The following is a 230686-nucleotide window of genomic DNA, read 5'->3' as shown; positions in this document are numbered from 1 at the left end:
CCGGTCCTGGCCGGCCGGGAAGCCACAGCGCGGGCAGTCCCAGGTGTCGGGGACCTGTGCGTCACTGGCGAAGCTCGGCTGGGTCTCGTGCCCGTTCGAGCACCAGAAGGAGATGCGGAGACGCGGTGCCGACTCGCCTCGCTCGGCCTCGCCCATCGGCCCCGCTCCGACCCGGCTTCCCCGGATCGCGTTGCCACTTGCCACGGTCGTAACTCCCTGCGTGATGGTGCTCGAAGATGCCCCAGTCTACGTAAGGCCCAACGCGCGTCCAGTGATTGGAGTTACCCGTCCAACTTCACCAGAAGACCAAGTACGACAATGCACGCGAACCACAGCAGACCGACCACGACGGTGATGCGGTCCAGGTTGCGCTCGGCGACCGAGGAGCCGCCGACGGACGACTGCATGCCGCCACCGAACATGTCGGAGAGGCCGCCGCCCTTCCCCTTGTGCATCAGCACGAGCAGCATCAGCAGCGCACTGAAGACGATCAGGGCGATCGAGAACCCCATAACCACGGCTGGACCAACTTCCTCGGACTTATACGGACGGGGGTCGGACAGGGTACCTGCCCGACCCCCGCAAGGGTACGACGGATCGTCGCCGACGCTCTACAACGTCAGCGCTCGATCATCACTGGTCGCGGAAGCGGATGATCTTGACGAACTCGTCGGCGTCCAGCGAGGCGCCGCCCACCAGCGCGCCGTCGATGTCGGCCTGCGCCATGATCTCGGCGACGTTGCCGCCCTTGACGGAGCCGCCGTACTGGATGCGGACCTTGTCGGCCAGCTCCTGGGAGTACAGCTCGGCGAGCTTGCCGCGGATGGCCGCGCAGACCTCCTGGGCGTCCTCGGCGCCGCAGACCTTGCCGGTGCCGATCGCCCAGACCGGCTCGTAGGCGATCACGATCGTCTCGGCCTGCTCGGCGGGGACGTCCTTCAGGCCGCCCTCGACCTGGGTGAGGGTGTGCGCGACGGCGTTGCCGGCCTCGCGGACCTCCAGCTCCTCGCCGACGCACAGGATGGGGGTCAGGCCGTGCTGGAAGGCGGCCTTCACCTTGGCGTTGCAGACCTCGTCGGTCTCGGCGTGGTACTGGCGGCGCTCGGAGTGGCCGACGGCCACGTAGGAGCACTTCAGCTTGGACAGCATCGCGCCGGAGATCTCACCGGTGTAGGCGCCGGAGTCGTGCGCCGAGAGGTCCTGGGCGCCGTACTTGATCTTCAGCTTGTCGCCGTCGACCAGGGTCTGCACGGAGCGCAGGTCGGTGAAGGGGACGAGGACGGCGACCTCGACGGCGTCGTAGTCCTTGTCGGTCAGCGCGAAGGCGAGCTTCTGGACGTGGGCGATGGCCTCGAGGTGGTTGAGGTTCATCTTCCAGTTGCCCGCCATCAGCGGGGTACGGGTGCTCATAAAGGGGTCAGTCCTCCAGTGCGGCGAGGCCGGGAAGCGTCTTGCCCTCGAGGTATTCGAGGGACGCGCCGCCGCCGGTCGAGATGTGGCCGAATGCGTTCTCGTCGAAGCCCAGCTGGCGGACGGCCGCGGCGGAGTCGCCGCCGCCGACCACGGTGAAGGCCGGGGAGTCGACGAGCGCCTGGGCGACGGCCTTGGTGCCCTCGGCGTAGTCGGGGTGCTCGAAGACGCCCATGGGGCCGTTCCAGAAGACGGTGGCCGCGTCGGCGAGCTTCGATGCGTACAGCTTGCGCGTCTCGGGGCCGATGTCCAGGCCCTCCTCGGTGGCCGGGATGGCGTCCGCGGCGACCGTGGTGGGGTTGGCCGGGGCCTTCGTCTTCAGGTCCGGGAACTCGGCCGAGACGAGCACGTCGACGGGGAGCACGAACTCCACGCCGCGCTCCTTGGCACGCTTCAGGTACTCCTGGCAGGCCGGGATCTGGTCCTCCTGGAGCAGCGAGATGCCGACCTCGTACCCCTGGGCCTTGAGGAAGGTGTAGGCCATGCCGCCGCCGACGAGGATGCGGTCGGCCTTCTCCAGGAGGTGGTCGATCACGCCGAGCTTGTCGGAGACCTTGGCGCCGCCGAGGACGACGACGTAGGGCCGCTTGACGTCCTCGGTGAGCTTCTTCAGGACGCCGACCTCGGTGGCGATGAGGTGGCCGGCGGCGTGCGGGAGGCGGGCCGGGAGGTCGAAGACCGAGGCGTGCTTGCGGTGGACGGCGCCGAAGCCGTCGCCGACGTAGAGGTCGGCGAGGGCGGCGAGGCGGTCCGCGAAGGCGCCGCGCTCGGCGTCGTCCTTGGCGGTCTCCCCGGCGTTGAAGCGGAGGTTCTCGATGACGGCCACCTGGCCGTCGGCGAGGCCGGCGACGGTCGACGTGGCCGACTCGCCGACGGTGTCGGTCGCGAAGGCCACGTCGGCACCGAGCAGTTCGCCCAGGCGCCGGGCCGCGGGGGCGAGCGAGAACGCCGGGTCCGGGGCGCCCTTGGGGCGGCCCAGGTGCGAGGCGACCACGACGCGGGCGCCGGCGTCGGCGAGCGCCTTGACGGTGGGGACGACGGCGCGGATCCGGCCGTCGTCGGTGATGGTGGTGCCGTCGAGGGGCACGTTGAGGTCGGCGCGGACGAACACCCGCTTGCCGGATACGCCCTCGGCGAGCAGCTCGTCGATCGTCTTCATCTGTTCCTGACTCCTTGGTACACGCGATGGAGCACACGACACAGGGCTCGCGCAGTGCGTCATCGCACTGCCCGAGCCCTGCTTCACATCGAAAGCCCGCCCTGAAGCTTAGAGCTGGCCGCCGACGAAGACGGTGAGGTCGACGAGACGGTTGGAGTAACCCCACTCGTTGTCGTACCAGCCGAGGACCTTGACCGAGTTGCCCTCCTGGACCATCGTCAGCGACGAGTCGAAGGTGCAGGAAGCCGGGTCGCTGACGATGTCGGAGGAGACGATCTCGTCCTCGGTGTAGAACAGGATGCCCTTGAGCTCGCCGTCCGCCGCCTTCTTGAACGCGGCGTTGACCTCGTCCTTGGTGACGTCACGGGAGAGCTCGACGACCAGGTCGGTGACCGAGCCGGTCGGGACCGGCACGCGCATGGCCATGCCGTCGAGCTTGCCCTTGAGCTGCGGGAGGACCAGGGCGGTGGCCTTGGCGGCGCCCGTCGTGGTCGGGATGATGTTCTCGGCGGCGGCGCGGGCGCGGCGCAGGTCCTTGTGCGGGAAGTCCAGGATCCGCTGGTCGTTGGTGTACGCGTGGACCGTGGTCATGAGACCGCGGACGATGCCGAAGTTCTCGTCGAGGACCTTGGCCATCGGCGCGACGCAGTTGGTCGTGCAGGACGCGTTGGAGATGACGTCGTGCTGCGCCGGGTCGTACTTGTCCTGGTTGACGCCCATGACGATGGTGATGTCCTCGTCCTTGGCCGGAGCCGAGATGAGGACCTTCTTGGCGCCGCCCGCGAGGTGCTTGGCGGCGTCCTCGCGCTTGGTGAAGATGCCGGTGGACTCGATGACGATGTCGACGCCGAGCTCCCCCCAGGGGATGTCGGCGGGGTTGCGCTCGGACAGCACCTTGATGGTGTGGCCGTCGACGGTGATGGTGTCGGCGGTGTGGGTCACCTCGGCCTTGAGGCGGCCCAGGATGGTGTCGTACTTCAGCAGGTGCGCCGTGGTCGCGGTGTCACCCAGGTCGTTTACGGCCACGACCTCGATGTCGGCACCCTGCTCAAGGAGCGCGCGGAAGTAATTGCGACCGATACGGCCAAAGCCGTTGATGCCTACGCGGATCGTCACGAACCGATCTCCTCGTTAGGTACGCCGGGTTTCGACGCCCGGCGAGCTTCTCTATTTGGGATGTCCCCGACCGCTTACGACCCTACCTCTCCAGATGGCTCGGCGTGACATCGAGTACCCCCGTACACGCCCGGAAAGCACGGGAAAAAGGCCGACAACCCTTGTCTACCAACGGGTAAGGGACGCGTGGGGACCCTGATTTCGATTACGGAGAGTGAGCGAAATCGGCGCTCTCCTGAGCGGTCGATTCAGCGTCGGAGCGAACTCAGGGCCTTTCCGAGCAGAGCCGCCCGTTCCGTCGCATTCGGGACGTGCTCGAGTCCGAATCCGAGGAGGACGGTGTCACGGGTGGTGACCGCCGCGTGGGAGTGGAAGAGGGCCTCGGAGACGGTCCAGCGGGTGCTGTTCGCGGGACTGCCGGCCGGCGGTCCAGAGGCGGTCCAGGCGCCCGTGCCGTTCTCGAACCCCTCGGCTTCGGTCACGGCCCCGGCCGTGAGCCGGAGGTCGTCGACGAAGGCGCCCGTGCCGCCGCTGCCGGGATCGGAGACGTACGAGATCGCCAGCTCGACCCGCCGTCCGGCGTAGCCGCCGAGGTCGACGCTGGCCTGCCGCCAGCCGTTGGAGGGGCCGGTGAAGGAGTGCCACGCGCCGGTGGTGCCGGTGGCGGCGCAGCCGTCCTGGCCGACGGTGAGGTAGTGGGCGAGGAAGGGGTGCTGCCGGACGTAGTAGCCCTCGCCGCAGTCGGCGGGCGGCTCGGCCGAGGTGCCGCCGTTCGCGTCGGGCAGGGTGGTCCAGTCGTCCTGGCCCTCGGCGCGGGCCTCGACGATCAGGTGGTCGTAGCCGGGCTCGGTGTCATGGCTGACCTGGAAGGTCAGCGTCGGCCTGGCGGCGGCGGCCACGCCGGTGAGGTCCACGGTCCGGCCGAGCCGGGCCCAGGCGCCGTCGGTGTGGCGCAGGGCGGCGAAGCGGCTGCCCTCGTAGGGCTCGAAGGGGGTGCGGACGCCCGGGTAGCCGCCGGCGGCGGCGCTGCTCGCGAAGTGCGGGAAGCGGTCGGGGGTGAGGGTCTCGGAGGTGACGGTGAAGGTGCCCGCGTGGTCGAGCGGGTTGTCCGCGGCCGGGCCGAGGCCGCCGGCCGCGCCGCCGAGGCGACCGGTCCCGGCGAAGGACGGCGGGGCCTGGAGGCCGGCCCGTCGGTAGGCGCCGAGGTAGTACTGGGCGAAGTCGTCGGACTGGGCACGGCCGAGCCGGGCGGACCCGCCGGACTTCTCGCCCGCGTTGACCAGCTTGCCGCCCTCGTTCAGGTAGTCCCGGACGGCGAGCAGGGTGGCCCCGGACGGCTGCTCGGCGCCGGTGTACCAGACGACGGCCCCGAAGTGGCCGAGGACGCCGAGGGGGTGCGGGGCGCCCTGGGCGGCGACGTCCCAGACGGCGGCCCGGCGGCCGTTCGCGGCGAGCGCCCGCACGTAGGTGCCGGTGTGACGCGCGGCGGCGGTGCCGCCCTCGTCGGCGAGGACCAGGACGTCGGCGCGGGGCCGCTCGGCCACGGTGTACGTGAAGGGGGCGGACGCGGTCGCCCGGCCCTCGCGGGTGCGGGCGGTGTACCAGACCTCGACCCTGTCGCCGGGCCGCGCGCCCTCGACCTCGGCGCGGTACTCGTCGAAGTAGAGGTTGTCCTCGCCGCCGTAGGTCTCGCCGCCCTTCCAGGGCTCCAGGCCCGCGCGGTGGGTGCGGCCGCCGTTGATCCGGTAGTTCAGGGTCTTGCCGCGCAGCGAGGCACGGGCGGTGACGGAGACCTCCTGGGCGGCGCCCCGGGCCGCGTAGGAGGTGGTGAAGGTGTCCGGGGTGAAGTCGGGGGCGGGGGCGCCGACCGGGGAGACCGGCCGGTCCGGGTGGGCGGAGGACTCGGCGACGGCGAGCGCGAACGGGACGTTCTTCGCGAACTCGGCCTGGATCAGCTTCTCGTCGTCGGGGAAGGTGAAGACGGAGGCGCAGTCGGCCGGGTCCCAGGCGTCGTTGGGGTCGACCCGGGAGGCGGTGGCGCAGGTGGACATCTCGGGGGTGAACATCTGCATGCCGTTGACGTTGGCGGCGTGTCCGTCCGCCTCGCCGTTGGTGGTGTAGAGCTCGGAGGAGACCTGCGGCCGGTAGCCGGGGACCGCGGGGTTCTGCGGGGTGCCGGCGAGGGACTTCAGGGCCACGTCGTCGGGGGTGTCGGTGGCGACCTGCCAGCCGACCCCGTAGAGGATCAGCTGGGCGGCGGAGTGGTAGTTGATGCCGTACTGGAAGCCGATGCGCTTCTGGAAGGCGTCCAGGGCTCGGGTCTCGGGCTCGGACATGGGTCCGGGCCCGCGGTAGGTCTCGTCGGCCGGGTCGGGGGACGAGCCCTCGTCGTCGTGGCCCCACTTGTAGGCGAAGTTGCGGTTGAGGTCGACGCCGTCGCCGGGCCGGACCCGGCCGTCGCCGTCGTTGTCGCGGAGGTTCTTGCGCCACTGGCGGTTCGCGGGGTCCGCGTGAGTGAAGTCGTAGCCGTCGGGGTTGGCGGAAAGCACGAACCACAGCTCGGTGGTGTCGACGATCCTGGTGATCCGCGGGTCGCTGCCGTAGCCGTCGAGGTAGTGGTGGAGCAGCCGCCGGGTCATCTCGGGGGTGATCCACTCGCGGGCGTGCTGGTTCGACAGGTAGAGCGTGGCGGGCCTGCTGCCGTCCTTGGTCCTCCTCGCGTCCTTGCTGAGCTTGAGGGCGAGGATGTCCTGGCCCCTGACGGTCCTGCCGATGGAGACGACCTTGGTGAGCCCCGGGTGGGCGCGGGCGGTGTCCAGGATCTCCTGCTTGAGGCCGTTCTCGCCGCCGTACGGGCGGAAGACGCCGTCCCCGGCGCGGGCGACCCGCTTCTCGGCGGGTCCGGAGAGCGTGTGGACGGTGAGCTCGACGCCCTGCCGGCGCAGCGCTCCGGCCTGCTCGGCGGTGAGGTGGAGCTCCAGGGTGGCGGTGCCCCGGGCGGGCACCTGCTCGGTGAGCTCGTGGGCGTCGGTGCCGGCGTCGAGGAGGAGCGGCACCTGCTCCTTGGTGACCTTCGCGCGCCACACGGAGAGGTGTTCGAGGTCTTCGTCGGCCGGGCCGGGCTGTGCTCCGGCGACGGGTGCCGCCGCCAGAGCGGCGATCAGCAGTGAAGCCGCGGCGAGGACCGATCTCGCTCTGCGTCTCATGAGCCCCCCTTGCTGTTGTCTGCCACGGAAGTGGACGGACGCCAGGCTCGTGGGGGTTCGCGGGCGCGTCAAGGGTGCGTCCCGCGCGTCGGCGAAGATGCTGCCGATGCCTCAGAAAGGCACCGGCAGCGGTGAGTTGGGCCGACCAGGGGCTTCTGCGGTCGCGTCCGCCCGGGGCGCGGGGAGGGTCAGCCGACGAGGCTGTCGTCGAGCTCCTCCGTCAGGTTCGACTCGGTCCCGGGGATGCCCAGGTCCTGGGCCCGCTTGTCGGCCATGGCGAGCAGCCGGCGGATCCGGCCGGCCACCGCGTCCTTGGTGAGCGGCGGGTCGGCGAGGGCGCCCAGCTCCTCCAGGGACGCCTGCTTGTGCTCCATGCGCAGCCGGCCGGCGGCGGCGAGGTGCTCGGGGACCTCCTCGCCGAGGATCTCCAGGGCCCGCTGCACCCGGGCGCCCGCGGCGACCGCCGCCCGGGCCGAGCGGCGCAGGTTGGCGTCGTCGAAGTTGGCCAGGCGGTTGGCGGTGGCGCGGACCTCGCGGCGCATCCGCCGCTCCTCCCAGGCCAGCACCGACTCGTGCGCGCCGAGCCGGGTCAGCAGGGCGCCGATGGCGTCGCCGTCGCGGACGACGACCCGGTCCACGCCGCGGACCTCGCGGGCCTTCGCGGCGATGGAGAGCCGGCGGGCGGCGCCGACCAGGGCGAGCGCGGCCTCGGGCCCGGGGCAGGTGACCTCCAGGGAGGAGGAGCGGCCCGGCTCGGTCAGCGAGCCGTGCGCGAGGAAGGCGCCGCGCCAGGCCGCCTCGGCGTCACAGGTGGCCCCGGAGACCACCTGCGGGGGCAGGCCCCGGATGGGGCGGCCGCGGCCGTCCACGAGCCCGGTCTGGCGGGCCAGCTGGTCGCCGCCCGCGACCACCCGCACGACGAAGCGCGAGCCGCGGCGCAGCCCGCCGGGGGCCATCACGATCAGCTCCGAGCTGTGCCCGAAGATCTCCAGGACGTCCCGCTTGAGCCGGCGCGCCGCCATCGCGGTGTCCAGCTCCGCCTCGATCACGATCCGGCCGCTCACCAGGTGCAGCCCGCCCGCGAACCGCAGGATCGACGAGACCTCGGCCTTCCTGCAGCAGGTCCGGGTGACGGGGAGCCGGGAGATCTCGTCCTTCACCGCTGCCGTCATCGCCATGGGCCGATCCTTCCATGCATCCGAAAAATACGGTCGTACGCGGCGGCCAACAGCTCCGGATCGTGCTTCGGAGCGCCGTCGGGCCGGGCCACCGGCGCCAGCTCGACCGCGGCGCCGAGCCGCTTGGCGGCTTCGGCGAGGGGTTCTCTCGCTGACGCGTCGGGCACGGCGGCCTCGTCGGCCAGCACCACGTCCAGGGCGAGTTTAGGGGCGTGTCGTGCCAAAACCTCCAAATGACGCTGCGGGGAGAAGCCCTCGGTTTCTCCGGGCTGCGGCGCGAGGTTCAGTGAGAGCACCCGGCGGGCCTTCGTCTCCACGAGGGCGTCGAGGAGCTCGGGCACCAGCAGGTGCGGGATGACGGAGGAGAACCAGGAGCCCGGACCGAGCACCACCCAGTCCGCGTCGAGGACGGCGGCGACCGCCTCGGGCACGGCCGGCGGGTCGTGCGGCACCAGGTGCACGGACTGCACCTCGCCGGGGGTGAGCGCCACGGTGGCCTGGCCGCGGACGGTGTCCACGTCGTCCGGTCGGGCCGGGTCGTGGCCCTTGACCAGGGCCTGGAGCTCCAGCGGCACGGCGGACATGGGCAGCACCCGGCCGTGCGCGCCGAGCAGCTTGCCGACCAGGTCCAGGGCCTGCACGGGGTCGCCGCCGAGCTGCTCCCACAGCGCGACGATCAGCAGGTTGCCGACCGCGTGGCCGTGCATCTCGCCCCGGGACTGGAAGCGGTGCTGGATCACCCTGGCCCAGGTCTGGCCCCAGTCGTCGTCGCCGCAGAGCGCGGCGAGGGCCTTGCGGAGGTCTCCGGGGGGCAGCACGCCGAGCTCCTCGCGGAGCCGGCCGCTGGAGCCCCCGTCGTCGGCGACGGTGACCACGGCGGTCAGGTCGCCGGTGATGCGGCGCAGGGCGGCGAGGGAGGCCGACAGGCCCATGCCGCCGCCCAGCGCGACGACCTTGGGCTGGGCGCCGCGCCTGCGGAGCGTACGCCGCACTGAGAGGGTGGACGTGCGCCGGCGGTACGGCTTCACTCGCGCCCCATGTCACGGTGGACGACGACGGTCTCCACGCCCTCGGAGGCGAGCCGGGCGGCCAGCTTCTCGGCGGTGGCCACGGAGCGGTGCTTGCCGCCGGTGCAGCCGACGGCGATGGTCACGTACCGCTTGCCCTCGCGGCGGTAGCCGGCGGCGATCAGCTGGAGCAGCTCGGTGTAGCGGTCCAGGAACTCCTTGGCACCGGGCTGGTTGTAGACGTAGGCGGCGACCTCCTCGTTGAGGCCGGTGAAGGGGCGCAGCTCGGGGACCCAGTGCGGGTTGGGCAGGAAGCGCATGTCGACGACGAGGTCGGCGTCGACCGGCAGGCCGTACTTGAAGCCGAAGGACATCACGGTGGCGCGGAGCTCGGGCTCCTCGTCGCCGGCGAACTGGGCGTCCATCTTGGCGCGCAGTTCGTGCACGTTGAGGCTGGAGGTGTCGATCACCAGGTCGGCGTCGCCGCGCAGCTCGCGCAGCAGGTCGCGCTCGGCGGCGATGCCGTCGACGATGCGGCCGTCGCCCTGGAGGGGGTGGGGCCGGCGGACCGACTCGAAGCGCCGGACCAGGGCCTCGTCGGAGGACTCCAGGAAGACGATCCGGCGGGTGACCTGCTTGGCGTCGAGGTCGGCGAGGGAGTCCTTGAGGTTGTCGAAGAACTGCCGGCCGCGGACGTCGACGACGACCGCGATCCGGGCGACGTTGCCCTGGGAGCGGGCGCCGAGCTCCACCATGGTGGGGATGAGCGCGGGCGGCAGGTTGTCGACGACGAACCAGCCGAGGTCCTCCAGACACTTCGCGGCGGTGGACCGGCCGGCGCCGGACATGCCGGAGATGATCACCAGCTCGGGGATGGGCGCGTCGCCGTTGGTGTCGGCGACGGGTTCGGTGGTGCCCGTGTCCATGTCCGGTGCTCCGTCTTCGTGCTCGTGGTGCTGTTCGTGCGTGGTCATGCCGTCGTGCCCCCGTCGTCTTCCATGATCTCTCCTGTTGCCGTGTTCACGGCGGGCGCGGCCGGGGCCGCCTGGGCGAGGGCCACCGCCACGGCCTCCGCCGTCTTGCGGCCCATGCCGGGTACCTCGCAGATCTGCTCGATTGTCGCCTGCCGGAGCCGTTTGACCGAGCCGAAATGCTTGATGAGAGCCTGTTTGCGGGTCGCGCCCAGGCCGGGGACGTCGTCCAGGGGGCTCGTACGGATGCGCTTGCTCCGCTTGGACCGCTGGTAACGGATGGCGAAGTCGTGAGCCGTGTCACGCACCCGCTGGAGGAGGTAGAGGCCCTCGCTGGAGCGGGGCAGCACCACGGGGTCGTCCTCGCCGGGCAGCCACACCTCCTCCAGGCGCTTGGCCAGGCCGCAGACGGCGATGTCGTCGATGCCGAGCTCGTCCAGGGCGCGGCGCGCGGCGGCGACCTGGGGCTGTCCGCCGTCGACGACGACGAGCTGGGGCGGGTAGGCGAAGCGCTTGGGGCGGCCCTCCTCGTCCCGGCCCTCGGGGCCGGTGTCCGCCGGCACCTCACCGTCCCCGTCCACCCACTCGCCCGTCTTCTCCTTCTCGGCGAGGTAGCGCCGGAAGCGCCGGCTGATCACCTCGTGCATGGACCGGACGTCGTCCTGCCCTTCGCCGTGCCAGATCTGCGTGTCTCCGACACGACCCTTGATCTGGAAGCGGCGGTACTCGCTCTTGCGGGGCAGGCCGTCCTCGAAGACGACCATGGAGGCGACGACGTCCTCGCCCTGGAGGTGCGAGATGTCGAAGCACTCGATCCGCAGCGGCGCCGAGTCCAGGTCCAGGGCCTCGGCGATCTCCTCCAGGGCCCGGGAGCGGGTGGTCAGGTCGCTGGCCCGCTTGGTCTTGTGCAGCACGAGGGACTGCTGCGCGTTGCGCGCGACGGTCTCCATCAGGGCCTTCTTGTCGCCGCGCTGGGGGATCCGCAGGGAGACCTGGGAGCCCCGGCGGCCGGAGAGCCACTGGGTGACCGCGGTGGCGTCCTCGGGCAGGGCGGGGACGAGGACCTCCTTGGGCACCGCGTCGCCGCTCTCCTCGCCGTACAGCTGCTGGAGCGCGTGCTCGACGAGGCCCGCGGAGTCGACGGCCTCGACCTTGTCGGTGACCCAGCCGCGCTGGCCGCGGACGCGTCCGCCGCGGACGTGGAAGATCTGCACGGCGGCCTCCAGCTCGTCCTCGGCGAGGGCGATCAGGTCGGCGTCGGTGGCGTCGGCGAGGACCACCGCGTTCTTCTCCATGGCCTTGCGCAGGGCCCCTATGTCGTCGCGCAGCCGGGCGGCCTTCTCGTACTCCATGTCCTCGGCCGCGAGCGTCATCTGCTTCTCCAGGCGACGGAGGTACGTGCCGGTGCGGCCGGCCATGAAGTCACAGAACTCGTCGGCCAGTTCGCGGTGCTCCTCGGGGTCGATCCGGCCGACGCAGGGCGCCGAGCACTTGCCGATGTAGCCGAGGAGGCAGGGGCGGCCGGCGGAGGCGGCGTTGCGGAACACCCCGGCGGAGCAGGTGCGGACCGGGAACACCCGCAGCATCAGGTCGACGGTCTCGCGGATCGCCCACGCGTGCGCGTACGGGCCGAAATACCGCACGCCCTTCTTCTTGTGGCCGCGCATGACCTGGACGCGGGGGAACTCCTCGTTCAGCGTGACCGCGAGGTACGGGTAGCTCTTGTCGTCCCGGTACTTGACGTTGAACCGGGGGTCGAACTCCTTGATCCAGGAGTACTCCAGCTGCAGCGCCTCGACCTCGGTCGACACGACGGTCCACTCCACGGAGGCGGCCGTGGTCACCATCGTCGCCGTGCGCGGGTGGAGGCTCGCCAGCGGCTGGAAGTAGTTGGCCAGGCGCTGGCGCAGGGACTTCGCCTTCCCGACGTAGATCACCCGGCGGTGCTCGTCACGGAATTTGTAGACCCCCGGCGAGTCGGGGATCTGTCCCGGCCTGGGGCGGTAGCTGGAGGGGTCGGCCATGGTCCCCACCCTACTGGCGGCCACCGACACTCAGGCCGGGCGCAGGGGCGGGACGCACGGGCCGGGAGCGGGCCGCGGGAGGTGCCCGCACGGCCCGGTCCCGGCCCCTTCGGCGGTCAGGGCGTCGTCGCCTCCCGGGACCCGCCGCCCCGGCGGCGCCGTACGGCCCCGGCCGCGCCCAGGGCGAGGGCGAGGAGGGCCCCCGCGCCCGCCGCGGCGGAGGCGGTGGTGACGGCCGGGCCGGCGGCGTCGCCCCGCGGGGCGGGGGCCGCGGCCGCGTAACCGCCGGCCGCGCCCTTCCTCGCGTACGCGGAGCCCGGCAGCTTGTCTCCGTAGGCACGGGCGACCCGGTCCCGGTACGCGGCCAGGGTGGTGCCGTTCGCGCCGACGGCCCGCACCGCGTCCTCGTCCAGCGGCAGCACCTTCGCGCCCTTGTGCACGTACCAGGCGTCGATCTGCGGCTCCCGGAAGACGGTCCCGCCCGGCAGCACCCGCCGGCCCTGTTCGGTGTGGCGCAGCTCGTCGTCGCCGGTGGCGATGTTCACCACCCGCCAGGCGCCGTCCGGGCCGCGCACGGTCCACAGCGAGGCGGTCCGGCCGTCGGCGGCGACCGCCCTGCTGGCGTGGAACCCGACGCGGGCCACCGGCGCCCCCGGCTTCCCGGCGACGAAGTCCGGGGAGAGGATCGCCACCGGCACGGAAGCGCCCTCGACCCGGGGCCGCCCGGCCGCGGCACGGGCGGCCGGGTCCGCGTCCCGGGCGAAGAAGCGGGCGACCGTGTCGAGGGTCTGCGGCGCGGCGGCCGCCTGCTCGGGCGTCGGTGCCGGGGGCGGCGTCGGCAGCGCCCCGGCCGCGTCGGCCGGGACCGTTCCGAGGGCCACGAGGGCGGCGGCGGTCAGCAGTCCGGTCACGGCGCCGGAGCCGACGGCGCGGGCGGATATCCGTGCGCTCATCGTCGTCACGCCCCGATCCGGTAGAGCGAGTGGGTCCAGGAGAACTGGTCGTTGTTCACGTACCAGGCGTGCGAGGCCCAGTTGTAGCGGTCGCTCGACGGCCAGGGGTCGCCCCAGTACACCCAGCTGCCCGCGTCGTCGTACCCGTAGATCACGTGCATGTGCCCGCCGCCGCCCGACCACTGGATGCGGGTCTCCACCGGCCGGTCGGCGTTGATCTCGGCCTGCACGGTCGAGTAGCGCAGCCAGCCGTCCACGTACGAGCCGGGGCTGATGCCCGCCCACCTCAGGCCGTTCTGGACGTTGCCGAGGGTGGCCTGCCAGTTGGGGCAGTCGTAGCCCTGCTGCCGGTTGAAGGCGGCGTTGCAGAACTGGTTCTGGGTGTGGTTGCGCCCGTACCAGGTGGCGATGGTGTTGCCGCCGGCCGCCCAGCACCAGTTGGTCTTCTGCTGCGCCTGCATGGTGATGTTCAGGCGCTTGTACGCCAGGGTGGAGACGTCCTCGCCGGACGGCGCGGCGGTCGCCGGCGCGGCGGGGACGAGGAACAGGGTGGCGGCGGCCGCGGCGAGTGCCGCGAGGACCGGCCTTCTTCTGCGCATCGCGTTCCTCCCGATGGGGGGATGTGGGGAGTTGGAGGAGAGGAGCGCGTCCGGACGCTGGTCTGGAGCATCGGGCGTTGTCCGGATCCGGTCAACACGCTTCAATGCGGGGTGACGGCGCGCTGTGAACGGTGTGACCCGGATGTGAACGGCCGTCCCCGGTCCACCTGCCCGCCCGCCGGGGTGGCAGCCTGCTCCCCCTCCCCCACCGTGAACGTTCACTGAGGAGTCCTCGTGGGCCACACCGAGGCCGATCTGGCGCAACTGCTGCACACGGGCCCGTTCCACCTCGCGCTGCGCACGGCGCTCGCGGTGCGCGGCCTGCCGCTCCAGCGGGTCCAGCACCACCTGGCGCACCGGGGCGTGAAGGTCGGTGTGACGTCCCTGAGCTACTGGCAGCAGGGCGCCCGCCGGCCGCAGCGGCCCGAGTCGATGAAGGCGGTGCGGGCCCTCGAGGAGGTGCTCCAGCTGCCGGGGAACTCGCTGATCCGGCTGCTGGCCGAGGACTCCGCCGGCCGCGCCGACGCCGACCGCCCGGCGACCCGCTCCTACCGCTCGCTCATCGAGGCATCGGGGGTCGTGGAGCGGCTGCTCGCCGAGCTGGAGTGTCCGACGGACGGCGGGCTGCACACGGTCGGCCACCACGAGCGGGTGCGGATCGGGGCGGGGCGCGAGCTGCTCGGGCGGGACTCCCAGCAGGTGGTACGGGCGCACCGGGACGGGGTGGACCGCTATCTGGCGATCCACCGGGGCGATCCGGGCTGCGATCCGGACCGGGTGGAGGTGCGGGCGACGGAGAACTGCCGCACGGGACGGGTGCGGCGGCACGCCGGGACGGGGGTGCTGGTCGCCGAGCTGCTCTTCGACACCCGGCTGCGGGCCGGGGACACCTACGTCTTCTCGTACGGCTTCGAGGACGGTACGGGCGGCCCGGGCCGGGAGTACGTGCGCGGGTTCAGCTTCGCGGGCGGGCAGTACGTGCTCCAGGTCCGCTTCGACGAGGCGGCGCTGCCGGTGCGCTGCCGGCGCTTCGCGCAGGCGTCGACGGGGGCGCCGCGCGGCGGGCGGGCCGAGCTGACGCTCTCCGGCCGGCACCGCGCGGTGCACATGGTGGAGCAGGGGGTGCGCCCGGGGATCCTCGGGATCGAGTGGGACTGGGCGTAGGGCCCGTCTCCCCGGCGGGGGGGAGCCGTGATTCCGGCGGTGGGGCCCGCCTCCCCCGCGGCGGGGCCGGTCGCTCAGGCGGTGGGGCCGGCGATCAGCCTGCCGTTCTCGACACGGACGGGGACCTCGGGGAGCGGGACGGTGGCCGGGCCCTGGAGGGCCTTGCCGGTGGTCACGTCGAAGCGGCTGCCGTGACAGGGGCAGTTGCCCTCGTTGTCCTCGATCTTGTCGAGGACGCAGCCGGCGTGGGTGCACTGGGCGCTGAACGCCTTGTACTGGCCCTGGGCCGGGCAGTGCACCAGGAGCCGCTGCTCGCGGTAGAGCTTGGCGCCGCCGACGGGGATCTCGTCGGGCGCGCCGAGGGCGACCGGTGCGGTGGGGGTGGGGTTCTCCGCGTGGCCCAGCTTGGACTCGGTGGAGCAGGCGGCGACGCCCAGCCCGGCGGCCCCGGCGAGGGCGGCGCCTTTCAGCACGGTGCGGCGGGTGGACTGGCCGGACATGAGCGCTCCACGGAAGGATCGGGACGAGGGGAACGATTCGACGATACCGGCGGGCTCCGGCCCGGCCGCGCGGGGGCCTCCTTCGACCTCCTTCGACCTCCTTCGGACGGGTGTGACGGAGCCGGCGCGACCGCTCTCGTGAACGACGTGTCGTGACCGCGCTGTCGTGACCGAGGGCCCATGGGTTACGTTCCGGTGCGTGATCGTCGTCGCCGGTGAGTCCCTGATCGACCTGGTCCCCGAAGGGGCGCCGGGTCCCCTGGCCCCGCTGCTGCCCCGGCCCGGCGGCGGCCCGTACAACACGGCGGTGGCCCTGGGGCGGATGGGCGCGGACGTCGCCTTCTGCTCGCGGATCTCGACGGACGCCTTCGGGGAGGCGCTGGTCGGGGGGCTGCGGGCGGCGGGGGTGGCGACGGACCTGGTCCAGCGCGGGCCCGAGCCGACGACCCTGGCGGTGGCGTCGGTGGGTCCGGACGGTTCCGCGCGCTACGGCTTCTACGTGGAGGGCACGGCGGACCGGCTGTTCGCGCTGCCGGAGCGGCTGCCCGAGGGGGTGCGGGCGGTGGCCTTCGGGACCTGTTCGCTCGCGCTCGAGCCCGGGGCGAGCGCGTACGAGGCGCTGTTGCGGCGTTCCGCCGGGGAGGGGGCCCTGACGCTGCTCGACCCGAACGTCCGGCCCGGCCTGCTCCCGGACCCGGTGGCGTACCGCGAGCGGTTCGCGGGCTGGCTGCCGTACGTCTCGCTGCTGAAGCTGTCGGAGGAGGACGCGGCCTGGCTCGGCGGCTCCCCGGCCGCGTGGCTGGAGCGGGGTCCGGCGGCGGTGGTCCTCACCCGGGGCGCCGGGGGGCTGACCGTCTTCACACCCGGACACGAGGTGTCCGTCCCGGGGCTGCCGGTGCGGGTGGTCGACACGATCGGCGCGGGCGACACCGTGAACGCGGCGCTGCTGCACGGGCTCGCGGGGCGTCCGCCCGCCTCCCTCGGCCCGGCGGACTGGCGGGAGCTGCTGTCCTTCGCGGCGCGGGCGGCGGCGGTGACCTGTACGCGGGCGGGTGCGGAACCTCCGTACGCGCACGAGCTGGGCGACGCGTGAGGGGCGCCCCCGTGCGGGGGCGCCCCTCGATGCGCCGGTCGGTCGGTGACCGTCAGGCCTTTCGGGCCCGGGCGGTCGTCTTGGCGGCGGTCTTCTTGGCGGGCGCGGCCTTCTTGGCGACGGCCTTGCCGGCCGTCGTGCCGGCGGTCGCCTTCTTGGCGGGTGCCTTCTTGGCGGGTGCCTTCTTGGCGCTCCGCGCGGCCGGGACGGTCGCCGGGGCGTCGCTGACGCGGTCGCCCAGGATCTCGCGGAGGAACTTGCCGGTGTGGCTGGCCGGGACCGAGGCCACCTCCTCGGGCGTGCCCTCGGCGACGACCACGCCGCCGCCGCTGCCGCCCTCGGGCCCCATGTCGATGATCCAGTCCGCGGTCTTGATGACGTCCAGGTTGTGCTCGATGACGATCACCGAGTTGCCCTTGTCGACCAGGCCGGACAGGACCTTGATCAGCTTCGAGATGTCCTCGAAGTGGAGACCCGTGGTCGGCTCGTCCAGGACGTAGACCGTGCGGCCCGTGGAACGCTTCTGGAGCTCGGAGGCGAGCTTGACGCGCTGGGCCTCGCCGCCGGAGAGGGTCGGCGCGGACTGGCCGAGGCGGACGTAGCCCAGACCGACCTCGGTGAGGGTGCGCAGGTGGCGGGAGATGGTCGGGACGGCCTCGAAGAAGTCCAGGGCCTCCTCGATCGGCATGTCGAGGACCTCGGCGATGGACTTGCCCTTGTAGTGGACCTCCAGGGTCTCCCGGTTGTACCGGGCGCCGTGGCAGACCTCGCACGGGACGTAGACGTCCGGGAGGAAGTTCATCTCGATCTTGATGGTGCCGTCGCCGGAGCAGTTCTCGCAGCGGCCGCCCTTGACGTTGAAGGAGAAGCGGCCGGGCAGGTAGCCCCGGACCTTCGCCTCCATCGTCTCGGCGAACAGCTTGCGGACGTGGTCGAAGACGCCGGTGTAGGTCGCCGGGTTGGACCGCGGGGTGCGGCCGATGGGCGACTGGTCGACGTGCACGACCTTGTCGACGAGGTCGTCGCCGTCCACCCGGGTGTGGCGTCCGGGCACCGACTTGGCGCCGTTCAGCTCGCGCGCCAGGTGGGTGTAGAGGATGTCGTTGACCAGGGTCGACTTCCCCGAGCCGGAGACGCCGGTGACGGCGGTGAGGACGCCCAGCGGGAAGGAGACGTCGATGTCCCGCAGGTTGTTCTCCCGGGCACCGTGCACGGTGAGGCGGCGCGACGGGTCCACGGGGCGCCGGATCTCCGGGGTGGGGATGGCCTTGCGGCCGGACAGGTACTGCCCGGTCATCGACTCCGTGTTGGCGAGGAGCTCCTTCAGCGGCCCGGAGTGGACGACCTTGCCGCCGTGCTCGCCGGCGCCGGGGCCGATGTCGACGACCCAGTCGGCGACCTTGATGGTGTCCTCGTCGTGCTCGACGACGATGAGCGTGTTGCCCATGTCACGCAGGCGCACCAGGGTCTCGATGAGCCGGTGGTTGTCGCGCTGGTGGAGGCCGATGGACGGCTCGTCGAGCACGTAGAGCACGCCGACCAGGCCGGAGCCGATCTGCGTGGCCAGCCGGATGCGCTGGGCCTCGCCGCCGGACAGGGTGCCGGCGGCCCGGTTCAGGGAGAGGTAGTCGAGGCCGACGTCGACGAGGAAGCGCAGCCGCTCGTTGACCTCCTTGAGGACCCGCTCGGCGATCTTCTTGTCGCGGGCGGAGAGGGTGAGCCGGCCCAGGAACTCGGCGCAGTCGCTGATCGACATGGCGGACACCTCGGCGATGGACTTGTCCATCACCGTGACCGCGAGCACGATCGGCTTCAGACGCGTGCCCTCGCAGGTCGGGCAGGGCACCTCGCGCATGTAGCCCTCGAAGCGCTCACGGCTGGAGTCGCTCTCGGCCTCGCTGTGCCGCCGCTTCACGAAGGACACGGCACCCTCGAAGGCCGGGGTGGTGTAGGCGCGCTCGCGTCCGTAGCGGTTGCGGTAGCGCACCTCGACCTGGGTCCTGTGCCCGTACATCAGGGCCTTCTTGGCGCGCTGCGGCAGCCCGGCGTACGGGATGTCGGTGCGGAAGCCCAGGGCCTGGGCGAGGCCGCCGATCAGCCGGCCGAAGTACTCCTTGGTGTGGCCGTGCGACCACGGGTGGATGGCGCCCTCGTCGAGGGACTTCTCCTCGTCGGGGACGACGAGCTCCGGGTCGACCTCCATGCGCGTGCCGATGCCGGTGCAGTCGGGGCAGGCGCCGAAGGGCGAGTTGAAGGAGAAGGAGCGCGGCTCCAGCTCCTCGAAGGACAGGTCGTCGTACGGGCAGTAGAGGTGCTCCGAGTACATCCGCTCGCGCTCGGGGTCGTCCTCGGCGAGGTCGACGAAGTCGAGGACGACCATGCCGCCGGAGAGTCCGAGGGCGGTCTCGACGGAGTCGGTGAGCCGTCGCTTGGCGCTGTCCTTGACCGTGAGGCGGTCGATGACCACCTCGATGGTGTGCTTCTCCTGCTTCTTCAGGGTCGGCGGCTCGCTGAGCTGGATCGTCTTCCCGTCGACCCGGGCGCGGCTGTAGCCCTTGGTCTGGAGGTCGGCGAACAGGTCGACGAACTCGCCCTTGCGCTCGCGCACCAGCGGCGAGAGGACCTGGAAGCGGCTGCCCTCGGGCAGCTCCAGGACCTTGTCGACGATGGCCTGCGGCGACTGGCGGGAGATCGGTCGGCGGCACTCGGGACAGTGCGGCTTGCCGATGCGGGCGAAGAGCAGCCGGAGGTAGTCGTAGACCTCGGTGATCGTGCCGACCGTGGAGCGCGGGTTGCGCGAGGTCGACTTCTGGTCGATGGAGACGGCGGGCGACAGACCTTCGATGAAGTCGACGTCCGGCTTGTCCATCTGGCCGAGGAACTGACGGGCGTAGGAGGAGAGCGACTCGACGTACCGGCGCTGCCCCTCGGCGAAGATCGTGTCGAACGCGAGGGAGGACTTGCCCGACCCGGAGAGCCCGGTGAAGACGATGAGGGAGTCACGGGGGAGATCGAGCGAGACGTTCTTGAGGTTGTGCTCGCGAGCGCCACGGACGATGAGACGGTCGGCCACGCCGGTCCGCACCTTTCTTGAGAGAGCGGATGTGCCTGAACATCCAACAACCAAGGATGCCGGATGCTTCCTCCGAGCGTATAGCACGCACATTCGATTTCCGGACGCCCGCCGCCCGCTTCACCCGAACGAGTGGCCTCCTCGGGACTCCCGCGCAGGTCGGAGGCCCCTCCGGCCTGGCCGGACCGGCCCCGCACCCCCTAGGGTCGGCGCCATGATCGACCATGTGCGTGACATCGCCTCCGTGCGCGAGGCGACCGACCGGCTCATCGAAACCGTCTCCTCCTGGGACAACGCGGCACTGGCCGAGCCGTCACGGCTCCCGGGCTGGACCCGCGGCCATGTGCTGGCCCACCTCTCCCGCAACGCCGACGCCCTCGTGAACGTGCTCCGGGGCGTGCCGATGTACAAGGACGCCGAGAGCCGCGACGCCGACATCGAGCGGGACGCCGGCCGCCCGATCGCGGAGCAGCTGGCCGACCTGCGGGTCACCGCCGACCGCTTCGAGGAGGTGTGCCGCGAGCCCGCCGACTGGGACCGGACCGTGGAGCTGCGCAACGGCGTCACCGACCGGGCCGCCCGGGTGCCCTTCCGCCGCTGGGTCGAGGTGGCCCTGCACCACGTCGACCTGGACGCCGGGTACGAGCTCGAGGACCTTCCCGAGGAGTTCACCGCCCGGGAGATCGAGTTCCTCGCCGACCGCTGGTCCGGCCGCCCGGAGGTGCCGCCGGTGACCCTGCGCCTCGGGCACGGCGGTGACCACCCCGGCTGGCGCACCGGCGGCACCGAGGGCGAGCCGGTCGTCCTGGAGGGCACCGCGGCCGAGCTGCTCGGCTGGCTGGCCGGCCGCGGCGACAAGGGCGCCCGCCTCACCGTGGTCTCCGGTGGCGGACTCCCCGAACTCCCGCCGCTGTGACCGCGCCCGGCCGCCCCGTCGTCGGTGCCCGACGCTAGTCTGAGGCCATGACGTACAGCGGAGCGGTGAAGGTCGGCGGGCCCGCCGACGTGCACGAGCTGAGCGACCTGATGATCTCCAAGGTCGCCGTCGGCCCGATGGACAACAACGCGTATCTGCTGCGCTGCCGGGCGACCGGCGAGCAGCTGCTGATCGACGCGGCCGCCGAGCCCCACACGCTGCTCACGCTGATCGGTGACGACGGCATCGCGTCCGTCGTCACCACCCACCGGCACGGCGACCACTGGCAGGCCCTGGCCGAGGTGGTCGCCGCCACCGGCGCGCGCACGTACGCGGGGGCGTACGACGCCGAGGGCATCCCGGTCGGGACCGACGAGCTGGTGGAGGACGGCGACGTCATCCGGGTCGGCCGGGTGGAACTCACCGCCCGCCACATGGTGGGACACACCCCCGGCTCGATCGTGCTGGTCTACGACGACCCCCACGGGCACCCGCACGTCTTCACCGGCGACTGCCTCTTCCCCGGCGGCGTCGGCAACACCCGGAACGACCCCGATGCCTTCGCGAGCCTGCTCCACGACGTGCAGACCAAGCTCTTCGACGTGCTGCCGGACGAGACCTGGATCTATCCGGGCCACGGCCGGGACACCACGCTCGGTGACGAGCGCCCGCACCTGACGGAGTGGCGCGAGCGCGGCTGGTGATCCCCGGGCGCCCCCGCACGCCCCCGTAACCGGGACGGCGGCCGGGTAGTTGGCGCGACATGCACCAGCACCAGTCCCAGCGTCCCGGTCACCCTCCGTCGATGGGCAGGATCGCCGCGGCCTCCCTCGTCGGCACCGCCATCGAGTTCTTCGACTTCTTCGTCTACGGGACCGCCGCCGCGCTCGTCCTCGGTCCGCTCTTCTTCCCGACCTTCTCCCCCGCCGCCGGAACCCTCGCCGCCTTCGGCACCTTCGCCGTCGGCTTCGTGTCCCGGCCGCTCGGCTCGATCGTCTTCGGCCATGTCGGCGACCGGTACGGGCGGCGCCCGGTCCTGTTCGCCTCGCTGCTGCTCACCGGCTGCGCCACCGTCGCGGTCGGCTGCGTCCCCACGTACGAGACGCTCGGCATCGCCGCGCCCGTGCTGCTGCTCGTCCTGCGCTTCCTCCAGGGGCTGGGCCTCGGCGGGGAGTGGGGCGGGGCGGTGCTGCTGACCGCCGAGCACGCGCCGGAGCGGCGGCGGGCCCTGTGGGCGAGCTTCCCGCAGATCGGCCCCGCGGTCGGCTTCCTGCTGGCCAACGGGGTGATGCTGGCGCTGACCGCGGGGCTGAGCGACGCGGAGTTCCGCTCCTGGGGCTGGCGGGTGCCGTTCTGGGCGGCGGGGCTGCTCGCCGCCGCCGGGCTGGCGCTGCGCTCCTCGCTCGCCGAGACCCCGCAGTTCGAGCGGCTGGCCGCCGAGGGGCGGCAGGCGAACGCGCCGCTGGCCGAGGTGGTGCGCGGACACTGGCGGCTCGTGCTGCTCACGGCGGGAGCGCTGGCCGTCGGTTACGCCGTCTTCTACACGGTCTCCACCTGGGCGCTGGCCTACGGAACCGAGCGCCTCGGCGTGTCCAGTCCGGTGATGCTCAGCTGCGTCATGGCCGCGGTGGCGATCAAGGGGGCGTTGACGCCGTTCGCCGCGATGCTCGCCGACCGCTTCGGCCGACGGACGCTGTGCCTGGCCGGCTGCGCGGCCTCGGCGCTGTGGATGTTCCCGATGGTGGGGCTGCTGCACACCGCGCGGCCGCTGCTGATGTTCCTCGGCTTCCTCGGCTCGATGCTGGCCTTCATCACGATGTTCGCGGTGGTCGCCGCGTATCTGCCCGAGCTGTACGAGCCGCGGGTGCGCTGCACCGGCGCGGCGGTCGGCTACAACCTCGCGGGGGTGCTGGGGGGCGCCGTGACGCCCATCGTGGCGACGGCGGTCTCCGAGGGCGGCTCCGGCCCGCCGTGGGGCGTGGCGGCCTATCTGACGGTCGTGGCCCTGGTGAGCCTCGGCTGCTTCGCGCTCCTGCCGGAGACCTTGCCGGCCCGAGCGGACAAGCCGGAGCCGGAGAGGGTGCCCGCGTAGGGGGGCATGCGGCAGGGGCCGGTGCGGGCGGCGGTGTGCCGTCCGCACCGGCCCCTGCGGGTGTCCCGGCGGGTCAGGCCGCGGTCAGGCCTCGACGCCCTCGCGGTCGCCCTCCGCGGCCTTCTCGGCCGCCTCGCGCTCCGTCTGCTTCTTCGACGCGATGAGGCTGGTGATCGTGGTGATGATCAGGACGCCGCAGATGACCGCGAGGGAGAACGGGATGGAGATCTCCGGGACGTGCACCCCGGACTCGTGCAGAGCGTGCAGGACCAGCTTCACGCCGATGAAGCCGAGGATCACCGACAGGCCGTAGCTGAGGTGGACCAGCTTCTTGAGCAGGCCGCCGATCAGGAAGTACAGCTGCCGCAGCCCCATGAGGGCGAAGGCGTTGGCGGTGAAGACGATGTACGGGTCCTGCGTGAGGCCGAAGATCGCCGGGATGGAGTCGAGGGCGAACAGGACGTCGGTGGTGCCGATCGCCAGCATGACGACCATGAGCGGGGTCAGGACGCGCTTGCCGTTGTTGCGGATGAAGAGCTTCGTGCCGTGGTAGCGGTCGGCGACGCCGAACTTCTTCTCGACGGACTTGAGGAGACGGTTCTCCTCGAACTCCTCTTCCTCCTCGCCGGAGCGCGCCTCCTGGATGAGCTTCCAGGCGGTGTAGATCAGGAACGCGCCGAACAGGTAGAAGACCCAGGAGAAGCTGGCGATGATCGCGGCGCCCGCGGCGATGAAGACCGCGCGGAGCACCAGGGCGATCAGCACACCGATGAGCAGCACGCGCTGCTGGAGGTGGGACGGCACCGAGAACTTCGCCATGATCAGGACGAAGACGAAGAGGTTGTCCACACTGAGCGACTTCTCGGTGATGAAGCCGGCGAAGAACTCTCCGGAGGCCTGGCTGTTGCCGAACACCAGCAGGCCGAGGCCGAACAGCACGGCCAGGACGATCCAGACGACCGTCCAGATTCCGGCTTCCTTCACCGACACGTCATGGGGCTTGCGCCCGATGAAGAAGTCGATGGCGATCAGGGCGCTCAGACCGAGAATGGTCAGCACCCACAGAGTTGTCGAAACGTCCACTGCGCCTCCGGCGTCGTACGGCTGTCCAACAGCCTCGTCGTTGCCGGAGGTCTCTTCCACCCGGGGGACGACCGGGCCGACGCCCCGGGATCAGGTGTCCGACCTGTCCGTACTGACGGGTGCGCCGCTCATGGGGAGTACTCCCCTCCGTGCTCAGAACAGTACCCGAAGAACCAAGGAAAGGTAAAGAGAAGGGTAAAGCAGAGCCAAAACGGCAGGTCAGAGGCGGTCGTGCCCCCATTGCCCGCGCGCGTCCGCCACCTGCGCGAGGACCTGCCGCAGCACCCCGCTCCCCGCCGGGAAGACCGGCGGCTCGTACGTCCAGGCGTGGCCGACCCACGGGTCGGCGAGGTGGTCGTCGGGCACCGGGGTGAGCCGGGTCAGCGAGCGCCACAGCGGATCGAGGACCGGCCCGTACGCCGCCGCGTCCGCCCGGTCGGCCACCATCAGAAGGTGGGTGCCGACCGACGGGCCCTCGTCGGCCAGGTAGCGCAGCTGCGTCACCGCGCGGTCGTCGAAGCCGTGCGGGAAGTCGTGCACGATCAGCAGCTGCTCGGCGGTGTCCAGACCCGGCGGCAGGTCGTCGGAGGCGCCGCCCCGCAGGGCCATCTGCAACAGGTCGACCCGCTCGGTGAGCGCGTTCAGGACGGCCGAGACACCGGCCGCACCGGCCGCGGGCGGGGCCTGGAGCACGCCCGCCTCGACGAGCGGCGCGAACGCGGCCGCGCCCGCGCCCGCCGCGTCGATGACCTGCACCCGGAAGCGGTCCACCGGGTGCACGGCGAGCAGCCGCACCGCGTGGGCGACGGCCGTCTCCAGGGCCAGCCTGCGCAGCTCCGCCTCGTCGAGCAGCGCGGCCGCCTCGGAGTGGCCGCGCCCGCTGTCCACCCAGAGCCCCCGGGTCAGCGGCAGCCGGGCCAGGAAGGGGATGCGCAGCCCGGTCCGCTCCGGGAGGTGGAGGTCGCCCAGGCGGACCGCCATCGGCGCCTCCATGGGCACCCGGTAGCCCTGCCACACCGGACTGTCCCAGCGGGCGTAGGCGGCGGGCAGCGCGGGCTCGACCACCTCGGACTCGGCGGTGAGCTGCGCGAGGTCGCGGTCCAGGGCCTCCTGGGCGCGGGCGGTGAGCTCGTCGTGCCGGGCCTTGGCGGCGGCCCGGGCGGCGTCACCGGCGCCGCCGATCCGGCTCCGGGGATCCGACAGGACGCGGTCGATCTCCTGGTCGAGGCGGGACTCGGCGAACTGACAGGCGCTGCGGTACGCGGCGGTGGCGCGGGCCAGGTCCTCGAACATGCCCCACACCTGGTTGTAGAGCCGCTCGTCCATGGACCAGCCGCTCGCGTCGCCCGCGACGGGCGCCGGCGCCGTGGCGGGCGCGGGGTCCTGGGGCGCCGGCGTGGGCGTCCGGGGGGCGGCGGGGCGGCGGCTCGGGTGGGTGTAGTCGACGGGCCCGCCGCCCGCGGCCGGGGCGGGCTGCCGGGCCCGGTCGGCGTCCGGGACGCGCGGGGGCGGGGCGGCGACGGAGCGGGCGAGGCCCTGGGCGACGGCCTCCAGGATGGTGCCCGCGAGTTCCGCGGGGTGCGTCAGGCCCTGGTCGGCGAGGAGGGCGGCGAGCCCGCCCTCGTACCCCTGCCCCACGGCCCGGACCTTCCAGGCGCCCTGGCGGCGGTAGAGCTCCAGGGCCACGACGGCGGACTCCCGGTCGAGTCCGGTGATCGTGTAGTCGGCGACGCCCGTGCCGTCCGGCGCCGTGACCGTGACGACGGGGGCGGCGGCGGCACCGAACCGGACCGGTCCGTCCCCGCCGGCGGGCAGGGCGAGGAGGACGGAGACCCGGTGGACCGTGTCCCGTATCGCCTCCAGGTCGACGGCGAGCCGGTGCCGCGGGGCGGCCTGCCGGGGCACCTCGATCCCGGGCAGCGTGGCGGCACCGGGGTGGACGACGGCCTCGGCGCCGGGGACACGGCCCCGGTCGTCGCCGAGGGTGGCCGCGGCGACGACCGGATGACCGGCCGAGACCCGGATCTCCAGGCGGGTGTGGGGCAGGGGGTGGTTCTGCCCCCGGACCAGCTCGGCGGTCATGGGCTTTTCGTCTCTCCGTGCGTACGAACCGGGACCGGGCGGGTGCTTACAGCACCGGGAAGATCGAGGGCATCAGGTCCTGGAACGTGCGGCCGTTGGCCGCGTTGCCCAGGGCCGTCATCTGCCAGCCGGAGCCGGCCCGGTGCACCTTCGCCATGATCTGCGCCGTGTACTGGCCGCCGCCGTCGAGGGTGTAGCGGGCGAGCTCCTGGCCGTTGGTCTCGTCCACGAGGCGGCAGAACGCGTTCTGCACCTCCTGGAAGGTCTGGCCGGTGAAGGAGTTCACCGTGAAGACGATCTGGTCGATGTGGACCGGGACCCGCTGGAGGTCGACCAGGATCGACTCGTCGTCGCCGCCCTGGCCGGCGCCGCCGACCAGGTTGTCGCCGGTGTGGCGCACGGAGCCGTCGTCGCTGACGAGGTGGCGGAAGAAGACGACGTCCACGGGCTGCTTGTCGGCGAAGAGGACGGCGGAGGCGTCGAGGTCCACCTCACGGGTGCGCGAGCCGAACAGGCCGCGGCGAGGGGCCGCCTTCCAGCCGAGGCCCATCCGCACGGAGGTCAGGCTCCCCCCGTCCTTCTTCTCCAGGTTGATGGCCTGTCCCTTGGTCATGTTGACCGTCACGCGGTGCCCCTCTCATCGGTGTGATCAGCACCCTACGCAGGGGCACTGACAACGTGCCCGGACCGGCCCGGTTTTGTGTCGGTCTTGCAACACACCGGGCCGGCGCGCCGGGGCACCGCACCGGGGCACCGCTCAGGGCCCCATCGGCAGCCGTCAGGCCAGTCCGGCCTCCTTCATCTGGCGCAGCTCCTTCTTCAGCTCCGCCACCTCGTCGCGGAGCCGTGCGGCGACCTCGAACTGCAGCTCGGCGGCGGCCGCCTTCATGCGGTCGGTCATCTCCTCGATGACACCGGCGAGTTCGGTCGCCGGACGGTCGCCGAGCTCGAGCGTGGAGCCGGCCTTCGCTCCCTTGCGCTTGGGGGTGTGGGCGGCGAGCGAGGGCACCGGGGCCTTGGCGCCCTTGCCGTCCTTCGCGCTGCGGTAGCCGGTGCCGAGGAGCTGCTCGGTGTCGATCTCCTCGCGCGCGATGGTGGCGACGATGTCGTTGATCTTCTTGCGCAGCGGCTGCGGGTCGATGCCGTTGGCCTTGTTGTAGGCGACCTGCTTCTCGCGGCGGCGGTTGGTCTCGTCGATGGCCTGCGCCATCGCCGGGGTGATGGTGTCCGCGTACATGTGGACCTGGCCCGAGACGTTACGGGCGGCGCGGCCGATGGTCTGGATGAGCGACGTGCCGGAGCGCAGGAAGCCCTGCTTGTCGGCGTCGAGGATGGCGACCAGGGAGACCTCGGGCAGGTCGAGGCCCTCGCGGAGCAGGTTGATGCCGACCAGGACGTCGTACTCGCCGGCGCGCAGTTCGCGCAGCAGCTCGATCCGGCGCAGGGTGTCGACGTCGCTGTGGAGGTAGCGGACCTGGATGCCGAGTTCGAGGAAGTAGTCGGTGAGGTCCTCGGCCATCTTCTTGGTGAGGGTGGTGACCAGGACGCGCTCGTCGCGCTCGGTGCGCAGCCGGATCTCGTGCACCAGGTCGTCGATCTGTCCCTCGGTGGGCTTGACGACGACCTCGGGGTCGACGAGGCCGGTCGGGCGGATGATCTGCTCGACGAACCCGTCCGAGCGCGACAGCTCGTAGGTGCCGGGGGTGGCGGAGAGGTAGACGGTCTGGCCGATGCGCTCCTGGAACTCCTCCCACTTCAGCGGGCGGTTGTCGAGCGCGGAGGGCAGCCGGAAGCCGTGGTCGACGAGAGTGCGCTTGCGGGAGGCGTCGCCCTCGTACATGGCGCCGATCTGCGGGACGGTCACGTGCGACTCGTCGATGACGAGCAGGAAGTCCTCGGGGAAGTAGTCGAGGAGGGTGTTGGGCGGGGAGCCGGGCTCGCGGCCGTCGAAGTGCATCGAGTAGTTCTCGATGCCGGAGCAGGAGCCGATCTGCCGCATCATCTCGATGTCGTACGTGGTGCGCATGCGCAGCCGCTGGGCCTCCAGCATCTTGCCCTGCTTCTCCAGCTCCTCCAGGCGCTGGGCGAGCTCGCGCTCGATGTCGTTGACGGCCCGCTCCATGCGCTCGGGTCCGGCGACGTAGTGGCTGGCGGGGAAGACGTAGAGCTGCCGGTCGTCGCTGATGACCTCGCCGGTGAGCGGGTGCAGCGTGGAGAGCGCCTCGATCTCGTCGCCGAACATCTCGATGCGGACGGCGAGCTCCTCGTAGACCGGGAAGATCTCGATGGTGTCGCCGCGCACCCGGAAGGTGCCGCGGGTGAACGCGAGGTCGTTGCGGGTGTACTGGATGTCCACGAAGCGGCGCAGCAGCTGGTCGCGGTCGATCTCGTCGCCCACCTTGAGGGAGACCATCCGGTCGACGTACTCCTGCGGGGTGCCGAGGCCGTAGATGCAGGAGACGGAGGCGACCACGACGACGTCGCGCCGGGTCAGCAGCGAGTTGGTCGCCGAGTGGCGCAGCCGCTCGACCTCCTCGTTGATGGAGGAGTCCTTCTCGATGTAGGTGTCCGACTGCGGGACGTACGCCTCGGGCTGGTAGTAGTCGTAGTACGAGACGAAGTACTCGACCGCGTTGTTCGGCAGGAGCTCGCGGAACTCGTTCGCCAGCTGGGCGGCCAGGGTCTTGTTCGGCGCCATCACCAGGGTGGGGCGCTGGAGCTTCTCGATCATCCAGGCGGTGGTCGCCGACTTGCCGGTGCCGGTGGCGCCGAGCAGGACGACGTCCTTCTCGCCGGCCCGGATGCGCCGGTCGAGCTCGGCGATGGCCGCCGGCTGGTCACCGCTGGGCTGGTAGGGGCTGACGACCTCGAAAGGCGCCACCGTACGTTCGATCTTGGAAACGGGCCGCATGCAACCACCGTACGACCCGGCACCGACAGTCGGGCGGTGATCGGTCCCCCGCTCCTGGCCGGGACGGGGCCGGTGGCGGGTCGCCGGCCGCGGATCGGCCGCCGGTCACCAGTCCTGGGAGCGGTACACGTCGCGGTGCACGCCCCGGCGGCCGGAGCGGGCGGCGGGCCGCGCCGACCAGTTCGCGGGCTCGCCGTAGGCCGGGGCCCGGCGCTGGGTGGGCAGACCGGGAAGACCATGGGCGTGGCCGCCGCGGGCGGCGGGCCGCTGCCAGTCGGGCTCGCCCATGACGAGCAGGGGGTCGAACATGACCACGACGGCGGCGAGCAGCAGGAAGACGGCCGGGCCGACCAGCATGGGCAGCAGCAGCGAGGTGGCGGTGTCGCCGGTGCCGGGGGCGGGCGTGCCGTGCAGGGTGACGTCGACGGCGGCCATGGCGGTGTAGTGCATGCCGCTGACCGCCAGCCCCATCACCATGCTGGCGCCGAGGCTGGCGAGGAAGCCGTGGACGGAGACGGCGGCCCACAGGGAGGTGGTGGCGGCCACGACGGCGATGACGACGGACAGGGCGACGGTGAGGGTGTCGTACTGGATCTCGCCGTGCAGGCGCATGCCGGCCATGCCCAGGTAGTGCATGGTCGCGACGCCGAGGCCGGTGATGGTGCCGCCGGTGACCAGGGTGAGCGGGGTCGCGCCGCGGTAGCCGACGATGAAGATGCCGATGCCGACCATGACGACGGCGACGCCGAGGCTGGCGAAGGTGAGGGGCCGGTCGTAGCTGATCGGGGCCTGGTGGACGGTGAAGCCCATCATGGCGATGAAGTGCATGGTCCAGATGCCGGTGCCGATGGAGGTGGCGCCGAGCGCCAGCCAGCCCGCCTTGAAGGTGTCCCGGTGGCGCAGCGACCTGGTGGTGCAGCGCAGTCCGAGCGCCCCGCCGAGGCAGGCCATGAGGAAGGCGGCCACCGGCGTGACCAGTCCGTAGCTGAATCCGTCGACCGTGCCCTGCATGAGCGTCGTCCTCCACCCCGGGGTGCAACGTCGTCCGAAAACAGTCGGTACCGCTGAGTAGTGCTACCGGATTATGGCGCCCGGCGGGCTCCGGCTGCCATGCCGTCCGGGAATTGGTCTGCCCCTTTGTCGGTGGCGGGTCGTACGGTGATGCGCATGGAACGGGAGAAGCCTGTGGGGGAGCGGACGGCGGGACGGGTGGAGTGGGCGGTGGTGCCCAGCGGCATCGGTCCCCTGCTGCTGGCCGCGACGGACCGGGGTCTGGTGAGCGTGGCGTTCCACGCCGACGAGCGGGGGCGGGAGCGGGCGCTCGGGCGGCTGGCCGGGGCGTTCGGCGGGGAGCTCGTGGAGGGCGCGTCGGGCCGACTCGCCGAACCGATACGGCAGGTCGGAGCCTATTTCGACGGGAGTCTTCGACACTTCGACGTCAAGCTGGACTGGTCGCTGGTGACCGGATTCAACCGCCAGGTGCTGCGCGAGCTGGCGGACTCCGTCCCGTACGGATCGGTGGTGGGGTACGGGGAGCTGGCCCGCCGGGTCGGGCAGCCGACGGCCGCCCAGGCCGTCGGCGCGGCGATGGGGGCCAATCCGCTTCCGCTGGTGGTGCCGTGTCACCGGGTGGTCGAGAGCGACGGCGGCATCGGGGGCTTCGGCGGCGGGCTCGAGACCAAGCGGCGACTGCTGGCGCTGGAGGGCGTGCTGCCGGAGCCGCTGTTCTGAGCCGGACGGCCCGCTGGGGGCCGGCGGGGAGCGCGGGGCCTCGCGGGGTGCGAGGGTTTAGCGGGGTGAGGGCTTCACGGGGCGCGGGGGCTCAGCGGGCGCGGTCGGCGGCCGAACGGCGCACCGGACGTTCCCCCGGCGAGGGCGGGCTGGCACTATGCGTAAGTGACCAACGCCCCTGACGCTCCTGACGCCCCTGGCGCGCTCCCGTCGACCGCGATATCCCTGCCCGGCTCCTCCCCTGCCGGGCTTCCCGCCCTGCGGCGCCGCATCCAGGCGGTGCTGATCGCCACGCAGATCCTCGGCGGGCTCGGCATCGCCATCGGCTTCGCGCTCGCCGCGGTCCTGGCCACGGAGGTCAGCGGTACGGAGGCGCTGTCGGGGCTCGCGTCGACGGCCTCGGTCGCCGGGCCCGCCCTGCTCGCGATGCCGCTGGCCTCGCTGATGGCCCGGCGGGGACGCCGGGCCGGACTGGTCCTCGCGTATCTCGTCGGCGCCCTCGGTGCGGGCGTCGCCGTCCTCGGCGCCGTCCTCGGCAACTTCCCGCTGCTCCTGGCGGGCCTGGTCGGCTTCGGCGCCGGTTCCTCGGCCAACCTCGCCGCCCGGTTCGCCGCCGCCGACCTCGCCGAGCCGGACCGCCGGGCGAGGGCCATCTCCACGGTGGTGTGGGCCACCACCATCGGGGCGGTCCTCGGTCCCAACATCGCCGCTCCGGCCGGTGAGAGCGTCGCCGGTCTCGGCATCCCGGCGGCGGCCGGGCCGTTCGTCTGGGCGTCGGGCGTGTTCGTGGCCGCCGCCGTCATGGTGGCGCTGCTGCTGCGCCCGGACCCGTTGCTGACCGCCCGCGCGCTGGCCGGCCCCGACGAGGCGGAGACGGCGGACGGCCGGTCCCTGAAGGCGGGGATGCGGGCGGTACGGGAGTCCTCACGGGCCCGGCTCGCCCTGGTGGCCGTGGCCGGCTCGCACACCGCGATGGTGTCGATCATGTCGATGACCCCGGTCGCGCTCACCCACCACGGAGCGGACATCCGGCTGATCGGCCTGGTGATCAGCGGGCACATCGCGGGCATGTACGCCTTCTCGCCCGTGATGGGCTGGCTGTCCGACCGGCTCGGCCGGCTCACGGTGATCGGTCTCGCCGTGGCGCTGATCGCGGTGGCGGCCCTCCTCGCCGGCACGGCCGGTCCCCGCCACGGCCAGGTCGCCCTCGGGCTCTTCGTCCTGGGCCTCGGCTGGTCGGCGGGGCTCGTCTCGGGCTCGGCGCTCCTGACCGACTCGGTGCCCCAGGCGGCCAGGGCCGCCGTCCAGGGCCTCTCGGACTTCACCATGAACACCTGCGCCGGTCTCGGCGGGCTCGCGGCGGGACTGATCGTCTCCCAGGCGGGATATGGCTGGCTGAACGTCATCGGAGCGCTCCTGCTGGCGCCGATGACACTGCTGGCGGTGCGGGGAGCGGTGCGGCGAGGCTGAGCGCGGGTCGCGATATTGGATCCGATATTGGATGTCCCGGATATCGGATCCCATCCCCGGCGTCGATCACCCGACCTGCCGGACATGGGATCCAACATCCGATATCCGATAGCCAACGTCCGACGTCCGGCATCGACATCCCGGATTTACCGCCCTGCCGTCATCGCGGCACCGCCGGTGAGCTCGCCCCGGCCACGACCCGGCGCGGGGCGCCCGTGCCGTCGGCGGGCACGCTCCACACCGCTCCCTCATGGGCGTAGGCCAGGGTGCCGGGACCGGTCCAGGCGGCCTGGTCGTCTATCGAGCGCGATTCGGCGAGCGGATGCTCGCGGAGGGTGGCGAGGTCGAGGACGTGCAGACGCCAGGGTGCGCGGGTGTCCTCCGAGACCTTCTTCTTGTAGGCGATCCGGGTGCCGTCCGGGGAGAGCGACGGGCACTCGACGTTCTCCTTGAGGGCGCGCGCCTTCCACGCCCGCAGATCGCCCTCCACGAGATGGGTGCGTCCCTGGGTGGAGACGGTGGCGTAGAAGCGGTTGTCGTCGCGGGCGAAGCTGACGCCCCAGTAGTTCACGTCGGGAGCGTGGTGGCGGCGCCCGTTCAGGGTGAGCGGGATCTGCTCGATGTTCTTGATCAGGTAGCCGGTGCGCAGGTCGAGGATCGAGGTGCGGGTGGAGAAGGCGGAGGTGGCGTAGGAGTCGCCGGTCGCGAAGGTGGTCCAGGCGAGCACCCGGCCGGAGGCGGAGACGCGGGCCCGGTTGGGGATGCCGGGCAGGCTCATCCTGCGCAGTTCTCGTAGCCGCCGGTCCAGGACGATCACGTACGAGCGGGCCGGGACCCCGGGGCGCAGCTGGAGGCAGAGCGCGGTGCCGCCCGCGGCGTGGAAGCGGTCGCAGCGCGGCCCGAGCGCGGCACGGCCCCCGGGCGCGGACGGCTCCTGGCGGGCGACGCGCCCGCTCGCGGTGTCGCGGAACCAGAGGGTGCCCGCCGGACCGTCGAGGGTGAAGCCCTCGTCGGCGGGGGCCGCGGCGGCGCCGGGGCGGTCGGCAGCCGCCCGCAGGGTGTAGGCGGTGGCCCCGCCGGCGAGCAGCAGCACGCCGAGGACGAGCGCCCAGAGGCGACGGCGGGCCTGGCCGTTCGCCGTGGTCCCTTCGGTCATGACGGTTCCCTTTCTCGGGACGAGGGGGACGGACCGGCGGGCCCGGACACCCGGGACGCCCCGGCGGGCTCCGCCGCGCCCGCGGGGAGCAGCCGCACGGCGCAGCACAGGGCGGTCGCGAGCCCCGCCGCGGCGAGGGCGAGCGCGGTCGTGGGACCCCACAGGGTCCACGCGGCGCCGAAGCCGGTGGCGGCGGCCACCTTGGCCAGTGCCTGGGCCGTCTGGACGAGGGCGAGCCCGCTCGCCCGGCGCGCGGGCGGGAGCAGCGGGCCGGTGAGCGCCATCAGGACCCCGTCCGTGGCCGCGTAGAACACCCCGATCAGGGTCGGGACGCCCACGAGGAGGACGGGGCCGGGCACCGGGGCGAGGAGCAGGCCGAGGGCGAGGAGCAGGGCCCCGTGCCCGTACAGGAAGGGGCGCCGTCGGCCGATGCGGTCGGCGAGGCGTCCGGCCGGTACGGCGAGCAGCAGATAGGCGGCCGACGCGCCGAGCGGCAGGAACGGGAACCAGGTGACGGCCAGGTCGGTCCGGTGCTGGAGCAGCAGGTAGAGGAAGGCGTCGCCGACGGTGACCGCACCGAGCAGGGCCGCGCCGAGCGTGACCCGGCGCACGCCGGGCAGCCGGAGCGGCGCGGTGAGCTCGCGCCAGGTGGTGCGCGGCCGTACGCCCCGGTGACCGTGCCCGGTGCCGGCCGGTGCGGCCACCGTCCTGCGTCCGCCGGGGACGAGGACGACGAGGAGCAGCACACCGAGCAGCCCCGTGCAGAAGCTGACGACGAAGACGGCGTCGTACGCGTCGGCGGTGGCCCACAGGAGCGCGAAGGCGGCCAGGGGGCCGAGGAGCGCGCCGGTGGTGTCCATGGCCCGGTGGACGCCGAAGGCGCGGCCGAGGCCGTCGGGCGGGCTGTCGAGGGTGATGAGGGCGTCGCGCGGGGCGGTCCGGATGCCCTTGCCGAGCCGGTCCGCGGCGAGCGCGGTGGCGATCCAGCCGGCCGCGCCGCCCGCGAGGAGCAGGCCGAGCCGGGAGCAGGCGGACAGCGCGTAGCCGACTCCGGCGACTCTCTTGTGGTGGCCGCCCCGGTCGGCGACGTGGCCGCCGGCGAGCCGTACGAGCGCGGTGGCGCCGTTGAAGAGGCCGTCGAGGAAGCCGAACTGAAGGGGCGTGAGGCCGAGTCCGAGCACCAGGTAGAGCGGCAGGACGGCCGTGACCATCTCGGAGGACACGTCGGTGACCAGACTGACCGTGCCGAGGGCGAGGACGGTGCCGGAGACGCGCCGCCGCGCCCCCGAAGGGGCGGGCGGCACGCTCGGGCGACCGGTGGTCGCGAGGTACATCAGTGGCAGGTGTAGGTCGGGCCGGCGTCCTTGACCTGGCCGTCGGTGCCGACGTACTGCCAGGTGTACGTGGTGTCGGTGAAGTCCAGCTTCAGCACCCCGTAAGTGCCGCTGATCCGCTTCTGGCTGTTGGGCTGGACGGTCTCGATGGGGTACGGCTCGGCGCCGCCCATGCCGCCGACGATCTCGACGATCCCGTCGGAGGTGGCCCGGCCGTCCGGGTCCTGCGGGGCGAAGCGCTCGTAGTGGTGGTCGTGCCCGTTGAGGACCAGGTCGGCCTTGGCGGCGTAGAGGATCCGCCAGACGGGCTTGGAGACGGGGTCGTTGCCGTGGCCGCCCGAGGAGTAGAGCGGGTGGTGGAAGTAGGCGGCGACACAGCCCTTGGTGGTGCGGGCGAGGTCGTCCTTCAGCCACTGGATCTGGGCGGGGTCGTCGAAGGAGTTGGAGTCGAGGGCGATGAAGTGCCAGTTGCCCTCGTCGTAGCTGTAGTAGGGCTTGCCCGCCGGGTAGGCGATCGCGCCGAAGTACGACTTGTAGCCGGCCAGGGAGCCGGCGGGGTCGTAGGTCTCGTGGTTGCCGGGCGCGGGCCGCGTCTTGGCCTTGAAGGCACCCCAGGTCTTGTCGTAGTAGTTCCGGAAGTCGGACAGCCGGGCGTCGTCGTACTGGTTGTCGCCCATCGTCAGATAGAACTTCGGGTTGATCCGCTGGGCCTGCGCTGCGGTCTTGGGGTGGGCGCAGGAGCTGCTGGAGGCGGTGCACTGGGCGGCGATGTCGCCGGCGGCGACGGCCGTGAAGGCGCCGGTGGTGGGCGGCGGGGTGGTGCCGTCGGCGATGCCGTAGACCTCCATCTCCCAGAGGGAGTAGCCGTACGAGGTGCCGCGGGCGGTTCCGTAGACGCGGAGGTGGCGGCCCTTGCCGGTGAGTCCGGTCCAGTCGTCCGTGCCGCCGTTGCCGGCGGTCTCGGTGGCGAGCGTGGTCCAGGTGACTCCGTCGGCGGAGATCTCGACGCGGTACGCCTTGGCGTAGGCGACCTCCCAGGAGAGGCGGACGCGGGAGACGGAGGCGGTGGTGCCGAGGTCGACGCGGAGCCACTGGGGGTCGGAGCCCTCGGCGCTGGCCCAGCGGGTGGCGGGGTTGCCGTCGAAGGCCTTGTCGGGGGTGAGGGTCGAGTCCTCGTCCGAGGAGGAGGTGGCGGGCTTGCCGCGGGAGAGGAGCGGGTCGGCGGCGTCGGCGCGGCCGGGCGAGGCGAGCAGCAGGCCGCCGGTGACGAGCAGCACGGCGGCGAGGAGGAGGGTCAGGACGGGGCGGTGCGGTGGGGCTGAGGCGTGCGGGCGCATACCTGTGACTCCCTTGCCTGGGAAGGATGAGAGCTGGGCACCGGTGCGGGCAACGCGGCCCGGTCCGCCGGCGTCGGGCGCCGGAGGGCGTGCCGCGGTGCGTGGCGGCCGGGTCAGAGCTCTCACTGAGCGCGTCACGCCCGCGCCCCGAGCACGTCGGGGAACGGGCGCCGCGCCAAGCCGCCGCCCGGGATGCTAGCTGATAGGAAAGTTTCCTACCAGACCCTCTACGCGGCTTCTCCCCGAGGGGACCGGGACCGTCCCGCGCCTCAGAGACTGATGTGGTACGCCTTGCGCAGGGTCTCGTGCACCGTCCACGTGGTGCGGTCGCCCTCGCGCAGCACGCAGGCGTCTCCGGGCCCGATCTCCAGGGTGTCGCCGCCCTCGACGGCGACCGTGGCACGGCCGCTGACGACGACGAAGAGCTCGTTCGCCTCGGTGTCGGTGACCACCCCCGGGGTGATCTGCCAGATGCCGCGGATCTGCTTTCCGTCGGCGGACTCCCACAGGACCTTGCCGGTCACCTCGGGGCTGCCGGACAGGATCTGACCCGGGTCGAGCGGCTCGGGCTCGAGCTCGGCGTCGGGGATGTGGACGGCGAAGGAGGGCTGCGCGTGTGTGGTCATGGGCGGTGACTGTAGCCGGGGCCCGTGGCTCCTGACGGAGGTGGGAGCCGGTACGGCTCGGCGCCGTGGTCACCGCTCCGAACAGGCACTTCTCGCCCTGCGGGACCACGACGGAATCCGCAGCGCGGATGGGCCCCGCCACCTCGGGGCGAGTGGCGCCGAGGGGGCCGGGAGCGGGGTGGCCGGGCACCGATTCCGCAGCGGCGGGGGCGGGGGCCGGTCGGACGGGGTACGGGCCGCGAGCCCCTGCCCGGGCCCCGCACTCTGGCGCCCGCCCGTCCCCGCGTCCGCGGGACCCGGCGTCCCGCACCCCGCACCCCGCACCCTCGCGCCGCCGCATCCCGCGCCCCGCGTCCCCGCGTCCGGGCGCCGAAAACCGTGGTCCGGGCGGGCGCTGTCGGCGGAGGTCTCCGCTGGTCGGAGGCGGCGCCTTTGGTGCGCCCAATGTTGGTCCCCGTGATTACGTCGTGCCCTCTGTCAGCTGGGGCGCCGGACCGTCACACTCCCCCGCAGCGGCTCGTTCTCGGCCGCCCCTCCCCCCACTTCGGACAGGAGAGTGCGATGACCCCCACCCATGTCCGCGTCGCCGTCCTCGGCGCCGCCGCACTGCTGACCGCCGTCACCACCGCCCCCGCCTCCTCGGCGGCCTCGACCGGTCGGCCGGTGCCCGAGACGGCGCCCGGCGCCGCGTACAAAGCTGCCGTCGACACCCTCGGGCCCCAGCGCCTGACGCCCGCCCAGCGGCGGCTCGCCGACGCCAAGCAGGCCGAGGCGGCGAGAACGTACGAGCGGGTGCGCACCCTGGGTGCCGCCGGTGCGCTCGCCGGGTACAAGCTGTCCGGCGGCATCCACCAGTCGCAGAAGACCTCCTACTGGTGCGGCCCGGCCACCCTGGTGATCGCGCAGTCCGCCTACGACGAGGTCGCCGGCCGCTCGCAGCAGGACGCGGCGACCCTGCTCAAGACGAACACCAACGGCACCGCCTGGTACGGGATCAACATCAACGTGCCGAGCCCGACCGGCTACCCGATGGCCGACGCGCTCAACCACCGCCTGCCCGGCGCCGGTTACGTACCGAAGGCACTGCCCTACACCCCGACCGCGACCGACAAGACCAACTTCAAGCAGCACATCACGCACAACACCGACCACGACTACGCGATCGCGGGCAACGCCTGGGAGGTGCCGGGCGGCCCCCACCTCGTGGGGCACCCGAACATCGAGATCTTCCACTGGGTGGCGATCGACGGCTACAACACCGACACGGCCGCCGGGCAGGTCAACTACCTGGACCCGGTGGGCGGGGTGAGCACCAGCGTCATCTCGTGGGCCGCGTCCGTACCGAAGTCGGCGCACATCTCGTCCGACACGATCACCACCATCATGGGCGGCCGTGGCTACGTCTGGTAGGCACGTCCGCTGCCTTCTCCTGGCGGGCGCCCTCCTCATGGGGTGCTCGCCGGGAGTCGGCGGACCCGCCCCCGTCCCGAAGCCTGCCACCGCGGCTTCCGCCCCCTCCGCCACTCCCCCGTCCCCCGTTCCGGGCACCGCTCCCGCCTCGGCCACCGCACCGGGCCCCGCACCGGCACGGGGCGGAGCCTGCGAGGTGCCGCTGCCCGCCGCGTGGCGGGGCGCGTTCGCCGACGGCGCGTACCGGCCGCCGACCGGGGAGCGCCCGGTGCTCGCGGACACGGGGCCGGGCTGGACCGCACTCCAGCTCACCGGTGCGCGGGGGCGCCGGGCCGTCCTCGTCCGCCCGGGCGAAACGTCACCGCGGACGCTGCTCCGGTTCGCCGACCCCGTCGAACACCAGCTGCTCGCCGCCGACTTCGACGGACGCCGCTGGGCCGCCTTCGCCGTCCTGGAGGGCCGGACGCTCGACAGTCCCTGGAGCCTGTACGTGTGGGACGCGACGACCGGCAGGTCCCGGCGCCTCGCCCGCGCCGACATGCCGGGCCCGCTCCCCCGGCCCGTCGTCCACGACGGCACCGTGCTGTGGGCGCAGGGCACGGGCGCGGGAAAGGCGACCGTGTTCGCCGCCCCGGCGGACGGCGGGCACGCGCGCCCGTGGCACACCGGCGTCCTCGACACGCCGTTCGCGGCCGGCGGCCTGCTGGTGTGGCGGGAGGCCGCGGGTGACCGGACGCGGGCGGCGGCCGTCTCCCTCGCGGACGGCCGGACGGCCGCGCTGCCCCCGCCGATCGCCGCCCTGCGCGACGTCCGCTCCCTCGTCTCCGACGGCACCACGTGGGCGTGGGTGGCGGGCGAGACCGCGCCCCGGCTGATGGTGTGGCGCACGGGCGAGGCCCGGCCCTGGGCCGCCGTGACGGCCTCCCCCGCCGCCGACGGCATGGACCAGCTGCGGATCGCCGGGCGCCTGGTCACCTGGCGCACGCCCGAGACCTCCTACGCCCTGGACCTCGACTCGGGCGCGTACGCGGCGATCACCCCGCCCTACGGCTACGCCGCGGCCTCGGGCGACGCCCTGGCGGTCGCGTACAGCCTCGGGAACGCCAAGACGGCCGGCGCACGCCCGGTGATCCAGGTGGTGCACGCGGCCCGCCTGCCGGGGCTGCCGCGCTGTGACTGATGCCGGCACGGCCTGCGTGCGGGGGGGGTGCCGCGCTGTGGCTGATGTCGGCACGGCCTGCACGCGAGGAGGGGTGCCGCGCTGTGGCTGATGCCGGCCGCGAGGTTTGCGGGACCTGTGGGTGCGCCAGAGATCCACCATGCCCACACACGTGTCCGAAGAGGTACGGGAGGCGCTCCACGAGGGGCACCCCGTCGTCGCGCTCGAGTCGACGATCATCGCGCACGGCCTGCCGCGCCCGCGCAACCTGACGGTCGCCCGTGAGCTGGAGGCCCTGGTGCGGGACGGCGGGGCGGTGCCCGCCACCATCGCGGTCGTCGACGGCACGGTCCGGATCGGCCTGGACGAGGCGGGACTCGCGCGGATCGCGGAGGACCCGTCGGTACGGAAGCTCGGCCACCGCGACCTGGCGCCGGCGCTCGCGACCGGGGCGACGGGAGCGACGACGGTCTCGGCGACGGCGCTGCTCGCCGACACCGCCGGTATACGGGTGTTCGCGACCGGCGGGCTCGGCGGGGTCCACCGGGAGTGGGCGGAGACGCAGGACGAGTCCGCGGACCTGCGGCTGCTCGCCCAGGTCGGTGTCACGGTGGTGTGCGCCGGGGTGAAGTCGATCCTGGACGTGCCCGCGACCCTGCAGCGCCTGGAGACCCTCGGGGTGACCGTCGTCGGCTACGGGACGGAGACGTTCCCCGGTTTCTACCTCACCTCCTCCGGCGAGCGCGTCGACTGGACGGTGGGCACCCCGCAGGGCGTGGCGCGGGTGATGCGTGCCCAGGACGAGCTGGGCGGGCCGCGCTCGGCGCTGATCGTGGCCCATCCCGTCGCGCCGGAACGGCAGCTCGACCCGGCCCTGCACGACCGGGTCCTCGCGGAGGGGCTCGCGGCGGCGCGGGAGAAGGGCGTCACCGGGCAGGCGGTGACCCCGTTCCTCCTGGAGTACCTCACGACGCACACGGAAGGGGCGTCCCTGGAGGCCAACCTGGCCGCGGTACGGGGCAACGTGTGGATCGCCGCCCGGATCGCGTCGGCCTACCGCGCCCGGCCGTGACCGGCCCCGGCGCGCTTCTGGTGGTCGGTGACGTCGTCACCGACGTGGTCGCCCGGCACCGTACGCCGCTCGCGCCCGCGACGGACACGGCGGCGGAGATCCGGACCCTGCCCGGCGGCGCCGGGGCGAACGTGGCCTGCTGGGCGGCCCGTTCGGGATGTACCGAGGTACGGCTCCTCGCGCGCGTGGGCACCGATTCCGTGTCCTGGCACGACCAGGCGCTGCGTCGGGCGGGCGTACGGCCGGTGCTCGTCGCGGACCCGGAGGCGCCGACGGCGTCGGTGATCGCGCTGGTCGGCGCGGACGCGGAGCGGACGTTCCTGACGGACAGCGGGGCGGCGCTGCGGCTCTCGCCCGCCGACTGGTCGCCGGAGCTGCTGGACGGGGCCGCCCGCGTCCATCTGTCGGGCTATCTGTTCTTCGCCGGCCCGAGCCGCGAGGCGGCCGGGCGGGTGCTGCGGGACGCGAGCGCGGCGGGCGTCCCGGTGAGCGTGGACCCGGCGTCGGCGGGTTTCCTCGCGGAGCTGGGCCCGGAGGCGTTCCTCGCCGCCGTGGACGGCGCGGAGTGCCTGCTGCCGAACGCGGACGAGGCCCGCCTGCTGACCGGCCACGCGGACCCCGCCGAGGCCGCGGCCGTCCTCAGTCGCCGCTTCCCGCTGGTCGCGGTCACCCTGGGTGCCGCCGGCGCGGTCCTCGCCGCCGGTGGACGGGTGACGGCCCGCGTGCCGGCGCCCCCGGCCCGACCGGTCGACTCCACGGGCGCGGGCGACGCCTTCACCGGCGCCTTCCTGGCCTCCCTGCTCGCCGGCGCGGACCCGGTCGACGCGGCCGGGTCCGGCTGCCGGGCAGGCGCCCGTGCCGTGACGCGGGTGGGCGGCCGTCCCTGAGACGGCGGCCCGGGGCCGAGGCCGGGGCCGGTGGGGGCGTCTCGCCGACCCCGCCGCGCTCATACGTGATCGACGAACACCTGATCAACAGGCACCTGATCAACAGACACCCGATCGACAGGGCACCCGCTAGGCGGTGAAGCCGGTCCAGGCCGGACGGCGCGGGTCGTCGGCGCGGACGACGACGTCGGCGACATCGGCGGGGCCGACCTCGTCCTCGTAGCGCGCGAAGGCGGGCAGCGTCCACGGCTGGTTGGTGCGGCGGGCGAGCGCGCCGGCGGACAGGCGCAGGTGCACCTTCAGGTCGAAGGGGAACCAGTGGCCGAGCAGGAACGGCCCGTGGACCACGAGGACTCCGCCGGGCGGCAGCGGTACGGCGGGGCTGCGGGTGGCGCGGTCGGTGACGGGGTCCCAGAGGTCGGGCAGCACGCGTCCGCTGCCGCCCGGCTCCAGCGGGCCGAACACCTCCCGCCACAACGCCCCGGTGTCGTACCAGCCGCTGTAGTACGCGTCCGGGTCCTGCTTCCCGTGTTCGAAGCGCAGCGACGCCGGCCTCAGGAAGCCGCCGGTCGCCACGACGATCACCGACCGCCCGCGCAGCCTCAGCGCCGCGGCGACCCGGTCGGCGAACTCCCCGCCGGGCGCGGCGGGAGCACCGTCGACGCCGACCTTGTGCCAGTCGCTGCCGTCCGCGGGCTCGGCTCCGTCGACGCGGTCGGCCACGGCGTCGGCCAGCCGCTCCCAGCTGATCGCTTCGAATCGCATCCGTCCCATACTGCCGCATGGATCACGTCGCAGGGCCCGTGCCACAGGGCCCGTGCCGCAGGGATCCTGGATATCGGATCCGATCCCCCACGCCGGACGCCTTGTCTTGGATCCGATATCCAGGATCCGATATCCAGGATCCGATCCGCCGGCTTGACCTTGCCGCTGACGACAGGGTTTCAAGAGGGAGACGCTCACCCGCTGCCGGGCCCCTGGAGCTCGCGCCGCGCGGCGTCCGGGCCTCCTCGCAGGCCATGCCCCTGATAGCCGCCGCCCCGGCCGCCTCCCCGCCTTCCGGCCCGACGACCGGGAGCTGACCGCCGCCGATCGGTCACGCGACCGCCTAGAGCACTGTGGCCCCCGCGGACGCACGGAGCTCGGCGCGGCCGGCCGTGACCGCCTCGGTGAGGGTCAGCTCCCCGCCGGCCAGGGCCCGGCAGGTCGCCGTGTCGGTGCGCAGACACACCTCGGCGTCGGCGGCCGGCCCCTCCCCGTACTCCACCTGTCCGTCGCCCCCCGTCCGTACGTGGAACTCCCCTTCGTCGAGGGACACCTGGACGACCCGTGCCCCCAGCCCTTCAAGAACGGTGAGCAGCGGGATCGCGAACCAGTGGGCGCGCACGGCGTCGGTGGGCCGGGGCTCGTCGAGGGCGGGCGCGCCCCAGGCGGCCAGGGCGCGCAGGACGGGCAGCAGGTCGCGGCCGCGGCCGGTGAGCTCGTACACGGAGGCGGAGGCCGGGGGCGGCAGCCGCCGGCGGGTGACGAGTTCGGCGCCCTCCATGTCCTTGAGCCGGCCCGCGAGCATGTCGGTGCTGACGCCGGGGAGGTCGGCGTGCAGATCGGTGTAGCGGCGCGGTCCGGCGAGGAGTTCACGGACGATCAGCAGGGTCCACCGGTCGCCGACCACATCGAGGGCGCGGGCTGCGGCGCAGTACTGGTCATAGCTTCGACGGCGAGGCTGGCGTGGCATGCGACGCAGTCTAGACATGTTGTTGGACTTTCCAAGCTCGAACTTGGTAAAACCAAGCATCCACACATCTGGGGAGGTCGGCGCATGGAGTTCCGGCAGTCGAGCAAGCTGAGCGAGGTCTGCTACGAGATCCGCGGCCCGGTCATCGAGCAGGCCAACGCCCTGGAGGAGGCGGGCCACAGCGTCCTGCGCCTCAACACCGGCAACCCCGCGCTCTTCGGCTTCGAGGCGCCCGAGGAGATCGTCCAGGACATGATCCGGATGCTCCCCAAGGCGCACGGCTACACCGACTCCCGCGGCATCCTGTCCGCCCGCCGCGCCGTCGTGCAGCGCTGTCAGTCGATGGGCCTCACGGAGGTGGACGTCGACGACGTCTACCTCGGCAACGGAGTCTCCGAGCTCATCTCCATGGCCACCCAGGCGCTCCTGGAGGACGGCGACGAGGTCCTCATCCCGGCCCCCGACTACCCGCTGTGGACCGCCGTCACGACTCTCGCGGGCGGCAGGCCCGTGCACTACCTGTGCGACGAGTCCGCCGACTGGTATCCCGACCTCGACGACATGGCGTCGAAGATCACCGACCGGACCCGGGCCGTGGTCGTCATCAACCCGAACAACCCGACGGGCGCGGTCTATCCGAAGGAGATCGTGGAGGGCATCCTCGACCTCGCCCGCCGCCACGGCCTGATGGTCTTCTCCGACGAGATCTACGACCAGATCGTCTACGACGAGGCCGTCCACCACCCCACCGCCGCGCTCGCCCCCGACCTGGTGGTCCTCACCTTCGGCGGCCTGTCCAAGACCTACCGGGTGGCCGGGTTCCGCTCCGGCTGGCTGGTCGTCACCGGCCCGCGCGAGCACGCCAAGAGCTATCTGGAGGGCCTGACCATGCTGGCCTCCATGCGGCTGTGCCCCAACGCGCCCGCCCAGTACGCCATCCAGGCCGCGCTCGGCGGCCGGCAGTCCATCCACGAGCTCACCGCCCCCGGCGGCCGGCTGCGCGAGCAGCGCGACCGGGCCTGGGAGAAGCTCAACGAGATCCCCGGCGTCTCCTGCGTGAAACCGAAGGGCGCGCTCTACGCCTTCCCGCGCCTCGACCCGGCCGTGCACGCGATCCACGACGACGAGAAGTTCGTCCTCGACCTGCTGCTGCGGGAGAAGATCCAGGTGGTGCAGGGCACCGGCTTCAACTGGCACCGGCCGGACCACTTCCGCATCCTCACCCTGCCGTACGCGGACGACCTGGACGCCGCGATCAGCCGCATCGGCCGGTTCCTGAGCAGCTACCGGCAGTAGGCCGCGCGCCGCCGGGCCCCGGCTGCCGGGACGAAGGCGCTCGCCGAGTCCGCGCCCCTCGTGAACACCGCGCGCCGGCAAGCGCCGAGGGGTGCGCGCCGGGGCGCAGGGGTAGAAAACCGTCGTGGATCTCGTCGCCCCGGTCGTGGTCGAGCCGCTCCGGCGGCGACGCTGCTCGGAGTGCCGCCAGGAGCCGCTGGAGCGGATGATCGTCGAGTTCAACGCGCCCGTCTGCCTGGACTGCGCCGACCTCGGCCACCTCGTCTTCCTCCCCCGCGGCGACACCGCCCTCACCCGGCGCGCCCGCGAGGGCAGCGGTCTGTGGGCGGTGGTGGTCCGTCACAACCGGCGCCGGACGCGGTACGAGCGTCAGGGCCTGCTCGTCGAGGAGGCGGCGCTGGCCCGGGCGGAGGCGGCCTGCCTCGCGGACGCGGAGGCACGGGCACGGCGCCGGGCCCGGGACGCGGCCCGGCGGGCCGAACGGGACGCCGAGGTCACGGCGGCCCTGGAGGCGGAGATCCTGCGGCTGTTCCCGGGCTGCCCGGCCGAGCGGGCCGAGCGGATCGCCGCGCACGCCTCGGCGAAGGGCAGCGGGCGGGTGGGCCGCACGGCCGCCGGCCGGGCCCTTGACCGGGGCGCGGTCACGGCCGCGGTGCGGGCCGCCGTACGCCATGTCGACACCGACTACGACACCCTGCTCATGTCCGGTGTCCCCCGTCACCAGGCCCGGTCGAGGGTGGCACCGGCCATCGAGGCGGTGCTCCGGGCCTGGCGTGCGGACTGAGGCGCACGCGGCGGACGGGGCGGACCGGGCCGGACCTGAGCCGGACAGCGGCGACGACCGCACGCTCAGAACCGCACGCCGTGAGCCGGGAGTTGACAAGACCGGGGGTTCACAGCCGGGGGTTCACAGCCGGGGTTCACAGCCGGGCGTGATCCGCTGGGGCGCCGCCCCCTGTGTCGGCAGGGGGACGGCTCCGTTCCGTCCGTGATGGCGGACTGCGCCGTCAGACCTCGCCGCCCGCGCCGCGGGCCCTGCGGTACATGATCGCGCCGCCGAGGAGCAGCGCGGCTGCGGCCGGGGCGACGTAGCCGACGCCGTCCGATCCCGTGCTGGCGAGCTCGACGGAGCGGGACTGCGGGGCGGGCCGGGGGGCGTCGTCGCCGCTCGGGGCGGGCGGCACGTTGCGGTTCGGGGTCTGCGGCCGGGGGGTGGGCGTCTCGGGGTGCTCGCACTCCTCCTCGGACTCGTTGACCGACGTGTTGCCGAAGGCCGGGTTGCCGATGCCCACGACGTTGACCGAGTTGCCGCTGATGTTGACGGGGAGGTCGATCGGCAGCTGGACGCCGTTGCCGGACAGCACGCCCGGGGAGCCTTCGGTGCGGCTCTCGGCGGTGGCCCCGCCGCCGGTGGACGACCCGCCGCCGCGCGAACCGCTGTCCGACGAACCGGCGTGAGCGGTGCCCGGCAGGTCCTTGTGCGCCGGGCCGCCGGCCTCGGAGCCGTGACCGCCGCCGTCGGTGGAGCGGTTGGCACAGCTGTTGCCGTAGGCCGGGTTGAGCAGCCCGACGACGTTGACGGTGTTCCCGCAGACGTTCACGGGGGCGTCCACCGGCAGCTGAACCGTGTTGCCGGAGCCGACCCCCGGCGAGCCGACGGCGGTGCCCTGCGCCGCGGAGTCGGCGTGGGCGGCGCCCGCCGAGAGCGCGAGCGCGCCACCGGTGACCAACAGAGTGGCCAGACCACTTCGGCGAATCTGCCTCATGGCTTCCTGCCTTCCGGATGTCTTCACGGGCACTCGCCCGTACCCGAAATAACGCCGTGCGCGAGGTGCCCGGATCCGACCGTCGGCGTGTTTCACTCCATCGAGGGAGTGTGGCGCGGCGGATCATGCCCCGACGTCGGACGTGTGCGGTGCGTTACCGTCACGCGGGAGCGGGTCAGGTGACGGTGGAGCGGGAGCGGCCGCGGGTACCGGCGGGCCGGGGACGCCGCACGCTGACGGACGCGCGAGACCGCCCCGCGGGGTGGCTGTTCGTCGCCCACGACGTCACCTCGGCGGCCCGGCTGCTCGATGTCCTCCCGCTCTTCGACGACACCGGGGAATTCACGTCACCACGAGGGAAGTTGGCCATCTTCTCACATGGGGTCGGACTCGATGGGAGGCCGGCGGCACCAGACGCCCGGAGTGGGGGGGGTCAGGGGGGCGAGGGTCGGGTGGCCTTCGGTACGGGTCCGGCCCGGGTGCTCCAGCAGGGCAGACCGCTCGCGGCGGCGACCGCGCTGCCCCACCCCGAACAGCTCGACCGGTTGCGCCGGGACTGCCTCGAGGCCGCCGTCACCGCCGTCCTCGCCGGTGAACCCCGCTTCGACCGGATGCTCGAGGCGTTCGGAGTGCCCGTCCCGCCCGAGGCGTTCGGCTACCCGTCCCGCTCGGGGCGTTCGCGCAGCAGGACCTCGACCCGGCCTCACCGGTCGCCGGGCTCGGACGGCCGGTCCGCGACTGCGCCCGGGGGCGTCGCCGCGCTGCCCAGGTGGACGCCGCGATCGACGGCCCTGTCCGGGCGGTACGACGGGTTCCGCCGGGAAGGAGCACCGGCACGACGGCGTGCTCCACGGTCAGGGTGCCGGTGTGGCCGGCCCGGACGACCGGTCCGTGCACCGGGCGCCGACCTCGTGGCGCACGGAGAGGTTCACGGCCGGCGTGCCTCCGCACCGCCGTCGCCGCTCATGTGGTTCGTCATCCGGCCGACGGAGCCGATCTGGAAGGCGATCCCGTGGACGTCACCGGACAGGGTGTTGTTGACCACGGTGCCGGGCTGCGGCCTGGTCCCCAACTCGTCCAGGATCGCCCGCAGTTCGTCGGCCGACCGGGGGTCGGCGAGCAGACTGCGGCGCATCCGGGCACGCCACTCGACACGGGCCTCGGTCCTGGCCTCGTCCGCGGCCTCCTCGTCACCGGCCCGTTCGGCACGCAGCAGTTCTTCGCGGGCGGCGTCGAGGTCGGCGCCGACGGCCTCCTCGGTGACGCCGGAGCGGGCGGCGAAGAACGCGGCGATCCTGGTGCGGGCCCGCTCCCAGCCGTCGCCGACCATCTGCTGGACGAGGGCGGTCGCCCCCGCCGATGCCAGTGCCACCAACTCGGCTTCCATGAGGCCCCCTTCGAAGCGTCGTCCGTCGCGTCAGCCTATCGGTCACCGTCCCAGCAGGTCGGTGATCACACCGACGGGGTCGGCGTCGGGCGTGCCGCGCGGCCACCAGTCCTCGCGGTCGGTGTCCGACTCGTATCCGTACCAGAGGCCGTCGCGGCCGAAGCGGAGCTGAAGGGACGGGGTGGACAGCCGGTTGCGCCAGGGCCGGAAGGCGGGGAGATCGGCGGCGAGCAGGGCGGGTCTGGCCCGGTCGAAGGGGCCGGCGGGCGGGTCCCAGGGCTCCTCCAGCACCGACAGCCCGGCGAGGCCGCCCTGGCGCCAGGCGGCGACGGCGCGGGCCAGGTCGGTGGGGGTGCGGTCGAGGGCGTAGGCGAGGTCCCGGTACAGGGCCCGGGTGGAGGCGGTGAGCCCGGACCCGGGGTGCGCGGCGGCCAGCCGTACGGCGTCCTGCCAGGGGTTGAGGTCGGCGACCGGGTCGTGTCCGGTGACGAGGAAGGTGTGGGCGCGGGCGGCGGCCTCGGTGGCGAGGAGGTCCAGGGCCAGCGGGTCGGGTGCGTCGGGGTCGGCCGGGAAGACGGCGGGCCGGCCGGGATGCGCGGGCGCGGGCAGTGGAGGGGGCAGCGGCGGCAGGCTGTGGCCGGTGGTCGGGGCGAGCACCGTGCGGGCCGGGACGGTGGGCAGGGTCGGGGCGGCGGTGGCGCCCTCGGCGGCGGAGCGGGCCGCGTTGCGCCGGGTGAGCGCGGCGAGGATTTCCTGTTCGCCGCGGCCGCGCATGAGGAAGAGGACGAAGGGGTCCTCGTCGAGGAGCCGGGCGGACTGGTAGCAGAGGGCGGCGGCGTGCTTGCAGGGGTAGCCGTCGTCGGGGCAGGAGCAGTCGGGGACGAGGTCGCCGGGGGCGGGCAGGAGTCCGGTGACCGCTTCCAGGGCGTGCGGGACGTCCTTGTCGAGGAGGGCGGCGATGTGCTCGGGTCGGGCGGCGGCCCGGTCGAGGAACCGTTCCCAGTCGTCGTCGCCGAGGGTCCGCAGCCGGATCTCCGTGCGGTACGGGCGGGGCCGGGTGCCGTGGACGTAGGCGACGACCCGGCCGGGGGTGACGGTGATGGCGTCGACGTGGCCGCGCTGGGCGTACGCCTTGCCGCGGGCGAGCCGGGCGGCGTCGAGGGCGGTGTCCTCCAGGGCGTCCACCCAGGCGTTGCCCCACCAGGTGGCGGCGAACCGGCCGTCGGGGGCCTCGCGCGGGGCGAGTGCGGGGAAGGTCCTGCGCCGGTCGTCGTGCCGGGGCAGGGTCGCGGGGCGGGCGGCGCCGGCGCGCGGCCGGGAGGAAGCCCGGGGGCTGCCGGGCGGCGTGCCGGGGGCACGGGGGCCGTCGGGGCTCATGCGGGCCTCCTCAGGGACACCAGGTCGGCCAGTTCGCGGTCGGTGAGCTCGGTGAGGGCGGCCTCGCCGGAGCCGAGCACGGCGTCGGCGAGGGCCTTCTTGGCCCGCAGCATCTCGGCGATGCTGTCCTCGACGGTGCCTTCGGCGATCAGCCGGTGGACCTGGACCGGCTGGGTCTGTCCGATGCGGTAGGCGCGGTCGGTGGCCTGGTCCTCGACGGCCGGGTTCCACCAGCGGTCGTAGTGGACGACGTGGCCGGCCCGGGTCAGGTTGAGGCCGGTGCCCGCCGCCTTCAGGGAGAGCAGGAAGACGGGGACCTCGCCGGCCTGGAACCGGTCGACCATGCGCTCGCGCTCGGCGACGGGCGTGCCCCCGTGCAGGAGCTGGGCGGGGATGCCGCGGGCGGCCAGGTGGTCGGCGAGCAGCCGCGCCATCGACACGTACTGGGTGAAGACGAGGACGGAGCCGTCCTCGGCCAGGATGGTGTCGAGGAGTTCGTCGAGGAGGGTGAGCTTGCCGGAGCGGCCGGCGAGCCGGACCGTACCGGCCCCGTGCGGGGCCTGCTCCTTCAGGTACTGGGCGGGGTGGTTGCAGATCTGCTTGAGCGAGGTCAGCAGCTTCATGATCAGTCCGCGGCGGGCCATGCCCTCGGCGCCCTCGATCTGCGCCATCGTCTCGCGCACCACCGCCTCGTAGAGCGAGGCCTGCTCGCGGGTGAGGGCGACGGGGTGGTCGGACTCGGTTTTGGGCGGCAGCTCGGGGACGATGCCGGGGTCGGACTTGCGGCGGCGCAGGAGGAAGGGCCGGACCAGGCGGGCCAGGCGCTCGACCGCCTCCTCGTTGTCGATCTCCTCGCTGTTCTCCACGGCGCGGGCGTGCCGGGAGCGGAAGGCCTTCAGGGGGCCGAGGAGTCCGGGCGTGGTCCAGTCGAGCAGCGCCCACAGCTCGGAGAGGTTGTTCTCCACGGGGGTGCCGGTGAGGGCGACCCGGGCGGGGGCGGGGACGGTGCGGAGCGCCTTGGCGGTCGCCGAGAAGGGGTTCTTGACGTGCTGGGCCTCGTCGGCGACGACCATGCCCCAGTCCCGCTCGGCGAGCTGGGGCGCGCTGGTGCGCAGGGTGCCGTAGGTGGTGAGGACGAAGCCGCCGTCGAGTCCTTCGAGGGTGCGGTCGGCGCCGTGGAAGCGCCGGACGGGCACCCCGGGCGCGAAGCGGCGGATCTCGCGCTGCCAGTTGCCGAGGAGCGAGGCCGGGCAGACGACGAGGGTGGGTGCGGTGCGGGCGCGGCGCAGGTGGAGGGCGATGAGGGTGACGGTCTTGCCGAGGCCCATGTCGTCGGCGAGGCAGCCGCCGAGGCCGAGGGAGGTCATGAGGTCGAGCCAGGCGAGGCCGCGCAGCTGGTAGTCGCGCAGGGTGGCGTCGAGGCCGGGCGGTTGCGGGACGTCCTCGGGTCCGGCGAGGAGCCGGTCGCGGAGGGCGGCGAGGGCGCCGACGGGGACGGCGGGGACGGTCTCGCCGTCGATGTCGGCGGTGCCGGTGAGGGCGACGGCGAGCGCGTCGACCGGTTCGAGCAGGCCGAGCTCGCGCTTGCGCGCCTTGCGGACGAGGTCGGGGTCGACCACGACCCACTGGTCGCGCAGCCGGACGACCGGGCGGTGGGCCTCGGCGAGTGCGTCCATCTCCCGCTCGGTGAGGGGGTCGCCGTCGAGGGCGAGCTGCCAGTTGAAGCGGAGCAGTTCCTCGCTGTCGAAGAAGGCGGTGCCGTCGGTGGCGGAGCCGGGCGCGGTGCGGGCGGGGCGGACGACGGCGGAGGCGCTGAGGGAGCGGGCGAGGTCCCGTGGCCAGTGGACGGCGACCCCGGCGTCGGCGAGGCGGGCCGCCGCGGGGCCGAGGAGCTCGTACAGCTCGTCCTCGGACACGGCGAGGACGTCGGGCACGTCCCGCTCCAGGAGGCGGCCGAGCGGCGGCCAGACCCGGGCGGCCCGGCGCAGGGCGAGGACGGCGTCGATCCGGGCGCGGGGCCCGAAGTGCTCGCCGCCGTCCCCGGACCAGAGGGCGGCGGCGTCGATGACGAGGGTGGGGTCGGCGAGGCTGTGCACCTGGAGGAGGGCGGCGGCGGCCTGCCGTTCCTCGCCGGTGCCGTCGTCCGAGGTGTCGAACAGCTCGTAGCCGGACAGGTCGAGGCGGAGCGAGACGCGGACGCCCGCGTCCATGCCGGCGGCGGCCTCGGCGGCCCAGGCACGCGCGCGGGGCAGGTGCTGGGGCTCGCGGGCGGCGAACGGGGCGCCGACCGCGTGGGGCGCCGCGGGGGTCCGGGGCAGGGTGTCGGCGACGGCGTCCAGGAAGGCCCGGACCAGCGCCTCGGGCTCGGGGAGCCGGAGCGGGCCGCTGCCGGGCACGGGCGTGGCGTGGGCCTCGTACGGCATGGCGGCGGCGACGGCCCTGAGGTGGGCGATGTCGTCGGCGTCGAGCGGCCCGGCCCGCCAGGCGTCGTGGTCGTCGGCGGTGAGGCCGGGCAGCAGGCGCCCGCGGGCGACGAGGTGCAGCGCGTGCAGGGCGGCGGCGCCCCAGCAGGCGGCCGCGGGGTGGGCGGACGGGTGGTGGCGTGCGGCGACGAGGTGGGGCAGGGCCTCGCCGACGGGCATGAGGACGGCGGGCGCGGTGCGGGCGCGCGCCCCCGTGCCGTGGCGGCGCACGACGGTGATCTCGCCCCGCTCGGCGGTGCCGGCCGGGAGGCCGGCGGCGGGGTCGGCGCCGTCGGGCGACCAGAAGGCGACCCGGCCGTCCCTGGGCAGGGCGGCGGGCAGGAAGACGGCGGCACGGCCGAGCAGGCTGCTGGTCACGGCGTGGCTCACCTCCCGGTCCGCGACGGTTTCCGACTGGACCTCCGACCATACGGGTGGGGTCTGACAACGGGCCCGCGCACCGCCTCCCCCGGGCGGCGCAACAGGGCGCGACACCCGGTCCGGGAGGCGGCAGGGTGGCGGGGACAGGCTTCGGCCGCCCACGCACGACAGACGAGGATTCCACCATGTCCCTTCACCGGCGTCTGACCATCGCCACCGGGGCCGTCCTGCTCTCGCTCGCGGTCGCGGGCTGCTCGGACCTCGGTCGCTCCGCGGTGGGCACGATCACGTACGAGACGGGGCACGGGCCGGGGCAGGAGCCCGGGCACGAGTCGCGGGAGGAGCCGGGGGTGGAGGCCGCCGCCGAGCTGGTGACGAGCCCCTCGGTGAAGGGCTGCCACAAGCTGGCCGGGGAAGGCGCGCACAAGGTCGAGAACGGCACGCTGGTGGACATCCGGCTGTACCCGACGCCGGACTGCCGGGGCAGGGAGTTCACGTACCTGCCGAGCAACAGCGGCGACCAGATCGTGCCGGGCGGCCCGGTCTGGCGCAGCTACGACGTCATCCACTGACCGGCACGGGCCGGGCCACGGCCCAGGTGCCGTCGTCGGTCGGATAACGGCCGACGGCGAGACCGGCCTCGGCGAGACGGGCCTCGAATGCCTCCCGGGACAGCGGCCGGGACAGGAACGTCTGCGTCCAGCGGGCGTCCGGGAAGAGGTACTCGGCGAAGACCCGGTCGACGCCGTCGCCGATCGGTTCCGACGACACGATCCGTACGGTGTATCCGGCGGGGTCGCGGCGTTCCCGGGGCACGTCGTCGTGGTAGTCCGCGCCCTCGCGCTGGATCAGGACGAGCCCGTCGTCCCTGACGTGCCGCCGACAGGTCTCCAGGAGGGCCTGCCGGGTCCGGTGGTCGGCCGTGTGCACCAGGAAGGAGCCGAGGACGACCGCGTCGAACCGGCGGGGCAGCCGCAGCTCCTCGATGGAGCTGTGCACGGTCGTGGCGCCCGGCGCCCGCTCGGCGACCGCCGCCAGCATCTCCGCCGACTCGTCGACGGCCGTGACGGCGAAGCCGCGTTCGACGAGGGGAGCGGTGACCCGGCCCGCGCCGCTGCCCAGTTCCAGGAGCGTGGCGCCGGCGGGGACGGCCCCCGCGATCACGTCGGGCTCGTTTCCGACCGACAGCCTGCGGTAGAGCTCGACGGCGCAGCCGTCCGGGGTGATGGGGCCGGGGCCGGTGCCCTGGTGACCGTTGCGCCGGGGGGTGCTCCGCGTGCCGGTGTGCCTGTGTGCGTCCATGCCCGTCGGCGTCCTCTCGGTGCACGGTCCCCCGCGTCCCCGGGCGGACCTTTCGGATCGTGCGTCGTGGGTGGATGCTGGAAGTGCTGTCGGAGGGTTTGCCTCGCCCGGGAGATGCCTGGTCATGCGTACGGGAAGTGAACCGGCGACCGCGCGCAGTGCGCTGCGGATGAGGTTCTGGCTGAGCTTGTGGGGGGTGCTGTGGGGCGCCTTCGGTACGGCGGCGTTCTCGCTGGTCGGGCGGGCCGGGTGGGCGGCGGCGTGCGGGGTGCTGTTCGTGGTGGCGGCCGTCGACCTGATCGTGGTCTCCCGCCGCCTGCGGCAGGGCCCGCACTGGCAGCCGGGGCGGGACGTGCCGCCGTACGAACCCGATCACGGGGGTCGCGGGCGGCGCTGAGGCCGGTGGGTCACTCGGCCGGCTTGTCGAAGCGGGCCGCTTCGAGGTACTCCGGCTTCGGGTCGAGGGCCGCGGCGAGGCGGAAGTGGCGGGTGGCCTGCTCGGGGCGGCCGGAGCGCTGGTAGGTGCGGGCGAGGGCGAAGTGCGCGAACGCGTTGTCCGGCTCTCTCTCCAGGACCAGCTCGAATTCCAGCTCGGCGGGTCGGAGTTGAGCGGCGGCGAAGAAGGCACGGGCGCGCAGCAGCCGGGCGGCGGTGTTCTCGGGGTGGGCGGCGATCACCGAGTCGAGCAGCTTGACCGCGCCGCGCGGGTCGCGCGCGGCCAGCAGCTGCTCGGCGGCACGGAAGTCGATGACGTGGGTTTCCGGGTTCCTCTCGGCCACAGTGGTCTTCCTTCCCTCACTCCGGCGGTTCAACAGCGGGCGCGGCGGCCGTATTCCGCGGGGAGGGCGCCGGTGCGCCGATTCCTCGCGAACGTCATCTCTACCCCGCCGGGGGCCTCTTGCGACGCGCCGCTCTGCGGCCGTTTCCCGCCGGGCCCGGCGGGCGTGGCGTCAGCGGCGGTCCGAGGCCCGCTGCCGGAGCTCGTCCCAGATGGTGCGCACCTGCGGCTCCAGCGCCTCCAGCGGCCCGTCGTTGTCGATGAGGAGGTCGGCGACGGCGCGTCGCTGGGCGCGGGTGGCCTGCGCGGCCATGCGGGCGCGGGCCTCGGACTCGGTCATGCCGCGCCGCCGGACGAGACGGTCGAGCTGCGTCTCGGGGGAGGCGTCCACGACGACGACCAGGTCGTACAGGGGCGCCAGACCGTTCTCGGTGAGCAGGGGCACGTCGTGGACGACGACGTCGTCGGGACCGGCCTCGGCCTCCAGCTCGGCGGAGCGGGCGCCGACGAGCGGGTGGACGATGGCGTTGAGGGCGGCGAGGCGCTCGGGGTCGGCGAAGACGATCGCCCCGAGCTTCGGCCGGTCCAGGGCGCCTTCGGCGTCGAGGATCTCCGGCCCGAACGCGGCGACGACGGCCGCGAGGCCGGGGGTGCCGGGCTCCACGACCTCGCGGGCGATCCGGTCGGCGTCGATCAGGACGGCTCCGTACGAGACGAGCAGCCGGGACACTTCGCTCTTGCCGGCGCCGATGCCGCCGGTCAGGCCCACTTTCAGCATGAGCGGCAGCTTAGAGCCCGTAGCCGGGCCCTCAGACGTCACCCTCGCGCTCGGCGAGGAAGCGCTCGAACTCGCGGCCGAGTTCGTCGGCGGACGGCAGGTCGACGGGCTCGGCGACCAGGCTGCCGCGGGTCTCGGCGCCGGCCACCGCGTCGTACTGGTGCTCCAGACCCTGGACGAGCGCGACCAGTTCCTCGTCGCCCTCGCCGATCTGACGGTCGATCTCGGTCTGGGTGCGGCGCGCCTCGGTGCGCAGCGCGTGGGCCACTCCGGGCAGGACCAGGCCGGTGGCGGCGGTGACGGCTTCGAGCGCGGTGAGGGCGGCGTCCGGGTACGGGGAGCGGGCGACGTAGTGCGGGACGTGGGCGGCGACGCCGAGGGTGTCGTAGCCCGCCTCGGTGAGACGGAACTCGATGAGGGACTCGGCACTGCCGGGCACCTGGGCCTCGTCGAAGGGGCTGCGGTGGCCGGGCATGAGGTCGGTGCGGCTGCCGTGCGGGGTGAGACCGACGGGCCGGGTGTGCGGGACGCCCATGGGGATGCCGTGGAAGTTGACCGCGAGCCGGACGCCGAGGCGGTCGACGATCTGGCGCACGGCGGCGGCGAACCGCTCCCACTCGACGTCCGGCTCCGGGCCGGACAGCACGAGGAAGGGCGCACCGGTGGCGTCCTGGACGATCCGCACCTCGATCGCCGGGGTCTCGTACCCCGTCCAGCGGTCGCGACGGAAGGTCAGCAGGGGGCGGCGGGCGCGGTAGTCCACGAGCCGGTCGTGGTCGAAGCGGGCGACCAGCTGGTGGGGCAGCGTGTCGAGCAGCCGGTCGACGATCTGCTCGCCGGTCTCACCGGCGTCGATGTAGCCGTCGAAGTGGTAGAGCATGACCAGTCCGGCCGACTCCTGGGCCAGGGCCATGTCCACCACGGCCAGACCCTTCTGGTCCCATTCGTACAAATCCTGGGGATCAAGCACGATTTCCGCTCCTCCTCGCGTTCTCCTTGGACAACGCGGCCCGCCCCGGCACCATTCCCGTCCGACGGATTTCCCGCGCGGCGGACCACTGGTCCAGACCTTGACATGCCCACAGCGGCTCCTTACCGTCACGGGACAGCACCGCGTTCAGCATTCCGTTCTCCGTACACATACGAGAACACTCCGAACCTCTGGCACCGACCGGAAGGCACCCCATGCGCACCCGAACGCTGCTTCTGCCCCTGCTCCCCGCCCTGCTCGCCCTGCCCCTGACCACGGCGACGCCCGCCTCGGCGGCCACGATCGAGGTGTCCACGGCCGCCCAGCTCAAGACGGCGCTGACCAACGCACGCCCCGGGGACACCATCCGCCTGGCGGACGGCACCTACAGCGGCAACTTCAAGGCCACCGTCGCGGGCACCTCCTCGGCCCGGATCACGCTCACCGGCTCCTCCCGGGCGGTCCTGAAGGCCGGCGGCGGTTACGGGCTGCACCTCGACGGCGCCTCGTACTGGACGGTCCAGGGCGTCACCGTGACCGGCGGCCAGAAGGGGATCATGACCGACGCCGCCAACGGCGTGGTCATCGACGGGGTGACCGTGCACGACCTCGACATGGAGGGCGTGCACTTCCGCAACTCGAGCCGGAACGCGGTCATCAGGAACTCGAGGATCTACGACACCGGCAACGACGGCCGCGGGATGGGCGAGGGCGTCTACGTCGGCACCGCGAACACCCTCTCCGACCGCAGCGACAACGCGCTGATCACCAACAACGTGATCGGCCCGGACGTCGGCGGCGAGAACATCGACATCAAGGAGGGCACCACCGGCGCGCGGATCATCGGTAACACCTTCGACGGCAGCGGCCTGACCGGCGTCCACTACGACGACTCCTGGGTGGACGTGAAGGGCAACGGCGTCCTCGTGGAGAACAACACCGGCCGCGGCACCACCAACAACGGCTACGAGACCCACACGCAGCAGAGCGGCTGGGGATGCGGCACGGTCTTCCGCGGCAACCGCTCCGACCTCACCGGGGCGACCGGCGCCAAGCGGCTGGCCGTCTACGTGACCAACCACAGCGGCGGCTGCCCGACCACGGTCCACTCCTCGAACACGGTGACCGGCGGATACGGGCTGACGAACATCGCCGTCACGCCCTGAGACGGCGGGAAAAGACCGAGGCCCGCCTCCCCGGAGGGAGACGGGCCTCGACGCTAGCTACTGGAGTTCAGCGGTGAGCCGTTTCAGCTCTGGCCGCCGGCCAGCTTCTCGCGCAGGGCGGCGAGGGCCTCGTCCGACGCCAGGGCGCCGGAGTTGTCGTCCGACTCCGAGGAGTAGGAGCCGCCGGACACGCCCGCCGGGGCACCGGCCGGAGCGGCGGCGCCACCCTCGGCAGCGGCGGCCTCGTCGGCCTCGCGGGACTTGATGACCTGAGCCTGGTGCTGCTCGAAGCGCTGCTGCGCCTCGGCGTACTGGGTCTCCCACGCCTCGCGCTGGGCCTCGTAGCCCGGCAGCCAGTCGTTGGTCTCGGGGTCGAAGCCCTCGGGGTAGATGTAGTTGCCCTGGTCGTCGTAGGACGCGGCCATGCCGTACAGGGTCGGGTCGAACTCGACCGAGGCCGGGTCGGCACCGAAGGACTCGTTGGCCTGCTTCAGCGAGAGGCTGATGCGACGACGCTCGAGGTCGATGTCGATGACCTTGACGAAGATCTCGTCGTTGACCTGGACGACCTGCTCCGGGATCTCCACGTGGCGCTCGGCCAGCTCGGAGATGTGGACCAGGCCCTCGATGCCCTCGTCCACGCGGACGAACGCACCGAACGGAACCAGCTTCGTGACCTTACCCGGGACGACCTGACCGATCTGGTGGGTCCGGGCGAACTGCTGCCACGGGTCCTCCTGGGTCGCCTTCAGCGACAGGGAGACGCGCTCGCGGTCCATGTCCACGTCGAGAACCTCGACGGTGACCTCCTGGCCGACCTCGACGACCTCGGACGGGTGGTCGATGTGCTTCCAGGACAGCTCGGAGACGTGGACCAGACCGTCGACGCCACCCAGGTCCACGAAGGCACCGAAGTTGACGATCGAGGAGACGACGCCGGAACGGACCTGACCCTTCTGGAGGGTCGTGAGGAAGGTCTGGCGGACCTCGGACTGGGTCTGCTCCAGCCAGGCACGGCGGGACAGGACCACGTTGTTGCGGTTCTTGTCCAGCTCGATGATCTTCGCCTCGAGCTCCTTGCCCACGTAGGGCTGGAGGTCGCGGACACGACGCATCTCGACGAGGGAGGCCGGCAGGAAGCCACGGAGGCCGATGTCGAGGATGAGACCACCCTTGACGACCTCGATGACGGTACCGGTGACGATGCCGTCCTCTTCCTTGATCTTCTCGATGGTGCCCCAGGCACGCTCGTACTGGGCGCGCTTCTTCGAGAGGATCAGGCGGCCTTCCTTGTCCTCCTTCTGGAGAACCAGGGCCTCGATCTCGTCGCCGACCTTGACGACCTCGTTCGGGTCGACGTCGTGCTTGATCGAGAGCTCGCGGCTCGGGATGACACCTTCGGTCTTGTAACCGATGTCGAGCAGGACCTCGTCCCGGTCGACCTTCACGATGACGCCGTCGACGATGTCGCCGTCGTTGAAGTACTTGATCGTCTCGTCGATCGCGGCGAGGAAGGCTTCCTCGTTACCGATGTCGTTGACCGCAACCTGCGGGGTGGTGGCGGTGGTCTCGGTGCTGCTCGTCATGTGGGAAAGGGCTCCGGTACGGACATTGAAGTCGTAGGTACTGCTACGCCGAGAGCCCGTATCGCAGCTGAAGAAGCCGGACAGCCAAAGAAGCACCTGACCCGCTGCCGGGTGGCGCCTCGAAAACCGAGGGGACATACAACAGATGCGAGCGCGGCCTGCTCCGTCTGAGGCGCGCAGGCCCGCAGCGCAACCTTTAGCATACGGGGGCGGCCGGACAGGGTCAATGCGCGAAGCGCGCACCCGGGGCAGAACGCCGCATACCCGGCACAACTCGTCTCAGCCCAGGCCATCCTGGCCCGCGGGAAGCCGTCCCCGCTCGCGCGCGGCGGCACTGAGCGCAAACTACATCGACGGGCGACATGAACCAAGAGTACGGACAGGAAGACGGCGCCGGGGTTCCCGAGGCCGAGGCGGAGGCGACCCGCCGTGACGCGGGGGACGCGGAGAGCAGCCGGGCGAGCCGCGGGTGGTGGGACCGCAACGCCGACGAGTACCAGAGCGAGCACGGGGCGTTCCTCGGGGACGACCGGTTCGTCTGGGGGCCCGAGGGCCTGGACGAGGCGGACGCGGGGCTGCTGGGGCCGGCCGGCTCGCTGAAGGGACGGGACGTGCTGGAGATCGGCGCGGGCGCGGCGCAGTGCTCGCGCTGGCTGGCCGCCCAGGGCGCCCGGCCGGTCGCCCTCGACCTCTCGCACCGTCAGCTCCAGCACGCGCTCCGGATCGGCGGGGACGTGCCGCTGGTGGAGGCGGACGCGGGGGCGCTGCCCTTCCGCGACGGCTCGTTCGACCTGGCGTGCTCGGCGTACGGGGCGGTGCCCTTCGTCGCCGATCCGGTACGGGTCTTCCGCGAGGTGCACCGGGTGCTGCGCCCGGGCGGCCGGTGGGTGTTCTCGGTGACGCACCCGATCCGCTGGGCGTTCCCCGACGAGCCGGGCCCGGAGGGGCTCTCGGTCTCGGCGTCCTACTTCGACCGGACGCCCTACGTGGAGCAGGACGAGCGGGGACGGGCGGTCTACGTCGAACACCACCGGACCCTCGGCGACCGGGTCCGGGACGTGGTCGCGGGCGGCTTCCGGCTGGTCGACCTGGTGGAGCCGGAGTGGCCGGCGTGGAACAGCCAGGAGTGGGGCGGCTGGTCCCCTCTGCGGGGCAACCTGATCCCCGGCACGGCGATCTTCGTCTGCGAGCGCGCGGACGGATAGCCGATCCACGACGGCCGATCCGGTCTCGCCCATTAGTCATATGAATCGGCGGGCCTGTGGACGGCGGGAGGCACCGGGTCGGTCCGGCGTACGAGACTTGCCGCGTGATCCGAAACGACGCACTCGACCTTCTTCCCGTCCGCCATGCCGTCCCCGAGCTGCTGACCGCGCTCGACGAGCGCGGCACGGCCGTGCTGTACGCCCCGCCCGGGACCGGCAAGACCACGCTGGTCCCGCTGGCACTCGCGGGTCTCATAGGGGTGGGGCCCGGGCGGCGGGTGCTGGTGGCCGAGCCGCGCCGGATGGCGGTGCGGGCGGCGGCGCGGCGGATGGCCTGGCTGCTCGGCGAGGAGGTCGGCGGGTCGGTCGGCTTCTCCGTGCGCGGGGAGCGGCGGGCCGGTCCCACGACCCGGGTCGAGGTGGTGACGACGGGCGTCCTGCTCCAGCGGCTCCAGCGCGATCCGGAGCTCGCCGGGGTGGACGTCGTGCTGCTGGACGAGTGCCACGAGCGGCACCTGGACGCTGATGTGGCGATGGCGTTCCTGGTGGACGTGCGGGCGACGCTGCGGCCCGAGCTGAAGGTGATCGCCGCGTCGGCGACGAGCGACGCGGAGGCATGGGCGGAGCTCCTCACGGTCCTGGACGGGAGCGGGCCCGCGCCGATCGTGTGGGCAGAGGGAGAGGTCCACGGATACGCGGTGCACTACGCGCCGCCGCCGGCCGGGGTCCGCCCGGCGCACGGCACCTGGGTGGATCCGGCGCTGCTGCGTCACGTGGCGGCGACGGTGCGGATCGCGATGGAGCGGCACGAGGGCGACGTGCTGTGTTTCCTGCCGGGCACCGGGGAGATCGCGCGGACGGCCGGGCTGCTCGCGGACCTGGACGCCGAAGTGCTCCAGCTGCACGGGCGGGCTCCGGCGGCGGTGCAGGACGCGGTGCTGCGCGGGTCCGGTCCCGAGGGGCGGCGCCGGGTGGTCCTGGCGACCTCGGTGGCGGAGTCGAGCCTGACCGTTCCGGGGGTGCGGATCGTGGTGGACTCCGGGCTCGCGCGCGAGCCGCGGACGGACCACGCGCGGGGGCTCGGTTCCCTGGCCACGGTGCCCGTGTCGGTCGCGGCGGCGACCCAGCGGGCGGGACGCTCGGGCCGTGAGGGCTTCGGCGCGGTCTATCGCTGCTGGTCGGAGGCGGAGGACGGCAACCGCGCCCGCTTCCCCTCCCCCGAGATCCGGATCGCGGACCTGGCCGACTTCGCGCTGCGGGCCGCGTGCTGGGGCGATCCGTCGGCGGCCGGGCTCGCTCTGCTCGACGCGCCGCCCGCCGGGGCGATGGCGGCGGCCGGGCAGGTCCTGGCGGCGGTCGGCGCGGTGGACCGGGACGGCCGGGCGACGGACCGGGGGGCGCGCATGGCCCGTCTGGGGCTGCACCCGCGGCTGGCGCGGGCGCTGCTGGACGGGGCCGCCGAGGTGGGGGCCCGGCGGGCGGCGGAGGTGGTGGCGCTGCTGAGCGAGGAGCCGCCCCGGGAATACGGGGACGATCTGGCGGCGGCGTGGCGCGAGGCGCGGCGGGGCGGTGACGGATACGCGGCGCGCTGGAAGGCGGAGGTGCGGCGGCTGGAGCGCGCGGCGGCCTCCGAGACGGGTCCCGGGGCAGGGCGGGACGCGGGCGCCGGGGCGGCCGGAGTGGTGACCGGTGAGGACGGGGTGGCGGGGCTCGTGACGGCGCTCGCCTTTCCGGAGCGGGTGGCGCGGGCCCGGGAGCAGGGCGGCTATCTGATGGTGTCGGGCACGGGGGCCCGGCTGTCGGAGGGCTCGCGGCTGGGCGGCGGCGGGTGGCTGGCGGTCGCGGTGGCGGACCGGACGGCGCAGAGCGCCACCGCGCGCGTTCGGCTCGCGGCCGTGGTGGACGAGCGGACAGCGCGGCGCGCGGCGGGCCATCTGCTGTGGGCGGGTGAGGAGGTCCGCTGGGAGGACGGGGACGTGGTGGCCCGGTCGGTGGAGCGGCTTGGAGCGGTGGAGCTGACGGTCCGCCCGCTGCGGGACGACGCCGATCCGGCGCTCGTGCGGGCGGCGCTGCTCGACGGGCTGCGCCGGGAGGGCACGGCGCTGCTGCGGTGGAGCCGGGACGCCGAGGAGCTGCGGGCGCGGCTGGCCTTCCTGCACCGGGAGTTGGGCGAGCCGTGGCCGGACGTGGCGGAGGAGGCGTTGCTCGGGCGGGCCGATCAGTGGCTGGAGCCGGAGTTGTCCCGGGCGCGGCGCCGGGCGGATCTGGGCCGGATCGACGCCGGTGAGGGGCTGCGGCGGCTGCTGCCGTGGGCGACCGGTGACGCGGGCCGTCTCGACGAGCTGGCGCCGGAGCGGATCGAGGTGCCGAGCGGTTCGCGGATCCGGGTGGAGTACGGCGGGGAGCGGCCGGTGCTCGCGGTGAAGCTCCAGGAGATGTTCGGTCTCGCCGAGACGCCGCGGGTGGCCGGGGTGCCGGTGCTGGTGCACCTGCTCTCCCCCGCGGGGCGGCCGGCGGCGGTGACGTCCGATCTGGCCTCGTTCTGGCGGGAGGGCTATCGGGCGGTGCGGGCGGAGCTGCGCGGCCGCTATCCCCGGCACCCGTGGCCGGAGGACCCGTCGGCGGCGGAGCCGACCCGGCACACCAGCGCCCGGCTCAGACGGGAGCGGTGACGGGGCCGGGGGCCGGTTCCTCCGCGGCGGTTCGCCGGGAGCGGGCTTCGAGCCACAGGGAGAGGCCGAGCAGAAGGAGGGCGAGGGCGGTGAAGCCCCAGGGGAGATAGGAGACGAGCAGCAGCACCATGAGCCGGTTGGACGCGACGAGCTCGACGACGTACGCGATGTAGTCCTCGCGCATCTTCACATGCCCCTCGAAGACGGTGACGGTGTCCTGTCCCATGAGGGCCCGGGCGTTGCGGAGTTCCTCCTTGTGGATCTCCTCGCCGTTGACGGGGGCGCCGGTGACGGGGTCGATCCAGAACATGCGCTTGGTGGTGTACCAGCGGGTGAGGCCGGTCTTGGCGAGGACATCGGGGGTGATGCCCTTGACGGGCATGGTCTTGGGCATGGGGACCTGCGTCCAGGGGACGGTCTGCTCGAAGTAGTAGACCTCCAGGCCGCGGAAGGTGCGGGTGCCCTTATAGTGGATGGGCGCGGAGGTGCGGGTCTGGGCGTCGAAGTACCGGTAGTCCCGCCTCTCGGTGAGGAAGGGCCACTTGAACTCGATGCCCTCGCGCCGGACCGGGTCGCCGTCGACCATCTCGCCGGTGGCGTGGACGGGGTCCTGGGTGTGGGCGTCGAAGATGTAGCGCTCGGGGATCTTGGAGACCATCGTGCCGTCGGGGCCGAGGACGTAGGAGAGGGAGTCCCAGACGACGACGTCGCGGCCGGCGTCGCGTTCGATCCTCCGGGACTCCTCCACGTTGCCCTTGAGGGTCTGGACGATGGTGATGCTCTCGACCTTCTCGGCCTTGAGGGTCGTGTAGTCGAGCAGGACGGCGGGCCTCGCCTCCAGGACCGTCTCCTGGTACTGGTTCGGCGGGATCTTCGCGAGGCGGGGGAAGGCGTACCAGCGCAGGGTCGGGGCCATCGCGGCGAAGAACACGGCGAAGGCGAGCAGGACCAGGCCGGCTCGGCGGCGCATCGGCCGGCCCCTCACTTCTTGGGGCCGGGATCGGCGGTCAGCAGGGGCTTGGGCGAGGTGGGTCCGTCCGGCGGGAGGTCGACGAGGGAGACGAGGAGCATGAACAGAAGGACGGGAACGAGTCCGATGGCGGCGGCGACAAGGGCACGCATGGCCGGCCTCCCGATGCTCTGTCTGATACGTCGTCAGGGCGGGGGCACCGTAGCAACGCGGCCGTGAGATGAGAACACGTCGGGCCCGGAACGCGCGACGCCGCCCCCCGCGTCCCGGCGGGACACGAGGGCGGCGTGGAGGCGGGCGTCGCCGGAAGGGCGGCGTCAGGAGGAGGGAGTGGTTCCCGGGGTGCTCGTGGAGGGAGTCGGCGACGGCGAGGTCGACGAGTCCGGCGACGGCGTCGGGGTGGGCGTGGGGGTCGGCTCGGGAGCCGGGGCGGTGACCTTCAGTTCGACGGTCACCGTTCCGCCGCCGGGTGCGGTCAGACGCAGCAGGAAGGTGCCGGTCTTGTCGCCCGCGTAGACGGCCGGGAGGGTGAGGAGCCCGTCGGCGTCCGTCTTCAGACCGGTGAGGGTGCGGACGGCGGTGCCGTCGGCGGTCTTGAAGAAGGGCCCGTCGGCGGCCTGCGAGCCGTCCGCGGCGGTGACGAAGGTGGCGGTGAGGGCGACGCGGGAGGCGACCGCCCCGCCGTCGGTGGCCTTCACCGTGATCCGGTCGTCGAACTGCCCGCCGGTGGTGGCCGCCAGTTCCTTGGCGTCGATGCGGGTGAGGATGTCGGCGGCGCGCTCGGTGACGGTCGCGGCGAACGCGACGGCCTTCAGGCTGCGGCCCACCACGGTGGCGTCGACGGTGAAGGAGCCGGTGCGCTCGCCCGCCTTGATGCTGGGCGCGGCGGCCTTGCCGGTGCTGCCGGTGGTGGCGGTGATCTCGCGCGCGCCGATGCCGAACCGGGCGTCCGTGTCGCCCGTGATCCGGAAGCGCACCTGGACTCCGGCGAGCGGCTTGCCCGCGAGGTCGACCGCCAGGACCGTGGGCCGGGTGGTGAAGGTGGCGCCGGCGGTGGCGGTGAGGCTGCCGGGGCCGGCCTTCTCGATCCGTACCACCTTGACGGCCGGGGACGTGGTCGGCGGGGTCGGCTTCGGGGTGCCGGGCTTGGACGGCGTCGGCTTGGGGGTGGCCGGGGGCCGGGTCACGGGGGCCGTCGGGGACGGGGTGGTCCGGCCCGGGACGGTGACCCGGCCGTCGCTGCGGTCGCGCGGGAGCACGCCGGTGCCGTCGGGCACCTGGTGCGTACCGCGCTTGTAGTACTCGAACCAGGACAGGACCGTGTTCAGGTACTCCCTGGAGCGGTTGTAGCTGAGGATCGCCCGGTCCAGGTCGGCCTTGACGGCGAGGTTGCGGTCGTTGGCGCAGAGGTAGAGGCCGGCGGCCTGGGCCGCGTCGTAGATGTTGTTCGGGTCCTTCTTCCCGTCGCCGTTGGCGTCCTGGCCCCAGGTGGCCCAGGTGGACGGGATGAACTGCATCGGGCCGACCGCCCGGTCGTGCACCTTGTCGCCGTCGTAGGCGCCGTCGTCGGTGTCCGAGATGTTGGCGAAGCCGACGCCGTTGAGGGCGGGGCCGAGGATCGCCGAGGTGGTGGTGCCGTTGGCGTCGACCGCGCCGCCGCGCGCCTGGCCCGACTCCACCTTGCCGATGCCGGCGAGGAGCTGCCAGGGCAGGTTGCAGGAGGGGTCGGTGGAGCGGATCGACTGCTCGGCACGCTGGTAGGCGGCGAGGACGGTCGCGGGTATGCCGGCCTGGGCGGGGCCGGTGATGAGCGGCAGATTGCTGGGAGCACCCGGCTTGTTGGGGGTGTTCAGCGGGGGCAGCTCGGTGTAGTACGTCGAGTCGCCGGGGCCCGAGGCGTCCGGGGGCGTGGTCGAGTCGCCCGCACCGATCGGCAGGTCACCACCGGCGTTGTCCGTGGGCGGCGGGATCGAACCCGGCCCCTGAGAAGCGGCCAGCGCCGCGACCGCCGCGGCCACCACCGCACCGCTGGTGGCTCCCCTGCGCAGCCGACGGCCCAAGTGCGATGCCATACGTGTGAGTCCCTCCCCGTGTCCCGCGTCCGCGCTCCCCGCGCGGGTCCGACCCGGAGACCCTATGCCAACTCCGGACGCGGAAACACCGGCCCCTGACCGAGTTTCACGGTTTCGTCACCACTTGGCCGTCCATGCGTTCGACACGGGGCCGTCCCGGATACTGAGGGCACACCGGACGAGGGGGATTTTCCGTGCCGTTCACGCTCAGCCATGCGGCAGCCGTGCTGCCCGCACTCTGCAAGGACGGCACCGCCCGCGGTCCTCTGGTGGCATCGGCGCTGGTCGCGGGCTCCTTCTCGCCCGACATGACCTACTTCGCGGCCACGGCCGTCCCGGACGCGATGTTCTTCGGTGACGTCACCCATTCCCTTCCCGGGATCGTCACCGTCGACGTGCTCGTCACGGCGGCGCTGGTGGCGCTGTGGCTGCTGGTGCGTGAGCCGCTGGTGGCGCTGCTGCCGGAGCGGTGGCGCGGCCGGGTGTACGGGTTCGTCCGCGGCCGGCCGTGGCGGGAGCGGCGGCCGCTGTCCCTCGCCTTCTGGTTCGCCGTCTCGGCATCCCTCGGGGCGCTGACGCATGTGGTGTGGGACGCCTTCACCCATCTCGACCGCTGGGGCACCCGGCTGATCCCGGTGCTGAGCGAGGTGGTGGGCGGTCTGCCCGTCTATCTGTACGCGCAGTACGGGGGTTCGGCGCTCGCGCTGCTGCTGCTGGGCTGGTTCACGGTACGGGCACTGCGCGCGGCGCCTGCCGACGTGCCGTCACCGTCGCGCGTCCCGCTCCCCGACCGGCGCGGGCGGCTGCTGGCGGCCGGGGTGATCGGGGGCTGCGTCCTGGCGGGCGCGGCGCATCGCGTGCTGCGTTGGTACGCGTACTGGGGCCGGATCGACTCGCCCCTGGACGTCGTCCCGACGTTCTGCTTCGGGGCCGGCGCGGGGCTCTTCCTGGGGACGGTGCTGTACGGGGCGGGGGTGCGGCTGCTGACTCCGGGGTCGGGGCCCCGTACGGAAGAAGACCGCGCCGGAGCCCCCGCGGCGGGAGCGGAGCCGGAGCGGTCCCGCCCGGGAGCCCGCTGACGCCTGCCGCCCGGGTGAGCCGCACCACGAGGGCACAGCGCCCTCGTGGTGCGGGCCGGGGAACCGGCTGCCGGTCGGATCCGGCTCAGTGCGCCGCCGAGTCCCAGTCCGGCCCCACGCCCACCGAGACGTCCAGGGGGGCGCGCAGGTCGACGGCGTGGGCCATCTGGTCGCGGACGAGGGCCTCGACCCGGGCGCGCTCGCCCGGGGCGATCTCCAGGACGATTTCGTCGTGGACCTGGAGGAGCATGCGCGAGGCGAGGCCGGCCTCGGTGAGGGCGCGGTCGACGCGGAGCATGGCGACCTTGACGATGTCCGCCGCGGTGCCCTGGATGGGGGCGTTGAGCGCCATCCGCTCGGCGGCCTCGCGGCGCTGGCGGTTGTCGCTGTTGAGGTCCGGGAGGTAGCGGCGGCGGCCGAGCATCGTCTCGGTGTAGCCGGTGGCGCGCGCCTCGTCGACGACCCGGCGCAGGTAGTCGCGCACGCCGCCGAAGCGCTCGAAGTAGGTGTCCATCAGGCCGCGGGCCTCGGCCGGCTCGATGCCCAGCTGCTGGGAGAGGCCGAAGGCGGAGAGCCCGTACGCCAGGCCGTACGACATGGCCTTGATCTTGCGGCGCATCTCGGCGTCGACGGCGGACCGCTCGACGTTGAAGACCTGGGAGGCGACGGTGGTGTGCAGGTCCTCGCCGGAGGTGAAGGCCTCGATGAGCCCCTCGTCCTCGGAGAGGTGGGCCATCACGCGCAGCTCGATCTGGCTGTAGTCGGCGGTCATGAGGGCCTCGAAGCCCTCGCCGACGACGAAGCCGTGCCGGATGGCGCGGCCCTCGTCGGTGCGCACCGGCACGTTCTGCAGGTTGGGGTCGGTGGAGGACAGCCGGCCGGTGGCGGCGACGGTCTGGCTGAAGGTGGTGTGGATGCGGCCGTCGGCGGCGACGGTCTTGATCAGCCCCTCGACGGTGGAGCGCAGCCGGGCCTGCTCGCGGTGGCGGAGCATGATCACCGGGAGCTCGTGCTCGGTCTGGGCGGCCAGCCAGGCGAGCGCGTCGGCGTCGGTGGTGTAGCCGGTCTTGGTCTTCTTCGTCTTGGGCAGGTTGAGCTCGCCGAAGAAGACCTCCTGGAGCTGCTTGGGCGAGCCCAGGTTGAACTCGTGGCCGACGGAGGCGTGGGCCTCCTTGACGGCCTGCTGCACGGCGCCCGCGAACTGCTGCTCCAGCGCCTCCAGGTGGTCGCGGTCGGCGGCGATGCCGTGCCGCTCCAGGCGGGCCAGAAGCGCGGAGGTGGGCAGCTCGACCTCGTGGAGGAGCTCCTTGGCGCCGACCTCGGCGAGCTTCTCCTCGAAGGCGGTGCCGAGGTCGAGGACGGCGCGCGCCTGGGTCATCAGGGCCTCGGCCTCGGCGTGGTCCTCGGCGCCGAAGGCGAGCTGGCCGTCGGCGGGGGCGGCGGGGGCGAGCTCGCGGCCCAGGTACTCGACGGCGAGCGCGTCCAGGGCGAAGGAGCGGCGGCCGGGCTTGACCAGGTAGGCGGCGAGCGCGGTGTCCATGGTGACGCCGGCGATGCTCCAGCCGTGCTCGGGGAAGACCCGCAGGGCGCCCTTGGCGTTGTGCAGGACCTTCGGCCGCTCGGGGTCGGAGATCCAGGCGGCCCAGGCGCGCTCGTCGGCCTCGTCGAGCTCGGAGGGGTCGAACCAGGCGGCGGCGCCGTCGCCGGAGGCGAGGGCGATCTCGGCGACGTTGCCCGTGCCGAGGGCCCAGCTGTCGAGGGTGGCGACGCCGAGCGGCTGCCCGCCGTGCTCGGCGAGCCAGCCGGCGAGCTCGCCGGAGCCCAGGACGGTGAAGTCGAGGTCGACGCCGGGGGCCGGGGCCGGGGCGGTCTCCTGCGCGGCGCCGGGGTCCACGGCGAGGAGCCGCTCGCGCAGCGAGGGGTTGCGGATCTCCAGGGTGTCGAGGACGAGGGCGACGGCCGTGCGGTCGTACGGCTCGCGGGCGAGGTCCGCGACGGTCTTCGGCAGCTCGACGTCGCGGACCATCTCGGTGAGGCGGCGGTTGAGCTTCACCGACTCCAGATGGTCACGGAGGTTCTGGCCTGCCTTGCCCTTGACTTCCTCGGCGCGCTCCACCAGTTCCGCGAAGGAGCCGAACTGGTTGATCCACTTCGCGGCGGTCTTCTCGCCGACGCCGGGGATGCCGGGCAGGTTGTCCGACGGGTCGCCGCGCAGGGCCGCGAAGTCCGGGTACTGCGACGGCGAGAGCCCGTACTTCTCCTGGACCTTCTCCGGGGTGAAGCGGGTCAGCTCGGAGACGCCCTTGGTGGGGTAGAGCACGGTGGTGTGGTCGCTGACCAGCTGGAAGGAGTCGCGGTCGCCGGTGACGATGAGGACCTCGAAGCCGTCGGCCTCGGCCTGGGTGGCGAGGGTGGCGATGACGTCGTCCGCCTCGTACCCGTCGACGGCGAAGCGGGGGGCGTGCATGGCGTCGAGCAGCTCGCCGATCAGCTCGACCTGTCCCTTGAACTCGTCGGGGGTCTTGGAACGGTTCGCCTTGTACTCGGGGAACTCCTCCGAGCGCCAGGTCTTGCGGGACACGTCGAACGCGACGGCGAAGTGCGTGGGCGCCTCGTCGCGGAGCGTGTTCGCCAGCATGGACGCGAACCCGTAGATCGCGTTCGTCGGCTGCCCGGTCGCGGTGGTGAAGTTCTCCGCGGGCAGCGCGAAGAACGCCCGGTACGCCAGGGAGTGCCCGTCCATGAGGAGCAGGCGCGGGCGGTTCTCTTCGGTCATATCGGTCTTCTTCGCTGCTGTCTCGGCCACGTGACGATCCTGCCACGCGCCACCGACATTCCCGTCCACGCGCCGACGGTGACCGGCCGGGCACCGACCGTGCGTGGGCCGTTGTCGGTGGCGCGTGACAGGATCGGGGACGTAGGAGTCCTTCACCGCTCAAGGGAGAGCGCGATGGTCAGCAAGCCCCCGGCCGGCGACCCGGTCCAGGACGCGCCGCGGGTCACGGCGCCGCAGCACGCGGCCGCCGGGCTGCCCGCCGTCGCGCACACGCTGCGGATGGCCCACGAGCAGATGGGCGTGCGGCGGACCGCGCGGACCCTGCTCAAGGTCAACCAGAAGGACGGCTTCGACTGTCCGGGCTGCGCCTGGCCGGAGGCGGACAAGCGGCATGTGGCGGAGTTCTGCGAGAACGGGGCGAAGGCGGTCGCCGAGGAGGCGACGCTGCGCCGGGTGACGCCGGAGTTCTTCGCCGCGCACCCGGTGGCGGACCTGGCGGCCCGCAGCGGCTACTGGCTGGGCCAGCAGGGCCGGATCACGCAGCCGATGTACCTGCCGGAGGGCGCCGAGCGGTACGAGCCGGTGAGCTGGGAGCGGGCGTTCGCGATCATCGCGGAGGAGCTGACGGCGCTGTCCTCCCCCGACGAGGCCCTCTTCTACACCTCGGGCCGCACGAGCAACGAGGCCGCGTTCCTGCTGCAGCTCTTCGCCCGCGAGTTCGGCACGAACAACCTGCCGGACTGCTCCAACATGTGCCACGAGTCCTCGGGCTCGGCGCTCACGGAGACGCTCGGCGTCGGCAAGGGCAGCGTGTCCCTGGAGGACCTGTACCGGGCGGACCTGATCGTCGTCGCGGGGCAGAACCCGGGGACGAACCATCCGCGGATGCTGTCGGCGCTGGAGAAGGCCAAGGCGGCGGGGGCGCGGATCATCTCGGTGAACCCGCTGCCGGAGGCGGGCCTGGAGCGGTTCAAGAACCCGCAGACGGCGCACGGCATGCTGAAGGGGGCGGCGCTCACCGATCTCTTCCTGCAGATCCGCATCGGCGGCGACCAGGCCCTGTTCCGGCTGCTGAACCGGCTGGTCCTGGAGACGCCGGGCGCGGTGGACGAGGAGTTCGTCGCCGCGCACACCCACGGCTTCGAGGAGTTCGCGGCGGCGGCCCGCGAGGCCGGCTGGGAGGAGACGCTCGCGGCGACGGGCCTGACCCGCGCCGAGATCGAGAAGGCCCTGGAGATGGTCCTGGCCTCGGAGCGGACGATCGTCTGCTGGGCGATGGGCCTGACCCAGCACAAGCACTCCGTGCCGACCATCCGCGAGGTGGTCAACTTCCTCCTGCTGCGGGGGAACGTCGGCCGGCCGGGCGCCGGGGTGTGCCCGGTGCGCGGGCACTCCAACGTGCAGGGCGACCGGACGATGGGGATCTTCGAGCGGCCGGCGCCGGCGTTCCTGGACGCCCTGGACAAGGAGTTCGGGATCGTCTCGCCGCGCCACCACGGCTTCGACGTGGTGCGGTCCATCCGGGCGCTGCGCGACGGCGAGGCGAAGGTGTTCTTCGCGATGGGCGGCAATTTCGTCGGGGCGACCCCGGACACGGAGGTCACCGAGGCCGCGATGCGCAACGCGCGGCTGACCGTCCACGTGTCGACGAAGCTGAACCGCTCGCACGCGGTGACCGGCAGGCGGGCGCTGATCCTGCCGACGCTGGGGCGGACGGACAAGGACGTGCAGAAGAGCGGCCGGCAGTTCGTCACGGTCGAGGACTCGATGGGCCTCGTGCACGCCTCGCGCGGCAACCTGCCGCCGGCGAGCCCGCACCTGCTGTCCGAGCCGGCGATCGTGGCGCGGATGGCGCGGGCGGTCCTCGGCGAGGGTTCGGCGACGCCGTGGGAGAAGTTCGAGGCGGACTACGCGCGGATCCGCGACCGCATCGCGCGTGTGGTCCCCGGTTTCGAGGACTTCAACGCCCGGCTCGCGGCCGACCCGGGCGGTTTCGCGCTGCCGCACGCCCCGCGTGACGAGCGCCGGTTCCCGACGAAGACCGGGAAGGCGAACTTCACGGCGGCGCCGGTCGAGTATCCGAGGGTGCCGCAGGGCCGGCTGCTGCTGCAGACGCTGCGCTCGCACGACCAGTACAACACCACGATCTACGGTCTTGACGACCGCTACCGGGGCATCACCGGCGGCCGCCGGGTGGTCCTGGTGCACCCGGAGGACGCGACGGCGCTGGGCTTCGCGGACGGGGCGTACGCGGACCTGGTCAGCGAGTGGACCGACGGCAGCGAGCGGCGGGCGCCCGGCTTCCGGGTGGTGCACTACCCGACGGCCCGGGGGTGCGCGGCCGCGTACTACCCGGAGACGAACGTGCTGGTGCCGCTGGAGTCGACGGCCGACATCAGCAACACCCCCGCGAGCAAGTCGGTCATCGTGCGTCTGGAAGAATCCGCAGCCGCCTAAGCGTTCGCTCAGGCAGTGAGGGACGACAGCCGTACGACGACGAACGGAGCCCGGTGATGGGTGAGCAGCAGCACGTGAAGTTCCCGCAGGAAGTCATCGACGAGTACGCCTCGCTCGGGGTGGACCTGCCCGCGCTCTTCTCCGCCGGGCACCTGGGGAACCGGATGGGCGTGCAGATCCTGGAGGCCTCGGCCGAGCGCGTGGTCGGGACCATGCCGGTCGAGGGCAACACCCAGCCGTACGGCCTGCTGCACGGCGGCGCCTCCGCCGTGCTCGCCGAGACCCTCGGGTCGGTCGGTTCGATGCTGCACGGCGGCGTCTCCAAGATCGCCGTGGGCGTGGACCTGAACTGCACCCATCACCGGGGCGTGCGCAGCGGCCTGGTCACCGGCGTCGCGACGCCCGTGCACCGGGGGCGGTCGACCGCCACGTACGAGATCGTGATCACCGACGAGCAGGACAAGCGGGTCTGCTCGGCCCGGCTGACCTGCATGCTCCGGGAGATCGGCGCGAAGGACGCGGGCGACCTGCCGGAGGCGGGCCGCCGCGACGGCGCCGGCGCCTGAGCGACCCGGACCGCCGGCACCCGGGGCCCCGGTACGGACCTTCCGTACCGGGGCCCCGTCGTCCAACTCCCCGATCTCCTGAGCCTCTTGCCCTCGGCCGCGTCAGCCGGTTCACTGTCGACCCTCCCCCACAGGAGTACACCCGGTCCACCACACACCGAGGGGCTCTTCTTGACCGCCGTACGCACCACCACCATGGCCACCGCCGTGACCGCCGCCGCCTGCGCCGCCGTGGTCGCCACCGCGATCCCGTCCGCGGCGATCAACTCGTACAACGCCGCTCCCGCGCCCGAGCGCACCGAGGTCGGCGCCCTGGTCGCGACCTGGGACAACGACGGCGACCCGGCCACGCCCGACCGGGTGGACTGGGTCTGCTCCGGCACGATGATCGACCAGGACACCTTCCTGACCGCCGCGCACTGCACGACCGACTGGCCGGAGAACGTGCGTTTCCACGTCTCCCTCGACCAGGACGTGCAGGGCGGCCTCGACCGGGCCGCGGCCGAGCACCCCGGCGACCCGGCGGCCGTCGCGCGGGCCGTGGCGGTGGAGGGCCGGGCGATCAGTCACCCCGCGTACCCGGGACCGGCCTCGGACGATCACGACATCTCCGTGGTGGAGCTGCCCGCGGCGAAGATCAAGGAGCGCTGGTCCTTCACCCCGGCCGCCCTGCCGAAGGCCGGGGCGCTCGGCGCGCTGGGCCCGCGGGGACTGAACGACACCGACTTCCTCGTCGCCGGCTACGGCACCCAGGAGGCACAGCGCGGGCCGGGCGGCCACACCCACCCGGGCGGCGGGGTGCGCATGAAGGCGCCGGTCTCCTTCAACGCGCTGAACGACGCGTGGGTCCGGCTCGCCATGACGGCGCCGCAGGGCAACGGCGGTGCCTGCTACGGCGATTCGGGCGGACCGAACTTCGCCGTGCTCGGCGGCCGGCTCACCCTGGTGGCGACCACCATCACCGGCGACGGCCCCTGCTACGCCACCAACGTGGTCTACCGCCTCGACACCCCGGGCGCCCGCGACTTCCTGAAGCCGTACGTCCAACTCCCTTGATCCGGGGGCCTTTCACGGTCAGGACCGCGCTCGCCGCGGCCCTGACCGGCTGCGTCCTCGCGCTCGGCACCGGTTGCGAGCGGGCACCGCGGGATCCCGTGCCCCGCGCGAGCACCCCCGCGGACATCTGCACAAGTCTCGTGTCGTACTGGGTGAAAGAGGCCCTGAAGGGCAGTACCTGGGCCGGGCTCGACTGGGAGCAGAAGGGCCTGTCGAACGAGCAGTACGCGCTCCACGACGAGGTGCTCGCGCAGGCGCGGGCCGAGGAGCGCCGGTCCGGTCGCGCGTCGGCGTTCGCGCTGACCGACCGGGAGACGCGCCGGCGGTGCGAGGCGGCGAAGGGGGCGACGGGCAGTTCGGAGAACTGGCGACCGCCCAGCGAACACGGAGTTCCCACCAGCGGTTCCCGGCCATCACCCTCGTAACGCTGCGTGACAACCGCCCCCGGCGGCAGGGCCCCGGAAGCGGAGTGATCGGGTCGACTCATCCGTCCGCTCACGCCGAGGCACGTGTCCGATATCCGGATACCCCTCCGAGCAGGCCGTCAGCACCATGATCCGCTCAAGCCCCTTAGCGGAACTGCGCGTTCTCACTATGTGAACACCGCACTACGGACCGATGTGCCCGAGTTTGCCCACGGCCCGCACACCGCTTCCCCCCGTCGGCATAACAAGACAGTCACATCATGTCCTCGGCGCTCCCCGACCTTCCCCACCTGCGCCTAGAGTCACGGCCAGTCACCGCGCCGCCGGGCGCCTCCTCTGCACGGCCTGCTCGACCCAGTACGGCCCGGCATCGAAAACGGCACCTCTCGCTACAGCTTCACGGCACCGCCTCAGCTCGAGGGGGCCGCGCCAGGGAAAGGAATCTTCGTGCGACACCGTTCTTTGCTCATCCTGACCAGCGTCCTCACCACAGGAGCGCTCACCCTCACCGCCTGCGGTTCGCGTGACGAGGGCAAGGGTGGCGGCGACAACGCCGGCGGCACCACGACCGTGGTGATCGGTGTGGACGCCCCTCTCACCGGTTCGCTTTCCGCTCTGGGCCAGGGCATCAAGAACTCCGTGGACCTCGCGGTCAAGACCGCCAACAAGGACAAGGTCGTCCCCGGCGTCACCTTCAAGATCGAGGCCCTGGACGACCAGGCCGTCCCCGCCTCCGGCCAGGCCAACGCCACCAAACTGGTCGGCAACAAGGACGTCCTCGGCGTCGTCGGCCCCCTGAACTCCGGCGTCTCCCAGCAGATGCAGGGCGTCTTCGCCGCCGCCAACCTGGCGCAGGTCTCCCCCGCCAACACCAACCCCTCCCTCTCCCAGGGCGACAACTGGGGCAAGGGCGAGTTCAAGCGCCCCTTCAAGACCTACTTCCGCACCGCCGCCACCGACGTGGTCCAGGGCAAGTTCGCCGCCCAGTACCTCTTCCGCGACGCCGGCAAGAAGAAGGTCTTCGTCGTCGACGACAAGCAGACCTACGGCGCCGGCCTCGCCGCGATCTTCTCCGCCGAGTTCAAGCGCCTCGGCGGCCAGGTCGTCGGCACCGACCACGTCACCGTGAAGGAGACCGACTTCTCCTCCACCGCCGACAAGGTCAAGGCCTCCGGCGCCGACTCCGTCTACTTCGGCGGCCAGTACCCCGAGGGCGGCCTGCTCTCCGACCAGATCAAGAAGACCGGCGCCAAGATCCCCGTCATGGGCGGCGACGGCATCTACGACCCCGCCTTCATCAGCGCCTCCGCCGAGGCCAACGACGGTGACCTCGCCACCTCGATCGGCTACCCGGTCGAGAAGCTCGACACCGCCAAGAAGTTCATCGCCGACTACAACGCGGCCGGCTACAAGGACCCCTACGCGGCCTACGGCGGCTACTCCTACGACGCCGGCTGGGCGATCATCCAGGCCGTCAAGGCCGTCGTCGACGCCAACGGCGGCAAGCTGCCCTCCGACGCCCGCGCCAAGGTCACCGAGGCCCTGGGCAAGGTCTCCTTCGACGGTGTGACCGGCAAGGTCTCCTTCGACGAGTACGGCGACACCACCAACAAGCAGCTCACGGTCTACAAGGTCCAGGGCGGCAAGTGGATCGACGTCAAGAGCGACACCTTCAACCAGTAAGCCCCGCCCCGGCACCCGGCCGGGAGCCCCGCACGAACTGAACCAAGCCGCGCGAGGGCGCAAACAGCGCCCTCGCGCGGAGTCTTATCCGACAAGCTCATCGGAGGCCTGCGGTGCACGAACTGCCGCAACAGCTGGCCAACGGCCTGGCCCTCGGTGCCCTCTATGGCCTCATCGCCATCGGGTACACCATGGTCTACGGCATCGTCCAGCTCATCAACTTCGCCCACGGCGAGATCTTCATGATCGGGGGCTTCGGAGCCCTCACCACCTACACCGCTCTGCCGAGCGGAACGTCCCTACTGGTGGCGATACCGCTCATGATCGTCGGTGGCGCGATAGCCTCCGTGGCCGTCGCCACCGCCGCCGAACGATTCGCCTACCGCCCCCTGCGAGGCGCGCCGCGACTCGCCCCCCTGATCACCGCGATCGGCCTGTCCATCGCGCTCCAGCAGCTGGTCTGGCAGTTCTACCCGGACGCCAAGAAGGCCGTCAGCTTCCCCGAGTTCCAGGGCGAGTCCTTCCAGATCACCGAAAGCCTCCAGATCCAGCGCGCCGACGCCTTCGTGCTCGCCCTCGCCCCCCTGTGCATGCTCGCCCTCGGCCTCTTCGTCTCCAAGAGCCGCAGCGGCCGCGCCATGCAGGCCACCGCACAGGACCCCGACACCGCGAAGCTCATGGGCATCAACACCGACCGCATCATCGTCATGGCCTTCGCCATCGGTGCCGCGTTCGCCGCCGTCGCCGCCGTCGCCTACGGCGTCGACAAGGGCCAGATCAACTTCGAGATGGGCTTCATCCTCGGCCTCAAGGCCTTCACCGCGGCCGTCCTCGGCGGCATCGGCAACATCTACGGCGCCATGATCGGCGGCGTCGTCCTCGGCATCGCCGAATCCCTCTCGATCGCCTACATCGAGGAAATCCCCGGCATGCAGCAGCTCGGCGGCGGTGCCTGGTCCAACGTGTGGGCCTTCGTCCTCCTCATTGTCGTCCTCCTCGTGCGGCCCCAGGGCCTGCTCGGCGAGCGCGTCGCGGACAGGGCGTGAGCACCATGACCGACAACCTCACCAAGACCCCCGCCGCCACCAAGCCGGCCGGCCTGCTCTGGACGATCGTCGCCGGCTCCGCCGCGGCCGCCGCCAGCACCTTCCTCGCCTGGACCTGGACCACCCTCTTCCCGGGCAACCTCACGGTCTACGGCTACCCCGCCCCGCTCCAGATGCTCACGCTCGTCGGAGCCGTCCTCACCGGCGCCCTCGCGCTCTCCGCACTCGGCATCAAGGGCCTCGGCTGGCTCACCCCGACCGGCGCCCGCCGACCGCTGTGGATCATGGCCCTCGGCACCTTCGCCACCACCCTCTTCACCGCGCTCTCGATCATCGTCGAGCTCGGCGCCCTGGTGGACCTGGAGCCCGGCGCCGGCATCGCCGTCCTCGCCGCCGCCGTCCCCGCCGTCGCCGCGTACAAGCTCCCCGACGACACCCGCAAGGCGGCCCCCGCCAAGCAGCTGTCCTCCTGGGCCGAGATCCTCATCATCGTCGCCGTCTTCGCCCTCGGCCTCTACGCCGTCACCTTCGGCATCGACACCGACGACTCCGAGCCCCAGCTCTTCATCGCCTACCTGATCCTGGTCGGCTTCACCGCCACCGCCCTGGTCAAGTCCGGCCTCAGCGCCCGGCTCACCCAGATCACCGCGCGCAACCGCCAGGTCACGGTCACCGCGAGCCTGTTCGCCGCGATCGCCTTCCCGTTCATCCAGCAGAGCGGCGACACGTACACCCTCATCGCGGTCAACATCCTGATCTTCGCGACCGTCGCCCTCGGCCTGAACATCGTCGTCGGCCTCGCCGGCCTGCTCGACCTCGGCTACGTCGCCTTCCTCGGCGTCGGCGCCTACACCGCCGCCCTCGTCTCCGGCGCCACCTCCTCGGCCTTCGACGTCCAGTTCCCCTTCTGGGCCGCGGCCCTCACCGGCATGGCCGCCTCGCTCGTCTTCGGCGTCGTCATCGGCGCCCCCACCCTGCGACTGCGCGGCGACTACCTCGCCATCGTGACCCTCGGCTTCGGCGAGATCTTCCGCATCGCCATGGGCAACCTGGACGGCACCTCGGGCCCGCAGATCACCAACGGCCCCAACGGCATCCCGAACATCCCGCAGCTGGAGTTCTTCGGCTACAACTTCGGCGAGTCCCACACCGTCCTCGGTGTCGAGCTCGGCGCCTACGCCAACTACTACCTGCTCATGATCCTGGTCATGGCGCTGGTCATCATCGTCTTCGCCCGCGCCGGCAACAGCCGCATCGGCCGCGCCTGGGTCGCCATCCGCGAGGACGAGACCGCCGCCACCGCCATGGGCATCAACGGCTTCCGCGTCAAGCTCGTCGCCTTCGCCCTCGGCGCCGCCCTCGCCGGCCTCGCCGGCACCGTCCAGGCCCACGTCAACACCACGGTCGTCCCCGAGAACTACGTGTTCGCCGGCCCCGTCCCGCCGAACTCCGCCTTCCTGCTCGCGGCCGTCATCCTCGGCGGCATGGGCACCATCAGCGGACCCATCGTCGGCTCGGCACTGCTCTTCCTCATCCCCGCCAAGCTCCAGTTCCTCCAGGACTACCAGCTGCTCGGCTTCGGCATCGCCCTCATCGTCCTGATGCGGGTCCGCCCCGAGGGCCTCATCGCCAACAAGCGGGCCCAGCTGGAATTCCACGAGAACGACGACCAGCCCGACGTACCCGACCAGCGCCGGCCCGCACCAGCGGCAGCAGACGCCACGACGGACGCCGGCGCGGCGAAGGCAGGGGCGTGAACGCCATGACCACCACCACCGAGAACGGCGCCACCAAGGCCACCACGGCCGCCACCGTCCTGGACGCCAGCGGCGTCACCATGCGCTTCGGCGGCCTCACCGCCGTCCGCGGAGTCGACCTCACCGTCCGCGAGGGCGAGATCGTCGGCCTCATCGGCCCCAACGGCGCCGGCAAGACCACCTTCTTCAACTGCCTCACCGGCCTGTACGTCCCCACCGAGGGCCAGGTCAGCTACAAGGGCACCGTCCTGCCGCCCAAGCCGCACCTCGTGACCCAGGCCGGCATCGCCCGCACCTTCCAGAACATCCGCCTCTTCTCCAACATGACGGTCCTGGAGAACGTCCTCGTCGGACGCCACACCCGGACCAAGGAGGGCCTGTGGTCCGCGCTGCTGCGCGGCCCCGGCTTCAAGAAGGCGGAGGCCGCCTCCCGCGAACGCGCCATGGAACTCCTGGAGTTCGTCGGCCTCGCGAGCAAGGCCGACCACCTGGCCCGCAACCTCCCCTACGGCGAGCAGCGCAAGCTGGAGATCGCCCGCGCCCTCGCCAGCGACCCCGGCCTGCTGCTCCTCGACGAGCCCACGGCCGGCATGAACCAGGCCGAGACCCGCACCACCGAGGAACTCGTCTTCGCGATCCGCGACCGCGGCATCGCCGTCCTCGTCATCGAGCACGACATGAAGTTCATCTTCAAGCTGTGCGACCGCGTGGCCGTCCTCGTCCAGGGCGAGAAGCTCGTCGAGGGCACCGCCGAGGTCGTCCAGGGCGACGAGCGCGTCGTCGCCGCCTACCTGGGCACCCCCTTCGAGGGCGCGCCCGGCGCGGAGGAGCTCGCGGAGGTCGAGGCGGCGGAGGCACACGCCGAGGCCGCGGCCGAAGCGGAGGCCGCGGCTGAGGTCGCGGCGGAGGCCGAAGCCCCGGCCGAGGCTGACACGGAGGCTGCGGCTGACACAGAGCCTGAGCCGGAGGCTGCGGCTGACACGGAGCCTGGGCCGAAGGCTGCGGCTGACGCGGAGGCCGAGCGGGAGACCACGGCTGACGCGGAAGCTCCGGCTGCGGCCGAGACCCCGGCTGACGAGGATGCCACCGAGGCCGACGCGGAGGCCACCGAGCCCGAGGCCGGCACCGAAGCAGCCGACGACACCGACGACGCGGCCCCGGCCGCCGACGCGGACAGCACCACCGAAGGAGACTCCAAGTGACCGCACTCCTGGAGGTCGAGGACCTCAGGGTCGCCTACGGCAAGATCGAGGCCGTCAAGGGCATCTCCTTCTCCGTCGAGGCCGGCCAGGTCGTCGCCCTGATCGGCACCAACGGCGCCGGCAAGACCACGACCCTCCGCACCCTCTCGGGCCTGCTCAAGCCCACCGCCGGAAAGATCGTCTTCGACGGCCAGGTCCTCAACGGCATCCCGGCCCACAAGGTGGTCTCCCTGGGCCTCGCCCACTCCCCCGAGGGCCGGCACATCTTCCCCCGGCTCACCATCGCCGAGAACCTCCAGCTGGGCGCCTTCCTGCGCAGCGACAAGGACGGCATCGAGCGGGACATCCAGAAGGCCTACGACCTCTTCCCGATCCTCGGCGAGCGTCGCAAGCAGGCCGCGGGCACCCTCTCCGGCGGCGAGCAGCAGATGCTCGCCATGGGCAGGGCGCTGATGTCCCAGCCCAAGCTGCTCATGCTCGACGAGCCCTCCATGGGCCTCTCCCCGATCATGATGCAGAAGATCATGGAGACCATCTCCACCCTCAAGTCCGAGGGCATGACGATCCTGCTCATCGAACAGAACGCCCAGGCCGCGCTCTCCCTCGCGGACCAGGCGTACGTGCTCGAGGTCGGCAAGATCAAGCTCTCCGGCACGGGCCAGGAGCTCCTCCACAACGACGACGTGCGCAAGACGTACCTCGGCGAGGAGTAGCCCCCTCCCCCCAAGCGGAAGGCCCGCCCCACAGCGACGTGGGGCGGGCCTTCCTCGTACCGTCCGCGAGGACTACTGCTCCTTGGCCTTCGCGGCCTTCTTCTCCTCGGCGTCCTCGATGACCGCCTCGGCGACCTGCTGCATCGACATGCGGCGGTCCATCGACGTCTTCTGGATCCAGCGGAAGGCGGCCGGCTCGGTCAGCCCGTACTGCGTCTGGAGGATCGACTTCGCGCGGTCCACCAGCTTGCGGGTCTCCAGGCGCTGGGAGAGGTCGGCGACCTCCTTCTCCAGGGCGCGCAGCTCGGCGAAGCGGGAGACGGCCATCTCGATGGCCGGCACGACGTCGCTCTTGCTGAAGGGCTTCACCAGGTACGCCATGGCGCCGGCGTCCCGGGCGCGCTCGACGAGCTCGCGCTGGGAGAAGGCGGTGAGCATGAGGACCGGGGCGATGGACTCGCCGGCGATCTTCTCGGCCGCCGAGATGCCGTCCAGGACGGGCATCTTCACGTCGAGGATCACCAGGTCCGGCTTGTGCTCCCGGGCCAGCTCGACGGCCGTGGCCCCGTCACCGGCCTCGCCGACGACGGTGTAGCCCTCCTCCTCCAGCATCTCCTTGAGGTCGAGACGGATGAGGGCCTCGTCCTCGGCGATGACGACGCGGGTCGTCAGCGGCGGGACGTGGGACGCGGTGGCGGCGTCGTCGTCGGCGACGGGCTGGGGCGACTCGGGGGCGGTCACGCGGGCTCCTCGGTGGGCGCAGTTTCTGCTCCCCATGAGCCTACCTAGCTGCGGTAAGGTAGACGCGCGCAGGGTCCTTGGAAACCTTCGATTCTGCGAGCCCCGGTAGCCCAATTGGCAGCAGGCAGTGGATTCAAAACCCACACAGTGTCGGTTCGAGTCCGACCCGGGGCACTTTTCCTTAGATTCCAAGGTCACGGTCCTGGTTGCGGCCGTCACCCCCACGGGTGAAACGGGACGATCCGCATCCCGCCCCTGAGGCAGGCGCGCAAGGATCGATCGCGTGTACGACATCGAAACGCGCGAGCGAGCACTGGCGCTCGTCACCCAGGGTCGCAGCCTCCACTCGGTGAGCAGGCAGACCGGCATCTCCAGAGCCGCGTTACGCGAGTGGACGACACGGCTCACCCCTCTTCCGCGCATCGGCGCACAGTCCGCGCCCTGCCCGCGATGCCGTCTCGTGCCGGGAGCACCGGAGAACACGGCCGCATACGCCTACCTGCTCGGCCTCTACCTCGGTGACGGCTGCATCAGCGACCACCCTCGGGGCGGGCACCATCTCCGCATCGCCTGCGCCGATGCCTGGCCAGGGCTGATCGAGGCATGTCGGGAGGCGGTTCTGGCCGTACGCCCCGAAGGAAGCGTCTGCATCCTCAGGAAGCAGGGGTGTGTCGCCGTCACCAGCTACGGCCGGCACTGGAAATGCCTCTTCCCGCAACACGGCCCCGGCAGGAAGCACGAGCGGCGCATCGTCCTCGAAGGCTGGCAGCAGGAGATCGTCAGCGCCCACCCCTGGGACTTGATCCGGGGCCTCGTCCACTCCGACGGGTGCCGCATCACCAACTGGACCACCCGCCTCGTCGGCGGAGAGCGCAAGCGCTACGAGTACCCCCGGTACTTCTTCACCAACAAGTCGGACGACATCCGGCGGCTCTTCACGGACACCCTCGACGAGCTGGGTGTCGAGTGGACGACGCTCAGCCGAGGCGGCGACCCGCTCAACATCTCCGTCGCCCGCAAAGCCTCCGTCGCCCTCATGGACGCCCACGTCGGCCCGAAGTACTGAGCCTCAGCCGGTCACCGGGTCGCCGATGTGGTGCACCCGGACCATGTTGGTGGAGCCCGCCACGCCCGGGGGCGAGCCGGCCGTGATGACGACGATGTCGCCCTTGCGGCAGCGGCCGATGCGCAGGAGTTCCTCGTCGACCTGGGCGACCATGGCGTCGGTCGAGTCGACGTGGGGGCCGAGGAAGGTTTCGACGCCCCAGGTGAGGTTGAGCTGGGAGCGGGTGGCCGGGTCGGGGGTGAAGGCGAGGAGGGGGATCGGGGAGCGGTAGCGGGAGAGGCGTTTGACGGTGTCGCCGGACTGGGTGAAGGCGACGAGGAACCGGGCTTCGAGGAAGTCGCCGATCTCGGCGGCGGCGCGGGCGACGGCGCCGGCCTGGGTGCGGGGTTTGTTGCGTTCGGTGAGGGGTGGGAGGCCCTTGGCGAGGATGTCTTCCTCGGCGGCTTCGATGATCCGGCCCATGGTGCGGACGGTTTCGATGGGGTATTTGCCGACGCTGGTCTCGCCGGAGAGCATGACGGCGTCGGTGCCGTCGATGACGGCGTTGGCGACATCGGAGGCTTCGGCGCGGGTGGGTCGGGAGTTGTCGATCATCGAGTCGAGCATCTGGGTGGCGACGATGACCGGTTTGGCGTTGCGCTTGGCGAGTTTGACGGCTCGCTTCTGGACGATCGGGACCTGTTCGAGGGGCATTTCGACGCCGAGGTCGCCGCGGGCGACCATGATGCCGTCGAAGGCGGCGACGATGTCGTCGATGTTGTCGACGGCCTGCGGTTTTTCGATCTTGGCGATGACGGGGACGCGGCGGCCCTCTTCGTCCATGATGCGGTGGACGTCCTCGATGTCGCGGCCGCTGCGGACGAAGGAGAGGGCGATGACGTCGACGCCGGTGCGCAGGGCCCAGCGGAGGTCGTCGATGTCCTTGTCGGAGAGGGCGGGGACGGAGACGGCGACGCCGGGGAGGTTGAGGCCCTTGTTGTCGGAGACGATGCCGCCTTCGACGACGCGGGTGTGGACGCGGGGGCCGTCGACGGAGGTGACTTCGAGGGTGACGCGGCCGTCGTCGACGAGGATGCGTTCGCCGGTGGTGACGTCGGCGGCGAGGCCGGGGTAGGTGGTGCCGCAGTGGTGCTGGTCGCCTTCGGCGGGCTCGACGGTGATGGTGAAGTCGTCGCCGCGTTCAAGGAGTACGGGGCCGTGCTGGAATCGGCCGAGGCGGATCTTCGGGCCTTGAAGGTCGGCGAGGATGCCGACGCTGCGGCCGGTTTCGTCGGCGGCCTTGCGGACGTGCTGGTAGCGCTCCTCGTGGTCGGCGTAGTCGCCGTGGCTGAGGTTGAGGCGGGCGACGTCCATTCCGGCTTCGACCAATGCCTTGATCTGGTCGTATGTCGCGGTGGCGGGCCCAAGGGTGCAGACGATTTTTGCTCGGCGCATGAGGCGAGCCTAGGGCTTACCGGTGGGTAGCGAAGGGGCCCGGCATGACGACTCAACAACCTTCGCGTGAAAGGTTGTTGACAAGTCTTGAATCTGTGCGGCGGGTTGCTCCGATGAGCGGTTTACGGGGTGGTGGTGCCGTGGTCTCACAGTGTGGGCGGGCTCATGACGAAGCGTGCGGTGACCTCGGCGGTGACGGTCTGGCGCTGGGGTTGCAGGTCGAGGGGGGCGGGTGCTTCGGCGGTCTCGGCGGCGAAGGCCATCCGCATGCCGCCGCCCATGGGGGCGGGCATGCCGGGGAGGGGGGCGGTGTCGGAGAGTTCGAGCAGTGCCACGAGGGAGGAGCCGAGCGCCTCGGCGTATTCGCGGGCGCGGCGCACCGCTTCGTGGACGGCCTGGCGGCGTGCTCGGGCGTGGGCCGGGGAGTCGGGGCGCAGGGACCACCAGGGGCCGTCGACGCGGGTCCATTCGAGGTCGGCGAGGCGGGTGACCAGTTCGCCGAGGGCGGTGAAGTCGGTGAGTTCGGCGGTGAGGTGGACCCAGCCCTGGTAGCCGCGTACGCGTTCGCCGCGGCCGTGGCGGGCGGGTTCGGGGGTGAGGGAGAGGGCGCCGGTCTCCAGGTCGGTGACGGCGTCGCCGTAGGACTTCAGCAGGGTGAGGGCTTCGGTGTTGCGGGCCGTGAGGGAGGCGAGGACGTCGGAGCGGTCGGTGCCCCGGGCTCGTACGGCCACGCCGATGCGGGCGAGTTCGGGCTCGGTCTCCAGGCGGCTTTCGCCGCGGACGGTGACCTGGGGTGTCTCGGGGGTGGGGTGGTGTGGTGTGGTCACGGTCGGCTCCTCCGCTTTCGTCCCTTGACGTCCGTCGAACACTTTCCCACTCCGTGACCCTGGAGGTCTGTTGTGACGGTGCGGTCTGAGCCAGAATCTACGCGCGTTGTGCGCCATGGCAGCGCTGAACACTAGGGGAGAAATCACATGCCGCTGAACCGCCGGGCCTTCCTTGAGGGCTCCGCCGCCGTCGGAGCCGGGGCCGCTCTCACCGCCGGGCTCGCCGCCCCCGCCGAGGCCCGCGATGCCCGCCCCCGGCCGGCCAAGCGGTACTCGTTCACCGTGATGGGCACGACGGACCTGCACGGGAACGTCTTCAACTGGGACTACTTCACCGACCGGGAGTTCGACGACAAGGCCCACAACGACGTCGGCCTCGCCAAGATCTCCACGCTGGTGAACCGGGTGCGCGCGGAGAAGGGCGCGGGGAACACGCTGCTCATCGATGCCGGTGACACCATCCAGGGCACCCAGCTGTCGTACTACTACGCGAAGGTCGACCCGATCACTCGGGCCGGCGGCCCCGTGCACCCGATGGCCCAGGCGATGAACGCCATCGGCTACGACGCCGCCGCGCTCGGCAACCACGAGTTCAACTACGGCATTCCGGTGCTGCGGAGGTTCCAGGAGCAGTGCGACTTTCCGCTGCTCGGGGCGAACGCGCTGGACGCGAAGACGCTGTGTCCGGCCTTCCCGCCGTACAGCATGCACCGGATGCGCACGCCGCAGGGCCGTGACGTGAAGGTGGCCGTGCTCGGGCTGACCAATCCCGGCATCGCCATCTGGGACAAGGCCAACGTCACCGGCAAGATGGTCTTCCCCGGTCTGGAGGAGCAGGCGGCGAAGTGGGTGCCGAAGCTGCGTTCCATGGGCGCCGACGTGGTGATCGTGTCGGCGCACTCGGGTTCCAGCGGCACGTCCTCGTACGGTGACCAGCTGCCGTACGTCGAGAACGCGGCCGGTCTGGTCGCGGAGCAGGTGCCGGGCATCGACGCGATCCTCGTCGGGCACGCCCACACCGAGATCCCGGAGTACCGGGTGACGAACAAGGAGACCGGCAGGGACGTGGTGCTGTCGGAGCCGCTGAAGTGGGGGCAGCGGCTGACGCTCTTCGACTTCGACCTGGTGTGGGAGAAGGGGCGCTGGGTCGTCGAGGGGGTCGGCGCCCGTGTGCTGAACTCGAACACGGTGCCGGAGGATCCGGAGATCACCGGGCTGCTGGCGGACGAGCACAAGAAGGTCGTCGCGTACGTCAACCAGGTCATCGGCACGTCGACGGCGGCGATGAGCACGGCCGCCGCGCCGTGGAAGGACGAGCCGATCATCGACCTGATCAACGTGGTGCAGGCGGAGACGGTGAAGGCGGCTCTGGCGGGCGGGGCCTACGCGGACCTGCCGGTGCTGTCCCAGGCGTCGTGCTTCTCGCGCACGGCCGGGATACCGGCCGGTGAGGTGACGATCCGGGACGCCGCGGGGCTCTACCCGTTCGAGAACACCCTGGAGGCGCGTCTGCTGACGGGGGCGCAGCTGAAGGACTACCTGGAGTACTCGGCGAAGTACTACGTCCGGACGCCGGCGGGCGCGCCGGTCGACACCGCGAAGCTCACCAACGCGGAGGGCACCCCGGACTACAACTACGACGCGGTGTCCGGTCTGACGTACGACATCGACATCGCCAAGCCGGTCGGGCAGCGGATCGTGAACCTGTCGTTCGAGGGCAGGCCGCTGGATCCGGCGGCGCGGTTCGTGCTGGCGGTGAACAACTACCGGGCCAGTGGCGGCGGCGCGTTCCCGCACGTCGCGGGGGCCGAGCAGCTGTGGGCGAACTCGGACGAGATCCGCAACACCCTCATCCAGTGGGTGCAGGCGAGGGGGACGGTCGATCCGGCCGCCTTCGCGTCGGTGGGCTGGAGGCTGACGCGGGACGGTGTGCCGGTGTTCTGACCGGTCCGCCGCGCGGGTGTTCCGCGTCAGAGGTGTGGTGTGAGAGGCGTCAGCTTCTGCCCCCGGGCCTGGCCCTGGGGCGGAATGCCGGGCGCCTCTCGCGCGTCCAGGCCGAAGGTGGTGAAGGCGGTGCGGCGGGGCAGCGGGTAGGGCTCCTTGCCGGTGAGGGTGTTGAGGATGACGGCGCTGCGCCAGGCGGTGAGGCCGAGGTCGGGGGCGCCGACGCCGTGGGTGTGCTTCTCGGCGTTCTGGACGTAGACGGAGCCGGTGACGGAGGCGTCGAGGACGAGTCGGTAGGCGGCGTCGATCCTGGCCCGGCCCGCGGAGTCGTGCCGCAGGTAGGGGTCGAGGCCGGCCAGCATGCGGTCGACCGGGCGTTCGCGGTAGCCGGTGGCGAGGACGACGGCGTCGGTGGTGAGCCGGGAGCGGGTGTTCTGCTGGACGTGTTCGAGGTGGAGTTCGATCTGGGTGGTGGCGACCCGTCCGGCGGTGCGGACGCGGACGCCGGGGGTGAGGACGGCGTCGGGCCAGCCGCCGTGCAGGGTGCGGCGGTAGAGCTCGTCGTGGATGGCGGCGATGGTGTCGGCGTCGATGCCCTTGTGCAGTTGCCATTGGCGGGGCACGAGTTCGCCGCGGACGTGTTCGGGCAGGGCGTGGAAGTAGCGGGTGTAGTCGGGGGTGAAGTGCTCCAGGCCGAGTTTGGAGTACTCCATGGGTGCGAAGGCTTCGGTGCGGGCCAGCCAGTGCAGTTTCTCGGCGCCGGCGGGTCGGGCGCGCAGGAGGTCGAGGAAGACCTCGGCGCCGGACTGGCCGGAGCCGATGACGGTGACGTGTCCGGCGGCGAGGAGCCGCTCGCGGTGGGTGAGGTAGTCGGCGGCGTGGATGACGGGGACGCCGGGGGCGTCGGCGAGGGGCCGCAGGGGTTCGGGGACGTACGGTTCGGTGCCGACGCCGAGGACGACGTTGCGGGCGTAGGAGCGGCCCAGGGCCGCGGCTTCGCCGTCGGTGTCGAGCTGGGTGTAGTCGACTTCGAAGAGGCGGCGTTCGGGGTTCCAGCGCACGGAGTCGACCTGGTGGGCGAAGTGGAGTCCGGGGACGAGGCCGCTGACCCAGCGGCAGTAGGCGTCGTACTCGGCGCGCTGGATGTGGAACTTCTCGGCGAAGTAGAAGGGGAAGAGCCGGTCGCGGCTCTTGAGGTAGTTGAGGAAGGTCCAGGGGCTCGCGGGGTCGGCGAGGGTGACGAGGTCGGCGAGGAAGGGGACCTGGAGGGTGGCGCCGTCGATGAGGAGTCCGGGGTGCCAGTGGAAGGCGGGGTGCTGTTCGTAGAAGGCGGTCGCGAGGCCGCCGGGGACGCCGTGGGCGAGGGCGGCGAGGGAGAGGTTGCAGGGGCCGATGCCGACGCCCACCAGGTCGTACGGCCGGTCGGGGTCGTGCTGGGGGGTGCTGGCGGTGCCGCCGGTGCTGCCGGTCATCTGGGGGTGCTGCCTTCCACGAGGGTGATGATCTCTTCGAGGTCGCCGGGGGTGGCGTGGGGGTTGAGCAGGGTGGCCTTGAGCCACAGCCGTCCGTCGGCGGTGGCGCGGCCGAGGACCGCGCGGCCTTCGGCGAGGAGGGTGCGGCGGGTCTCCGCGACGGCGGTGTCGGGGGCGCCGTACGGCCGGAAGAGGACGGTCGTGAGGGTGGGCGGGGCGTAGAGCTCCAGGGCGGGGGTCTTCTCCACCAGGTCGGCCAGGTGGCGGGCGTGTGCCATGCAGGCGTCGACGAGGGCGCCGAGGCCGGTGCGGCCGAGGGCGCGGAGGGTGACGGCGGTCTTGACGACGTCGGGGCGGCGGGTGGTGCGCAGGGAGCGGCCGAGGAGGTCGGGGAGTCCGGCGTCGGTGTCGTCGTCGGCGTTGAGGTAGTCGGCGGTGTGGCCGAGGACGGCGAGGTCGGTGGCGCCGCGTACGGCGAGGAGTCCGGCGGCGGCCGGCTGCCAGCCCAGTTTGTGCAGGTCGACGGTGACGGTACGGGCGCGGTCGAGGCCCGTCAGGAGGGGGCGGTGGGTGTCGCTGAACAGGACGGGGCCGCCGTAGGCGGCGTCCACGTGCAGGTCGGCGCCGTGCGCGGCGCACCGGTCGGCGATGGCGGGGAGCGGGTCGATGAGTCCGGCGTCGGTGGTGCCGGCGGTGGCGGCGACGAGGAGGGGGCCGGGGAGGGCGGTGAGGGTCTCGTCGAGGGCGGCCGGGTCGAGGGTGCCCCGGGGGGCGGGGACGGTGACGGGCCGGGGCAGGCCGAGGAGCCAGGCGGCGCGGTGGAAGGAGTGGTGGGCGTGGGTGCCGACGACGGTCTGGACGGTGCCGTGCCGTTCCCGGGCGAGGAGGAGGGCGAGTTGGTTGGACTCGGTGCCGCCGGTGGTGACGAGGGCGTCGGGGCGGGGTGCGGTGGGGAAGACCTCGGTGGCGAGGGCGGCGGTGACGAGGGTTTCGAGGGCGGAGGCGGCGGGGGCCTGGTCCCAGGAGTCCATCGAGGGGTTGAGCGCGGAGGCGGCGAGGTCGGCGGCGACGGCGAGGGCGAGCGGCGGAGTGTGGAGGTGCGCGGCGCACAGCGGGTGGGCGGGGTCGGCCGCGCCGGCGGCGAGGGCGTACGCGACGGCCCGGAGTGCCTCGTCGGGGCCGGTGCCGTGCTCGGGGAGCACCGGCCGGAGTCCGTTCACCCGGGCGGCGACGGCCGCGGGTCCGCCGCCCGGAAGCGGGCCGCCGCGGTCCTCGGCGCCGGCCCGGAGCGCTGCGAGGACGGTGTCCAGCAGAGGCCGGAGGACATCGGGCCCGGATACGCCTCCGGCGAGGGGTGCGGCACGCATGGACGACAGGGTGCCGGGGTTTCTGGCGGTGTGTCCGAAGAGTGCGGGGGTGTGACCCGAACGGGGGACATGGGGGTGGGTGGGCTGGACGGGGGGACGCGGGGGCGGGGGCCGTCGGAGGGCGTGCCGCCGGGGGTGGGGGCGCGGGGCGGTGGCCGTCGGAGGACGCGTCGCCGGAGGCGCAGGGGCGCGGGGCGGCGGCCGTCGGCGGGTGCGGGTGGGCGCCGGCCGCCGGAGGGCGCGTCGCCGGAGGCGCGGTAGCCACGACCGCCGCAGAGTGCGGATGGGCGCCGACCGCCGGAGGACGCGTCGCTGACCGGCGGAGGGCGTGCCGCCGGGGGGCGGGGGCCGCGGCCGTCAGCGGGTGTGGGTGGGGCGCCGGCCGGGGCGGTGGCCGCCGGAGGGCGCGTCACCCAACGCCGGAGGCAGCGTCGCCGGTCGCCGGAGGGCGTGCCGCCGGGGGTGGGGGCGCGGGGCGGTGGGCGTCGGAGGGCGCGTCGCCGGGGGCGTGGGGGCGCGGGGCGGCGGCCGTCGGCGGGTGTGGGTGGGGCGTCGGTCGCCGGGAGGTGGGCGGCGCCGGGGGAGGCCGGGGCGGGGCCCGGTCTCCCCCGTCTGCCTAGCCGCGGACCCGCAGGGCCCGGCGGAGGTCGTCCAGTTGGTCGGTGAGCTTGCGGTGGAGGGCCGGGAGCATCGCGTCGTGGGTGAGGTGGTGCTCGCCGAGGGCCAGGGAGTCGGCGTCGATCGCGTAGGACGGGAAGGCCCAGCGGCCCGCCGCCTCGGCGATGGCGGGACCGCGGCGGTCGGCGAGGGCGGTGGCGGCGGGGTAGAAGCGGGCGACGTAGGGGCGGGTGAGCTCGGACTGTTCCGGCTGCCAGAAGCCCTGGGCGGTGGCCGTGAAGAGGTAGTTGGACAGGTCGTCGGAGTCGAACATGGCCGACCAGGCGGCCTTCTTCGCCTCCGGGGTGGGCAGGGCGGCCCGGCAGCGGGCGGCGCCCTCCTGGCCGGTGGCGCTCGGGTCGCGGTCGAGTTCGGCGGCGATGGCGGCCTCGTCGGTGGCGCCGAGGACGGCGAGGCGGGCCAGGATGCGCCAGCGCAGCTCCGGGTCCAGCTCGGGTCCGCCGTGGACGGTGCCGTCCTCCAGCCAGGAGGCGATCTTGGCGGGGGTGGTGGCACTGTCGATGAAGGTGCGCACGGCCGTCAGGCGCAGGCCCGGCGAGTCGCCGTCCTCGGTGCGGCGCAGCAGGTCGCGGGTGAGGGCGGTGAGGGTGGCCAGCGCGGCGGGGCGGTCGGCCTCGGAGACGTAACGGTCGGTGATCTGCGTGCGGGCGAAGCCGAGGACGCCCTGGACGATGGCGAGTTCGGTCTCCTCGCCGAGGTGTGCGAGGGCGGTCTCCAGGTAGGCGGCGGGCTCCAGTTCGCCGTCGCGGACCATGTCGCGCAGCGCGTTCCAGACGACCGCGCGGGTGAGGGCGTCGGGGATCCGGGAGAGGGAACGCAGCGCGGTCTCCTCCGACACGTCGTCGAAGCGCATCTTGGCGTAGGTCAGGTCGCCCTCGTTGAGGACGACGAGCGCCGGGCGCGGCCCGTCGAGCGCGATCGGCGCCTCCTGGGGCACGTCGGCCCCGGTGCGCTCGCGCGGGATCAGCTCGCCGGCCGGGTCGTGGTCGTAGACGCCGACGCGGATCCGGTGCGGCCGGCTGCCGTCCCGGTCGACGGTGAGCCGCCACTGCTTGCCCTCGCCGTCGAGGCGGGGGGTGAGGGTGTCGATGCCGGTGGTGCGCAGCCACTGCTCGGCCCAGCCGTGGACGTCCCGGTCGGTGGCGGCGGCCAGGTTGTCGATGAAGTCGGCGAGGGTGGCGTTGCCGAACTTGTGGCGCTTGAAGTGGATGTTGATGCCGGCGAGGAAGTCCTCTTCCCCCATCCAGGCGACGAGCTGGCGCAGTGCGGAGGCGCCCTTGGCGTAGGAGATGCCGTCGAAGTTGAGCAGGGCGGACGCGGTGTCGGGGACGGCGTCGGGGTCGGGTGCGACGGGGTGGGTGGAGGGCCGCTGGTCGGCCTCGGAGCCCCAGGACTTGCGGGTGACGCCGAAGTCGATCCAGGTGTCGGCGAAGCGGTCGGCGCAGGCTTCGTTGATCGTCTGGAAGCCCATGTACTCGGCGAAGGACTCGTTGAGCCAGATGTCGTCCCACCAGCGCAGGGTGACGAGGTCGCCGAACCACATGTGGGCCATCTCGTGGGCGATGACCATGGCGCGGGTCATCCGCTCGGTGTCGGTGACGGCGGAGCGGAAGACGAACTCGTCGCGGAAGGTGACGAGTCCGGGGTTCTCCATGGCGCCGGCGTTGAACTCGGGGACGAATGCCTGGTCGTACGAGTCGAAGGGGTAGGGCTCGTCGAACTTCTCGTGGTAGCGGTCGTAGCAGGCCCTGGTGACGTCGAGGATCTCGTCGGCGTCGGCGTCGAGGTGGGGTGCGAGGGAGCGGCGGCAGTGGATGCCGAAGGGCAGGCCGGCGTGTTCGGTGCGGACCGAGTGCCAGGGTCCGGCGGCGACGCAGACGAAGTAGGTGGAGAGCAGCGGGGTGGGGGCGGCGGTCCAGCGGCCGTCGGGCTGCTGCTCGGTGATGCCGTTGGCGAGGACGGTCCAGCCCTCGGGGGCGGTGACGGAGACCTCGAAGACGGCCTTGAGGTCGGGCTGGTCGAAGGCGGCGAAGACGCGCTGGACGTCCTCCATGAACAGCTGGGTGTAGACGTACGCCTCGCCGTCGGTGGGGTCGGTGAAGCGGTGCATGCCCTCGCCGGTGCGGGAGTAGCGCATGGTGGTGCTGACGCGGAGGGTGTGCTCGCCCTCGGTGAGGGTGAGCGGGAGCCGGTTGTCGTGCAGGGCCGCGGTGTCGAGCGGCTCGCCGTCGAGGACGGCGGAGTGGAGGGTTTCCGGCTTGAGCTCGACGAAGGTGTCCCCGGCGGCGCGGGCGGTGAAGCGGATGAGACTGGTGGACTCGAAGGTCTCGTCGCCGGTGGTGAGGTCGAGGTCCACGGTGTAGTGGTGGACGTCGAGGAGCTGGGCACGGGTCTGCGCTTCGTCGCGCGTCAGTACGGACATGGGCCCATGCTGCCCGATGCCCCGCGGCCCCGGGAGGGGGGTGCGGGATTACGCGGGCGGTGATACGGCCCGGGGCTCAGGCCAGGCCGGTGCCGTCCAGGTGGGTGAAGGCGGCGGTGATGCGGGGGCGGTCGTAGCCGGCGGGGCCCTTGGCGCCGCTGGAGAGCAGGGCGTGGAGCAGCAGCCGGGCCTTGGCGGGCGGGAGGGGGCCGGCCGGGATCAGGCCGCGGTGCAGCAGGTCGGATTCGGAGCCGGGGCCGCGGTAGGTGTGGGCGAGGGTGGTGCCCGCGCCGGTGCGGGAGGCGAGGACGACGGGCATGCGCGTGGTGAGGGCGGCGAGCGGGTCGACGAGCCAGGCGGGGACGTGTCCGGCGCCGAAGGCGGCGACGACCAGGCCGTCGTACCGCTCGGCGACGGTCTCCAGGAGTTCGCCGCGGTCGCCGACGGAGAGGGTCAGCAGGGCCACGCGGAGCGCGGGGTCGAAGTCCAGCGGGCACAGGCGGGTGGGGACGGCCGGGCGGAGCAGGATGCGGGGCTCGCCCTCGACGACGGCGCCGAGGGGTCCGGCTCCGGGCGAGGTGAAGGTGGCCACGGAGGTGGTGTGGGCCTTGTGGGCGAAGCGGGCGGCGTGGATCTCGTCGGCGAGGACGACCAGGACGCCGAGGTTGCGGCAGCCGGGGTCGGCGGCGACGGCGAGGGCGGCGGCCAGGTTGGCGGGGCCGTCGGCGCCGGGCAGGTCGGGGCGGCGCATGGCGCCGGTGACGACGACGGGCTGTTCGGTGGTGCACAGCAGGTCGAGGAGGAAGGCGGTCTCCTCGAGGGTGTCGGTGCCCTGGACGACGACCACGCCGGAGCCGGCGGCGACGGTCCGGGTCACCTCGCCGGCCAGGGCGGTGAGGTCGTCGAAGGAGAGGGAGGAGCTGGGGACGCGGCGGAAGTCGCGGAGCTCCACGTCGGGGCCGGCGGGGGCGACGCCGAGCCCGGCGAGCACTTCGGTGCCGGTCATGCGGGCCGCGTCACCGCCCCGCGCGGAGATGGTTCCCCCGAGGGTGAACACGGTGACGCGGGCCATCAGCGGGCTCCGTCCGTGAGCGTCCGGTCGGTGGGCGTTCCCTCCGCGACCGCGCCGTCCGCGACCGCGCCGTCCGCCACCGCGCCGTCGGCGATGGTCTCGTGGTGGCGGATCACCTCCGCGATGATGAAGCTCAGCAGCTTCTCCGCGAACGCCGGGTCCAGTTTCGCGTTCTCCGCGAGCTGCCGCAGCCGGGCGATCTGGCGGGCTTCGCGGGCCGGGTCGGCGGGCGGCAGGTGGTGCTCGGCCTTGAGGACGCCGACCTGCTGGGTGCACTTGAAGCGCTCGGCGAGCATGTGGACCACCGCCGCGTCGATGTTGTCGATGCTCTCGCGCAGTCGGGTCAGCTCGGCCCGTACGGACTCGTCGATCTCGCTCATGAGCAGCGAGCCTATCCGGATCCGGTGACGATCGTCGGGGGGTGTTCGGGATCCGGAACGGTGTGGCTCCAGCCGCCGGGCACGCTCCTGCCCTGCTGTTCGCGGAAGCGGATGGGGGCGGTGCCGACCCGGCGGGTGAAGAGCCGGGAGAAGTAGGCGGGGTCGTCGTAGCCGACGCGGCGGGCGACGGCGGCGACCGGCAGGTCGGTGCCGGCGAGGAGTTCCTTGGCGCGGCCGAGGCGGACGGTCAGGAGGTAGTCCTTGGGGCTGCAGCCGGCCGCGCGGCGGACGGCGGTGCGCAGTTCGGCGGCGGTCATGCCGTGCCGGGCGGCGTGTTCGGCGACGGTCAGCCGGGTGAAGGCGTCGCGGGCGAGGGCGGCGAGGACGGGGTCGCCGTCGGCGTTGGTGTCGGCGCGGGCGCGGCGCAGGGCGACGAGGAGTTCGTGGACGGCGGCGCCGGTCTCGACCTCCAGGAGGGGGTTGCCGGGGCGGGCGGCGCGGGCGATGCGGGCGATGGCGGCCCGGGCGGGGGCCGCGTCGGCGAGGGGGACGACGGGCCGGTCGGGTTCGATGTAGCCGAGTTCGGTGTAGGTGGCGGTGGCGGGTCCGGAGAAGTCGACGAAGGACTCGTCCCAGCCGGTGCCGGGGTCGGCGGAGTAGTGGTGGGGTACGCCGGGGGTGAGCCAGATCAGGGCGGGTGCGGTGACGGTGGTGCGGCGGCCGTCGGGGCCCCGGTACCAGCCGCCGCCGGAGCTGACGACGACGGCGACGTGGTGGTCGAGGGTGCGCGGGCCGACGGTGGGCAGGGCGCCGTGCTGGAGCCCGACGCCGAGGCAGACCAGGCCGAGGCGGTGGTGGACGGGTCCGGGCGTGAAGTAGCGCATCCAGGTGTGATACACGGCGCGACCGCCTTCCCGACCTCGATCTGAACGTCCAAACCGCCACGATCTTTGTCCATGGACCGGTCCGCCGCCAGAGGGTGAGGGTGAGGCGCATGAGCGAGTTCAGCCAGTTCGTGGTGGGTGACGAGGACTTTCTCCTGGACGGCGGGCCGGTGCGGCTGCTGTCGGGGGCGCTGCACTACTTCCGGGTGCACGAGGAGCAGTGGGACCACCGGCTCGGGATGCTGCGGGCGATGGGCCTCAACTGTGCCGAGACGTACGTGCCGTGGAATCTGTACGAGCCGGAGCCGGGCCGGTACGGGGACGTGGGGGCGCTCGGCCGGTTCCTGGACGCGGTGGCGCGGGCGGGGATGTGGGCGATCGTGCGGCCGGGGCCGTACATCTGTGCCGAGTGGGAGAACGGGGGGCTTCCGCACTGGCTGACGGGGCGGCTCGGGCGGCGGGTGCGGACGGACGACGCGGAGTACCTGGGGCACGTGGAGCGCTGGTTCGGGCGGCTGCTTCCGCAGGTGGTGGAGCGGCAGATCGGGCGGGGCGGTCCGGTGGTGATGGTGCAGGTGGAGAACGAGTACGGCAGTTACGGCACGGACGCGGGTTATCTGCGGCGCATGGCGGACCTGCTGGTGGCGTGCGGGGTGGAGGTGCCGCTGTTCACCTCGGACGGTCCGGAGGACCACATGCTGACGGGCGGTTCGGTGCCGGGGGTGCTCGCGACGGCGAACTTCGGTTCGGGGGCGCGTGAGGCGTTCGAGGTGCTGCGCCGGCATCAGCCCCGGGGGCCGCTGATGTGCATGGAGTTCTGGTGCGGCTGGTTCGACCACTGGGGGCGGGAGCACGTGGGGCGGGACGCGGTGGACGCGGCGGCGGCGCTGCGGGAGATCCTGGAGTGCGGGGCGTCGGTCAACGTGTACATGGCGCACGGGGGGACGAACTTCGCCGGGTGGGCGGGGGCGAACCGGGCGGGGCGGCTGCACGGGGGCGAGCTGCGGCCGACGGTGACTTCGTACGACTATGACGCGCCGGTCGACGAGGCGGGGCTGCCGACGGAGAAGTTCTGGCGGTTCCGTGAGGTGCTGGCCGGGTACGCGCGGGGGCCGCTGCCGGAGGTTCCGGAGCCGCCGGTACGGATCGGGGCGCCGGCGGCGGGTGTCGTGGAGGGCTGGGCGCCGCTCGGGGAGGTCCTGGAGGTGCTGGGCGACGAGGAGCGGAGCGCGCCGCTGCCGCCGTCCTTCGAGGAGCTCGGGGTGGACCGGGGCCTGGTCCGCTACCGGGTGGAGGTGCCGGGTCCGCGGCAGCCGTATCCGCTGGTGGTGTCGGGGCTGCGGGACCGGGCGACGGTGTACGTGGACGGGGTGCCGGCCGGGGTCCTCGACACGGAGGAGGCGGAGCTCGCGGAGCCGGTGGCCGGGCCGGCCGTGGTGGAGCTGTGGGTGGAGTCGCTGGGGCGGGTCAACTACGGGCCGCGGCTGGCGGAGCCGAAGGGGATCACGGGCGGGGTGCGGCACGAGCGGCAGTATCTGCACGGGGTACGGGCGCGTGGCCTGCGGCTGGACGCCTTCGAGGCGGAGGCGGTGGCGAAGGTGCCGTGCGGTCCCGTGCCCGGTGGCGCCGGGCCGGGGCTCCACCGGGTGTCGGTGGCGGTTCCCTCCCCGGGCGACGCGTCGTTGCGGCTGCCCGGCTGGACGCGGGGCTTCGTGTGGGTCAACGGCTTCTGTCTGGGCCGCTACTGGAACGCGGGCCCGCAGGAGTCGCTGTTCGTGCCGGGTCCGGTGCTGCGGGAGGGCGCGAACGAGGTGTGGGTCCTGGAGCTGGAGGGCGGTGCGGGGGGCGCGGTGGAACTGGCCTGAGCGGGGAGGTGCCCGGGGCCGGCCGGCCCCGGGCACCTGGTGCCGCTCGCGTGGTCGGAGCGTCGTGCGTTCTCGCGGTCAGAGTGTCGCCGCGGCCGACTTGATGGCGGAGGCGAAGGTGGAGACCTCGGTGTAGACGCCGGGGTAGCCGGCCCGGGCGCAGCCGTAGCCCCAGCTCACGATGCCGACCTGGACCCAGGCGCCGGCGTTGTCCTTGCGGAACATCGGGCCGCCGGAGTCGCCCTGGCAGGTGTCGACGCCGCCCTGGTTGTAGCCGGCGCAGATCTCCTCGCCGGGGACGAGGTCGGAGCCGTACGCGGCCTGGCAGTCGGCGTCGGAGACGAACGGGACGGTGGCCTTGAGCAGGTAGCGCTGCTGCGAGCCGCCCTCGCGGGTGGCGCCCCAGCCGGCGACGGTGAAGGTGCCGCTGTTGTACGCGGTGGTCTCGGCGATCTTCAGGTTGGGCAGGCTGGTGATCGGCGAGGCGAGCTTGATGAGGGCCCAGTCCTTGCCCTGCCCGTTGTAGCCGGGGGCCTGGTAGACCTTGGTCGACCGGACCTTGATGGCGCTGCTGGACTGGAGGTCCACGACTCCGGCGGTGGCGGTGATGCTGGTGTTGGCGCCGGAGCCGCTCACGCAGTGCGCGGCGGTGAGGACGACCTGAGGGGTGATCAGGGAGCCGCCGCAGCCCATCGAGAGCCTGACCATCCAGGGGAACTCTCCCTGGGCGGCGCGGGTGCCGCCGACGACGGGCGCCGGGGCGGCCGAGGCGGTGGTGGTGGGCTGGAGGCTGACGGCGGCGAGGACGACCGCGCCGGCCGCGGCGAGTTTCTGCAGTGCGCGAACCAGTCTGTTCTTCTTCATGCGACGGCCTTCTTTCATGGGGGGTTGACCTTGATGGCATGCGCCCGTCAAGACTTGGTCCGGATTATGGGGAGCGCCCGACAGGGGTCACAAGGTGGCCTTTTCGGCCAGACGGGGGACGTGGGAAGGCGCCCGTACCCTGGGGCACGGGGGGTGGTCCGGCATGGCGCACAGCGATGAAGTCTTCCGGGTCGTGCGCGGTTTCCCGCACCTCGACACGGTCCGTGCCTCGATCGCCGCGCTCTACCGGCGTCTCTCCCCCGATGGCGTACACCGCTACGACACGAGCGTCGCGGCGGCGGACGTGCTGGTGGACGACGTGGACGACACCGGCGACGGCCCGCGGCTCGGGGCCCGGCGCGCCGCCCGCGCCCTCGTCCGCCAGCTGCGGCTGCCCGACGTGCGGGTGGTGGTGGACTTCCGCGCCATGGAGCACGCCGCGAGCGTGGAGCTGACGGCGGGTCCGCGGTACGCCGTCGAGCTGAACGACCGGTTCCGCACCCATCGCCGTGACATCGGCGCCGCCCTCGCCCACGAGGTCACCCATGTGCTGCTGCACCGGCTGGGGCTCGCCTTCCCCACGACCGCCGAGAACGAGATCCTGACGGACGTCGTCACCACCTACCTCGGCGCGGGCTGGCTGCTCCTGGACGCCTTCCGGCAGGACGGCGTGTCCGGCCAGAAGCTCGGCTATCTGACGCCGGAGGAGTTCGGCTACGTGCTGGCCAAGCGGGCCGAGGTGTTCGGCGAGGACCCCTCGCCCTGGTTCACCAGCGCGGTGGCGTACGAGGCGTGGCTGCGCGGCCGGGAGGAGGCCGCCCGGGACTGGCGGCGTCCGCCGCTCGCCGGGGCCGGCCCGATCGCCCGGCGGCGCGCGCGGGCCACGGCCAACGGCGTCTTCCCCTGCCCGGTGTGCGGGCAGCGGCTGCGGGTGGCGCCGGGGCGGCGGGTGAGGGCGCGGTGCGGGGTGTGCCGGACGGTCCTGGAGTGCGCGCCGTAACGGCCCGGCGGGCCATGCATTTGCGCCATTCGTGCCCCTCGGGTGAGGCTCGGCGCATGAGCAAGGTGTTCGACGCGCTGGTGGACGGGGACGACGACGGGCTGGTCCGGGCCCTGCGGGAGGGGGCCGACCCGGAGGCACGGGAGCACGGTGAGACCCCGCTGTACCGCGCGGCCGTCGCCAACCGGCCCGTCGCGGTGCGGGTGCTGCTGGCCGCCGGGGCCGACCCGGGGCGCGGGAGCGGCGAGGACGACGGGGACCTGCCGCTGTGCGGGGCGGCGTGCGGCGGTCACGCGGAGGTGGTGCGGGCGCTGCTGGCGGCGGGCGCGGAGCCGGACCAGGAGGAGGCGTACGGGTTCACCGCCCTGGCCTGGGCGGTACGGCTCGGGCACACCGAGGTGGTGCGGGCCCTGCTGGAGGCCGGTGCCGACCCCGGCCGGCCGGGCCCCGACGGGCTCGCCCCGCTGACGGCCGCCGCGCGCCGCGGTTCCGCCTCGGTCGTCCGCGCGCTGCTCGACCACGGCGCGGGCCGCGACCGCGAGGGCCTTGCGGAGGCGCTGGCCGAGGCACGGCGGTGGATCGGCGTGGACATGGCGGCGGTGCTGCGGCGCGGGCTGGTGGAGAGCGGCGGGACCGGTGACACGTACGAGGCGGTGGTGCGGCGGGTGCCCGAGGACGGTGGCGTGACGGTGGTCGTCGAGCTGCTGCGGGAGGACGGCGCGCCGAGCCGCGGCGACGAACGCCAGACGAGCCACGCCGCCGTCGCCACCCTCTTGGAGGGCGCGCTCGGGATCCGGGTCACCGAGGAGGAACTGGCCGCCCGCGCGCTGCGCTGCGGCGCCTCCGACCGGGACGACTGGCTCACGGCCGTCGCCGCGCTCGCCGACCGCGCCGACGAGACCGTCCTCGCCTCCGCCTCCGCCTGGTGCGCCGGCCCGGAGCCCCTGCGCCGCGCCCTCGCCGCCCGCGTCCTCGCCGCCCTCCCGCCCGCCGCGCGGCCGTCCGCCCTCCCGCTCCTGCGCCGCCTGGCCCGGGAGACGTCCGGGTCCCTCTCCCCCTCGGCCGCGGGCGGGCCCGCACCGGACGCCGACGCTCGGCCGGCGGGCGGGACGGGGCTCGCGGAGCAGGAGACGGCGGAGAAGGAGCTGGCGCTCGCGGTCGTCTTCGCGCTCGGGGAGTGCGGGGACTCCGGCGTGGTGCCCGAGCTGCGCGCGTTCGCCGGGCATCTTGAGCCCGAGGTGCGGCGGCAGGTGGCCGCGTCCTTGACCGGGCTGGTGCCCGCGGGGGACGGGGAGGCCGTGGCGGTGCTCGTCGGACTGAGCCGCGATCACGATCCGCGGGTGCGGGACTGGGCCACGCTCGCGCTCGCCGAGGTTCCCGGGGACCTGCCCGCCGTGCGCGAGGCGCTAGCGGCCCGGCTGGCCGATCCGGACCCGGACACCGCCGCCGAGGCCGCGCGGGGCCTGGCCATCCGTCAGGACCCTCGGGCCGTCGGCGCGTTGGCCCGGATCCTGGCCGACGGCGACCCCGAGGGCGCGCCGCGCGAGACGGCCCTGGCCGCCCTCGAACACGTACGGGATCCGCGGATCAGGACCCGTCTGGAGTGGACGACGCCGCGCTGCCGCTGACCGGCTCCGCCCCGTACACCGGACGCGGCGGCTCGGACCGCGCGAGGAGCTTCAGGGCTGTCTCGCCCGCCTCGGCGGGGGTGTGGCGGGCGCCCTTGTCGGCGGTGGGGCCGGGGCGCCAGCCCTCCATCACGGTGAGCCGGCCGCCCTCGGCCTCGAAGACGCGGCCGGTGACGCCGGCCGAGGCGGCGGAGCCGAGCCAGACCACCAGCGGCGCGACGTCCTCGGGGAGCGCGGCGAGGTCCGCGAAGGCGCGTGCGGTCATCCGGGTCCTGGCGGCCGGGGCCACGGCGTTGACCTGCACGCCGTAGCGGCCCAGCTCGGCCGCCGCGACCAGGGTGAGGGCGACGATCCCGGCCTTGGCCGCCGCGTAGTTGCCCTGGCCGACGCTGCCGAGCAGCCCCGCGCCGGAGGTGGTGTTGACCACCCGGGCGGCCACCGGGCGGCCCGCCTTCGCCTCGGCGCGCCAGTGCGCGGCGGCGTGCCGCAGCGGCAGGAAGTGGCCCTTCACATGGACGCGCAGGACCGCGTCGAAGTCGTCCTCGCCGAGGTTGACGAGCATCCGGTCGCGCAGGAACCCGGCGTTGTTGACGAGGGTGTCGAGGCGCCCGTACGCGGTGAGGGCGGTGTGCAGGAGGGTGGCGGCGCCCTCCTCGGTGGCGATGTCGCCGCCGTGGGCGACGGCCGCGCCGCCGCCGGCGCGGATCTCGTCGACGACGCGGGCGGCGGGGCTGTCGGGTCCGGGGCGGCCGTCGAGTCCGACGCCGAGGTCGTTGACGACGACGCGGGCGCCCTCGGCGGCGAAGGCGAGGGCGTGGGCGCGGCCGAGGCCGCGGCCGGCGCCGGTCACGACGACCACGCGTCCGTCACACAGTCCCATCTCGGTTCTCCTCGGGGTCGGTCGGCCCGGTGGGCCGGGTGGGCCCGGGCGGCGCGGTCCGCTCGGGCGGTTCGGGCGGCTTGTTGGCGGTCGCGGCGGCCAGGAAGGCGGGGCGCTCCCCGCCGCCGTGGACGAGGAGCGAGGCTCCGGAGATGTAGGCGGCGCGGTCGGAGGCGAGGAAGACGGCGGCCTCGCCGACGTCGGCGGGTTCGGCGAGCCGGCCCAGCGGCACGGTGCGGCCGACGGCGGCGATTCCCTCCGCGTCGCCGTAGTGCAGGTGGGAGCGTTCGGTCCTGACCATGCCGAGGACGAGGGTGTTGACGCGGACCTCGGGGGCCCATTCGACGGCCATGGTGCGGGCGAGGTTCTCCAGGCCGGCCTTGGCGGCGCCGTAGGCGGCGGTGCCCGGGGAGGGGCGGGTGCCGCTGACGCTGCCGATCATCAGGACGGAGCCGCGGGCGGCGCGCAGGGCCGGGTGGGCGGCGAGGGAGAGCGTGAGCGGGACGGTGAGGTTCAGCTCCAGGACCCTGGCGTGCCGTTCGGGGCCGCCGTCGCCGAGGCGGCGGTAGGGGGTGCCGCCGGCGTTGTTGACGAGGGTGTCGAGCCGACCGTACCGCTCGGCGATCCGGGCGAGGAGGTCCGCCGCCTGGCCGGGGCGCCGCAGGTCGACGGCCTCGAAGTCGGCCGCGCGGCCGGCGTCGGCGACCGGCCGGTCCGGGGGTCTGCGGGCGCAGACGACGACCTCGGCCCCGGCGCGCAGGAAGGCCCGGGCGATGCCCGCGCCCACGCCGCGGGTTCCGCCGGTGACGACGGCGACCCTCCCGTCCAGCTCCATCGGCTGCTACCTTCCTCCCAGCGCGACCTAACAAACGTTTGGTGGAAAGGTAGCTGATCCGCTCATGGGTGTCTCCACCTCACGCCCGGCCGAGGGCGTCGCCCGCGTCACCGTCGACTTCCCGCCCGTCAACGCCCTGCCGGTGCGGGGCTGGTTCGAGCTCGCCGACGCCGTCCGCGCCGCCGGGCGCGACCCGCGGGTGCGCTGCGTCGTCCTGGCCGCCGAGGGCCGCGGCTTCAACGCGGGCGTGGACATCAAGGAGCTCCAGCGCGACGCCGGCCACGGCTCGCTCATCGGCGTGAACCACGGCTGCGCGGAGGCGTTCGCGGCGGTGTACGACTGCCCGGTGCCGGTCGTCGCCGAGGTCGGCGGCTTCTGCCTGGGCGGCGGCATCGGGCTCGTCGGCAACGCCGACGCGATCGTCGCCGCCGAGGACGCCGTCTTCGGCCTTCCCGAACTGGACCGGGGTGCGCTCGGCGCCGCCACCCATCTCGCCCGGCTGGTGCCCCAGCACCTCATGCGCGCGCTGTACTACACCTCGCGCACGGTCACCGCCGCCGAGCTGCACGCCCACGGCTCGGTGTGGCAGGTGGTGCCGCGGGCGCAACTGCCGAGCGCGGCGCTGGAGCTGGCCGCCGAGATCGCGGCGAAGGACGGCACCCTGATCCGGCTGGCGAAGGCGGCCGTCAACGGCATCGACCCGGTCGACGTGCGCCGCAGCTACCGCTTCGAGCAGGGCTTCACCTTCGAGGCGGGACTCGGCGGGGTCGCCGCCCGGGTCCGCGCCTCCTTCGGCGCAGGGGAGGGCGCGTGACCGACAAGACCATGACGCCGGACGAGGCCGTCGGACGGCTCCGCTCCGGCATGACCCTCGGCATCGGCGGCTGGGGCGCGCGGCGCAAGCCGATGGCCCTGGTCAGAGCGGTGATCCGGTCGCAGATCACCGATCTCACCGTCGTCTCCTACGGTGGCCCCGACGTCGGCCTGCTCGCCGCCGCCGGCCGGATCCGCCGGCTCGTCGCGCCCTTCGCGACCCTCGACTCCGTCCCCCTCGAACCGCACTTCCGGGCCGCCCGCGAGCAGGGCCGGATCGCGATGACCGAGTACGACGAGGCCATGTTCATGTGGGGGCTGCACGCCGCCGCCAACCGGCTGCCCTTCCTGCCGGTACGGGCCGGACTCGGCTCCGACGTCATGCGGGTCAATCCCGGACTGCGCACGGTCACCTCCCCCTACGGGGACGGCGAGGAGTTCGTCGCCGTGCCCGCGCTGCGCATGGACGCCGCCCTCGTCCACGTCAACCGCGCCGACCGGGCCGGCAACGGCCAGTACCTGGGCCCCGACCCGTACTTCGACGACCTGTTCTGCGAGGCCGCCGACACCGCGTACGTCTCCTGCGAACGGCTCGTCGACGCCTTCCCGTCCGGCACCGCCCCGCAGACCCTGCTGATCAGCCGGCACAGCGTGACCGGGGTCGTCGAGACCCCGAACGGGGCGCACTTCACGTCCTGCGTGCCCGACCACGGCCGCGACGAGCCCTTCCTGAGGCTCTACGCGACCACGCCCTGGCCCGAGTTCGCCGCGCGCTTCCTGTCCGGCAGGACCGAGGACGACTACCAGGCCGCCGTCCGCGCCTGGCGCGAGGAGGACCGGACATGACCACCCGCGCCGAATACTGCGTGATCGCCTGCGCCGAGGCGTGGCGGGGCGACGGCGAGGTGCTCGCGAGCCCCATGGGCCAGATCCCCTCCTTCGGCGCCCGCCTCGCCAGGCGGACCTTCTCCCCCGGCCTGCTCCTCACCGACGGCGAGGCCCTGCTCGTCGGCCCCGACGGGCGGCCCGAGGGCTGGCTGCCGTACCGCCGCCACCTCACCATGGTCACCGGCGGCAGGCGGCACGTGATGATGGGCGCGAGCCAGATCGACCGGTACGGCAACCAGAACATCTCCTGCGTCGGCGACTGGGAGCGCCCCACCCGCCAGCTCCTCGGCGTGCGCGGAGCGCCCGTCAACACCCTCAACCACCCCGTCAGCTACTGGATCCCGAAGCACGCGCGGCGGGTCTTCGTCGAGCGGGTCGACATGGTCAGCGGCGTCGGTTACGACCGGGCCGTCGGCCCGTACCACCACCTCCGGCGCGTCGTGACCGACCTCGCCGTCCTCGACTTCGCGACGCCCGGCCACGCGATGCGGCTCGCCTCCGTGCACCCGGGCGTGACGGTCGACGAGGTCCGGGCCGCCACCGGCTTCGAGCTGGTGATCGACGGCGACGTACCGGACACCCGCGAGCCGACGCCCGAGGAGCTCCGGCTGATCCGCGAGGTGATCGACCCGGCCGGGCTGCGCGACCGGGAGGTGGCCCCGCGATGAGGACGGCCCTCACCGAACTGGTCGGCGTCCGCCACCCGATCGTGCAGACCGGCATGGGCTGGGTCGCCGGGCCCCGGCTCGTCTCGGCCGCCGCGAACGCGGGCGCGCTCGGCGTCCTCGCCTCCGCCACCATGACCGTCGACGAACTGCGCGCGGCCGTGCGGGAGGTGAGGTCCCGCACCGACGCGCCGTTCGGGGTGAACCTGCGCGCGGACGCCGGTGACGCCCGCGAACGGGTCCGGATCGTCGTCGAGGAGGGCGTACGGGTCGCCTCCTTCGCCCTCGCGCCGTCCCGCGGGCTGATCGCCGAACTGAAGGACGCCGGGGTCGTCGTCATCCCCTCCGTCGGGGCCCGCCGGCATGCCGAGAAGGTCGCGGCGTGGGGCGCGGACGCGGTTCTCGTCCAGGGCGGCGAGGGCGGCGGGCACACCGGCGAGGTGGCGACGAGCGTGCTGCTCCCGCAGGTCGTCGACGCGGTCGGCATCCCCGTGGTCGCGGCCGGCGGTTTCCACGACGGGCGCGGCCTGGTCGCCGCGCTCTCCTACGGGGCGGCGGGCATCGCCATGGGGACCCGGTTCCTGCTCACCTCCGACTCGACCGTCCCCGACGCCGTCAAGGCGAGGTATCTGGCGGCGACCGTGAACGACGTCCTCGTCACCACGGCCGTCGACGGGCTGCCGCACCGGATGCTGCGCACCGAGATGGTCGCCGCGCTCGAAGGCGCGGGCCGGGTGCGGGCGCTGGCGCAGGCCGTGCGCCGCGCGGCCGGTTTCCGCCGGCTGAGCGGGATGTCCTGGGCGGAGATGGTCCGCGACGGGCTCGCGATGCGCGGCGGAGGGCACGGCGGGGGCGGGCGGCGCGGCGGGGGACACGGCGGGGGCGGGCGGCGCGGCGGGGGCCGCGGCCGGCGGCTGTCCTGGAGCCAGGTCCTGCTCGCCGCGAACACCCCGATGCTCCTGCGGGCCTCCATGGTCGAGGGCCGCACCGACCTCGGCGTCATGGCCTCCGGACAGGTCGCCGGGGTGATCGAGGACCTGCCCAGCTGCGAGGAGCTGGTCGCCCGGATCATGTCGGAGGCCGCGCACGTGCTCCGTACGCTTCCGCCGGCGTAGGGGCCTGCCGGCCCTCGTGTCCGTGCGCCGCCCCCGTATCGGAGCCCCTACAGGCGCTCGATGATCGTGACGTTGGCCTGACCGCCGCCCTCGCACATGGTCTGCAGCCCGTACCGGCCGCCCGTGCGCTCCAGTTCGTGCAGGAGGGTCGTCATCAGCCGCACGCCGGTGGCGCCCAGGGGGTGGCCGAGGGCGATCGCGCCGCCGTTGACGTTGACGCGGTCCGGGTCGGCACCGGTCTCCTTCAGCCAGGCGAGGACGACCGGGGCGAATGCCTCGTTGATCTCGACCAGGTCGATGGCGTCGATGGTCAGGCCGGTCTTCTCCAGGGCGTGCGCGGTCGCCGGTATGGGCGCCGACAGCATCCGGATCGGGTCCTCGGCGCGCACCGACAGGTGGTGGATCCGGGCCCGCGGGGCGAGCCCGTGCGCGCGGACCGCCCGCTCGCTCGCGATCAGCATCGCGGCGGCACCGTCGGAGATCTGGGAGGAGCAGGCGGCGGTGATGGTGCCGCCGTCGACGACCGGCTTCAGGGCGGCCATCTTCTCCGGGCTGGTGTCGCGGCGCGGGCCCTCGTCGACGGTGACGCCGCCGTAGGGGACGGTCTCGCGCGCGAAGCGGCCCTCGTCGATCGCCCGGAGCGCCCGCCGGTGGGAGCGGAGGGCGTACTCCTCCTGGGCGCGGCGGGTGATGCCCCAGGTGGCGGCGATGAGTTCGGCGCCGTGGAACTGGTCGACCGGGGCGTCCCCGTAGCGGGCGCGCCAGCCCTCGGAGCCGGCGTAGGGGCCCTGGGTGAGGCCGAGGGGTGCGGCGGCCTGCCGGGAGGCGTAGGCGATGGGGATCATGGTCATGTTCTGGGTGCCGCCCGCGACCACGAGGTCCTGGGTGCCGGAGAGCACGCCCTGGGCGGCGAAGTGGACGGCCTGCTGGGAGGAGCCGCACTGCCGGTCGACGGTGACGCCGGGCACCTCCTGGGGCAGTCCGGCGGCGAGCCAGCAGGTGCGGGCGATGTCGCCGGCCTGCGGGCCGACGGTGTCGAGGCAGCCGAAGACGACGTCCTCGACGGCGGCCGGGTCGATGCCGGTGCGCTCGACGAGCGCCTTCAGGACGTGGGCGCCGAGGTCGGCCGGGTGGGCGGCGCCGAGCCCTCCCCCGCGGCGGCCCACCGGGGTGCGGACCGCTTCGACGATGTAGGCCTCGGCCATGGCTGCTCCTCCTGGTCGGCGCGCCGTCCCTGCGACGGCTAGGGGGTGTCTACGGCGATCCCGTCGAGCACCATCGACAGGTACTGGCGGGCGATCTCCTCGGGGCTGTGCTGTCCGCCGGGGCGGTACCAGGACGCGGCGACCCAGACGGTGTCGCGCACGAACCGGTAGGTGAGCCGGACGTCGAGGTCGGCGCGGAAGACACCGGCGGCGACGCCGCGCTCCAGCGTGCCGAGCCAGGCCCTCTCGAACCTGACCTGCGAGTCGGCGAGGTAGCGGAAGCGGGGCTGGTCGGCGAGGTGACGGGCCTCCTTCTGGTAGATGGCGACGGCGGCGCGGTGCCGGTCGATCTCCCGGAAGGATTCGGTGACGAGGGCCTCGATGGTCTCGCGGGGGCCGAGTCCGGCGCCGAGCACGGCGTCGTAGCCGTCCCACAGCTCGTTCAGGAAGGTGGAGAGGATCTCGTCGAGCATCGACTCCTTGGAATCGAAGTGGTAGTAGAGGCTGCCGGCGAGCATGCCCGCCTCGTCGGCGATCCTGCGGACGGTGGTGGCGTTGTACCCCTGGGCGGCGAACACCTCGGCGGCGGTGTCGAGGAGTTCCCTGCGCCGCTCGGGCGAGGCGGTCACCTGCGTCTTCTTCTTCGTCGTTGGCACGCGTCCATTGTCGTCCCCCGGTGCCGCGCGCTACGGGTGCTGGCTGCTGACGGAGACCGTCTCGCCGGTCATGTAGGAGGAGTAGTCGCTGGCGAGGAAGACGATGACGTTGGCGACCTCCCAGGGCTCGGCGTACCGCCCGAAGGCCTCGCGCCGGGTGAGCTCGGCCAGCAGTGCGGGGGTGGTGACCTTGGCGAGGTGGGGGTGCATGGCGAGGGAGGGGGCGACGGCGTTGACGCGGACGCCGTAGTCGGCCGCCTCGATCGCGGCGCAGCGGGTCAGGGCCATCACGCCGGCCTTGGCGGCGGCGTAGTGGGCCTGGCCGGCCTGGGCGCGCCAGCCGACGACGGAGGCGTTGTTGACGATGACCCCCTTCTCGCCGCTGTCGCGGAAGCGGCGCAGGGCGGCGCGGACGCAGCGGAAGGTGCCGTCGAGGGTGACGTCGAGGACCCGGTTCCACTGGTCGTCGGTCATGTCGGCGAGGGCGGCGGTGCCGCCGAGTCCGGCGTTGTGGACGAGGACGTCGAGGCGGCCGTGGAGGCGTACGGCGGTGTCGTGGAGGGCCTGGACCTGGGCCTCGTCGGTGACGTCGCACCTCTGGGCGGCGACGTTGGCGGCGCCGAACTCGGCGGCGAGGGCGGCTTCGGTCTCCGCCAGGCGGCGGGCGTGGGCGTCGCTGATCAGGACGCGGGCGCCTTCCTCCAGGAGGCGGCGGGCGGTGGCGCCGCCGATGCCGGTTCCGGCGGCGGCGGTGACGACGGCGGTGCGGCCGGCGAGCAGGCCGTGTCCGGGGACGTACGGCGGCGTGGTCATCCGCGCGGCTCCTTCGGCAGGCCGAGCAGGCGCTCGGCGATGAGGGTGCGCTGGATCTCGCTGGTGCCGGCGTAGATGGTGTCGGCGCGGGAGAAGAGGAACAGCCGCTGCCAGTCGTCGAGTGCGTAGGGAGGTCCGGCGGCGAGGGTGGCGGCGGCGCCGCGGACGTCCATGGCGAGTTCGCCGAGGTCGCGGTGCCAGTGGGACCAGGAGAGCTTGGCGGCGGACGGGTCGGTGCCGCACAGGGCGTGGGCGCGCAGGGTGCGCAGGCCGGTCCAGGCGCGGACGAGCCGGTCGCGGATCAGGGGGTCGGCGGCGGCGCCGCCCGCGCGGGCGAGGGCGAGGAGGGCGGCGAGTTCGCGGCGGAAGCCGACCTGCTGGCCGAGGGTGGAGACGCCCCGCTCGTGGCCGAGGGTGGCCAGGGCGATGCGCCAGCCGTCGCCGGGGGCGCCGACGACGTGGGAGGCGGGGGTGCGGGCGCCGTCGAAGAAGACCTCGTTGAACTCGCTGGTGCCGGTGAGCTGGGTGATGGGCCGGATCTCGACGCCGGACTGGTCGAGCGGGACGAGGAGGTAGGAGAGCCCGGCGTGGCGCCGTGAGCCCGGTGCGGTCCGGGCCAGGACGAAGCACCACTGCGCCTGGTGGGCGAGGGAGGTCCAGGTCTTCTGGCCGTGCAGGACCCAGTGGTCGCCGTCGCGGACGGCGCGGGTGCGGACGGCGGCGAGGTCGGATCCGGCGCCGGGTTCGCTGTAGCCCTGGCACCACAGTTCCCGCACGTCCCGGATGGCGGGCAGGAAGCGGGCCTTCTGTTCCTCGGTGCCGTGGTCGATCAGGGTGGGGCCGAGGAGTTGTTCGCCGATGTGGTTGACGCGGGCGGGGGCGTCGGCGAGGGCGTACTCCTCGTGGAAGGCGATCTGCTCCTCGATGCTCGCGCCGCGCCCGCCGTGCTCCTTCGGCCAGCCGACGCAGGTCCAGCCGTGGTCGGCCATGTGCCGTTCCCAGGCGAGGCGTTCGGCGAACGCCTCGTGTTCGCGGCCGGGGCCGCCCCGGCCCCGTAGCGCGGCGAACCGGCCGGTGAGCCGTGTCTCCAGCCAGTCGCGTATCCCGGCGCGGAACTCCTCGACGCTGCTCGTGGCGCTGCCCATGGCCGTACGTTAACCTACCAAACACTTGTTAGGGAAGGTTGGAGGAGGCGGCGCCATGGACCTGACCCCCACCGCGGACGAGGAGCGGCTGCGCGCCGAGGCACGCGCCTGGCTGCGCGCCCATGTGCCCGCAGCGCCGCTGCCGTCGCTGGAGACGGCGGAGGGCTTCGCCGCCCACCGGGCCTGGGAGGCCGAACTCGCCGCCGCCCGCTGGTCGGTGGTCTCCTGGCCCGAGCGCTACGGCGGCCGGGACGCGGACGTGTTCGGCTGGCTGGCCTTCGAGGAGGAGTACTACGCGGCGGGCGCGCCCGGCCGGGTCTCGCAGAACGGCATCCATCTGCTGGCCCCCACCCTCCTCGCGCACGGCACCGAGGAGCAGCGGGCCCGGGTGCTGCCGCCGATGGCGGCCGGCGAGACGGTCTGGGCGCAGGCGTGGTCGGAGCCGGAGGCGGGCTCGGACCTCGCCTCGCTCACCTCCCGGGCCGTGCGCACCGACGGCGGGTGGCTGCTGTCCGGGCAGAAGACCTGGTCCTCGCGGGCGGCCTTCGCGGACCGCGCCTTCGGGATCTTCCGCACCGACCCGGCCCCGGTGGCCGGGGGGCGGCCGCACCGGGGCCTGACGTATCTGATGTTCGACCTGCGGGCGCCCGGAGTGACCGTGCGGCCCATCGGCCGGCTCGACGGGAAGCCTGCCTTCGCGGAGCTGTTCCTGGACGAGGTGTTCGTGCCGGACGCGGACGTCATCGGCGAACCCGGGCAGGGCTGGGAGATCGCCATGTCCGCCACCGGCGACGAGCGTGGGCTCACCCTCCGCTCCCCCGGCCGCTTCCTGGCCGCCGCCGACCGGCTGGTCCGGCTGTGGCGCACGCACGGCGACCCGGCCGACTCGGCCCTGCGCGACCGGGTCGCGGACGCGGTGATCGGCGCCCGCGCCTACCGGCTGTTCACCGCCGCGGCGGCCTCCCGGTCGGCGGCCGGGGCCGAACTCGGCGCCGGGTCCAGCCTCACCAAGGTGTTCTGGTCGCGCCTCGACCTCGCCCTGCACGAGACGGCGCTCGACCTGCTCGGCCCCGAGGGCGAACTGGCCGACAGCGCCTGGGCCGAGGGGCACGTCTTCTCGCTCGCCGGACCGATCTACGCCGGCACGAACGAGATCCAGCGCGACATCATCGCCGAGCGCCTGCTCGGCCTGCCGAAGGGCCGCCGCTGATGCGTTTCCTGCCGACCGACGAGCAGCGCGCCTTCGCGCGTTCCCTGGACGCGATGCTGACCGCCGCCGGCACTCCCCCCGCCGCGCGGGCCTGGGCGGCGGGCGATCCGGGCCCCGGGCTCGCCCTGTGGCGCCGGCTCGGCGAGGCCGGCGTGTTCGCGCTCGCGGTCCCCGAGGCGTACGGGGGCCTCGGTCCGCGCCCCGTCGAGCTCGCCCACGCCTTCGTGGAGGCGGGCCGCCACGCGGTCCCCGGCCCGCTGGTCGAGACGGTCGCGGCGGCCGCCCTCCTGGCCGGGCTCGCCGAACGGGGCGGGACCGGCCCGGCGAACCGGTTCCTGCCCGCCCTCGCCTCGGGCGGCACCACGGCGTCCCTGGTCCTGACCGGGGACGGGCTCGCCCTGGACCCGGACGTGGCCGACGTGCTCTTCGTCGTCGCCGGCGACGAGCTGCGGATCGCGCCCGGGCACACGGGGATACGGGTCTCCGCCGACCCGGTACGGCGGCTCGCGCGACCCGCACCCGGCGGGGAACCGCTCGCGACCGGGCCCGCCGTGCCGGCCTCGGCCGCACGGGCCCGGCGCTGGGCCCTGCTGGCCACGGCCGCGCAGTCGCTCGGGGTGGGGCTCGCCCTGCTCGGCCGGACGGTGGCGTACGCGAAGCAGCGCACCCAGTTCGGAGCGCCGATCGGCTCGTTCCAGGCGGTGAAGCACCGGCTCGCGGACACCCTGCTCGGCCTGGAGTTCGCGCGCCCGCTGCTGTTCGGCGCGGCGCTCACCTTCGAGGAGGGCGACCTCGCGGCGGCCAAGGCGGCCTGCGGGGAGGCCGCCCACGCGGCGGCCCGCACGGCCCTGCGGGTCCACGGAGCCGTCGGCTACACCGAGGAGTTCGACCTCTCCCTCTGGCTGCGCAAGGCCCGGCCGCTGCGGGACGCCTGGGGCACGCCCTCCTGGTGCCGGGCGCGGGTGCTGGCGGAGCTGACGGCGACGGCGGGATCCCGCGGTACGGGGTGACGCGGAGACATGAGCGGCACGGGTGCCGTGTGATGTCACGTTTCGCCGCCCCGGCCGGTCATAGGGCTGTGAGACGACGACTCCCGGCTGCCCGCGGCAGCCGGCCGAGAGAGACGAGAACGTCATGCAGCCCTTCCTGGTGACCGGTGGAACCGGAAAGCTGGGACGAGCCGTGGTGCGGCGCCTTCACGACGGACACCGCGAGATCCGGGTACTCAGCCGCCGGGCCCAGCCTCCTGGGACACCGGCCTCGCACCGGCGCGTGGTCGGTGACCTGAGGACAGGACAAGGACTGGACGCCGCCCTGCGCGGAGTCGGGACCGTCGTGCACTGTGCCACCACCTACGGCAAGGAAGACATCACGACGACACGGAATCTGATCGACGCGGCTCTGAGGAGTGGGAGCGACCCGCACCTGGTCTACGTCTCCGTCGTCGGCGTCGACGTCATCCCGGTTCCCTACTACCGCCACAAGCTCGAGGCCGAGCGGATGATCGCGCGCTCCGGGCTGCCGTGGACGGTGCAACGGGCCACGCAGTTCCACGACCTGGTGGCGAGCTTCTTCGCGTGGCAACGGTGGTCTCCCCTGACACTGACCCTTCAGCGGTTCCGGTTCCAGCCGATCGACGTCCGCGATGTCGCCGACCGGCTGGCCCGTCTCGCCGTGGGCGATCCGGCCGGGAGGGCACCCGACATCGGCGGGCCGCGGGTGCGCACCATGCGTGAGCTCGCCACCGCCCACAACAAGGCGCACGGGCTCCGCCGGCGCGTCGTCTCCCTGCGCGTACCGGGCAGGATCGCCCGCGGTTTCACCGAGGGCGCGAACCTCGCCCCGCACCACGCGATCGGCACCGTCACCTTCGACGACTTCCTCGTCGAGCAGCGCAAGGACAACGGCACATGAGCGACGTGAGAACCGCCTGCGTACGCACCGGACTGATCTTCTTCGCCCTGGTCTCCGCCGCGCTGGGCCTCTACATCCTCGTCTCACCGGAGGGGTTCTTCAGCTGGTCCTGGGTCAACCTGGGCATGGACTACAACCCGCACCTGATGCTCGACTACGGCGCGATGAACCTGGCCGCCGCGATTCCTCCCGGCGCCGCCGCCGTGGTGATGAGCCCGGCCTTCACCCGTACCGCCCTGGCCTCGTACGCCACGTGGTCCACCGCGCACTTCCTCATCCACGTGCACTTCCGCTCCCATGCCGTCGCGCACGCCTCCGCCGCCGAAGCCGACCTCCTCCTCGGCGTGCTGGGTATCGGCGTCGTGGTCCCGATCGCCCTGCTCCTGCTCACCTTCGGCCGTCCCGCTCTTCCCGGCCGGCGGCGGGAGAGTGGGCGTCAAGACCTACGGGTCAGGTGAGGGGATCACGCGTGCTCAACCGGCCTCCGCCTCCTCGCGGGGCGGGCTGTCGTCGGTACCGCGCCGGATCGTCCGCACCCGCCCGCCCGGTGCCCAGCTGCGGACGACGAGGTCCTCGCCCTCCACGCTGGTGCGGACGACCTCCGTGAGCTCGGCCCGGAAGAGGTGGAAGGGCTGCGGCGCGCCGGCCTGGCCGGCGTACCACGCAAGGGTCTCCGGGTCGGTGGTCTCGATCGCCCGCCCGGAGAGCCGGACGTCCCCGCCGCCCATGCCGGTGCCCTCGCCGGGGTTGGCGAGCAGCGCGAACCGGGGGTCCCGGCGCAGGTCCAGGGCCTTGCGCGAGTGCGGCATCATGCCCAGCCACAGCTGGCCGTCGCGGAAATCCGCCTCGATGCCGCTCAGGCGCGGCGAGCCGTCCTTGCGGAGGGTGGCCAGCACGTGGTGGGTGTACTGCCCGAAGCGCTCGCGGACGGTGGCGGCGAGCTCGGGTTCGGCCGTCTCGACGTCGCCCCAGGCGACGGCGGCCGGGGCGGTGCGGGGCGTGGCGTGCGATGCGGTTCCGGTGTCTCCCATGCCTCCAGGGAACACCGGAACCCCGACACCTTCTGTCTGGATTGCTCCGGAAGCTCGTCCGGACCGCTCCGGACCGCTCCGGACCGCTCCGGACCGCTCCGGACTAGGCGGCCTCGCGCTCCGCCTTGCTGCGCTCCACGCAGAACTCGTTGCCCTCCGGGTCGGTGAGCACGACCCAGCCGGTGCCGTCGGGACGGCGCTGGTCGTCGAAGAGGGTGGCGCCGAGGGCGAGCAGCCGCTCGACCTCCTCGTCACGGGTGCGGTCCTGCGGCTGGAGGTCGAGGTGGATCCGGTTCTTCACGGACTTCTTCTCGGGCACCTGGATGAAGAGCAGCCCGCCCCCCGGCGTGTCGACCAGGGCCTCCGGGTCGCCGGGACGGTCGTCGTCGGAGATCTTGGAGTCGAGCACCTGGGCCCAGAAGCCCGCCAGTGCGTAGGCGTCGGAACAGTCGATGGTCACGTGTCGTACGAGAGAGCTCATGCCGTCACTATCGCGTGCCGGCAACGCTCCTGACCAACCGTTTGTTCCGGGGGCTCACCCGGCCGGCGCGATCCCCCGTCCCTCCGTGGCGGCGACCAGCGCGGCCAGCGAGGACCGGGCGCCCTGGAGGTCGGAGATCTGCTCGTCGATGGCGTCGAGCCGGGCCACCAGGAGCGGGCTGAGGCAGGGCTCGATCTCCGTCTCGCTGCCGCAGACGCAGTCCAGCACCTCCGCGATGATCCGGGTCGGCAGCCCGGCGCCGAGCAGCGCCCGGACGCGCCGGACGACGGCGGGGGCGTCGGCCCCGTAGACCCGCTGACCGCCGGGGGTGCGCTCCGGGACGAGGAGGCCCTGCTCCTCGTAGTAGCGCAGGAGCCGGACGCTCACCCCGGTCGCACGCGACAGCTCACCGATGCGCATCCCGCCCCCACCCGTCTCTCATGTGATCCCCCTCACAGGCCCTTGAAGCTCACACCGATGTGAGCTCCTAGCGTTCCGGTCATGACGAACGACATGGCACACCACGGCGACCGGCTCGACACCAACGTATTCCACATCGGCGGCGACCTCCCGGTCCGCCGCATCGGCTACGGCACGATGCGGCTCGCCGACGGGCCGGGCGACCCCCGCGGGCCCGAGGCACGCATCTGGACCGGGCCGGCCGACCGGCCCGCCGCGCTGCGTCTGCTGCGCACCGCCGTCGAGGCCGGCGTGAACCTCTTCGACACGGCCGACGCCTACGCGCTCGGCGCGGGCGAGGAACTGCTCGCCGAGGCGCTGCGGCCGTACGGGGACGAGGTCGCCGTCGCCACCAAGGTGGGCAACCTGCGGCCCTCGCCCACCGAGTGGGTGCCGCTCGGCCACCCGGCGTATCTGCGCCAGCAGACCGAGCTGAGCCTGCGACGGCTGCGGACGGAGCGGATCGACCTGCTGTATCTGCACCGGCTGGACGAGAACTATCCGGTGGCCGAGCAGCTCGGCGCCCTGAAGCGTCTTCAGGAGGAGGGGAAGGTCCGGCACATCGGCCTGTCCGAGGTGACCGTCGAACAGCTGGTGGAGGCGGGACGGACGGCGCCGGTCGCGGCCGTGCAGAACCTGTACAACCTGGCCGAACGCGGCCACGACCCGGTCGTCGACCACACGGCACGGCACGGCATCGCGTTCGTGCCCTTCTTCCCGGTCGCGATGGGCGCGCACGCGGGCCCTGACGGACCGGTCGCCCGGGTGGCCCGCGAGGCCGGCGCGACGCCCGCCCAGACGGCGCTGGCCTGGCTGCTGCGCCGTGGCCCGCACGTGGTGCCGATCCCAGGCACGACCTCGGAGCACCACCTGAAGGAGAACATGGGGGCGCTCGAGGTGAAGCTGAGCGACGAGCAGTTCGCGCTGCTCTCCGAGGTCGGGACCGAGGCTGAGACCGAGGCTGAGACCGGGGCCCAGGCCCAGGCCGATACCGAGACCGGGTCCTGAACGGGGCCGGCGCTCAGTCGCGGACGATGCCCTGGGCCCGGGCGGCGGCGAGCCAGGCGGGGAAGTCGGCGACCAGCCGGTCGTAGAGCTCGGCGTCCGGGACCCGGCGCGGGTCGCGGCCCGCGTGGAAGAAGCCGGAGTTGTCCACGGGCCGCTTCGCCGGGACGGCCAGCTCGTCGAGGCGGCGCAGGAACTCGAACTGCCGGCTGCCCGGGTCGCCGAAGCCGACGAACTGCCAGAAGAGCGGGAGCCGGGCGGCCTTGCAGACGTACCGTTCGGCGGCGACCTTGTTGATCGGGCCGCCGTCGGTCTGGAAGACGACGAGCGCGGGCGCGGTGGTGCCGCTGTCCAGGTAGTGGTCGATGACCGCGTCCATGGCGAGGTGGTAGCTGGTCTTGCCCATGTGGCCGAGGCCGGCGACGATCCGGTCGATCCGGCCCTTGTGGTCGGCGAGTTCGATGTCGGTCTCGCAGTCGATGTCGGTGGAGAAGAACACCACCGGCACCCGGCCGTCGTCGTCGAGGTGGGCCGACAGGCCGAGGACCCGGTCGGCCAGGGCCTGGACGGTGCCGTCCGCGTAGTAGGGCTTCATCGAGCCCGAGTAGTCGAGGACGAGGTAGACGGCGACCCGCCGGCCGTCGACGCCGTGGCGCCGCAGCGAGTCCCCGGCCGTCTTGTACAGGTCGACGAGGGCGGGCGCGGTCTCCTCGACCTTGCGCAGACTCAGGGCCACGGGTGGTTCCTCTCCGGTCCTCGACGTCCGCGAGCACGGCGTCCGCCGCGGCCGCGACGTCCGCCACGGTCGGCAGTCTAGGGGCCGGCGACGTCCCGGGCGCCGCCCGCGCTCCGGCACCGGGACGCACCGCGACGCCCGCCCGGTCGTCCAGGTCGGGGACAGTGGGGCGAGCGTCGCGCTCAGTTCCGCACGTCGTTGTACGGGACGTCTTGGGGGCCCGGTCGAAGGGGCCCGGCCGGTCAGACCGTCAGGGCACGGTCCGTCGGGCGGATCGGGGCCGGCAGGGAGCTGGCGCCCGTCAGGTAGCGGTCCACGCCACGGGCGGCCGAGCGGCCCTCGGCGATGGCCCAGACGATCAGCGACTGACCGCGGCCGGCGTCACCGGCGACGAAGACGCCATCGACATTGGTGGCGAAGTCCGCGTCACGCGCGATGTTACCCCGCTCGTCGAGGCCCAGACCAAACTGCGCGACCAGGCCGTTCTCCACGTCCGTGCCGGTGAAGCCCATGGCGAGGGTGACCAGCTGGGCGGGGATCCTGCGCTCCGTGCCCGGCTTCTGGGTCAGCTTGCCGTCGACGAACTCCACCTCGACGAGGTGCAGGAACTGGACGTTGCCGTCCTCGTCGCCCTCGAAGTGGGTGGTGGAGACGGAGTAGACCCGCTCGCCGCCCTCCTCGTGCGCCGAGGTGACCTTGTACAGCATGGGGAAGGTCGGCCACGGCTGGCCGGCGCTGCGCTCCTCGCCCGGCCGGGGCATGATCTCCAGCTGCGTGACCGAGGCCGCGCCCTGGCGGTGGGCGGTGCCCACGCAGTCGGCACCGGTGTCACCGCCGCCGATGACGACGACGTGCTTGCCCTCGGCCGAGATCGGCGAGGAGACGAAGTCGCCCTCGACGACCTTGTTGGCGAGCGGCAGGTACTCCATCGCCTGGTGGATGCCCTTGAGTTCGCGGCCCGGCACGGGCAGGTCGCGGGCGGTGGTGGCGCCGGCGGCGACCACGACCGCGTCGAACCGCTTGCGCAGGTCGGTGGCGGTGATGTCGCGGCCGACCTCGATGCCGGTGCGGAACTTGGTGCCCTCCGCGCGCATCTGCTCGATGCGGCGGTTGATGTGCCGCTTCTCCATCTTGAACTCGGGGATGCCGTAGCGCAGCAGTCCGCCGATGCGGTCGGCCCGCTCGTACACGACCACGGTGTGGCCGGCCCGGGTCAGCTGCTGGGCGGCGGCGAGACCGGCCGGGCCGGAGCCGATGACGGCGACGGTCTTGCCGGACAGGCGCTCGGGGGCCTGGGGGGCGACGGTGCCGCTGTCCCAGGCCTTGTCGATGATGGAGACCTCGACGTTCTTGATGGTGACGGCCGGCTGGTTGATGCCGAGCACGCATGCCGCCTCGCACGGAGCCGGGCACAGGCGGCCGGTGAACTCCGGGAAGTTGTTGGTGGCGTGCAGCCGCTCGGAGGCGGCCGACCAGTCCTCGCGGTAGGCGTAGTCGTTCCACTCGGGGATCAGGTTCCCCAGCGGGCAGCCGTTGTGGCAGAACGGGATGCCGCAGTCCATGCACCGGCCGGCCTGCTTGCCGATGATCGGCAGCAGGGAGCCGGGGACGTAGACCTCGTTCCAGTCCTTGACGCGCTCGGCCACGGGACGGGTCTTGGCGACCTCGCGGCCGGTGGTGAGAAAGCCCTTCGGATCAGCCATGGGTCGCCGCCTCCATCATCTTCTCGGTGGTCTCGGCCTCGGAGAGGCCGGCGAGCTCAGCGGCGTCCTTGGCGGCGAGCACTGCCTTGTACGTGGTGGGGATGATCTTGCTGAAGCGGCTCACCGCCGCGTCCCAGTCGGCGAGGAGCTTCTCGGCCACGGTGGAGCCGGTCTCCTCGTGGTGGCGGCGCACGACGTCGTGCAGCCACGCCCCGTCGGCCTCCGTCAGGGCCTCGACGGCCCCGGCGTTGCCGGAGTTGACGTTGTCCCGGTCGAGGTCGATCACGTAGGCGACACCCCCGGACATGCCGGCCGCGAAGTTGCGGCCGGTCTCGCCGAGGACGACCGCCGTGCCGCCGGTCATGTACTCGCAGCCGTGGTCGCCCACGCCCTCGGAGACGACCAGCGCACCGGAGTTGCGGACGCAGAAGCGCTCACCGGTGCGGCCGCGCAGGAACAGCTCGCCGCCGGTGGCTCCGTACGCGATGGTGTTGCCCGCGATGGTGGAGTACTCGGCCAGGTGGTCGGCGCCGCGGTCCGGGCGGACGATCACGCGGCCGCCGGAGAGGCCCTTGCCGACGTAGTCGTTGGCGTCGCCCTCCAGGCGGAGGGTGACACCGGCCGGCAGGAAGGCGCCGAAGGACTGGCCGGCGGAGCCGGTGAAGGTGATGTCGATGGTGTCGGCGGGCAGACCGGCGCCGCCGAACTTCTTCGTCACCTGGTGGCCGAGCATGGTGCCGACGGTCCGGTTGATGTTGCGGATCGGGACCTGGGCGCGGACCGGCTGGGCGGTCTCGGCGGACTCGGCGTTCAGGGCCTCGGCGGCGAGCTCGATCAGCTCGTTGTCGAGGGCCTTCTCCAGGCCGTGGTCCTGCTCGACCAGGGCGTGGCGGACCGCGCCCTCGGGCAGCTCGGGCACGTGGAAGAGCGGCTCCAGGTCGAGGCCCTGCGCCTTCCAGTGGGAGACGGCACGGCTGGTGTCGAGGAGTTCGGCGTGGCCGACGGCCTCCTCCAGGGTGCGGAAGCCCAGCTCGGCGAGGAGCTCGCGGACCTCTTCGGCGATGAACTCGAAGAAGTTGACGACGAACTCGGCCTTGCCGGAGAAGCGCTCGCGCAGCACCGGGTTCTGGGTGGCGATGCCGACCGGGCAGGTGTCCAGGTGGCAGACGCGCATCATGACGCAGCCGGAGACGACGAGCGGCGCGGTCGCGAAACCGAACTCCTCGGCGCCCAGCAGCGCGGCGATGACGACGTCGCGGCCGGTCTTGAGCTGGCCGTCGGTCTGGACGACGATCCGGTCGCGCAGGCCGTTGAGCAGCAGGGTCTGCTGGGTCTCGGCGAGGCCGAGCTCCCAGGGGCCGCCCGCGTGCTTGAGCGAGGTGAGCGGGGAGGCGCCCGTGCCGCCGTCGTGGCCGGAGATGAGCACGACGTCCGCGTGGGCCTTGGACACACCGGCCGCGACCGTGCCGACGCCGACCTCGGAGACCAGCTTCACGTGGATGCGGGCCTCGGGGTTGGCGTTCTTGAGGTCGTGGATCAGCTGGGCCAGGTCCTCGATGGAGTAGATGTCGTGGTGCGGCGGCGGGGAGATCAGGCCGACGCCCGGGGTGGAGTGCCGGGTCTTGGCGACCCACGGGTAGACCTTGTGGCCGGGCAGCTGGCCGCCCTCGCCGGGCTTGGCGCCCTGGGCCATCTTGATCTGGATGTCGTCCGCGTTGACCAGGTACTCGCTCGTGACGCCGAAGCGGCCGGAGGCGACCTGCTTGATCGCGGAGCGGCGCGCCGGGTCGTAGAGGCGGTCCGGGTCCTCGCCGCCCTCACCGGTGTTGGACTTGCCGCCCAGCTGGTTCATGGCGATGGCGAGGGTCTCGTGCGCCTCCTTGGAGATGGAGCCGTACGACATGGCGCCGGTGGAGAAGCGCTTGACGATCTCGCTGACCGGCTCGACCTCGTCGAGCGGGATCGAGGGGCGGTCGGAGCTGAAGCCGAACAGGCCGCGCAGCGTCATCAGCCGCTCGGACTGCTCGTTGACCCGCTCGGTGTACTTCTTGAAGATGTCGTACCGCTTCGAGCGCGTGGCGTGCTGGAGGCGGAAGACGGTCTCGGGGTCGAAGAGGTGCGGCTCGCCCTCGCGGCGCCACTGGTACTCGCCGCCGATGTCGAGGGCGCGGTGCGCGGAGGCGACGCCGGAGACCGGGTAGGCCTTGGCGTGGCGCGCGGCGACCTCCTTGGCGATGACGTCGAGCCCCGCGCCGCCGATCTTGGTGGCGGTGCCGTTGAAGTACTTCTCGACGAAGGCGGTGTCGAGGCCGACGGCCTCGAAGACCTGGGCGCCGCGGTAGGAGGCGACGGTGGAGATGCCCATCTTGGACATGACCTTGAGGACGCCCTTGCCGAGGGCGTAGATCAGGTTGCGGATGGCCTGCTCGGGCTCGATGTCCGTGATGAAGGTGCCGGCCCGGACCAGGTCCTCGACGGTCTCCATGGCCAGGTACGGGTTGACCGCGGCCGCGCCGTAACCGATGAGGAGGGCCACGTGGTGGACCTCGCGGACGTCCCCGGCCTCGACGAGCAGGCCCACCTGGGTGCGCTGCTTGGTGCGGATGAGGTGGTGGTGGACGGCCGAGGTGAGCAGCAGCGACGGGATCGGCGCGTGCTCGGCGTCGGAGTGCCGGTCGGACAGGACGATCAGGCGGGCGCCGCCCTCGATCGCCGCGTCGGCCTCGGCGCAGATCTCCTCGATGCGGGCGGCCAGCGCGTCGCCGCCGCCGGAGACCCGGTAGAGGCCGGAGAGCGTCACGGCCTTCATGCCCGGCATGTCGCCGTCGTGGTTGATGTGGATGAGCTTGGCCAGCTCGTCGTTGTCGATCACCGGGAAGGGCAGGGTGACGCTGCGACAGGACGCGGCGGTCGGGTCGAGCAGGTTGCCCTGGGGGCCGAGGGAGGAGCGCAGCGAGGTGACGAGCTCCTCGCGGATGGCGTCCAGCGGCGGGTTGGTGACCTGCGCGAAGAGCTGGGTGAAGTAGTCGAAGAGCAGCCGGGGGCGCTCGGACAGGGCCGCGATGGGCGAGTCCGTGCCCATGGAGCCGATCGGCTCGGCGCCGGTGCGGGCCATCGGGGCGAGGATGACGCGGAGCTCTTCCTCGGTGTAGCCGAAGGTCTGCTGGCGGCGGGTGACCGAGGCGTGGGTGTGCACGATGTGCTCGCGCTCGGGGAGGTCGGAGAGCTCGATCTCGCCGGTCTCCAGCCACTGCGCGTACGGCTTCTCGGCGGCGAGGGCGGCCTTGATCTCGTCGTCCTCGATGATGCGGTGCTCGGCGGTGTCGACGAGGAACATCTTGCCGGGCTGCAGGCGGCCCTTGCGGACGACCTTCGCGGGGTCGATGTCGAGGACGCCGACCTCGGAGGAGAGGACGACGAGGCCCTCGTCGGTGACCCAGTAGCGGCCGGGGCGCAGACCGTTGCGGTCCAGGACCGCGCCGACCTGGGTGCCGTCGGTGAAGGTGACGCAGGCGGGGCCGTCCCAGGGCTCCATCATCGTGGAGTGGTACTGGTAGAAGGCGCGCCGGTCCGGGTCCATGGAGTCGTGGTTCTCCCACGCCTCGGGGACCATCATCAGGACCGCGTGCGGCAGCGAGCGGCCGCCGAGGTGGAGCAGCTCCAGGACCTCGTCGAAGGAGGCGGAGTCGGAGGCGTCGGGGGTGCAGATCGGGAAGATCCGCTCCAGGGAGCCCTCGCCGAAGACGTCCGAGACGAGCTGGGCCTCGCGGGCGGTCATCCAGTTCCGGTTGCCCTTGACGGTGTTGATCTCACCGTTGTGGGCGACGAAGCGGTACGGGTGGGCCAGCGGCCAGCTCGGGAAGGTGTTGGTGGAGAACCGGGAGTGGACCAGGGCCACGGCGGAGGCGCAGCGGCGGTCCGACAGGTCCGGGAAGAAGGGCTCCAGCTGGCCGGTGGTCAGCATGCCCTTGTAGACGATGGTGCGGGCGGACAGCGACGGGAAGTAGGTCCCGGCCTGGCGCTCGGCGCGCTTGCGCAGGACGAAGGCCTTGCGGTCGAGCGCGATGCCGCTGTTGACGCCGTCGGCGACGAAGAGCTGGCGGAAGACCGGCATGGTGGAGCGGGCGGAGGCGCCGAGCAGCTCGGGGGCGACGGGGACCTCGCGCCAGCCGAGGACGTCCAGGCCCTCTTCGCGGGCGATCGTCTCGATCTGCGAGACGGCCTGTGCGGAGCCGTCGGCAGGGAGGAAGGCGATGCCCACGGCGTAGGAGCCGGCGGCGGGGAGCGGGAAGTCGGTGACCTCGCGCAGGAAGGCGTCCGGGACCTGGAGCAGGATGCCCGCGCCGTCTCCGGAGTCGGGCTCGGAGCCGGTGGCGCCGCGGTGCTCGAGGTTGCGCAGTACGGTCAGCGCCTGCTCGACCAGGGTGTGGCTGGCAACACCGGTGAGGGTGGCCACGAACCCGACACCACAGGCGTCGTGTTCGTTACGGGGGTCGTACATCCCCTGCGGAGCGGGGCGACCGTCCATGGGCGACCAGGCGTCGGAACGCATCGGCTCTCCCGTCGTCGTCGTGGCATATACAGCAGCCGAGGGACGACGTTGGCCCTCCGCGAAATTTCGTGCAGGTTACATGATGGCTGGCTTCTCGGGAAGCGGATAGCTCATTCCAGCATGCGGACACCGCGGATACGGGCGGTGGCGTTGTCTCAGCTGTGGGGCACGGGAACCGGGGCGTTCCCGTAAGGGGGCGAATCGAGGAGTCCGGGGTGATTCCGGGTTCTCCGGCGACCCGTCGCGGAGCGGGCCTCATTGCCCGCGGCGCTTATGCCTCATCCCCGGTGGTCAGGGATTCGAAACCGCCGGGTAACCGGCTAGTTATGTGGCGCTGCGCATAGTGTCTCACCGGAAGGCGGGATCCGCCCAGGGAGATACGTCACAGCGACAACGGCAGGTGCGGGAGGCAGGGGAAAGGCCCCCTGGTGGTCCAGGGGGCCTTTCGGGTGACGCGAGGCGGCGGCCACAGGACCCGGTGGGCTACAGGGCCGCGCCGAAGAGCATGCCGAGCCCGTACGTGACGGCCGCCGCGGCGCCGCCGAGGACGAGCTGGCGCAGTCCGCTGAACCACCAGCTGCGGGCGGTCACCCGGGCCACCAGCGCGCCGCAGGCGAAGAGCCCGACCAGCGCCAGCAGCACCGCCGGCCACAGCGCGGTCGCCCCGAGCAGATACGGCAGTACGGGCAGCAGGGCGCCCAGCGCGAACGACCCGAAGGACGACACGGCGGCGACCGTCGGCGACGGCAGGTCGTCCGGGTCGATGCCCAGTTCCTCGCGGGCGTGGATCTCCAGCGCCTGCTCCGGGTCGCGGGAGAGCTGCATCGCGACCTCGCGGGCGAGCCGGGGCTCGACGCCCCGGGAGACGTAGAGCGCGGCGAGCTCCTCCATCTCGTCGATCGGGTGCTTGCGCAACTGGCGACGCTCGACGTCCAGTTCGGCCTGGACCAGTTCGCGCTGCGAGGCGACGGAGGTGTACTCGCCGGCGGCCATCGAGAAGGCTCCGGCCGCGAGTCCGGCGAGGCCGGTGATCACGACGGTCTGCGAGGAGACGGCACCGCCGGCGACGCCGGTCATGAGCGCGAGGTTGGAGACGAGTCCGTCCATCGCGCCGAAGACCGCGGGGCGCAGCCAGCCGCCGTTCACGTCGCGGTGGGTGTGGTTGTCGCGGTGGGCCTCGTGCAGTGGTGCGACGGCTTCGATGATGGACATGCTTCTCCCCTGTCTTTCCTGCGGGTTCGGCGTGCCCGCCCCCTTCCGACGTACTCGAAAATACGCCCGATGTAAGGGGCGCGCCAGCAAGGCAGGCCGTACTTAGTAAGGCCCGCCTTCGTATGGTTCGCCTTACCGAACCGCTCACGGCCTGCCCCTGACGTGGTGTCACGCGGGTGACAGAAACGTTTCGGTGAGCGGTGGGGCGCCCCGCGTGGCACAGATGGGGAGGAGCGCGAAAGGGGAGAGAGATGGTGGGTGGCACGACGGTCACGGGCGTGCGCGAACGCGCCCGGGGCGCCCTGCTCGGACTCGCGGTCGGCGACGCGCTCGGCGCGCCCGCCGAGAACCTGCGGCCCTCGGAGATCCGGCGCCGATGGGGCCGCATCGAGGGCTTCGTGACGGACCGTCCGGCGGGCACGGACGACACCGAGTACGCCATCTTCTCCGGCCTGCTCCTGGCCCGGCACGGCTCCGCCCTCACCGTGGCCCACGTCGAACGGGCCTGGCACCACTGGATCGCCGACCTCGACGAGGGCCCGTTCCGGGGCGCCGGCTTCTCCGAGCGCGGCACCCTGGAGAACCTCCGCCGGGGCCTGGCCGCTCCGATCTCCGCCCAGCACCGGCACGCCTGGAGCGACGGCCTGGCCATGCGGGCCGCGCCCTTCGGTGTCTTCGCCGCCGGCCGTCCCGCCGAGGCGGCCCGGCTCGTCGCCATCGACGGCACGGTCAGCCACGAGGGCGAGGGCATCTACGGCGGGCAGGCCGTCGCGGCGGGCGTCGCGGCGGCGATGGACGGCGCCTCGGTGACCTCGGTCATCGCGGCGGCCCTGTCCGTCGTGCCGATGGACTCCTGGACGGCCCGCTCCATGCGGCGCGCGGTGGTGGCGGCACAGCGGATCCAGCCCGACCCGCTGACCCGCGAGCGCACGGTCCGCTCGGCCGTCGTCATCGGCGGCTACCCGTGGACCGACCTGGCCCCCGAGGCCGTCGCCCTCGCCTTCGGCGCCTTCGCCGCGGCCCGCGGCGACTTCCGCACCTCGGTCCTCACGGCCGTCAACATGGGCCGCGACGCCGACACGACGGCAGCCGTCGCGGGCGCCCTCGCGGGCGCGCTGGGCGGCGCCGCCGCGATCCCGGAGGAGTGGTCCTCGGCCATCCCGCCGGTCGCCGGCAGCTGCCTGCCCTCGATGCGGGGCTACCACGTCCTGGACATCGCGGACCTGCTGACCCCGGAGGAGGACCCGGCATGAGCGCCGACACCACGACGGTCGACGACACCCTGCGCCCCGCCGAGGAGGACGCCCGGCACCCCACCGAGCCGAAAGGCCGGACCCACTTCACGGTGGGCACGGACACCGCTGCCACGGGCCTGCGCCAAGCCGGCCGGGACGGCCGGCCGCAGGCGGCGCCGCCGGGTTCGGACGCCACCCCGACGGGCCCGCGCCCGGCGGGACCCGAAGGGTGGTCGCGGTCCACCGCGCCCGACGGCACGGCGGCGGGCACCCCCGCCCCGGCCCGCGGCACGCGTCCTTCCGGGGGCCCGGCCGGTGAAGCCGGCGGAAGGCCCGCACCGGCCGACGCCACCACCCCGGGTCCTCCCCCGCCCGGACACGACGGCCGGGCGCAGCCCGCCACCGCGAGCGCTGCCCTCCGAGGCCGGACCGGGCGGGCGCAGCCCGCGGCCGGGCGGGCCGGCCGGGCGGGCGAGGGACCCGAGGGGCCGGCCGGAGGCGTCCGGCGCGTGGCGGCCGCTCATCAGGGGCCGTCGGGGGCCGCCTCCCGGACCGAAGGACGGGCCCGGGCCACCGGCGCGGGCCGGGACCGGATCGAGGGACTGCTCCTCGGGCTGGCCGCGGGGGATGCCGCCGGGTGGCCCGCGGCGCGGCACCGGGCCGCCCGGATGCCCGAGTGGACCCGCCGGCTCACCCGTGAGCTGGACACCTTCGCCGAGCAGAACGCGACGACGACCCTGCCCGTCCCCATCGCCCTCAACCAGCCGCCCGAGCCACTGCGGCTCGGGCCCTCCGACGACGCCGAGTGGGCCGTGTTCACCGCCGAGGCGCTGCTCGCCGCGCACGGCCCCCTGTTCCGTACCCTCGCCCCCGAGCGCCGGCTGCGCGCCGCCGTCGACCTCGCGTGGAACTCGCTCGCCGGGCAGGTCGCCGCCGCGGCCGAGCGCGCGCCGGAGGTGGAGTCGGCCGTGCTGCCGCTGCGCGCCCGGATCTCGGTACGGGCCGGACTCGGCAACCTGGCCACCGGCCTGCGCCCGCCGGCGACCGGGCACGACAACCCGCACTACTTCGACGACGCCGCCTGCGTCCGCGCCGCCGTACTGGCCCTCGCGCACCCGGGCGTCCCGGCCGCGGCCGCCGAACTCGCCGACTTCGACGCCCGTTACACCCAGGACGGCGACGGTGTGCACGGCGCCCGCGCCATGGCGGCGGCGGTCGCCGCCGCCCTCGGCGGCGCCTCGCCCGAGGAGGCGGTGGAGGCGGCACTCGACCAGCTGCCCTCCGCCACCGAGATCGGCCGCAACGGCCGGTACGCGGTGGAGCTGGCCCGGACCGCCGGCTCGGCCTTCGAACTCGTGCCGCTCCTGGAGCACCAGATCGTCGACCACGTCTACAGCTACGGCATCGCCGCCGCCGAGACGGTCCCGGTCGCCCTCGCCCTGGCGCTCGCCGCGCGCGGCGAGGTGGCCGCGGCGGTACCGGCCGCGGCCTGCCTCTCCCGGGTCGCCGACTCGGCGCCCGCGCTCGCGGGCGCGCTCACCGGCGCGCTGGCGGGCGGCAGCGAGATCCCGGCCACCTGGCGGGAGGCGTGCCGCACGCTCGCCGGCTGTGCGCTGCCCCGGCTCGCGGGCACCGACCTCGTGGAACTCGCCGGTCTGCTCGCAGCCACGGAACCGGGCACTCCGGGTGGACAATTCCGACATGACCGACCCAAGCATCCCCTCTCTGGATGACCGGATCACCGGCAGTCTCCTCGGGGCCGCCGTGGGCGACGCCCTCGGCGGCCCCGTCGAGGGCTACACCCCGGAGCAGATCGCCGAACGCCACGGCGGTCGCGTCACCGGCGTCGTCGGCCCCTGGAACGGCGCCGAATGGCGCACCGCCCGCCCCATCGCGCCGTACCACAAGGGCGACGGACACGTCACCGACGACACCCTGATGACCCACGCCCTGATCCGGGTGTACGAGAAGGTCCGCGACCACCTCGACGCCCACGCGGTCGCCGAGCACCTCGTCCCCGAACTCATGGACCGCACCGTCTGGATCCCCGAACTGGAGGCCGAGGCCCTTCCCCTCCAGCGGATCTTCCTCGCCGAGAAGTGGATCGTGACCCGGCTCCACTACGGCCACGCCGACCCCCGCGAGGCCGGCACCGGGAACATCGTGAACTGCGGCGCGGCCATGTACATGGCCCCCGTCGGCCTGGTCAACGCCGCCAACCCGCCCGCCGCCTACGCCGAGGCCCTCGACATCGCGGGCGCCCACCAGTCCTCGTACGGGCGCGAGGCCGCGGGCGTCTTCGCGGCTGCGGTGGCGGCGGCCTGCCTGCCCGGCGCGACGCCCGGATCGGTCGTCGAGGCGACCCTGTCGCTGGCCAAGGACGGCACCCGGGCGGCGATCGAGGCGGTCGCCGACGTCGCCGCCGCCCACCGCGACTTCGAGACGGCGCTGGCCCCCTTGCGGCGGGCCGTCGCCCCCTTCGACTCGGTCGGCCCCGACTACCGCAGGCCCTCCCTCGACGCCCGCCGCCCCTCCCGCCTCCACGCGATCGAGGAACTGCCGATCGCCCTCGGCATGCTCCTGGTCGGCGAGGGCGACTACCGCCGTACGGTCCTGGGCGCGGTCAACTACGGCCGCGACTGCGACTCCATCGCCACCATGGCGGGCGCGATCAGCGGCGCCCTGCACGGCGCGTCCGCCGTCCCCGCCGAGTGGGCCAAACAGGTCGCCGAGGCCAGCCGCCTCGACCTGCACGCCCCGGCGACCGCCCTCGCCCGGGTGACCCACGAGGTGTTCCTGCGCGACGTCCGGCGCCACGAGGCCCACGCCTGCGCCTACGCGGCCCTGACCGGCGGCACCGCCCGATGACCCGCGCCGCCGTCCCCGCACCGGACACCCCGACGCCCGCCACGGATCCCCCGCAGGAGCGCGCGCAGGATCCCGGCGACCGAGCCGGCGCTCCCGCCCCCGCCCCACCCCTCCGCCTCACCTGGGTCCAGCCCGAGGACCTGGTGGGGCACGAACTGCGGCAGGCCCACGAGGACGGCAGGGACGCCCGCGCCCTCGCCGCCCGCTGGTACGCGGCAGGCGGCCACCCCGCGCCCCCGACGGCCGGCGCCTCCCCGGTCGCGCGGCCCGAACTGCGGCCGCTCGCCGAGGAGATCCTGGACGCCCTGGCCGAACTCCCCTCTCCCCTGGCCGCCCACGAGCCCACCGACCTCGCCGCCATCATCGCCGCCTGCCCCGACTGGCCGGACGAGCCGCCCGCGACCACGAGGGGGACGGCGGGCGGCGAGGCCCTGCGGGACCGGCTGCACGCCGCCTGGCTGGGCCGCGCCGCCGGCTGCCTCCTGGGCAAGCCGGTGGAGAAACTGCCCCTCTCCGCCATCCGCGCCCTCGCCCGCGCCACCGGCAACTGGCCCCTCGCCGACTGGTTCACGGCCCGCGGCGTTCCCGGCGACCTCCTCGCCGCCCATCCCTGGAACCGCCGTTCCGCCGCCACCTCCCTCGCCGAGAACATCGACGGCATGCCCGAGGACGACGACCTCAACCACCCCCTCCTGGGCCTCCTGCTCCTCCAGCGCCACGGCCGCGGCTTCACCACCGCCGACCTCGCCCGGATCTGGCTCGACGCACTGCCCGCCGGCCGCACCTTCACCGCCGAACGGATCGCCTACCGCAACCTCCTCGACGGCGTCGAACCACCCCTCACCGCCTCCCGCCGCAACCCCTTCCGCGAGTGGATCGGCGCCCAGATCCGCGCCGACGTCCACGGCTGGACCCACCCCGGCAACCCGGCCGCAGCCGCCCGGCAGGCCCACCGGGACGCGGTGCTCACCCACACCGGCAACGGCGTGTACGGCGCCATGTTCGTCGCCGCCGCCCTCGCCACCGCCGCCGGCGGCACCGCGGACGTGCACCGCGCCCTGACCGCCGGGCTGTCCGTCGTACCGCCGCGGTCACGGCTCGCCCGCGCCGTACGCGAGGGCATCGAGGCCGCCCGCACCGGCGCCCCCTTCGACACCGTGGTGGACCGGCTCCACGCCCGGCTCGGCGGGTATCACTGGGTCCATGCCGTGCCCAACGCCGCCCTCCTCGCCGCCGCCCTCACCCACGCCGACGGCGACTTCACCCGCTCCATCTGCGCGGCCGTCTCCGGCGGCTGGGACACCGACTCCAACGGCGCCACCGCCGGTTCGCTCGCGGGCCTCCTCACCGGCCGGCCCGACCGGCTGCCCGAACGCTGGACCGCCCCCCTGAAGAACCGCCTCTCGACCTCGGTGCCGTCCTTCGACGGCATCGGCTTCGACACCCTGGCCGCACTGACGCACTCGGAGGCAGTACGCCCATGACCAGCATCGTCGTGCTCGGCAGCACGAACATGGACCTCGTGGCCTATGTGGCCAAGGCCCCCGGCCGCGGAGAGACCGTCACCGGCCGCGACTTCCGCACCGTGCCCGGAGGCAAGGGCGCCAACCAGGCCGTCGCCGCCGCCCGCGCGGGCGCCGAGGTCTCCATCATCGGCGCCGTCGGCGCCGACGACTTCGGCCTGCGGCTGCGCGCCGCCCTCGAACACAGCGGCGTCGACACCGACCTGCTGCGCACCGTCGAAGGCCCCTCCGGCACCGCCCACATCGTCGTCGACGACGAGGGCGGCAACGCGATCGTCGTCATCCCCGGCGCCAACGGCACCGTCACCTCCCTCACCCACGGCGACGAGGCACTCATCGCCACCGCCGACGCCCTGCTCCTCCAGCTCGAACTCCCCCTCGCCGTGGTCGCCGAGGGCGCCCGCGCCGCCCGCGAGCGGGGCGTGCGCACCGTCCTCACCCCCGCCCCCGCCCGAGCCCTGCCGACCGAACTCCTCTCCGTCACCGACCTGCTGGTGCCCAACGAACACGAGGCCGCCGCCCTCACCGGCCACACCGACCCCCTCGCCGCCGCCCGCTCCCTGCTGGACGACGTGCCCGAGGTGGTCGTGACCCTCGGGGCCGCCGGCTGCCTCTACGCCGCCCGCGGCGCCGATCCGGTGACCGTGCCGACGCCCCGCGTCCGGGCCGTCGACACCACCGCGGCGGGCGACACCTTCGTGGGAGCCCTCGCCGTCGCCCTCGCCGAGGGACGGCCCGCCCCGGAGGCCCTCGCCTGGGCGTCGGCCGCCGCCGCCCTCTCGGTCCAGCGCGAGGGCGCGTCCACCTCCATGCCGTACCGCACCGAGATCGACGCCGCCGCCGCGGACCTGGAGGGCCACCGCGTATGAACACCGCCACCCCCGCCGCCACCCCGGCGGCCACCCCTCCGCTGCACGGACTGCGCGTCCTCGACCTCGCCACCCTCTTCGCCGGCCCGCTCGCCGCGATGATGCTCGGCGACTTCGGCGCCGACGTCGTCAAGATCGAGCACCCGCGCAAGCCGGACCCCTCGCGCGGCCACGGCCCCGCCAAGGACGGCGTCGGCCTGTGGTGGAAGGTCCTCGGCCGCAACAAGCGGACCATGACCCTCGACCTGTCCACCCCCGGCGGCCGCGACACCCTGCTGCGGCTCGCCGCCGACGCCGACGTCGTCGTGGAGAACTTCCGCCCCGGCACCCTGGAACGCTGGGGCCTCGGCTGGGAGGAGCTCTCCACCGTCAACCCGCGCCTCGTGCTGACCCGGGTCACCGGCTTCGGCCAGTTCGGCCCGTACTCCCACCGCCCCGGCTTCGGCACCCTCGCCGAGGCCATGAGCGGCTTCGCCGCGATCACCGGCGAACCGGACGGCCCGCCGACCCTGCCCCCGTTCGGCCTCGCCGACTCCGTCGCCGCCCTGGCCACCGCGTACGCCGTGATGACCGCGCTCACCGCGCGGCACACCACCGGCCGGGGCCAGGTCGTCGACATGGCCATCATCGAACCGATGCTCTCCGTCATCGGCCCCCACCCTCTCTGGTACGACCAGCTCGGCTACGTCCAGCCCCGCACCGGCAACCGCTCCCGCAACAACGCCCCCCGCAACACCTACCGCACCGCCGACGGCTCCTGGGTCGCCGTCTCCACCTCCGCCCAGTCGATCGCCGAACGGGTGCTGCGGCTCGTCGGCCGCCCGGAGCTGACCGACGAACCCTGGTTCGCCGACGGCACCGGCCGGGCCGCGCACGCGGACGTCCTCGACGAGGCCGTCGGCTCCTGGATCGCCCACCGCACCCGCGACGAGGTCATGGCCGCCTTCGAGAAGGCGGAGGCGGCCGTCGCCCCCGTCTACGACGTCCGGGACGTCCTCGACGACCCTCAGTTCCAGGCCCTCGGCACCGTCACCGAGGTCCCCGACCCCGAGCTCGGCCCGATCCGGATGCAGAACGTGCTCTTCCGGCTCTCCGACACCCCCGGCGCCGTCCGCTGGGCCGGCCGCCCGCACGGCGCCGACACCGCCGAGCTCCTCACCGAGCTCGGCCTGACCGCAGCCGAGATCGACACCCTGCGCGCCGAAGGAGCCGTATGAACCCGGCCGCCCCTCCCCTGACCTGGCTCTACGCCCCCGGCGACCGACCCGAGGTCGTACAGAAGGCAATCGCCTCCGGGGCCGACGTGGTCATCGTCGACCTGGAGGACGCGGTGGCCCCGGACCGCAGGGCCTACGCCCTGGGCGCCACCGCCGAACTGCTCGCCGACCCCCAGCCCGTACCGGTCCACGTCCGCATCCACGCACCCCGCGACATCCCCTTCCTGGCGTCCCTCCCCGGCCTGGTCGCCCTGCGTGTTCCCAAGGTGACACACGCCACTGACATCGGCCGGATCGTGGAGCTCTCCCGGGGGCTCCCCCTCTACCCGCTGCTGGAGAACGCCCTGGGCGTGGAGCACGCCTACGCCATCGCCACCGCCCATCCCTCGGTCCACGGCCTCGCCCTCGGCGAGGCCGACCTCGGCGCCGACCTGGGCGTCCGGGACGACCGCGGCCTCGACTGGCCGCGCAGCCGGGTCGTGGTCGCCGCCCGGGCGGCCGGCCTGCCGCCCCCGGTGCAGTCGGTCCACCCGGACGTCCGTGACCTCGACGCCCTCGCGGAAGGCTGTGCCCGGGGCCGGGCCATGGGCTTCCTGGGCCGGGCCGCCATCCACCCCCGCCAGCTCCCGGTCATCGAGCGGGCCTACCTCCCCACCGCGGACGAGATCGCCGCGGCCGAGGAGGTGGTCAAGGCGGCGGAGGCCCAGGAGGGTGCCCTCACCCTTCCCGACGGCCGCTTCGTCGACCCGGCGGTCGTCACCGGCGCCCGCCGCGTCCTGGCCCTCGCCGCCCGCCGGGCCTGAGCGGCGCAAACGGCGGAGGGCCGCCGGGACCCAGCGGTCCCGGCGGCCCTCCGCCGTGCGTGTCGTACGGGCTCAGCGCCCGCCGGCACCGTTGCCGGCGCCGTCCTTGTCCTTCGCCCGGTCCTTCTCCTCGGCTCCGGCCTCGTCCTCGGCGGCCTCGTCCTTGGTGAACGTGACCGGGGTCGCGTCGGCCGGGGCGGCGTCGGCCGGGGCCGCGTCCTCGGCGGTCGCACCGGCCTCCCCGGCGGCATCGGCGTCGCCGGCCGCCGCGGTCGCACCCGCCTCGCCGTCGGTCCCGCCCTCCGGGGACTTCGCGTCGGAGCCGGCCGTCCTCTTCGGCTCCACGATCTCCTCGCGGCCCGGACGCCGCTTCGCCGAGATCACGATGTACGTGACGGCGAGCAGGAAGACGATGATCGCGGTCCACACGTTCAGCCGCAGGCCGAGGACGTGGTGGGCCTCGTCGACCCGCATGTACTCGATCCAGCCGCGGCCCGCGCAGTACGCGGCGACGTAGAGCGCGAAGGCCCGGCCGTGGCCCAGCCGGAAGCGGCGGTCGGCCCAGATGACCAGGAGCGCGACGCCGATGCACCACAGCGACTCGTAGAGGAAGGTCGGGTGGTAGACGCCCTCCACCCGGTTGGGTCCGGCGCTGATCTCCAGGCCCCACGGCAGGTCGGTCGGCTTGCCGTACAGCTCCTGGTTGAACCAGTTGCCCCAGCGGCCGACGGCCTGGGCGAGGGCGATGCCGGGCGCGATGGCGTCCGCGTACGCCGGGAGCGGGATGCCGCGGCGGCGGCAGCCGATCCAGGCGCCGACGGCGCCGAGCGCGATGGCGCCCCAGATGCCGAGGCCGCCCTCCCAGATCTTGAAGGCGTCGACCCAGTTCTCACCCTCGCTGAAGTACAGCTGGTAGTCGGTGATCACGTGGTAGAGCCGGCCGCCGACGAGGCCGAACGGCACCGCCCAGACGGCGATGTCGGCGACGGTGCCGGCGGTGCCGCCCCGGGCGATCCAGCGCTTGTTGCCGAGCCAGACGGCGACGAAGACACCGAGGATGATGCAGAAGGCATAGCCGCGCAGCGGGATCGGTCCGAGGTGGATCACGCCGGTCGACGGGCTGGGAATGTAGGCAAGGTCCATGGCAGGACCGACGCTACCCTGCCGGGCGGGCCCGGCGGCAGCCAGCCCGGCAACTTCTCCGTAACTCCCGCGACCGGAGCCACGGGGACGCGGCTACCGCGAGGGACCGGCCCCGGCCGCCGGGGAGGCGGTGCCGGGCTTCTTGCCCTTGTTGGCCTCGGCGACCCACTTCTTCAGGTTCTCCGGGGAGATCTGCTCGTTCCCCTTCGTCGGGAAGACCGATTCGCCGTTGAGCAGCACGGACGGCGTGCCGCGGAAGTCGCTGTTGCGGAAGGCCTCGTTGGACTTGTCCACCCAGCTGTCATGGGTGCCGTCCTCGACACAGCTGCGGAAGGCGGGCGTGTCGAGCCCGGGGACCTTCGCGGCCAGCTCGATGAGCTTGTCGTTCTTCGCGAAGGCGTCGTCGGTCTCCTGCGGCTGGTTGATGTAGAGCACGTCGTGGTACGCCGTGAACTTCCCGGCGTCCTGGGCGCAGGCGGCGGCGTTGGCGGCGCGCAGGGAGCCGCTGCCGCCCATGTTCCGGTCGATGAGGGTGGCGAGGTGGTACTCGGTCTTGAGCGCGCCCGCCGCCTCCAGCTCGTGGATGGTGTCCCGGAAGGCGTTCTCGAAGGAGGCACAGGCCGGGCAGCGGAAGTCCTCCCAGATGGCGAGGGTGGACGGGGCGTCCGCCTTGCCGGTCTGGATGGCGGGCTTGTCGCCGCCGACGGCGCCGGCCGGCGGGACGACCGGGCCCGCCTTGTCGGAGCTGCCCTTGCCCCCGGTGTTGGCGGCGATCACGCCGACGACCGCGGCCAGGCCGAGGACGCCGACGACCGCGGCCGACACGATGAGGACGCGTCGCTGCTTCTCGCGGGCCTTCTCGCGCTCGCGCTGCTGTTGGAGGCGCTCCCGCGCGCTCCGGCTACTACCGTCTCGGTTCTTCTCGCTCACGCCCACAGCAACGAACCGGGGAGGCACGTACGCGCCTCCCCGGTCCGGAATCCACCCGTATGGGTTACGGAGTGCGGCGGACGCCCTCGGCGAGTTCGGCCGCCAGTTCCCTTACGGCGCCGAGCGCGGCGCTCTCGTCGCCGTCGGCGTCGAGGATCCGCTTGACGAAGGCGGAGCCGACGATGACGCCGTCGGCGAAGCCGGCCACCTCCTTGGCCTGCTCGGCGTTGGAGACGCCGAGGCCGACGCAGACGGGCAGCCCGCCGGCGGCCCTGGTGCGGCGGACGAGGTCGGCGGCCTGCTCGCCGACCGACTCGCGGGTGCCGGTGACGCCCATCAGGGAGGCGGCGTAGACGAAGCCGGAGCCGGCCGCGGTGATGGTGGCGAGGCGCTCGTCCTTGCTGCTGGGGGCGACGACGAAGACGGTGGCGAGACCGCGCTTGTCGGCGTGCTCCCTCCAGAGGGCGGACTCCTGGACCGGCAGGTCGGGCAGGATGCAGCCGGCGCCGCCGGCCGCGGCGAGCTCCTCGGTGAAGCGCTCGACGCCGTAGCGGTCGATGGGGTTCCAGTAGGTCATCACGAGGACCGGCTTGCCGGTGGCCTCGTGGGCCTCCCTGACCGTGCGCATCACGTCGGCGATCTTGACGCCGCCGCGCAGGGCGATGTCGTCGGCGGTCTGGATGACCGGCCCGTCGAGCACCGGGTCGCTGTGCGGCAGGCCGACCTCGACGACGTCGGCGCCGCCGTCGAAGACCGCCTTGACGGCGGCGATGCCGCCGTCCACGGTCGGGAAGCCGGCCGGGAGGTAGGCGATGAGCGCGGCCCGGTCCTCGGCCTTCGCCTTGGCCAGGGTGTCGCTGAGCAGCTGGATGTTGCCGGTCACTTGGCGTCCCCCGCGATCTCCGCGGTGCCGGCCTGGTCGGCGGTCACCTCGGCGTCGGTGTCGTACAGCCCGAAGTAGCGGGCGGCGGTGTCCATGTCCTTGTCGCCGCGTCCGGAGAGGTTGACGAGGATCAGCCCGTCCGGGCCGAGCTCCTTGCCGACCTCCAGGGCGCCCGCGAGGGCGTGGGCGGACTCGATGGCCGGGATGATGCCCTCGGTGCGGGAGAGCAGGCGCAGGGCCTGCATGGCGGCGTCGTCGGTGACGGCCCGGTACTCGCCGCGGCCGCTGTCCTTGAGGTAGGCGTGCTCGGGGCCGATGCCGGGGTAGTCGAGTCCGGCCGAGATCGAGTACGGCTCGGTGATCTGGCCCTCCTCGTCCTGGAGGACGTAGCTGCGGGAGCCGTGCAGGATGCCGGGCTCGCCGGCGGTGAGGGTGGCGGCGTGCTCGCCGGTCTCGACGCCGTGGCCGGCCGGTTCGCAGCCGATCAGCCGGACGGAGGCGTCCGGGACGAAGGCGTGGAAGAGGCCGATGGCGTTGGATCCGCCGCCGACGCAGGCGACGGCCGCGTCGGGGAGGCGGCCGGCGCGCTCCAGGACCTGCCGGCGGGCCTCGACGCCGATGACCCGGTGGAAGTCCCGGACCATGGCGGGGAAGGGGTGCGGGCCCGCGACGGTGCCGAAGAGGTAGTGGGTGCGGTCGACGTTGGCGACCCAGTCGCGGAACGCCTCGTTGATGGCGTCCTTGAGGGTGCGGCTGCCGGACTTCACGGCGACGACCTCGGCGCCGAGCATGCGCATGCGGGCGACGTTGAGGGCCTGGCGCTGGGTGTCGATCTCGCCCATGTAGATGGTGCAGTCGAGGCCGAAGAGCGCGCAGGCGGTGGCGGTGGCGACGCCGTGCTGACCGGCGCCGGTCTCGGCGATGACGCGGGTCTTGCCCATGCGCTTGGTGAGCAGGGCCTGGCCGAGCACGTTGTTGATCTTGTGCGAGCCGGTGTGGTTGAGGTCCTCCCGCTTGAGGAAGACGCGGGCACCGCCGGCGTGCTCGGCGAACCGGGGCACCTCGGTGAGGGCGCTGGGCCGGCCGGTGTAGTGGACCATCAGGTCGTTGAGCTCGCGGGCGAACTCGGGGTCGCTCTTGGCCTTGTCGTACTCGACGGCGACCTCGTCGACTGCGGCGACGAGGGCCTCCGGGATGAACTTGCCGCCGTAGGCCCCGAAGTAGCCCTCGGGCGACGGGACCTGACCCTCCGGGTCGGGAATGAAGAACTCGCTGATCGTCATGCGGTTGCTCCTCGCGGGGCGGGTGCCCCGGATACGCGTGCGGTTACGGGTGACGGTATGCGCGCGACTCCTCGGTCCCCGTGCGGACTCGCCCCGTGCGGGACGGTGCCCCGTCGCGGGCCTTCGCCCACGCCCGTCAGGCTGCCGGGGCGGTGCCCCGTACGGGCCGTGCCGGGCGGTGCGGGCTCGCCCGCCGGGCGGTGTCCGGCTGCCCCGCCCGTCGTGGGCGTTCGTTCCTCCCCCAGACGTCGTCCGGGGGTGCCCCCAGGCGGAACGGGTGGGCACAACGGACGGCGCCCTTCGCCGGGCCTCGGCTCCTCGCGGTGACGGTCACCACCAGGGCCCAGTGCCCTGGTGGTGCGGGCAGGCCCTGGTGGTGCGGGCAGGCACACGTGCGGAACGCGCCCGCACGGGGGCCGTCCCGTGGGCTGCCTGTCCCGTGCTGCGGGCGATCGCCCGCACGGCGCGTGGAGAGGGCAGGGCGAGAGGCTGGTGAGGGGGTTGGGGAGTCGTCAGGAGACGCGCGCTCGGCGCGGGCGCCATCGCATGCCGTTGACCTGGCCCGGCTCGTCGCCGATCACGTACCGCACGCGGCGCCCGTGCACCCGGCGCGCCGGCGCGCGGCAGCCGCGGGGGCGGCAGCCACGGGCGAGGCGGGCGGCGATGGGCATGGTGGGGTCAGCTCCGGCCGTGACGCAGGGCGGGGTGGGCACCGGCGGCGACGAGGTCGGCGACGGCGGCCTTGGGGTCGCGGCCGGTGACCAGCGACTCGCCGACGAGGACCGCGTCGGCCCCGGCGTTGGCGTAGGCGATCAGGTCGTGCGGGCCGCGGATGCCGGACTCGGCGATCTTGACGATGCCGGCCGGGATCTCGGGGGCGACGCGCTCGAAGGTGGAGCGGTCCACCTTGAGGGTCTTCAGGTTGCGGGCGTTGACGCCGATGACACGGGCGCCCGCCTCGACGGCCCGCTCGACCTCTTCCTCGTCGTGGACCTCGACCAGCGGGGTCAGGCCGATGGACTCGGCACGCTCGATGAGGGAGACGAGGGCCTCCTGCTCCAGGGCGGCCACGATGAGCAGCGCGAGGTCCGCGCCGTACGCCCGTGCCTCCCAGAGCTGGTACGCGGTGACGATGAAGTCCTTGCGCAGGACCGGGATGTCGACCCGGGCGCGGACGGCCTCCAGGTCGGCGAGCGAGCCGCCGAAGCGGCGCTGCTCGGTGAGGACGGAGATGACGGCGGCACCGCCGGCCTCGTAGTCGGCGGCGAGGCCGGCCGGGTCGGCGATGGCGGCGAGCGCGCCCTTGGACGGGCTGGAGCGCTTGACCTCGCAGATCACCTTGACGCCGTCGCCGCGCAGTGCGGCGACGCCGTCCTTGGCCTGCGGGGCCTTGGCGGCGCGCTCCTTGAGCTCGTCGAGGGAGACCCGCGCCTGCCGCTCTGCGAGGTCGGCGCGCACGCCGTCGATGATCTCGTCGAGCACACTCACGCGAGAGGCCCCCTTCCGGGACTGGTGACGGTGTTGTTCAGCCATGTCGATGGTATCCGCAGGTGGGCCCCGGACCCGCATCGGCGGGAGCCGCGTCCCATCTGCTGGGACTTACGGGCAGGTCAGGGGGCGAGCGCGGAGCCGAACGGAAGGTTGCGTACGAGGGTGAAAAGGGCCAGCACGGTGCCGATCCCCCACCACCAGGCCGGGGGGACGGCCAGCCGCATGGGGAGACCGCGAACGGCGCGAACCAGCCAGATGACCATGACGGCCGCGAAGACCCCGTAGCCGACGACGGCGAGCGCGTTGGCCCCCAGGGCGGCGCCGAGGTCGCCGTGCACGAAGGCGTGGGCACTGCGCAGCCCGCCGCAGCCGGGGCAGTAGACGCCGGTGAAGCGCAGCAGGGGGCAGACCGGGTAGTGGCCGGGTTCGTTGGGGTCGACGGTCCCTACGTACGCGAAGGCGGCGGCGACCCCGGCGAGGGCGCCCAGCGGGGTGAGGAGGCGCTGGGCGAGCGGCCTGGGCCGCGGGGCGTACGGGCCGGCGGCCGTGGCCCAGGGGCTCGCGGGGGGGGTGGGGGCGCCCGGCGGGGCCGCTGAGGCCCGGGGGCCAGCCGCCCCCGAGGCCGCCGCGTCCGTCACGGGCCCCGTCTCCGGTCCCGGCCCCGTGTCCGGCCCCGGTCCCGTGCCCGGTGCCGGTCCCGTGCCCGGTGCCGTCGTGGGTCCCGTCGTCGGATTCGAATCCATCCGGTGATTCTCGCTCCTGACGCGCGAAGGCGCAGCCCCGCCTCGCGGGGCTGCGCCTTCGGGGTGACGCGGGGGTGTCAGGCGCCGGTCTTCTCGAGGGCCCTGGCGGTGGCGGCCTCGCGGGCGGCGGCGACGTCGGCCGATTCCTTCGGCATGCCGAGGCCCGCGATCTTCATCGCCCCGCCGACGACACCGCCGAGGACGATGACGCCGATACCGGCCCAGAAACCGGGCACGTTGGCCGCCACCATGAAGACGCCGGCGATGCAGAAGCCGATGAAGGAGATGATGACACCGGTCCAGGCGGCCGGGGTGTGTCCGTGGGCGCTGCCCGCCATGAGTTGCTCCTCGTTGATGTTGCGCGGTGGTGACGTCTCATTCTCCCGCACATGGGGGCGCGGCGATGAATCGGGGTGCCCGAACGGTCACGCGTCGCGACCGGGCACGGTGTGCGCTAGCCGTGCGTCGGGTCCTCGCCGCGGTCGAGGGCCTTCCACAGGTCCTCGGGGCGGTCGGGGTCGACGGCCGCGGGGCGGCGGGCGGCGCGGGGGGCGCCGGTGCGTTCGTAGCGTCCGCCCATGGCCGGCCAGGACTTGCCGAAGCGGAGGGCGAAGAGGCCGGCGGCGAGGATGAGGAGCGCGCCGGCGGCGGTGACGTAGGGCCAGGCGGTGTGGCTGAGTCCGCCGACCACGGCGGCGGTGTTGCCGCTGATCCGGGCGGCCTCGGCGTTCAGGGCGGTGCTGTCGGAGGCGCCGAGGACCGCGGCGAGGGCCGCTCCCGCGCCGCTCAGGGCGAGCAGGGCGGCGACCAGGGTGCGGCCGGCGCGGCGGACGGCGAAGACGGCGACGAGCGCGGCGAGGCCGACGATCGCGAGGGCGGTCGGCACGCCGGTGACGGCGCCGCCGTCGGCCTCCACCGGGACGGTGCCGCCGCCGACGGACGCGGTGCCCTCGGCCCAGATCTGGCCGGCGGAGAGCAGTACGACGGTGGCTCCGAGGGCGCCGAGCAGCAGGGCCGCGGCCAGGCTGCGGCGGGCGCCGGAGGGGGCGGCGCCGCCCGGTCGGGCGGCTCGGGGCTGGGGTACGGGTACGGCACTCACGTACCCCACTATCCCCTACCGCCTCGCGAACCGGTCATCCCGGTCACGGCGTCCCCGTCCGCCGTGCGCTCCGGACGGGGCCGGCCCGGCGGTCGGCCGGTGGCCGGCCGGTGGCCGTGCGGGGTCAGCCGGCGGTCATCCGGTTGGCCGTGTGGACGGCCCGGAGGACGGCCGCGGCCTTGTTGCGGCACTCGTTGTCCTCGGCGACCGGGTCGGAGTCGGCGACGACACCGGCTCCCGCCTGCACGTACGCGGTGCCGTCGCGCAGCAGCGCCGTACGGATGGCGATGGCGGTGTCGGAGTCGCCGGCGAAGTCCAGGTAGCCGACGCATCCGCCGTACAGGCCGCGCCGGGAGGGTTCGAGCTCCTCGATGATCTGCATGGCGCGCGGCTTGGGCGCCCCGGAGAGGGTGCCGGCGGGGAAACAGGCGGTGAGGACGTCGAAGGCGGTCTTCCCCTCGGCGACCTTGCCGGTCACGGTGGAGACGATGTGCATGACGTGCGAGTAGCGCTCGATCGACATGAAGTCGACGACCTCGACGGAGCCCGGCTCGCAGACCCGGCCCAGGTCGTTGCGGCCGAGGTCGACGAGCATGAGGTGCTCGGCGCGCTCCTTGGGGTCGGCGAGCAGTTCCTCGGCGAGGTCGTGGTCCTCCTGCGGGGTGGCGCCGCGGTGCCGGGTGCCGGCGATGGGGTGGAGCATCGCGTGCCCGTCCTCGACCTTGACCAGCGCCTCCGGCGAGGAGCCGACGACGTCGAAGCCGTTCTCGAAGCGGAACAGGTACATGTACGGGGAGGGGTTGGTGGCCCGCAGCACCCGGTAGACGTCGAGGGCGGAGGCGGTGCAGGGGGTCTCGAACCGCTGCGAGGGCACGACCTGGAACGCCTCGCCGGCCCGGATCCGCTCCTTGATGTCCTCGACGGCGTCCTGGTAGGCGGGCCCGCCCCACCGGGCCGAGAACTCCGGCAGCTCGGAGGCGGGCAGCGCGGCGGGGGCGGCCGTGGCCGGGCGGGCCAGGTCGGCCTCCATCGCGTCGAGGCGGGCCACGGCCCCCGCGTACGCCTCGTCGACACCGGTGTCCAGGTCGTTGTGGTTGATCGCGTTGGCGATCAAGAGGACCGTGCCGTCCCAGTGGTCGAGGACGGCGAGGTCGCTGGTGAGCAGCATGGTGAGCTCGGGGAGCCGCAGGTCGTCGCGACCGTGCTCGCCGATGCGCTCCAGGCGGCGCACGATGTCGTAGCCGAGGTAGCCGACCATGCCGCCGGTGAACGGCGGCATGCCGGAGGCCAGGTCGCGCGGGGTGTGGAGGGTCTCGACGGTGGCGCGCAGCGCGGCGAGCGGGTCGCCGTCGACGGGCACGCCGACCGGCGGGGTGCCGAGCCAGTGCGCCTCGCCGTCCTTCACCGTCAGGGTGGCGTCGCTGCGGACGCCGATGAAGGAGTAGCGGGACCAGCTGCGGCCGTTCTCCGCGGATTCGAGGAGGAAGGTGCCGGGGCGTTCGGCGGCGAGCTTGCGGTAGAGCCCGACCGGGGTGTCGCCGTCCGCGAGGAGCCTGCGGCTGACGGGGATGACGCGGCGGTCGGCCGCCAGCTTGCGGAAGGTCTCGAGATCCATGGCGCCAGACCCTACTCGGCCGCGAGGAGGACGTCGGTGTCGAAGCAGGTGCGCGTGCCGGTGTGGCAGGCGGCGCCGACCTGGTCGACCTTGACGAGCACGGTGTCGGCGTCGCAGTCGAGGGCGACGGACCTGACGTGCTGGACGTGCCCGGAGGTGTCTCCCTTGACCCAGTACTCCTGGCGGCTGCGGGACCAGTAGGTGCAGCGGCCGGTGGTGAGGGTGCGGTGGAGGGCCTCGTCGTCCATCCAGCCGAGCATGAGCACCTCACCGGTGTCGTACTGCTGGGCGATGGCGGGGACCAGGCCGTCGGGGCTGCGCCTGAGGCGGGCGGCGATGGCCGGGTCGAGATCGCTGGAGGTCCGGGGCGGCGTGCTGCTCATGGGGCCATTGTGCCGTGGGTGCCGGGGGTGTCCGGCGGTGCGTCCACTGGGCGGACCGGCGGCGATCGCCGTACGCTGGCGACCATGTCGACCCATGCCAAGCGTGAACGGCTTCTGCTCGCCGATCTGTTGGAGGCGGCCGGTCCGGACGCCCCGACGCTCTGCGAGGGGTGGCGGACCCGGGACCTGGCGGCCCATGTGGTGGTGCGCGAGCGCCGGCCGGACGCGGCGGCCGGCACCGTCGTGCCGGTGCCGGCGCTGAAGGCGCGCCTCGACCGGGTGCAGGAGGAGTTCGCCGGGAAGCCGTACGAGGAGCTGATCCAGCTGATCCGTACGGGGCCGCCGCGGATGTCCCCGTTCACCATCAAGCAGGTGGACGAGGGGGCGAACGTCGTCGAGTTCTACGTCCACGCGGAGGACGTGCGCCGGGCCCAGCCGGACTGGTCGCCGCGGGAGCTCGACCCGGTCTTCGCCGACGCCCTGTGGTCCCGTCTGGAGAAGTCGGCCCGGCTGCTCGGCCGCAAGGCACCGGTGGGCCTGGTGCTGCGCCGCCCCGACGGCCAGACGGTGGTGGCGCGCCGCGGCACCCCGGTGGTGACGGTGTCCGGGGAGCCGGGCGAGTTGATGATGTTCCTCTTCGGGCGCCAGGACGCGGCGAAGGTGGAGCTGGACGGCGAGCAGGAGGCCGTGGAGCGGCTGCACGCGGCGAAGCAGCTGGGGATCTGAGCGGTCTTCCCGCTCGGGGCGGCCCGGGGCGCGCGCCTACCCGGGCAGTTCGGCCTCGCGCACGGAGGTGACGAGGAGGCCGTAGACGCCGGAGAGGGCGCAGACGGCCGCGCTCACCCCGTACACCGGGCCGAGGCCCCACAGGCCGATCGCCGCGCCCGTGAGCGGGAAGGTGAGCGGGGCGAGGCCGAGGGAGCACAGGCCGGCCACGGCGGTGACCCGGCCGAGGTAGGCGGGGTCGCAGGCGGTCTGGAGGAGCGCGGTGCACAGCGCTCCGGACAGTCCGGCGAACAGGCCGATGGCCAGGGCGAGGGCGACGGCCGCCGGCAGCGGCGCGGCGTGGCCGAGGGCGGCGATCGAGGCGGCGCCGAGCAGCATGGTCCAGCCGCTGACCAGGCCGGCGCGCGGGACGCGACCGCGGACGGTCAGGACGAGCGAGGCCGCGCCCGCGCCGGTCCCGAAGCCGGCGAGGACCCAGCCGATGCCGGAGGCGCCCCAGCCGCGCTGCTCGGCGAGGACGGCGAGGCCGACGTTGAGGGGGCCGACGAAGCCGAGGTCGCTGAGGAGCACGATGACCATCAGGGGACCGAGGAGGCGGTGGCCTCGCAGGTAGCGCAGGCCGGCGGCGAGGTCACCGAGCGCGGTGCCGGTGCCGGGCCGGTGCCCGGCGGGCAGCGCGCGCGGCCGGAGCGCGCACAGCAGGGGCAGCGAGAGGGCGAAGAGCAGTCCGGCGAGGCCGAAGGCGGTCGCGGGGCCGCCGACGGCGACGGCGAGGCCGCCCAGCGGGGCGCCGACGACGGCGCCGAGGCGCTGGGCGAGGCCGCGCATGCCCTGGACGCGGGCGAGCTGGTCATGGGCGGCGATACGGGCCGGCAGGGCACCGACGGCCGGCAGGAAGAGGGCGTCGACGGCCCCGAAGACGAGCGCGACGGCGGCGAGGGCCCAGAGGCCGGGCGAGGCGACGAGGAGGGCCGCGGCGAGCCCGAGGACGACGACGCAGCGCACGGCGTCGGAGCCGATGACGACCCGGTGCGGACCGAGCCGGTCGGCGACCACTCCCCCGCCGAGCAGGAGCAGCGCCCGGGGCACGGCCGCGACGGCCATGACGAGTCCCGCCTGGCCGGGGGTGCCGCCGCTGACGGCGGCCCAGGCGAGGGCCAGGTGGTAGACGCTGTCGCCGAGCGTGGACGCGGTGTACGCACCGGCCCAGCGCAGCACGCGGGGGTCGCGGTGGGCGGGCCGGCCGGCGCGGGACGGGTCGGCACGGAACGGGGCGGAACCGGTCGGGGCGGTACGGGGCGGGGTGGGACGGGGCGGAACCGGTCGGGGCGGTACGGGGCGGGGTGGGACCGGCCGGCGGGGTGGCCGTCATGCGCGGTAGGGGAAGCCGTGGAGGTGGACGGCGACGTTCTCGCGGCCCTCGGTGGCTCCGGCGGCCTCGGCGGCGCGGGCGGCCTGGTCGTACTTCCTGACGACGGCGTCCAGCTCCTCGCCCAGGGCGGCGAGTTCGGCGGCGGTGAGACGGGGCAGCCACTCGGAGCTGACGGCGGCGGAGCGCCATGCGTCCGGCCAGGTGAGGCGCTCGTCGAGGAAGCGGCGGTGCATCTGGGTGCGCTGCTCCTCGAGGGTGCGGCCGAAGGCGGCGTTCGCGGCGACGAGCTCGGGGGTGTCGCGGATGTCCTCCTCGCGGATGGCGAAGCCGTACGAACTGGGCTGCCACCAGCGCTCGCGGCCGTCGGCGGACTGCGCGGGAGCCTCCTCGACGAGCCCGCCCTCGGCGAGCTTGCGCAGGTGGTAGCTGACGAGCGAGACGGCCTCGTCGACCTGTTCGGCGAGCTGGGACGCGGTGGCGGTGCGGGCCACGAAGAGGGCGCGGTACAGACGCATGCGCAGCGGGTGCGAGACGGCCTTGAGCGTGCCGAGATCGGTGATCCGGCGCGTCTCGTTCTCGGGGGAGGGCGAGGTCATGCCTCGGAGCCTAGATACGCAAGAAAAATTGCGCAATGGAAATTGCACGCATGCTCCCGCGCGTCGGCCAGGCGGCGGAGAAAGGGAGAAGGGCCCCCGAAGGGGCCCTCACAGCGTGGAACAGTGCCTCAGCGGACCTCGTGGCCCGCTTCCCGCAGCGTCTGCTTGACCTCGCCGATCCGCAGGTCACCGAAGTGGAACACGGAGGCGGCGAGCACCGCGTCCGCACCCGCTTCGACCGCGGGCGGGAAGTCGGCGAGCCGGCCCGCGCCGCCGGAGGCGATCACCGGGACGGTCACGTGCTTGCGCACGGCCGCGATCATCTCGGTGTCGTAGCCGTCCTTCGTGCCGTCCGCGTCCATCGAGTTCAGCAGGATCTCCCCGGCGCCCAGCTCGGCGGCCCGGTGGGCCCACTCGACGGCGTCGATGCCGGTGCCCTTGCGGCCGCCGTGCGTCGTCACCTCGAAGGAGCCGGACGGGGTGCGGCGGGCGTCGACCGACAGGACGAGGACCTGGCGGCCGAAGCGCTCGGCGATCTCCTGGATCAGCTCGGGGCGGGCGATGGCGGCCGTGTTCACGCCCACCTTGTCGGCCCCGGCCCGCAGCAGGCGGTCGACGTCCCCGGCCGAGCGCACGCCACCGCCGACGGTGAGCGGGATGAAGACCTGCTCGGCGGTGCGGCGCACCACGTCGTAGGTGGTCTCCCGGTTGCCCGAGGAGGCGGTGATGTCCAGGAAGGTCAGCTCGTCGGCGCCCTCGGCGTCGTACAGCTTGGCCATCTCGACCGGGTCGCCGGCGTCCCGGAGGTTCTGGAAGTTGACGCCCTTGACCACCCGGCCGTTGTCCACGTCCAGGCAGGGGATCACCCGTACGGCGAGGCTCATCGGCCCTCCTCCCCCCGGTACGCCTCGACCTCGACCTCGACGACGAGGCGCGGGTCGACGAAACCGGAGACGATGATCATCGACGCGGCCGGACGGACGGCGTCGAACAGCTCCTTGTGGGCGCGGCCGACCTCGTCGACGTCCCGCGCGTGCGTGATGTACATGCGGGTGCGCACGACGTGCTCGGCCCCCAGGCCCAGCTGCTCGAGGGCGTCGAAGGCGACGTTGAAGGAGTTCACGGCCTGCTCGTACGGACCGCCGTCGGCGATCTGGCCGCCCACCACGGAGGTGCAGCCCGAGACCAGGACGGTCCCGTTCGGCAGCTCGACCGCGCGGGAGTAGCCGAACTGCTCCTCCCAGGGGGCGCCCGTCACGACCCTGCGTACGGAGTCGCTCATGCGGCGGCCACCGCCTTCAGGGCGTCCTCCAGGGTGAACGCCTTGGCGTACAGCGCCTTGCCGACGATGGCGCCCTCGACGCCCAGCGGGACGAGTCCGGCCAGCGCCCGCAGGTCGTCCAGGGAGGACACGCCGCCGGAGGCGACGACCGGCTTGTCGGTGGCCGCACAGACGTTCTTCAGGAGCTCCAGGTTGGGGCCCTGCAGCGTGCCGTCCTTGGCGATGTCGGTGACGACGTAACGGGCGCAGCCCTCGGAGTCGAGGCGGGCGAGCGTCTCGTAGAGGTCGCCGCCGTCGCGGGTCCAGCCGCGGCCCTTCAGGGTGGTGCCGCGCACGTCCAGACCGACGGCGATCTTGTCGCCGTGCTCGGCGATGACCTTGGCGACCCACTCGGGGGTCTCCAGGGCGGCGGTGCCCAGGTTGACGCGGGTGCAGCCGGTGGCGAGGGCGGCGGCCAGCGAGGCGTCGTCGCGGATGCCGCCGGACAGCTCGACCTTGATGTCCATCGCCTCGGTGACCTGGCGGACCAGCTCCCGGTTGTCGCCGGTGCCGAAGGCGGCGTCCAGGTCGACCAGGTGCAGCCACTCGGCGCCGGAGCGCTGCCAGGCGAGGGCGGCCTCGAGCGGGGAGCCGTAGGAGGTCTCGGTGCCGGACTCGCCGTGGACGAGGCGGACGGCCTGGCCGTCGCGGACGTCGACGGCCGGGAGCAGTTCAAGCGTGCGGGACATCAAAGCGTTCCGATCCAGTTGGTGAGGAGCTGGGCGCCGGCGTCACCGGACTTCTCGGGGTGGAACTGGGTCGCCCACAGGGCACCGTTCTCCACCGCGGCGACGAACGGCTCGCCGTGGGTGGCCCAGGTGACCTTGGGGGCACGGAGGTTGGGGTTGCCGATCTCCAGCGTCCAGTCGCGCACCGCGTAGGAGTGCACGAAGTAGAACCGGGCGTCGGCGTCCAGGTCCGCGAACAGCTCGCTGCCCTCGGGCGCGTCGACCGTGTTCCAGCCCATGTGGGGCACGACGGGGGCGTTCAGCGGCTCGACCGTGCCGGGCCACTCGTCGAGGCCCTCGGTCTCCACGCCGTGCTCGATGCCCCGGGCGAAGAGGATCTGCATGCCGACGCAGATGCCCATGACGGGGCGGCCGCCGGACAGGCGGCGGCCGACGATCCAGTCGCCGCGGGCCTCCTTGAGGCCCTGCATGCAGGCGGAGAAGGCGCCGACGCCGGGGACGAGGAGTCCGTCGGCGTTCATCGCCTTGTCGTAGTCACGGGTGATCTCGACGTCGGCGCCGACCCGGGCGAGGGCGCGCTCGGCGGAGCGCACGTTGCCGAAGCCGTAGTCGAAGACGACGACCTTCTTCGGTGCGGCCGCGCTCATGACCACACGTCCAGTCGCAGGACGCCGGCCGACAGGCACATGGCGGCACCGATGGAGAGCAGCACGATCAGGCTCTTGGGCATCTGCTGCTTGACGAAGGAGTAGATGCCGCCGAGCAGGAAGAGCCCGACGACGATGAGGACGGTGGAGAGTCCGTTCACGGTTACAGCGCGCCCTTCGTCGAGGGGAGGATGCCGGCGGCGCGCGGGTCGCGCTCGGAGGCGTAGCGCAGGGCGCGGGCCAGGGCCTTGAACTGGCACTCGACGATGTGGTGCGCGTTGCGCCCGTAGGGCACGTGCACGTGCAGGGCGATCTGCGCCTGGGCGACGAAGGACTCCAGGATGTGCCGGGTCATCGTCGTGTCGTAGGAGCCGATCATCGGCGCCATGTTCTCGGGCTCGGTGTGCACCAGGTAGGGGCGGCCGGAGAGGTCGACGGTGACCTGGGCGAGCGACTCGTCCAGGGGGACGGTGCAGTTGCCGAAGCGGTAGATGCCGACCTTGTCGCCGAGGGCCTGCTTGAAGGCGGCGCCCAGCGCGAGGGCGGTGTCCTCGATCGTGTGGTGCGAGTCGATGTGGAGGTCACCGTCGGTCTTCACGGTCAGGTCGAACAGACCGTGCCGGCCGAGCTGGTCCAGCATGTGGTCGTAGAAGCCGACCCCGGTCGACACGTCGACCTTTCCGGTGCCGTCGAGGTCGATCTCGACGACGACGGAGGTCTCCTTGGTGGTGCGCTCAACGCGGCCTACGCGGCTCATGCGTTCTGCTCCTTCTTCAGCTCACGAACCGCGTCGAGGAACGCGTCGTTTTCTTCGGGGGTGCCGGCGGTGACCCGCAGCCAGCCCGGTACGCCGTTGTCCCGGACCAGGACGCCCCGGTCGAGGATCTTCTGCCATGCCTCGTGGGAGCCGCGGGCTCCGTCGAAGCGGCCGAACTGGACGAAGTTGGCGTCGGACTCGGTGACCTCGTAGCCGATGGCGCGCAGCTCGGCGACCAGTCGGTCGCGTTCCGCCTTGAGCTGCTCGACGTACCCGAGGAGGGTGTCGGTGTGCTCCAGGGCGGCGAGCGCGGTGGCCTGGGTGACGGCGGAGAGGTGGTACGGGAGGCGGACCAGCTGCACGGCGTCGACGACGGCGCGGTGGGCGGCCAGATAGCCCAGGCGCAGTCCGGCGGCGCCGAAGGCCTTGGACATGGTCCGGGAGACCACCAGGTTCGGGCGGCCCTCGATGAGGGGCAGCAGCGAGTCCCGGTGGCTGAACTCCACGTACGCCTCGTCGACGACGACCAGCGAGGGCCTGGCGGCCTGGGCGGCCTCGTACAGCGCGAGGACGGTGTCGGCCTCGACCGCCGTCCCGGTGGGGTTGTTGGGCGAGGTGATGAAGACGACGTCCGGGCGGTGCTCGGCGATCGCCCGCCGCGCCGCCGCCACGTCGATCGTGAAGTCCTCGTCGCGCGGACCGGAGATCCAGCCGGTGCCGGTGCCGCGGGCGATCAGGGCGTGCATCGAGTACGAGGGCTCGAAGCCGATCGCGGTGCGGCCGGGACCGCCGAAGGTCTGCAGCAGCTGCTGGAGGACCTCGTTGGAGCCGTTGGCGGCCCACACGTTCTCCGCCGCGACCGGGTGCTTTCCGGTACGGGTGAGGTAGCGGGCGAGCTCGGTGCGCAGCTCGACGGCGTCCCGGTCGGGGTAGCGGTTGAGGCCGCGGGCGGCCTCGGCGACCCGCTCCGCGATCCGGGCCACGAGCGGCTCGGGCAGCGGGTAGGGGTTCTCGTTGGTGTTCAGCTGGACGGGCACGTCGAGCTGAGGCGCGCCGTAGGGCGACTTGCCCTTCAGCTCGTCGCGGATCGGGAGGTCGTCGATCCGGATGGTGTCGTTCGGTGTCACTTGTTCTCCGGCACCTTCCACCCGAACCGGGCCTTGATGGCGGCGCCGTGCGCGGGCAGGTCCTCCGCCTCGGCGAGGGTCACCACGTGGTGGGCGACCTCGGCGAGCGCGTCGCGCGTGTAGTCCACGATGTGGACACCGCGCAGGAAGGACTGCACGGACAGGCCCGAGGAGTGGCAGGCGCAGCCGCCGGTGGGCAGCACGTGGTTGGAGCCCGCGCAGTAGTCGCCGAGGGAGACCGGCGCCCAGGGGCCGACGAAGATCGCGCCGGCGTTGCGGACCCGGTCGGCGACGGCGGCGGCGTCGGCGGTCTGGATCTCCAGGTGCTCGGCGCCGTAGGCGTCGACCACGCGCAGGCCCTCGTCCGGGCCGTCGACCAGGACGATCGCGGACTGCTTGCCGGAGAGCGCGGGGACGATCCGGTCGTCGACGTGCCTGGAGGCGGCGACCTGGGTCTTCAGCTCGGCCTCGACGGCCTCGGCGAGCTCCTCGGAGTCGGTGACGAGGACGGCGGCGGCGAGCGGGTCGTGCTCGGCCTGGCTGATCAGGTCGGACGCGACGTGCACCGGGTCGGCGGTGGAGTCCGCGAGGACCGCGATCTCGGTGGGTCCGGCCTCGGTGTCGATGCCGATCCGGCCGGTGAAGTAGCGCTTGGCGGCGGCGACCCAGATGTTGCCGGGGCCGGTCACCATGTTGGCCGGGGCGCAGGTCTCGGTGCCGTACGCGAACATCGCGACGGCCTGGGCGCCGCCCACGGCGTACACCTCGTCGACGCCGAGGAGGGCGCAGGCGGCGAGGATGGTGGGGTGCGGCAGGCCGCCGTGCTCCTTCTGCGGCGGCGAGGCGAGGGCGACGGAGGGGACGCCCGCCTCCTGCGCCGGGACCGCGTTCATGATCACGGAGGAGGGGTAGACGGAGCGGCCGCCGGGCGCGTAGAGGCCCACGCGCTCGACCGGGATCCACTTCTCCGTCACGGTGCCGCCCGGGACGACCTGGGTGGTGTGGGTGGTGCGGCGCTGGGCGGCGTGCACGAGCCGGGCCCGGCGGATGGACTCCTCCAGGCCGGCGCGGACGGCCGGGTCGAGCTCGGCGAGGGCCCGCTCCAGGGCCGCGGCGGGCACCCGGACCTGGTCCAGGCGCACTCCGTCGAACTTCTCCGCGTAGTCGATCAGCGCCGCGTCGCCCCGATGATGCACGTCCTCGCAGATCGGCCGCACCTTCTCCAGGGCGGCTTCCACGTCGAACTCGGCACGGGGCAGCAGGTCACGCAGGGCGGCACCCTCGGGGAGGGCGTCACCGCGCAGATCGATTCGAGAGATCACGGGTCAATTCTCTCAGACGGCCGAGAACGTCCGTCGCCCGTATCACTGGCTGATACGGGCCACTCTGGCGTCTTGTCGCCACTCCTGACCGTTAGCGTTCAGTCCGTCACTCAGCGGGAAGAACGGCTGTACGAATCCGGGATACGGAATCGTGGGAAGCGAGGGGGCGGCAGTGACCGAGCCGCGCGAGGACGACGGAATGCCCGAGGGCCTGACCGGCCCGGAGCGGGAGATGTGGCGGGCGTTCCGGGTCGGCGACAGCTGCGATCTGCGGGAGGGGGTGCCGGAGCGGGACGATCCGTTCGGGGTGGGGACGGTGTGGGGCGCGGAGCGCAGTGTGCGGGCCGAGGTCGTGGCCCTGCTGCTGCTCGACGGGCCGCCGGCGCGATCCGGGCGCGTCGCCGCGCTCAAGCTGCGCGGGGCGCGGATCACGGGGGTGCTCAATCTGGCGGGCGGCACGATAGGGCCGTACGTGGAGATGAACGGCTGCCGCTTCGACGGCGAGGTGGTCCTGCCGGAGGCCCACTTCGGGACGCTGCGGATGGTCGAGTGCCTGATTCCGCGCCTGGAGGCGGCCCGGCTGCACACGGAGGGCGACCTCCATCTGCCGCGCTGCCGCATCGAGCGGGGCATCCGGCTGACCGACGCCCAGATCGGCACCGACCTGCTGATCAACCAGATCCGGGTGTGGCCCGACCAGCGCGGCCGGGCGATCACGGCGGACGGGCTGGCCGTCGCCCAGGACCTCCAGGCCGAGCTGATCGAGACGTACGGGGAGCTGAGCCTGCGCGGGGCGAAGGTCGGCGTGTCGCTCAGTCTGCGGGGCAGCGTGCTCCGCGGCGCCCAGCAGCGCCGCGCGCTGAACGCGCCGCAGCTGACCGTGGAGCGCACCCTCTACCTGAACGCGGCGTGGGTGTACGAGCCCTCGGAGTACACCACGGCCACCCCGCCGTACGGGGTGACGCCCGCCCGGGGCGCCCGGCGCAAACCGGTCGAGTGCCACGGCGGGGTGCGTCTGGACGACGGCCGCTTCGGCGACTCGGTGGACCTGCAGTACGCCCGGTTCCTGCTGGACGGCTCGCGCCGGGAGGAGGTGTCGCTGCGCCGGATCGTGACCCCGGAGCTGCGGTTCAACGGGGAGCGCCCCGAGGAGGGCCGGGTGGTGCTCAACGGGGCGAAGGTCGTGACGCTGATCGACCTGTCCACCAGCTGGCCGGGACCGGGCGGCCTCGCGATGAACGGCTTCATCTACGAGACCCTGGTGCCCTACGGGCACTTCCCGCTGGCCCGGCGTCTGGAATGGGTGGCGGCGGCCACCCCGGAGTACGCGCCGGAGCCGTACGAGCGGCTGGCGGCGGTGCTGCGCAGCAGCGGGGAGGACGAGGACGCCCGCGAGGTGCTGCTCGCCAAGCAGCGGCGGCGCCGCGAGACGCTGCCGCTGGCGGGCAAGCTGTGGGGGTACGTCCAGGACCTGGCGGTCGCGTACGGCTACCGGCCGGGCCGGGCGCTGCTGTGGATGGCGGTCCTGTGGGCGGCGGGCACGGTGGCGTTCTCGCGCTATGACCCGCAGCCGCTCAAGCCCGGCGAGTCCCCCCACTGGAACGCGACGCTGTACGCCCTGGACCTGCTGCTTCCGGTGATCGATCTCGGCCAGGTCGGCTACTGGCGGATGAAGGGCTTCTGGCAGTGGGCGTCGACCGCGCTGATCCTGCTCGGCTGGGTGCTCGCCACGACGGTCGCGGCGGGGGCCTCGCGGCTGCTGAGGCGCGGATGACCCCGACGGGACGGTCGGACCGGGGTCGCATGAAGCACCGGTCCACCCCTTTCTTTACGCTGTCTTGACTCCTGTCAGCACAACCTTCCGGCCCCCACCAAAGCTTCACAGCCCCCCACTGGCGCCGCCCTCACCTGCGGTTTTCAATGATTCGCACGATGTCACTGCTCCGCGCCCTGATCGGCACCACCCGCCTGGTCCGGCACAGCCCCCGGCTCTCCGCCGGGCTGGCTCCGGACGACGACGTGCTGCTCGACGCACCGGACGAGCGGCTGGCGCCCGCCCTGGTCGCCGCCGCGCTCGCCGATCCGGAGCCGGCCGCCAAGCTCCTCGCCACCACCCGGGACGCCGCCGAGTGGGAGGAGCGGGACCGTTACGTGAGCCGGCTGAGCGCCTTCGCGTACCGCAGGGACGACTGGCTCGGCCGCTGGCTCGCGGCGGCCCCGCAGGACCCGGACGCCCTGCTCGTGAAGGCCCAGCTGGCGGTCCGCAGGGCATGGGAGTCGCCGGCCAGGGCCGAGCGGCTGCGCGAGCTCGGGCCGCTGATCGACGCGGCGACCGAGGCGGCGCCGCGCGATCCGGTGCCGTGGCGCCTCGCCCTGGACCACGCGCGCGGCACCCACGCCGGGCACACCGCCTTCGAGGCGCTGTGGGAGCAGGCCGTCCGGCGTGCACCGAACCACTACGGCAGTCACGTGGCCGCCCTGAAGTACCTGTCGGCGCAGTGGTACGGCTCGCACCGCGAGTGCTTCGACTTCGCCGAGCAGGCCGCCGAGGACGCGCTGCCGGGCTCGCTGGTGCAGGCGCTGCCGGTGCGGGCGGCCTTCTCGCAGCTGCTCTCCGGGCCCGCGCCGGGGCAGGGGGTGGGCCGCGAGCGGATCGACGCGGCGGCGGACCGCGCGCTCGCCCTGTCGGCCGGATACCCGGCGGGCGACCTGGGGCCGGCGGAGGTGCGCAACCTCCTGGTCCACGTCCTGGTGGAGCGGGGCCGCTGGCACGACGCCCTCGCCGAGTTCGGGCGGATCGGGCCGCAGGCGACCACGTTCCCCTGGACGCTGGTGGCCGAGGACCCGCTGCGCGGTTTCCTGGACGCGCGCGCCGGTGCCGTACGCGAGGTGGCCCGCCGCACGCCGCTGCGCGCCGGGCCCGGAAGGGACGCGGGGACGGGCGACGGGGGCCGGCCCGGCGGCCATTAGGCTTGACCGCTGTGACCACCGCCCGTCTGCCTCTGTTCCCGCTCAACACGGTGCTGTTCCCGGGCCTCGTGCTGCCCCTGAACGTCTTCGAGGAGCGTTATCGCGCCATGATGCGCGCGCTGCTCCAGACGGACGAGTCCGAGCCGCGGCGCTTCGCCGTCGTGGCGATCCGCGACGGCCGGGAGGTCGCGCCGACGGCCCCGGGCCTGCCCGACCAGACGGCGCTGCCGGAGAAGGGTCCGGCGGCGGGCTTCGGCCCGGACCCCATCCAGGCCTTCCACCGGGTCGGCTGCGTCGCCGACGCCGCGTCGATCCGGGAGCGCGCGAACGGCGGCTTCGAGGTGATGGCCACCGGCACGACGCGGGTGAAGCTGCTCTCCGTCGACGCGAGCGGCCCGTTCCTGACGGCCGAGGTCGAGGAGATCCCGGAGGAGCAGGGCGACGAGGCGGGCACCCTCGCCGAGGGCGTGCTGCGCGCCTTCCGCGCGTACCAGAAGCGCCTGGCGGGCGCCCGCGAGCGCTCCCTCACCACCAGCGAGCTGCCGGACGACCCCTCCGTCGTGTCGTACCTGGTCGCCGCCGCCGCCGTCCTCGACATCCCGGCCAAGCAGCGGCTGCTCCAGGCCCCGGACACGGCGACGCGGCTGCGCGAGGAACTGACCCTGCTGCGCTCCGAGACGGCGGTCCTGCGCCATCTGCCGTCCCTGCCCGCGGTGGAGCTGACCCGCGCCCCGACCAGCCCGAACTGACCGTCCGCGCCCGAGTCCGAGGAGAGCCCCCTTGGCGAAGAAGCAGAAGAAGCCCAGCGCCGGCACTCCGGCGACGGTGGCCCTGGCGGCCGCCGGCACCCCGTTCACGGTCCACGCCTACGACCACGACCCGTCGACGCCCTCCTACGGCGAGGAGGCGGCCGAGGCCCTCGGCGTCTCCCCCGACCGCGTCTTCAAGACCCTCGTCGCGGACGTGGACGGCGAGCTCACCGTGGCCGTGGTCCCGGTCGCGGGGCAGCTGGACCTGAAGGCCCTGGCCTCGGCCGTCGGCGGCAAGAAGGCCGCCATGGCCGACCCCGCGGCGGCGGAGCGGACCACCGGCTACGTCCGCGGCGGCATCTCGCCGCTGGGCCAGCGCAAGCGGCTGCGGACGGTCCTGGACTCCTCGGCCTCGGCCCACCCGACCATCTGCGTCTCGGCGGGCCGCCGGGGCCTGGAAGTGGAACTGGCTCCCGGGGACCTGGCGGCCCTCACGGACGCGGTCCTGGCCCCGATCGGCCGAGGCTGAGACGACGGCCGCCCGGGAACGCGGAGGCAAGCGGGGCCGTGCGGCGGCCCGGCCCCCGCACCCCGCCCGGGAACGCGGAGGCAAGTGGGGCCATGCGGCAGCCCCGGCCCCGCACCCCGCCCGGTCAGGCCCGCGTGCTCGGCATCGGCGGCCACGGCCCGTCCTCGGGCTCCGGGTCGCGCGGCCCGAAGACGGCCGTCAGGGCGAGGTGGACGATCATCGCGGCGACCGGCCAGGCCAGCACCGCCGCGGCCGCCATGTGCAGCTCCAGCGGGGCCTCGAAGAAGACCCGGGGACCGACCGCCTTGGCGTGGGCGACGACATCGCGTTCCGGGCCGAGCCAGGTGCCCGTCCCCCAGCCGAGCAGCGAGCCGAGCACGCCGCCGAGGGCGAGGCCCACGACGAGGGCGATGCCGCCGTGGCGGTGGATCAGGAAGACCAGGGCCGCGGCCAGCGCGCCGAAGCCGAGGCCGAGCAGGACAAACGTTCCGTCCATGCCGATCGCGGCTTCTCCCTCGCCGTCGCGCAGGAAGACCGCCTTGCCGTCGGAGACCAGCACGACCCGGGGCGCGAGCCACAGCCACAGCAGTCCGAGCAGGGCTCCGGCCACCGCCGAGACCACGGTCACCACGGCGGCCTGCCGCAGCTCGGTGGCCGTGCCGGGGGCGCCGTCGGGGTCCGGCAGCGCCGGATCGGGCGCGGGCCGGGCGGAGTCGTGCGGGGGTGGCTGGTGCGGCGGAGTCAGAGGTGCGGTCACCACGCCATCGTGCCAGGTGCGGCCGTGTGCCGCCTCAGCGGACCGACGGAACCGCGGCGGACCGCGGCGGACCGTCCGCGGACCGGTGGAGGGGAGTCCGCGGACCGGTGGAGGGGAGTCCGCGGACCGCCGTCAGCGGACCGCTGCCCTCCGGTACGCCCAGGTCGCCACCGCCAGCGAGACGACCCCCACCGCCCCGCACACGGCGAGGTCCAGGCAGACCGCCGCCCAGTCGGGGCGCGCCTCGAAGGTACGGGCCAGGGCCTCGACCCCGTAGGTGGAGGGCAGCAGGTCCCGCGCCCAGCCGATGGGCCCGGGCAGCCGGTCGGCGGGGAGCACGCCGAGCAGCAGCGCCGCCGACATGCCGAGCTGGCCGAGGAGGGTGGCGAGCTCCTGCCGGGGCGCGAGCAGGCCGAGTGCCGCGCCGAGTCCGGCGAGGGCCGCCCCGGACAGCGGCACGACGGCCGCGAGGATCCACAGGTTCGCGAGCGGCAGCCCGAACAGCACCGAACCGATCACGGCGGTCACGACGGTGCCGGGCACGGTGAACGAGGCGTACGCCCCCGCGGCGCCCAGCACCACCGCGGCGGGCGGCACGGGCAGGGTGGCGTAGTGGTCGAGTCCGCCGCCGGCCCGAAGGTGCCCGAAGTACTGGGCGAGCAGGTTGAGCGCGACGAAGGCGACGACGAGGACGGCGGAGCCGGCGACCACGGCCCGCGCCTCCGCGCCGCCGTCGACGACGCCCCGCATCAGGACCATGATCCCGACGGACTGGAAGGTCGCCACGAACAGCAGCGGGATGCGGGCGACCCGGGCGCGGGACAGCTGGGCGCGGTAGACCGCGGCGAGTGCGGGCAGCAGCCGGGCGCGCGGAGCGAGGGGCGCGGCGCCGTGCGGGGCGTCGTCCCGGACTCGGGCGCCGACGTCGGCGGCCCTCAGGGCCTCGGCGGGCGGGGTGCTCAACTCGTCCAGCTCCTGGTGTTCGACCGGCTCCTGACGTCCGGCAGGTCGTCCGCTTCGTCCCACGCGTCCAGCGCGCCCAGCACGTCCGACGCGTCCGGCTCGGCGTTCCACTCGTCGGTCACGCCTTCACCAGCCCCCGGGTCTCCCCGCCCAGCGCCAGGTACACGTCCTCCAGGCTCGGCGTCGCCAGCGTGAAGTCGTCGAGGGCCGCGAACGCGGCGCCTCCGGTCACCGCCGCGACGGCGGCCCTGGCCTCGTCGGGGGCGAGCCGGAGCACCCAGCGCCGGCCGGACTCCTGGGCGCAGGCGCGCAGGGCGGCCACCTCGGGGACGTCGAGGGGGGCGCGCTCGCGCCAGACGAGCTCGACCCGTACCTCGCCCGCGACCCGCTCCTTGAGCCCGGCGGGGGTGTCGCAGGCGATGACGCGGCCGCGGTCGAGGACGGCGACCCGGTCGAGGACCGTCTCGGCCTCGATGACGTTGTGGGTGACGAGCAGCACGGTGGTGCCGTGCTCGGCGCGCCGCCGGTCGACGGCGGCCCACACGGCCCGGCGGGCGACGGGGTCCATGCCGGTGGTGGGTTCGTCCAGGACGAGGACGGGCCGTTCGCCGACGAGGGCGGCGGCGACGCAGGCGAGCCGCCGCTGGCCGCCGGAGAGCTTCTTCAGGGGCCGTGCGGCGATCTCGGCGAGGCCGAGCTCGTCGAGGACGGCGTCGCACGCGGCGCGGGCGTCCCGGGCGCCGAGGCCGCGCAGCCGGCCGGTGGTCTCGGCGGCGAGGGCCACGGTCAGCTCGTCGAGGGCGGTGGACTCCTGCCCGAGGTAGGCGAGGAGCCGGGCGGCGCGTTCGGGGTGGCGCACGAGGTCGTGGCCGAGGAGGTGCACGGAACCGGAGTCGGGGCGCATGAGGCCGGTGAGCTGGCGGACCAGGGTGGACTTGCCGGCGCCGTTGGGTCCGAGCAGGCCGAAGATCTCGCCGCCGCGCACATCGAGGCTGATCCCGTCGGTGGCCCGCACCTCGGGGGTCGCGGGGGCTCCGCGTCTGCCGCGTGTGGCGGGGTACGTCTTGACCAGGTCCCGCACCACGCACACCGTACTCACGAGGGATGAGCCTACGGGGTCCCCCGGCTCTCCTCGGGCGCGGGGGCGTGTTGGGCGGCGGCGTGGACGTCGATCTCCCGCCAGAATCCGGCGCGGATCGCGTAGCGGTCGTGCTCGTCGATCTGGTCGTCCTTGTGCGCGAGCAGGCCGAAGCGGGCGGCGTAGCGGAGGAGCTCGCCGTCGATGCGGTGGGGGATGCGCGGGTACATGCCGGCGAGCTTGGGGATGTGTCCGGGTTCGGGGAGCCGGTCGAGCCAGCGGCGGGCGAAGACCTGGCCGACCTCGTAGGGGTCGCCGCCGACGGTGGTGATGTCCTCCTCGCGGTCGGCCCAGCGCTGTTCGGCGCTGGTGAGCTGGGCGAGGGTGGGCAGGGAGGCGGTCTCGGCGGGTTCGCCGAGGGCGGCCGGGGGCCGGTCGATCCAGCCCTTGTCGGAGGACCAGCGCAGGGTGGCGTTCGCGGGGTGCGGGTGGGAGGCGGGGGCGGCGGGGCCGCGCAGGGCGGCGAGGTCCTTGGGGGTGGGGACGTGCCTGGCGTGCGCGGACGCGCCGGGGCTCGCGCCGTCGGCCGGTTCGGTCGCGACGGAGCCGGGTGCCTCGGCGGCGGTGGCGCTCGTGTCCCGTCGGGGGTTCTCGCGCGGGTCGTGGTGCGAGCCGTTGTGGGAGCTGTTGTGGGCGGCGGCCGCGGCGGCCCGCTCCGCGGAGGCGGCGAGGGCGGACTCGGGCAGGGGCGCGGAGAGGATCGCGGCGATCTCGGGGCGGGGCACGGGCGGCGGGGCGCACAGGCCGGTGAGGTCCTTGGCGCGGACGGCCCGGGTGATCCAGGTCCGGTCGAGGACGCGCCGCTCGTCCGCCTCCGCGACGAGGTCCTCGGACTGGTTGTAGTCGCCGTCGGCGGCCTGGACGGCCCACAGGTGGACGGCGACGCCGTGCTCCTTGGCGGACATCAGGCCGGGCAGCAGATCGCCGTCGCCGGTGACGAGGACGATGTCGGAGCAGGCCCGGTTCCTGGCCAGTTCGGTGAGCTCGGTGTGCATGGCGGCGTCGACGCCCTTCTGGGCCCAGCGTCCCTCGCTTCGGGTGAGGGCGCCGAGCCGGACGGTGACCCGGGGCATGACGCGCAGTCTGCGGTGTTCGGGCTGGGGCACGCGGTCGGGGGCGCCGTCGAACCAGTAGATCCGCAGCAGGGGCTGCTGGGTGTCGGCCTCGGCGCGTTCGCGCAGCTGCTGGATGAGCGCGGCGTGGTCGACGGTGATCCGCGAGCGGGCCGGCTCCCCGGCGAGGAGGCTGGCGGCGGCGCCCAGCAGGTAGCCGGCGTCCACCAGGACGACGCATCGGTCCACGTGTTCCACCCTCTTTCGGGAACCTCGTCGGCTCTTTCGGGAACCTCTACGGGAACCTCGGGATCGGAAGTGCTCCGGGTTTCCCCGAGTCTGCCCGACCCGGCAGTGCTTGAGGTCCGGAACTGGATCATCGGCGTGGCGGATCGCACGCGGGGTTGGCCTCACCGTCCGTAATGATCCAAAATGCGGCGTTTCCTGCCGTGTGTGAGTCTGACAGCGGCCCTGGCCCCCAGATTCCCACGAGGAGGCATCATCACCATGGCCAAGAACCGTAAGCAGGACCGCAGTCCGCGCGCCTCGCAGGCCGAGCGCGGCCAGCAGCAGGCCCAGCAGTCGTCGCTGGAGTCCCAGGCCGAGCACCGCGCCGCCCAGGTGACGCCGGGCGACATGGCACGCAAGGGCCGTCAGAAGCGCTTCGGCCACAACTGACGCGACCAGGCAAAAGGGGCGCGCCCGTGACGACGGGCGCGCCCCTTGCGCGTGCGGCGGACCCGGGGGCCGGGCCGGTCGGCCGCCGGGCCCGGGGGCCGTCAGCCGGCCAGGCAGGACGGTCCGAGGAGGACCTTCAGGTCGCCGAAGAGGGCCGGGTCGGGCTGGACGCGGTGCCGGTCGAGCCGCAGCACGGTGGTCGAGCGCGGCCCCTGGAGCTTGATGCGGACCTCGGTGTTGCCCTTGTGGTGCTGGAGGATCTCGCCGAGCCTGCTGATCATCGGCGGGGTGACCTTGACCGTGGGGATGGTGAGGACGACCGGCGCGTTGGTGCCGGCGTTGGACAGGTCGGGGACCATCAGCTCCATGGCGACGAGCCGGGGGACGTCCTCGCGCTTGTCGAGGCGGCCCTTGACGAAGACGACGGCGTCCTCGACGAGCTGGGTGGAGACCAGCTGGTACGTGGCCGGGAAGAACATGCACTCGATGGAGCCGGCCAGGTCCTCGACGGTGGCGATGGCCCAGGCGTTGCCCTGCTTGGTCATCTTCCGCTGGAGGCCGGAGATGATGCCGCCGATGGTGACGACCGCGCCGTCGGCGTGCTCGCCGCCGGTGAGCTGGGAGATGCCGGCGTCGGTCTTGTCGGACAGGACGTGTTCGAGGCCGAAGAGCGGGTGGTCGGAGACGTAGAGGCCGAGCATCTCGCGCTCCTGGGCGAGCAGGTAGGACTTCTCCCACTCGACGTCGGAGAACTCCACGTCGAGACCGAAGCCGGGCTCGCTGCTGTCCTCGTCGCCCATGCCGCCGAAGAGGTCGAACTGCCCCTCGGCCTCCTTGCGCTTGACCGCGACCACGGTGTCGATCATGGGCTCGTGCTGGGCGACCAGGCCCTTGCGGGTGTGGCCCATGGTGTCGAAGGCACCGGCCTTGATCAGCGACTCGACGGTCCGCTTGTTGCAGACGACCGCCTCGACCTTGTCGAGGAAGTCGGGGAAGGAGCTGTACTTCCCCTTGCTCTTGCGGGTCTTGATGATCGACTCGACGACGTTGGCACCGACGTTGCGGACGGCGGTGAGGCCGAAGAGGATCACGTCGTCGCCCTGGGCGGCGAAGTTCGCCTCGGACTCGTTGACGTTCGGCGGGAGCACCTTGATGCCCATGCGGCGGCACTCGTTCAGGTAGACGGCGGACTTGTCCTTGTCGTCCTTGACCGAGGTGAGCAGCGCCGCCATGTACTCGGCGGGGTGGTTGGCCTTGAGGTAGGCGGTCCAGTAGGAGACCAGGCCGTACGCGGCGGAGTGGGCCTTGTTGAAGGCGTAGCCGGCGAAGGGGACCAGGACGTCCCAGAGGGCCTGGATGGCCTCGTCGCTGTAGCCGTTCTTCTTGGCTCCGGCCTGGAAGATGGTGAAGTTCTTCGCCAGCTCGTCGGGCTTCTTCTTGCCCATGACGCGGCGGAGGATGTCGGCCTCGCCGAGCGAGTAGCCGGCGATGATCTGCGCGGCCTTCTGCACCTGCTCCTGGTAGACGATCAGGCCGTAGGTGACGTCCAGGACCTCCTTGAGCGGCTCCTCCAGCTCGGGGTGGATCGGGGTGATCTCCTGCTGGCCGTTCTTGCGCAGCGCGTAGTTCGTGTGCGAGTTCATGCCCATCGGGCCCGGGCGGTAGAGCGCGGACACGGCGGAGATGTCTTCGAAGTTGTCCGGCTTCATCAGCCGGAGCAGGGAGCGCATGGGGCCGCCGTCGAACTGGAACACGCCGAGGGTGTCGCCGCGCTGGAGCAGTTCGAAGGTGGTGGGGTCGTCGAGCGGGAGGGCGAGGAGATCGATGTCGATCCCCTTGTTGGACTTCACCATCTTGACGGCGTCGTCCATGATCGTCAGGTTGCGCAGGCCGAGGAAGTCCATCTTGAGCAGGCCGAGCGACTCGCAGCTCGGGTAGTCCCACTGGGTGATGGTCACGCCGTCGGTGTGCCTCACCCAGACCGGGACGTGCTCGGTGATGGTCTCGCTGGACATGATCACGCCGGCGGCGTGCACGCCCATCTGGCGGACCAGGCCCTCGACGCCCTTGGCGGTGTCGATCACCTTCTTGACGTCCGGCTCGTTCTCGTACATCGCCCGGACCTCGCCCGCCTCGCTGTAGCGGGGGTGGGAGGGGTTGGTGATGCCGTCGAGGTCGATGCCCTTGCCGAGGACGTCGGCGGGCATCGCCTTGGTGATCCGGTCGCCCATGGCGTACGGGTAGCCGAGGACGCGGGCGGAGTCCTTGATCGCGTTCTTGGCCTTGATCTTGCCGTACGTGCCGATCATGGCGACCTTGTCGGCGCCGTACTTCTCCGTCACGTACCGGATCACCTCGACGCGCCGGCGCTCGTCGAAGTCGATGTCGACATCGGGCATGGAGATGCGCTCGGGGTTGAGGAAGCGCTCGAAGATCAGGCCGTGCGGGATGGGGTCGAGGTCGGTGATGCCGAGGGCGTACGCGACGATCGAGCCGGCCGCGGAGCCTCGGCCGGGGCCGACGGCGATGCCCTGCTTCTTCGCCCACATGATGAAGTCGGCGACGACGAGGAAGTAGCCGGGGAAGCCCATCGAGATGATGGTGTCCATCTCGTACTCGACCTGCTTCATGCGGTCGTCGGGGATGCCGTCCGGGAAGCGGCGGTGCATGCCCCGCATGGTCTCCTCGCGGAACCAGCTGACCTCGGTGTAGCCCTCGGGGATGTCGAACTTCGGCATGAGGTTCTTGGCCTCGAACATGCCGTCGGTGCTGACCTGCTCCGCGACCAGGAGGGTGTTGCGGCAGCCCTCCTGCCAGGCGTCCGAGGAGTCGATGGCGTACATCTCCTCCGTGGACTTCAGGTAGTAGCCGGTGCCGTCGAACTTGAAGCGGTCCGGGTCGGAGAGGTTCTTGCCGGTCTGGATGCACAGCAGGGCGTCGTGGGCCGTGGCCTCGTGCGCGTAGGTGTAGTGCGAGTCGTTGGTGACCAGCGGCGGGATGCCGAGCTTCTTGCCGATCTCCAGGAGTCCGTCGCGGACCCGGCGCTCGATCTCGATGCCGTGGTCCATCAGCTCCAGGAAGTAGCGGTCCTTGCCGAAGATGTCCTGGTATTCGGAGGCGGACTTCAGGGCCTCGTCGAACTGGCCGAGGCGCAGCCGGGTCTGCAGCTCGCCGGAGGGGCAGCCGGTGGAGGCGATCAGGCCCTCCGACCACTTGGAGATGGTCTCCTTGTCCATGCGCGGCCACTTCTGCAGCCAGCCCTCGGCGTAGGCGTCGGAGGAGAGCCGGAAGAGGTTGTGCAGACCGGTGGCGTTCGCCGCCCAGATCGTCTTGTGGGTGTAACCGCCCGAACCCGAGACGTCGTCCTTCTTCTGGTGCGGCTGGCCCCACTGGATCTTCCGCTTGTTGCGGCGGGACTCCGGGGCGACGTACGCCTCGATGCCGATGATCGGGGTCACTCCGGCCTTCTTGGCGGAGTGGAAGAAGTCATAGGCCCCGTGGAGGTTGCCGTGGTCGGACATCGCGATGTGGGTCATGCCCATCTCGTTGCACGCGTTGAACATGTCCTTGAGCCGCGCGGCACCGTCCAGCAGGGAGTACTGGGTGTGGACGTGGAGGTGCGTGAAGGGCGGCTTGGTCACGGGGGATGCCTCCGAACGGATTCCTGGGGGGACAGCGTGGAAGTCTACGTCGCTCGGCCGACAGGGACCGGGCACTGAGCGGTACGGTCGCGCGTTGGGACACAGAGAACACCTGTCCCATTTGTCATGCACCATTTTGAGTCATCGCGCGCACCGCGTCCCGTACCAGGAGGCACCTTCGATGTCGGTCCCCCAGCCCACCGCCGCCGAGCGCGGTGAGCAGATCCTCGCCGTCTTCGACACCGCCTTCGGCGAGCTGCTCGCCGCCGACCCGGCCGCCTTCAAGGTCAAGTTCCGGAAGATGGCCGGATCCGCCTTCGCCTTCTACCGGGGCACGGCGTGCCTGTTCTACAAGGACCTGGAGCGCGAGGCCCACGGCGGGCCGTATCTGGACGAGCGGACCGGACGGGTGTGGATCCACGGTGATCTGCACGCCGAGAACTTCGGCACCTACATGGACGCCACCGGCCGGCTGATATTCAACGTGAACGACTTCGACGAGGCGTACGTCGGCCCCTTCACCTGGGACCTCAAGCGGCTGTCGGCCTCGCTGGCGCTGATCGGCTACGCCAAGGCGCTCAGCGACGAGCAGATCACGCACCTCGTCCGGATCTACGCCGCCTCCTACCGGGAGCGGATCCACGCCCTGGCGACCGGCGCGAAGAACGACGAGCTGCCGCCGTTCACGCTGGACACGGCCGAGGGGGCGCTCCTCGACGCCCTGCGCGCGGCCCGCTCGCTGACCCGGTTCGGGCTGCTGGACTCGATGACGGAGATCCGCGAGTTCGAGCGCCGCTTCACGGCCGGCGGCGGCGCGATCGAGCTGGACGCGGCCGACCGCTACCGGGTGCTGGCCGCCTTCGACGGCTATCTGGAGACGCTGCCGGAGTCGAGCCTGACCCGCCCGGACTCGTACCGGGTCAAGGACGTCGTGGGACGGCGCGGCATCGGCATCGGCTCGGCCGGTCTGCCCTCGTACAACATCCTCCTGGAGGGCAACAGCGACGCCCTGGAGAACGACGTCGTCATTTACATGAAGCAGGCGCAGACACCGGCGGTTTCTCGCCATGTGACGGACGCGGCGGTACGGGGCTACTTCCACCACGAAGGGCACCGCACGGTGATCTCGCAGCGGGCGCTGCAGGCGCACGCCGACCCGTGGCTGGGCTGGACGGAGCTGGACGGGGCCGGGCAGCTGGTCGCGGAGGTCTCGCCGTACGCGGTGGACCTGGACTGGTCGGACATCGACGACCCGCAGGACATCGCGGCCACGGTCGCCGACCTGGGCCGGGCGACGGCGACCATGCACGCGGCGGCCGACGACTCCAGCGGCCACTCGCTGGTGCCGTTCTCCACGGAGCGGGCCATCGACGCGGCGATCGCGGCGGACGAGGAGGGCTTCGCCGAGCTCCTGGTGGACTTCGCGCACGCGTACGGCGCACGCGCGCGTGCCGACCACCAGATCTTCGTGGACCTGTTCCGCAACGGCCGGATCCCCGGGCTGTAGGAGGCACGGGAGGTCGGTGGGGCGGCGCGGGGCTCCCGGGGCGCCTCACAGCTCGGTCTTAGGGACGTCTTACGGCCCGGCATGGCACACTTCCACGGCGATGGACATGGCAGGAATCCAGCTGAGAGCCCTCCGGGCGGCGTTCTTCACGGCACTGGCCGTGACGCTGTCCGTGGCCTCGCACGTCCTGCTGTCCGGCGTGCCGCTGCCGGTCGGGGCGGTGGTCCCGGTCGCGGCGGCGGTCTTCGCCGCGGCGTACGCGCTGGCCGGCCGCGAGCGCGGCTTCGGCCCGATCGCCGGGCTGCTCGTGCCGCTGGAGCTGGCCGCCGACACGTTCTTCACCAGCGGGCAGGTGGCCTGTTACGGCCCCGCCGGCGGGCCGGTCGCCGGCTCGCTGCGCACGGTGGGCCTGGACGTGGACGCGCTGTGCGGTGGGGCCGTCGGCGCCCCGCTGCCGGGTGTGGCGGCCGCCGGGAGCGGCACCGCTGCCTCGCTGCTGACCTCGCCCGATCCGGCGGTGCCCTGGCTGCTGCTCGCCGCGCATGTGGCGGTCGGGCTCTCGGCGGCCTCGTGGCTGCGCGGCGGCGAGCGGGCGCTGGCCCGGCTGCTGCGGGCTGCGGTGGCCTTCGCGTTCCGGCCGCTGCTGCTCGTGACGGCCTTCTTCCGTGCCCCGGGCACCGCCCCCCGGCGCACCGGCCGCGTCACCGGCGGGCCGCGCCGCTCGCGCACCCGGCTGCTCGTGCACTCCGTGGGGCGGCGGGGGCCGCCCCGCGGCGCGGGCCCGCGGCGTCCGGCTCCGGCCGTGACGCCCGCGCTCACCCGCGCCGCCGCCCCCGCCCTCGCCCTCGCCCTCGTCTGAGCCGGCACCTTCCGCGGGCCGGGCCGGCCGACAGTCCCCTTTTCCTCCTCCTGAGTCACGGAGAGCACGACCATGAGCAAGCGCAACAGCCAGGCCAACAAGGCAGCCGCCCGCGAGCGGCTGCGGATCGAGCGGGAGCGGCAGGCCAAGAAGGAGAAGGCCCGCCGCCAGATGATCGTCGCCGCGACCGCGGTCGGCGTCCTCGCCGTCGCCGGCGGCGTCGGCTACGCCGTCGTCCAGGCCGGCAAGCCGTCCGCCTGGGAGACGGCGGCGGACGCCAAGAACGTCACGGCGCCGAGGAACACCGAGGGCGAGAACGGCACCACCGTCGTCATCGGCAAGCCGGAGGCGAAGAAGACCCTGGAGATCTACGAGGACTCGCGCTGCCCGGTGTGCGCGACCTTCGAGCAGAACGTGGGCGCCACCGTCGACAAGGACGTCACCGACGGCAAGTACAAGCTCAAGTACGTGGGCGCGACCTTCATCGACAACGTCGACCAGGGCGAGGGCTCGAAGAACGCCCTGTCCGCGCTGGGCGCCGCGCTGGACGTGAGCCCCGAGGCCTTCCTGAAGTACAAGGCGGCGCTCTACTCCACGAAGTTCCACCCCGAGGAGAGCCAGGACAAGTTCGCCAAGGACTCCTACCTCCTGGAGGTGGCGGACTCGGTCCCGGCCCTGAAGGGCAACGCGGAGTTCCGCAAGGACGTCGAGAACGGCACCTTCGACGCCTGGGCGATGAAGATGTCGAAGTCCTTCGACGCCAGCGGGGTGGGGGCCACGCCGACCCTGAAGATGGACGGGAAGAAGCTGACCGCCGAGGGCAGCGACAACCCGCCGCTGACGGTGGACGAGTTCAACACGGCCCTGACCAAGGCCCTGAAGGGCTGACCGGAGCGGGGCGCGTCCCGGGCCGGTCGGGCCCGGGACGCCCGGCCCCGGGGCGAGGCCCGGCCCGGGACGCCCCGCCCCGGGGCGAGGTCCGGCCCCGGACGGCACTCGGTCAGGGGCGAGGTCCGGCCCGGGACGGCACTCGGTCAGGGCGCGAAGGAGAGCAGCCGGGGCACGGGGCGGTGGTCGTCGCCGCTGACCGTGGACGGGCCGACGACGAGCCGGCCCCTCACATAGGCCAGGTTCCCGGCGAGGGTCTCGTACTCGTGCTTCCCCGCCGCGGCCGGGTGCCGCTGCAGCAGCACCGCCTTCTCCGCTCCCGGTCCGATCCGCCGGACCAGACCGGGCCGGCTGGGGGTGGCCGCCTCGTAGACGACGACCGCCGGCCCGGCGGCGGCGAGGGGGTACAGCCTGCGGCCGCTGTTCTCCCGGACGCCCCAGAGGAGCTTTCCGGTGGTCAGGTCGTAGGCGCCGACCCTGCCCTCGGTGCCGAGGAAGACCGTGTGGGGGCCGACGACCGCTCCGGGGCAGTTCTGGACGCCCTGTCCCGCGTCCCCGGCGTCCGCGCAGTGCTTGAAGCCCTTGCCGCGTGCGTCGACGGTGCCGCGGACCCGGCCGTCGGGCCCAAGCGCGACCACCCGCCAGTCCTCGGCGTACACCTCGGCGTCGAGCGTGGTGATCACGGCGGGTTCGACCGAGAGGACCTTGCCGAGCTTGCGGCCCTTCGGGGTGTCGTGGCGCCACAGCACCCTGCCGGTGGCCGGGTCGAGGGAGCGGATCCTGCTGTACGCCTTGCCCTCGGCGCCGAGCGCGCAGGTGGCGGTCACCAGGAGCCGCCGTCCGCCGGCGACGTCGTCGGGGTAGCAGCCGCCCGGGTCCTCCTTCGGGATGTCGTAGAGCCTGCCGCCGTCGGAGATCCGGTAGGCGGCGGCCTTCATGTTCTGCACGACGGCGACGGTGTCCCCGCTGACGGCGGTGTGCACGATGATCGTGCTGTCCAGCGTGCCGGTCTGGACGAGTTCCTTGTGCCAGCCCTGGCGACCGGTGCGCAGGTCGATCATCCGCATCTGGTTGCAGCGGCTGCCCTGCTGGGAGTCGCGGTTGCGGTGCACGACGACGACCCGTCCGTCGGGCGTGGTGTCGACGGGTGTCTCGCAGACGGGGTGGGGCAGCGGGACGCTCCACAGTTCGGCGCCGTCGCTCAGCCGGCGGGCGGTGACCTTCTTGTACAGGGCCTGCACGACGGTGTCGCCGACGATCCACAGGTCGTGGGCGAGGGTGCTGCCCCGGGGCAGGTCGGTCGGGTCCTGGGCGATCCAGGCCGCCGCCTCCCCCGGCTTCCTCGCCGCCGCGAGCTCCGCGCCGGTCGGGATCCGCTCCGCCTCCGGCACCGGCGCGGTGGTCCGCGGCGGGCGGACGCCCGGGCTCGCCGTGGCGGACGGTCCGGGCGCGGCGTCGGTCCCGCGCCGGTCGGCCGCGCGCTCCTTCAGGAGGTACGCGCCGCCGGCCGCGACGAGCAGCAGGGCGAGTACGGCGGCGAGCAGCGGGAGCGGGCCGGGGCGCCGCCGGCGGGGCGGCGGCGCCCCCGGGCCGGAACCGGAAGCCGGGCCGTCACCGAAGCCGGGTCCGGGCCCGAAGCCGGGTCCGGGCCCGACAGCAGGTCCGGGTCCGACAGCAGGTCCGGGTCCGGAGCCGGGCACCGCCGGTCCCGGGGTCCGGGCGCCGTCGTGCCCCCCGGAGGCGTACGGATTGTCCGGCACCGCGCCTTGCCGTGGACGGTGGTCGTACCAGGGCTGATGGGTCATCGGATCCGTTCCCCCCGCTGCCGATGAGAGATCTGGTGCGCAGTCAGGTTAGCCAGACCGGACCCGCGCCCGGGGCCGGGCCGAAACCCTCTCCGAAGAGTTGGCGAACTTTGCGCACTCCCCTGCCCGTTCGTCATACCAGTGGGTAATCTGACGGCCCGTGACCAGTCGTAAGCTCATATCCGCCCCCAGTCGCCGTACCGTCGTGAAGGCCGCCGCAGTGACGGCCGTCGTGACCCCGGCACTGGTGGCCACCGCCCCGGCCGCACGCGCGCAGTCCGGGGTCCCGCAGTTCCTCCACGGAGTCGCCTCGGGCGACCCGCTGCCCGACGGCGTCCTGCTGTGGACGCGCGTCACCCCCACTCCCGACGCCCTGCCCGGCTCCGGCCTCGGCCCCGACGTCACGGTCGGCTGGGAGCTGTCCGAGGACCGCTCCTTCACCCTGCCCGTGGCGAGCGGCGCGACCGTCGCCACCGCCGCCTCCGACCACACCGTGAAGGTGGACGTGCGCGGTCTGCGCCCGGCCACGTCCTACTGGTTCCGGTTCACCGCCGACGGCGTCGTCTCCGCCGAGGGCCGTACCCGCACCGCGCCCGCCGTCGACGCGGCCGCGCCCGGCATCCGCTTCGGCGTGGTGTCCTGCGCCAACTGGGAGGCGGGCTGGTTCTCCGCCTACCGCCACCTGGCCGCCCGCACGGACCTGGACGCGGTCCTCCACCTCGGTGACTACGTCTACGAGTACGGGACCGGCTCCTATCCGGCCGCGAAGTACACCGTCCGGCGGCACCAGCCGGCCCACGAGATCGTCTCGCTGGCCGACTACCGCCTGCGGCACGCCACGTACAAAACGGACGCCGACCTCCAGGCCCTGCACGCGGCCCACCCGGTCGTCGCGATCTGGGACGACCACGAGTTCGCCAACGACGCCTGGTCGGACGGGGCCGAGAACCACACGCCGGGAGCCGAGGGCGCCTGGGCGGACCGGGTGGCGGCCGCCAAGCAGGCCTACTTCGAGTGGATGCCGGTGCGCACCTCGACCGAGGGCACGGTCTACCGGCGGCTTCGCTTCGGCCGGCTGGCCGATCTGCACCTGCTCGACCTGCGCTCCTTCCGCTCCCAGCAGTCGGGCGTGGGCAGCGGCGCGGTGGACGACCCCGAGCGCTCCCTCACCGGGCGGGCGCAGCTGGACTGGCTGAAGTCGGGGCTGGCCGCCTCGGACGCGACCTGGCAGCTGGTCGGCACCTCGGTGATGATCTCGCCCGTCGCCTTCGGCGCGCTCCCGGCGGACCTGCTCGGCCCGCTGACCGAGCTCCTCGGGCTGCCGGGCGAGGGCATCGCCATCAACGTCGACCAGTGGGACGGCTACACGGATGACCGCAAGGAGCTGCTGCGGCACCTGACGGACCGGGGGATCCGGAACACGGTCTTCCTGACCGGTGACATCCACATGGCCTGGGCCAACGACGTGCCGGTGAAGGCATCGACGTATCCCGTGTCGGCGTCGGCCGCGACGGAGTTCGTGGTGACCTCGGTGACCTCGGACAACCTGGACGACCTGCTGCACGTGGCGCCGGGCACGGTCTCGGTGGTGGCGTCGGGGGCGATCAGGGCCGCCAACCGGCACGTGAAGTGGGTGGACATGGACCACCACGGCTACGGCGTGCTCGACGTGACCGCGGAACGCTCGCAGATGGACTACTACACGGTTTCCGACCGCGCGGACCGGGACGCGACGACGGCCTGGACGCGCTCCTACCGGACTCTGAACGGAACGCAGCGTGTCGAGCGGGTGTACCAGCCGGTCCACTGACGGACACCGGGGGACGCTCATCGGACACCCCTCGGACATCCATACGACGATTTTCAGCCATGATCTCTTCTGTTAACGCGAGATCACGGCGCTACGGCGGGTGGCGCGTTCGGAGCATCGAATCCGGACACACCACCCGCCTTTGGCGTCTCTTCTGTTACGTCCACATCTCAAACTCCGGAACAGGCGCAAGTTTTTCTTCTCGATGTCCCGTTTTGCCCGCTGAATGATTGGGCTTGATCACTCCTCAACGCGGCATGACATGGACGCGTAATCTCCCCGCCGTGGCGAGGAAGTACCTCTCCACAACCCCCCGCGAGGAGTCACCCGTGCGTGCTCTTGTCCGTATATCGCCGCGTATGTCACGTCGTCTGCTCGGCACCGCCGTCATGGCCGGAACCCTGGCCCTGGCCCCGCTCTCCGCCCCGGTGGCGGCCCCGTCGACCACCACCCTGGCCGCCGCCGAGGAGTGCGTGGACAGCCACGACGCCCATGACCACGAGGCCCTGTCCGGCGCCCGCAAGGCCAAGGGCAACGCCACCAAGGCCGAGCCCAACGAGGTCACCGCCGCCCAGGCCAAGGCCATGGACGAGGACCTGAAGAAGAGAGTGGCCGAGGCCCGCGCCGCCGGCCGCGCCACCGCCGCCGCCGGCACCGCCGCGGCCACCATCCCCGTCTACTTCCACGTGATCCACAGCGGGACGACGGGCAAGCTCTCCGCCACGGCCATCAGCAACCAGATGGCCGTCCTCAACTCCGCCTTCGGCGGCCAGGGCACCGGCAACGTGAACACCGGCTTCCAGTTCAGCCTGGCCGGAACCACCTACACGGACAACCCCACCTGGTACAACCTGTCCTCCGGCTCCACCGCCGAGAAGCAGATGAAGCAGACCCTCCGCCAGGGCGGCGCGAACGCGCTGAACATCTACACCGCCAACCTCAGCGGCGGCCTGCTCGGCTGGGCGACCTTCCCGTCCTCGTACCAGTCCAACCCGACCATGGACGGCGTCGTCCTCCTCGACGGCTCCCTGCCGGGCGGCTCGGCGGCCAACTACAACCAGGGCGACACCGCCACCCACGAGGTCGGCCACTGGATGGGCCTCTACCACACCTTCCAGGGCGGCTGCACCGGCAACGGCGACTACGTCGCCGACACCCCGGCCGAGAAGAGCCCGGCCTACGAGTGCCCGACCGGCCGTGACTCCTGCGCCTCCAAGGCCGGCGCGGACCCGATCCACAACTTCATGGACTACACGTACGACGCCTGCATGTACCAGTTCACCACGGGCCAGGTGACCCGCATGAACGACCACTGGACCGCGTACCGCGCCTGACGGACCGTCCGGACACAAGGATGGGGCCCCCGGGGAATACCCGGGGGCCCCACCCCTTCGCGCGTCCGCCGACCGCCCTCAGGCGGTCCGGCCGCCCTCACCTCAGGCGGTCCGGCCGCCGCCCCTACAGGCTGTCCAGGAAGGCCAGCGCCACCGCCCAGGTCCTCTCGGCCGCCTCCGCGTCCCAGTCCGGCAGGTCCGGGTCGGTGTACAGGTGCCCGGCGCCCCGGTAGCGGTACACCTCCACGTCCGCACCGGCCCTGCGCATCTGGAGGTACCAGGAGGACAGCCACTCGTCCGTCTCGAAGGGATCCGGCTCGGCCACGTGCAGCTGCACCGGCAGCTCGTCCACCGACGCCGACGCCGCGATGTCCGAGGTGCCGTGGAAGAGCAGCAGCCCCCGCGCCTTCTCGTCGCCCAGCGCCAGGGTCTGTGCCACCGAGGCGCCGAACGAGAAGCCCATGTAGACCAGTCCGCGCTCCGAGTACGGGGCCGCGGCCATGACCGCCCGCCTCAGCAGCTCGTCCTTGCCGATCCCGTCCCGCAGCGCCATGCCCTCCTCGACCGTCGTGACCGTCCGGCCGTCGAAGAGGTCCGGCGTCCACACCTGGTGCCCGGCGGCCCGCAGCCGCTCGGCCGCGGCCTCCACCGCGGGGGTCAGGCCGTACGCCGAGTGGAAAAGCACGATGTCCATGCGGCCCATCCTGCCACCCGGCCCGCACGGCCCCGGCATCAGCGCATGCTGCGCACGTCCAGCTGGCGCAGCACCCGGTCGACCACTTCCGGGTCGGCTCCCGGTTCGCTGCGCGCGGAGAGGACCGCGTGGCGGGCCGCCGACATCATCTCCCGCTGGATCCGCTGGACGGCCTTCACCCGCTCGACCCGCTGCGCGAACGCGGCCCGCCGCTCCTCGTCCAGCACGTCCGGGCTGATCTTCGCCCCGATGTCGAAGGCCCCGCGCAGCAGCCGCTCGGCCACCTCCTCCGGCAGCTCCTCCTGCTCCTCGATCTCCCTCAGCCGGTGCTTGGCCGCCTTCGCCGCGCGCAGCGCGAGCTCCCGCTCGAAGGCCCGCTCGACGTCCGTGTCGGCCTGCACACCGAGCCGGCGCACCAGCCAGGGCAGGGTGAGCCCCTGCACCACGAGGGTGGCGATGATCACGCAGAAGGCGATGAAGATCAGCTCGTCGCGGCCGGGGAAGGGCGAGCCGTCGTGCGTGCGCAGCGGAATGGCGAGCGCGAGGGCGACCGAGGCCACTCCCCGCATCCCCGACCACCACATGACCACGGTCTCCCGCCAGCTCGTCGGGATCTCCTCGGCGTAGTCGCGCCGGGTGTGCAGCCGCTTCGCCAGCCAGGTCGCGGGCAGCAGCCAGAACAGCCGGACGCCCACCACCACGCCGACGACGGCCGCGCCCCAGCCGAGCATCACCCATCCCCGCTCTTCGGCGATGCCGAAGACGTGGACGAGCTCCAGGCCGATGAGCCCGAAGGCGATGCCGGTGACCAGGGTGTCGACGACCTCCCAGAAGGTCTGCCCGGCGAGCCGCCCCATCACGTCGTCGGCGTCGACCGCGTGCTCGGCGAGGAACAGCGCCGTGACCAGGACCGCGAGGACGCCGGAGCCGTGCAGCTCCTCGGCGAGGACATAGGCGACGAACGGAACGAGGAGGGTGAGCCCGGTCTGGAGGGTGGCGTCGCCGAGGAAGCCCATCAGCTTGTTCGCGGTCCAGCCGAGGGCGAGGCCGGCCACGACCGCCACGACGGCGGACAGCACGAGCTGCCCGAGCGCCTGCGGCCAGGAGAACTGTCCGCTGACCACGGCGGTGATCGCCACGTGGTAGAGCACGATCGCGGTGACGTCGTTGAAGAGCCCCTCGCCCTCCAGGATCGACACGAGCCGGCGGGGCAGTCCCAGCGAGCCGGCGACGGCGGTCGCCGCGACCGGGTCGGGCGGCGCCACCAGGGCTCCGAGCGCGAGCGCGGCGGCCAGCGGAATGCCCGGCACCAGCGCGTTGGCCACCGCGCCGACGGCGGCCGTGGTGACGAAGACCAGGGCCACGGCGAGCAGGAAGATCGGCCGTCTGTTCGCCGCGAACTGCCGCCAGGAGGTGCGCTGCACGGACGCGTAGAGCAGCGGTGGCAGCACCAGCGGGAGGATGTACTCCGGCGGGATGTCGACATTCGGTACGAAGGGCAGGAAGGCCAGCACGATCCCGACGAGGGTCATCAGGACGGGCGCCGGCAGCCCGAGCCGGTCGCCGAGCGGAACGGTCAGCACGGCTCCGAGCAGCAGCAAGAACAACAGGGCCAATTGATCCACGGACCTACCCTGCCACGTATGCCCGTTTTCACCCCTCCGTCACGGTGACGGTCGGCCGGTGCCCCGTCGCCGAGCCCCCGGCCGGGGACCCGGTGAGGGGCCCGGCAGCCGTCCTCGACGTCACCACGGGCAGGGAGCCCGTGCGGAGCACCGGCGACCGACGACAGCGCCGGGGCACCTCCCCCGAAGGGCTTCGGGAAAGAGCGTGCGTACCCGGCGTCGCGAGCCCGGCAGGATCCGGGGGACGGCCCTAGAGGGCTCTGCGCATGGCGCGGTGCGGCATGCCCGCGTCCTTGAACTCGGGCCCGTACGCCTCGTATCCGAGCCGCTCGTAGAAGCCGAGGGCCTGCGTCTGGGCGTGCAGGTCGACGGCGGCGAGCCCGCGCGCGCGGGCCGCGTCCTCGATGGCCCGCACCAGGGCCGCGCCGACCCCGAGGCCGCGGGCGGCCCGGGTCACCGCGAGCCGGCCGAGGGAGCCCACCGAGGCGTCGGCGCCGGTCTTGCCGACCGCGTCCGCCCCGTACAGCAGCCGCCCGGTGCCCAGCGGGACGCCGTCCGCGCGGACCGCGAGCACGTGCACGGCGGTCTCGTCGTACGGGTCGTACTCGATCTCCTGCGGCACGCCCTGCTCCTCGACGAAGACCGCACGGCGCACCGCGAAGCACGCCTCCCGGTCGTCGCCCGTCCGCGCCTCGCGGACCTCGTAGGCCACGGCCCGTGCGGACGAGGCGTCCGTCCCCGCCCCGGTCACCGGCTCTCCGCCGCGATCCGGTCGAGGGCGGTCTGCAGGTCCGCCGGGTAGGTGCTCGAGAACTCGACCCACCGGCCGTCGCCGGGGTGCTCGAAGCCGAGCCGCACCGCGTGCAGCCACTGGCGGGTCAGGTCGAGGCGCTTGGCCATGGTCGGGTCGGCGCCGTAGGTGAGGTCGCCGACGCAGGGGTGGCGGTGGGCGGACATGTGCACCCGGATCTGGTGGGTGCGGCCCGTCTCCAGCTTGATGTCGAGCAGCGAGGCCGCCCGGTACGCCTCGATGAGGTCGTAGTGGGTCACGGACGCCTTGCCGTCGGCGGTCACGGCCCACTTGTAGTCGTGGTTCGGGTGGCGGCCGATGGGCGCGTCGATGGTGCCGCTCAGCGGATCCGGGTGGCCCTGCACCAGGGCGTGGTAGCGCTTGTCGACCGTGCGCTCCTTGAACTGGCGCTTCAGCGACGTGTACGCGTACTCCGACTTCGCCACCACCATGAGGCCGGAGGTGCCGACGTCCAGGCGGTGCACGATGCCCTGGCGCTCGGCGGCGCCGGAGGTGGAGATCCGGTAGCCGGCGGCGGCGAGGCCGCCGATCACCGTGGTGCCGGTCCAGCCGGGGCTGGGGTGGGCGGCGACCCCGATCGGCTTCATGATCACGACGATGTCGTCGTCGTCGTGGACGATCTCCATGCCCTCCACGGGCTCGGCCACGACCTGCACCGGGGCGGGCGCGCCGGGCATCTCGACCTCGAGCCACGCGCCACCGCTGACCCGCTCGGACTTGCCGACGACGGCGCCGTCGACCAGGACCTTGCCTGCGGCGGCCAGCTCGGCCGCCTTCGTACGGGAGAACCCGAACATGCGGGAGATGGCGGCGTCGACGCGCTCACCCTCCAGGCCGTCGGGAACGGGCAGCGTGCGGATCTCGGGACTCGTGCTCACCCGTCGAGTATGCCTTGTGCGGCGGGTGCTCCGTCCGGAGCGCCCGCCGGGCCGTGGACGACTCAGTCCTTGTGGACGGTGCCGTCGGGGTCCAGACCGCGGAAGGAGAGGATCACGATCAGGATGCCGCCGCAGACGATCGCCGAGTCGGCGAGGTTGAAGACGGCGAAGTGGGCGGGCGCGATGAAGTCCACGACCGCCCCTTCGAAGACGCCCGGCGAGCGGAAGATCCGGTCGGTCAGGTTGCCGAGCGCACCGCCGAGGAGCAGACCGAGCGCGAGGGCCCACGGCAGGCTGTAGAGCTTGCGCGCCAGCCGGATGATCACCACGATCACGACGGCCGCGATGCAGGTGAAGATGATCGTGAAGGCCTCGCCCATGCCGAAGGCGGCGCCGGGGTTGCGGATCGCCTCGAAGCGCAGCAGGTCGCCGATCACCTTGATCGGCTCGCGCCCCTCCAGCTTCTCCACCACGATCATCTTGCTGCCGAGGTCGAGCAGATAGGCGAACAGGGCCACCACGAACAGCGCGGCGATCTTCCGCTTGCCCTTCGGCCGCTCCTCGGGAACGGCCGACTCGTCGGCTCCTGCTGAATCCGGCGTACCGATGACGCTCTCCGCCTCTGCCACGTGAGTCCCTCAACCTCGGTCCTGACTGTGCACCGAGGGTACGGCACAGCCGTGCGGCGAGGTCAGCCCCGGCGCTCCTGCTTCTGCTTGTCCTCCACGCAGAGGGTGGCCCGGGGGAAGGCCTGCATCCTGGCCTTGCCGATGGGCTTGCCGCAGATCTCGCACAGGCCGTACGTGCCCGCGTCGAGCCGTTCCAGCGCGTGCTCGGTCTGCTCCAGCATCTCGCGGGCGTTCGCGGCCAGGGCCAGCTCGTGCTCGCGGGTGATGTTCTTGGTGCCGGTGTCGGCCTGGTCGTCGCCGGCGCCGTCGCCGGAGTCGCGCATCAGGCCGGTCAGCTCCTCCTGGGAGTGGGCGAGCTCGCTGCGCAGCCGGAGCACCTCCGCCTGGAGCTCCCTGCGGGCCTCGGCGACCTCCTCGGGGGACCAGGGGTCCTCGCCCGGGCGTACGGCGAGCTCGCCGGCGCGTGCCGGGGGCACCGCGACGTCGGTCTCGGCCGTCGTGACGCCACCCGCGGTCTTCTTCGCTGCCACCGTCCTGGCTCCTGTCTTCTCGGTCGCGGTCTTCCCGCCCGTGGCGGTCTTCTTCTTCACCGGGGTCACCGTGTCCGCCGGCGCGGCGACGGCCGTGCTGTCGACCACCGCCGCCTCGGCCACGGCCTCGGGGGCGGCGGCCCGGGGGGCGGCCGTCTTCCTCGCGGCCGCCTTCTTCGCCGGCGCCTTCTTCGTGGGCGCCTTCTTCGCGGGCGCCTTGCCGGCGGCGGTCTTCGTCGCCACGGAGTTCACCGCCGGCTTCGCCTCCTCCGGCCTCTTCGCCGGTGTCTTCTTCACAAGTGCCTTCTTCGCCGGCGCCTTCTTCACGGGCGCCTCCATGGCCGCGGCCTTCTCGGCCACCGCCTTCTTCGCGGGCGCGGACTTCTTCGCGGCCGGTGCCTTCGCGACCGCCGTCTTCGTGGCCGTCGTCTCCTTCGCGGCGGTCTTCTTCGCCACCATGTCGCGGCCCCTTCACATTTTGTGATCTTGCTCGCGAATCGTGCTGGGACGATAAATCGGCCCAGAGCCCGCGGCAACGGGGCACGCCGCCCGTTCCGCCCGCCCCGACGCCCTGCGGGACGAGCCTGCCTCGGTTGTGCCCAGCTCCCCGGCCGGTTATCCGCGCCGCCGCTCCCCCACTTGGCCGCAGCCGAAGTCCGCCGGCCCCGTGTGCCCATTCGGGTCACGGGAAAAAACGGTCGGCCTCCCCCTGCCCGGCCCCGTACACTGGGCGGAGCGAAAGGCTTGGATGGGGACGAGTAGCGTCGTACGCAGCCATGAGCGACCCGGGGACGGTGAGAGCCCGGGGGCGAGCCCGATGTGAAGCATCACCCCGGAGCTGCCGGAAGAAAGCCGCGGTCGCCCGCGGTGACTAGACCCGGCGTCGCGACCCCAATGAGGGGGCTCAGGGCGTCCGCGCCCGGGGCCAAGGAGGGTGGTACCGCGGGAGCAGTGCTCTCGTCCCTCCGACGGAACGAGGAACATCCGCCGGAGGAAGATCGATGTCTTCGCAGTACCGCCAGGTGCCCGCCCAGGTAGACCTGCCCGCGCTCGAGCGCGCCGTGCTCGATTTCTGGCACGAGAACAAGGTCTTCGCCAAGACGCTGGAGCAGTCCGAGGGACGCCCCGAGTGGGTCTTTTACGAGGGCCCGCCCACCGCCAACGGCATGCCCGGCGCCCACCACATCGAGGCCCGCGTCTTCAAGGACGTCTTCCCCCGCTTCCGGACCATGCGGGGCTATCACGTCGCCCGCAAGGCCGGCTGGGACTGCCACGGCCTGCCGGTCGAGCTCGCCGTCGAGAAGGAGCTCGGCTTCTCCGGCAAGAAGGACATCGAGGCGTACGGTATCGCCGAGTTCAACGCCAAGTGCCGCGAGTCCGTGACCCGCCACACCGACGCCTTCGCCGAGCTGACGACCCGGATGGGCTACTGGGTCGACCTCGACGACGCCTACCGGACCATGGACCCCTCGTACATCGAGTCGGTCTGGTGGTCGCTCAAGCAGATCTTCGACAAGGGCCTGCTGGTCCAGGACCACCGCGTGGCCCCCTGGTGCCCGCGCTGCGGCACCGGCCTGTCCGACCACGAGCTCGCGCAGGGCTACGAGACGGTCGTCGACCCCTCCGTCTACGTCCGCTTCCCGCTGACCTCCGGCCCGCTCGCCGGCAAGGCCGCGCTCCTGGTCTGGACGACCACCCCGTGGACCCTGGTGTCCAACACGGCGGTCGCCGCCCACCCCGAGGTGACCTACGTGGTCGCCACGGACGGCGACGAGCGGCTGGTCGTCGCCGAGCCGCTGCTCGACAAGGCGCTCGGCGAGGGCTGGGTGACCACCGGCGAGTCCTTCACCGGCAAGGACATGGAGCGCTGGACCTACCAGCGCCCCTTCGAGCTGATCCCCTTCGACGCCCCGGCGCACTACGTCGTGAACGCCGACTACGTGACCACCGAGGACGGCACGGGTCTGGTCCACCAGTCCCCCGCCTTCGGTGAGGACGACCTCAAGGTCTGCCGCTCCTACGGCCTCCCGGTCGTGAACCCGGTCCGCCCCGACGGCACCTTCGAGGAGGACGTGCCGCTGGTCGGCGGCGTCTTCTTCAAGAAGGCCGACGAGGCGCTCACCGCCGACCTGGAGGCGCGCGGGCTGCTGTTCCGGCACATCGCGTACGAGCACAGCTACCCGCACTGCTGGCGCTGCCACACGGCGCTGCTGTACTACGCGCAGCCGTCCTGGTACATCCGTACGACCGCCGTGAAGGACCGTCTCCTCCAGGAGAACGAGAAGACGAACTGGTTCCCGGACTCGGTCAAGCACGGCCGCTTCGGCGACTGGCTGAACAACAACATCGACTGGGCGCTCTCCCGCAACCGCTACTGGGGCACCCCGCTGCCGATCTGGCGCTGCGAGGAGGGTCACCTCACGTGCGTCGGCTCGCGCGCCGAGCTGACCGAGCTGACCGGCACGGACCAGTCGGAGCTCGACCCGCACCGCCCGTACATCGACGACGTGACCTTCGGCTGCCCGGCGGAGGGCTGCTCGCTCGAGGCCGTGCGCGTCCCCGAGGTCATCGACGCCTGGTACGACTCGGGTTCGATGCCGTTCGCGCAGTACGGCTACCCGTACCAGAACAAGGAGCTGTTCGAGAGCCGCTACCCGGCGCAGTTCATCTCCGAGGCCATCGACCAGACCCGTGGCTGGTTCTACACGCTGATGGCCGTCGGCACGCTGGTCTTCGACAAGTCCTCGTACGAGAACGTGGTCTGCCTCGGCCACATCCTCGCCGAGGACGGCCGCAAGATGTCCAAGCACCTGGGCAACATCCTCCAGCCGATCCCGCTGATGGACCAGCACGGCGCGGACGCGGTGCGCTGGTTCATGGCGGCCGGCGGTTCGCCGTGGGCGGCGCGCCGGGTGGGCCACGGCACGATCCAGGAGGTGGTCCGCAAGACCCTCCTGACGTACTGGAACACGGTGGCCTTCCAGGCGCTGTACGCCCGCACCTCCGGCTGGGCGCCGTCCGCCGCCGACCCGGCGCCCGCCGACCGCACGGTGCTCGACAAGTGGCTGCTGTCCGAGCTGCACACGCTGGTTGCCGGGGTCACCGAGGCGATGGAGGCGTACGACACCCAGCGGGCCGGCAAGCTGCTCTCCGCGTTCGTCGACGACCTCTCCAACTGGTACGTCCGCCGTTCGCGCCGCCGCTTCTGGCAGGGCGACGCCTCGGCGCTGCGCACCCTGCACGACGTCGTCGAGACGGTCACCCGCCTGATGGCCCCGCTCACCCCGTTCATCACCGAGCGGGTGTGGCAGGACCTGGTGGTCCCGGTGACCCCCGGCGCCCCCGAGTCCGTGCACCTGTCCTCGTGGCCCGAGCCGGACGCGTCCCTGGTCGACCCGGTGCTCTCCGAGCAGATGCTGCTGGTCCGGCGCCTGGTCGAGCTGGGCCGCGCCACGCGCGCCGAGTCCGGCGTGAAGACCCGCCAGCCGCTCTCCCGGGCGCTGGTGGCGGCTGCGGGCTTCGCGGACCTCTCCGAGGAGCTCCAGGCCCAGATCACGGAGGAGTTGAACGTCTCGTCGCTCGCCTCCCTGTCCGAGGTCGGCGGCAGCCTGGTCGACACGACCGCGAAGGCCAACTTCCGGGTGCTGGGCAAGCGTTTCGGCAAGGACGTCCAGGACGTGGCGAAGGCGGTTGCGGCGGCCGACGCGGCGGCGCTGTCGCTGGCCCTGCGCTCCGGCGAGGCGACGCTGGAGGTGAACGGCGAGACGATCACCCTCGTCCCCGAGGAGGTCATCATCACGGAGACCCCGCGCGAGGGCTGGTCGGTCGCCTCGGACTCCGGCGCGACGGTCGCCCTCGACCTGGAGATCACCCCGGAGCTCCGCAAGGCGGGCCTGGCCCGTGACGCGATCCGCCTGATCCAGGAGGCCCGCAAGAACAGCGGCCTCGACGTCGCGGACCGCATCGCCCTGCGCTGGACCTCCTCCTCGCCGGAGACGGCGGAGGCCCTCACGGCCCACGCCTCGCTCATCGCCGACGAGGTCCTGGCCACGGACTACGCGGAGGGCCCGGCCGACGACTCCTACGGCACCCCCTTCGAGGACGAGGGCCTGTCCCTCACCTTCCGCCTCCGCAAGGCCTAACCGCGCGGCGAAGGGCCCGGCACCACGGTGGGTGCCGGGCCCTTCGCCATCCCATGCGGGGGCACCCGCTGGTGCCGGCCCTTCCCCACACCCTCCATGTACGGGCGCCCGCTGGTGCCGCCCCATCCCCACACCCTCCATGAACGGGCGCCCGCTGGTGCCGCCCCATCCCCGCACCCCCCATGAACGGGCGCCCGCTGGTGCCGCCCCATCCCCGCACCCCCCATGAACGGGCGCCCGCTGGTGCCGCCCCATCCCCACACCGCCCATGAACGGGCGCCCGCTGGTGCCGCCCCATCCCCGCACCCCCCATGAACGGGCCCCGCCCTGCTGCGTTGTGCCCACCCGTTCCGCCCCAGCGGAGCGAATGAATGCCCACAACGGTCGCCCCTCCCGGGCCTGGGGGCGCGGCCCTGCGGCGCCAAGCTGCCGCCCCACCCGGGCCGCGGGGGCTCGGCCCCCGCCCCCGCACCCCCGAGGTCTGGGGCGGAGCCCCGGTTCGGGAAGGGGCGGGGTGGGGAAGGAGCCCGCCGCAGGCGCCGCCCGTCCCGCACCCGCGCCACCGCCCTCAGCCGTACACCCGCCCCACCCCCACACACGCAAAAGGGCCGGACCCCAGGGATCACCCCGGGGCCCGGCCCTTGAGACTGCCGACGACGGCTACGCGCATAGCACGCGCTGGTCCGCCGCCCTCAGTTGTCGTCCTCGTCGATCAGGAAGCCGCGCATCGGCGCCGGCGCCTGCTGCATCGGCTGCGGCGCCTGCGGGCGGACCGGAGCCATCGGCTGGGTCATCGCCGGGGACATCTGCTGCTGGCCGCCGTACGACGGGGCGCCGCCCATCGTGCCGTTGCCGCCGAACGACGGCGCGCTCGCACCCGCCGACGCCATCGAGGGGGACGGCGGCAGGGAGGCGGTCGCGGGAGTGCGCGGCGGGGCCAGCGAGTCGTCGGCCTGGGTCTCCAGCTGACGCAGCTGCGACTCCAGGTACGACTTCAGGCGGGTCCGGTACTCACGCTCGAAGCCCCGCAGGTCCTCGACCTTGCGCTCGAGGGTCGCACGCGCGGACTCGAGGGAGCCCATCGCGACGCGGTGCTTCTCCTGGGCGTCCCGCTCCAGGGCGTCGGCCTTGGCTCGGGCGTCCCGCTCCAGGCCCTCGGCGCGCGAACGCGCCTCGCCGACGATCTTGTTGGCCTCGGAACGGGCCTCCGCGATCGCCTGGTCGGCGGTCTGCTGCGCCAGCGAGAGCACGCGCGCGGCGCTGTCGCCGCCCGGGCCCTGGGCCGGCTGCATCTGCTGCATCTGCTGCTGCTGCGGGTGTCCCATGGGGCCGCCCTGCATCGGGCCGGGACCCATCGGGCCGCCCTGCATGGGGCCGGGGCCCATGGGCCCGCCCTGCATGGGGCCGCCCTGCATCGGGCCGGCGGGAAGCGCGGGGGCGCCGGACGGCAGCTGCGGCGGGCCCATCTGCGGGGGCTGCTGCTGCGCCGGAGGTCCGGATATGGCGGCGGGCACGGGGGCGCCGGGACCGACGGGACGATCCTGCGGCTCCGGCGGCTTGCGCATGCCCTGCTGCTGCTGGTTCTGCGCGGCGGCACGGGTGGCCGCGGCCAGCTTGGCGCGCAGGTCCTCGTTCTCGCGGAGCAGACGAGTCAGTTCGGCTTCGACCTCATCGAGGAAGGCATCGACCTCGTCCTCGTCATAGCCTTCTCGAAGGCGGACGGTCGTGAACTGCTTGTTCCGCACGTCCTCGGGGGTCAGCGGCATCTCTTCTTCACCTCTACGTAGTCGTCGGCAGTCGGCAAGACCGTATCGTCCACATCCACCTCCGCCATCACCTCGCGAAGCTGCTCACGATGGAGATCAGGATGTAGACGATGATCATCAGAACGAAGAAGGACAGGTCGAGTGCCACGCCCCCGAGACGCAGCGGCGGGATGAGCCGCCGCAGAAGCTTGAGCGGTGGATCGGTGACAGTGTAGGTGGCCTCCAGAACGACCACCATCGCCTTACCGGGTTGCCATGAACGGGCGAACTGGAAGACGTAGTCCATGACCAGCCGGAAGATCAGCAGGACCAGGAAGCACATCAGCGCGATGTAGATCACCTGCAGTGCGACGCCCATCCCGCGCTTCCCTCTCCCCTGGCTCTCGTGCTCTCACTTGTCCGGCCGCCCTCGCGGCCGGGCCGTTCTCGATCTCGTGTTCTCAGCTCTGGTTGAAGAATCCGCCCTCTGCGATCCGGGCCTTGTCCTCCGCCGTGACATCGACGTTAGCAGGCGACAACAGGAACACCTTCTGCGTCACGCGCTCAATGCTGCCATGGAGTCCGAAGACGAGTCCGGCGGCAAAGTCGACAAGTCGCTTCGCGTCGGTGTCGTCCATCTCCGTGAGATTCATGATCACGGGGGTGCCCTCACGGAAGTGTTCCCCGATGGTACGGGCCTCGTTGTAGGTCCGCGGGTGCAGCGTGGTGATGCGGTAGGGCTCCCGCTCGGACACGACCTTGGGCATGATCACCGGTGCGTTCTTCTCCAGGCTCGGACGTTCGGGTGTGATGGATGCCACGGGGGCAATTCGGGCAGGACGTCCGCTTTCCGCGTGTACTGGCACAGACTGGGCGACGGGTTCGCGCGGTGCGGGCGGCTGGACCACCCGTACCGGCTCCTCGCGCTCGATCTGCCGAGGGGGCTGGTGGCGCCGGTCGCGCTCGGGCTCCGGCTCCAGCTCGGGTTCGAAGTCGTCGTCGGGATCGAATCCACGGCCGTCGTAGCCATCGTCCTCCACGAGGCCGAGGTAGACCGCCATCTTGCGCATCGCGCCGGCCATTCTCTGCATCCTCCGCTCTGTGGTGGATCGCCCTTACCGAATGTCGCAGTGTCACCAAGTGCCCGCGATCCACGGGTCCGTCCGCCCCTCGGCGGAATGACCATATTTTCTGCTGTGGTCCGACTTGCTTCGCGACGTTACCCGAGCTTCGGGCGGACGCCGAGTACCGCCGTACCGATGCGTACGTGTGTCGCCCCGGCCGCCACGGCCTCCTCGAGGTCCGCACTCATCCCTGCTGACACCATGTTCGCAGCCGGACGGGTCGCGCGCAGGACAGTCGACAAATCCATCAGCCGCTCGAAGGCGGCCCGTTGCCGGCCCGCGTACGGACCGGCGAGCGGCGCGACGGTCATGAGGCCGTCGAGCCGAAGCCCCGGAGCGGCCGCCACGGCGGCCGCCAACTCCTCGATCCCGTCCGGCGCGACCCCGCCGCGGTCACCGCGCTCGCCGGATCCGGCGTCGAGGGCGACCTGGATCAGACAGCCGAGCTCCCGCTGTGCCTTCTCCGCGGCCGCGGAAAGAGAGGAAACGAGCTTCAAACGGTCGACGGACTGCACCACATCGGCATAACCCACCACGGATCGGACCTTGTTGGTCTGCAACTGACCCACGAAGTGCCAGGTCAGGTCGAGATCCGCACAGGCGGCGGCCTTGGGGGCCGCGTCCTGGTCCCGGTTCTCCGCCACGTGGCGGACGCCGAGTTCGTGCAGCAGCCGCACGTCGCTCGCGGGGTAGGTCTTGGTGACCACGATGAGGGTCACCTCGTCCCGCGCGCGCCCGGCGGCGGCGCACGCCGCGGCGATGCGCTCCTCCACCCGGGCGAGGTTCTCGGCGAGTTCCGACTTGCGGTCCGTCATATCTCTTCTCAGTCCAACCAGACATATCCCGCGAGTCGCCCCGTGGTGCGGTCGCGGCGGTACGAGTAGTGGTCGCGGGACTCCAGGGTGCAGACCCCGGCGTCCTCGACGTCCCGGACGCCGAGCCGTTCGAGCTGGGCGCGCACTCCCGCGGCGACGTCGACGGCCGGGGTGCCCCAGGAGGTCTCGGCACGGGCGGCCGGTTCGACCGCGGCCACCTCGGCGCGCATCGCCTCCGGCACCTCGTAGCAGCGCCCGCAGACCGAGGGTCCCGTACGGGCGGTGATGCGGGAGGGGTCGGCGCCCAGTGCGGTCATCGCCTTCACGGCGGCGGGCACCACTCCGGCCACCATCCCCGGCCGCCCGGCGTGGGCGGCGGCGGCGACGCCGGCGACGGGGTCGGCCAGCAGGACCGGGACGCAGTCGGCGGTGAGGACCGCGAGGGCCAGACCCCGCCGGGCGGTGACGACCGCGTCGACGGACGGGATGTCAGGAGTGGGCCACGGGCCCTCGACCACGGCGACGTCCGCCCCGTGCACCTGGTTCATCCAGACCACGTCCGCCGGGTCGAGCCCGAGTCCGGCCGCCGCGCGGGCCCGGTTGGTCCGTACGGCCTCCGGGTCGTCGCCGACGGCGCCCCCGAGGTTGAGCTCCTCGTACGGAACGGCGCTCACCCCGCCCCACCGGTCGGTGAAGGCGAAGTGCGCGCCGCTCGTGTCGTGTCGCTGCCCTATCACTTCAAGAAGTCCGGGACATCCAGCTCTTCGGCCTGGGTGTCCGGGTACGGGCGGGCCGGCGGGACCACCGGCGGGGCGACGGGCGGCAGCGGGTTCTCGCTGACGGCCGGCGCCGGCTCGGCGGGCGCCGCCGGGGGCTCCTCGCGCGGGGTGACGGTGCCGAGGCCGCCCAGCGGGCGGGAGGTCTCGGTGGCGCGGGGGGCCGGGGCGGGCTCCTCGCGCTTGGCGGAGACCGAGCCGATGATGTTGTCGCGGCGGGCCGGCGGCTGGCCGCCGTCGAAGCCGGCGGCGATGACGGTGACCCGGACCTCGTCGCCGAGGGCGTCGTCGATGACGGCGCCGAAGATGATGTTGGCCTCGGGGTGCGCGGCCTCGCTGACCAGCTGGGCGGCCTCGTTGATCTCGAACAGGCCGAGGTCGCTGCCGCCGGAGATGGAGAGCAGCACACCGCGGGCGCCGTCGATGGACGCCTCCAGGAGCGGCGAGGAGATCGCCATCTCGGCCGCCGCCACGGCGCGGTCGTCGCCGCGGGCGGAGCCGATGCCCATCAGGGCCGAACCGGCCTCGGACATGACCGACTTGACGTCGGCGAAGTCGAGGTTGATCAGACCGGGGGTGGTGATGAGGTCGGTGATGCCCTGGACACCGGAGAGCAGGACCTGGTCGGCGGACTTGAAGGCGTCCAGGACCGAGACCTGGCGGTCCGAGATGGACAGCAGCCGGTCGTTGGGGATGACGATGAGGGTGTCGACCTCTTCGCGGAGCTCGGCGATGCCGTCCTCCGCCTGGTTGGCGCGACGGCGGCCCTCGAACGTGAACGGGCGGGTGACCACGCCGATCGTGAGGGCGCCGAGCGAGCGCGCGATGTTGGCGACGACGGGCGCGCCGCCGGTGCCGGTGCCGCCACCCTCGCCGGCGGTGACGAAGACCATGTCGGCCCCCTTGAGGACCTCCTCGATCTCCTCACGGTGGTCCTCTGCCGCCTTGCGACCGACTGCCGGGTTGGCCCCGGCCCCGAGGCCGCGGGTGAGTTCACGGCCGACGTCGAGCTTGACGTCGGCGTCGCTCATCAACAGCGCCTGGGCGTCGGTGTTGATGGCGATGAACTCGACGCCCTTGAGACCGACCTCGATCATTCGGTTGATGGCATTGACACCACCGCCGCCGACACCGATGACCTTGATGACTGCGAGGTAGTTCTGCGGTGCTGCCACGTCGAAGGCCTCTCGCCTCGAGTTACGTGTCGCCGCTTCGCGGTGGTAAGCGCGCCGCGACGACGGATGCCGATTGGGACGGTCCGAAACGCCGACCCAAACCCTAACGTTGAAGTTTAGGGTTACCAGTGTCTCTGTTCGCTGGACTCTTCCGAACAGGACACTAAGTCGACAAGTGGCGCACGTTCAACGAACACGCCGAACCTCCCGTTTTTCTTTTCACCCTATGTGATCACCCGTAGCGCTGGCCAACCAGGGTCCTGGCCAGCGGTGATGGGCGTCAACTTCGTGACGAGGCGGGCGCGGTGGGGGCACTTACATCGAAGTGCCCCGCTTTGGGAGTCGCTTTCATGAGAGCGGTGAGAACGCGCGCCTTCACGGCTCCGTCCTCACCGCTGCCCCAGAAGACGGTGCGGTCCTTGTCGAGCTCCAGAGTGATGGAGTCGAAGGACGTGATCCGGACGACACGGACGTCCTGGGCGATTTTCTCCGGGAGTTCGCCCGTCACGCCTACCGCGGCCCCCAGCAGCCGGTCCGGGCCGAAGCGGCGCAGGCTGGGAGAGGCGGCGGCGTCGAGGACCAGCCGCGGGACGCCGCGCGGAGGGGTGGGCACGGTGGCGAACCGCACACCCTCGGAGTCCACTTCGATGAACTTTCCGCCCTTTTCGAGGAAGAGGACGGGCTGTCGTTCCGTCACTTTCAGACCGATTCCGTGCGGCCAGGACCGTACGACGTCCACGGTGGCGATCCGCGGGAGTTCCTCGCGCAGCCGGGCCTCGATGGCGTCGGTGTCGACGGAGACGAGCGGCGCGCCGACCGGTACGGCCGCGACCCGCTCGACCTCGCCCCGGGTGAGCACCTTCGTACCGGAGGTGCTCACCCTCTCGACCCGGAACCAGCTGGACCCGTACAGCGCCCAGATGCCGCCGGCCACCAGGGCGAGGACGGCGAAGCCGGTCAGCAGCACACGGGGGCCGGGCATCCGCGGACTGCGGGTGCCCGGCCGGGACGGCCCTCGGCCGGGCCCGCCGGACCTGCCGCTCGCGCTCTTCTGCTCGGTCGCCGGTCCGGCTGCCACGGTGGCCTCTCCTGCCTCTCGCCGCCGCGCTACGCCTGACGGCGGGCGGCGATCGCCTCGTACACCATGCCGACGAGCAGGTCGTCGGCGTCCCGGCGGCCGAACTCGGCGGCGGCGCGGGACATCTCGTAGAGCCGGTGCGGATCGGACAGCACGGGGAGCACGTTGGTCTGCACCCACTGCGGCGACAGTTCCGCGTCGTCGACGAGGAGCCCGCCGCCCGCCTTCACCACCGGCTGGGCGTTGAGCCGCTGTTCGCCGTTGCCGATGGGCAGCGGGACGTAGGCGGCCGGCAGCCCGACGGCGGAGAGCTCGGCGACGGTCATCGCGCCCGCGCGGCAGAGCATCATGTCGGCGGCGGCGTACGCGAGGTCCATCCGGTCCACGTACGGTACCGGCACGTACGGCGGCATTCCGGGCATGTTGTCGACACGCGGCAGTTCGTTCTTCGGGCCGACCGCGTGCAGGATCTGGATGCCGGAGCGCTGGAGCACCGGGGCGATCTGCTGGATGACCTCGTTGAGCCGGCGTGCGCCCTGGGAGCCGCCGGAGACCAGCAGGGTGGGCAGGTTGGGGTCGAGGCCGAAGGCGGCCCGCGCCTCGGGGCGCACGCGGGCGCGGTCGAGCGTGGCGATGGTGTGCCGCAGCGGGATGCCGATGTAGCGGGCGTTGCGGAGCTTGCTGTCGGGGGTGGCGACGGCGACCCCGGCCGCGTACCGCGAGCCGATCTTGTTGGCCAGGCCGGGCCGGGCGTTGGCCTCGTGGACCACGATCGGCACGCCGAGGCGCTTGGCGGCGAGGTAGCCGGGCAGCGCCACGTAGCCGCCGAAGCCGACCACGCAGTCCGCCTTGGTGCGCTCCAGGATCTGCTCGGCGGCCTTGATGGTGCCGCGCAGCCGCCCGGGGACGGTGATCAGTTCGGGCGTGGGCTTGCGGGGCAGCGGCACGGCCGGGATGAGCGCCAGCTCGTAGCCCCGTTCGGGCACCAGCCGGGTCTCCAGGCCGCGCTCCGTGCCCAGCGCCGTGATCCCCACGGTCGGGTCCTGCCTGCGCAGGGCGTCCGCGAGTGCGAGCGCGGGCTCGATGTGGCCGGCGGTACCTCCGCCGGCGAGGACGACATGCACCGAAATTCACCGCTCTCCGGACGGACGCTTCTTGACGCGCCGTCGCATCGACTTCCATCTCCCCCCGGCCCGCTTGCCCCATCCGGGGCGACGCAGGGCCAGGGCCGCTTTCGCGGCGGGTTCCTGTCGCGCGAAGGCGATCAGGAGCCCGACGGCGAACATGGTCGGCAGCAGGGCCGATCCTCCGTAGGAGAACAGCGGGAGCGGGACTCCGGCGATCGGCAGCAAGCCGAGCACCGCACCGATGTTGATCACGGCCTGGGCCGTGATCCAGGTGGTCACGCCTCCCGCGGCAAACCTGACGAAGGGGTCCTCCGTGCGTCCGGCCACGCGGATACCCGCATAGCCTAGAGCCGCGAACAGGGCCAGCACCGACAGCGTCCCCGCCAGACCCAGTTCCTCGCCGGTGACGGCGAAGATGAAGTCGGTGTGCGCTTCGGGGAGTTGACCCCATTTTTCCACACTCGCCCCCAGTCCGGAACCGAACCATCCGCCGGACGCCAGAGCATAGATCCCGTGCGCGGCCTGCCAGCAGGGGTCCCCCGCGCCGCCGGGGTCGCTGGCGCCGATGCAGGCGAAGCGCTTCAGGCGGTGCGGGCTGGTCTTGATCAGCAGCATGCCGATCAGTCCGGCGACGCCGAGCACGCCGACGAAGAGCCGGGTGGGGGCGCCGGCGGTCCACAGCAGTCCGAAGAGGATCGCCGTGAGGATGATCGCCGTGCCCATGTCACCGCCCAGCATGATGAGGCCGAGCAACAGGAACGCGCCGGGCACCAGCGGCACCAGCATGTGCTTCCACTGGGCCAGGAGCTTCATGTCCTGTTTGCGGGCGAGCAGGTCGGCGCCCCACAGGATCAGCGCCAGCTTGCCGAACTCGCTGGGCTGGAGCATGAACGGTCCGCCCAGCGAGATCCAGTTCTGGTTGCCGCCGACCGCGACTCCTATCCCGGGGATCTGGACGAGCACCATCAGGAAGATCGCCCCGACCAGGATCGGGTAGGCCAGCGCCCGGTGCAGCTTCACCGGCATCCGGGAGGCCAGCATGAGCAGCCCCGCGCCGAGCAGCGCCGCGAAGAACTGCTTGCGGAAGAAGTACGAGGGCACCAGGTCGTAGCGGAGCGCCGTGATCATCGAGGCGGAGTAGACCATCACGAGGCCGAGCGCGGTGATGAGCAGCCCGGCGCCGACGATCACGTAGTACGCGGTGAGCGGCCGGTCCCAGGCCCTTCTGGCGCGCTCGTAGAGCCCTCGCGGCCCGCCCCCGCGCGCCTTCCTCGGCGCCGCGGGGGTGCGGCCGCCGCCCCGTACGGCGGGGGCCTGTCGCGTCCCGGCGGTTCTGCTCGGCATGGTCGCTGTCCCCTCCAGTCGTGCCCGGCGCCGCGGCCGGACCTCCTCGCTGGTCAGGTCAGGCGCGCCCGGTCCGGGCGAGGGAGCGGACCGCGTCCGCGAAGGCCTCGCCCCGCTTGTTGTAGTTGGTGAACATGTCCATCGACGCACAGGCCGGGGCGAGGAGGACCGTGTCCCCCGGCCGGGCGAGCGAGGCCGCCTCCCGGACCGCCGCGGACATCGCCCCAGTGTCGGTCCGGTCGAGGTCGACCACCGGGACCTCGGGGGCGTGTCGCGCCAGGGCTTCGCGGATCAGCTCACGGTCCCGGCCGATCAGGACGACGCCGCGCAGCCGCTTGGCGGACCTGGACACGAGCTCGTCGAAGGTCGCGCCCTTGGCGAGGCCGCCGGCGATCCAGACGATCGGGTCGTAGGCCGCCAACGAGGCTTCCGCCGCGTGCGTGTTGGTGGCCTTGGAGTCGTCGACGTAGACGACGCCCTCGATCTCCTCGACCAGTTCGATGCGGTGCGGGTCGGGCCTGAAGGCCCGCAGTCCGTCCCGTACGGCCTTGGGCTCCACGCCGAAGGCACGGGCGAGGGCGGCCGCGGCGAGCGCGTTGGCGATGTTGTGGGGGGCCGGGGGCTGGACGTCGGAGACCTCGGCCAGCTCCTGGGCGTTCTTCTGCCGGTTCGCCACGAAGGCCCGGTCGACGAGGATGCCCTCGACGACGCCGAGCTCCGAGGGGCCGGGGGTGCCGAGGGTGAAGCCGATGGCCCGGCAGCCCTCCTCGACGTCGGCCTCGCGGACCAGGTCCTCGGTCGCCTTGTCGGCCGTGTTGTACACGCAGGCGACCTGGTTGCCCTCGTAGATCCGGCCCTTGTCGGCGGCGTACGCCTCCATGGAGCCGTGCCAGTCGAGGTGGTCGGGCGCCAGGTTGAGCACGGCGGCCGAGTGGGCGCGCAGGGAAGGCGCCCAGTGCAGCTGGTAGCTGGAGAGCTCGACGGCGAGGACGTCGTAGTCCTCGTCGCCGAGGACGGCGTCGAGGAGGGAGACCCCGATGTTGCCGACGGCGGCGGTCTTCAGACCGGCCGCCCGGAGGATGGAGGCGAGCATCCGCACGGTCGTGGTCTTGCCGTTGGTGCCGGTGACCGCGAGCCAGGGCGCCGCCCCGGGACCGCGCAGGCGCCAGGCCAGCTCGACGTCGCCCCAGATCTCCACGCCGGCCGCCTCCGCGGCCTGGAAGAGCGGCTTGTCGGGCTTCCAGCCCGGTGCGGTGACGATCAGTTCGGTGCCGGGCGGCAGGGTCGCGCCGTCGCCGAGGCGGACGCCGATGCCCTCCGCCTCCAGCTCCGCGGCCTGCGCCCGGGAGCGCTCGTCGTCGCCGTCGTTGACGACCGTGACGACCGCGCCCAGGCCGTGCAGGACGCGGGCGGCGGGGATGCCGCTCACGCCGAGCCCGGCGACGGTGACCTGCTTGCCCTGCCAGTCCAGCTCGCTCACTTTTCGGATGCCCATCCCGCGTAGAAGAGGCCCAGGCCCACGATCACGCACATGCCCTGGATGATCCAGAAGCGGACGACGACCAGGACCTCGGACCACCCCTTGAGTTCGAAGTGGTGCTGGAGGGGCGCCATCCGGAAGACCCGCTTGCCGGTCATCTTGAACGAACCGACCTGGATGACCACCGACATCGTGATCATCACGAAGAGACCGCCGAGCAGGGCGAGCAGCAGCTCCGTACGGGAGCAGATGGCGAGACCGGCGAGCGCGCCGCCGAGGGCCAGCGAACCGGTGTCGCCCATGAAGATCTTGGCCGGCGAGGTGTTCCACCACAGGAAGCCGAAGCAGGCGCCCATCAGGGCGGAGGCGACGACGGCGAGGTCGAGCGGGTCGCGCACCTCGAAGCAGGCGTTCGGGTTGGTCAGGGTCATGGCGTTGGCGCACGACTCCTGGAACTGCCACAGGCCGATGAAGGTGTACGCGCCGAAGACCATCACCGACGCGCCGGTGGCCAGACCGTCCAGACCGTCCGTCAGGTTCACGCCGTTGGACATGGCCAGGATCATGAAGAGCGCCCAGACCACGAACAGCACCGGGCCGATGGACCAGCCGAAGTCGGTGATGAAGGAGAGCCTCTCGGAGGCCGGGGTGAGGCCGCGCAGATCCGCGAACTGCAGCGAGAGCACGGCGAAGGCGATGCCGACGATCAGCTGGCCGGCCATCTTCGCCTTGGCCCGCAGGCCCAGCGAACGCTGCTTGACGATCTTGATGTAGTCGTCGAGGAAGCCGACCAGGCCCATGCCGGCCATCAGGAACAGCACCAGGACGCCCGAGTACGTCGGGTCCTCACCGGTGATGACCTTCGCCAGCGCGTACGCGATGAGGGTGGCCAGGATGAAGGAGATGCCGCCCATGGTGGGCGTGCCCTTCTTCGATCCGTGGGTGCGCGGGCCGTCGTCCCGGATGAACTGGCCGTATCCCTTGCGGGCGAGCAGCTTGATGAGCAGCGGGGTGCCGATCAGGGTCAGGAAGAGCCCGATGGCCCCCGCGAAGAGGATCTGCCTCATCGGCCGGCGACCTCACCCTCGGAGCCCGCGGTTTCGAGCAGTGCCAGGGCGACCCGCTCGAGCCCGACCGACCTGGAAGCCTTCACCAGGACGATGTCCCCCGGGCGCAGCTCACTGCGCAACAGGTCGACCGCCGCCTGCGCGTCGGACACGTGCACCGACTCCTCACCCCACGAACCCTCGTTATAGGCGCCCAGTTGCAGCCAGGCAGCTTCCCTGTCCCCGACCGCGACGAGCTTGCTGACGTTGAGCCGGACGGCGAGCCGTCCGACCGCGTCGTGCTCGGCGAGCGACTCGTCTCCGAGCTCGGCCATCTTGCCGAGCACCGCCCACGTCCGGGAGCCCCTGGCCTGTGCAGACCTGCCCATGGCCGCGAGCGCGCGCAGGGCGGCTCGCATGGACTCGGGGTTCGCGTTGTAGGCGTCGTTGACGATCGTCACGCCGTCCGGACGCTCGGTGACCTCCATGCGCCAGCGCGACAGGGAGCCGGCCTCGGAGAGCGCGGTGGCGATCTCCTCGACGGGCATGCCCAGCTCATGGGCGACGGCGGCCGCGGCGAGCGCGTTCGACACGTGGTGCTCACCGTACAGGCGCAAGGTCACGTCGCTGCACCCGGTGGGTGTGTGAAGCCTGAAAGAGGGCTGTCCGTTCTCTGTGAGCCGGACATTCTCGGCACGTACGGCCGCTTCGTCCGCCTCTCCGAAGAGGGTGACCCGCGCCTTGGTGCGGCTCGCCATCGCGCGCACCAGCGGGTCGTCGGCGTTGAGGACGGCGATGCCGCCGTCCTCGGCTGCCGGCAGGGACTCGACCAGCTCGCCCTTGGCCTGGGCGATCTGCTCGCGGCCGCCGAACTCGCCGATGTGGGCGCTGCCCACGTTGAGGACGAGGCCGATGCGGGGCGGGGTGAGGCCGGTGAGGTAGCGGATGTGGCCGATTCCGCGCGCCCCCATCTCCAGGACGAGGTGCCGGGTCTCGGCGGTGGCCGTGAGCGCGGTGAGCGGCAGGCCGATCTCGTTGTTGAGGGAGCCGGGCGTCCACACGGTGGGCGCGTGCCGCTGGAGGACCTGGGCGATCAGGTCCTTGGTGGAGGTCTTGCCGGCCGAGCCGGTGAGCGCGACGACGTCGGTGCCGAGGCGCCCGACGACGGCCCGGGCGAGGGCCCCGAGCGCCGCCTGGACGTCCTCGACCACGATCGCGGGCACGCCGACGGGGCGGGCGGCCAGCACGGCTGCCGCGCCCGCCTCGACGGCACGCTCCGCGTACGCGTGGCCGTCGACGTGCTCGCCGGCGAAGGCGGCGAAGAGGCTGCCGGGAGTCACCTTGCGGGAGTCGATGACGACGTCACCGGTGACCTGGACGGCCGGATCCGGTATGTCGTGCGGCTGCCCGCCGACGATTTCGGCGATCTCGGCGAGGGAGAGGGCGATCACTGCTTCATCCCTGACTGTTCTCGTGACGGTGTTCGTCCTGCTGGGCGGCTTGTTCGCCGGCCCGGTGCGCCTGGCCGGCCAGGATCGCCTCGCGCAGGACCTGGCGGTCGTCGAAGGGGCGGACCACTCCGGCGGCCTCCTGGCCCTGCTCGTGGCCCTTGCCCGCGACCAGGACGGTGTCGCCGGGCCGGGCCCGGGCGACGGCCGCGGCGATGGCGGCGGCCCGGTCGGCGTCGACCAGGACCTCGCCCCGCTCGGCGGCCGGCACCTCGGCGGCTCCCGCGAGCATCGCGGTGAGGATCGCGAGGGGGTCCTCGGAGCGGGGGTTGTCGGAGGTGAGGACGGCGGTGTCGGCGAGCCGGGCCGCGGCGGCGCCCATCGGGCCGCGCTTGGTGGTGTCGCGGTCGCCGCCGCAGCCGATGACCACGTGCAGCCTGCCGCGGGTCACCTCGCGCAGCGAGCGCAGGACCGATTCGACGGCGTCGGTCTTGTGCGCGTAGTCGACGACCGCGAGGTACGGCTGGCCGGCGTCGACCCGCTCCAGGCGACCGGGGACGCCGGGGACGGCGGCGACGCCGTCGGCCGCGGTCTGCGGGTCGATCCCGGCGAGGGCGAGGGTGACGATCGCGGCGAGGGTGTTGGCCACGTTGAACGGGCCGGGCAGGGGCGCGGTGGCCCGGATCCGCTCGCCGTCCGGGCCGACGACCGTGAACGTGGAATCGGCGGCGCCGAGACGGACGTCCTCGGCGCGCCAGTCGGCGTCGCGGTCACCGGCGGCGGAGAAGGTGACGACCGGGACGGTGGCCTCCTTCGCGAGCCGGCGGCCGTAGTCGTCGTCGAGGTTCACCACGCCCCGTCTGCTGCGCTCGGGGGTGAAGAGCCGCGCCTTGGCCTGGAAGTAGTCCTCCATGTCGGAGTGGAACTCCATGTGCTCCGGGCTCAGGTTGTTGAAGACGGCGACGTCGAAGACGCAGCCGTCGACCCGGCCGAGCACGAGGGCGTGGCTGGAGACCTCCATCGCGACGGCCTCGACGCCGCGTTCGCGCATGACCGCGAACAGGGCCTGGAGGTCGGTGGCTTCGGGGGTGGTCCGCTCCGACTTGATGCGCTCGTCGCCGATCCGCATCTCCACCGTGCCGACGAGGCCGGTGTGCTTGCCGCCGCCGCGCAGTCCGCCCTCGACCAGGTAGGCGGTGGTGGTCTTGCCGGAGGTGCCGGTGATGCCGATCTGGAGGAGGTCCTCGCCGGGCCGCCCGTAGATCTCGGCGGCGAGCTCGCCCATCCGGCCGCGCGGGTCCGGGACGACCAGGACCGGCAGGCCGGTCGCGGCGGCGCGTTCGGCGCCCGCCGGGTCGGTCAGGACGGCGGCGGCGCCCAGTCCGGCCGCCTGCGCGACGAATTCGGCGCCGTGGACGCGGGCGCCGGGCAGGGCGGCGTACACGTCGCCCGGGCGCACCGCCCGGGAGTCGTGCGTGATGCCCGAGACCTCGGCGGCGGGGCCGGTGGTCTCGATGCCCAGCCGCGCGGCGAGTTCGCCCAGGGGTGTCGGGCGGACCCGCTCCGGGCGGGGCGGGGTGGTTCGGTACTGATCAGCGTGTGGCACGGCGGTGAGCGTACCGGGCGCACCCTGCGCAGGGCTAAATGAGGCCGCGGCGTCGCCGGAGTTCGATTTCCGGTTCCCGGAACGGGGGGTGATGGTTGTCACTGGTGCTCCCGGAGTGTCACGGGTGTCGCCGGCGGGATGTGCCGGCGTGTCGGGTGGGCGCGGACGGGAGGGCCGCCGTCAGGGGGCGGGCCTGAATTCCACCGGCAGCCGGGCGGGTGCGCTGCCGGTCGGCGGGACGTGGAGGGTCTTGAGGGCGAACTCCATGACCTTCTTGTAGATCGGTCCGCAGATCTGTCCGCCGAAGTAGCTGCCCTTCGTGGGGTTCTGGATGGCGCAGTAGACGGTGACGCGGGGCTTGTCGGCGGGGGCGAAGCCGGCGAAGGAGGCGGTGTAGCCCTTGTAGCGGCCGAGTTCGGGGTCGACGCGGTTGGCGGTGCCGGTCTTGCCGGCGACGCGGTAGCCGGGGATGGCGGCCTTGGTGCCGGTGCCCGCCTCGTCGTCGACGACCGACTCCAGCATCTGCGCGAGGGTCCTGGCGGTCTTCTCGCTGATGACCCGGGTCTCCTTGGGGGCGGGCGCCGGGGTGAAGCGGCCGTCGGGGCCCTTGGTGCCGCGGACCAGGGTCGGTTCGATGCGGACGCCGCCGTTGGCGATGGTCGAGTAGACCGAGGTGGCCTGCATGGCGTTGACGGACAGGCCCTGGCCGAAGGGGATCGTGTACTGCTGGGAGGTCGACCAGGTCTCGGGCCGCGCGAGGATGCCGGGCGTCTCGCCGGGGTAGCCGAGGCCGGTGCGGCTGCCGATGCCGAACTTGCGCAGGTAGTCGTGGAGGACCCGGTTGGACTCGGCCTGCGTCCTGCCGAGCTGGCCGGTGGCCAGGATGGTGCCGATGTTGCTGGACTTGGCGAGGACGCCGTTGAGGGTCAGGTACCAGGTCTTGTGGTCGACGTCGTCCTTGAAGAGCCGGTCGCCGCGGTGCAGGCGGTTGGGGACGACGACGTGGGTGCCGGGGGTGGCCTTGCCCTCCTCCAGGACGGCGGCCATGGACATCACCTTGCTGGTGGAGCCGGGCTCGTAGGCGTCCTGGAGGGCCGCGTTGCCCATGGCGGTGGCGTTGGCCTGGGAGAGGTCGTTGGGGTCAAAGCCGGGGGCGTTGGCCATGGCGAGGACCTCGCCGGTGCGGGTGTCCTGGACGACGACGTAGCCGCGGTCGGCCCTGGACTTGCGGACCTGCTCGGTGATGGCCTGCTGGGCGGCCCACTGGATGTCCCGGTCGATGGTCAGCTCGATGTCGGAGCCGGGGACGGCGGGGGTGCCCTGGGAACCGGCGGTGGGCACCCGGCGCCCGCCGGCCTGGGCGAACCTGATCTTGCCGTCCTTGCCGGCCAGTTCCTCGTCGAGCATGGACTCGATGCCGCCGGCGCCGCGGCCCTCGGCGTTGACGTAGCCCAGTATCCCGGCGGCGAGCTCGCCGTTGGGGTAGACGCGCTTGGTGCTGGGCTCGCCGAGGACGCCGCCGAGCAGGTTGATCCCGTTGCCGCCGTTGGCGGGATCGGCCTTCTCCTCGTAGACCTTCTTCAGGTCCTTGATCTGCTTCCAGACCTGCGGGGTCTGCTTGCGGGCGAGCAGGGTGTAGCGGGACTTGGGGGTGCGCAGCTTCGCCGCGAGCTCGGCGGGCTGCTTGCCGAGGAGCGGGGCGAGCAGCGCGGCGGCCTGCTCGGGGGCGTCCGCGGTCTTGGACTCGGCGGGCGTGAAGAGTTTGGGGTCGGCGGTGATGTCGTACGCGTCGACGCTGGCGGCCAGGGCGATCCCGGCCCGGTCGGTGATCTCACCGCGGTCGGCGGTGAGGGTGTACTCCTGGTAGCGGTGCTTCTCGGCCTTGGCGGCGTACGCGCTGGCGTCCACGGCCTGGACCTGGAGGAGCCGGACGACGAACGCCAGCATGACGAGGGTCAGGCCGAGGGAGACCAGGCGCAGCCGGGGCTTGGGGCTGCCGAGCCGGATGGTGCGCGCCCTGGCCGCGGGCCGGGCGGCGGGGCGCCGGGGCGGGGCGGGCCGCCGCGCGGCGGGGCGGCCGGAGCCGGCGGGGCGGGGGCGTGCGGGCCGCGCGGGGCCGGGGACGCGGCGGCGCGGGGGCTCCTTGGAGGGCACGGGTCACCTGCCGGGGGTCGTCGGGGCGGTCGGGGTCCCGGGGAGGGCGGAGCCGGCGGTGGCTCCTGGGCCGGCGGACGTGCCGGGGGCGGACGTGCCGGCGGCGGACGTGCCGGCGGCGGTCGCGCCGGGCGTCGCGGCCGGGGGCTGCGGAGAGCCGGCCGGGGTGCCGCCCGGTGTCACGGTGGGCGTCGGGACGGGCGGGGGCGTGGGGCTGGGCTCGGGCCAGGCGGCCGGCGTGGGGACGCCGAGCACCGAGCCGTCCGGGCCGAGGAAGGCGGGACTGCCGCCGGGCACCATGCCGAGCTGCCGGGCGCGCCGTTCCAGGGCGTCGGGGGCCGAGTGGTCGTCGACGTCCCGCTGGAGGGCCTGCTCCTCGTCGGTGAGCTCCGTGGTCTTCTTCTTCAGCTCGCTGAGCTCGAAGGAGCCCTGGTTGAGGGCCGAATTGAGCAGCAGGAGAGTGATCAGGCCACCGCCGAGCAGCAGCACGACCAGCAGGACGAAGGGGGTGCGGGCGGCGGTGCTGGGGCCCGACGGCATGAACCTGCCGAGCCGTGCCGCCCTTCCTTTGAGGGGCCCCTTCTGACTCATCGCCCGTCCTTCGTCGTCGCTTCCCCGACCGCGTCGCTCACGCCTCGTCCTCCCGGATCCGCTGCGCACCCCTCAGACGCGCGGGGGCCGCGCGGCGGTTCTCGGCGATCTCCTGCTCGGTGGGCAGTTCGGCGCCCCGGGTGAGGAGCTTCAGACGGGGCTGGTAGCGCTCGGGGACCACCGGCAGGCCGGGCGGGGCGGTGTTCGCGGCGCCCGCCGCGAACACCTGCTTGACCAGGCGGTCTTCCAGGGAGTGGTACGAGAGGACCGCGATCCGGCCGCCGACGGCGAGGGCCTTGACGGCCGCCGGGATCGCCCGCTCCAGGACCGACAGCTCGCCGTTGACCTCGATGCGCAGTGCCTGGAAGGTGCGCTTGGCCGGGTTGCCGCCGGTGCGCTTGGCCGCCTGCGGCAGGGAGTCGCGGATCAGCTCGACGAGGCGGGCGCTGTTGGTGAACGGCTCCTTCTCGCGCTCGCGCACGATGGCGGAGACGATCCGCTTGGCCTGCTTCTCCTCGCCGTAGCTGCGCAGGATGCGGACCAGTTCGCCGGGCGGGTAGGTGTTGAGGACCTCGGCCGCGCTGATGCCGGTCGTCTGGTCCATGCGCATGTCCAGCGGGGCGTCCTGGGCGTAGGCGAAGCCGCGGTCGGCCTCGTCCAGCTGCATGGAGGAGACGCCCAGGTCGAACAGGACGCCGTCGACGCGCGGGACGTCGAGCCGGTCGAGGACCTCGGGCAGTTCGTCGTAGACGGCGTGCACGAGGGTCGCGCGCTCCCCGTAGGGGGCGAGCCGCTCGCCGGACAGGCGCAGGGCCTCCTTGTCCCGGTCGAGGGCGATCAGGCGCACCTCGGGGAAGCGCTTCAGGAGTGCCTCGCTGTGCCCGCCGAGACCGAGGGTGCAGTCGACGACGACCGCGCCGGGGTGCTCCAGGGCGGGCGCCAACATGTCCAGGCACCGCTGGAGCATCACCGGGACGTGTCGGTCGTTGCTCAATGCGCCCTCTCAGATCCGGCGGAGACAGGTACCACCGGCGAGCGGAAGGGGCCGAGCCGTGGGTACCGCCGCACTTACGGGGAGAAACGGCGGAAATCGCTCGATGTCTCCGTGAACTTCGCGCCACTTTAGTCCACCGGACCCGCCGGTCAATCAACCGGCTGGCGCGTCGCGGACGCCGCCGGACGCGGCCGGACGTTTCGCGCGGTTCACCCGGACGGCTGCGGGGTCCGGTGCCTGGGGGCCGGCTCGCCGCGCGCCCGGCCGGCGCCCTCGTTCTCGGCGTCCGGCCGGTGTGCGACCGGCGACCGACCGGCGCCCGACCAGCGCCCGAGGACCGATGCCGCCCGGCGCAAGCCCACAAACCCCGGCAATTCACCCGCAGTTATCCACAGGCGAGCCACCGGCAAGTGACACGACCCGGTCACGGCAACAAGAATGCACGGGTGACACCCCCCGGCCGCGACGCCGGGGGCAGGTGTCTGTGCTGCGGAAAGGGCCGAGGAGGGCCGGGTGACGACCTATGACGACCGAGCGAGCCTCACAGATCTGACCACGACCGCGGAGCGGGTCCGCGGGTCGGTGGAGGGTGTGATCGAGGGCAAGCCCGAGGTCGTACGCCTTGCGCTGACCGTGCTGCTCGCCGAGGGACATCTCCTCATCGAGGACGTCCCCGGCGTCGGGAAGACGATGCTGGCCAAGACCCTGGCCCGGTCCATCGACTGCTCGGTGCGCCGCATCCAGTTCACGCCCGACCTGCTGCCGTCGGACATCACCGGCGTGTCGATCTTCGACCAGACGCGGCGCGACTTCGAGTTCAAGCCCGGTGCGATCTTCGCCCAGATCGTCATCGGCGACGAGATCAACCGGGCCTCGCCCAAGACCCAGTCCGCCCTCCTGGAATCCATGGAGGAGCGCCAGGTCACGGTCGACGGCCAGACCTACGAGCTGCCGAGCCCCTTCATGGTGGTCGCCACCCAGAACCCGGTGGAGATGGAGGGCACCTATCCGCTGCCCGAGGCCCAGCGCGACCGCTTCATGGCGCGGGTCTCCATCGGCTACCCGAACGCCGAGGCCGAGCTGAAGATGCTCGACGTGCACGGCGCGGTCTCCCCGCTGGACGACCTCCAGCCGGTCGCCCACGCCCATGACGTGGTGAAGCTGATCGAGGCCGTCCGCGGCGTGCACGTCGCCGACTCCGTCCGGCGGTACGCGGTCGACATCGTCGCCGCCACCCGCACCCACCCGGACCTCAGACTCGGCGCCTCCCCGCGCGCCACGCTCCACCTGCTGCGGGCCGCGAAGGCGTCCGCCGCGCTCAGCGGCCGGGAGTACGTGCTGCCCGACGACCTCCAGGCGCTCGCCGCACCGGTGCTCGCGCACCGGCTGCTGCCCACCGCGCAGGCCCAGCTGAGCCGTCGTACGGCCGAGCAGGTCGTCCTCGACATCCTCCAGCGGACCCCGGTCCCGGCCGCCGCACCGCCCGTGCCGCCCGCCGTGCCGCCCGCCGGTCCGCTCTACGGCCAGCACCAGCCCGGCGCCCGGCGGCTGTGATGACCACCGCCGCCGCTCCGCAGGGGCCGGCGCCGGCCGGGCACGTCCCCGGGAACGACGGGGGCGGGCACGGGGCCGGGATCGGGCACGGGGACGACGACGGCCGGGGCAGCCTGCGGGCCGCCCTGGCCGGTCTCACCACCCGCGGCCGGTCCTTCCTCGCCGCCGGGGTCGCCGCCGCCGCCTGCGCCTATGTGCTCGGGCAGGCCGATCTGCTGCGCGTCGGGCTGCTGCTCGCCGTGCTGCCGCTGATCTGCGCCGGCGTGCTCCACCGCACCCGCTACCGGGTCGCGGCGAGCCGCCGGCTCGCCCCGCGGCGGGTGGAGACCGGCACGGAGGCCCGGGTCCACCTCCGCATGGACAACGTCTCCCGGCTGCCCACCGGGCTGCTGATGCTCCAGGACCACGTGCCCTACATGCTGGGGCCGCGGCCCCGGTTCGTGCTCGACCGCGTCGAGGCCGGCGGCCGCCGCGAGGTGTCCTACCGGGTCCGCTCCGACCTGCGCGGACGCTTTCCGCTCGGTCCGCTCCAGCTGCGCCTGAGCGACCCCTTCGGCATGTGCGAGCTGACCCGCTCCTTCAGCGCGCACGACACCCTGACCGTCATCCCGCGCACCGAACCGCTGCCGCCCGTGAAGCCGGGCGGCGAGTCGCCCGGCTACGGAGAGGGACAGCAGCGGGCCCTCGCGCTCGCGGGGGACGACGACATCATCCCGCGCGCCTACCGGCACGGCGACGACCTGCGCCGGGTCCACTGGCGCTCCACCGCCCGCTACGGCGAGCTGATGGTGCGCCGCGAGGAGCAGCCGCAGCGCGCCCGCTGCACGGTGCTCCTCGACACCCGGTACATCGCCTACGAGGGCACCGGACCCGACTCGGCCTTCGAATGGGCCGTCTCCGGCGCCGCCTCGGTGCTCACGCACATGCTGGAGCGCGGCTACTCGGTGCGGCTGCTCACCGACACCGGCAGCAGCGCGCCCGGCCAGGGCGCGGAGGGCTTCACGGGGTCGGGCCGGTCGGGCGAGGACCCGGCCGACAGCGCGGGCCTGATGATGGACACCCTCGCGGTGGTCGACCACTCCGAGGGGGCCGGGCTCTCCCGCGCCCACGACGTGCTGCGCGGCGGGCACGAGGGCCTGCTCGTCGCCTTCCTCGGCGACCTCGACGAGGAGCAGGCGGCGCTCGTGGCCCGGATGCGGCAGCGCGGCGGCGCGGCGGTCGCCTTCGTGCTGGACTCCGGCATCTGGCTGACCGGCGGCGCCGTCCCGGGGGCCGTGGAGGACCGTCTTCGGCGGCTGCGGGAAGGCGGGTGGCAGGCGTTCGCCGTGTCCCCCGGCACGCGGCTCGCCGATCTGTGGCAGCAGGCCGGCGGGGCGTCGAACGAGGCTTCCGCGGCCGACACGTACGGAGGTTGGTCATGAGCGGGCGCGCGCGGCTGACGCTCGCGGCCTTCGGTGCGACGCTGACGGCGTCCGCCGCGCTGCTGCCGCTGGTGAAGCCGGCGACCTGGATCTTCACGGCGGCGATCCTGCTGGGACTGCAGAGCGTGGTCGGCACGGCGACCCGTCGGGTGCCGCTCGCCCGCCCGCTGACGATCGCCGCGCAGGCGGCGGTCACGCTGCTCGTGCTGACCGTGGTGTTCGCCCACGAGCAGGCGATCCTCTTCGTGCTGCCGGGCCCCGACGTCTTCGCCGCCTTCGGGACGCTGTTCGAGGCGGGCGTGAACGATGTCGGCACGTACGCGATCCCGGCGCCGAACACGCCCGGGATCCGGCTGCTGCTGATCACCGGAGTCGCGGTCATCGGGCTCATGGTGGACGCCCTCGCGGTCACCTTCCGCAACGCGGCCCCGGCCGGGCTGCCCCTGCTCGCCCTGTACTCGGTCGCCGCGGGACTCTCCGGCGGGGGCGCGGGCGGGCTGTTCTTCCTGCTGGCCGCCGGCGGCTATCTGCTGCTGCTCCTGGCGGAGGGCCGGGACCGGCTGTCCCAGTGGGGCCGGGTCTTCGGCGGCGCCCAGCGCTCCGGCCGGCCCGGCTCGGCGGCCGGCGAGGGCGGTCCCGCGTTCGCGCCGGTGCGCACCGGGCGGCGGATCGGGGCGGTCGCCCTCGGCATCGCGCTGGTGGTGCCGCTGGCACTGCCCGGCCTGGACGGGGGCTTCCTCGGCGGGTCGGGCGGCGACGAGGGCTCCGGCGGCAAGGGCGGCACCATCTCGGCGGTGAATCCGCTGGTGTCGCTGCAGAACGACCTGCGTCAGCCGGAGGACCGCGAGGTCCTGCGCTACCGCACCAACGCGGGGTACACCGGCAATCTCTATCTGCGGCTGGTCGCGCTCGACCAGTTCGACGGCACCGCCTGGAAGTCCTCCGTCCGCCCGATCAAGGACGTGCCGGAGGAGCTGCCCTGGCCCGACGGCCTCTCCCAGGACGTCCGGGCCACGGAGGTCACCACGAACTTCGTCGCCTCCCCGGCGTACGAGCAGAAGTGGCTGCCCATGCCGTACCCGGCGTCGAAGGTCTCCATCAGCGGCAACTGGCGCTACGAGCCGGTGGGCCGGATGCTCGTCGGTGACGGTCAGGACACCCGGGGCGCCCGCTACTCGGTGACCAGCCTGGACGTGCGGCCCACCGGCGAGCAGCTGGCGGCGGCTCCGGCCGCCCCGGACCGGCTGCGACGCGAGTACACCCGGGTCCCGGCGACGCTGCCGGACGAGGTCAGGTCGACGGCCCTGGACGTCACGCGCGGTGCGCGCAACGACTACGAGCGGGCGGTGAAGCTCCAGGACTGGTTCGCCGAGGACGGCGGCTTCCGCTACCAGGTGAACGTCGACTCCGGCACCGGCGTGCAGGCGATCACCCGCTTCCTGAAGGCCAAGCAGGGTTTCTGCATCCACTTCTCCTTCTCGATGGCGGCGATGGCCCGCTCCCTGGGCATCCCGGCCCGGGTCGCGGTCGGCTTCATGCCCGGCACCCCGCAGCCCGACGGCTCCGTCTCGGTCGGCATACGGGACGCGCACGCGTGGCCCGAGCTGTACTTCGAGGGGGCCGGCTGGACCCGTTTCGAGCCGACGCCCTCGCGCGGCACCACGCCCGACTACACCCGTCAGCAGTCCTCGGGCGGTGCGGCGACGCCGTCGGCGCAGCCCTCGGCCAGCGCGTCGACCGCGCCCTCGGTGGCGCCGAGCGCCTCGGAGAGCTGCCCGCCCCAGCAGAGGCGGCTGGGCGAGTGCGGGCAGGACCCGGCCGCGGCCGGTGCGTCGGAGGACGGCGGCGGCTGGTTCGACTGGCGGAGCCTCAGGTGGGTCCTGCTCGTGCTGCTCGTGCTGTGTGTGCCGCTGCTGCCGCTGCTGTGGCGGACCCAGGTGCGGTCGCGGCGGCTCGGTCCGGCCGGCGACCCGGTCGGCCGGGTCCTGGCGGTCTGGGAGGAGATCAACGACACGGCCTGGGACCACGGGGTGGTGCCGGACGAGTCGCAGACCCCCCGCAGGACGGCGGCGCGGATGGTCCGGCTCGGCGAGCTGCCGCCGGACGCGGCGGACGCGGTGCACCGGGTGGCGCGGGCGGTCGAGGAGGCCCTGTACGCTCCGCGTCCCCGTCCGACCACGGGTCTGACGGAGGCGGCGCAGGTGATCCGCGGGGGCTTTTGGGCGTCGGCGTCCCGTACGAACCGGCTGCGCGCGCTGTTCGCTCCGCGCTCGGCCTCGCGGGCGGTGTGGGCGGCCCGCGAGCGCTGGTCCGCGACCCGGGCCGGACTGCGGACGAGGACCGCTCCCCTGGTCCGCGCGCTGACCCGGAACCCGTCCTGACCCCGGCCGCCTAGTCCGGGGGCGCAGTCCGGATCCGGGCACAGTCCGGATCCGGGCACAGTCCCGGGCCGGGCACAGCCCGGGGCCGGGCACAGTCCATTCGGCGCTGTCCGGGTCCGGGCACAGTCCGGGTCGGCGCCCTGCCGCCGCCGGGGCCCCGGTCCGGATCAGGAGGTCGCCAGAGACAGTCCGCAGTCCGGACCAGGGCGCCGTCGGGGCGCCGGAGACCAGCGTGGGCCCGCACCGGAAGGTGCGGGCCCACGGGGTTCACGGCGTGGGAGCGAGGGGCCTCAGTGGTGGCCGCCGCCCTGCTGTTCGTCGCGGCGGCGCTGCCACCGCTCTTCGATGCGGTTCATCATCGAGCGTCGCTGCCGGGTCTGGCGGCCGTGTCCGGCCGTCGCTCCCGTCGGCTGCTCGCCCGGCTTGGGCGCCTTGCGCCATCCGGTGACCGCCAGGACCGCGCAGCCCAGCATGACGAGGAATCCCACCACGCTGATCCAGATCTGCTGAGCGACCATTCCGGCCATGAGGAGCGCGATACCCACCAGGAAGCCGGCGACTGCCTGGTAGACCCGTCGCCGGGTGTACGTACGCAGTCCGCTTCCCTCGAGCGCTGTCGCGAACTTGGGATCTTCGGCGTACAGCGCTCGCTCCATCTGCTCGAGCATTCGCTGCTCGTGCTCCGAGAGCGGCACGGAGTCCTCCTAGTCGTCGGTCGCGGGGGCGACCGGTTTGCGGCCCTTTCAGGATAGGCAGGGAATCGCCCCCGTGAAACCCGCCCTCAATGCCAAATCGCCAATCCGGGCCGCCATGCGGTTCGGATGCTGAGGCGTTGATTCCCCAGCCCCCTGCCCGTCATGCCGGATCGTGTCCCCCGATCATACGGGGACATGTCCCGGATCGGGCGGGCTGTGGCGTACTCCATCTGCGGCTGCGTCGCTGCTCAGCGGGTACGGCGTGCCCCGGCGCCGCAGCTGCGCGGCACCGCCGTGCGGGTGTCGTCAGGCGGGCTTCTCGCCGAGGACGTGCAGCTGGGTGGCGATGGCGTGGAAGGAGGGCAGTTCGGCGGCCGCGGCTTCCAGCCGGAGCAGGGCCTCGGCGGCGCCCGGTTCGGTGTCGACGAGGACGCCGGGGACCAGGTCGGCGAAGACCCGCACGCCGTGAACGGCACCGACGTCGAGGCCGGCGTCGGAGGCGAGCTCGGTGAGCTGGTCGGCGGTGAAGCGCCGGGGCACGGGGTCGCCGGTGCCCCAGCGGCCCGCCGGGTCGCTCAGCGCGTGCCTGGCCTCGGTGAAGTGGCCGGCGAGGGCGCGGGCGAGGACGGCGCCGCCGAGTCCGGCGGCGAGCAGGCTGAGGCTGCCGCCCGAACGCAGCGCGGCGACCGCGTTGCGCACGCCTTCGGCCGGGTCGTCGACGTACTCCAGGACGCCGTGGCACAGGACGGCGTCGAAGCCTTCGCGGCCGACGACGTCGAACAGGCCGCGGATGTCTCCCTGCACTCCTCGGACCCGGTCGGCGACGCCCGCCTCGGCTGCGCGTCGCTCCAGCGCGAACAGCGCGTTGGGGCTGGGGTCGACCACGGTGACCCGGTGGCCGAGACGGGCCACCGGGACCGCGAAGTTGCCGGAGCCGCCGCCCGTGTCGAGGACATCGAGGCTGTCGGTCCCGGTGGCCTCGGCCCGGCGGTCGAGGGCGTCTTTGAGGACGTCCCAGACGACGGCGGTGCGCAGGGAGGCGCGCGACGGGCGCGAGGTCGCCTCACGACCGGAGACGGGGGAAGGGTCCGACACGGCTGTTGACTCCTCGGTGACGGGTACGAACGCCTCCCACCCTATGGCCTCGGGCCGCTTCTCCCGATCATCCCGTGGCCTCCCCGGCGCCGGGCTGGCGGGGCAGCACCGGCTGGAGGGCGAGCAGACGCTCGACCAGGCGCAGGAACGCGGCGGCGTCCCTGAGCAGGTCGTCGGCGTCCCGCGGGCCGGCGGCGCCCCTGATCCCGGCCTCGGCGCGGGCCCGGCGCTCGGCGCCGGAGGCGAAGAGGGCGCTCCATTCGGCGAGCTCGGGCGCTATCTCGGGCAGCACGTCCCAGGTGCTGCGGATGCGGGCGCGCTTGCGGGGGTCGCGCTCGGGCCTGCCCCGGGCGGCGAGCACGGCGGCGGCGGTGCGCAGGGCGGCGAGGTGGGCGGTGGCGTACCGCTCGTTGGGCACGTCCAGCGCGGCGGCCTCGTCGAGTCCGGCCCTGGCCTTGGCGAGCAGGTCGAGGGCGGCGGGCGGTGCCGAGGTGCGGCGCAGGACCGGGTGGACGTCGGACGCGGGTCCGAGCTGTGCGGGGGCGGGGCGACTGGTGCGGCGCCGGGGTGTGGCTGCGGCGGAGTGGCCGGCCATGACGAGCCTCCTGTCGTCGGGTGACGGCGCTGTGGCCGTATGTGTTCATCGTGCACGGCCCCACTGACAATCGGCTCTGACCTGGGTTTTTGCCTCCCGGGCCGGACGGCGGTAAGTTTTTGCACTGACTGGTCAGTTCAAAAGCGTTGGTTCGAACAGAGGGGGATCGTGGAAGCGCACCCGGACGAGCCGCACGGCGCCGCCGTCGTCGCGGAGGGATTCGGACTGAAGGGCCCGCGCGGCTGGGCGTTCCGCGGTGTCGGCTTCGAGGCCGCGCCCGGCACCCTCGTCGCGATCGAGGGCCCCTCGGGCTCCGGCCGCACCTGTCTGCTGCTGGCCCTCACCGGCCGCATGAAGGCCCACGAGGGCCACGCCGACGTCGCCGGGCACCGGCTGCCCCGCAGGATGGCCGCCGTGCGCCGGATCAGCGCGCTGGGCCCGGTGCCGGGCGTCAGTGACCTGGACCCGGCCCTCACCGTCGCCGAGCACCTGCGCGAGCGGGCCCTGCTCCAGCGCCGCTTCGACGGCTCCCTGAGGGCCCTGCTGCGCCCGCCGGGCGAGCGGGCCGCCGAGGCGCGGGCCCGGATCGACGAGGCCCTGACGGCCGTCGCGCTCGACCTGGACGCGCTCCCGAAGGGCGAGCGCACGGCCGTGCGCGATCTGGAGCGCCTGGAGGCGCTGCGCCTGTCCCTCGCCCTCGCCCTCATCGGCCGGCCCCGGCTGCTCGCCCTGGACGACGCCGACCTGAAGCTCTCCGACGCCGACCGCGCCGCGGCCTGGGCCCTGCTGCGGTCGATCGCCGAGGCCGGCACCACCGTCCTCGCCGTGTGCAGCGAGGCTCCCGCCGGCGCCCTGCGGGTCTCCACCGCAGCCGACCGCGACGAGCCGGCCCGGGCCGCGGCCGAGGCCGCCACGACGTCCGCCGCCGAAACAGGGACCGGGCCCGGCCCCGAGGCCGGCGCCGCGGCCGCCACCGCCCCCGAGCGGGCCGCCACGGCGTCCGCCGGCGCGGACCGGACCGAAGACGACACGCCTGCGGCGAAGGGCGCCGAGTCCACGGACACCGCCGGCGCCGATGCCCCGGCCGACGCCGGTCTCCCGGCCGGTTCCGCGGCTCCGGCCCCCGGCACCGGGGCCACCGCGGACGCCACGGACACCACGAAGACCGCGTCCGCCACGGACACCGCGAAGACCGACAAGAACCAGAAGGGGGAGGCCGATGCGCTCGCCGAGGCTCGCCGCGCTTGAGCTGAAGCGGTTCGGCAGGGGGAAGCTGCCGCGGGCCGCGCTCGTCGCGATCCTGCTGCTGCCGCTGCTGTACGGCGCGCTGTACCTGTGGTCGTTCTGGGACCCGTACAGCAGGCTCGACAGGATCCCGGTCGCCCTCGTCAACGAGGACCGCGGCGCCACCGCCGACGGGAAGAGGATCACCGTGGGCGCCGACCTCACCGAGAGCCTGCGCGAGAGCGCCGTCTTCGAGTGGCACGAGGTGAGCGACGCCGAGGCCCGCGAGGGCGTCGAGGACGGCAGGTACTACCTGTCCCTCACCATGCCCGCCGACTTCAGCGAGCGGATCGCCTCCAGCTCCGGCGACTCCCCCGAGACCGGCGCCCTGAGGGTGCGGACGAACGACGCCAACAACTACATCGTCGGCCAGATCTCCCGCACGGTGTTCTCCGAGGTGCGCACCGCGGCCTCCACCAAGTCCGCGCGCACCTTCCTGGACAAGATCTTCATCTCCTTCTCCGACCTCCACGACGCCACCGCGGACGCCGCCAAGGGCGCGGGCGAACTCAAGGAGGGCGTCGACAAGGCCAAGGCGGGCTCCAAGAACCTGGCCGACGGCCTCAAGGACGCCAAGAAGGGCAGCGGCAAGCTGGCCTCCGGCATCACCCGGCTCGACCAGGGCGCCAAGGACCTGGAGACCGGTTCCCGCAAGGTCGCCAACGGCACCCAGCAGCTCGCCGACAAGGTCAACGGGACCGCCGACAAGGTCCGCCCCTACCTGGCGAACAACGGCAAGTCGATCCGCGACAGCGCCCGGCTGGTCTCCGACTCGGTGACCGCCGTCCGGAACAACCTGGACGACCTGGTGCGCCGTGCCCCGATCGCCCGCAGCGCCGCCCACAAGGCGGACGAGGAGCTGTCCGCGTACTACCGCGAGCAGTGCGTGGACAGACTCGACCCCCTGAAGGACACCAAGGGCTGCGAGGTCCTCAGGAAGGCCTCGGTCAGCGCCGGTGACGTCGCGACGATCGCCGACGACCTGCACGAGCTCACCAAGGACAGCAAGGGCGATCTGAAGACCCTGGACGCCCGGCTGGTCAAGCTCAAGAAGGACGCCGACGAGCTCGCCCGGCGCTCCCCGCGCCTGGACGAGGACATCGCGGACGCCATCAGGAAGATCAACGAGCTCAACAAGGGCGCCCACCAGGTCGCCGACGGCGCCGACCGGCTGCACACCGGCCTCACCAGCGCCCGCAGCGGCTCGGCCGGCCTCGACACCGGCGTCGGCAAGCTGAAGAAGGGCGCGGGCGAACTCGACGGCGGTCTGTTCAAGCTGGCCGACGGCTCGGGCGAGCTGGCCACCGGGCTGAGCGACGGCGTGAAGAAGATCCCCGACTACGACAAGAACGACCGCGACCGCCGCACCGAGGTGATGGCCGACCCGGTCAAGCTCGCCGCCCAGTCGATGCACAAGGCGCCGAACTACGGCACCGGGTTCGCCCCGTACTTCATCCCGCTCTCCCTGTGGGTCGGCGCGATGGTCGCGTACATGATCATCCAGCCGCTCAACCGCCGCGCCCTGGCCGCCGGCGCCTCCGCCTGGCGGATCGCGCTCGCGGGCTGGCTGCCGGTCGCCGCCATCGGCGTCGCCCAGGTGACCGCGCTGATGTCCGTGCTCCACTGGGGCCTCGGCCTGCAGATGGCCAGGGCCGCCGGCACCGTCGGCTTCCTCGTCCTGGTGACCTGCTGCTTCGCCGCCATCATCCAGTGGCTCAACGCCAAGTTCGGCGCGGCGGGACGCATCCTGGTGCTCGCGGTGCTCATGCTCCAGCTGACCTCGGCCGGCGGCACCTACCCCGTGCAGACCAGTCCCGGCTTCTTCAACGCCATCCACCCCTACCTGCCCATGACGTACGTGGTCGAGGCGCTGCGCCGGCTCATCACGGGCGGCGGCATCGGACCGGTGTGGCAGGCGTGCGCCGTGCTCACCGCCTTCACCGTGGGCGCGCTCGCGCTGACCGCGCTCTCCGCCCGCCAGAAGCAGGTGTGGACGCTCGACCGGCTTCACCCCGAACTGTCCCTGTGAGCCCCGCGGCGACCGGCGGACCTGTGAGAATCGACCCCATGGACAGCAGCAGCACCAGACGGCAGGCCACCCGCGCCAAGCTCTACGAAGCGGCCGTCACCCTCATCGCCGAGCAGGGCTTCTCGGCGACGACGGTCGACGAGATCGCCGAGCGGGCGGGCGTGGCCAAGGGCACGGTCTACTACAACTTCAAGAGCAAGACCGAGCTCTTCGAGGAGCTGCTGAGGCACGGGGTCGCCCTCCTCACCGCCTCCCTGCGGGCGGCGGCCGAGGAGACCGCCGGGCGGGGCGGCACCCGGGTCGAGGCGCTGGACGCGATGATCCGGGCCGGTCTGGTCTTCATCGACCGCTACCCGGCCTTCACCCAGCTGTACGTGGCGGAGCTGTGGCGCACCGGGCGGGCCTGGAACTCGACCCTTCTGGTGGTCCGCCAGGAGGCCGTCGCGGTGGTGGAGGGCGTGCTGCGCGAGGGCGTGGCGGCCGGTGAGCTGAGCGACGAGATCGACGTGCAGCTGACGGCGTCGGCCCTGGTCGGCATGGTCCTGGTGGCCGCGCTCGACTGGCAGGCCTTCCAGAGCGAGCGTTCCCTGGACGACGTGCACGCGGCGCTGTCGCGGCTGCTGCACGGGCGCGTCGGCGGCTGTGAGCCGCACCCCGCCCCGGCGGGGCGCGGGGACGGGTAGCGAAGAAGACGCGCCGGTCCGGCGAGGCTCGATCCCCCCGAGCCCCGCCGGACCGGCGCTTCTTCGGAACCCCCGTGTCCCCCCGGGTCCCCCGTGTTCCGCTCCCCCGTACCGGCAGGCGCGCGGCCCCGTTCCGCCGCCCCGTGCCGGCGGTGCGGAGCCGCGCCCCTTCCGTGCGGTCCACTCTCCCTTCCGCGCAGGTCACGGCCCATCCGCGCACCTACTCATCTCGCCTCCTAGGTACGGGTACTCAGAGCTGGCTACGATCGCGGACGTGTCCGTACTCCCCCTGGTCTTCACGAGCGGCTGGGCGAGCGGGATCAACGCGTACGCGGTGGTCCTGCTGCTCGGCGTCTTCGGCGCCACCGGGCTCACCGACGAGGTGCCCGAGGCGCTGCAACGGCCCGACGTCCTGATCGCCGCGGGAGTGCTCTTCCTGTGCGAGGCGGTCGCGGACAAGATCCCGTACGTCGACAACGTGTGGGACTCCGTCCACACGGTGATCCGGCCGGTCAGCGGGGCGGTGGTCGCCGCACTGCTCGCCGGGCAGTCCGGTTCGCTGCCCGAGCTGGCGGCGGGCGCGGTCGGCGGCTCCACGGCCCTGATGAGCCACTTCGTCAAGGCCGGGACGCGGATGGCGGTGAACACCTCGCCGGAACCCTTCTCCACCATCGCCGTGTCCACGGCGGAGGACCTCGGGGTCGCCGGCGTCATCACCTTCGCGATCTTCCATCCGGTCGCGGCGGCCGTCGTCGCGGGCGTGCTGCTGGCCGGCGGTCTGGTGATACTGGCCTTCCTCGCCCAGCGCATCCGCCGCTTCCTGCGGCGCCGGGCCCAGCGCCGCGAGGAGCGGCGCATGGCGGCGGCCGGCCGGCCGCCCTCCGGCTGACCCGGGCACCCGCCGGCTGCCCCGGGGACCTTCCGGCCGGGCTGCCGGCGGGGGCCGATAAGGTCCCTGACATGGCACGGATTGTGGTGATCGGCGCGGGTCTCGGCGCCATGGCGGCAGCCGCCCGGCTGGCCGTGGCGGGCCACCGCGTGACGGTGTACGAGAGCGACGCGACGTACGGGGGCGGGGTCCGCCGGTTCGAGCGGGACGGGTTCGGCTTCGACACCGGCCCCGGTCTGCTGCACCTGCCGGCCGTCTACCGCGATCTGTTCGTCAAGACCGGCAAGCAGCCGCTCGAAGAGTGCGTGACGCTCACCCAGGTCGACCCGGCCGCCCGCCACGTCTTCGCCGACGGCACGCGCGTCGACCTGCCGAACGCCTCGCGCGCGGGCACGGTCGCCGCCCTGGACGCGGCGCTCGGCGCGGGCGCCGGCGAGCGCTGGGGCGACTTCCTGGTGCGCGCCCGGGAGGCATGGGACCGCACCCGGCGGCCCCTCCTGGAGGAGCCGCAGCCCGCGGACCCCTCACCGCTGGGCCGCGAGCCCTACCCGGCACTGAAGGCGGGCCTGCTGCGGCGGCCGGCGACCACGCTCGCCCGGGTCGGCTCCCGCGAGCTGCGCGACCCGCGGCTCGCCGCGCTCCTCGACGCGTACGCGTGGAGCTACGGCTTCGACCCGGCGACCGCCCCGGCCGCGGCCGCCGTGCTGCCGTACATGGAGCAGACCTTCGGCAGCTGGTACGTGGGCGGCGGCATCCGGGCGCTCGCGGACGCGGTGTACGAGCGGTGCCGGCAGCGGCGGGTGGAGTTCGTGTTCGACGCGCACGTGGAGCGGGTCCTGGAGAAGGACGGCCGGGCGTGCGGCATCGAGCTGGCCGGCGGGGAGGTGGTCGAGGCCGACCACGTGGTGTCGGGCGCACCGGTGCCCTCGCACCGTGAGGGGCACCGGCGCCTGGTGCCGCGCGGCCACGATCCGCACGCCGACCGGGCGGACGGCACGGGCCGCGTGACGGTCTGTCTGGCGCTGCGCGGGCCCGGGGAGTCGGGCGCCGTGCACCGTACGGTCGTGCACGGGACCGGGAGCCTGCCCGGCGTCACGGTGCTGCGGCCGGACGATCCGGCGCTGCGCCCCGACGACGACCACGAGTCGGTGACCGTCACGGCGACCGTCCGCACCGGGGGCGGTCAGGACTGGAGCGCCGTCGCGGAGGAGATGGTGGCGCTGGCCGAGCGGGCCGTCCCCGGGCTGCGGGAGCGGCTGCTGTGGCGGGAGGTCCGCACGCCGCGGGACACGCTGCGCGAGACGGGCATCGCCGAGGTGCCCGGCCCCGCGCTCGCGGGGGCGGGCGGCCGGTTCCTCCCCGCGGCCAACGTCTCCCCGCTTCCCGGGCTCCACTTCGCCGGCGGCTGGTCCCACCCCGGCGGCGGGCTCGCGCACGCCGGGATGTCGGGCGCGCTGGTCGCCGGGCTCATCGTGGAGGGCGCGGACTTCCGCGGCTCGCGGTAGCCGGTCAGTAGCGGTACTGCTGGTCGTTGCCGTAGCCGTAGTGCTCCTGGCCCGGCTGGGGGTCCTGTTCGGCGTCGGTGTCCCGCTGCTGCGGCACCCAGACGCCGCCGGGCGGGGTGTCGTAGGTGTACGAGGGCGCGTACGGGTCGGCGTAGGGCTGCTGGTAGGTGCCGTACGGGGCGCCGGCGTCGCCGTACTGCTGGCCGATGTACGGGTCGGAGTAGGCCGCGTAGCCCTGCTGGCCGCCGGTGCCGTAGTCGTAGGCGGGCTGCTGCTCGTAGCCGGCGGCGGCGTACGGGTCGGCGTAGTGCTGCTGCGGCTGCGGCTGGTCGTGGGCGGTGCCGTAGACGGCGTACTGGCCGGTCTCCTCGGGCAGCGGCAGCGGCTCGTACACCGCCGTGGTCTCGGCGGGTGCGGCGTCCGCCCGGTCACCGTCCGCGTCGGCCGGCTCGTACGCGAGGTCGCTGACCTCCAGGGTCGGGCCCTGCTTGGCCGGCGCCGCCGACCTGCGGCGGCGGCTGGCGCCCGGATTGCCGCCGAGCGCCCAGCCGGTGGAGAAGCCGCGCCGGAAGGAGAGGGTCACATAGGTCTGGCCGACGGCGAAGGCGGCGGCGCCGAGGATGATGACCAGCACCGACGGCAGCAGCACGCCGAGGACCACGCCGAGGAAGCCGCCGAAGGCGAGCAGCCGCCAGCGCAGCCGCGCCTTGTACTGCAGGAGCACTTCACCCAGCAGCCACAACGCGACGACACCGAACGCGATGTAGAGGACCGTCCACCCCATGCCCGCCCCTCTCCTACGGCCACCGCCGCGGGTAAGGGCGGGTACGGCCGGTCAGGACTGCTGGTGCAGTCCGAGATTCTCGTAGATCTCGAGCGTCGCCCTGGCGTTGTTCAGCGTGATGAAGTGCAGTCCGGGGACACCCTCGGAGAGCAGCCGCGCGCAGAACTCCGTCGCGAACTCGATGCCAATGGAGCGTACAGCGGCCGGATCGTCCTTGACGGCGAGGATGCGTTCTTTCACGTTCTTCGGGAAGACCGCGTTGCTGAGCTGGGGCAGTCGCTCCAGGGTCCGGACGCTCACCACGGGCATGACCTCGGGGATGATCGGGGTCTCGCAGCCGGCCTTCTGGACGCTGTCGCGCAGCCGCAGATACGCCTCCGGGTCGAAGAACATCTGGGTGATCGCGTAGTCGGCGCCGGCCCGGCACTTGTCCACGAAGTGGCGGACGTCGGTGTCCCAGTCGGCGGAGCGCGGGTGCATCTCCGGGAAGGCGGCGACCCCCACGCAGAAGTCACCCGACTCCTTGATCAGCCGGACGAGGTCGGCGGCGTAGCGCACGCCCTCGGGGTGGGCGACCCACTCGCCGAGCGGGTCGCCCGGCGGGTCGCCGCGGACGGCGAGCATGTTGCGGATCCCGGCGTCGGCGTACTGGCCGAGGATGTTGCGGAGCTCGGCGATCGAGTGGTCGACGGCGGTGAGGTGGGCGACCGGGGTGAGGGTGGTGTCGGAGGCGATCTTCTGGGTGGCCTTGACCGTGCCTCCGCGGGTGGAACCGCCGGCGCCGTAGGTGACGGAGACGAAGCTCGGCCCGACCGCCTCGATCCGGCGCATGGCGTTCCAGAGGCTCTGCTCGCTCTTCTCGGTCCGGGGCGCGAAGAACTCGAAGGAGTACGACGTGTCACCGGAGGCGAGGATGTCGCGGACCGTGCGTGCACGGTCCGAGCGGACGGAAGCGGTACCAAGGGCCATACGGGCAGGTTAGACGGGGTCTCGGAGCGGGGTGAAGCCGAGTCCGCCCTGTGGACACGTTTCAGGACACCCCGGGAGGGCGGCCGGGCGCCCGGACCGGGATGATCTACGCGGTCCGGGCGGCCGTGGTCCGCCGTCTGTCACCCGAGGCGCTCGCGGACCCGCTTGGCGAGGGCGGCCGCGGCGGCGGCCGGGTCGTCGGCCTCGGTGATCGCGCGGACCACCACGATCCGGCGGGCGCCGGCGTCGAGGACCTCGTCCAGGTTGGTCTCGTCGATGCCGCCGATGGCGAACCAGGGCCGGTCCTGGGCGAGGCCCGCCGCGTACCGCACGAGGCCGAGGCCGGGAGCGTACCGGCCCGGCTTGGTGGGGGTGGGCCAGCAGGGTCCGGTGCAGAAGTAGTCCACGCCCGGCTCGGCGGCGGCCGCGGCCACCTCCTCCTCGGCGTGGCAGGAGCGGCCGATGAGCACCTCGTCGCCGAGGATGGCGCGGGCGGCGGGCACGGGCAGGTCGCCCTGGCCCAGGTGCAGCACGTCGGAGCCGATGGCGTGGGCGACGTCGGCCCGGTCGTTGACGGCGAGGAGCGTGCCGTGGCGGCGGCATGCCTCGGCGAGGACGGCCAGGTGCTCCAGCTCCTCGCCGGCCTCCATGCCCTTGTCGCGGAGCTGCACGATGTCCACGCCGGAGGAGAGCACGGCGTCCAGGAACGCGGGCAGGTCGCCCTGCCGCTTGCGGGCGTCGGTGCACAGGTAGAGCCGGGCGTCGGCGAGCCGGGCGCGAGGCGTGGACATGGTCGTCCCCCCTTGGTGGATGGTGCCGGTGCCGGGACGGCCGGAAGGCCGGCCCGGCACCCGCGGTGCTGTCGTGGGTCCGCTCGGCGAGCGTCCCCGGGCTGCGGTGCCTCGGTGCGGCGCCGCGTCAGACGGCGAGCGCCTGGGCGCGGCGCTTCACCTCCGTGCCGCGATTCTCGCCGAGGGCCTGCGCGGGGGTGCCGGGCAGGGTCGGGTCGGGAGTGAAGAGCCACTCCAGCATCTCTTCGTCGGTGAAGCCGTCGTCCCGCAGGAGCGTCAGGGTGCCCGCGAGGCCCTTGACGACCTTGCCGTCCTGGATGAAGGCGGCAGGCACCTGCAGCGCCTTGTTCTCCCCACGGCGGACGGCGATGAGCTGGCCCTCCTTGACCAGCTGCCGCACGCGCGTCACCTCGACGTCGAGCATTTCCGCGATGTCGGGGAGGTAGAGCCAGGCGGGGACGAGAGCATCGATCTTTGCGTCAATCTCGGTCACGGGACAAGCGTGCCATCCCGGACTGACAGCCGGTAGTCGGGCCCTACCGGACTGCCGCCTTCAGAGGTACGGCAGGGTCCGCGGCCCGCTCCCGGTCGACGGGCGTGCCCTGCTCGATCAGCCGGCGCCCCTGGGCCAGGTCGCGGGGGCGGCCCACCGCCAGCAGGGCCACGAGCGCGTCGCCGCGCAGCCACAGGACGGTCCAGGCCGCGCCGGCGGGGTCGCCGCGCCACAGCAGGGTGTCGGCGGCGCCGTGGTGCCCGGCGTACTGCACGAAACGGCCGAACTGCTCGGACCAGAAGTAGGGCACCGGGTCGTAGGGCGCGGCGGCCTCGCCGAGGATGTCGGCGGCGACGGTGCGGGGGCCCTGGAGGGCGTTGTCCCAGTGGTGGACGAGGAGCCGTTCGCCGTAGCGGGCGGACGGGAAGGAGGCGCAGTCGCCGACCGCGTAGACGTCGGGCAGCGTGGTGCGCAGGTGGTCGTCGGCGGTGAGCGCGCCGCTCGGGTCGAGGGCGGCGCCCGAGCCCGCGAGCCAGCCGGTGGCGGGGCGGGCGCCGATGCCGACGACGACGGCGTCGGCGGGCAGTTCGCGGGGCGGGGCGGGGGCGGGGGCCGGGGGGTTCGCGGGGGCGGCGGCGAGCAGGACCCGCCCCGGCTCGACGCGCTCCACGCGCGCGTGGAGGAGGAGTTCGGTGCCGCTCTCGGCGTACCAGGCGGCCATGGGGGCGGTCACCTCGGCGGGCAGGGCGCCGGCGAGGGGCCGGTCGGCGGCCTCGACGACGGTGACGGCGCAGCCGGCCTCGCGGGCGGCGGTGGCGAACTCGGCGCCGATCCAGCCGGCGCCGACGACCACGATGTCGTGGCGGCGCTCCAGGACCGGCTTGAGCCGGGCGGCGTCGTCGAGGGTGCGCAGCAGGTGCACCCCGGGGACGCCCTCGCCGCCGGGCAGCGTGAGCGGGTGGGCGCCGGTGGCGACGACGAGGGTGTCGTACGGGACGGGGCCGGCCTCGGTGTCGACCTCGTGGTCGGCGGCCCGCAGGCCGGTGACCTCGACGCCGAGGCGGAGCTGGACGCCGAGGGCCTCGAAGTCGATGTCGAAGGCGGAGTCCTCGGCCTTGCCGAGCAGGACCGCCTTGGAGAGCGGCGGCCGGTCGTAGGGCTGGTGGGGCTCGGCGCCGATGAGGGTGACCGGACCGGTGAAGCCCTGCTCGCGCAGGGCGACGGCGGTCTGGACGCCGGCCATCCCGGCACCCACGATCACGACGTGCCGCTGTGTCTGCTTCTGCTCGTGCTGCTTCTGCTCGCTCACCCGGTCACCTTACGCAGCTGACGCAACGTCAGGAAGGCAGCTGCTCCACGACACTGGTGCCGGCGCCCTCCCGGGACTCCCACGTCCAGCTCTCCTCCAGCCGGAGGCGCCCGTCCGCGAGCTCCACCACGGTCGAGGCGCAATGCCCGGAAGCGGTGGACCCGTCGAGGCGCAACTGGACGTACCGGAAGTCGAGCCGGTCCCCCGAGCGCGTGCCGACGAGACTCCCCCGGACCACGTCGCCGCCGGCGTACTCGGCCCAGATCCGGCCGTCCTCCTCGTGGTACGTGAACCGGGTGCGGACACCGACCTGACCGGGAGCCTGGTCGGCGACGGGGGCGAAGACCAGTCCGTCGAGGGATCGCGGCACGGGGAGGCTCCCTTACTGGGCGTCGGGGGCGGGGGTTAGTCTGACCGTCAACGTAGAGCACTCGCGGGAGCCCGGACGCACCGGGCTGAGAGGGAGGCTGGCCGGCCTCCGACCGTACGAACCTGATCCGGGTCATGCCGGCGAAGGGAGGGGCTGGACGCCCATGTCGCGTACACCGAGCACGTCCGACGTCCTCGTCATCGGGGGCGGCGTCATCGGCCTGGTCACGGCCTGGCGGGCCGCGCAGCGCGGACTGCGCACCGCCGTGGCCGACCCCGAACCGGGCGGCGGGGCCGCCCGGGTGGCCGCGGGCATGCTCGCCGCCGTCACCGAACTCCACTACGGCGAGGAGACCCTCCTCGGCCTCAACCTCGCCTCCGCGCGCCGCTACCCCGACTTCGTCGCCGAACTCGCCGAGATCACCGGCCAGGACGTCGGCTACCGCGCCTGCGGCACCCTCGCCGTCGCGCTCGACGCCGACGACCGGGCCCATCTGCGCGAACTGCACGCCCTGCAGGCCCGTTGCGGGCTCGCCTCGGAGTGGCTGACCGGCCGGGAGTGCCGCCGCCTCGAACCCATGCTGGCGCCCGGCGTGCGGGGCGGGCTGCGCGTGGACGGCGACCACCAGGTCGACCCGCGCCGGCTCGCCGCCGCGCTCGTGGCCGCCTGCGAGCGGGCCGGGGTGGTCTTCCACCGTTCCGCCGCGGAACGGCTCACGGTGGCCGGCGACCGGGCCCGCGGCGCGCTCCTGGCCGACGGGACCGAGGCGGCGGCGGACCAGGTGGTGCTGGCCGCGGGCAGTCGGAGCGGCCGGCTCGCCGGGGTGCCGGCGGACGTGCTGCCGCCCGTACGGCCCGTGAAGGGGCAGGTGCTGCGGCTGCGCGTGCCGCCCGCGTACGCGCCGTTCCTGTCCCGGACGGTCCGGGCGGTGGTGCGCGGCAGCCACGTCTACCTCGTCCCGCGCGCCGACGGCGAACTCGTCGTCGGCGCGACCAGCGAGGAGCTCGGCTGGGACACCACCGTCACCGCGGGCGGGGTGTACGAGCTGCTGCGCGACGCGCACGAGCTCGTGCCCGGCATCACCGAGCTGCCGCTCACCGAGACCCGCGCCGGGCTGCGGCCCGGTTCACCCGACAACGCGCCGCTGCTTGGCCCGAGCGCCCTGCCGGGACTGCACCTGGCCACCGGCCACTACCGCAACGGGGTGCTGCTCACCCCCGTCACCGGCGATGTCATGGCGGAGGCGCTCACCACCGGCACGCTGCCGGACGAGGCCCGCCCGTTCACCGCCCTCCGCTTCTCTCCCGCGCACCTGGAGCACGCATGAACACCTCCGTGAACGTGTCCGTCAACGGAGAGGCCCGGGCCCTCGCGGGCCCGCTCTCCCTCGACGCCCTCGTCGCCACCCTCACCACGGCTCCCTCCGGGGTGGCCGCCGCGGTCAACGAGACCGTCGTGCCGCGCAGCCGGTGGGCCACGACCGTGCTCGCCGAGGGCGACCGGGTCGAGGTCCTGACCGCGGTGCAGGGGGGCTGAGCGCGATGTCCGACGACGTCTTCCTGCTCGGCGGTACGGAGTTCTCCTCCCGCCTGATCATGGGCACCGGCGGGGCGCCCAGCCTCGACGTGCTCGAACGCTCCCTGGTCGCCAGCGGCACGGAGCTGACCACGGTGGCCATGCGCCGCCTCGACCCGAACGTGGCGGGCTCGGTGCTGTCGGTCCTGGAGCGGCTGGGCATCCGGGTCCTGCCGAACACGGCGGGCTGCTTCACGGCCGGCGAGGCGGTCCTGACCGCCCGGCTGGCCCGGGAGGCGCTCGGCACGGACTGGGTCAAGCTGGAGGTCATCGCCGACGAGCGGACCCTGCTGCCGGACGGCGAGGAGCTGCTCGCGGCGGCGGAGACGCTGGTGGACGACGGGTTCGTCGTCCTGCCGTACACCAACGACGACCCGGTGCTGGCGCGGAAGCTGGAGGACGCCGGCTGTGCGGCGATCATGCCGCTGGGGTCGCCGATCGGGTCCGGGCTCGGCATCCGCAACCCGCACAACTTCGAGCTGATCGTGGAGCGGGCGGGGGTGCCGGTGATCCTGGACGCCGGGGCGGGCACGGCGTCGGACGCGGCGCAGGCGATGGAGCTGGGGTGCGCGGCGGTGATGCTGGCGTCGGCGGTGACGCGGGCGCAGGAGCCGGTTCTGATGGCGGGGGCGATGCGGCACGCGGTCGAGGCGGGGCGCCTGGCGTACCGGGCGGGGCGCATTCCCCGGCGCCACTTCGCGGAGGCGTCCTCCCCGCACGAGGGCCGCGCCCGCCTGGACCCCGAACGCCCGGCCTTCTGACCCGGCGTCCCCTCCCGCCCCGCCCGCCCCGGCGAGGCCCTCGTCACAGGTGCGCTGCAAGGGCGCCGGGGCGGGCGGAAGGGGGAGGGCGCACTCGTAGACTCGACGGCGTGGACACGACCCTTCAGGACCCCCTCGTCGGGCGGCTGCTCGACGGCCGCTACCGCGTCGACGCGCGCGTGGCCGTCGGCGGGATGGCCACGGTGTACCGGGCCGTCGACACCCGCCTGGACCGGGTGCTCGCACTCAAGGTGATGCACCCGGACCTGGCCACGGACGCCGCGTTCGTCGAGCGGTTCATGCGGGAGGCCAAGTCCGTCGCGCGGCTGGCGCACCCGAACGTGGTCGGGGTCTTCGACCAGGGCGCGGACGGCGCGTACGTGTACCTGGCGATGGAGTACGTCGCCGGCTGCACCCTGCGCGACGTGCTGCGCGAGCGCGGTGCGCTCCCGCCCCGGGCGGCCTTCGACGTGCTGGAGCCGGTGCTCGCCGCGCTGGGGGCCGCGCACCGGGCCGGGTTCGTGCACCGGGACATGAAGCCGGAGAACGTCCTGATAGGGGACGACGGCCGGGTAAAGGTCGCCGACTTCGGGCTCGTGCGGGCCGTGGGCTCGGCCACGGACACCACCGGTGCCGTCCTCGGCACCGTGTCGTACCTCGCGCCGGAGCAGATCGAGCACGGCACCGCCGACACCCGCGCCGACGTGTACGCGTGCGGTGTCGTCCTCTACGAGATGCTGACGGGCGCCAAGCCGCACTCCGGGGACACCCCCGCCCAGGTCCTGTACCGGCACCTGAACACCGACGTCCCGGCGCCCTCCGCCGTCGTCCCGGGCCTGCCGGCGGAGCTGGACGAGCTGGTGGCGTGCGCCACCGCCCGGGATCCCGAGGCCCGCCCGTACGACGCGGTCGCGCTGCTCGCCCTGGCCCGCGAGGCGCGCGCCGCCCTCAGCGAGGAGCAGCTGGACGCCGTGCCGCCGCAGGCCCGGGCCCAGGTGCGCAGCGGCGCGGAGGACCGCACCAGCGTCATCCCGCGGGTGCTGCCGCTGCCCGTCGAGCACACCAGCCGGCTGCCCGCTCCCCCGGACCCCGGTCCCGCTCCGGGCCGGGGCCCGGTCACGGTGCACCGCCGCACGGCGTTCCTGGTCGTCGCCGCCGTCCTGCTGTCCCTCGGCCTGGGGACCGGCGTCTGGTACATCAACTCCGGCCAGTTCACCCGCGTGCCCGCCGTCCTCGGCCAGACCGAGGCCCAGGCCACCCAGCGGCTGGCCGACGCCGGTCTCGACGTCGGCACCACCGAGCGCGCGTACAGCGACGTGTACGAGCGCGGCACGGTCATGGCCGTCGATCCGGCGCCGGGCGAGCGGATCCGCGGCAACGGGACGGTGACCCTCACCCTCTCGCGCGGGCCGAGGATCGTGAAGGTGCCCAACCTCAAGGGCACCCCCCTCGAGGAGGCGAAGAAGGCGCTGGCCGCGGAGGGCCTGGCGCCGGGCGTGATCACGTACGCCTTCAGCCGGTCGGTCGCCCAGGGCGCGGTCATCGGCTCCGACCCGGAGCCCGGCACCGAGCGGAGCCCGGACTCGGCCGTCGCCCTGCAGGTCAGCAGGGGCGCGCCGATCGAGGTCCCGGACCTCACCGGCGAGTCGGTGCCGGACGCGACGGCCACGCTGCAGGAGGCGGGCCTGAAGGTGGTGGTGGCCGCGGAGCGCATCCACTCCCCCGAGGACGCGGGGACCGTGGCCGCCCAGTCCCTCGCCGAGGGCAGCCGGGCCGCCAAGGGGGACACGATCACCCTGACCGTCTCCAAGGGGCCGCGGATGGTCGCCGTCCCGGACGTCGTCGGGATGAAGACGGACGAGGCCCGCGGCGAGCTGGAGGCGGCCGGCTTCCGGGTGAAGGTCGAGAAGACCTTCCCGTTCCTCGGCGACACCGTCACCGGCCAGTCCGTCGAGGGCGGCACGAACGCCCCCGAGGGCTCGGCCGTCACCATCACGATCAAGGGACTGTAGAGACTCATGCGCAACCCCGTCGGCGGCCACGTCCCCGTGGCCGGCGGCCTCGCCACGACCGGTCTCGGCTACGCACGCGAGCTCGGGGCCGAGGCCGTGCAGGTCTTCGTCGCCAATCCGCGCGGCTGGGCGACCCCCCTCGGCAATCCGGCCCAGGACGAGCTGTTCCGGGCCGGCTGCGAGGCCGAGGCGATCTCCGCCTGGGTGCACGCCCCGTACCTGATCAACTTCGGCTCCCACACCGAGGCGACGGTGGACAGGTCGGTGGAGTCGCTGCGGCACTCGCTGCGCCGTGCCCGGCAGATCGGCGCGAAGGGGGTGGTGGTGCACACCGGTTCGGCGACCGGGGGGCGGCCGCGCGCGGAGGCGCTCGCGCAGGTCCGGGAGCGGATGCTGCCGCTGCTGGACGAGCTGACGCACGAGGACGACCCGGATCTGCTGATCGAGTCGACGGCCGGGCAGGGCTTCTCGCTCTGCTCGCGGGCGGAGGACTTCGGGCCGTACTTCGACGCGCTGGAGCGGCATCCGAAGCTGGGCATCTGTCTGGACACCTGCCACGTCTTCGCCGCGGGCCACGACCTGACGGGGCCGGACGGCGCGCGTCGCACCCTCGACGAGCTGGTGGCGGTGGTCGGCGAGGGGCGGCTGAAGCTGGTCCACGCCAATGACTCGAAGGACGTCGCGGGCGCGCACAAGGACCGGCACGCGAACATCGGCGCGGGGCACATCGGCCAGGACGCCTTCGCACAGCTGCTGAGTCACCCGGCGACCGCGGGCGTACCGTTGATCATCGAGACGCCGGGCGGGCCGCAGGGGCACAAGGCGGATGTGGAGCTGCTGAAGAAACTGCGTTGAGGAATACCCTAGGGGGGTATACGGTTCTTCTGTACGGAGGAACCGCCATCCGAGCTTGGGGGCACCCATGCAGCACGACGCGCACGCCCACCACGAGCACCATCAGCACCACGGGCACGGCGGGCACTCCGCCGCTCACGAGCACGGCGCGCACCAGGGCCACGACCACGGCCCCGCCTCCTGGGCGATGGCCGCCAAGGCCACCCTGCACTGCCTCACCGGCTGCGCCATCGGCGAGGTGCTCGGCATGATCATCGGCACCGCGCTCGGCTGGGGCAACGCCCCGACGATGGCGCTCGCGATCGTCCTGGCGTTCTTCTTCGGCTACTCACTGACCCTCTGGGCCGTCGTGCGGGCCGGACTGAGCCTGAAGGCGGCCGTCGGCGTCGCCCTGGCCGCGGACACGCTGTCCATCACCGTGATGGAGATCGTCGACAACGGGGTCCTGCTGCTGGTCCCGGGGGCGATGGACGCGCACCTGTCGGACGCGCTGTTCTGGGGCGCCTTGGCCTTCGCGTTCCTGGTGGCCTTCGTGGTCACGACCCCCGTCAACAAGTGGATGATCGGGCGCGGCAAGGGCCACGCCGTGGTCCACCGGTACCACTGACGGCCCGCCGGAGCGACGGTCCCCTAGAGCTCGGGGCCGTCGCCCGGCTCCTCCTGGTACGAGTAGCGCTGCTCCCGCCACGGGTCGCCGATGTTGTGGTAGCCGCGCTCCTCCCAGAAGCCCCGCCGGTCGGCGGCCATGTACTCCACGCCCCGGACCCATTTGGGCCCCTTCCAGGCGTACAGGTGCGGCACCACGAGCCGCAGCGGGAAGCCGTGTTCCGCGGTGAGCGGTTCGCCGTCCTTGTGGGTGGCGAAGATCGTCTGCTCGGAGGCGAAGTCCGCGAGGCGCATGTTGGCGCTGTAGCCGTACTCCGCCCAGACCATCACATGGGTGACGCCGGGCGCGGGAGGGGCCAGCTCCAGGATCGTCCGGGCGGGCACTCCGCCCCATTCGGCCCCGAGCATGCTGAACTTCGTCACGCAGTGCAGATCGGCCACGACGGTGGCGAAGGGCAGTGCCGAGAACTCCTCGTGGTTCCAGCAGTGCTTGTCGCCGTCGGCGGTCGCCCCGAAGACCCGGAACTCCCAGCGGTCCGGCTTGAAGCGCGGCACGGGGCCGTAGTGGGTGACCGGCCAGCCGCGCTGGATCCGCTGCCCCGGCGGAAGTTCCGACGCCGCCGACGCTGCTGCTTCGCGGCGTGCTCCGCCCTCCGGCTGACCCATGTCTTCCATGGTGACAGACCGCGAGGGGTGGTCATGACCAGCCATGCCCCACTCATCCCGGCGATTTTCTGACAATTAAGGCAACCCACAGTAAGCCTGCACTTACTGGACGCCACCCATTCGCGCTGCAAGGATGCGGCCATCCTGCCCAGTGGCGGCACCGACATGCGTGGAAGGATCCTGAAGCTATGCAGGGCGACCCCGAGGTCCTCGAGTTCCTCAACGAGCAGCTGACCGGCGAGCTGACGGCGATCAACCAGTACTGGCTGCACTACCGAATCCAGGACAACAAGGGCTGGACCAAGCTCGCGAAGTACACCCGCGAAGAGTCCATCGACGAGATGAAGCACGCGGACAAGCTGACCGAGCGCATCCTCATGCTCGACGGTCTGCCCAACTACCAGCGGCTCTTCCACGTCCGCGTGGGCCAGACGGTCAAGGAGATGTTCGAGGCCGACCGCCAGGTCGAGGTGGAGGCGATCGACCGCCTGAAGCGCGGCATCGAGGTCATGCGGGCCAAGGGCGACATCACCTCGGCGAACCTCTTCGAGGAGATCCTGGCGGACGAGGAGCACCACATCGACTACCTCGACACCCAGCTGGAACTCATCGAGCAGCTGGGCGAGGCGCTCTACTGCTCGACGCTGATCGAGCAGCCGAGCTAGCCGGCGGACCGGCCGGCCGACCACTGCCGGGCTAGGCGGCCTCGGAGAGATCCTCGGCGAGGTCCTCCACGGAGGCGAGCTCCGCCGCGAGGGCCGGCATGCCCTGGTCGACGAGCTCGCGACGCGGGCAGTTGCCGCGCCCGAGGATGGCCTGAATGCGTCGTACACACGAGCCGCAGTCGGTGCCCGCCTTGCAGGCCGAAGCGATCTGGCGGGGCGTACAGGCGCCGGCTTCCGCGTGCTCCTTGACCTGCTTCTCCGTGACGGCGAAGCATGAGCAGACGTACACGCGGTTCACCTCCCGCCGAGATCGATTAGGTTTACCTAACCTTACCCGGCGCCGGGTAGGCGCAAAAGTCCTGGAAACGACGATGGGGTGCGGATCACATGGATCCGCACCCCGTCGTCGTAGGAAGACACTTACTGATCGCGGTACATCTCCGCCACCAGGAACGCCAGGTCCAGCGACTGGCTGCGGTTCAGCCGCGGGTCGCAGGCCGTCTCGTAGCGCTGGTGCAGGTCGTCGACGAAGATCTCGTCGCCGCCGCCCACGCACTCGGTGACGTCGTCACCGGTGAGCTCGACGTGGATGCCGCCCGGGTGGGTGCCCAGCTCCTTGTGCACCTCGAAGAAGCCCTTGACCTCGTCGAGCACGTCGTCGAAGCGGCGGGTCTTGTGGCCGGAGGCGGCCTCGAAGGTGTTGCCGTGCATCGGGTCGGTGACCCAGGCGACGGTCGCGCCGGAGGCGGTGACCTTCTCGACCAGCTCGGGGAGCCGGTCGCGGACCTTGTCGGCGCCCATGCGGACGATGAAGGTCAGCCGGCCCGGCTCGCGGTCCGGGTCCAGCCGGTCGATGTACGTCAGCGCCTCTTCGGCGGTGGTCGTCGGACCCAGCTTGATCCCGATCGGGTTCGCGATCTGCGCGGCGAACTCGACGTGGGCGTGGTCCAGCTGACGGGTGCGCTCACCGATCCACACCATGTGGCCGGAGGTGTCGTACAGCTTGCCGGTGCGCGAGTCCGTACGGGTCAGGGCGCCCTCGTAGTCGAGGAGCAGCGCCTCGTGGGACGCGTAGAACTCCACCGCGCGGAACTCGGCCGGGTCGGTGCCACAGGCCTTCATGAAGTTCAGGGCGTTGTCGATCTCGCGCGCCAGCTGCTCGTAGCGCTGGCCCGACGGGGAGGACTTCACGAAGTCCTGGTTCCAGGCGTGCACCTGGCGCAGGTCGGCGTAGCCACCGGTGGTGAAGGCGCGGACCAGGTTCAGCGTGGAGGCGGAGGCGTGGTACATCCGCTTGAGGCGCTCGGGGTCCGGGATCCGGGCCTTCTCGTTGAACTCGAAGCCGTTGACGGAGTCGCCCCGGTAGGTCGGCAGCGTCACCCCGTCGCGGGTCTCGGTCCCCTTGGAACGCGGCTTGGAGTACTGGCCGGCGATCCGGCCGACCTTCACCACCGGCACGGAGGCCGCGTAGGTCAGGACGGCGCTCATCTGGAGCAGGGTCTTCAGTTTGGCGCGGATGTGGTCCGCGCTCACGGCGTCGAAGGCCTCGGCGCAGTCGCCACCCTGAAGCAGGAACGCCTCGCCACGGGCGACGGCTCCCATCCGGGCGCGCAGCTGGTCGCACTCGCCGGCGAAGACGAGCGGCGGATACGACTCGAGGTCCGCGATCACATCGCGCAGAGCCTCGGCATCGGGGTACTCGGGCTGCTGCGCCGCGGGCAGGTCTCGCCAGGTCGCCTTGGCGACGGCGTGGGTGTCAGCGTTCACGGTCACGCCACCACAGTACGTGGCGAAAAGAACCGTCCACGACAGTGACCGCGTACTGAGACGAATGAGACGCGTTCCCCCGGTCCGTGGGCTACGATCGGCGCCATGTTCGCGCAGACGACCCAGTACTGGTGGTGGACCGCTCATCCGGCGGCCCACTGACTGCGCGTACCCGAACCACACGCGAAGGCCGCCCGAGGGGCGGCCTTTCCCGTACCCGGAGCTCACGCCCGGCAGGCCGTTCCTCTCCGAACCCCACGGAAGGAACACCGACCCATGGACCTCTCTTTCTCCGGGCTCCTCCCCCGTCTCCTCGACGACTCCTGCCCGCCCTTCGCGCTGCTGCGCCGGCGCACCCCGGGCCGGGACCACGACACCGTCGAGGTGCTGATCGGCCCGGTACACGAGGCCGAGCGGCTGGCCGAGCTGCCGGTGGGCGACCGGCCGGCACTGGCCCTCGTGCCGTTCCGGCAGATCCGCGAGCGCGGTTTCGACGTGCGCGACGACGGCACCCCGCTGTCGGTGCTGGTCGCCGAGGAGACGTACGAGCTGCCGCTCGCCGAGGTCCTCGACGGGCTGCCCGCCCATGACGTACGGGTCGAGGACGGCGGATTTGACGTCTCCGACGAGGAGTACGGGCGGATCGTGCGGCGGGTCATCGACGAGGAGATCGGGCGGGGCGAGGGCGCCAACTTCGTCATCCGCCGCACCTACACCGGCACCCTGCCCGGCTTCGGGCGGCCCGACGCGCTGGCCCTGTTCCGGCGCCTGCTCGCGGGCGAGCGGGGCGCGTACTGGACCTTCGTGGTGCACACCGGGGACCGCACGCTGGTCGGGGCCAGCCCGGAGGTGCACGTGCGGATGTCGGGCGGGAGGAGCGAGCGCGAAGCGCTCTCGGTCGAGGGCGGTGGCGGTGGCGGAAGGCGGGTGGGCGGCACCGTCGTGATGAACCCGATCAGCGGCACCTACCGCTACCCGGCGGGCACGGCGCCCACGCCCGAGGACCTGCTGGCCTTCCTGGCCGACCGCAAGGAGACCGAGGAGCTCTCCATGGTGGTCGACGAGGAGCTGAAGATGATGTGCACGGTCGGCGACATGGGCGGAATGGTGATCGGGCCCCGGCTGAAGGAGATGGCACATCTCGCCCATACGGAGTACGAGCTGCGCGGGCGTTCCTCGCTGGACGTGCGCGAGGTGCTGCGCGAGACGATGTTCGCGGCGACCGTCACCGGGTCGCCGGTGCAGAACGCGTGCCGGGTCATCGAGCGGCACGAGGCCGGCGGGCGGGGCTACTACGCGGGGGCGCTGGCGCTGCTCGGCACGGACGGGAACGGGGCCCAGACGCTGGACTCGCCGATCCTGATCCGCACCGCCGACATCTCCGCCGACGGCCGGCTGCGGGTCGCGGTCGGCGCGACCCTGGTCCGGCACTCCGATCCGGCGTCCGAGGTCGCCGAGACCCACGCCAAGGCGGCGGGCGTGCTGACGGCGCTGGGGGTACGGGAGGGCCGGCCGGACGGCGAGGCCGCGGCGCCCGCACGGGCCCGGCTCGCCGACGATCCCCGGGTGCGGGCGGCGCTCGACGCGCGCCGGGCGGACCTGGCGCCGTTCTGGCTCACGATGCAGGTCCGTTCGGCGGAGCTGTCCGGGCACGCGCTGGTGATCGACGCGGAGGACACCTTCACCGCCATGCTGGCGCACCTGCTGCGCTCCTCGGGCCTGGAGGTGTCGGTGCTGCGCTACGACGAGCCGGGGCTGCGGGAGCTGGCGCTCGCGCACGAGGGCCCGATCGTGCTCGGCCCGGGGCCGGGCGACCCCTCGGACGCGGCGGACCCGAAGATGCGGTTCCTGCGCGGGCTGACGGCCGGGCTGCTGCGCGGACACCGGCACGGTCTGCTCGGGGTGTGCCTGGGCCACGAGCTGATCGCGGCCGAGCTGGGCCTGGAGATCGTCCGCAAGCGCACCCCGTTCCAGGGGGCGCAGGTGCGGATCGACCTGTTCGGGCAGGAGCGCACGGTCGGCTTCTACAACAGCTTCACGGCGCGGTGCGACGACCGCACGGCGACGGAGCTGGCGCTGCACCGGATCGAGGTGAGCCGGGACCCGGAGTCGGACGAGGTCCACGCGCTGCGCGGCCGCGGTTTCGCCGGCGTGCAGTTCCACCCGGAGTCGGTGCTGACGACGGACGGTGCGGCCCTGACGGCCTCGCTCCTGGCGGGGGTGCTGGTCTAGGCGCTCCTCGGTACCAGGACGTTCTCGCTGCGCCGCCCCGCGAGGTAGTCGAGGACGTTCTGGACCGTGGTGTCGACGATCTGGCCGACCGCCTCGGCCGTGTAGTACGCCTGGTGGGAGGTGACCAGCACGTTGGGGAAGGTCACCAGGCGGGCCAGGGTGTCGTCCTCGATGCCCGCGAGGGACCGGTCGAGGAAGAACAGGCCCGCCTCCGCCTCGTAGACGTCGAGACCGACGCCGGTGAAGCGGCCGGCGCGCAGTTCGCGGACCAGGGCCTCGGTGTCGACGAGGCCGCCGCGGCTGGTGTTCACCAGGATCGCGTCGTCCTTCATGGAGCGCAGGGCGGCGGCGTCGATGAGGTGGTGGGTGGCCGGGAGCAGCGGTACGTGGAGGCTGACGAGGTCGGACTCGGCGAGGAGCCGGTCCTTGTCGACGTACTTCATGCCGAGGGCGGCGCAGGCCGGGTTCTCGGCGATGTCCCAGCCGAGCAGGTTCATCCCGAAGCCGTGGGCGATCCGGGTGAAGGCCTCGCCGATCTTGCCGGTGCCGAGGACGCCGGCGGTGCGGCCGCGCAGGTCGCGGCCCATCAGTCCGTCGAGCCGGAAGTCGAAGTCGCGGGTGCGGCCCGCCGCGCGGACGATCCTGCGGTTGACGGCCGTCGCGAGGGTCCAGGCGAACTCGGCGACCGCGTACGGCGAGTAGAAGGAGACCCGGGCGACGGTGAGGCCGAGGCGGTCGGCGACGTCGAGGTCGATGTTGTTGAAGCCGGTGGAGCGCTGGGCGATCATCCGGGTGCCGCCGTCGCTGAGGATCTCCAGGACCCGCCGGTCGAGGGCGGCGTTGACGCTGGTGGAGACGATCTCGTGGCCGGCGGCGATGGGGGCCGTGTCCTGGTTGAGGAAGACGTCGACGCAGCGGACGTCGTGGTGTCCCGCGAAGGCCCTCTCGATGAGCGGCCGCTCGTCCGCCTGTACGCCGAATGCCAGGATTTCCACGGGTTTCCCCTTCATCGGGCGGTATCGGTCCGGATGGGGGCGAATATACGACCCGTGCGGCACAGGCGCTCAGCCGAAGAAGACCCCGGCCTCCGCGTACAGCGCCGGGTCGACGGTCTTGAGGCGGTCGGTCGCGGCGGCCAGCGGGACGCGGACCACGTCGGTGCCGCGCAGGGCGACCGTGGTGCCGTACGCCCGGTCCCGTACGGCGTCCACGGCGTGCAGCCCGAAGCGGGTGGCCAGCCAGCGGTCGAAGGCACTGGGGCTGCCGCCGCGCTGGACGTGGCCGAGGACGGTGGTGCGGGCCTCCTGGCCGGTGCGCCGCGCGATCTCCCCGGCCAGCCACTCCCCCACCGAGCCGGGCACGGGCGCGCCGTCGCTGGGCCGGGCGCCCTCGGCGACAACGAGGATGGGGGCGTAGGCGGCCTCGAAGCGGGAGGCGACCCAGGCGCAGACCTGGTCGAGGTCGAAGCGCTGTTCGGGGACGAGGATGACGTTGGCGCCGCCGGCGAGTCCGGCGTGCAGCGCGATCCAGCCGGTGTGCCGGCCCATGACCTCGACGACGAGGACCCGGCGGTGGGAGTCGGCGGTGGTGTGGAGGCGGTCGATGGCCTCGGTGGCGATGCCGACGGCCGTGTCGAAGCCGAAGGTCCAGTCGGTGGCCGGGAGGTCGTTGTCGATGGTCTTGGGCACGCCCACGCAGGGCACGCCGTGTTCGGTGTGCAGCCGGGCGGCGATGCCGAGGGTGCCGCGGCCCCCGATGACGACGAGGGCGTCGGAGCGCTGCTTGGCGAGGTTCTCCTTCAGCCGCCGGACGCCGTCGGGGACGGCGAAGGGGTCGGTGCGGGAGGAGCCGAGCACGGTGCCGCCGCGCGGCAGGATGCCGCGGACGGCCGGCACGTCGAGCGGGACGGCGTCGCCGTCCACGACACCGCGCCAGCCGTCCCGGAAGCCGGTGACGCTCCAGCCGTACTCCTGGACGCCCTTGCGGACGACGGCGCGGATGACCGCGTTGAGTCCGGGGCAGTCTCCTCCGCCGGTCAGCACACCGACGCGCATGGGCACTCCTTCGCCGTCCGAGGGGTGCGGCCCACGCTAGTGGTGACGAGGGCCGCTCCGAGACAGCGAGGAGGGTGAATCGACCGTGTCACCCCGCCGGGGGCCCGCGGCCGCGGTCAGGCGTCGTCGAGGCCGCGCTCGATGGCGTAGCGGACGAGCTCGACGCGGTTGTGCAGCTGGAGCTTGCCCAGGGTGTTCTGGACGTGGTTCTGCACGGTGCGGTGCGAGATGACGAGCCGTTCGGCGATCTGCTTGTAGCTCAGGCCCTTGGCGACCAGGCGCAGCACTTCGGTCTCGCGCTCGGTGAGCTGCGGGGCCTTCGGCTCGTCCCGGCCCGCCGCCGGGGCGGGTTCGGAGGCGAGCCGCCGGTACTCGCCGAGGACGAGGCCGGCGAGGCCCGGGGTGAAGACGGGGTCGCCGACGGCGGTGCGGCGCACCGCGTCCAGGAGTTCCGCCGTGCTGGCGGACTTCAGGAGGTAGCCGGTGGCGCCGGACTTCACGGCCTCCAGGACGTCGGCGTGCTCGCCGCTCGCCGAGAGCACCAGCACCCGCAGCCGCGGGTCGGCGGCGACGAGTTCCTTGCAGACCTGGACGCCGGGCTTGAGGGGCAGGTTCAGGTCGAGGACGAGGACGTCGGGGTCGGCCGCGGCGGCGCGGCGCACGGCCTGTTCGCCGTCGCCGGCCGTGGCGACCACGTCGAGGCCCGCCTCGGCGAGGTCGCGGGCGACCGCGTCCCGCCACATCGGGTGGTCGTCGACGACCATGACCCTGATCGGCTGCCGGGGCCGCCCGTCGGGTGCGTCCTGGCCGGCCTGCTCGCGCTGCCCGTGCTGCTCGTTCACTTCGCTCCTGCCTTCCCCCGCCGTTCCCGCGGTGTGCGCGGGACCTTCAGTTCCACTTCGGTGCCCTGGCCGGGGACCGAGACCAGGTCGGCGCTGCCGCCGAGGTCCCGCAGTCTGCCCCTGATGGACAGGGCGACGCCCATCCGGCCCTCGCCCTCGGCCTGGGCGAGCCGGCCCTCGGGGATGCCGGGGCCGTCGTCCCGTACGGTCACGACCACTTCGTCGCCCCAGTCCTCGACCAGGATCCACGCCCTGGCTCCCTCGCC

206 protein-coding genes, 1 tRNA gene and 1 riboswitch (2 of these 208 cut by a window edge) are annotated in these 230686 nt (G+C 73.0%); of the genes, 80 read left to right on the top strand and 127 right to left on the bottom strand.

All coding sequences use genetic code 11. The features are described from left to right. The 12 genes from ABD954_RS26205 to ABD954_RS26150 all read right to left on the bottom strand — a co-directional run. Positions 1-204, bottom strand: partial view of an RNA polymerase-binding protein RbpA gene (locus tag ABD954_RS26205; RefSeq protein ID WP_003957010.1) — the 5' portion only. Its footprint begins 132 nt before the window's first position; only the first 204 of its 336 coding nucleotides appear in the window; its start codon is at positions 202-204; the stop codon falls past the left edge of the window. Positions 205-281: 77 nt separating this feature from the next. Further along, positions 282-512 (bottom strand): preprotein translocase subunit SecG, encoded by a 231-nt coding sequence (gene secG, locus ABD954_RS26200; RefSeq protein WP_345489513.1) that lies wholly within the window; start codon positions 510-512, stop codon positions 282-284. Positions 513-633: 121 nt separating this feature from the next. Next, positions 634-1410: a triose-phosphate isomerase gene (gene tpiA / locus ABD954_RS26195; protein WP_345489511.1), complete on the bottom strand. Its 777-nt coding sequence runs from the start codon at positions 1408-1410 to the stop codon at positions 634-636. A 7-nt stretch (positions 1411-1417) separates the two neighbouring features. Further along, on the bottom strand, positions 1418-2629 hold the full coding sequence (locus ABD954_RS26190) for a phosphoglycerate kinase (RefSeq protein ID WP_345489509.1): 1212 nt from the start codon (positions 2627-2629) through the stop codon (positions 1418-1420). A gap of 108 nt (positions 2630-2737) precedes the next feature. Continuing rightward, complete coding sequence (gap, locus tag ABD954_RS26185) at positions 2738-3745, bottom strand: type I glyceraldehyde-3-phosphate dehydrogenase (protein ID WP_345489507.1); 1008 nt, start codon at positions 3743-3745, stop codon at positions 2738-2740. A 248-nt stretch (positions 3746-3993) separates the two neighbouring features. Continuing rightward, a complete protein-coding gene (locus ABD954_RS26180; RefSeq protein WP_345489505.1) occupies positions 3994-6951 on the bottom strand; it encodes a M14 family metallopeptidase in 2958 nt (985 codons plus the stop codon). A gap of 188 nt (positions 6952-7139) precedes the next feature. Then, positions 7140-8129 carry a DNA-binding protein WhiA gene (gene whiA, locus ABD954_RS26175; protein WP_121830017.1) on the bottom strand — a complete coding sequence of 330 codons (990 nt, stop codon included), beginning with the start codon at positions 8127-8129 and terminating at the stop codon, positions 7140-7142. Continuing rightward, positions 8120-9157, bottom strand: a complete 1038-nt coding sequence (locus ABD954_RS26170) for a gluconeogenesis factor YvcK family protein (RefSeq protein ID WP_345489502.1) — start codon at positions 9155-9157, stop codon at positions 8120-8122. The genes whiA and ABD954_RS26170 overlap by 10 nt, the downstream gene beginning before the upstream one ends. Next, complete coding sequence (rapZ, locus tag ABD954_RS26165) at positions 9154-10110, bottom strand: RNase adapter RapZ (protein ID WP_382745675.1); 957 nt, start codon at positions 10108-10110, stop codon at positions 9154-9156. Before rapZ ends, ABD954_RS26170 begins: the two co-directional genes overlap by 4 nt. After that, positions 10107-12131: an excinuclease ABC subunit UvrC gene (uvrC, locus tag ABD954_RS26160; RefSeq protein ID WP_345489500.1), complete on the bottom strand. Its 2025-nt coding sequence runs from the start codon at positions 12129-12131 to the stop codon at positions 10107-10109. Before uvrC ends, rapZ begins: the two co-directional genes overlap by 4 nt. A 116-nt stretch (positions 12132-12247) precedes the next feature. Beyond that, a complete protein-coding gene (locus tag ABD954_RS26155; RefSeq protein ID WP_382745677.1) occupies positions 12248-13084 on the bottom strand; it encodes a hypothetical protein in 837 nt (278 codons plus the stop codon). A 5-nt stretch (positions 13085-13089) separates the two neighbouring features. Continuing rightward, a complete protein-coding gene (locus ABD954_RS26150; protein WP_345489496.1) occupies positions 13090-13683 on the bottom strand; it encodes a papain-like cysteine protease family protein in 594 nt (197 codons plus the stop codon). 234 nt (positions 13684-13917) lie between these two features. Between ABD954_RS26150 and ABD954_RS26145 the strand changes: the two genes are divergently transcribed. Beyond that, positions 13918-14847, top strand: a complete 930-nt coding sequence (locus ABD954_RS26145; protein WP_345489494.1) for a hypothetical protein — start codon at positions 13918-13920, stop codon at positions 14845-14847. A 74-nt stretch (positions 14848-14921) separates the two neighbouring features. On the opposite strand, the gene ABD954_RS26140 is transcribed toward ABD954_RS26145, so the two are convergent. Beyond that, positions 14922-15347 carry a Rieske (2Fe-2S) protein gene (locus ABD954_RS26140; RefSeq protein ID WP_345489492.1) on the bottom strand — a complete coding sequence of 142 codons (426 nt, stop codon included), beginning with the start codon at positions 15345-15347 and terminating at the stop codon, positions 14922-14924. 199 nt (positions 15348-15546) lie between these two features. Here ABD954_RS26140 and ABD954_RS26135 point away from each other — a divergent pair, with 199 nt between their 5' ends. Beyond that, positions 15547-16440 (top strand): carbohydrate kinase family protein, encoded by an 894-nt coding sequence (locus ABD954_RS26135; RefSeq protein WP_345489490.1) that lies wholly within the window; start codon positions 15547-15549, stop codon positions 16438-16440. A 52-nt stretch (positions 16441-16492) separates the two neighbouring features. Here the strand turns inward: ABD954_RS26135 and uvrA are convergent, their stop codons facing one another. Next, entirely contained in the window at positions 16493-19513 is a 3021-nt protein-coding gene (gene uvrA / locus ABD954_RS26130) for an excinuclease ABC subunit UvrA (RefSeq protein WP_345489488.1), read from the bottom strand. Positions 19514-19727: 214 nt separating this feature from the next. Between uvrA and ABD954_RS26125 the strand changes: the two genes are divergently transcribed. The 3 genes from ABD954_RS26125 to ABD954_RS26115 all read left to right on the top strand — a co-directional run bounded on the left by ABD954_RS26125 (position 19728) and on the right by ABD954_RS26115 (position 22521). Continuing rightward, positions 19728-20429, top strand: a complete 702-nt coding sequence (locus ABD954_RS26125; protein ID WP_345489487.1) for a maleylpyruvate isomerase family mycothiol-dependent enzyme — start codon at positions 19728-19730, stop codon at positions 20427-20429. Between the two features lie 47 nt (positions 20430-20476). Continuing rightward, on the top strand, positions 20477-21133 hold the full coding sequence (locus ABD954_RS26120) for an MBL fold metallo-hydrolase (protein WP_345489486.1): 657 nt from the start codon (positions 20477-20479) through the stop codon (positions 21131-21133). A gap of 101 nt (positions 21134-21234) precedes the next feature. Continuing rightward, positions 21235-22521 (top strand): MFS transporter, encoded by a 1287-nt coding sequence (locus tag ABD954_RS26115; protein ID WP_345489485.1) that lies wholly within the window; start codon positions 21235-21237, stop codon positions 22519-22521. Between the two features lie 84 nt (positions 22522-22605). Here the strand turns inward: ABD954_RS26115 and ABD954_RS26110 are convergent, their stop codons facing one another. From ABD954_RS26110 to ABD954_RS26090, 5 genes are all read right to left on the bottom strand, one after another. Continuing rightward, complete coding sequence (locus tag ABD954_RS26110; RefSeq protein ID WP_345489484.1) at positions 22606-23604, bottom strand: TerC family protein; 999 nt, start codon at positions 23602-23604, stop codon at positions 22606-22608. Between the two features lie 219 nt (positions 23605-23823). Next, complete coding sequence (locus ABD954_RS26105; protein WP_345489483.1) at positions 23824-25686, bottom strand: TerD family protein; 1863 nt, start codon at positions 25684-25686, stop codon at positions 23824-23826. 46 nt (positions 25687-25732) lie between these two features. Continuing rightward, on the bottom strand, positions 25733-26311 hold the full coding sequence (locus ABD954_RS26100; protein WP_345489482.1) for a TerD family protein: 579 nt from the start codon (positions 26309-26311) through the stop codon (positions 25733-25735). 153 nt (positions 26312-26464) lie between these two features. Next, a complete protein-coding gene (uvrB, locus tag ABD954_RS26095; RefSeq protein WP_345489481.1) occupies positions 26465-28597 on the bottom strand; it encodes an excinuclease ABC subunit UvrB in 2133 nt (710 codons plus the stop codon). A gap of 105 nt (positions 28598-28702) precedes the next feature. Then, positions 28703-29608, bottom strand: a complete 906-nt coding sequence (locus ABD954_RS26090; protein ID WP_345489480.1) for an MHYT domain-containing protein — start codon at positions 29606-29608, stop codon at positions 28703-28705. Between the two features lie 156 nt (positions 29609-29764). Here ABD954_RS26090 and ABD954_RS26085 point away from each other — a divergent pair, with 156 nt between their 5' ends. Further along, positions 29765-30328, top strand: coding sequence for a methylated-DNA--[protein]-cysteine S-methyltransferase (locus ABD954_RS26085; protein ID WP_345489478.1), 564 nt, complete (start codon positions 29765-29767; stop codon positions 30326-30328). Positions 30329-30493: 165 nt separating this feature from the next. Next, on the top strand, positions 30494-31798 hold the full coding sequence (locus ABD954_RS26080) for an MFS transporter (protein WP_382745679.1): 1305 nt from the start codon (positions 30494-30496) through the stop codon (positions 31796-31798). Positions 31799-31958: 160 nt separating this feature from the next. Here the strand turns inward: ABD954_RS26080 and ABD954_RS26075 are convergent, their stop codons facing one another. The 4 genes from ABD954_RS26075 to ABD954_RS26060 form a co-directional block, all read right to left on the bottom strand. Then, a complete protein-coding gene (locus tag ABD954_RS26075) occupies positions 31959-32954 on the bottom strand; it encodes a TolB-like translocation protein (RefSeq protein ID WP_345489476.1) in 996 nt (331 codons plus the stop codon). After that, a complete protein-coding gene (locus ABD954_RS26070) occupies positions 32951-34288 on the bottom strand; it encodes an MFS transporter (protein ID WP_345489474.1) in 1338 nt (445 codons plus the stop codon). Before ABD954_RS26070 ends, ABD954_RS26075 begins: the two co-directional genes overlap by 4 nt. Next, the gene (locus tag ABD954_RS26065) at positions 34288-35625 is read right to left on the bottom strand and encodes a discoidin domain-containing protein (RefSeq protein ID WP_345489473.1); all 1338 of its coding nucleotides are present in this window, start codon (positions 35623-35625) and stop codon (positions 34288-34290) included. The genes ABD954_RS26070 and ABD954_RS26065 overlap by 1 nt, the downstream gene beginning before the upstream one ends. Positions 35626-35894: 269 nt before the next feature. After that, a complete protein-coding gene (locus ABD954_RS26060; RefSeq protein WP_345489471.1) occupies positions 35895-36251 on the bottom strand; it encodes a cupin domain-containing protein in 357 nt (118 codons plus the stop codon). A 561-nt stretch (positions 36252-36812) separates the two neighbouring features. Here ABD954_RS26060 and ABD954_RS26055 point away from each other — a divergent pair. The 4 genes from ABD954_RS26055 (at position 36813) to ABD954_RS26040 (ending at position 40779) form a co-directional block, all read left to right on the top strand. Further along, positions 36813-37661, top strand: coding sequence for a cysteine peptidase family C39 domain-containing protein (locus tag ABD954_RS26055; RefSeq protein WP_345489468.1), 849 nt, complete (start codon positions 36813-36815; stop codon positions 37659-37661). Between the two features lie 196 nt (positions 37662-37857). Then, positions 37858-38841 (top strand): hypothetical protein, encoded by a 984-nt coding sequence (locus ABD954_RS26050; RefSeq protein WP_345489466.1) that lies wholly within the window; start codon positions 37858-37860, stop codon positions 38839-38841. Between the two features lie 139 nt (positions 38842-38980). Beyond that, positions 38981-39892: a pseudouridine-5'-phosphate glycosidase gene (locus ABD954_RS26045; RefSeq protein ID WP_345489464.1), complete on the top strand. Its 912-nt coding sequence runs from the start codon at positions 38981-38983 to the stop codon at positions 39890-39892. Continuing rightward, a complete protein-coding gene (locus ABD954_RS26040; protein WP_345489462.1) occupies positions 39889-40779 on the top strand; it encodes a carbohydrate kinase family protein in 891 nt (296 codons plus the stop codon). The genes ABD954_RS26045 and ABD954_RS26040 overlap by 4 nt, the downstream gene beginning before the upstream one ends. A gap of 129 nt (positions 40780-40908) precedes the next feature. Here ABD954_RS26040 and ABD954_RS26035 read toward each other — a convergent pair whose 3' ends face one another. Together ABD954_RS26035 and ABD954_RS26030 are read right to left on the bottom strand one after the other, a co-directional pair. Beyond that, the gene (locus ABD954_RS26035) at positions 40909-41544 is read right to left on the bottom strand and encodes a nucleoside/nucleotide kinase family protein (RefSeq protein ID WP_345489460.1); all 636 of its coding nucleotides are present in this window, start codon (positions 41542-41544) and stop codon (positions 40909-40911) included. Between the two features lie 343 nt (positions 41545-41887). Beyond that, positions 41888-42514 carry a winged helix-turn-helix transcriptional regulator gene (locus ABD954_RS26030; RefSeq protein ID WP_345489458.1) on the bottom strand — a complete coding sequence of 209 codons (627 nt, stop codon included), beginning with the start codon at positions 42512-42514 and terminating at the stop codon, positions 41888-41890. Positions 42515-42598: 84 nt separating this feature from the next. Between ABD954_RS26030 and ABD954_RS26025 the strand changes: the two genes are divergently transcribed. Next, a complete protein-coding gene (locus ABD954_RS26025) occupies positions 42599-43810 on the top strand; it encodes a pyridoxal phosphate-dependent aminotransferase (protein WP_345489456.1) in 1212 nt (403 codons plus the stop codon). 124 nt (positions 43811-43934) lie between these two features. Then, complete coding sequence (locus ABD954_RS26020; RefSeq protein ID WP_345489453.1) at positions 43935-44594, top strand: DUF2293 domain-containing protein; 660 nt, start codon at positions 43935-43937, stop codon at positions 44592-44594. 223 nt (positions 44595-44817) lie between these two features. On the opposite strand, the gene ABD954_RS26015 is transcribed toward ABD954_RS26020, so the two are convergent. From ABD954_RS26015 to ABD954_RS26000, 4 genes are all read right to left on the bottom strand, one after another. Beyond that, a complete protein-coding gene (locus ABD954_RS26015) occupies positions 44818-45576 on the bottom strand; it encodes a chaplin (protein ID WP_345489451.1) in 759 nt (252 codons plus the stop codon). 928 nt (positions 45577-46504) lie between these two features. Beyond that, positions 46505-46963, bottom strand: a complete 459-nt coding sequence (locus ABD954_RS26010) for a hypothetical protein (protein WP_345489449.1) — start codon at positions 46961-46963, stop codon at positions 46505-46507. A gap of 42 nt (positions 46964-47005) precedes the next feature. Then, positions 47006-48340, bottom strand: a complete 1335-nt coding sequence (locus tag ABD954_RS26005) for an SWIM zinc finger family protein (protein WP_345489447.1) — start codon at positions 48338-48340, stop codon at positions 47006-47008. Beyond that, entirely contained in the window at positions 48337-51180 is a 2844-nt protein-coding gene (locus ABD954_RS26000; protein WP_345489446.1) for a DEAD/DEAH box helicase, read from the bottom strand. Before ABD954_RS26000 ends, ABD954_RS26005 begins: the two co-directional genes overlap by 4 nt. A gap of 188 nt (positions 51181-51368) precedes the next feature. Between ABD954_RS26000 and ABD954_RS25995 the strand changes: the two genes are divergently transcribed. Beyond that, the gene (locus tag ABD954_RS25995; protein WP_345489444.1) at positions 51369-51755 is read left to right on the top strand and encodes a hypothetical protein; all 387 of its coding nucleotides are present in this window, start codon (positions 51369-51371) and stop codon (positions 51753-51755) included. Here ABD954_RS25995 and ABD954_RS25990 read toward each other — a convergent pair. Then, positions 51745-52485, bottom strand: a complete 741-nt coding sequence (locus ABD954_RS25990; RefSeq protein ID WP_345489442.1) for a class I SAM-dependent methyltransferase — start codon at positions 52483-52485, stop codon at positions 51745-51747. The two genes, ABD954_RS25995 and ABD954_RS25990, sit on opposite strands and share 11 nt — an antisense overlap. A 124-nt stretch (positions 52486-52609) precedes the next feature. Here ABD954_RS25990 and ABD954_RS25985 point away from each other — a divergent pair, with 124 nt between their 5' ends. Continuing rightward, a complete protein-coding gene (locus tag ABD954_RS25985; protein ID WP_345489440.1) occupies positions 52610-52882 on the top strand; it encodes a DUF6343 family protein in 273 nt (90 codons plus the stop codon). A gap of 10 nt (positions 52883-52892) precedes the next feature. Here the strand turns inward: ABD954_RS25985 and ABD954_RS25980 are convergent, their stop codons facing one another. The 3 genes from ABD954_RS25980 to ABD954_RS25970 all read right to left on the bottom strand — a co-directional run bounded on the left by ABD954_RS25980 (position 52893) and on the right by ABD954_RS25970 (position 54954). After that, positions 52893-53264 carry a tetratricopeptide repeat protein gene (locus ABD954_RS25980; protein WP_345489438.1) on the bottom strand — a complete coding sequence of 124 codons (372 nt, stop codon included), beginning with the start codon at positions 53262-53264 and terminating at the stop codon, positions 52893-52895. Between the two features lie 171 nt (positions 53265-53435). After that, entirely contained in the window at positions 53436-54041 is a 606-nt protein-coding gene (coaE, locus tag ABD954_RS25975) for a dephospho-CoA kinase (RefSeq protein ID WP_345489436.1), read from the bottom strand. A 31-nt stretch (positions 54042-54072) separates the two neighbouring features. Next, positions 54073-54954, bottom strand: coding sequence for a PAC2 family protein (locus ABD954_RS25970; RefSeq protein ID WP_382745688.1), 882 nt, complete (start codon positions 54952-54954; stop codon positions 54073-54075). Positions 54955-55226: 272 nt separating this feature from the next. Between ABD954_RS25970 and ABD954_RS25965 the strand changes: the two genes are divergently transcribed. Beyond that, entirely contained in the window at positions 55227-56177 is a 951-nt protein-coding gene (locus ABD954_RS25965; RefSeq protein ID WP_345489432.1) for a right-handed parallel beta-helix repeat-containing protein, read from the top strand. An 83-nt stretch (positions 56178-56260) separates the two neighbouring features. Here ABD954_RS25965 and rpsA read toward each other — a convergent pair whose 3' ends face one another. Beyond that, positions 56261-57763 carry a 30S ribosomal protein S1 gene (gene rpsA, locus ABD954_RS25960; RefSeq protein WP_345489430.1) on the bottom strand — a complete coding sequence of 501 codons (1503 nt, stop codon included), beginning with the start codon at positions 57761-57763 and terminating at the stop codon, positions 56261-56263. 362 nt (positions 57764-58125) lie between these two features. Between rpsA and ABD954_RS25955 the strand changes: the two genes are divergently transcribed. Continuing rightward, complete coding sequence (locus ABD954_RS25955) at positions 58126-58968, top strand: class I SAM-dependent methyltransferase (protein ID WP_345489428.1); 843 nt, start codon at positions 58126-58128, stop codon at positions 58966-58968. A gap of 104 nt (positions 58969-59072) precedes the next feature. Beyond that, the gene (hrpB, locus tag ABD954_RS25950) at positions 59073-61640 is read left to right on the top strand and encodes an ATP-dependent helicase HrpB (RefSeq protein WP_345489426.1); all 2568 of its coding nucleotides are present in this window, start codon (positions 59073-59075) and stop codon (positions 61638-61640) included. Here hrpB and pgfA read toward each other — a convergent pair. From pgfA to ABD954_RS25935, 3 genes are all read right to left on the bottom strand, one after another. Next, positions 61624-62610, bottom strand: a complete 987-nt coding sequence (gene pgfA / locus ABD954_RS25945; RefSeq protein ID WP_345489424.1) for a cell envelope lipid trafficking protein PgfA — start codon at positions 62608-62610, stop codon at positions 61624-61626. The genes hrpB and pgfA overlap by 17 nt on opposite strands. 11 nt (positions 62611-62621) lie before the next feature. Then, on the bottom strand, positions 62622-62762 hold the full coding sequence (locus tag ABD954_RS25940) for an SPW_0924 family protein (protein ID WP_345489423.1): 141 nt from the start codon (positions 62760-62762) through the stop codon (positions 62622-62624). 165 nt (positions 62763-62927) lie between these two features. After that, positions 62928-64682, bottom strand: coding sequence for a lytic transglycosylase domain-containing protein (locus ABD954_RS25935; RefSeq protein ID WP_345489422.1), 1755 nt, complete (start codon positions 64680-64682; stop codon positions 62928-62930). A gap of 194 nt (positions 64683-64876) precedes the next feature. Between ABD954_RS25935 and ABD954_RS25930 the strand changes: the two genes are divergently transcribed. Beyond that, a complete protein-coding gene (locus tag ABD954_RS25930) occupies positions 64877-65761 on the top strand; it encodes a DUF4184 family protein (protein ID WP_345489421.1) in 885 nt (294 codons plus the stop codon). A gap of 85 nt (positions 65762-65846) precedes the next feature. Here the strand turns inward: ABD954_RS25930 and polA are convergent, their stop codons facing one another. Further along, complete coding sequence (gene polA / locus ABD954_RS25925; RefSeq protein ID WP_345489420.1) at positions 65847-68567, bottom strand: DNA polymerase I; 2721 nt, start codon at positions 68565-68567, stop codon at positions 65847-65849. Between the two features lie 144 nt (positions 68568-68711). Between polA and ABD954_RS25920 the strand changes: the two genes are divergently transcribed. From ABD954_RS25920 to ABD954_RS25880, 9 genes are all read left to right on the top strand, one after another. Then, complete coding sequence (locus ABD954_RS25920; protein WP_345489419.1) at positions 68712-70994, top strand: FdhF/YdeP family oxidoreductase; 2283 nt, start codon at positions 68712-68714, stop codon at positions 70992-70994. 56 nt (positions 70995-71050) lie between these two features. After that, positions 71051-71560 (top strand): PaaI family thioesterase, encoded by a 510-nt coding sequence (locus ABD954_RS25915; RefSeq protein WP_345489418.1) that lies wholly within the window; start codon positions 71051-71053, stop codon positions 71558-71560. 171 nt (positions 71561-71731) lie between these two features. Further along, a complete protein-coding gene (locus tag ABD954_RS25910; RefSeq protein ID WP_345489417.1) occupies positions 71732-72616 on the top strand; it encodes a trypsin-like serine protease in 885 nt (294 codons plus the stop codon). After that, complete coding sequence (locus ABD954_RS25905) at positions 72613-73041, top strand: hypothetical protein (RefSeq protein WP_345489415.1); 429 nt, start codon at positions 72613-72615, stop codon at positions 73039-73041. The genes ABD954_RS25910 and ABD954_RS25905 overlap by 4 nt, the downstream gene beginning before the upstream one ends. 447 nt (positions 73042-73488) lie before the next feature. Beyond that, the gene (locus ABD954_RS25900; RefSeq protein WP_345489413.1) at positions 73489-74724 is read left to right on the top strand and encodes a branched-chain amino acid ABC transporter substrate-binding protein; all 1236 of its coding nucleotides are present in this window, start codon (positions 73489-73491) and stop codon (positions 74722-74724) included. Positions 74725-74837: 113 nt separating this feature from the next. Then, positions 74838-75770, top strand: coding sequence for a branched-chain amino acid ABC transporter permease (locus ABD954_RS25895; RefSeq protein WP_345489411.1), 933 nt, complete (start codon positions 74838-74840; stop codon positions 75768-75770). 5 nt (positions 75771-75775) lie between these two features. Continuing rightward, on the top strand, positions 75776-77527 hold the full coding sequence (locus ABD954_RS25890) for a branched-chain amino acid ABC transporter permease (protein ID WP_345492466.1): 1752 nt from the start codon (positions 75776-75778) through the stop codon (positions 77525-77527). A 5-nt stretch (positions 77528-77532) separates the two neighbouring features. Beyond that, on the top strand, positions 77533-78729 hold the full coding sequence (locus ABD954_RS25885) for an ABC transporter ATP-binding protein (protein WP_345489409.1): 1197 nt from the start codon (positions 77533-77535) through the stop codon (positions 78727-78729). Next, on the top strand, positions 78726-79442 hold the full coding sequence (locus ABD954_RS25880; protein ID WP_345489407.1) for an ABC transporter ATP-binding protein: 717 nt from the start codon (positions 78726-78728) through the stop codon (positions 79440-79442). The genes ABD954_RS25885 and ABD954_RS25880 overlap by 4 nt, the downstream gene beginning before the upstream one ends. A 72-nt stretch (positions 79443-79514) precedes the next feature. Here ABD954_RS25880 and ABD954_RS25875 read toward each other — a convergent pair whose 3' ends face one another. After that, a complete protein-coding gene (locus tag ABD954_RS25875; RefSeq protein WP_345489405.1) occupies positions 79515-80183 on the bottom strand; it encodes an ANTAR domain-containing response regulator in 669 nt (222 codons plus the stop codon). A gap of 99 nt (positions 80184-80282) precedes the next feature. Between ABD954_RS25875 and ABD954_RS25870 the strand changes: the two genes are divergently transcribed. Further along, a tRNA-Leu gene (locus tag ABD954_RS25870) sits at positions 80283-80357 on the top strand. Between the two features lie 109 nt (positions 80358-80466). Next, a complete protein-coding gene (locus tag ABD954_RS25865; protein ID WP_345489403.1) occupies positions 80467-81249 on the top strand; it encodes a transcriptional regulator in 783 nt (260 codons plus the stop codon). Between the two features lie 3 nt (positions 81250-81252). Here ABD954_RS25865 and pyk read toward each other — a convergent pair whose 3' ends face one another. Both pyk and ABD954_RS25855 read right to left on the bottom strand, forming a co-directional pair. Continuing rightward, entirely contained in the window at positions 81253-82683 is a 1431-nt protein-coding gene (pyk, locus tag ABD954_RS25860; protein WP_345489401.1) for a pyruvate kinase, read from the bottom strand. A gap of 146 nt (positions 82684-82829) precedes the next feature. Next, entirely contained in the window at positions 82830-83510 is a 681-nt protein-coding gene (locus tag ABD954_RS25855; protein WP_345489399.1) for an SIMPL domain-containing protein, read from the bottom strand. A gap of 147 nt (positions 83511-83657) precedes the next feature. On the opposite strand from ABD954_RS25855, the gene ABD954_RS25850 reads away from it, so the two are divergent. Beyond that, the gene (locus tag ABD954_RS25850) at positions 83658-85454 is read left to right on the top strand and encodes a bifunctional metallophosphatase/5'-nucleotidase (protein ID WP_345489396.1); all 1797 of its coding nucleotides are present in this window, start codon (positions 83658-83660) and stop codon (positions 85452-85454) included. Positions 85455-85480: 26 nt separating this feature from the next. On the opposite strand, the gene ABD954_RS25845 is transcribed toward ABD954_RS25850, so the two are convergent. The 6 genes from ABD954_RS25845 to ABD954_RS25820 all read right to left on the bottom strand — a co-directional run bounded on the left by ABD954_RS25845 (position 85481) and on the right by ABD954_RS25820 (position 93744). Continuing rightward, a complete protein-coding gene (locus ABD954_RS25845; RefSeq protein ID WP_345489393.1) occupies positions 85481-86926 on the bottom strand; it encodes a lysine N(6)-hydroxylase/L-ornithine N(5)-oxygenase family protein in 1446 nt (481 codons plus the stop codon). Beyond that, positions 86923-88293, bottom strand: a complete 1371-nt coding sequence (locus ABD954_RS25840; protein WP_345489391.1) for a pyridoxal phosphate-dependent decarboxylase family protein — start codon at positions 88291-88293, stop codon at positions 86923-86925. Before ABD954_RS25840 ends, ABD954_RS25845 begins: the two co-directional genes overlap by 4 nt. Before the next feature lie 616 nt (positions 88294-88909). After that, a complete protein-coding gene (gene pepN / locus ABD954_RS25835) occupies positions 88910-91393 on the bottom strand; it encodes an aminopeptidase N (RefSeq protein WP_345489389.1) in 2484 nt (827 codons plus the stop codon). Between the two features lie 76 nt (positions 91394-91469). Further along, the gene (locus ABD954_RS25830; protein ID WP_345489387.1) at positions 91470-92465 is read right to left on the bottom strand and encodes an asparaginase; all 996 of its coding nucleotides are present in this window, start codon (positions 92463-92465) and stop codon (positions 91470-91472) included. After that, positions 92465-92845 carry a chorismate mutase gene (locus ABD954_RS25825; protein WP_345489386.1) on the bottom strand — a complete coding sequence of 127 codons (381 nt, stop codon included), beginning with the start codon at positions 92843-92845 and terminating at the stop codon, positions 92465-92467. Before ABD954_RS25825 ends, ABD954_RS25830 begins: the two co-directional genes overlap by 1 nt. 11 nt (positions 92846-92856) lie before the next feature. Beyond that, on the bottom strand, positions 92857-93744 hold the full coding sequence (locus ABD954_RS25820) for a helix-turn-helix domain-containing protein (protein WP_345489384.1): 888 nt from the start codon (positions 93742-93744) through the stop codon (positions 92857-92859). Between the two features lie 95 nt (positions 93745-93839). Between ABD954_RS25820 and ABD954_RS25815 the strand changes: the two genes are divergently transcribed. Continuing rightward, positions 93840-95594: a glycoside hydrolase family 35 protein gene (locus tag ABD954_RS25815; protein WP_345489382.1), complete on the top strand. Its 1755-nt coding sequence runs from the start codon at positions 93840-93842 to the stop codon at positions 95592-95594. Positions 95595-95672: 78 nt separating this feature from the next. On the opposite strand, the gene ABD954_RS25810 is transcribed toward ABD954_RS25815, so the two are convergent. Beyond that, positions 95673-96458 carry a S1 family peptidase gene (locus tag ABD954_RS25810; protein ID WP_345489380.1) on the bottom strand — a complete coding sequence of 262 codons (786 nt, stop codon included), beginning with the start codon at positions 96456-96458 and terminating at the stop codon, positions 95673-95675. Between the two features lie 163 nt (positions 96459-96621). Between ABD954_RS25810 and ABD954_RS25805 the strand changes: the two genes are divergently transcribed. Both ABD954_RS25805 and ABD954_RS25800 read left to right on the top strand, forming a co-directional pair. Beyond that, on the top strand, positions 96622-97458 hold the full coding sequence (locus ABD954_RS25805; RefSeq protein ID WP_345489378.1) for a hypothetical protein: 837 nt from the start codon (positions 96622-96624) through the stop codon (positions 97456-97458). Positions 97459-97514: 56 nt separating this feature from the next. Further along, a complete protein-coding gene (locus ABD954_RS25800; RefSeq protein WP_345489376.1) occupies positions 97515-99086 on the top strand; it encodes an ankyrin repeat domain-containing protein in 1572 nt (523 codons plus the stop codon). Here ABD954_RS25800 and ABD954_RS25795 read toward each other — a convergent pair. After that, positions 99046-99966, bottom strand: coding sequence for an SDR family oxidoreductase (locus ABD954_RS25795; RefSeq protein ID WP_345489374.1), 921 nt, complete (start codon positions 99964-99966; stop codon positions 99046-99048). The genes ABD954_RS25800 and ABD954_RS25795 overlap by 41 nt on opposite strands. After that, complete coding sequence (locus ABD954_RS25790; protein WP_345489372.1) at positions 99953-100801, bottom strand: SDR family oxidoreductase; 849 nt, start codon at positions 100799-100801, stop codon at positions 99953-99955. The genes ABD954_RS25795 and ABD954_RS25790 overlap by 14 nt, the downstream gene beginning before the upstream one ends. 64 nt (positions 100802-100865) lie before the next feature. On the opposite strand from ABD954_RS25790, the gene ABD954_RS25785 reads away from it, so the two are divergent. From ABD954_RS25785 to ABD954_RS25770, 4 genes are read left to right on the top strand one after another with little or no spacing between them, the layout of a single operon-like run. After that, a complete protein-coding gene (locus ABD954_RS25785) occupies positions 100866-101615 on the top strand; it encodes an enoyl-CoA hydratase family protein (RefSeq protein WP_345489370.1) in 750 nt (249 codons plus the stop codon). After that, positions 101612-102460: a CoA transferase subunit A gene (locus ABD954_RS25780; RefSeq protein WP_345489368.1), complete on the top strand. Its 849-nt coding sequence runs from the start codon at positions 101612-101614 to the stop codon at positions 102458-102460. Before ABD954_RS25785 ends, ABD954_RS25780 begins: the two co-directional genes overlap by 4 nt. Beyond that, positions 102457-103170 (top strand): CoA-transferase subunit beta, encoded by a 714-nt coding sequence (locus tag ABD954_RS25775; protein ID WP_345489366.1) that lies wholly within the window; start codon positions 102457-102459, stop codon positions 103168-103170. The genes ABD954_RS25780 and ABD954_RS25775 overlap by 4 nt, the downstream gene beginning before the upstream one ends. Further along, positions 103167-104282, top strand: a complete 1116-nt coding sequence (locus ABD954_RS25770) for an NAD(P)H-dependent flavin oxidoreductase (RefSeq protein WP_345489364.1) — start codon at positions 103167-103169, stop codon at positions 104280-104282. The genes ABD954_RS25775 and ABD954_RS25770 overlap by 4 nt, the downstream gene beginning before the upstream one ends. Positions 104283-104329: 47 nt before the next feature. Here the strand turns inward: ABD954_RS25770 and ABD954_RS25765 are convergent, their stop codons facing one another. Genes ABD954_RS25765 through ABD954_RS25750 form a run of 4 tightly spaced genes read right to left on the bottom strand, consistent with a single transcriptional unit; the run spans position 104330 to position 108101 of the window. Continuing rightward, entirely contained in the window at positions 104330-105487 is a 1158-nt protein-coding gene (locus tag ABD954_RS25765) for an acetyl-CoA C-acetyltransferase (protein ID WP_345489362.1), read from the bottom strand. 38 nt (positions 105488-105525) lie between these two features. After that, on the bottom strand, positions 105526-106143 hold the full coding sequence (locus ABD954_RS25760; protein WP_345489360.1) for a TetR/AcrR family transcriptional regulator: 618 nt from the start codon (positions 106141-106143) through the stop codon (positions 105526-105528). Between the two features lie 30 nt (positions 106144-106173). Further along, the gene (locus tag ABD954_RS25755) at positions 106174-106956 is read right to left on the bottom strand and encodes an SDR family oxidoreductase (protein ID WP_345489358.1); all 783 of its coding nucleotides are present in this window, start codon (positions 106954-106956) and stop codon (positions 106174-106176) included. After that, positions 106953-108101 carry an acyl-CoA dehydrogenase family protein gene (locus ABD954_RS25750; protein WP_345489356.1) on the bottom strand — a complete coding sequence of 383 codons (1149 nt, stop codon included), beginning with the start codon at positions 108099-108101 and terminating at the stop codon, positions 106953-106955. Before ABD954_RS25750 ends, ABD954_RS25755 begins: the two co-directional genes overlap by 4 nt. A 55-nt stretch (positions 108102-108156) precedes the next feature. Between ABD954_RS25750 and ABD954_RS25745 the strand changes: the two genes are divergently transcribed. From ABD954_RS25745 to ABD954_RS25730, 4 genes are all read left to right on the top strand, one after another. Then, entirely contained in the window at positions 108157-109311 is a 1155-nt protein-coding gene (locus tag ABD954_RS25745; protein WP_345489354.1) for an acyl-CoA dehydrogenase family protein, read from the top strand. Further along, positions 109311-110321 carry an acyl-CoA dehydrogenase family protein gene (locus ABD954_RS25740; protein WP_345489352.1) on the top strand — a complete coding sequence of 337 codons (1011 nt, stop codon included), beginning with the start codon at positions 109311-109313 and terminating at the stop codon, positions 110319-110321. The genes ABD954_RS25745 and ABD954_RS25740 overlap by 1 nt, the downstream gene beginning before the upstream one ends. A gap of 124 nt (positions 110322-110445) precedes the next feature. Next, the gene (locus ABD954_RS25735) at positions 110446-111225 is read left to right on the top strand and encodes an SDR family oxidoreductase (RefSeq protein ID WP_345489350.1); all 780 of its coding nucleotides are present in this window, start codon (positions 110446-110448) and stop codon (positions 111223-111225) included. Continuing rightward, on the top strand, positions 111222-111683 hold the full coding sequence (locus ABD954_RS25730; protein ID WP_345489348.1) for a hypothetical protein: 462 nt from the start codon (positions 111222-111224) through the stop codon (positions 111681-111683). The genes ABD954_RS25735 and ABD954_RS25730 overlap by 4 nt, the downstream gene beginning before the upstream one ends. 15 nt (positions 111684-111698) lie before the next feature. Here the strand turns inward: ABD954_RS25730 and ABD954_RS25725 are convergent, their stop codons facing one another. From ABD954_RS25725 to ABD954_RS25715, 3 genes are all read right to left on the bottom strand, one after another. Continuing rightward, positions 111699-112256: a pyridoxamine 5'-phosphate oxidase family protein gene (locus ABD954_RS25725; RefSeq protein ID WP_345489346.1), complete on the bottom strand. Its 558-nt coding sequence runs from the start codon at positions 112254-112256 to the stop codon at positions 111699-111701. A 103-nt stretch (positions 112257-112359) separates the two neighbouring features. Next, a complete protein-coding gene (locus tag ABD954_RS25720) occupies positions 112360-112737 on the bottom strand; it encodes a VOC family protein (RefSeq protein ID WP_345489344.1) in 378 nt (125 codons plus the stop codon). 54 nt (positions 112738-112791) lie between these two features. Then, complete coding sequence (locus tag ABD954_RS25715) at positions 112792-113157, bottom strand: MerR family transcriptional regulator (protein ID WP_345489342.1); 366 nt, start codon at positions 113155-113157, stop codon at positions 112792-112794. 81 nt (positions 113158-113238) lie between these two features. Here ABD954_RS25715 and ABD954_RS25710 point away from each other — a divergent pair, with 81 nt between their 5' ends. Continuing rightward, positions 113239-114204 carry an aldo/keto reductase gene (locus tag ABD954_RS25710; RefSeq protein WP_345489341.1) on the top strand — a complete coding sequence of 322 codons (966 nt, stop codon included), beginning with the start codon at positions 113239-113241 and terminating at the stop codon, positions 114202-114204. Between the two features lie 13 nt (positions 114205-114217). Here the strand turns inward: ABD954_RS25710 and ABD954_RS25705 are convergent, their stop codons facing one another. From ABD954_RS25705 to ABD954_RS25690, 4 genes are all read right to left on the bottom strand, one after another. Further along, complete coding sequence (locus ABD954_RS25705; RefSeq protein WP_345489339.1) at positions 114218-114937, bottom strand: VWA domain-containing protein; 720 nt, start codon at positions 114935-114937, stop codon at positions 114218-114220. A gap of 242 nt (positions 114938-115179) precedes the next feature. Next, positions 115180-116640, bottom strand: a complete 1461-nt coding sequence (locus ABD954_RS25700; protein WP_345489337.1) for a glutamate synthase subunit beta — start codon at positions 116638-116640, stop codon at positions 115180-115182. After that, positions 116633-121192, bottom strand: a complete 4560-nt coding sequence (gltB, locus tag ABD954_RS25695; RefSeq protein ID WP_345489335.1) for a glutamate synthase large subunit — start codon at positions 121190-121192, stop codon at positions 116633-116635. Before gltB ends, ABD954_RS25700 begins: the two co-directional genes overlap by 8 nt. A gap of 483 nt (positions 121193-121675) precedes the next feature. After that, positions 121676-122404, bottom strand: a complete 729-nt coding sequence (locus tag ABD954_RS25690; RefSeq protein WP_345489333.1) for a VIT1/CCC1 transporter family protein — start codon at positions 122402-122404, stop codon at positions 121676-121678. A 251-nt stretch (positions 122405-122655) separates the two neighbouring features. Between ABD954_RS25690 and ABD954_RS25685 the strand changes: the two genes are divergently transcribed. The 7 genes from ABD954_RS25685 to ABD954_RS25655 are packed head-to-tail and all read left to right on the top strand — an operon-like array spanning position 122656 to position 130919. After that, entirely contained in the window at positions 122656-123657 is a 1002-nt protein-coding gene (locus tag ABD954_RS25685; protein WP_345489331.1) for an ADP-ribosylglycohydrolase family protein, read from the top strand. Then, positions 123654-125372 (top strand): ADP-ribosylglycohydrolase family protein, encoded by a 1719-nt coding sequence (locus ABD954_RS25680; RefSeq protein WP_382745681.1) that lies wholly within the window; start codon positions 123654-123656, stop codon positions 125370-125372. Before ABD954_RS25685 ends, ABD954_RS25680 begins: the two co-directional genes overlap by 4 nt. After that, complete coding sequence (locus ABD954_RS25675; protein ID WP_345489329.1) at positions 125341-126507, top strand: ADP-ribosylglycohydrolase family protein; 1167 nt, start codon at positions 125341-125343, stop codon at positions 126505-126507. Before ABD954_RS25680 ends, ABD954_RS25675 begins: the two co-directional genes overlap by 32 nt. Further along, positions 126504-127991, top strand: coding sequence for an ADP-ribosylglycohydrolase family protein (locus tag ABD954_RS25670; RefSeq protein WP_345489327.1), 1488 nt, complete (start codon positions 126504-126506; stop codon positions 127989-127991). Before ABD954_RS25675 ends, ABD954_RS25670 begins: the two co-directional genes overlap by 4 nt. Beyond that, a complete protein-coding gene (gene rbsK / locus ABD954_RS25665) occupies positions 127988-128899 on the top strand; it encodes a ribokinase (protein ID WP_345489325.1) in 912 nt (303 codons plus the stop codon). The genes ABD954_RS25670 and rbsK overlap by 4 nt, the downstream gene beginning before the upstream one ends. Then, positions 128896-130116, top strand: coding sequence for a CaiB/BaiF CoA transferase family protein (locus ABD954_RS25660; protein ID WP_345489323.1), 1221 nt, complete (start codon positions 128896-128898; stop codon positions 130114-130116). Before rbsK ends, ABD954_RS25660 begins: the two co-directional genes overlap by 4 nt. Next, on the top strand, positions 130113-130919 hold the full coding sequence (locus tag ABD954_RS25655; RefSeq protein WP_345489321.1) for an HpcH/HpaI aldolase/citrate lyase family protein: 807 nt from the start codon (positions 130113-130115) through the stop codon (positions 130917-130919). The genes ABD954_RS25660 and ABD954_RS25655 overlap by 4 nt, the downstream gene beginning before the upstream one ends. A gap of 72 nt (positions 130920-130991) precedes the next feature. Here the strand turns inward: ABD954_RS25655 and lgt are convergent, their stop codons facing one another. From lgt to hisI, 11 genes are all read right to left on the bottom strand, one after another. Next, positions 130992-132062, bottom strand: coding sequence for a prolipoprotein diacylglyceryl transferase (gene lgt, locus ABD954_RS25650; protein ID WP_345489319.1), 1071 nt, complete (start codon positions 132060-132062; stop codon positions 130992-130994). Between the two features lie 93 nt (positions 132063-132155). Then, entirely contained in the window at positions 132156-132992 is an 837-nt protein-coding gene (locus ABD954_RS25645; RefSeq protein ID WP_345489317.1) for a DsbA family protein, read from the bottom strand. A 64-nt stretch (positions 132993-133056) separates the two neighbouring features. Beyond that, positions 133057-133875: a tryptophan synthase subunit alpha gene (gene trpA / locus ABD954_RS25640; RefSeq protein WP_345489315.1), complete on the bottom strand. Its 819-nt coding sequence runs from the start codon at positions 133873-133875 to the stop codon at positions 133057-133059. Beyond that, positions 133872-135158 carry a tryptophan synthase subunit beta gene (trpB, locus tag ABD954_RS25635; protein ID WP_345489313.1) on the bottom strand — a complete coding sequence of 429 codons (1287 nt, stop codon included), beginning with the start codon at positions 135156-135158 and terminating at the stop codon, positions 133872-133874. Before trpB ends, trpA begins: the two co-directional genes overlap by 4 nt. A gap of 512 nt (positions 135159-135670) precedes the next feature. Continuing rightward, a complete protein-coding gene (gene trpM / locus ABD954_RS33685; RefSeq protein ID WP_382745741.1) occupies positions 135671-135871 on the bottom strand; it encodes a tryptophan biosynthesis modulator TrpM in 201 nt (66 codons plus the stop codon). Next, on the bottom strand, positions 135837-136646 hold the full coding sequence (trpC, locus tag ABD954_RS25630; RefSeq protein WP_345489311.1) for an indole-3-glycerol phosphate synthase TrpC: 810 nt from the start codon (positions 136644-136646) through the stop codon (positions 135837-135839). The genes trpM and trpC overlap by 35 nt, the downstream gene beginning before the upstream one ends. Before the next feature lie 122 nt (positions 136647-136768). Further along, a complete protein-coding gene (locus ABD954_RS25625) occupies positions 136769-137287 on the bottom strand; it encodes a DUF2752 domain-containing protein (protein ID WP_345489309.1) in 519 nt (172 codons plus the stop codon). A 182-nt stretch (positions 137288-137469) separates the two neighbouring features. Next, positions 137470-137730: an HGxxPAAW family protein gene (locus ABD954_RS25620; RefSeq protein ID WP_345489307.1), complete on the bottom strand. Its 261-nt coding sequence runs from the start codon at positions 137728-137730 to the stop codon at positions 137470-137472. Positions 137731-137846: 116 nt separating this feature from the next. After that, on the bottom strand, positions 137847-138500 hold the full coding sequence (locus ABD954_RS25615; protein ID WP_345489305.1) for a TIGR02234 family membrane protein: 654 nt from the start codon (positions 138498-138500) through the stop codon (positions 137847-137849). A gap of 115 nt (positions 138501-138615) precedes the next feature. Continuing rightward, positions 138616-140106: an anthranilate synthase component I gene (locus ABD954_RS25610; RefSeq protein ID WP_345489304.1), complete on the bottom strand. Its 1491-nt coding sequence runs from the start codon at positions 140104-140106 to the stop codon at positions 138616-138618. 11 nt (positions 140107-140117) lie between these two features. Continuing rightward, positions 140118-140489 carry a phosphoribosyl-AMP cyclohydrolase gene (gene hisI, locus ABD954_RS25605; protein WP_345489302.1) on the bottom strand — a complete coding sequence of 124 codons (372 nt, stop codon included), beginning with the start codon at positions 140487-140489 and terminating at the stop codon, positions 140118-140120. A gap of 84 nt (positions 140490-140573) precedes the next feature. Between hisI and ABD954_RS25600 the strand changes: the two genes are divergently transcribed. After that, a complete protein-coding gene (locus ABD954_RS25600) occupies positions 140574-141215 on the top strand; it encodes a TIGR03085 family metal-binding protein (RefSeq protein ID WP_345489300.1) in 642 nt (213 codons plus the stop codon). 36 nt (positions 141216-141251) lie between these two features. Here the strand turns inward: ABD954_RS25600 and ABD954_RS25595 are convergent, their stop codons facing one another. The 10 genes from ABD954_RS25595 to hisD all read right to left on the bottom strand — a co-directional run bounded on the left by ABD954_RS25595 (position 141252) and on the right by hisD (position 149046). Continuing rightward, positions 141252-142433, bottom strand: coding sequence for an MFS transporter (locus ABD954_RS25595; protein WP_345489298.1), 1182 nt, complete (start codon positions 142431-142433; stop codon positions 141252-141254). A gap of 150 nt (positions 142434-142583) precedes the next feature. Further along, positions 142584-143183: a helix-turn-helix domain-containing protein gene (locus tag ABD954_RS25590; protein ID WP_345489296.1), complete on the bottom strand. Its 600-nt coding sequence runs from the start codon at positions 143181-143183 to the stop codon at positions 142584-142586. Positions 143184-143311: 128 nt separating this feature from the next. After that, positions 143312-144067 (bottom strand): imidazole glycerol phosphate synthase subunit HisF, encoded by a 756-nt coding sequence (hisF, locus tag ABD954_RS25585; protein ID WP_345489294.1) that lies wholly within the window; start codon positions 144065-144067, stop codon positions 143312-143314. Further along, positions 144064-144465 (bottom strand): RidA family protein, encoded by a 402-nt coding sequence (locus ABD954_RS25580; protein ID WP_345489292.1) that lies wholly within the window; start codon positions 144463-144465, stop codon positions 144064-144066. Before ABD954_RS25580 ends, hisF begins: the two co-directional genes overlap by 4 nt. After that, the gene (gene priA / locus ABD954_RS25575; protein ID WP_345489290.1) at positions 144462-145193 is read right to left on the bottom strand and encodes a bifunctional 1-(5-phosphoribosyl)-5-((5-phosphoribosylamino)methylideneamino)imidazole-4-carboxamide isomerase/phosphoribosylanthranilate isomerase PriA; all 732 of its coding nucleotides are present in this window, start codon (positions 145191-145193) and stop codon (positions 144462-144464) included. The genes ABD954_RS25580 and priA overlap by 4 nt, the downstream gene beginning before the upstream one ends. Beyond that, the gene (gene hisH / locus ABD954_RS25570) at positions 145193-145840 is read right to left on the bottom strand and encodes an imidazole glycerol phosphate synthase subunit HisH (protein ID WP_345489288.1); all 648 of its coding nucleotides are present in this window, start codon (positions 145838-145840) and stop codon (positions 145193-145195) included. Before hisH ends, priA begins: the two co-directional genes overlap by 1 nt. Beyond that, complete coding sequence (locus ABD954_RS25565; RefSeq protein ID WP_345489286.1) at positions 145837-146001, bottom strand: hypothetical protein; 165 nt, start codon at positions 145999-146001, stop codon at positions 145837-145839. The genes hisH and ABD954_RS25565 overlap by 4 nt, the downstream gene beginning before the upstream one ends. A gap of 2 nt (positions 146002-146003) precedes the next feature. Beyond that, positions 146004-146597 (bottom strand): imidazoleglycerol-phosphate dehydratase HisB, encoded by a 594-nt coding sequence (gene hisB, locus ABD954_RS25560; RefSeq protein ID WP_030492957.1) that lies wholly within the window; start codon positions 146595-146597, stop codon positions 146004-146006. Then, positions 146594-147724, bottom strand: a complete 1131-nt coding sequence (locus ABD954_RS25555; protein WP_345489284.1) for a histidinol-phosphate transaminase — start codon at positions 147722-147724, stop codon at positions 146594-146596. Before ABD954_RS25555 ends, hisB begins: the two co-directional genes overlap by 4 nt. Beyond that, positions 147721-149046, bottom strand: coding sequence for a histidinol dehydrogenase (hisD, locus tag ABD954_RS25550; protein WP_345489282.1), 1326 nt, complete (start codon positions 149044-149046; stop codon positions 147721-147723). Before hisD ends, ABD954_RS25555 begins: the two co-directional genes overlap by 4 nt. 172 nt (positions 149047-149218) lie before the next feature. Between hisD and ABD954_RS25545 the strand changes: the two genes are divergently transcribed. The 4 genes from ABD954_RS25545 to ybaK all read left to right on the top strand — a co-directional run bounded on the left by ABD954_RS25545 (position 149219) and on the right by ybaK (position 153294). After that, positions 149219-150820 (top strand): oxidoreductase, encoded by a 1602-nt coding sequence (locus ABD954_RS25545; protein WP_345489281.1) that lies wholly within the window; start codon positions 149219-149221, stop codon positions 150818-150820. Positions 150821-150966: 146 nt separating this feature from the next. After that, a complete protein-coding gene (locus tag ABD954_RS25540) occupies positions 150967-152016 on the top strand; it encodes a hypothetical protein (RefSeq protein ID WP_345489279.1) in 1050 nt (349 codons plus the stop codon). A gap of 11 nt (positions 152017-152027) precedes the next feature. Continuing rightward, positions 152028-152765 carry an LON peptidase substrate-binding domain-containing protein gene (locus ABD954_RS25535; RefSeq protein ID WP_345489277.1) on the top strand — a complete coding sequence of 246 codons (738 nt, stop codon included), beginning with the start codon at positions 152028-152030 and terminating at the stop codon, positions 152763-152765. A 31-nt stretch (positions 152766-152796) separates the two neighbouring features. Beyond that, the gene (gene ybaK, locus ABD954_RS25530) at positions 152797-153294 is read left to right on the top strand and encodes a Cys-tRNA(Pro) deacylase (RefSeq protein WP_345489275.1); all 498 of its coding nucleotides are present in this window, start codon (positions 152797-152799) and stop codon (positions 153292-153294) included. A gap of 124 nt (positions 153295-153418) precedes the next feature. Here the strand turns inward: ybaK and ABD954_RS25525 are convergent, their stop codons facing one another. The 5 genes from ABD954_RS25525 to ABD954_RS25505 form a co-directional block, all read right to left on the bottom strand. Next, entirely contained in the window at positions 153419-154051 is a 633-nt protein-coding gene (locus ABD954_RS25525) for a DUF2567 domain-containing protein (RefSeq protein ID WP_345489273.1), read from the bottom strand. 132 nt (positions 154052-154183) lie between these two features. Then, positions 154184-155014, bottom strand: coding sequence for an ABC transporter permease (locus ABD954_RS25520; RefSeq protein WP_382745743.1), 831 nt, complete (start codon positions 155012-155014; stop codon positions 154184-154186). Further along, positions 155011-155136 (bottom strand): hypothetical protein, encoded by a 126-nt coding sequence (locus ABD954_RS25515; protein WP_345489271.1) that lies wholly within the window; start codon positions 155134-155136, stop codon positions 155011-155013. Before ABD954_RS25515 ends, ABD954_RS25520 begins: the two co-directional genes overlap by 4 nt. Next, the gene (locus tag ABD954_RS25510) at positions 155133-156104 is read right to left on the bottom strand and encodes an ABC transporter ATP-binding protein (RefSeq protein ID WP_345492460.1); all 972 of its coding nucleotides are present in this window, start codon (positions 156102-156104) and stop codon (positions 155133-155135) included. The genes ABD954_RS25515 and ABD954_RS25510 overlap by 4 nt, the downstream gene beginning before the upstream one ends. 20 nt (positions 156105-156124) lie before the next feature. After that, complete coding sequence (locus ABD954_RS25505; protein WP_345489269.1) at positions 156125-157462, bottom strand: NYN domain-containing protein; 1338 nt, start codon at positions 157460-157462, stop codon at positions 156125-156127. Between the two features lie 249 nt (positions 157463-157711). Here ABD954_RS25505 and ABD954_RS25500 point away from each other — a divergent pair, with 249 nt between their 5' ends. Then, complete coding sequence (locus ABD954_RS25500) at positions 157712-157882, top strand: hypothetical protein (protein WP_345489268.1); 171 nt, start codon at positions 157712-157714, stop codon at positions 157880-157882. Positions 157883-157983: 101 nt separating this feature from the next. On the opposite strand, the gene dnaE is transcribed toward ABD954_RS25500, so the two are convergent. Beyond that, positions 157984-161523 carry a DNA polymerase III subunit alpha gene (dnaE, locus tag ABD954_RS25495; protein ID WP_345489266.1) on the bottom strand — a complete coding sequence of 1180 codons (3540 nt, stop codon included), beginning with the start codon at positions 161521-161523 and terminating at the stop codon, positions 157984-157986. Positions 161524-161704: 181 nt separating this feature from the next. Between dnaE and ABD954_RS25490 the strand changes: the two genes are divergently transcribed. The 3 genes from ABD954_RS25490 to ABD954_RS25480 all read left to right on the top strand — a co-directional run bounded on the left by ABD954_RS25490 (position 161705) and on the right by ABD954_RS25480 (position 164777). Next, positions 161705-163030 (top strand): DUF2252 domain-containing protein, encoded by a 1326-nt coding sequence (locus tag ABD954_RS25490; protein WP_345489264.1) that lies wholly within the window; start codon positions 161705-161707, stop codon positions 163028-163030. A 100-nt stretch (positions 163031-163130) separates the two neighbouring features. Continuing rightward, positions 163131-163889: a hypothetical protein gene (locus ABD954_RS25485; RefSeq protein ID WP_345489262.1), complete on the top strand. Its 759-nt coding sequence runs from the start codon at positions 163131-163133 to the stop codon at positions 163887-163889. A 72-nt stretch (positions 163890-163961) separates the two neighbouring features. Beyond that, on the top strand, positions 163962-164777 hold the full coding sequence (locus tag ABD954_RS25480; RefSeq protein ID WP_345489260.1) for a DsbA family protein: 816 nt from the start codon (positions 163962-163964) through the stop codon (positions 164775-164777). A 146-nt stretch (positions 164778-164923) separates the two neighbouring features. Here ABD954_RS25480 and ABD954_RS25475 read toward each other — a convergent pair whose 3' ends face one another. Beyond that, complete coding sequence (locus ABD954_RS25475; RefSeq protein WP_345489257.1) at positions 164924-166582, bottom strand: outer membrane protein assembly factor BamB family protein; 1659 nt, start codon at positions 166580-166582, stop codon at positions 164924-164926. A gap of 160 nt (positions 166583-166742) precedes the next feature. On the opposite strand from ABD954_RS25475, the gene ABD954_RS25470 reads away from it, so the two are divergent. Together ABD954_RS25470 and ABD954_RS25465 are read left to right on the top strand one after the other, a co-directional pair. Then, on the top strand, positions 166743-168392 hold the full coding sequence (locus ABD954_RS25470; protein ID WP_345489255.1) for an alkaline phosphatase D family protein: 1650 nt from the start codon (positions 166743-166745) through the stop codon (positions 168390-168392). Positions 168393-168751: 359 nt separating this feature from the next. Then, complete coding sequence (locus ABD954_RS25465) at positions 168752-169726, top strand: zinc metalloprotease (RefSeq protein ID WP_345489253.1); 975 nt, start codon at positions 168752-168754, stop codon at positions 169724-169726. Positions 169727-169850: 124 nt separating this feature from the next. On the opposite strand, the gene ABD954_RS25460 is transcribed toward ABD954_RS25465, so the two are convergent. The 6 genes from ABD954_RS25460 to ABD954_RS33680 form a co-directional block, all read right to left on the bottom strand. Next, complete coding sequence (locus ABD954_RS25460) at positions 169851-170420, bottom strand: dienelactone hydrolase family protein (RefSeq protein WP_345489251.1); 570 nt, start codon at positions 170418-170420, stop codon at positions 169851-169853. A 38-nt stretch (positions 170421-170458) separates the two neighbouring features. Further along, positions 170459-172045: a Na+/H+ antiporter gene (locus ABD954_RS25455; protein WP_345489248.1), complete on the bottom strand. Its 1587-nt coding sequence runs from the start codon at positions 172043-172045 to the stop codon at positions 170459-170461. A gap of 250 nt (positions 172046-172295) precedes the next feature. After that, positions 172296-172796, bottom strand: coding sequence for a GNAT family N-acetyltransferase (locus ABD954_RS25450; RefSeq protein ID WP_382745746.1), 501 nt, complete (start codon positions 172794-172796; stop codon positions 172296-172298). Continuing rightward, positions 172793-173734, bottom strand: a complete 942-nt coding sequence (locus ABD954_RS25445) for an RluA family pseudouridine synthase (RefSeq protein ID WP_345489246.1) — start codon at positions 173732-173734, stop codon at positions 172793-172795. The genes ABD954_RS25450 and ABD954_RS25445 overlap by 4 nt, the downstream gene beginning before the upstream one ends. A gap of 62 nt (positions 173735-173796) precedes the next feature. Next, on the bottom strand, positions 173797-174363 hold the full coding sequence (gene lspA / locus ABD954_RS25440) for a signal peptidase II (protein ID WP_345489244.1): 567 nt from the start codon (positions 174361-174363) through the stop codon (positions 173797-173799). Positions 174364-174425: 62 nt separating this feature from the next. Further along, positions 174426-174893: a TraR/DksA family transcriptional regulator gene (locus tag ABD954_RS33680; protein ID WP_382745748.1), complete on the bottom strand. Its 468-nt coding sequence runs from the start codon at positions 174891-174893 to the stop codon at positions 174426-174428. Here ABD954_RS33680 and ABD954_RS33675 point away from each other — a divergent pair. Together ABD954_RS33675 and ileS are read left to right on the top strand one after the other, a co-directional pair. Then, a complete protein-coding gene (locus ABD954_RS33675; protein ID WP_382745750.1) occupies positions 174862-175377 on the top strand; it encodes a hypothetical protein in 516 nt (171 codons plus the stop codon). The two genes, ABD954_RS33680 and ABD954_RS33675, sit on opposite strands and share 32 nt — an antisense overlap. 517 nt (positions 175378-175894) lie before the next feature. Next, positions 175895-179035, top strand: coding sequence for an isoleucine--tRNA ligase (gene ileS / locus ABD954_RS25430; protein WP_345489241.1), 3141 nt, complete (start codon positions 175895-175897; stop codon positions 179033-179035). Between the two features lie 692 nt (positions 179036-179727). Here ileS and ABD954_RS25425 read toward each other — a convergent pair. The 16 genes from ABD954_RS25425 to rsmH form a co-directional block, all read right to left on the bottom strand. Further along, a complete protein-coding gene (locus ABD954_RS25425; protein WP_345489239.1) occupies positions 179728-180801 on the bottom strand; it encodes a DivIVA domain-containing protein in 1074 nt (357 codons plus the stop codon). Positions 180802-180868: 67 nt separating this feature from the next. Beyond that, a complete protein-coding gene (locus ABD954_RS25420) occupies positions 180869-181159 on the bottom strand; it encodes a YggT family protein (RefSeq protein ID WP_345489237.1) in 291 nt (96 codons plus the stop codon). 82 nt (positions 181160-181241) lie between these two features. Further along, a complete protein-coding gene (locus tag ABD954_RS25415) occupies positions 181242-181862 on the bottom strand; it encodes a cell division protein SepF (RefSeq protein ID WP_265861641.1) in 621 nt (206 codons plus the stop codon). A gap of 137 nt (positions 181863-181999) precedes the next feature. Next, positions 182000-182719, bottom strand: a complete 720-nt coding sequence (locus tag ABD954_RS25410) for a YggS family pyridoxal phosphate-dependent enzyme (RefSeq protein WP_345489233.1) — start codon at positions 182717-182719, stop codon at positions 182000-182002. Between the two features lie 8 nt (positions 182720-182727). After that, a complete protein-coding gene (gene pgeF / locus ABD954_RS25405) occupies positions 182728-183456 on the bottom strand; it encodes a peptidoglycan editing factor PgeF (RefSeq protein WP_345489231.1) in 729 nt (242 codons plus the stop codon). After that, complete coding sequence (gene ftsZ / locus ABD954_RS25400; RefSeq protein WP_345489229.1) at positions 183453-184670, bottom strand: cell division protein FtsZ; 1218 nt, start codon at positions 184668-184670, stop codon at positions 183453-183455. Before ftsZ ends, pgeF begins: the two co-directional genes overlap by 4 nt. 280 nt (positions 184671-184950) lie before the next feature. Next, a complete protein-coding gene (locus ABD954_RS25395; RefSeq protein ID WP_345489227.1) occupies positions 184951-185748 on the bottom strand; it encodes a cell division protein FtsQ/DivIB in 798 nt (265 codons plus the stop codon). 29 nt (positions 185749-185777) lie between these two features. Then, positions 185778-186872 (bottom strand): undecaprenyldiphospho-muramoylpentapeptide beta-N-acetylglucosaminyltransferase, encoded by a 1095-nt coding sequence (gene murG / locus ABD954_RS25390; protein ID WP_345489225.1) that lies wholly within the window; start codon positions 186870-186872, stop codon positions 185778-185780. 6 nt (positions 186873-186878) lie between these two features. Then, positions 186879-188219 carry a putative lipid II flippase FtsW gene (ftsW, locus tag ABD954_RS25385; protein ID WP_345489222.1) on the bottom strand — a complete coding sequence of 447 codons (1341 nt, stop codon included), beginning with the start codon at positions 188217-188219 and terminating at the stop codon, positions 186879-186881. A 58-nt stretch (positions 188220-188277) separates the two neighbouring features. Beyond that, a complete protein-coding gene (murD, locus tag ABD954_RS25380; RefSeq protein ID WP_345489220.1) occupies positions 188278-189714 on the bottom strand; it encodes a UDP-N-acetylmuramoyl-L-alanine--D-glutamate ligase in 1437 nt (478 codons plus the stop codon). Further along, positions 189696-190766, bottom strand: coding sequence for a phospho-N-acetylmuramoyl-pentapeptide-transferase (gene mraY / locus ABD954_RS25375; RefSeq protein ID WP_345489218.1), 1071 nt, complete (start codon positions 190764-190766; stop codon positions 189696-189698). Before mraY ends, murD begins: the two co-directional genes overlap by 19 nt. Continuing rightward, positions 190763-192196, bottom strand: coding sequence for a UDP-N-acetylmuramoyl-tripeptide--D-alanyl-D-alanine ligase (locus tag ABD954_RS25370; RefSeq protein WP_345489216.1), 1434 nt, complete (start codon positions 192194-192196; stop codon positions 190763-190765). The genes mraY and ABD954_RS25370 overlap by 4 nt, the downstream gene beginning before the upstream one ends. Before the next feature lie 4 nt (positions 192197-192200). Further along, positions 192201-193901: a UDP-N-acetylmuramoyl-L-alanyl-D-glutamate--2,6-diaminopimelate ligase gene (locus tag ABD954_RS25365; RefSeq protein WP_382745752.1), complete on the bottom strand. Its 1701-nt coding sequence runs from the start codon at positions 193899-193901 to the stop codon at positions 192201-192203. A 78-nt stretch (positions 193902-193979) separates the two neighbouring features. Then, positions 193980-195953 (bottom strand): peptidoglycan D,D-transpeptidase FtsI family protein, encoded by a 1974-nt coding sequence (locus ABD954_RS25360; RefSeq protein WP_345489212.1) that lies wholly within the window; start codon positions 195951-195953, stop codon positions 193980-193982. A gap of 3 nt (positions 195954-195956) precedes the next feature. Continuing rightward, positions 195957-196544: a cell division protein FtsL gene (gene ftsL / locus ABD954_RS25355; protein ID WP_345489210.1), complete on the bottom strand. Its 588-nt coding sequence runs from the start codon at positions 196542-196544 to the stop codon at positions 195957-195959. A gap of 37 nt (positions 196545-196581) precedes the next feature. Next, the gene (gene rsmH / locus ABD954_RS25350) at positions 196582-197538 is read right to left on the bottom strand and encodes a 16S rRNA (cytosine(1402)-N(4))-methyltransferase RsmH (protein ID WP_345489208.1); all 957 of its coding nucleotides are present in this window, start codon (positions 197536-197538) and stop codon (positions 196582-196584) included. A 513-nt stretch (positions 197539-198051) separates the two neighbouring features. Here rsmH and ABD954_RS25345 point away from each other — a divergent pair. From ABD954_RS25345 to ABD954_RS25335, 3 genes are read left to right on the top strand one after another with little or no spacing between them, the layout of a single operon-like run. Further along, on the top strand, positions 198052-199092 hold the full coding sequence (locus ABD954_RS25345) for an AAA family ATPase (protein WP_345489206.1): 1041 nt from the start codon (positions 198052-198054) through the stop codon (positions 199090-199092). Then, complete coding sequence (locus ABD954_RS25340; protein WP_345489204.1) at positions 199092-200513, top strand: DUF58 domain-containing protein; 1422 nt, start codon at positions 199092-199094, stop codon at positions 200511-200513. The genes ABD954_RS25345 and ABD954_RS25340 overlap by 1 nt, the downstream gene beginning before the upstream one ends. Beyond that, positions 200510-202894 (top strand): transglutaminase TgpA family protein, encoded by a 2385-nt coding sequence (locus tag ABD954_RS25335; RefSeq protein ID WP_345489202.1) that lies wholly within the window; start codon positions 200510-200512, stop codon positions 202892-202894. Before ABD954_RS25340 ends, ABD954_RS25335 begins: the two co-directional genes overlap by 4 nt. A 290-nt stretch (positions 202895-203184) precedes the next feature. On the opposite strand, the gene ABD954_RS25330 is transcribed toward ABD954_RS25335, so the two are convergent. From ABD954_RS25330 to ABD954_RS25320, 3 genes are all read right to left on the bottom strand, one after another. Continuing rightward, complete coding sequence (locus ABD954_RS25330; protein ID WP_345489200.1) at positions 203185-203589, bottom strand: DUF3040 domain-containing protein; 405 nt, start codon at positions 203587-203589, stop codon at positions 203185-203187. A gap of 306 nt (positions 203590-203895) precedes the next feature. After that, positions 203896-204684: a class I SAM-dependent methyltransferase gene (locus ABD954_RS25325; RefSeq protein ID WP_345489198.1), complete on the bottom strand. Its 789-nt coding sequence runs from the start codon at positions 204682-204684 to the stop codon at positions 203896-203898. Positions 204685-204751: 67 nt separating this feature from the next. Next, entirely contained in the window at positions 204752-205279 is a 528-nt protein-coding gene (locus ABD954_RS25320) for an SAV_6107 family HEPN domain-containing protein (protein WP_345489196.1), read from the bottom strand. A 168-nt stretch (positions 205280-205447) separates the two neighbouring features. On the opposite strand from ABD954_RS25320, the gene ABD954_RS25315 reads away from it, so the two are divergent. From ABD954_RS25315 to ABD954_RS25295, 5 genes are all read left to right on the top strand, one after another. Further along, positions 205448-206527, top strand: coding sequence for an ATP-binding cassette domain-containing protein (locus ABD954_RS25315; RefSeq protein WP_345489194.1), 1080 nt, complete (start codon positions 205448-205450; stop codon positions 206525-206527). Next, positions 206499-208592 (top strand): YhgE/Pip family protein, encoded by a 2094-nt coding sequence (locus tag ABD954_RS25310; RefSeq protein WP_345489192.1) that lies wholly within the window; start codon positions 206499-206501, stop codon positions 208590-208592. The genes ABD954_RS25315 and ABD954_RS25310 overlap by 29 nt, the downstream gene beginning before the upstream one ends. Positions 208593-208630: 38 nt before the next feature. Then, positions 208631-209275 carry a TetR/AcrR family transcriptional regulator gene (locus ABD954_RS25305; RefSeq protein ID WP_345489190.1) on the top strand — a complete coding sequence of 215 codons (645 nt, stop codon included), beginning with the start codon at positions 208631-208633 and terminating at the stop codon, positions 209273-209275. A 274-nt stretch (positions 209276-209549) separates the two neighbouring features. Continuing rightward, positions 209550-210164: a DUF4126 domain-containing protein gene (locus tag ABD954_RS25300; RefSeq protein WP_345489188.1), complete on the top strand. Its 615-nt coding sequence runs from the start codon at positions 209550-209552 to the stop codon at positions 210162-210164. A 71-nt stretch (positions 210165-210235) separates the two neighbouring features. After that, on the top strand, positions 210236-211669 hold the full coding sequence (locus ABD954_RS25295) for a phytoene desaturase family protein (RefSeq protein ID WP_345489186.1): 1434 nt from the start codon (positions 210236-210238) through the stop codon (positions 211667-211669). 4 nt (positions 211670-211673) lie between these two features. Here ABD954_RS25295 and ABD954_RS25290 read toward each other — a convergent pair whose 3' ends face one another. From ABD954_RS25290 to ABD954_RS25265, 6 genes are all read right to left on the bottom strand, one after another. Further along, a complete protein-coding gene (locus tag ABD954_RS25290; protein ID WP_345489184.1) occupies positions 211674-212453 on the bottom strand; it encodes a hypothetical protein in 780 nt (259 codons plus the stop codon). Positions 212454-212504: 51 nt separating this feature from the next. Further along, positions 212505-213422 (bottom strand): methylenetetrahydrofolate reductase [NAD(P)H], encoded by a 918-nt coding sequence (metF, locus tag ABD954_RS25285; RefSeq protein ID WP_345489182.1) that lies wholly within the window; start codon positions 213420-213422, stop codon positions 212505-212507. Positions 213423-213562: 140 nt separating this feature from the next. Continuing rightward, positions 213563-214213 carry a thiamine phosphate synthase gene (thiE, locus tag ABD954_RS25280; protein ID WP_345489180.1) on the bottom strand — a complete coding sequence of 217 codons (651 nt, stop codon included), beginning with the start codon at positions 214211-214213 and terminating at the stop codon, positions 213563-213565. Positions 214214-214340: 127 nt separating this feature from the next. Further along, a complete protein-coding gene (locus ABD954_RS25275) occupies positions 214341-214706 on the bottom strand; it encodes an Rv2175c family DNA-binding protein (protein ID WP_345489178.1) in 366 nt (121 codons plus the stop codon). A gap of 43 nt (positions 214707-214749) precedes the next feature. Continuing rightward, positions 214750-216015: an NAD(P)/FAD-dependent oxidoreductase gene (locus ABD954_RS25270; protein WP_382745754.1), complete on the bottom strand. Its 1266-nt coding sequence runs from the start codon at positions 216013-216015 to the stop codon at positions 214750-214752. 28 nt (positions 216016-216043) lie between these two features. Beyond that, positions 216044-216385 carry an avidin-fold protein gene (locus ABD954_RS25265; protein ID WP_345489176.1) on the bottom strand — a complete coding sequence of 114 codons (342 nt, stop codon included), beginning with the start codon at positions 216383-216385 and terminating at the stop codon, positions 216044-216046. Between the two features lie 53 nt (positions 216386-216438). Continuing rightward, positions 216439-216551: riboswitch (TPP riboswitch) on the top strand. On the opposite strand from ABD954_RS25265, the gene thiO reads away from it, so the two are divergent. From thiO to ABD954_RS25235, 6 genes are all read left to right on the top strand, one after another. Next, positions 216549-217712 (top strand): glycine oxidase ThiO, encoded by a 1164-nt coding sequence (gene thiO, locus ABD954_RS25260; RefSeq protein ID WP_345489174.1) that lies wholly within the window; start codon positions 216549-216551, stop codon positions 217710-217712. It overlaps the preceding riboswitch by 3 nt. Then, positions 217709-217921 carry a sulfur carrier protein ThiS gene (thiS, locus tag ABD954_RS25255; protein ID WP_345489172.1) on the top strand — a complete coding sequence of 71 codons (213 nt, stop codon included), beginning with the start codon at positions 217709-217711 and terminating at the stop codon, positions 217919-217921. The genes thiO and thiS overlap by 4 nt, the downstream gene beginning before the upstream one ends. A 5-nt stretch (positions 217922-217926) precedes the next feature. Then, positions 217927-218721 (top strand): thiazole synthase, encoded by a 795-nt coding sequence (locus tag ABD954_RS25250; RefSeq protein ID WP_345489170.1) that lies wholly within the window; start codon positions 217927-217929, stop codon positions 218719-218721. Between the two features lie 110 nt (positions 218722-218831). Next, positions 218832-220733 carry a Stk1 family PASTA domain-containing Ser/Thr kinase gene (gene pknB / locus ABD954_RS25245; RefSeq protein ID WP_345489168.1) on the top strand — a complete coding sequence of 634 codons (1902 nt, stop codon included), beginning with the start codon at positions 218832-218834 and terminating at the stop codon, positions 220731-220733. Between the two features lie 6 nt (positions 220734-220739). Further along, positions 220740-221588 carry a deoxyribonuclease IV gene (locus ABD954_RS25240; protein WP_345489166.1) on the top strand — a complete coding sequence of 283 codons (849 nt, stop codon included), beginning with the start codon at positions 220740-220742 and terminating at the stop codon, positions 221586-221588. Between the two features lie 67 nt (positions 221589-221655). Continuing rightward, positions 221656-222195 (top strand): DUF4396 domain-containing protein, encoded by a 540-nt coding sequence (locus ABD954_RS25235; RefSeq protein ID WP_345489163.1) that lies wholly within the window; start codon positions 221656-221658, stop codon positions 222193-222195. Positions 222196-222218: 23 nt separating this feature from the next. Here the strand turns inward: ABD954_RS25235 and ABD954_RS25230 are convergent, their stop codons facing one another. Beyond that, positions 222219-222860 (bottom strand): sulfite oxidase-like oxidoreductase, encoded by a 642-nt coding sequence (locus ABD954_RS25230; RefSeq protein ID WP_345489161.1) that lies wholly within the window; start codon positions 222858-222860, stop codon positions 222219-222221. 188 nt (positions 222861-223048) lie between these two features. Between ABD954_RS25230 and bfr the strand changes: the two genes are divergently transcribed. Then, on the top strand, positions 223049-223525 hold the full coding sequence (gene bfr, locus ABD954_RS25225; RefSeq protein WP_309549481.1) for a bacterioferritin: 477 nt from the start codon (positions 223049-223051) through the stop codon (positions 223523-223525). A gap of 31 nt (positions 223526-223556) precedes the next feature. Here bfr and ABD954_RS25220 read toward each other — a convergent pair whose 3' ends face one another. Further along, a complete protein-coding gene (locus ABD954_RS25220; protein ID WP_345489157.1) occupies positions 223557-223823 on the bottom strand; it encodes a (2Fe-2S)-binding protein in 267 nt (88 codons plus the stop codon). Positions 223824-223945: 122 nt separating this feature from the next. Then, the gene (locus ABD954_RS25215; protein WP_345489155.1) at positions 223946-225298 is read right to left on the bottom strand and encodes a class II 3-deoxy-7-phosphoheptulonate synthase; all 1353 of its coding nucleotides are present in this window, start codon (positions 225296-225298) and stop codon (positions 223946-223948) included. A gap of 99 nt (positions 225299-225397) precedes the next feature. Here ABD954_RS25215 and ABD954_RS33670 point away from each other — a divergent pair, with 99 nt between their 5' ends. Then, positions 225398-225454, top strand: a complete 57-nt coding sequence (locus tag ABD954_RS33670) for a trp operon leader peptide (RefSeq protein WP_356695341.1) — start codon at positions 225398-225400, stop codon at positions 225452-225454. Between the two features lie 114 nt (positions 225455-225568). Then, positions 225569-227524, top strand: a complete 1956-nt coding sequence (locus ABD954_RS25210) for an anthranilate synthase family protein (RefSeq protein ID WP_345489153.1) — start codon at positions 225569-225571, stop codon at positions 227522-227524. Here ABD954_RS25210 and ABD954_RS25205 read toward each other — a convergent pair. The 4 genes from ABD954_RS25205 to macS all read right to left on the bottom strand — a co-directional run. After that, the gene (locus ABD954_RS25205) at positions 227521-228519 is read right to left on the bottom strand and encodes a 2-hydroxyacid dehydrogenase (protein WP_345489151.1); all 999 of its coding nucleotides are present in this window, start codon (positions 228517-228519) and stop codon (positions 227521-227523) included. The two genes, ABD954_RS25210 and ABD954_RS25205, sit on opposite strands and share 4 nt — an antisense overlap. Positions 228520-228588: 69 nt before the next feature. Beyond that, entirely contained in the window at positions 228589-229578 is a 990-nt protein-coding gene (locus ABD954_RS25200) for an ATP-dependent 6-phosphofructokinase (RefSeq protein ID WP_345489149.1), read from the bottom strand. A gap of 116 nt (positions 229579-229694) precedes the next feature. After that, complete coding sequence (locus tag ABD954_RS25195; protein WP_345492454.1) at positions 229695-230342, bottom strand: response regulator; 648 nt, start codon at positions 230340-230342, stop codon at positions 229695-229697. A gap of 74 nt (positions 230343-230416) precedes the next feature. Further along, positions 230417-230686, bottom strand: the final stretch of a protein-coding gene (gene macS / locus ABD954_RS25190) for a MacS family sensor histidine kinase (RefSeq protein ID WP_345489147.1). Its footprint extends 957 nt past the window's final position; the window shows 270 of its 1227 coding nt (coding positions 958-1227); its start codon lies off the right edge, out of view; the stop codon is at positions 230417-230419.

The sequence above is a fragment of the Streptomyces roseoviridis genome, assembly GCF_039535235.1.
GTDB classification, from domain to species: Bacteria; Actinomycetota; Actinomycetes; order Streptomycetales; family Streptomycetaceae; genus Streptomyces; species Streptomyces roseoviridis.
Note: the sequence above shows the minus strand (reverse complement) of the source record. Positions and strands in the feature narration are given on the sequence as shown.

Coding starts and splice junctions, on each gene's coding strand:
- secG (WP_345489513.1), bottom strand. CDS start 512: ATGGGGTTCTCGATCGCCCTGATCGTCTTCAGTGCGCTGCTGATGCTG.
- tpiA (WP_345489511.1), bottom strand. CDS start 1,410: ATGAGCACCCGTACCCCGCTGATGGCGGGCAACTGGAAGATGAACCTC.
- ABD954_RS26190 (WP_345489509.1), bottom strand. CDS start 2,629: ATGAAGACGATCGACGAGCTGCTCGCCGAGGGCGTATCCGGCAAGCGG.
- ABD954_RS26180 (WP_345489505.1), bottom strand. CDS start 6,951: ATGAGACGCAGAGCGAGATCGGTCCTCGCCGCGGCTTCACTGCTGATC.
- whiA (WP_121830017.1), bottom strand. CDS start 8,129: ATGGCGATGACGGCAGCGGTGAAGGACGAGATCTCCCGGCTCCCCGTC.
- rapZ (WP_382745675.1), bottom strand. CDS start 10,110: ATGACCACGCACGAACAGCACCACGAGCACGAAGACGGAGCACCGGAC.
- uvrC (WP_345489500.1), bottom strand. CDS start 12,131: ATGGCCGACCCCTCCAGCTACCGCCCCAGGCCGGGACAGATCCCCGAC.
- ABD954_RS26155 (WP_382745677.1), bottom strand. CDS start 13,084: ATGAGCGCACGGATATCCGCCCGCGCCGTCGGCTCCGGCGCCGTGACC.
- ABD954_RS26150 (WP_345489496.1), bottom strand. CDS start 13,683: ATGCGCAGAAGAAGGCCGGTCCTCGCGGCACTCGCCGCGGCCGCCGCC.
- ABD954_RS26140 (WP_345489492.1), bottom strand. CDS start 15,347: ATGTCCGGCCAGTCCACCCGCCGCACCGTGCTGAAAGGCGCCGCCCTC.
- ABD954_RS26125 (WP_345489487.1), top strand. CDS start 19,728: ATGATCGACCATGTGCGTGACATCGCCTCCGTGCGCGAGGCGACCGAC.
- ABD954_RS26120 (WP_345489486.1), top strand. CDS start 20,477: ATGACGTACAGCGGAGCGGTGAAGGTCGGCGGGCCCGCCGACGTGCAC.
- ABD954_RS26115 (WP_345489485.1), top strand. CDS start 21,235: ATGGGCAGGATCGCCGCGGCCTCCCTCGTCGGCACCGCCATCGAGTTC.
- ABD954_RS26105 (WP_345489483.1), bottom strand. CDS start 25,686: ATGACCGCCGAGCTGGTCCGGGGGCAGAACCACCCCCTGCCCCACACC.
- uvrB (WP_345489481.1), bottom strand. CDS start 28,597: ATGCGGCCCGTTTCCAAGATCGAACGTACGGTGGCGCCTTTCGAGGTC.
- ABD954_RS26090 (WP_345489480.1), bottom strand. CDS start 29,608: ATGCAGGGCACGGTCGACGGATTCAGCTACGGACTGGTCACGCCGGTG.
- ABD954_RS26085 (WP_345489478.1), top strand. CDS start 29,765: ATGGAACGGGAGAAGCCTGTGGGGGAGCGGACGGCGGGACGGGTGGAG.
- ABD954_RS26075 (WP_345489476.1), bottom strand. CDS start 32,954: ATGACCGAAGGGACCACGGCGAACGGCCAGGCCCGCCGTCGCCTCTGG.
- ABD954_RS26070 (WP_345489474.1), bottom strand. CDS start 34,288: ATGTACCTCGCGACCACCGGTCGCCCGAGCGTGCCGCCCGCCCCTTCG.
- ABD954_RS26065 (WP_345489473.1), bottom strand. CDS start 35,625: ATGCGCCCGCACGCCTCAGCCCCACCGCACCGCCCCGTCCTGACCCTC.
- ABD954_RS26060 (WP_345489471.1), bottom strand. CDS start 36,251: ATGACCACACACGCGCAGCCCTCCTTCGCCGTCCACATCCCCGACGCC.
- ABD954_RS26055 (WP_345489468.1), top strand. CDS start 36,813: ATGACCCCCACCCATGTCCGCGTCGCCGTCCTCGGCGCCGCCGCACTG.
- ABD954_RS26045 (WP_345489464.1), top strand. CDS start 38,981: ATGCCCACACACGTGTCCGAAGAGGTACGGGAGGCGCTCCACGAGGGG.
- ABD954_RS26035 (WP_345489460.1), bottom strand. CDS start 41,544: ATGCGATTCGAAGCGATCAGCTGGGAGCGGCTGGCCGACGCCGTGGCC.
- ABD954_RS26030 (WP_345489458.1), bottom strand. CDS start 42,514: ATGCCACGCCAGCCTCGCCGTCGAAGCTATGACCAGTACTGCGCCGCA.
- ABD954_RS26025 (WP_345489456.1), top strand. CDS start 42,599: ATGGAGTTCCGGCAGTCGAGCAAGCTGAGCGAGGTCTGCTACGAGATC.
- ABD954_RS26015 (WP_345489451.1), bottom strand. CDS start 45,576: ATGAGGCAGATTCGCCGAAGTGGTCTGGCCACTCTGTTGGTCACCGGT.
- ABD954_RS26010 (WP_345489449.1), bottom strand. CDS start 46,963: ATGGAAGCCGAGTTGGTGGCACTGGCATCGGCGGGGGCGACCGCCCTC.
- ABD954_RS26005 (WP_345489447.1), bottom strand. CDS start 48,340: ATGAGCCCCGACGGCCCCCGTGCCCCCGGCACGCCGCCCGGCAGCCCC.
- ABD954_RS25995 (WP_345489444.1), top strand. CDS start 51,369: ATGTCCCTTCACCGGCGTCTGACCATCGCCACCGGGGCCGTCCTGCTC.
- ABD954_RS25990 (WP_345489442.1), bottom strand. CDS start 52,485: ATGGACGCACACAGGCACACCGGCACGCGGAGCACCCCCCGGCGCAAC.
- ABD954_RS25985 (WP_345489440.1), top strand. CDS start 52,610: ATGCGTACGGGAAGTGAACCGGCGACCGCGCGCAGTGCGCTGCGGATG.
- coaE (WP_345489436.1), bottom strand. CDS start 54,041: ATGCTGAAAGTGGGCCTGACCGGCGGCATCGGCGCCGGCAAGAGCGAA.
- ABD954_RS25970 (WP_382745688.1), bottom strand. CDS start 54,954: ATGGCCCTGGCCCAGGAGTCGGCCGGACTGGTCATGCTCTACCACTTC.
- ABD954_RS25965 (WP_345489432.1), top strand. CDS start 55,227: ATGCGCACCCGAACGCTGCTTCTGCCCCTGCTCCCCGCCCTGCTCGCC.
- rpsA (WP_345489430.1), bottom strand. CDS start 57,763: ATGACGAGCAGCACCGAGACCACCGCCACCACCCCGCAGGTTGCGGTC.
- ABD954_RS25955 (WP_345489428.1), top strand. CDS start 58,126: ATGAACCAAGAGTACGGACAGGAAGACGGCGCCGGGGTTCCCGAGGCC.
- pgfA (WP_345489424.1), bottom strand. CDS start 62,610: ATGCGCCGCCGAGCCGGCCTGGTCCTGCTCGCCTTCGCCGTGTTCTTC.
- ABD954_RS25940 (WP_345489423.1), bottom strand. CDS start 62,762: ATGCGTGCCCTTGTCGCCGCCGCCATCGGACTCGTTCCCGTCCTTCTG.
- ABD954_RS25935 (WP_345489422.1), bottom strand. CDS start 64,682: ATGGCATCGCACTTGGGCCGTCGGCTGCGCAGGGGAGCCACCAGCGGT.
- ABD954_RS25920 (WP_345489419.1), top strand. CDS start 68,712: ATGGTCAGCAAGCCCCCGGCCGGCGACCCGGTCCAGGACGCGCCGCGG.
- ABD954_RS25915 (WP_345489418.1), top strand. CDS start 71,051: ATGGGTGAGCAGCAGCACGTGAAGTTCCCGCAGGAAGTCATCGACGAG.
- ABD954_RS25890 (WP_345492466.1), top strand. CDS start 75,776: ATGACCGACAACCTCACCAAGACCCCCGCCGCCACCAAGCCGGCCGGC.
- ABD954_RS25885 (WP_345489409.1), top strand. CDS start 77,533: ATGACCACCACCACCGAGAACGGCGCCACCAAGGCCACCACGGCCGCC.
- pyk (WP_345489401.1), bottom strand. CDS start 82,683: ATGCGCCGAGCAAAAATCGTCTGCACCCTTGGGCCCGCCACCGCGACA.
- ABD954_RS25850 (WP_345489396.1), top strand. CDS start 83,658: ATGCCGCTGAACCGCCGGGCCTTCCTTGAGGGCTCCGCCGCCGTCGGA.
- ABD954_RS25845 (WP_345489393.1), bottom strand. CDS start 86,926: ATGACCGGCAGCACCGGCGGCACCGCCAGCACCCCCCAGCACGACCCC.
- ABD954_RS25840 (WP_345489391.1), bottom strand. CDS start 88,293: ATGCGTGCCGCACCCCTCGCCGGAGGCGTATCCGGGCCCGATGTCCTC.
- pepN (WP_345489389.1), bottom strand. CDS start 91,393: ATGTCCGTACTGACGCGCGACGAAGCGCAGACCCGTGCCCAGCTCCTC.
- ABD954_RS25830 (WP_345489387.1), bottom strand. CDS start 92,465: ATGGCCCGCGTCACCGTGTTCACCCTCGGGGGAACCATCTCCGCGCGG.
- ABD954_RS25825 (WP_345489386.1), bottom strand. CDS start 92,845: ATGAGCGAGATCGACGAGTCCGTACGGGCCGAGCTGACCCGACTGCGC.
- ABD954_RS25815 (WP_345489382.1), top strand. CDS start 93,840: ATGAGCGAGTTCAGCCAGTTCGTGGTGGGTGACGAGGACTTTCTCCTG.
- ABD954_RS25810 (WP_345489380.1), bottom strand. CDS start 96,458: ATGAAGAAGAACAGACTGGTTCGCGCACTGCAGAAACTCGCCGCGGCC.
- ABD954_RS25805 (WP_345489378.1), top strand. CDS start 96,622: ATGGCGCACAGCGATGAAGTCTTCCGGGTCGTGCGCGGTTTCCCGCAC.
- ABD954_RS25800 (WP_345489376.1), top strand. CDS start 97,515: ATGAGCAAGGTGTTCGACGCGCTGGTGGACGGGGACGACGACGGGCTG.
- ABD954_RS25795 (WP_345489374.1), bottom strand. CDS start 99,966: ATGGGACTGTGTGACGGACGCGTGGTCGTCGTGACCGGCGCCGGCCGC.
- ABD954_RS25790 (WP_345489372.1), bottom strand. CDS start 100,801: ATGGAGCTGGACGGGAGGGTCGCCGTCGTCACCGGCGGAACCCGCGGC.
- ABD954_RS25785 (WP_345489370.1), top strand. CDS start 100,866: ATGGGTGTCTCCACCTCACGCCCGGCCGAGGGCGTCGCCCGCGTCACC.
- ABD954_RS25775 (WP_345489366.1), top strand. CDS start 102,457: ATGACCACCCGCGCCGAATACTGCGTGATCGCCTGCGCCGAGGCGTGG.
- ABD954_RS25770 (WP_345489364.1), top strand. CDS start 103,167: ATGAGGACGGCCCTCACCGAACTGGTCGGCGTCCGCCACCCGATCGTG.
- ABD954_RS25765 (WP_345489362.1), bottom strand. CDS start 105,487: ATGGCCGAGGCCTACATCGTCGAAGCGGTCCGCACCCCGGTGGGCCGC.
- ABD954_RS25755 (WP_345489358.1), bottom strand. CDS start 106,956: ATGACCACGCCGCCGTACGTCCCCGGACACGGCCTGCTCGCCGGCCGC.
- ABD954_RS25750 (WP_345489356.1), bottom strand. CDS start 108,101: ATGGGCAGCGCCACGAGCAGCGTCGAGGAGTTCCGCGCCGGGATACGC.
- ABD954_RS25745 (WP_345489354.1), top strand. CDS start 108,157: ATGGACCTGACCCCCACCGCGGACGAGGAGCGGCTGCGCGCCGAGGCA.
- ABD954_RS25740 (WP_345489352.1), top strand. CDS start 109,311: ATGCGTTTCCTGCCGACCGACGAGCAGCGCGCCTTCGCGCGTTCCCTG.
- ABD954_RS25735 (WP_345489350.1), top strand. CDS start 110,446: ATGCAGCCCTTCCTGGTGACCGGTGGAACCGGAAAGCTGGGACGAGCC.
- ABD954_RS25730 (WP_345489348.1), top strand. CDS start 111,222: ATGAGCGACGTGAGAACCGCCTGCGTACGCACCGGACTGATCTTCTTC.
- ABD954_RS25725 (WP_345489346.1), bottom strand. CDS start 112,256: ATGGGAGACACCGGAACCGCATCGCACGCCACGCCCCGCACCGCCCCG.
- ABD954_RS25720 (WP_345489344.1), bottom strand. CDS start 112,737: ATGAGCTCTCTCGTACGACACGTGACCATCGACTGTTCCGACGCCTAC.
- ABD954_RS25715 (WP_345489342.1), bottom strand. CDS start 113,157: ATGCGCATCGGTGAGCTGTCGCGTGCGACCGGGGTGAGCGTCCGGCTC.
- ABD954_RS25710 (WP_345489341.1), top strand. CDS start 113,239: ATGACGAACGACATGGCACACCACGGCGACCGGCTCGACACCAACGTA.
- ABD954_RS25700 (WP_345489337.1), bottom strand. CDS start 116,640: ATGGCTGATCCGAAGGGCTTTCTCACCACCGGCCGCGAGGTCGCCAAG.
- gltB (WP_345489335.1), bottom strand. CDS start 121,192: ATGCGTTCCGACGCCTGGTCGCCCATGGACGGTCGCCCCGCTCCGCAG.
- ABD954_RS25690 (WP_345489333.1), bottom strand. CDS start 122,404: ATGTCCATCATCGAAGCCGTCGCACCACTGCACGAGGCCCACCGCGAC.
- ABD954_RS25685 (WP_345489331.1), top strand. CDS start 122,656: ATGGTGGGTGGCACGACGGTCACGGGCGTGCGCGAACGCGCCCGGGGC.
- ABD954_RS25680 (WP_382745681.1), top strand. CDS start 123,654: ATGAGCGCCGACACCACGACGGTCGACGACACCCTGCGCCCCGCCGAG.
- ABD954_RS25675 (WP_345489329.1), top strand. CDS start 125,341: ATGACCGACCCAAGCATCCCCTCTCTGGATGACCGGATCACCGGCAGT.
- ABD954_RS25670 (WP_345489327.1), top strand. CDS start 126,504: ATGACCCGCGCCGCCGTCCCCGCACCGGACACCCCGACGCCCGCCACG.
- rbsK (WP_345489325.1), top strand. CDS start 127,988: ATGACCAGCATCGTCGTGCTCGGCAGCACGAACATGGACCTCGTGGCC.
- ABD954_RS25660 (WP_345489323.1), top strand. CDS start 128,896: ATGAACACCGCCACCCCCGCCGCCACCCCGGCGGCCACCCCTCCGCTG.
- ABD954_RS25655 (WP_345489321.1), top strand. CDS start 130,113: ATGAACCCGGCCGCCCCTCCCCTGACCTGGCTCTACGCCCCCGGCGAC.
- lgt (WP_345489319.1), bottom strand. CDS start 132,062: ATGGACCTTGCCTACATTCCCAGCCCGTCGACCGGCGTGATCCACCTC.
- trpB (WP_345489313.1), bottom strand. CDS start 135,158: ATGACGATCAGCGAGTTCTTCATTCCCGACCCGGAGGGTCAGGTCCCG.
- ABD954_RS25620 (WP_345489307.1), bottom strand. CDS start 137,730: ATGGCGGGCAGCGCCCACGGACACACCCCGGCCGCCTGGACCGGTGTC.
- ABD954_RS25610 (WP_345489304.1), bottom strand. CDS start 140,106: ATGGATCTCGAGACCTTCCGCAAGCTGGCGGCCGACCGCCGCGTCATC.
- hisI (WP_345489302.1), bottom strand. CDS start 140,489: ATGAGCAGCACGCCGCCCCGGACCTCCAGCGATCTCGACCCGGCCATC.
- ABD954_RS25600 (WP_345489300.1), top strand. CDS start 140,574: ATGTCGACCCATGCCAAGCGTGAACGGCTTCTGCTCGCCGATCTGTTG.
- ABD954_RS25590 (WP_345489296.1), bottom strand. CDS start 143,183: ATGACCTCGCCCTCCCCCGAGAACGAGACGCGCCGGATCACCGATCTC.
- hisF (WP_345489294.1), bottom strand. CDS start 144,067: ATGAGCCTCGCCGTACGGGTGATCCCCTGCCTGGACGTGGACAACGGC.
- ABD954_RS25580 (WP_345489292.1), bottom strand. CDS start 144,465: ATGAGCGACTCCGTACGCAGGGTCGTGACGGGCGCCCCCTGGGAGGAG.
- priA (WP_345489290.1), bottom strand. CDS start 145,193: ATGTCCCGCACGCTTGAACTGCTCCCGGCCGTCGACGTCCGCGACGGC.
- hisH (WP_345489288.1), bottom strand. CDS start 145,840: ATGAGCGCGGCCGCACCGAAGAAGGTCGTCGTCTTCGACTACGGCTTC.
- hisB (WP_030492957.1), bottom strand. CDS start 146,597: ATGAGCCGCGTAGGCCGCGTTGAGCGCACCACCAAGGAGACCTCCGTC.
- ABD954_RS25540 (WP_345489279.1), top strand. CDS start 150,967: ATGATTCGCACGATGTCACTGCTCCGCGCCCTGATCGGCACCACCCGC.
- ABD954_RS25500 (WP_345489268.1), top strand. CDS start 157,712: ATGGCCAAGAACCGTAAGCAGGACCGCAGTCCGCGCGCCTCGCAGGCC.
- ABD954_RS25490 (WP_345489264.1), top strand. CDS start 161,705: ATGTCGGTCCCCCAGCCCACCGCCGCCGAGCGCGGTGAGCAGATCCTC.
- ABD954_RS25485 (WP_345489262.1), top strand. CDS start 163,131: ATGGACATGGCAGGAATCCAGCTGAGAGCCCTCCGGGCGGCGTTCTTC.
- ABD954_RS25480 (WP_345489260.1), top strand. CDS start 163,962: ATGAGCAAGCGCAACAGCCAGGCCAACAAGGCAGCCGCCCGCGAGCGG.
- ABD954_RS25475 (WP_345489257.1), bottom strand. CDS start 166,582: ATGACCCATCAGCCCTGGTACGACCACCGTCCACGGCAAGGCGCGGTG.
- ABD954_RS25465 (WP_345489253.1), top strand. CDS start 168,752: ATGTCACGTCGTCTGCTCGGCACCGCCGTCATGGCCGGAACCCTGGCC.
- ABD954_RS25460 (WP_345489251.1), bottom strand. CDS start 170,420: ATGGACATCGTGCTTTTCCACTCGGCGTACGGCCTGACCCCCGCGGTG.
- ileS (WP_345489241.1), top strand. CDS start 175,895: ATGTCTTCGCAGTACCGCCAGGTGCCCGCCCAGGTAGACCTGCCCGCG.
- ABD954_RS25425 (WP_345489239.1), bottom strand. CDS start 180,801: ATGCCGCTGACCCCCGAGGACGTGCGGAACAAGCAGTTCACGACCGTC.
- ABD954_RS25420 (WP_345489237.1), bottom strand. CDS start 181,159: ATGGGCGTCGCACTGCAGGTGATCTACATCGCGCTGATGTGCTTCCTG.
- ABD954_RS25415 (WP_265861641.1), bottom strand. CDS start 181,862: ATGGCCGGCGCGATGCGCAAGATGGCGGTCTACCTCGGCCTCGTGGAG.
- ABD954_RS25410 (WP_345489233.1), bottom strand. CDS start 182,719: ATGACGGACCGCAAGTCGGAACTCGCCGAGAACCTCGCCCGGGTGGAG.
- ftsW (WP_345489222.1), bottom strand. CDS start 188,219: ATGCCGAGCAGAACCGCCGGGACGCGACAGGCCCCCGCCGTACGGGGC.
- murD (WP_345489220.1), bottom strand. CDS start 189,714: ATGGGCATCCGAAAAGTGAGCGAGCTGGACTGGCAGGGCAAGCAGGTC.
- mraY (WP_345489218.1), bottom strand. CDS start 190,766: ATGAGGCAGATCCTCTTCGCGGGGGCCATCGGGCTCTTCCTGACCCTG.
- ftsL (WP_345489210.1), bottom strand. CDS start 196,544: ATGAGTCAGAAGGGGCCCCTCAAAGGAAGGGCGGCACGGCTCGGCAGG.
- ABD954_RS25340 (WP_345489204.1), top strand. CDS start 199,092: ATGACCACCGCCGCCGCTCCGCAGGGGCCGGCGCCGGCCGGGCACGTC.
- ABD954_RS25335 (WP_345489202.1), top strand. CDS start 200,510: ATGAGCGGGCGCGCGCGGCTGACGCTCGCGGCCTTCGGTGCGACGCTG.
- ABD954_RS25320 (WP_345489196.1), bottom strand. CDS start 205,279: ATGGCCGGCCACTCCGCCGCAGCCACACCCCGGCGCCGCACCAGTCGC.
- ABD954_RS25310 (WP_345489192.1), top strand. CDS start 206,499: ATGCGCTCGCCGAGGCTCGCCGCGCTTGAGCTGAAGCGGTTCGGCAGG.
- ABD954_RS25305 (WP_345489190.1), top strand. CDS start 208,631: ATGGACAGCAGCAGCACCAGACGGCAGGCCACCCGCGCCAAGCTCTAC.
- ABD954_RS25295 (WP_345489186.1), top strand. CDS start 210,236: ATGGCACGGATTGTGGTGATCGGCGCGGGTCTCGGCGCCATGGCGGCA.
- ABD954_RS25290 (WP_345489184.1), bottom strand. CDS start 212,453: ATGGGGTGGACGGTCCTCTACATCGCGTTCGGTGTCGTCGCGTTGTGG.
- metF (WP_345489182.1), bottom strand. CDS start 213,422: ATGGCCCTTGGTACCGCTTCCGTCCGCTCGGACCGTGCACGCACGGTC.
- thiE (WP_345489180.1), bottom strand. CDS start 214,213: ATGTCCACGCCTCGCGCCCGGCTCGCCGACGCCCGGCTCTACCTGTGC.
- thiO (WP_345489174.1), top strand. CDS start 216,549: ATGTCGCGTACACCGAGCACGTCCGACGTCCTCGTCATCGGGGGCGGC.
- thiS (WP_345489172.1), top strand. CDS start 217,709: ATGAACACCTCCGTGAACGTGTCCGTCAACGGAGAGGCCCGGGCCCTC.
- ABD954_RS25250 (WP_345489170.1), top strand. CDS start 217,927: ATGTCCGACGACGTCTTCCTGCTCGGCGGTACGGAGTTCTCCTCCCGC.
- ABD954_RS25240 (WP_345489166.1), top strand. CDS start 220,740: ATGCGCAACCCCGTCGGCGGCCACGTCCCCGTGGCCGGCGGCCTCGCC.
- ABD954_RS25235 (WP_345489163.1), top strand. CDS start 221,656: ATGCAGCACGACGCGCACGCCCACCACGAGCACCATCAGCACCACGGG.
- ABD954_RS25230 (WP_345489161.1), bottom strand. CDS start 222,860: ATGGGTCAGCCGGAGGGCGGAGCACGCCGCGAAGCAGCAGCGTCGGCG.
- bfr (WP_309549481.1), top strand. CDS start 223,049: ATGCAGGGCGACCCCGAGGTCCTCGAGTTCCTCAACGAGCAGCTGACC.
- ABD954_RS25210 (WP_345489153.1), top strand. CDS start 225,569: ATGGACCTCTCTTTCTCCGGGCTCCTCCCCCGTCTCCTCGACGACTCC.
- ABD954_RS25200 (WP_345489149.1), bottom strand. CDS start 229,578: ATGCGCGTCGGTGTGCTGACCGGCGGAGGAGACTGCCCCGGACTCAAC.
- ABD954_RS25195 (WP_345492454.1), bottom strand. CDS start 230,342: ATGGTCGTCGACGACCACCCGATGTGGCGGGACGCGGTCGCCCGCGAC.